This is a genomic window from Roseburia sp. (genome assembly GCF_041325975.1).
GTDB classification, from domain to species: domain Bacteria; phylum Bacillota; class Clostridia; order Lachnospirales; family Lachnospiraceae; genus Roseburia; species Roseburia rectibacter.
In genome coordinates, this window is the sequence record NZ_JBGLEJ010000004.1 from 555,001 (window position 1) to 785,686 (window position 230,686).

Genomic DNA, 230,686 nt, shown 5'->3' on the forward strand with positions numbered 1-230,686 from the left:
ACCCATGCGCCCTTTCGGACAAACGGTTTTCAAGACCGCCTCGTTATGACCACTTCGATACCTCTCCGTATTTGTTTCGCACGAATCAGTGCAAGAAAGATAATACCATCAACTTTTGCTTCTGTCAACAATTATTTTAACTTTTTTTCATTTTTTTCATCCTGCGGATTTTCAAAAGCATGTTTTAAGTACATTTCAGCAATCAGCATATCCTCCGGTGTCGTAATTTTTATATTACTGTAGCTTCCCTCGATCAGCTTGACCGGCTGATTTGTCATCCGCTCTACCACCATTGCATCATCCGTGATAGCTGAATCCTCATTTGCAAGCATTTTGTGGTATGCCTCATATATGAGTGGATATGAAAAACTCTGTGGTGTCTGTATCTGCCATACTTTTGAGCGTTCCGGCGTCATACCGGCATAGCCGTCTTCATCTGCTATTTTGATCGTGTCTTTTACCGGCATTCCTGCCACACACGCATGGTATTCCTTTACTGCTTCCATAGAACGGCAGATGATATCATAAGTAACCAATGGTCTTGCCCCATCATGGATCAGCACGTAGTCTGCTCCATCTGCCGCGCAGAGTCCTGCGTACACGGAATGATAACGCTCGGCTCCTCCCGGCACGATTGCTTTCACTTTACTGATATGATATTTTTCAATGATTTCCCGCTGGCAATATGTTTCCTCATCCGCACCTGTGACAAGAACGATATCTGTGACATCACTTTCTTCAAATGCTTTTAATGCATAATAAAGAACCGGATTTCCTGCCAGTTCAAGGTATTGCTTATGAATATGACTGTGCATTCTTTTTCCGGTTCCACCAGCAAGAACGATTGCTGTAAACTTTTCCATTAGCGTTCTCCAAGTTTTAAATTCGGAACAGCGTTAAGATCTAATCCATCCCTCTGTCCATGTATAAAATCATAATAAGCAGCAACACCGATCATTGCCGCATTATCTGTGCAGAAAATCGGTGACGGATGATAAAACTGTACTCCTTTTTTCTCACATGCCTCCCGCATTCCTTCACGTAGAACTCCATTTGAGGCTACTCCACCCGCAATAGCAAACTTATCCATCTTAAATTCATCAATTGCTTTCATCGCATTTCCGATCAGAACATCTGTCACTGCTTTCTGGAAGGAGGCCGCAACGTCTGCCTGCACGATAGGGATCCCTTTCATCTGACAACCATTGAGATAATTTAACACTGCTGATTTCAGACCGCTGAAGCTGAAATCATATGGACCATCTGCGATTTTTGCACGTGGGAACTCCATCGCATGCGGATTTCCCTCATGTGACACTTTTTCAATCTTAGGTCCTCCCGGATAACCGAGTCCGATCGCTCTTGCAACTTTATCAAACGCCTCTCCGGCCGCATCATCCCTTGTTCGTCCTAATATCTCATATTTTCCATAATCCAAAACCTTTACAAGATGTGTATGTCCCCCGGATACAACAAGACACAAAAATGGTGGTTCCAGATCTTTATTTTCGATGTAATTTGCACTGATATGCCCTTCGATATGATGTACTCCGACCAGCGGAATATTTTTTGCATAACTGATTGCCTTTGCCTCTGCAACCCCGACTAACAACGCTCCTACAAGTCCCGGTCCATATGTAACACCGATCGCATCAATGTCATCTAATGTCATATCAGCGTCACTAAGAGCCTGCTCAATGACCTGATTAATCTTTTCAATATGTTTACGCGAAGCAATCTCCGGCACGACACCACCATACAATGTATGAAGCGCAATCTGTGATGAGATCACATTGGATCTTACATCCCTGCCGTTTACCACAACTGCTGCTGCAGTTTCATCACATGAACTTTCTATTGCAAGAATTTTTATCTCCCTGTCACTCATCTTCCGTATCTCCTTCGGTCTGATAAAATACTAAAATCTTCCATTTTCCATCATTGTCTTTTCTAAGTACATAGGTCTGATTTGTACGTGTAAAACTTTTATTTTCGTCCACAAAATAAGATGCCGTCACATAAGCACAGTCATCCCCATCAATCTTCTGATATTTCACCTCATCGCTGCCGCATACTGATGAGGACTCTATTTTTTTCGACTTATCATGATAGTCTTCAATATCTGCTTTCAGGCTTTTAAAGTAATCATCCCTGGAATTATTTTCAAGCAGCTCGTCATCCATCAGAAGCCTTGCCTGATCTCCGAGTTGATATAACTCATCATCTGTGTACTCCTCATCATAAAAACAGGTGATGATACGATTGTAAAATTTCACAACCTCTCTTGGTGTTTCCGGATAATTTTTTTCAAGATTTTTAGTGATCACTTTCTGTACTTCTGTAAGGTTATCACTATTTTCCGCTGAATTGACTTTTTTCGTTGTAGCATACCAGAAAAGTCCGATAATAACCACAACACAGACAACTGCAAAAATGATTTTCTGTCCATTTTTTTTCATATGAATCCCCCTCTCAATCTTCCTCAAACATCAGCTCCACGCTCTTTCCATCTTTTCCGAGAAATGCGTTAGGAAAAATCTCTCTTACCCGCGGCATATAATCTTCCGCATGCACAAGTGACGGTGAAAAATGTGTCAGCCACATCTCTGTTGCCTCTGCTTTCTTTGCCACTTCTGCCGCTTCATAAAATGTCATATGCTTGTATTGTTTTGCTTTCGCGATTTTTTCTTTTTCTGCATACATTCCCTCACAGATCAGAAGATCTGATTTTTTTGCAGAAGCAACCAATGATTCTGTCGGTCTTGTATCGGTACAATACGTTACTTTGATTCCTTTTCGCGCTGCACCAAGCACCATGTCCGGGGTATAATGCGCCCCATCTTCTGTGGTGATCTCTTCCCCTTTTTGAAGTCTGTTCCAGTATTTCTGCGGAATCTCATGCTCTTTTGCACGCTCCACAGAGAATCTTCCGGCACGTCTGATCTCCACCGTATACCCATAACAGATAATATTATGGTTAACACGGAATGCATGGATATGATATCCGTTTATTTCTATATCGGCTTCCGGTTCTGTTATTTCAATATATCGTATTTCAAACGGCAGTTCCGGTGCGATCGTTCTAAGTGCCCCGACCACGCGTTCTAATCCCTTTGGTCCTATCATAGTAAGAGGCTCTGTCCGCTCTGCATTTCCCATAGAAAGGAGTAATCCCGGCAATCCACTGATATGATCCGCATGATAATGCGTAAAACATATCACATCGATCGGTTTAAATGTCCATCCTTTTTCTTTGATCGCGATCTGGGTTCCCTCCCCACAATCAATGAGTAAACTGCTTCCATTATAACGCATCAATGACGCTGTCAGCCACCGGTGCGGCAATGGCATCATCCCTGCAGTTCCCAAAAGACATACGTCTAACATACAATCCTCCTTGTTTTGCGGAGCAAAATCCGAGCCCATTGGCGAGGAGAGGATTTTACTCCTTGTTTTGCGGAGCAAAATGCAGGTTATACAAATTCCGTTACCTGTTCTTCCTCCGGCGGTATCACAAATTTTCCCACCATTTTTTCATAACAGGACTCACAGATATCCATTCTGTGTATCCGTCCATCCTTTTTATCAGAAAAATATCCCCATTCCTTCTCCACAGTAAGAAATGAAGTATGGTCTTTTTCAGATAACATACAAATCACTTTTCCACAACAGTTACAGTAAATTTTCTGATCTTTTCTGCTCATTTTTTTAAGCCTTCCCATTCTGTGATACAGGCAGACATTTTCTATGAATGCCCGGCATGCTGTAACATTCATGTACAGTACACTAGATATCTATATTATATAAGCAATATCATACCTTATGTAGTGGGAATTACTGGCTGCCGGTCACAATTACTGGCCATATATCATAATATAGGCATCCTCTTTCGGAAGTTCATAAAACCCTTTCCTCACACCATGATTCACAAACCCATTGCGCTCATACAGGCGGATCGCACTGTCGTTCGAGCAGCGGACTTCAAGTACAATTTTGCCAACTGAACGGCTCTCAGCCTCTTTTTTCGCTTCCGCAAGCAGCATGCCGCCAATTCCCCTGCACCGCATTTCCGGTGCAACCGCTACATTGGTAATTTCTCCTTCATCAATTGAAAGATACATTCCAATATAACCAAGGATCTTATTATTTTCCTCTGCGACAAGAAAAACCGTATTCGGCAGACTTAATGAATCCACAAATCCCTGATAGCTCCAAGGCTGTGAAAAAATGGCTCTTTCCAGTTCGCTTACCTGTTCTGCATCTTTTACCTGCATGGCTCTGACTGTGATCATGCTAATCCGCCCTCTTTTCGTTCCCGCTCCGCCTGGGACAATCTTAAATATTCCGGCTTATGCTCTGCAGCGGTCGTGGCTTTTCCCTCAGAAAAATATTTCATGCCAAGCGCTGCAACGGCTCCTGCTCTCTGTTTATTGACATGTGCAGGAGCAAACGTATACGGCACATTGCAGTTTTCTGCAATATATTCTTTGAATACCGGCACTCCGTCCCCTAAAAATGTGACCGGCTGTTCAAACTCATTTACAATCGAAATAATTTCATCTATACCAACTGCACACTGTTCTTTCAACACTTCCATCTCATTGCCTTCAAAAGAGTACAAACCTGTGTAAGTCTGATTTCTTCTGGCATCCATAAGCGGGCACACAAGTCCTGCATGTCCGACCAGATTATAGGCAAGCGCATCAACAGTCGGCACATTGACGATCGGCTTATCTAATGCAAGTCCGAGCCCTTTTGCAGTTGCCGAGCCGATCCGAAGACCGGTAAATGATCCAGGGCCACCTGCGATCGCGATCGCATCGATCGTATTCAAATCCAGTTCTATCATTTTTGCCACTTCATCTAACATTGGCAGAAGTGTCTGTGAATGTGTTTTTTTATAATTGACAGTATACTCTCCAAGCATGTTATCATCACATATGATAGCCACGCTTGCCACAAGTCCTGAACTGTCTAATCCCAAAATCTTCATTGTAAGCTCCATTCCCGCATGAACAAACTATTTTAGCAGCCCTCATGCTCTTTTATGGTAATTTTCCGGTAATCAAAACCTTTTTCCAGATTCTTTTCAATCGTCACATCATATCGTTTATCCGGAAGGATTTCTTCGATCAGGTTTGCCCACTCGATCATGCACAAACCCTCCCCGTAAAAATAATCCTCGTAGCCGATCTCATCCATTTCCTCGATATCACCGATCCGGTATACATCAAAATGGTAAAATGGTATTCTGCCTTCTTCATACACCTGTACGATCGTAAATGTCGGACTTGATACCGGTTCTGTAATCCCAAGTCCGTCTGCGATTCCCTGTGTAAAGACAGTCTTTCCAACGCCAAGATCTCCCACTAGTGTATACACATCTCCCGGTTCTGCCTTCTCCCCGATCTTCTTTCCAAGCGCATGTGTCTCTGCTGCGGAAAATGTCTCATAAACGGTTTCTTTCATCATTCCGTCCTCCATTTACTTCAACTTTACCCTGTACTTCGGCAGCTTATCCTTTGCAAGGTCTGCAAGACTGCGATATTTCTCCCCTAACTGCTGCCTGGGTATCACATAAGCATTTATGCGGTTACTGTAGACCAGCACATTATTTTTCGTAGACATCATTTTATAAATCTGATCCCACAAAAGCTTCGCGTCTGCATCCCCCTGTTTTACAGTTATCCCTTCTTCATCCACGCAGTAATGCAGGCTGTTCTTCAACACCTCAGATGCTGCAATACGCTGTTTTGAGCGAAGATAAAGTGTGACCGGCATATAAAATAAGATCAGCACTCCAAGCAAACTGCCAAGAACTGCATAGGACAACCCGCGTTCACTATATTTCGTACCTGCCGCAATAAAGCAGATCACTGCTGCGATCACGGAAATCCATCCGGATGCACCGGTATAGGTCTGGTACATGTTAAAACGAAACATATCCTTTGCGGTCAATGTTATATCAAATTCCAATCTCATCGTCAATCCCCCGCCATTTTAGAATCAGCTTAGTATAACATTTTTTGAAAAAAAAGAAAAGACGCATTTCCTGCGTCTTTACTCCTGAAAAACAAAGTTGCTGTTTTACCGATACCGGCAAATACCGAAATCAGCTTCACTGCTTATGACTGTCTTCCTTTTAAAATCGGAGAAATGTGTTTGTAAGTCACAAATGTAATGACTACGGAAAACATTCCTTTGACAAAGGTAAACGGCATGTTAAAGCAGATCAGGCACTGTAAAATGCTCTTCATTGACGGAGCGATCAGCTGATATGCTCCGAGTACTGCCTCCTGCGGCATGAAGTTGTAATATACCGGATATACAAGGAAGTAGTTAGAAACTACACTGAAAGCTCCCATGATCACTGCTCCAAGTACGGAACCGATGAGTGCGGTCGTTCTTGTCTTTTTGTATTTGTAAAGAAGTCCTGCCGGCAGTACAAATGCCACACCAAGAATAAAGTTTGAAAGTTCTCCTACGCCACCCGTAGATGTAATGAACAGATGAAGAACATTCTTAACCAGACAGATGATCACGCCACAGAGCGGTCCCATGGCAAATGATCCGATCAGTGCCGGAAGTTCTGAGAGATCCATCTTGATAAATGACGGCATAAACGGCACGGAAAAATCCAGAAACATCAGGATATATGCCACTGCTGAGAGCATTGCTGTCACTGTCAGATATCTCACATTGACTCTTTTTACGGTTACTGTTTTGTTTGTTGCATCCATTTCACTCGTCTCCTTTTCTCTTTCGGAAAATATACGAGGGATTGTAAGCGTGTTTACACAATAAAACCCCGGATGTACAAATCATCCGGGGTTCTCATGTAACAGAAACGTCTTTGCTGACGTCTTATCATTCACATGCTTATCTTCTCTCATCCAGACTATACTGTCGGTTCCGGAATCTCACCGGATCAGCTGCCTTAGCAGGTCACGGACTTTGTAAATGAATCTGATCCTATAAGATCAGCACTCTCTACGTCACCGTCGGTCGGGAATCTGCAAATCTTACTGCATCACCCTGCCCCGAAGAATTAATATTATTTTTTTCGTGTTCTATTGTATGCATCTTTTGCGTATCTGTCAACCATTAATTTTCATGGTCAGTGCAATACGCTGTTTTTTCAGATCAACATCCAGTACTTTGACCTCAACAATATCACCGACACTTACCACCTCAAGCGGATGTTTGATAAAGCGGTCACACATCTGTGAAATATGTACCAGACCATCCTGATGTACTCCGATATCCACAAATGCACCAAAATCAATGACATTCCGGACTGTTCCTTTCAGAATCATTCCAGGTTTTAAATCTTTCATGTCAAGCACATCACTGCGCAGGATCGGTTTTGGCATATCCTCTCTTGGATCACGCGCCGGTTTTTCAAGTTCTTTTACGATATCCTGCAGTGTGATCTCGCCTACCCCAAGCTCTTCCGCCAGTTTTTTATAATCGGATATTTTCCCTGAAATGCCGTCTAATCTGCGTTCTTTCACATCATCTGTCGTATATCCGAGACGCTCTAACAGTGTCTTTGCTGCTGCATAACTTTCCGGGTGCACACCTGTTGCATCCAGCGGATTTTTTCCATCGTTGATGCGCAGGAAACCTGCACACTGCTCATATGCTTTTGGTCCTAATTTTGCAACTTTCAAAAGCTGGTTTCTCGCCTCAAACCGGCCATTTTCTTCACGGTATGCAACAATATTTTTTGCAACTGCCTTGCTGATGCCGGAAATATATTCAAGCAATGATGCCGACGCAGTGTTTAAATCAACACCGACTCTGTTTACGCAATCCTCTACAACTCCACCGAGTGCTTCACTTAGTTTTTTCTGGTTCATGTCATGCTGATACTGACCTACACCGATGGATTTCGGATCGATTTTTACAAGCTCCGCCAAAGGATCCTGCAGACGGCGTGCCATGGATGCTGCGCTTCGCTGTCCAACATCAAACTGCGGAAACTCCTCCGTTGCAAGTTTACTTGCAGAATAGACAGATGCCCCTGCCTCGTTGACGATGATGTACTGCACTTTCACCGGTATCTCTTTTAATAACTCTACAATAACCTGCTCGGACTCGCGGGATGCTGTACCGTTTCCAAGCGAGATCAGCGTAATATGATATTTTGAAATCAGCTTCTTTAAAACTGCTTTTGCTTCTTCTACCTTATTCTGTGGTGCGGTCGGATAAATGACTGTGGTATCAAGCACTTTTCCGGTCTGATCCACCACGGCAAGTTTACAGCCGGTACGGAATGCCGGATCCCAGCCAAGCACAACCTGTCCTGCAATTGGAGGCTGCATCAAAAGCTGCTCTAAGTTCTTGCCAAATACTTTGATTGCCCCATCCTCTGCCTTTTCGGTCAGGTCACTGCGGATCTCACGCTCAATGGCTGGCGCGATCAGACGGTCATAGGCATCTTCTATCACTTCTTTTAATACCGGAGTTGTCTGTGGATTGTCACGCACGATCACCTTTTTTTCAAGATATCGCAAAATATCCTCGACCGGTGCCTCAATTTTTACTGTTAAAAATTTTTCATTTTCTCCACGATTTAATGCTAAAATACGGTGCCCTGCAAGTTTTGCTACCGGCTCATCAAATTCATAGTACATCTCATAAACAGACTCTGCCTCAGGATCTTTCGCAGCAGAAACCAAACGTCCTTTTTTAACAGTCAGATCACGGATACGGCTTCGGTAATCTGCCTCGTCTGAAATACTTTCTGCAATGATATCTTTTGCTCCTGCGATCGCATCTGAGGCACTCATCACTTCTTTTTCCGGATCAACAAATTTTTCTGCTTCTTCCTCTAAAGATGTATTTAACATCTGCAGGGTAATGATACTGGCAAGCGGCTCTAACCCTTTTTCTTTCGCGATCGTTGCCCTGGTGCGGCGTTTTGGTTTATAAGGACGATACAGATCTTCCACCACGACCATCGTCTCTGCCGCTAATATCTGTGCTTTTAACTCATCGGTCAGTTTTCCCTGTTCCTCGATGCTTGCAAGAACCGTCTCTTTACGCTCTTCGAGATTTCTTAAATAAGTCAGTCTCTCATATAAGTTACGAAGTACCTCATCATTGAGTGCTCCGGTTGCCTCCTTACGGTAACGGGCGATAAATGGAATTGTATTTCCCTCGTCGATCAGCTTTACAGCTGCTTCAGTCTGATTTTTACGGATTCCGAGTTCTTCGGAAATCTTTGCAATAATATCCATAGCTGCTCCTTTTTCTTTCACCGGTCTCCATTTTTTCTCCGGCACAGTATATCTATTATAGCGAAATATCCACATGGATTCAAGGTGGCGTTGTTTTTTTCCACATTGCATGATACACTATTGTTAGTATTTGCAAGAATGGAGATTTTTATGGATCATCAATTTTACAGACCAATGCCAGACCGGCGTTCAAAACATATGGAAAATCTTTCCTTTATCATGGGCATCATTGCACTATCAACATTTTGTCTGGTTTATCCTGCACTGATCTGCGGGGCACTCGGCATTGTATTTGCACTGCTCTCACGCGGCGGTGAGACAACTTTTAGCAGCCGTGCCAAACTTGGACTTGCTTTAAGCAGCGTAGCACTTGGTATCATTATTCTGCTGTTAATCTATTCCGTCGTATTCGCCAACGTTTATTATGGCGGCATAGAAAATATGATGCGGGAGAGCTGCAAGTCTTTAGGAATTGATTATAATATGCTGTTTCCGCAGAATTGAGTTCTGATATTTTAAATAAATAGCGGCTTTAAATTTTATAAAAGATTTATACCCCAGAAAAACCGAACCAAATTTTTTATCGCACAGTTAACAATAAGAATCGCAAGTCCGATCCAGAGATACCGGTCTTTATAGTGCATTGCAACTGATAGTTTATGCTGTGAGAGCCGCTCAATTGTCTGGCTGATCAGAAACCATCCACATAATACTGCTGCGTATAACACAAACGGATGCTCAAAAAATGATATCAGAAAATGTCCCTGAAAGAGGGCACGTACCGCTCTGGTTCCTCCGCAGCCCGGACAGTAATAGCCGGTTACGACGTGGAACAGGCATGGGTAGAGATAGTTTTCAATACGAAAGCCAGTTATTTGAGAAATGAGCAGATACATGCAGCAGATGGCTGCGCTGCTCAGACCAAGAATATATAAAATGTCATCTATTTTTTTCTGTTCATAAGTGTTTCTTTTTTCCATTCTCCACATTATATCAGAAATCCGTATCTATACAACCCCCTGCCACCTATGCTATAATTTATTCTAATCGCAGCAGAACTGCTGTATGATCTAAAAGGAGTTATTCACTGAATGAAACGCACATCAAAAGAACTCAAACGTATTGCACGTGATATTTTAAATGACAGATACCGTATTCCTATGGCAGCTTTTGTTGCCACAACACTGATCGCAACTGTGATCGAATCTCCTTTTTCCTTTTCCATGGGCGATAATCCGACAAATATGCAGCTTGTGATCTCACTGATCGCAGAACTTCTCATATCCGTTGTCAGTTTTGTATTAGGATGTGGTGTAGCAAAAGTCCATCTGTCCATGACACGCGGAAATGATTTCAGACTTCGTGATATTTTTGATCCATTCAAAAGAAATACCGACCGCTTTTTTATCGCAGGATTTATATTTTTGCTGATGATCTTTGTCTCCATGCTTCCTGTGATCGGCAGTTTTACTTATGCGGTAATCGTAGATTTTACACTTACTTCTATTGTGATCACAATAGTAACCGGTATTCTTTCCCTGATCTTAAGCTGCTATTTTATGCTTACCTATCATTTTATCGGATATATTACGCTCGATCATCCTGAGTTAAAATGCCGTGAGGTATTCAAAGAATGCAGACTTCTCATGCACGGCAACCGTATGCGTCTGCTTTATATTATGCTCAGTTTTATCGGATATGGGTTATTAATTCTCTGCTCGTTTGGCATCGCATCCCTCTGGGTTGTTCCTTACCAGACAGAAACACTCGTTATTTTTTATCTGGACTGTACCGGAGAATTGAACCGGATTCCAGTCCGCAGTTATACAAATACTGATACAACCCAATTTTGATTCCACAACGCACTTTCCATCGAAGGTGCGTTTCTTATGGGATAAAACCGCAAAACAAAGGAGGAAAATCCTCTGCTCCTGCATAGGCAGTCGCATTTTGCTCCGCAAAACAAAGGAGGATTTTATGAATCAATCTAATCAGAACAATGAACCCATTCGCGATGCCTCAGTTCTTGGCATGCCAAAGATGCTGCTGCTCGGTCTGCAGCACATGTTCGCCATGTTCGGCGCAACCATTCTTGTCCCGATCTTAGTCAACAGTTACTTCGGGGAAGATGTACTGCATGTACAGGTCACTTTGATCTGCGCCGGTATCGGCACCTTATTTTTCCACTTCTGCACCAAATTTAAAGTTCCGGCTTTTCTTGGTTCTTCTTTTGCATTTTTAGGTGGATATGCAACGATTGCTTCCATGGATTCCGGTGTGTTTGCCGATATGTCAAATGCTGACAAACTGTCCTATGCCTGCGGCGGAGTTGTCGTTGCCGGACTTTTATATCTGATCCTTGCACTGATCATCAAACTTGCCGGCGTCAAAAAAGTCATGCGTTTCCTGCCACCGGTCGTTACCGGTCCGATCATTATCTGCATCGGTTTAAGCCTTGCCGGCTCTGCTGTAAATAACGCATCCAAAAACTGGCTTTTAGCACTGATTGCACTTGCAGTCATCATCATTTTTAATATCTGGGGAAAAGGAATGTTTAAGATCATCCCGATCCTGATGGGTGTTATCATTTCCTACTGTGCCGCTCTTATCTTTAACGCACTTGGCATGACAAATGCGGATGGCTCTGCAATTCTCGATTTTACAAATATTGCGGCAGCTTCCTGGGTTGGTGTTCCTGCATTTTCCATCTGCAGATTCAATATCTCTGCCATCCTTGTGATGGCTCCGATTGCTCTTGCAACCATGATGGAACACATCGGAGATATCTCCGCAATCTCTGCAACTGTAGATCAGAATTTTATCGAAGATCCGGGGCTGCACCGCACATTGATCGGAGATGGTCTTGCAACTGCACTCTCCGCATTCTTTGGTGGTCCTGCCAACACGACCTACGGTGAAAATACCGGTGTTCTTGAATTGAGCCGGGTTCACGATCCGAAAGTCATCCGTCTCGCAGCATGCTATGCGATCATATTAAGTTTCATTCCAAAAATGGCTGAGGTGATCGGTTCCATGCCATCTGCGATCATCGGTGGTGTCAGCTTTATGCTCTACGGCATGATCTCAGCGATCGGTGTCCGGAATGTAGTAGAAAACCACGTTGATTTTACAAAATCAAGAAACCTTATCATCGCAGGTGTCATCTTTGTATGTGGTCTTGGTTTTTCGGACGGTCTTACTTTTACCGTTGCCGGAACTTCCATCACACTCACATCCTTAGCGATCGCTGCGATCGCAGGTATTCTTTTAAATGCGATCCTGCCAGGTAATGATTATCATTTTGGCAAAGATCCAAAGATCGATGCAAACCGCGGTCTTGATATGATCCCGAATCTGCATGAAGATACAAGCTATGCAGATGACGAGGAATAAATAATCTGTTGTAATAAATAAAAATGCGGTATCTGCAAACACACGGATACCGCATTTTTCTTTCTTATGATTTTCACCTGTTACATTTTTTATCTGCTAAATATAATGAATCTTAATCACGCCAAAATTCGCCGCTCCGCGCAGATACAGTGCTGCAACACTGCTTCCTTCACTGTGTCCTATCGCTTCCACTGCTCCGAAAGAATGTCTCAGTTCATTCTGTACTTTCCATTCTTTTGGAATATAAAGATTGGTCTCTCCAAAATTGTTTTCCACCTCAATTGATGCAGCATCCCCTGCGATCATTGCATTATCAAAATAAACACTCATGCTTCCGAAATTGTTTTCAAGCCGCGCATCACAGAAATGATCCGAATTGATATAACGGATCGCAGAACCAAAATTATTTTCACAGCGGATATGCTCTCCGCTGCACTGTTCACTGTCTGATGCACCTGTTTTTTCATCCCAGTTTATCGTTTTTTCCCAGGAATTTTTCTTTCTCCGGACATCTTTAAAAATCATCGAAAGTCCAATGCTTAAAAGCAATGCTGCACCAAGTATCGTCCAGTTTGTCAGATTCAGTCTTTCCAGACCAAGAGGTTTTCTGTAAATAATACAGATAAATGCAATTGCAAACGTCATGGAATAAAAGTTTACTTCTCTTATTCCATCCACGAACAGCCAGACAAACATGATCGTCATAAAAATACCAGGTAAACCAACACCGATTTCAATCCCGGTACTGCTGGTCACTAAATATACCGCTGCAAGAAATACAAAAAACAGTCCCCATGCAATATTTTTCTTTTTCATTGACATAACCTTCTTTCTTCTAATTTTCTGATCAATGGTTTGTAATAATACCTTGACACATATACTTTTTTGTGTGTATTCTCAAATGCCACAACGCTCGACGCCGTCAGATTCCGATTGATGGAAAAAATATGGGTGGTATTTAAGATTGTCGACTTTGACACTCTCATAAAAAATCCAGGAAGAATTTCCTCAAGTTCATACAGTTTGTATCTTGCCTCATACAGATCATTCCCCGTATGTGCCACCACTCCACTGTCTGCCGTCTCAAAAAACAATATGTCGTTCATCGGCAGATAATACTCGGTATTTCCTTTGTATAGAACCATCTTCTGAACTGCACCAGCCGCTTCACTGACTGCTTTTTGTATGGCTGCGATCTGTTCTGTCATACCACGGCAGCGGATGATGACTTCTTCCTCTGCCACCTGCTCATCCATTTCGATTTTGATTTTCATACTAATCTCCATTCTTGCGCTGCTTTTAAGCGCATCACAAGTTTGTGCGAAGCACAAATCTTGCGTATGAAAAATCTTTAATTTTTCATATCATTCTCCAGTACTGTACTGCTTTTCATCTGCAACCCATTTTTGTACTTAAAGCAAACCGGTTTTCTTTCTTACTGACAAGATCATTATAAAAAACGAACCACCTGATGTAAATGTTTTTACACCAAGTGGTTCGTTTTCCTATGGTAAGTGGTAATTATTTTACATGATACGGTTCATTGCAGAAAGTGCTCTGACTGCTGTCTGCAGGTAAGGATTTTCTGTCTCATAGAATTTTCCTTCGTCTGCCTTTTCTGCAAATGCAGGATCTAACGGAATCTTTCCAAATACCGGAAGTGTCAGCTCTGCTGCAACATCCTCAATATGGCTCTCACCGAATAATTTGATCTCCCTGCCACAGTCCGGGCATTTTAAATAACTGAAATTCTCGATCAGTCCCAGTACCGGAACATGCATCATTTCTGCCATATTGTATGCCTTTTTGACAATCATCTGCACCAGTTCCTGCGGTGAGGTAACGATCACAATACCATCGACCGGAAGTGACTGGAATACCGTAAGCGGCACATCACCAGTTCCTGGCGGCATATCAACAAATAAGTAATCAATATCTCCCCAGACAGTCTCATTCCAGAACTGTTTTACCACACCTGCGATCACAGGTCCTCTCCAGATGACCGGGTCTTCCTCATTATCCAAAAGCAGATTGACGGACATTACTTTGATACCGTTTTCTGCTTCAAGCGGGATCATTCCCTCCTCTGTACCTACAACCTGACCATGTACACCGAGCATTTTCGGAATGGATGGTCCTGTGATATCCGCATCCATGATGCCAACTTTATAGCCGGCCTGTTTCATTGCACATGCAAGTGATGCCGTCACAAACGATTTGCCGACTCCACCTTTTCCGCTGACAACTCCGATTACTTTTTTTACATTGGATGATGGATTCATCGGTTCTTTTGCGATTCCGTTTCCACCTTTTGCTTTGCTCGGACAGCCTTCACAGCTCTCCCTGCTACAGCTTGATGCGCTGCTGCAACTACTATTTTCTGCCATGTCTCATACACTCCTTTTTATCTTCATTCCTGCAGATATTTTATTCTGCCCAATCTTATCTTTCTGATTCCTGTGCCCGCTTTTTAAATATCTCCTGCAATGACTCCGTATAAGGTGCCCGTGCGATTCCGTATTCCGTCACAATTCCAGCGATCAGTTCATGATCTGTCACATCAAATGCCGGATTAAACACCTTTACATCCTTTGGTGCCATGCGCTCTTTGTACCACATCTCAGTCACTTCCTCTGCCGGACGCTGCTCGATATTAATATCGGCTCCTGTCTTTGTATTAAGGTCGATTGTTGAAGTCGGTGCACAGATATAAACCGGTACATTATAATATTTTGCTACTGCTGCAACCACGGATGTTCCGATCTTGTTTGCCGTATCACCGTTCGCTGCCACGCGGTCGCAGCCGACGAATACTGCATTGACCCATCCATTTTTCATAACCGTTGCAGACATATTATCACAGATCAGGGTAACATCCACTCCGGAGGACTGTAATTCAAATGCCGTCAGTCTTGCCCCTTGTAACAGTGGTCTTGTCTCATCTGCAAACACTTTAAAATGATAGCCCTTTTCTTCCCCAAGATAGATCGGTGCTGTTGCCGTGCCATACTTGCTGGTTGCAAGCTGTCCGGCATTACAGTGGGTTAAAATGCCATCTCCCGGTTTTACCAGTGTCAGACCATATTCGCCGATCTTTCTGCAGACACGGATATCCTCCTGCCAGATCTCTATTGCCTCTTCTTTTAAATATTCTTTGATTCTCGCCACATTCTCATCGGCACGCGCTTCTAAAACGCCCTGCATCCGGTTAAGCGCCCAGCTTAAATTAACCGCTGTCGGTCTTGCAGAGTCTAAATACTCTTTCTGTTTTATAAACTCATCATGAAAAGTATCATAATCTGCCGCACCGCTCTGTTTTGCCAGAAGATAGATTCCAAATGCCGCTGCAACCCCGATCGCCGGAGCTCCCCTTACCTTAAGCAGGTAAATGGCATCCCAGATCTCTTCCGCTGTCTTTAAAGCGATCAGCTCTATCTTTCCCGGAAGTTTCGTCTGATCGATGATAATAATTGCATTATTTTCATCATCTAAGCGCACCGTATCATAATTCATGATATTGTCATTTTCTTTGCACTGCTGCATCTTCGTGACCTGTGCCTTTCTTCTTTTTTCCACTTCTTTTTATTATACACGCTAAAGAAACAATTTTAAAGTCTAACGCCGGTACTTTTTAAGAAACAAAAACGAAGGGAACATTATCTGCCCCCTCCTTTTAATGCTCTTTTCTTTTCATACATTTTAACATCTGCACGGGATCTCGCCGCTTCGAAATCCATATCCTTCTCTGCATCAAATCCGACAAAACCATAGGCAATCTGTATCTTTGGAATCGTATGGCTCTGATTAAACTCCTGCTGTTCCAATTCAAGTTCTTTCAGTCTTTCTTCCAGATCAAAACCACCCCTGTTTTGAATGACAACGCAGAACTCATCACCACCAATGCGGTAACATCTTCCATGGCTGCCAAATACACGCGAAATGATCTCAGCAGCATTTTTGATATAAGAATCACCCATCGCATGCCCCATCGTATCATTGCAGTGTTTTAAATTATTCAGGTCAAATGTCACGATCAGTGTTCCATCTGCCTGTTGTTTTTCTTTTACCCATTCATCATAAGAATTACGGTTATACAGACCGGTCAGCACACCAAATCTTCCAATGATATCTGTCTTAATCCCAGGATTCCTGTCAGTTGAAGCAGCATCTGAATAACAAAATTAAGATATGCCATGACACAGATCGTCTCTGAAATCCATCTGTCTTTTATTTTCCAGAAACACTTCATAAACTGAACAAACGGCGGTATCATCAACATCAGTGAAACTGCCGAAACAAATGCACATGCCGTCCGGCTTGGAATCAGGATCGTTGCCATCTTTGTTTCATTAAAAGACCATATCCCCGTCAATAACGCAAAGACACCAAAATATGAAATATCACGTTCGATTGGAACTCTTTTATGCGCCATCAGCCAGTATCCGATTAAAACAACACCCACCATAATTTCGAGCAGGCTGACAATAACCTCGGCTTCTGAACTGTATAACAAATATTTATACATCCGTCCGGTATCCCCGGCATAAAAATCAATCTTTTTCTGACGGACCTGCGGATATGCTGCCCGGACGATCACAGTAAGTTGTTCTGTCTCTGACGGTACATCCACAAAATTCCATATCACTCCCGGCGAATTGCCAAAAACCGAGTGTAACTGTTCCACCGAATAGATCAGCTTGTCATCCGCATATACCCAGAACAGCCATATGCGATGTAAAAAAACGCACACAATGCCCTGTATCACTTATTTCCTGCGTAGAAAATACAATACGCATTCGATATCCTGTTTTTTATCTTATTCTTCAAATCATGTCCTCTTTATGTACTGCTTTTTCCACAAAAAAATCTTGAAAAAATAGAAGGCCTGCTCTTTTTTTCTTCTTCTTTTTTGGGAAATCTTTCTTCTTCTGAATAATCCGGTACCCAGTCAACGAAAAAAAATCTGTCATCTACATCTGTTCTGCCATTAAAATGCCTGCACATGTCTTTAATGACTTCCATCATCGCATCTGCCATTTTCTCTGCATCCTGTGCCATGCGGTCACAAAATTCCATTCCACGGTCCGGTCCTTCTTCCCCCCAGATACAGTCATCTCCAAGCACTCTTAATTTATTCAGACGATCCCTCTGATCCTTGACAGTGCTGAAAAAACGGCTCACTAAAACATTATGCTCTTCTTTGTCGGTATAACATAAAAACTCTTCTAACAGTGTACCTTCCGAAAATCCGATCTCATAATAATCATTATAAAAGCGGCATATCCGCTCTGCCGTTTTACGGAACAAAATCCCGCTCTGCTGTGGTTCCTTCCAGTAGTGCTTTTCTGCTTCCACAAGCTCTTTGTAAATTTCATCGTACGCAGTCTTGATTTTCGGATCTTTTATCTCGCATTCCATCATAAAGTCAAAATTCATTTCTGTCTTCCTCCGCAAAGTTCACTCCAGATCACATTCTTTAAACGTCTTGTCAATGATGTCGTTCCCGCATCCTTAAGCTGCATGGTAAGCAGCATCGTAAGACCGTCTTTTGGGCTGTTGCAGAAATATGCCCCAAGCCATCCATCCCAGCCATATTCTCCTATTGAAGTAAACAGCGGGGATTTTCCAGGATCTTTCTGGATTCTCAATAAATTGGCATAGGTATATCCGCGAATCCCCTCCCAGCACTGATCTAATACTTCCTGCTGCCAAGGCATTAATGATCCATTTGTCATATATCGTACTGTCTGCGTTTTTAATATCTGTTTTCCCTGATAAGAGCCATCCTGCATTAACATTGACGCAAACTTCGCATAATCATCTAACGTTGAAACCAGTCCTGCGCCACCCGATTCAAATGCCGGTTCCTGTTTCATTGCATTCATGATGCCAAGATGATCTTCCGTATAAAGTTTTAGTCCATCTTCCGTCCTCTGGTACACTTTTGCAAGACGGTTCTGTTTCTCCTGCGGCACATAAAATGCAGTGTCTTTCATGCCAAGCGGCTCAAAAAATTCTTCTTTTAAAAATTCTCCAAAAGACTTTCCACTGATCACTTCAATGACTGCTCCAAGTACATCCGCAGATGTACCATACTGAAAACTTTCTCCAGGCTGGAACTGAAGCGGTATCAGACCAAGACGGTTTGCAATCTCCTGCGTAGTCAGCGCATCTTCCAGATATAAATGTTCTTTGATCCGGTCAAAAAGTTTTTCCGTCTCCATGGAACAGACGCTCGTGATATCTCCACCATACATCAGACCTGATGTCATATTGAGCAGATCACAGATTCTGACCGGTTTCTCCGCCGAAACCAGTTTTCCTCCTTCTGCAACGATCGCATTGTGAAATCCCGGCAGAAATTCTTCCACAAAAGCTCCCGGATCAAGAAGCCCCCGCTCCATTAAAAGCATGGCAGCAGCAGATGTAACCGGTTTTGACATGGAATAAAGCCGTACTATGGTATCACGCTCATATTTTCTGCCTGCTTTAATGTCTGCATGTCCGCCTGCTGCAAATGCCTTTTCCTTTCCATCCTGTATGACCAGAATATTCGCTCCGGCAATCTCCTTTTTTTCTACTGATTTTTCAATCAGTTGTTCCAGTTTCTGACTTAATTCCATTGAAGTTTCCCCATTTCCACACATACTGCTGTAAAAAATCCGATAAATCATATCGTGCTGTTAACGCACTGACAACCGCTGCCATTCACACATACTGTATACACATCAGATCAATATTTTCCTTAACACTTTCTCATCTGCAGTGACAGATCCCTGAATCATTGCCTCACTTCCGCCACCTCGTGCACCGGTTTTTTCGCGGAGCAGGGCGGCAATCTCCCTGCAGTCCTTTGTTTTACTTCCGATGATAAAATTATAACCATCGTCTTCTTTTTCCACAAAAATACCGCAGATCCCGTCATGTGCTTCCACAAGCCCATTGATGGCATTACGCATGACCGGTGTATCAAGATCTGTCTCAAACAAAAGTACATTTTCCTGTTCTGCAGGAATCTCTTTGATCTTCTGATCAATGAGTTTCTGCTTTGCCTGTGCCAGTTTGTATTTCAGATCCTGGTTGGACTGTTTTAATTTTTCCACAAGCTGTGGAAGCAGCTCCTGATTCGCAGAAAGTGTACCGGAAATTGCTGAAATGATCTGTGATTTTTTCTGTTCCTCCTCTAAGGCACGAAAACCGCTTAAAATACTGATTCTGACACCACGTTTATAATTAGAAAGGCTCTGTACATTGAGTGTTCCGATCTCACCTGTACGCTTTACATGCGGTGCACAGCAGGCACAGACGTCCACGCCGGGGATCGTCACGATACGCACCTGTCCCTCGATCTCGATCTTACTGCGGTAATCAAGTGCTGCAAGTTCTTCTTTTGCCGGATAAGTAATTTCCACAGGGAGATTTTTTACGATCACATCATTGACTGCCGTCTCTATCTCTTTGACCTCATCTGCGGTCAGGACACCATTAAAATCCATTGTAACTATATTGTCGCTTAAATGAAATCCGACATTGTCATATCCAAATCTGCTGTGTACGATCCCGGAAAATATATGCTCACCGGAATGCTGCTGCATATTGTTAAAACGATGTGTCCAGTCAATCTTTCCATGTACATTTTCATCAACAGCAAGCGGTTCTTTTAAACTGTGTGTGACCACATCTTTTTTGATCTGTACATCAGTCACCTCTATGCCGTTTATCGTTCCTTTATCAGGACTCTGACCGCCTTCTTCCGGGAAGAAAAGTGTCCTGTCCAATACAACATGGTAACCACTCTCATCTTTATCATGATATGCCTCACAGGATAAAACTTTTGCATCGAACTCTACTGCATATGCATCCTGATCGTATAATTTTTCTGTCATATTCTTCCTCTTTTCTATTGCAATACTGGTGTAAAATCCTCGGTGTCTCCGCAGAAAAGTCCGCCTAAAGAAGCCACGATCTTTTGCATTGCATTCTTTGCGATATCAAATTCTTCCGGTTTTATGGTAACAAGAAATACACACTCACATCCATGTTCTTTCGCAAATGCCGCTGTGATCTCATCTTTTGCCGGAATCTCTGTCTGTTCAATATCAAGCGTTGCTCCATCACTTAATCCTACTTCCAATACACCAGCATCCTCCCAGATCTCTACCTCATAAGATGCTGTTATTGTATCATCATTTGCATTTGTAAGCACATCAAAAATATGACGTACTGTCACATTTTCAGGTGCAAAATATAACCAATCGCCCGGCATATGATTGTTTTCTTTTTTGCTTTTCTTTGGTTTGCTCTGCTGTTTCATCGGATTTTCCTCCGTTTTCTTACTCTGCACTTCGGGTAAACAGTAACATTCTGTACTTTAGTATAGCATAATCTGACATTTTTTCTACTGACATTTCTATATTTTTCTTATATAATTATAGATAATAAATATCATATATCCGGGAGCGGGCACTCCCCTTATATGAAACGTACAGGAGGCACACAGTATGGAAGCATCAAACGTTTATTTTACATCTTTTAAAGCAACAGAGCATGAAAATCTGCTCCAGAAATTACACCGTCTTATGAAAACAGCCGGTTTTGAAACGATCGATTTTACTGACAAATACGCAGCGATCAAAATACATTTCGGTGAATATGGCAATCTTGCATTTCTTCGTCCGAATTATGCCAGAGTCGTTGCCGATTATGTCAAGGAACTAGGTGGAAAACCTTTCCTCACTGACTGCAATACTTTATATGTCGGCAGCCGTAAAAATGCCTTAGACCATCTTGAGACAGCTTATGTCAATGGATTTTCCCCTTACCAGACCGGATGCCATGTCATCATCGGTGACGGCTTAAAAGGTACGGATGAGACGATCGTTCCGATCGACGGTGAATATGTCAAAGAAGCAAAGATCGGACATGCTATCATGGATGCAGATGTTTTTATTTCCCTGACGCATTTCAAAGGTCACGAGATGGCAGGTTTTGGCGGTGCACTCAAAAACATCGGCATGGGATGTGGTTCAAGAGCCGGAAAAATGGAGCAGCACTGCGATGGCAAACCAAGTGTAGACCAGTCCTTATGTGTCGGATGTGGTGCCTGCAGCCGGATCTGTGCGCACGGTGCACCACAGTTTAAAGATCATAAAGCATCGATCGATCATGATAAATGTGTCGGATGCGGGCGCTGCTTAGCTGTATGTCCGAAGGATGCGATCGCTGCTGATTACAATGATTCCATCGCCATGCTCAACTATAAGATGGCAGAATACAGTTTAGCTGTCTGCAAAGACCGTCCGTGTTTCCATGTTTCACTGATCTGCGACGTTTCACCCAATTGTGACTGTCATGCAGAAAACGATATTCCGATCATTCCAAATGTCGGTATGTTAGCATCTTTCGATCCGGTCGCACTTGACGTTGCCTGTGCTGATCTGTGCAACCAGATGACTCCGGTGGAAAACAGTGTCCTTGGTGAAAATATAAAAGTTCATGGCAATGAGAAAGATCACGATCATTTCCATATGACACATCCGGATACGGAGTGGAGAAGCTGCATTTCTCATGCAGTGAAGATCGGACTGGGAAGTGACCAGTATAAGCTGATTACGCTTTAGTGCATTTGAAATTGATATTCAGCCTAATGACCTGCCAGAATTTTTATCTGCCACATTGCATTACACGAATCATTTCACAGACTGCCAAACCAATAATACGAAATATTTTAAATTTTTCCATAATCACCACAATTTGTTTATTTCGACAGTTTTGAAATGAACACCATAAAAATTTACATACCGCCAAGGGTGTAAAATGAGTTCCCCGGCGAAGGGTGGTTCACAACTTAGCGGCTGGCAAATTGCATCAAGCCAGGATTCGTTTTGTGACTTTGGGAGAAAATTAGACAATCTTAGTCTGCCTGTTCACGATACAGTGTTGTGCTGCCACGGATGGCAGCACAAGTCTTAATGCCCCTGGACGGGGCGTTTAAGACGCACACGTCACTCCGAGAAACACTAAATCAGGCTGACTTAGCTTGCCTTATTTTCGGACAACGAAACAAAACAGTCCCGGCTTGATGCAATTTGCCACTCACAAAACTGCGCCCCTTCGCCGGGGAACTCAAATCACACCCGAACCATCATTTATCACGCAGCTCCCATCATATTTAACCCAATCACATCATAATACCCGAAAAAAGCTACCGCAATTTATGCGATAGCTTTTTTCATCATATCATAAATCAACCTTATACTTCTGACTCTTTTGCATTATCCAACGCGATCAGTTTGGAAATGATCTCCTCACAGATCTGCGTGACATTTTTTCCATCAGTGGCAACTGTAATATCTGCAACAGCCTCATAACGGTCTTTTCGTTTGTCCATCAGGCTGCTGATAAACTCAACATTCATGTTATTGTTCAGGATCGGGCGTTCATCACTGTCTTTGACACGCTCATAGATCGTCTCAGGTTTTGCAGTCAGAAGTACGACACGTCCATTCTTTTTCATGTGATCGGTATTCTCTTCTCTCATGACAACACCACCACCACAGGAAACGATCGTCTGTTTTCTCTTCTGCATTTCGATTAAAGTATTACTCTCTAAGTTACGGAAATATGCCTCACCGTATTCATCAAAGATCTCAGAAATGGACATACCCTGTTTTTCTACGATCATCTGATCCATCTCCACACGATCCATTTCAAGTTTATCTTTCAGCTCACCGGCGATCGTACTCTTTCCTGCTCCCATGAATCCGATCAGGAAAATATTGTAATCAAACAGGCTCTTTGCCTGAATACGTCGGCTGTTTTTCATGATATATTTGAAAATATCAAGAATCTCTTCCTCAAACTCATTATCACCAAGTTTGTTCTTTAATGCGTCTGTCTGCTTCTTTTCCTGTTCCGGCTGTAAGATTGGAATACCGGTTGCTTTCTTATAAGAAATGATTTCCTGTATATATGACATTCGAACCGCAAGCTGTTCGATGATAATATCATCACATTCTCCAATTTTATCACGGATTGCTTCTATCTTATCCATTATAATTTACCTGCACTTTCCTCTTTATTCTATAAAAAGCATTATAACAAGATACCTTTCATTCCGCAAGCAAAATATTTTAACACTTTAAAGTATTTATGTTTTAAAGTGGATGATATCATTTTTTACAGCTTTTTATTCAACCACATCTTTCATATCACCAAGATATGCATCAATCAGATCTTCAGAAATATTGTTTTCAATCGACTCATACACAGGTTTACAAAGTTCCCGGATCTGGCTATACATCTCATCACTCAGTGAAATGATCTTTGTACCGCTCTCTTCAATTGTCTGGATACGGGATGCGATACGCTCATCCGACTGCTCTCTGGCATATTCTTTTGCCGTCTCCGCAGCTTCCCGGATAATCTCCTGCTGTTCATCTGTTAAACCCTCAAAAAACTCATCACTGACGATCAGTGAGATCAGGTGTGGCAGATGGTTTGTCTCAACAACATAGTCCTGCTGTTCATACAACTTATTAGAAACAATAACCTCGTATGGATTTTCCTGCGCATCAATGGTTCCCTGCTGCAACCCGATATAAACCTCTGAAAATGTCATCGGTGTCGGACTTGCACCAAGTGCTTTCCAGTAAGCCATATGATAGGAGTTTTCCATGGTACGGATCTTCTGTCCCTTAAAATCAGAAATAGACTGTACATTACGGTTTGTCGTCATGACACGGAATCCCTGATCGGCATATCCCAAAAGAACATATCCTGCATCTCCATATACCTGCTGCATCATGGAAAGGAAGTCAGGGTTATCCACATGTTCCCGCACTTCATCGATGGTTTCAAACACTGCCGGCATATCAAATACTGCAACATCCGGCATAAAAGTTACCTGCGGTGCCGTGTTCTGTACCACAAAAGGAATATCCCCTTCTTTACAGGATTCTAATAATTCCCTGTCTCCGCCAAGTACACTGTTTGGATAAACAGAAATCAGCATAGTTCCATCACTTAAGCGTTCCACTTCTTCAGCAAATTTCTCCGCATAGATCTGTGTGACTGTATCCTCCGGACTCGAACTTCCAAGCGGCCATGCATACCGTTGTACTCTCACCTGATCCTGTGCGTCTTTATTTCCGCAGCCGCTCATCAAAAGTACCGCACCTGCAAGCACTCCGCACACTATTTTTTTCTTATAATTTTTCAATTATTTGCCCTCCTTTTAAAGCAGACAAAGACTGATTGCCGGAATAAATGCGATCAAAAGCAGTGCAAGCAGGAAATATCCGATCATTGGCATTGCTTTTTTTGCGATCTGCATCATCGGCACATTCGTAAGCGAACTTGCCACAAACAGATTGACACCGACCGGAGGTGTAACAAATCCAACTGCAAGGTTTACGATCATCATGACACCAAAGTGGATCGGATTCATTCCAACATGCTGCACGATCGGCAGTAAGATCGGGCTTAAGATCAGAATCGCCGGAGTCGTATCCATGACCATACCAACGATCAAGAGTACCACATTGATCACAAGAAGCAGTACGATCTCATTTGAAAAATGTGTCATGATCCATGCGCTGACATCCTGTGGAACCTGCATCAGCGTAAGTACACGCGAAAATGCCGTCGATGTTGCAAGGATAAATAAGATCGGTGCATAGGTCTTCATCGCCTCCACCATAATGCCCCAGATCTGTTTTACTTTAATGGACTTATAAATAAACAGACTGACAAATAAAGAATAAAATACAGAAATGACAGCCGCCTCTGTCGGTGATGCCACACCGGTATAAATACAGCCAAGTACGATCACCGGACTGAGCAGTGCCCAGATGCTCTCTTTTAAAATATTGAAGAAACCTTTTTCTTTGAGCTGATTCATTTTTGCCTGGATCTTTTCTCTGTCTTCTCCATGATGGCGGCAGTAATAATATGCATAAAAGATCAGCAGTGCACTGATCATCATTCCAGGTACGATTCCTGCTAAAAACAGATCACTGACTGATTCACCCGTCGCCATCGCATACATGATAAATGGAATACTCGGCGGGATGATAACTCCCAGACCGCCTGCCACAGCAACGATCGCCGTGGAAAAATCTTTCTCATAACCAAGCTCGATCAGAAGCGGGATCGTCATACTGCCGACTGCCGCAACCGTCGCCGGGGCTGATCCTGAGATTGCACCATAAAACAGACAGGTAATAATCACTGCACATGGAATCCCCGCTCTTTTATTTCCAAGAAAATATACAAATACATCAAATAATTTTTCTGAAATCTTGCCGTGTGCCATGAGGATTCCCGCAAGCACAAACATCGGCACTGCAAGTAACGGGAAACTGTCAATTCCTCCGACCATGGAACGGATGACATATCCGGCACTTGCCGTAAAAGAAGCATCAAATGCTCCCGGCAGTACAGCTACAATTCCAAGTGAAATAGAGATCGGAATTGCAATGATAAGACATATGGCAAAAATAATAAAAACAACAACTGCTGACATCTATTTCTCCTTTTCCACTGCAGAATGTGAATCATCTGTATTTACATGATCCGGCTGTTCCGGAGCCTCAATCACTGCTTCCTCGATCACGGACGCGATATTACCCTCTTCTAATGGCTTCTTTTCTTTTCCAAGCAAAATACGCCACTCACCAAACCAGCGCTGCACGATACGGAATGCGGTCAGAATAAAGCAGAAAAATGGAGCCGACTGTACATAATACATTGGCAGTCCACATGCCGGGCTGACCTGTCCACTCTCGATCGTTGCCTTTAAATACAGGAAGGAGAACGGTATCAGATAAACAAAAAATACAAATTCTAAGGTCAGATTTGTGATTTTAAAAATAGTTTTTCCACGTTTTGGGAACATTTTGATAAACTGATCCACCTTGATAGAAATGCATTTTCTGGTACAGAGACTCACACTTAAAAATGCAGACCATATAAACAGATATCTTGTGATCTCCTCTGACCACGAAAGCGATACTCCAAGAATATATCTGGAAAATACCTGACATCCCATGATCAGCGTCATAGCCGCTAACATGAGAACCATCAGAATTTCTTCAAGACTTTCGTCTATGACATGAATAAATTTTTTCATGCAGCCTTTTCTCCTTCCCTCGTATAACTTTTTTGACATACAGATTCGCTCATTTATTATTATATCCTATCAGATTTCTCTGGTTTTTTTCAAATTTGATTTCCTGTGAATTAAAAAACCGGGTGTCAAAAGACACTTCATTTGACATCCGGTTTTTGTTACTTATGAGAATTGTCTCGATACGGGACATCCTTTTCAAAAATACGCTTATTACATACTCTCATGGATCAGATTTAAAACAGTATTTAAATCTGCTGCGTTCATCTGTCCCGGTGCAGATGCTTTTCCAACTGCGCCAAAGGTCAGTGCAGAACCGAATACTTCACCACACAGACGGCTAATCAAACCGGTTCCTGCCATAGACATGGTGATGATCGGTCTGTCTGCATATTCAGATACCATCTCTTCTGTTGCTGCAAGAAGTGTTAAAACATCTTTTTTATTCTGCGGCATTACTGCGATCTTCGGAATATCTGCGTCTAAATCCTGCATTTTGCGGAGACGTCCTACGATATCATCTTTATCCGGTGTCTTGTCAAAGTCATGATTGGAAGCAACAACTGCCACACCAGCTTCATGTGCAGCTTTAATGATCTCTTTCACATAAGAATCACCTGTGAAAGCCTCCACATCAACCAGATCAACCAGCCCTGTTGCTGCTGCTTTTTTATTTAATTCTACATAAACATCTGGCTCGATCGCTTTCTCGCCACCCTCTTTAGAGGTACGGAAAGTGAACAGGATCGGTGTATTACCAAGTGCCGGGCGCAGATCTTTTAACACGTCCTCTACCTGAGCGAAATCGAACACGCCGTCAAACCAGTCAACACGCCACTCAACAACGTCCATCTTTACATCTGCAAAAGACTTTGCTGCTGCAAGGATCTCTTCTTTTGTTTTGCCAACGATCGGTACGCAGATTTTTGGTACGCCTTCACCGATTTTCACACCACGAACTTCTACATATGAACTCATTATTTTTCCTCCTGTTTTTACTTTAATAGATCTTCTCCTAATTATCTGCCTGTGCCTGCTCAACCATACTTGTGTAACGAAGGTTTACAAATAATCCCAGTACCACACCGATTGTTGTCAGCACGATATTCATAACCATAACCTGTGAAGGCTGCATTTTGGATGCTGCTGTCAGGATCGTGTAGTTACACAGAGAAGATGCGATCATAACCAGTGCAGTTACCGTTCCTTTGATTTTCGGGAAAAGCATGTTGCAGACTGATGTAGCGATCTGAAGTAATCCGCCTGCGCCTGCCCAGCCGATTAAGAATGCACCTGCGATCATAAGAGGCTGGCTCTTTCCGACTAATACAACAACCAGTGTAGCCAGACAAATTACCGGGTAAATCAGAATAAATCTGACGTCTTTAATTTTTCTTGTCAGTAATGCAGTTACGATCAAAGCAAGCATGGTTCCTGCGGAATAGTAAGTCTGCATAATGGAAGGATCTGTCCAGCCCACATTCTCTTTTGCAAAGTTCTGTGCGCAGTTTAACCAGAGCTGGAATGTACCGGTACAGGTGAATCCGATCAGGATCATCGCAACAGACTCGATGGAAAAATGTGTATGTTTTAAGCTGGCGATCAGTCCTTCTTTTTCTCCCGCTGCCTTCTGATCCGCATCCGGAAGAGGGAAAAGCATTACTAATACTAATAATACAATATAAATGATACCACATCCAAAGAATAATGTGTTATAAGATGTAAGACCTGCTGCTGTTGTTGCTACCGTTACGCCAAGTACGAACGGCAGGATCATCTGTGCGATCGCAATGAAGAATTTAATTCCCATTGTTGCAACGCCAGGTGCTTTATAAATGATCTCACCTACAGCCGGGTAAATTCCGGTATCAAGGAAAGAGTTGGCAATACCTCCGATGATGGCACAGATATATGCGATCTGATATCCACCATTTGTTCCTGCATTAAATGCAAGCGCAAGACCGATCAGATATACTGCATAAGAACCGCTTCCGATTGCAGTAGAGATACGACGTCCTAACTTATCAGAAAGAGGACCTGCAAATGGAAGTGCGATCAGTCTTCCCAGTCCAAGTGCGGCAGAAATAGCTGTAATCGCCATAGCTTCCACACCCCAGGATGCAGCAAGAGCTTCCTTGATCACTGCCTGTCCTAAAATAGAACATCCGACACCATGGATAAAATAATTTAAATAAAGAATCAGTGCGCTCGGTAAATATTTTTTGTTCATTGATTTTCTCCTCAATTTGGTTTGTGATGCAGCGGCATTTTTTCATACCGCCGCATGTGACTGGGGGATTTTATTCGTATTTGATGTTTAATACTTCTTTCATATGCTCGATCGGCATATCTTTTCCAGTCCAGAGTTTAAATGCTGCTGCTCCCTGGAATAACATCATGCCAAGACCGTTCATTGTCTTACATCCAACTTCTTTTGCCATGGAACGCATCTTTGTCTCAAGCGGAGAATAAGGTACGTCTACAACGATCAGTTCCGGACGGAAGAAAGATTTATCAGGAACAACGGACATTCCCTCTAACGGTTTCATACCAACACCTGTTCCGTTTACGAAGATGTAAGAATCTGCCATCTCTTCTCTTAATTTCTCTTTGTCGTCTAAATCATAAAGAGTAGCTTTGCAGTTTGTTCTCTCATTGATCTTTTTCACAGTTGCCTCTGCGTTCTCCCAGAATTTATCATGAATGTTGAAGATAGAGATTTCTTTTACGCCATCTAATGCAGCCTGGATCTCGATTGCTGTTGCAGCTCCGCCGGCACCTGCGATGGTCATTTTCTTTCCGATCACGTCGATGTCGTTGTCTTTTAATGCCTGCATAAATCCGATACCATCTGTGATATGTCCTGTTAATACACCGTTGTCATTAACGATCGTATTTACAGCTCCGCAAAGCTCTGCAGCCGGTGATAATTTATCAAGATACTGACCAACAACTGTTTTGTTTGGCATAGATACGTTAGAACCAACCATCTTTAATGCGCGAAGACCTTTGATCGCATCCTCTAATGTACTGTTGTCAACCTCGAATGCAAGGTAAGCATAGTCAAGTCCTAAATATGCAAATGCCTCATTGTGCATTGCCGGTGAACTTGAATGTCTGATTGGGTAAGCCATTAATCCGATAAGCTCTGTGTGACCTGTGATTCTCTCTGCCATAGTAGTGTTCTCCTTTTTCTTTTTTGTTTGATTTTCTTATTTAGTTTCATGTTTTTAACATTACCTGCCCGCTTTGTTAAAAACTTAACAACCTCTGATGTAATTATTATACAACGCTTTTTTCAATACATCCAATGCCAATTTCATGCTTTTTTAATAGTTTTAATGTACTAATCATGATATAATGTGTACAAAAACAATGGTTTTATTTTGTAATCCATAGATATTATCTATCATTTATAAGGAGATCTATACATGACACTTAATCAATTGAGTTATTTTTACCAAGCAGCCATCCTTCAGCACTTCAACCAGGCAGCAGAAAAAATGAATATTTCAGAACCAAGTTTAAGCCGTTCCATTGCTGCTTTAGAAAATGAACTTGGTGTCACACTTTTTGAAAAACGCGGGCGAAATGTCACGCTCACAAAAGCCGGGGAGATTTTTTTAGAGCATGTCACGCAGATTTTAGATGATGTTACACGCGCCTCAAATAAAATGCAGCAGATTGCAACAAACGGTGGACATATTGATATTGCTTATGTTTCCCCGCTTGCCCGTGAATTTATTCCAAATACGGTACGCGCTTTTCTTTCCTTAGAGCAGAATAAAAATATTACGTTTCATTTTTTTCAGGATATTACTTCCATGAATATAGAAGGTCTGAAGAAAGGTTCTTATGATCTGATCTTTGGTTCCTACTCTGCGAATGAACCAAATATTGAGTTTATACCTATTATAAAGCAGGACCTTGTGGCAATCCTTCCCATAGGACATCCTCTCGGTAAAAAAGCTGAAATTGAAGCCGGGGATTTCGAAAAATACCCGGTGCTTGGATACGCAAGACATTCCGGTCTTGGCAAATACACACGTAACTTTTTTAATGACCACGGTGTGATCCCGAATTTTATCTGCGAGTCTCCGGATGAAAACGGAATTGCCTCACTTGTGGCAAAAAACTTTGGGATTGCTCTCGTTGCCGATGTTGATACGATTCACAGGGATGATATCTGCATCAGGCCGCTCATTTCACAGGAAACTTTTTCACACACGGTATATATGGGATATATGCGGGGAAAATATCAACTGCCGGCTGTGCAGAGGTTTATCCAGTTTGTACGGAAATCATACCATTGATAATGCAGCTGTCTGCTTGCCCGAAACTCATTCCATTGATAATACGGCTGTCAGCTTGCCTGAAACTCATTCCATTGATAATGCGGCTGTCAGCTTGCCCGAAACTCATTCCATTGATAATACGGCTGTCAGCTTACGCGAAACTCATTGCAGGCTGTGAATATTGTGAGGCGGGAACCCATTTAACGAAGGCACGCTTGCGCTGCCTGTCGCTCGCAGCGGTACTAAGCGACCAGAATACGGTCGCTAAGTACCGGCGGCTCCAGAGCACCTTCTTATAAATGGGTTCCCGCCTCACAACTGACTTTACTGTATCGGTGAGTTTCGCTTCACTCTGTTTTCTGTATCGATGAGTTTCGCTTCACTCTGTTTTCTGTATCGATGAGTTTCGCTTCACTCTGTTTTTCTGTATCGATGAGTTTCGCTTCACTCTGTTTTCTGTATCGATGAGTTTCGCTTCACTCTGTTTTCTGTATCGGTGAGTTTCGCTTCACTCTGTTTTCTGTATTGGTGAGTTTCGCTTCACTCTGTCTCCTGCGTGACAAACTGGATAAAGGATTTCGCTACGGGGGAGAGGTAGCGTTTTTTCATGGTGGCAAGGTAGACATGGCGTTCGTATTCCGGGTTTGTGATGGTCAGGGTTTTGACGTCGAGGGTTTTTAAGATTGGAATATCCGGCATGACTGCAATGCCAAATCCCTGGGCGACAAGTCCTGCCATGCTGCCGTCTTCCTCTATTTCAAAGGCGATCTTTGGAAATACGCTGATCTGTTCATACATCTGGTCGATCACCGGGCGCAGTCCGCTTCCTTTCTGGAAATAGATCTGTGGATAATCTACGGTATCTTTTAAATCCACCGTATCGTACATGGCAAGCGGGTGGTTTTTCGGTACGGCAAGCACTAACTTCTGATCGCCGATCTGCCGGAATTCGATATCCGGCTCCCCGTCCTGATAAGAGGAGAATACCATATCATACCTGTCATTTTTCAGTCCCTCTAAAATATCTCCTGTCGTTCCGACAATAAAATGAAACTCAATATGGTAATCCGGGTAAGCATCTAAGAATCTCCGCACCATTTTCGGTACAAATGTACTGCCTAAAGTATAAATATAAGCAAGATGTATCATACCTTCTTTGCTTCCATTTAATTCTTTTGTCCGCTGCACCCCATCCTCTAATACTTTTAAGGATTCTTCCACATATGGAAGAAAAATCTTTCCATAACGTGTCAGAACAACATTTCTGCCTTTTTTTTCAAACAATCTCGTTCCCAGTTCCTGCTCTAACTGTGCGATCGCATGACTTAATGATGGCTGTGTAATCGATAAGATCTGCGCCGCCCTTGTATAATGTTCTTCCTTTGCCAATGTCTTAAAATACTGTAACTGACTTAAATTCATGAATCCATCCCCCGGTTTCTTCCGAATTGTTTCAATATTATAAGAATAACAATCTTACCGCGCAGAATCAATAGAGAAAATCTATCATTTTCCCCGAAAAAACGAATTGGATTTTTTTAATATTTCGGGGTACATTAATCACAGAAAGAGCACACAGACTTTTTCATTGTTAAAAAAGTAACTATCTAAAACACAATTATCTGCCCGCTCAAAACTGCACGCCTACCGCGCCACGTTTTCTGACATTCTAAAAGCTATGCTGCAGTTTTCACCATCCAACAATCTCAACTACACAATTTATTCATTTAAATGCAAAGGAGATTTTATCATGAAAAGCAAATACCCTCATATTTTTGAACCAATGACCATCCGTCGTATGACCGTAAAAAACAGAATCGTTATGACACCAATGGGAACAAACTATGGTGAGCAGAACGGAGAAATGAGTTTCCTTCATATTAATTACTATGAGCAGCGTGCAAAAGGCGGTACTGGTCTTTTGATCGTAGAAAACGCAAGTGTTGATTCCCCTCAGGGTTCTAACGGTACTACACAGCTTCGTATCGATTTAGACAACTATATCCCGCGTCTTTTTAAATTATGTGAAAACGTACACAAACACGGTGCATGCATCGCTATCCAGTTAAACCATGCAGGTGCTTCTGCAATGTCTTCCCGTATCGGAATGCAGCCGGTTTCTGCTTCTGATGTACCTTCTAAAGCAGGCGGAGAGATTCCTCGTCCATTAGAGAAAGACGAGATCATGCATATTGTAAAAAAATACGGTGAAGCTGCAAAACGTGCACAGATCTGTGGATTCGATGCAGTTGAGATCCATGCAGGACACTCTTACCTGATCAGCCAGTTTCTTTCTCCTACTACCAATAAGAGAACAGACGAATTTGGCGGTTCTCCGGAAAACCGTGCAAGATTTGCCAAACTGGTTATCGAGGAAGTTCGTAAACAGGTCGGACCTTTCTTCCCGATCTTCGTTCGTATCAGTGCTGACGAGATGGTAGAAGGTGGAAATACTTTAGAGGATACCTTAGAGTATTTACAGTACTTTGAAAAAGAAGTCGATGTATTTGACGTTTCCTGTGGTCTGAATGGTTCCATCCAGTACCAGATCGATGCAAACTATTTACCGGACGGATGGCGTTCTTACATGGCAAAAGCTGTAAAAGAAAAATATGGCAAACCATGTATGACCGTTGGTAACATCCGTGATCCGAAAGTTGCTGAGGATATCTTAGCAAAAGGTGATGCTGATTTCATCGGAATGGGTCGTGGACTGATCGCAGATCCGGAATGGGTAAACAAAGTTGAGTTTGGAAAAGAATGTGATATCCGCAAATGTATTTCCTGTAATATCGGATGTGCAGGACATCGTATCGGATTAAATCAGCCGATCCGTTGTACTGTAAACCCGGCAGTCAACTCAGGCGAAGATTACATGAAGCATAAGATCAACAAACCTTGCAACGTCGTAGTCATCGGTGGCGGTACCGCAGGTTTAGAGGCAGCCTGCACTGCAGCCGAAGTCGGATGTACCACTTTCTTAATCGAGAAAAAAGCAGCGCTTGGCGGACTTGCTTCCGTAATCTCCAAGATTCCGGACAAGAAACGTTTAGCTGACTTCCCGAACTATATGATTCACCGTGCAAGCAAACTTCACAATTTATTCATCTTCAAAAATACAAGTGCTACACCAGAATTAGTAAAGAGCTTGAACCCGGATATCATCGTAAATGCAACAGGTTCTGTACCTACATTACCACCGATCACCGGTCTGCATGACCTTGTTGACAAAGATAACAGCAACGTTGCTACTGTATTAAAGATGATCGACCGCATCAATGAATATCCTGAAAAAATGGATGGCAAAAAAGTTGCGATCATCGGTGGTGGTGCCGTAGGTCTTGACGTAATGGAATTCTTTACCGAGCGCGGTTCTGATGTAACCATGGTAGAGATGCTTCCAATGATCGGAAATGGTCTTGATCCGGTTACAAAATGCGATACCAACGCTAAGATGGCAAAATACAATGTAAAACAAATGACAAATACTGCACTGCAGGAAGTTCAGAACGATCGCTTTATCGTTAAAAACCCACAGGGTGAGATCGAAGAAATTCCATTTGATTATGGATTCATCTGCCTTGGTATGAGAGCAAACAACCCGATCTTAGATCAGTTGGAGGAGACTTTCGCTGATACTAACGTAGAGATCGTAAATATCGGTGACAGTAAACGTGCAAGAAGAATCATTGAAGGTACTGAAGAAGGACGTAATATCTTAAATGTACTTGCAAAACATGATTATCTGTAATCCCAGAGAGTATTTTAATTCATAGGATATAATTTCCTATAAAATAGTAATCGTAGGCAAAATACCGCTCCTCATAAAAACAGCCTGGAATTTCAAAAATCCCAGACTGTTTTTTATATATTCTTTCATCCAATATCCAGTTTTACTCTGAATACATCACAATTTTATATATGCTTTCTTCTTTCCATCCAATATTCTTCAGATTTTAGCTGAAGAATAACTTCTTCACATCATCGACCGGCATATCCTGTCCGGTGTAAAGTTTGAATGCAGCAACCCCCTGCCACAATAACATTCCTTTTCCACCAACACAGGTGCATCCTGCTTCTTTTGCTTCCCGAAGGAGCTTTGTCTCTTCCGGATTATATACAGCATCTGCAACAACAAGTCCCGGACGGAATGCAGACAGATCTTTTACAACACTCTGGTCATCCATCGGTTTCATTCCAACGATCGTGGCATTTGCAAAAATATCACTTGACTGGATCTCCTCTGTCATTTTTGCGGTATCTGCAATATCATATACATTTACCACACACTCCGGCACTGCTTTTTTGATCTTCTCTGCAGTCTGCAGTGTTCTCTCAAAAAATGCATCCTTGATATTGAAAATAGAGATTTCTCTCGCACCATCTAAGGCACACTGTACCTGAATCGCTGTTGCGGCACCACCACCTCCGGCTACCGTGATCTTTTTGCCTTTGATCTCGATACCGTGATCTCTTAAATTATGTACAAAACCTTCGCCGTCTGTGATATGACCGGTCAGTTTTCCGTTATCATTGACGATCGTATTGACCGCACCAATGATCTGTGCTGCCGGTGACAATTCATCCATGTATTTTGCAGCCTCAACCTTATCCGGCATGGTAACATTGCAGCCACGCATATTGAAAGTCTTCATTGCAGCGATTGCATCCTTTACTTTATCTTCCTTTATATCAAAAGCCACATAAGCATAATCTAATCCCAGCTTCTCAAAGCTGTAATTGTACATCGCCGGTGATCCTGAATGACCAACCGGTGAACCGATCAATGCTAAAAGACCTGTGTGGCCTGAAATACGCTTTTCCATGTTTAAAATCCTCCTTGTTTTCCGAAGGAAAATGTGACTGTCTTTACAGGAGCAGAGGATTTTCCTCCTTGTTTTCTTACGCAAAATTATTTTAGTAACATGATATCCTCTTTTTCTGATAATATCAAGTGCTTTTTTTATTTAAAGCATTAAAGCACTGAATAAAATGCAATTTGACAGAACCGGATGTATTTCTTAAAATAATTTGTGTACCTTTTTCCCAACAAATGATGGTTTGTGGGTGATATGCGTCGCCCGTCCAAATGGTGTGTCGCAGGTCTGTGAGCGGCATCTTGCGCAAAGCCGAATTAATTTTGGTTCCGTTGTCCGAAAATAAGAAAAGCTAGGTCTGCCTGATTTAGGTTATGGCGGAGTGACGTGACCGGCGTTCAACGAGCCATCCTTGGCTCGTGAAGCCTTGTTCTGCCATCCGTGGCAGAACATCACTGTGTAACTACAGGCAGACCAAGTTTTTCTAATTTTCTCCCAAAGTCACAAAATTAGCTTCGACTTTGCGCAAGATGCCAGCCGTCAGGTTATGAACACCATTTGGGTGGGCGGTTCATCTCGAAACTGGGGGCGTAGGTGCGAATTTTTGATATTCGCTTGAATGAAAATATGCTTAAAATGCTAATGTGCTGTATCATTAATATTCATCCTAAGGAATTGCTAGAATTTTTATCTGCTGCATTGCATAATACGGATTACTTGGCAAATTGCCAGACCAAATAACACAGAATATTTTTTCAAATTTGTATGGCAATAAACATGGGCATAGTGGAATACATTGAAATTTTTTCCAACGTTATCAAACAAATAATAAACTATTGAATATAGTTATTTGGAAATATTTTTTTAATCAGATTCAGACACAAAACACTAAAAATTTACGTCCCTCAAGGTTGTAAAATGAGTTTCCCGGCGAAGGGTGGTTCACAACCTTGCGGCTGGCAAATCGCATCAAGCCGGGATTCGTTTTGTGACTTTGGGAGAAAATTAGGCAATCTTAGTCTGCCTGTTCGTAACACAGTGTTGTGCTGCCACGGACGGTAGCACAAGTCTTAATGCCCCCGGACGGGGCGTTTAAGACGCACACGTCACTCCGAGAAACATTAAATCAGGCTGACTTAGACTTGCCTTATTTTCGTACAACGGAACAAAACAGTCCCGGCTTGATGCAATTTGCCAATCGTACCCCCCCAGAACCACCCTACACAAGGAAACTCATGTCACCCACAAACCAATATTTGCCGGGCAGCTCATTCATATATACTTGTCAAAAAACACATCAATTTTTCTTAAATGGAGGATAAAAATGAACAGTATCATAAGACCTATGACACCTAAAGACAAAAACAGTGTTCTTGAAATGATGCGTGTATTTTACACATCACCGGCAGTTTTTACAAACGGTTCCGACGACATTTTCCGGAATGATATCGAAAACTGCATCAATGACTGTCCTTACCTGGAAGGATATATTTTTGAAGTATCCGGCGAAATCCAGGGATATGGCATGATCGCCAAAAGTTTTTCCACAGAATTTGGCAGACCATGTATGTGGATTGAGGATATTTATATCAAAGAATCCTGCCGTGGAACCGGTATCGGAAGCAAATTTATTGATTATATCGGGAAAAAATACCCGGATGCCATCCTCAGACTGGAAGTAGAGGAAGAAAATAACAGAGCTATCAAAGTCTATGAAAAAAATGGCTTTTCCTTTTTACCTTATATGGAAATGAAAAAATAATCGTTTCTGACAGACCAATCATGAAAAACACGAAACTTTGAGAAAAAGACAGGATCACGGGCTAACCCATAATCCTGTCTTTTTCATATGTCCATTCCATTCATCTGAACTAAAAATTCATCTAAAACAAATATTCATTTAGACTAAACATTTACCTGAAATTAGCGCTCTCTGCAATATTTTATGCTAACATTTCATCTTTTAACACATTATGATCCCGCAGCACTTTCTCAACCACAGTTCCCTTTACAAGACGGATCAGCGGTTTCTTTAATGCATTAAGCGGTCCAGGAAGCTGGATCTCTAATGGGGATTTGCCATCCATGAGTTTGACACTGCTGTCTAAGAGTTCACGGATATCATATACGCTTCCCCATACCTCAGGTACACCACGATCTACGCCAAGCAGTCCGTATACAGCCTCCATTGCAGTTCTGACAGAGTACTCTGTGGTAAATACAGTATCTCTCGGTGTCTCTGCAAACTGTCCTAAGAATGCAAAATTTACACATCCATCCGGGATAACATCCGGGCGGTCACCTTTGGTTCTTGGCATAAAGAATGCTGTGATGTATGGCATCATAGTCGGTACGCAGACAGCGCTGTGCTCTGCAAGTTCTTCGATCTGATCCGTAGGTACACCCATATGATACAGCCACTCTTCCGTGATCTCTTTACCGGTACACTCTTTCATAGGTTTCTTTACATAATCACCCGGTACATCGGTAAACAATCCGTATACCCATACGCAGACTTTATCTTTATCCTGATCCTTGAACTGTCCCTGTCTGTTGATCGTCCAGCTTAACAGCCAGCTCGAATCCTTGCAGCTTACGATACCACCGGTTACAACTTTGCCACTCTTTGGATCTCTCTTACAGATATTCGTAATATATGGCAGGATCTTATCATCCAGCGTAGTTACCGTTGCAGACTCCCAGTTTGTCTTGGCAACATCGGAGCAGAATTTCTCCGGGCGTCCAAACGACGGATCCTGTTTTGCAATGTTTTTCCATAAATTCCAGCAGCCACTGTTGCGGACTTCTGCATCTCCGTTCGGCGCATGGTTCTGATCACCATAAATCGTGCCTTCGGTGCAGCTTCCGTTTGTCACAAATACAAGATCATTTTCTGTCAGGACAATACCGCTCTCAACACCTTTTACCTTACACTCGATCGCTGTAGCTACTTTTTTGTCACCTTTGATATCAAAGATCACGTTGGTCACTTCCGTATTAAACTGGAAATCAACCCCTGCTGCTTCCAGATATTTCTGCATTGGCAGGATCAATGATTCATACTGATTGTATTTGGTAAATTTCAATGCACTGAAATCTGGGAGACCTGCGATATGATGGATGAATCTCTGGAAATAAAGTTTCATCTCCAATGCGCTGTGCCAGTTTTCAAATGCAAACATGGTTCTCCAGTACAGCCAGAAAGTAGAATCAAACACTTCATCATCAAAGACATCCTCGATCGTCTTGTCGTAGAGATCCTCGTCTTTGGTCATGAAAAGTTTCATGATCTCCATACAGCCTTTCTGGCTTAAATTGAATCTTCCATCGGTATGTGCATCCTCGCCACGGTTTTCAGTTGCACGGCACAGAGAATAGTTCGGATCTTCTTTGTTCAGCCAGTAATATTCATCCAGGACCGATACACCAGGCGTCTCAATCGAAGGAATACTGCGGAAGAGATCCCACAGACACTCAAAATGGTTCTCCATCTCACGACCGCCGCGCATTACATATCCTCTGGACGGATCAAAAATACCATCACATGCACCGCCGGCAATATCCATTGCCTCTAAAATATGGATATGATCGCCCGGCATCTGTCCGTCACGGACCAGAAAACATGCTGCTGCTAAAGATGCAAGACCGCTTCCTACGATGTAAGCGTTTTTCTCATCGACACCTTCCGGTTTTTTCGGATGTGCAAATGCCTCGTAGTTACCATTGGTATAGTAAATGCCTTTACTGTTTTTCTGGTATTTTCCACGCTCTGTATTACGGTATGGCGTACTGTTTTCACTCTGCTGTTTTTCGGCAATTTTCTTTGCTTTTGCCTGTTTATGGCTGTTGTTTGCCGCAACTGCTGCCACGCCGGCTCCTGCTGCAATCAAAGATGCTAACGCGATCGTTTTATTTTTATTTGACATAATAAGAATCTCCTTTCTAACTGCTTTTATTATCTTCGTTCTGTGGTCATCTTATTACTTTCCAAATAAAAATCCAATATACAAAACAGGCGAAATGATAATATTTTTATCACTTCACCTGTTTTGATAAAATTACTCTTTCTCTAAAAAATTCTGGATTGAATTGCCTATACTGCCATGTAATGTCAGGCTCATTTTATTTACAATTTTACTGTAATCTTCCTGCATGCCATCTTTGATCCAGTCTAACATTATACCAACAAAACCATACTTGTAAAAATCTGCGATAAAACGTTTATCCTCCTTAGAAATGCTGCTTGCCTGTGCCTGTTCCTCCACCACACCCTCGATCAGATCGTATGTCAGCTTATAAAGGTAACTTTCGATCTGATCCTTGCTGACAGAACGGTATACATTCATAATAAACGGTTTATTTTCCAATACTGCCTCAAAAATCTGTTCCAGTCCCTCCTGCCAGGAATCATAGGTACGCTTGCCCTGCAGAGCTCTCTTTCCGTCCTCCACGCATGCCCATTCAACCAGATCATAGATATCTTTAAAATGGTAATAAAATGCCATACGGCTGATTCCACAGTCCGTGGTCAGATCCTGAATCGTAATTTTATCAAGTGGTTTCTGTAAAAGTAATTTTTTTAAGGATGCTTCTAATGCCCTTTTGGTTGTATTACTCATACGGACACTCCTTTTCCTTCGTATTTATAATAAATCACAAGTTGTTTAACTATTTTCCCTCGTTTCATACATCTGAAAATACTTGTCTGAATTTTAGCATACCGCTGCTATTCTGTCATCAAAAAGCGTCTATTTTAATAATATTTTTAATTATTGCACAAAAAATCCACCATTTGGGGAAATGGTGGATTTAAAAAGGGGGAGAATTTATGAAAAAAAGTTTTATCACTCTTTCGTGATACTAATAATATATCCGCAATTTGTGAAATCCCGTTGTACATTTTTTGAATACTCTTTGAAGAATCTGTAACAATTCGTTCACACAACGGCTTTCATGTTTTATCTGCCAAGACGGATCACATTCCATGATGCTTTTTTCAATACGCTTGTAACAACACCATCATCCAGTTTACTTCTGTCATTTGCAGCAACCGGATATACATTCTGCTCGTTCAGTGTATTTACTGCTTTCAGGTCATCATTTTCCATCACGATATGTTCTTTGATCTGGTATCCCGCAAAGCTGCGCACATCTGTGGTAAGTTCAACATCCTCTTCTAAGTTACGATTTACTGCAAAGATCGTAACCTCATCCTTTTCTTCATTATAGACAGCTACAGATTCCACATCCGTGATCTCGTCATGCTTTGCAGTTGCATGTTTTGAACTTGCGATCACCGGCTGCAATGCAATGCCTCTGCCATATTTAGATGCATGCATGAAAGGATAGAAAATCGTCTGTTTCCATGCTCCGCCTGCCGCATCGGTCATAATCGGTGCGATAACATTGACTAACTGTGCCAGGCATGCCATCTTGACACGGTCTGCATGTTTCATCAGCGTGATCAGCATCAGTCCGACTAACAATGCATCCTCGAAGTTGTAAATATCCTCTAACATCGGAGGTGCTACCTGCCATGGATGATTTTCTGTAATATCATCATCTGCGGCATTCGAGTGGAACCATACATTCCATTCATCAAAACTTAAATTCATAACTTTTTTGCTGCGTTTTTTCGCTTTAACATAATCACAGGTTGCAATGACTGTACGGATAAATGTATCCATATCATCGGACTGCGCAAGAAAATCATTGCTGTCATTGTCACGGTTGCCATAATACTGATGCATGGAAATATAGTCCACATAATCATAAGTATGACTGAGTGTAACAGCCTCCCAGTCCGGGAAGGTTGGCATATCCAGATTTGAACTTCCGCAGGATACCAGTTCGATATCCGGATCGATCAGACGCATTGCTTTTGCTGTCTCCTCTGCCAGTCTTCCGTACTCTTCCATTGTCTTGTGTCCGATCTGCCATGGTCCGTCCATCTCATTTCCAAGGCACCAGACTTTGATCTTATGCGGATCTTTCACACCATGTTTGATACGCAGGTCACTGTATTTCGTTCCCGAAGGATGATTGCAGTACTCTAAAAGATTGCAGGCATCTGCAATGCCGCGGGTTCCAAGGTTCACTGCCATCATGACATCAGAATTGACTTTCTTTGCCCATTTGGAAAATTCGTTTAAACCGATTTCATTTTTCTCTAAACTTCTCCATGCAAGTTCCAGACGGTGCGGGCGCTCCTCAACCGGCCCCACAGAATCCTCCCAGAAAAAGTTTGACACAAAGTTGCCGCCCGGATAGCGGATGATCGGAACGTCCAGCTCCTTTACCAGCTCCATCACATCTTTGCGGAATCCATCCTCGTCTGCAGACGGATGTCCCGGCTGATAGATTCCCTCATAAACCGCTCTTCCAAGGTGTTCGATAAAAGAACCGTAAATTCTTTTATCGATCGGAGCGATCTGAAATTCTTTATCCAGTACCATTTTCGCTTTTCTACTCATACATATTTCCTCCTGTCACTTAAAATCTTACTCTTTTACCGCACCTGCTGTCATACCTTCGATAAAGTATTTCTGGAAGCAGATAAATAAGATAAATATCGGTATGATGGAAAATACAGAGCCAACAACTAACAGACTGTAGTTATCACCATACGGGTTGATAAGTGTGTTAAGACCAATGGTCAGTGTGTACTTGTCGGCAGAACGAATAACCAGCAACGGCCACAAATAGTTGTTCCATGCATTCATACCATTTAAGATCGCCATTGCGGAAAATGCCGGTTTCATGATCGGTACGATCAGCTTAAAGAAAATACCGTACTCTGTCGCACCATCGATACGTCCTGCTTCGATCAACGATTTGGGCAGTCCTAAAAGATACTGCCGGAAGAAAAAGATCGTAGATGCATGTGCCAAAAACGGAAGCACAACCGATACATAACTGTCCATCATGCCCCAGCTTGAAATCTGTTTGTAAAGAGGGAGCATAATAACCTCAAACGGTACAGAGAGGATCAGAAGAACTATAATAAACAAGAAGTTCTTTCCCTTAAAATCATATGCTGCAAATCCATATGCAACAAATGCACTGATCGCCAATGTCAGGATTACAGTGATCACGGTTAGGATAAGGCTGTTGCCAAACCATGTCCAGTAATCATGTTTGCCTGTAAAAAGTAATTTGTAATTGTCCAGTGTCAGATGCGGGATATCCAGATTCAGATTTAATCCATACTGAAGCAGGAAGTTTCCCGGTTTAAAACTGGCTAATACCAACAGATAGATCGGCAGAACGGTAAGGATCGCAAGGATGGAAAAAAATATGATCATACCGATGGTTGCTGCCCTGTCTTTCTTTTTCTGGCTCATTCCAACAGATTCTGCTGCCATATTATCTCTCCTCCTTCTTAAATGTTCCGGTCAATGCAAGCTGGATGATATTAATGATCATAACAATGATAAGAAGTACTAAACCAACTGCACATGCATATCCCATTGCACGTTTTTCAATACCCTGACGATACAGATAGCCAACGATCGTAAGTCCGATATTCTGTGGGGAGTTATTACCTTTCCATAACATATAAGACTCAAGGAACATGGAAAGTCCTGCATAAATACTGATCGTTAATACATAGATCGTGGTCGGTTTTACAAGCGGTACTGAAATGCTCTTAAACTGCTGCCACTTTGTCGCTCCGTCGATGGAAGCCGCCTCGTAGAGATCCGTGGAGATATTCTGTAACCCTGCAAGGAAATAGAGGATATTGACACCGGTCCAGCGCCAGCACGCTACCAGGAGAAGTGCAAAGTATCCGGTCCATTCACCTTTCAGCCATTTGATGGAAGAATGTCCAAAGAAATTTAAAATCTGGTTTGCAAGTGCCGTATCCATCTCACCAAACATCAGACGGAAGATTGTACCTACAACGACAACAGATGTCAGTGCCGGGATAAAATAAACAGATTTGAAAAATCCCTTCGCCTTCATCAGCTTACTGTTTAACATGCTTGCAAATAACATCGGGAACGGAATTAAAAGTACCAGTGTTCCCACCATGTATTTAAAGCTGTTCCAGACTGCTTTTCTGAAATATGTATCAGAGAGTAATCTCTTATAGTTGTTCATTCCAACCCATTTATCTTTCAGAACGTCCTGAAAACTTAACAGTACACCATTTGCGATCGGGAATACCCAAAACAAAATGACTGTCAGAACAAATGGAAGAATAAACACATAAGGTGCTGCTTTTTGCGAATACAAAAACTTCTTCACTTTATTCATACTGTAATGCCCCCTTTTCCCTCATAACAGGAAACGGGATGCAGGACATCTGCCCCACATCCCTGCCTGTTTAAACCTGTCTCTTATTCTCCAAATTCATTCTGAAGTGCAGACTGTGCCTCGTCTAACGCTTCTTTCACATCCATACCGGACTCGAAGATATTATTCAAAGTCTCTGTACAGAAGATGTTGTTGATTGATGGCATCTTCTCATCTGTATAGCAGGTCAGTAATCCGATGCCGTCCTGAACATCTAATAATGCATCAAATGGCTTTGTATTGAAGTACTGTACATACTTGTTATCCGGGTTCTCTGTTACGGATTTGTCTGTCCATACTGCTGTGTTAACCGGGTCAAATCCTAATACATTCCAAACCTCTACGTTTGCTGTGTCAGAAAGTTTGATGTAAGCAAATACTTCTGCTGCAAGATCAGCATTCGGGCTGGAAGCTACAACTGCTGTACCGGTACCACCACCACCGATTGTCTTTACTGCATCGTTGTCACCAAATACAGGAGGTGCTGCGATTGCAACTTTTCCAGAAAGGTCTGTCATGTAGCTTAAGTAACGGCTGGTCTGCCAGAATGGCATGATTGCTGCTGCAACATCACCGCTGTTGTATAACGGATATGCTTCCTCGTTGTCAGGCTGTCCACCGGCAATTACGTCCATAGCACCTGCATCCTGCATATCTTTCATGGTCTGTAATACTTCAACCATCTTGTCATTGTTTACTGCAAGGCTTCCATCATCATTTAAGTAATCTCCGCCTTTCTGAGCGAGCATTAAGTTTAATGTCCACTGAGCAGTTGTCTCACATGCTGCAAATGTTTTTCCGGTTGCTTCTTTATATTTTGCACCGGCTTCTTTGAAGTCATCCCAGGTCTTAATGGTTGTATAATCAATACCTGCTGCCTCTAATGCTTCTGTGTTGTAGAAAGCAACGGTCGTACCAACGTGTGTAGGGAATCCATAATAGTTGCCATCTTTGGAGTAAAGCTGTAATCTGGACTCTACTACATTGTCAAGATACGGTTCTACTGCATCGTTCAATGGTTTTAATCCAATATCACCTGTCATGAATGCAGGGAATTTACCAAGCTCGATATCAACGACATCCGGAGCACCTTCTCCTGACTCCAATGCTAATGATAATTTGTTATGCATATCATCATATGCCATGTTGGATAAAACAAGTTTAACTTTCTTATCCGGGTTTTCTTCGTTCCACTTCTCAGCCATGCTGGTGTAGAAATCCTGATGGTTCTCGATGAATGTCCAGACCTCAAGTGTTGTGACATCATCACCTTCTACATCCATCTCTCTTCTTCCTGCGCCGCTGTCTGCGCTCTCAGTACCGGATGCTGCTTCCCCCGCATCGGCGCTGGTGTTTCCTGCTGTGGAATTACCGCCACATCCAGCGAGCATTCCAACTGTCATTGCTGCACACATTAATGCTGCTAAAACCTTTTTCTTCATACTTTTACCTCCCAAATGGTTTTTCTTTATCAGATCGGAAGTATCTCCTTTTTCAGATGATCTTCCGTGTGATACATATTTTTCTGTCAGATCAGATTCCTGATCCAGACTGCCATCTCCCCGGTTTTCCGGTTTCCCCAGTAACAATATGGGACTGCTTTCAATGTTACATCCTTTAACTCCGGCGGCTGTTCTTTGTATAACTCTTCTGCCGTCCAGTTATCTTCTAAGATACGTTTTCCCTTTGCCTCTACTGTCATCACACCGCCTAAAAGCTGTTCTTCCCACTTTTCGGTCAGCGGCTCTTTTGTATCTACATATAGGGAACTTAAATTTGCTCCATTATCTGTTTCCTCAATGCAATATACCAGCGGTCCACGCATGATACATACTTTTCCTTCATCCGCTCTGACTTTTGGATTTGCATATACAAATCTTGCTTTCATATCACAGGATATCCTGATCTCCTCAGATGCCATAAGATCTGTTATCATAAGATAGCCGTTTTTAATGAGCGGTGTTTCAATTTTCTGTTTTCCGCGCCACACGTTAAATTCTTTCGTGTAACCAGGAATCCTGAGTGCCAGTGTTCCTTTGGACGCTTCCTTTGAATCCAGACGGATCGTTACCGTTCCATCCTTTAAGAAATTACTTTCCACATCCACTTCTGTCTCTGTTTCTCCGATCAGAAGTTTTGTCTGATTCGATATATATAAATTGATGTATAAACTGTTTTCATCTGCCCCGTAGATGTACTGTCCTAAGGAGGCAAGTGTTCTTGCTATATTCGGTGGACAGCACGCCACGCCAAACCATTTCTGTCTGACCGGTTTTACATGTTCCATGGATGTCCGTTCAATACAGTTATCCGGCCATACTTCCAATGGATTTACATAGAAGAAACTCTTTCCATCCATCGCAATTCCGGCAAGTACCGTATTATACAGTGCTTTTTCCACAATGTCCGCATATTTAGCATCCTTTGTGATCTGTTCCATCCGCTTTGCAAACATCGCCAGTCCGATGGATGCACAGGATTCGGAATAATTTCTGTCATTCGGAAGGTCATAGTCGGTTGTAAACCGCTCTAACAATCCTGATGAACCGATACCGCCTGTGATGTACATTCTTTTCTCTGTCATGTTATTCCAGAGTGTTTTACAGGCATCTAATAATGTCTCATCCTGATATTCATATGCCAGATCTGCCATCGCACTGTAGAGATAAACAGCTCTTACTGCATGCCCCTCTGCCGTTTTCTGCTCCCTTACCGGCAGATGCGACTGGGAATATTCCGGTACATATCCGGCAAATTCAGGAAATATCTGCTGATATTTTTCTTTCTTCTCTTCCTGAAAGAAATAATTTTCTCCCACACCTCTTGCATCAATAAAAAACTTTGCAAGATCAAGATATCTTTTCTGTCCGGTTGCCCGGTACAATTTTACTAAAGCAAGTTCTACTTCCGGATGCCCCGGATAGCCATGACACTTTCCTTTCTCCGGTCCAAATGTCTCACAGATCAGATCTGCAAATCTTGAAACGATGTCGAGGAACTTTCTTTTTCCTGTTGCATTGTAATATGCAACCGCTGCTTCGATCATGTGTCCTGCCGTGTAAAGCTCATGTCCTTCTTTCAGATTCGTCCATCTTCTGTCAGGTTCTTTGATCGTGAAGTAGGTATTTAAATATCCGTCTTCACATTGTGCCTTCCCTATCAGGTCGATCGTCTCATCGGCAAGTTTTTCCAACTTGTCATCTCTTCCGGATGAATCTAAGGTAAATGCAACTGCCTCTAACCACTTTGCAACATCGGTATCCTGAAAGACAGCTCCTTCAAAATCTCCCTCTGCCTCACCTGCAGCAATCTTAAAGTTCTTGATACAGTGGCTTGGCGCCGCATCTTTCACATTGTCATTTAACGTGTTCCACTGGTAAGGAAGTATGACATCTTTTACTAATCGGATGTATTTATCCCAAAATGCATCTTTGATCTGAATCTGATGCAGCGGCACATCTGTCAGTTTTTTCTTCTCCATAACTTCCTCCCTCCTTCATGCGCCTGTCATGTGTAATATTAAACGTTTAACCAGGTCAAAATGTCTGTTCTCAGTTTATTCACACTTCATTCATACTTTTTGCATGTTTTTTGAAGTGCTTTTGCTTTTTTTCGTTATTTTGATTGATTTCTATTTCGTTCTTGTTTATATATAACATACTGTTTGCAATAATTAAAGTCTGTTATTTTATATTTATATCAATATATTACTATTTTTTATTATATTTTCTTCTCTTTTCTAACTTTTTCTAAGTTTTTGCTTTTTCGCACAATTTATTTATTTTTTAAATCGTTTAACCATGTGCAACTTGCACAAATAGTGCATATTTCCTATAAAACATTACATTTATTCACAAATATCTTCACCTACATAAAATAAGCCCTTTCTGCCGGATAATCAGCAAAAAGGACTTATTTACGGATGACAAAGTATTTTATTTCTATAATGTTTTGATCGACTGACGGATTAACTGTTTACATGGGACTTTATATACCAGCGGTTCTTCTGTCTCACCCGGCTGATTTTCCACAAGACCTATCATAACCTCAGCAGCTCTGTAACCGATATCATGAAGCGGAAGTTCGGTTGTGGAAAGCGGCGGTTTATAATAACTTGACAGTTCTCTGTTATCATACCCTGCGATTGAAATCTCCTGAGGTATTTTAATTCCCGATTCATCTGCCCAGTCATAGCATCCGCCTGCCATAAGGTCATTCATACAGAATATGGCAGTTACCTGTTTCTTAAAAAGCTGCTTTGCACCAATATGTCCGGATTCTCTCCCCCAGTCTCCGTAATAGATCAGCTCAGGATCGTACAAAAGCCCCGCATCACGCAACGCTTTCTGGTACCCGATCAGACGCGCCTGTGCATGGAGACTGTCGGTTTTTCCTGTTATCACTCCAATCTTTTTATGTCCCTTTGTGATCAGATAGCGGATCATCTCATATGCTCCCCGCTCATCATCCACAACTACGGAAGGAATGCTTTTACTCTCCGTATAGCCGTATGCCATCACAGCCGGAATGCTTAAATTGTCGGGAATACAATGCATGATGCGCTCATGTGCCGTCACATAGATAATTCCATCCACCTGTGTTGCGATCAGTTTCTTGATCTCCTCATCCACCAGTCCGTAATAATCCGTTCTGTGATAATAATAATCATTATATTTTTTATACAATCTTAAATTGGTCAGAAGGATCTGATATTTTACCTTTTCACAATATTCCGTAATACCGTCAATGATGTCCGGTATGCTAAAGATCGTCATATCCTCTGCAATGACTCCGATGCTTCTGGTATTGCGCGCTTTTAAATTTTTTGCCACATAGTTTGGCATATAATCCATTTCTTTTGCAGTTTTTAACACAAGATTTCTTGTCGTTTCGCTTGCCCCCGGCTTTTCATTCAGGATATTCGAAACGGTAGCTACCGACACACCGCAGGCTTTTGCAATTTCTTTGATCGTCGCCATAACCTTACCTCCCGTACCACAAATCCCCTTTATTTAACAATATTTCCAATCAAAAATCAATATCTTTCGATCAGGTATCGAATTTTTGCCCCGGTTATGCTACACTGGTATCTATGAGAATCTTAATTTTATCCTGTAATACCGGCGAAGGGCACAATGCCGCCGGAAAAGCGATCCGGGAAGCTGCCATCCGGTGCGGCCACACTGCCGACATGCTGGATATATTTCTGCTCTCCGGCAAAAAAACTTCACATGCAGTAGGCGGTGCCTACGTGGAACTTGTAAAACATATGCCACATGCTTTTGGTATGCTCTATAAAATCGGCATGGCGATTTCGAGTAGCAAACATAAATCACCTGTCTACTATACCAATGCACTGATGGCAAAAAAACTTGCCGCCTATTTAAAACAGCATGATTATGATATCATCGTAACGCCACACCTTTACCCGGCAGAAACAATGACGTACATGAAGAAAAAGGGGATGCTAAAAATTCCTGCTGCTGCGATCGGCACCGATTATACCTGTATTCCATTCTGGGAAGAGACAGAGCTGGATGCCTATTTTCTGCCCCATGAGGACTGCGTTGCAGAATATGTACACCGTGGGATTCCTGCTGACAGACTATACCCTTACGGTATTCCTGTCAGTCACGCATTTTCCCCTTCTGACGACCGCATTTTAGCGAAGATCCGTGCGCGCAATTCCTTAAATCTGCCACCAAATGTCCCGATCTGCCTTGTTATGAGTGGCAGTATGGGATTCGGGAAACTCGCTGTCTTTGCGGCTGAACTTTCACTGCGTTTAAGATCCGGCGAGCATATGATCATTATCTGTGGCAATAACAAGCACATTTATGATGTGCTGCAAAAACAATTTAAGAATCATCCGCGTGTTCATATTCTTGGCTACACCAACCGTGTTGCCGACTATATGGATGCCTGTGATGTGATCTTTACCAAACCGGGTGGTCTCACCTCCACAGAAGCGTTAGTAAAGCGTATTCCGATCGTCCATACAGCACCGATTCCCGGATGTGAGACCGCAAACCGCAATTTCTTTGTAAAGAGACATCTTTCCGTCTCCTCAAAATATATTGCAAAACAGATCACACTCGGAAAAAGACTGCTCACCAGCTCCCCTGATGGGCATGGAAATATTTCCCTGCGGGAAGAAATGCTTTTCGCACAGATGGAAAATGGGAAACCGGACGCTGCCGTGCACATCATAAAAACATTAGAAAAAATAGTTACTGGTCACACAATGTATGCATTTTAAATTATTATGACATATTTTATTTTTATCCTTCTGGGATTTGTTTTAGGCAGTACATTATTTGCCTACTGGATTTCCAGATTATTTTTCAAAACCGACATTATAAAAACATCCACTGATCACAATCCTGGTGTCGCAAATGCTTACATGCAGGCAGGTTTTTTCGCAGGTACATTATCCCTGCTCTGTGAACTTTTAAAAGGTACCATTCCGGTGTTTTTTGCCGGAAAATTCTTAGACTGCGGTTCCCTGCTGTTTGCGCTTGTCATGGCAGCTCCTGTATTCGGTCACGCTTTCCCTTTTTTCCAAAAAGAAAAAGGCGGCAAAGCAATTGCCGTCTCTTTCGGAGTTATGATCGGACTGTTTCCGGAAATTTATCCTCTCATCAGCCTGATCTTTTATTATATTTTATTTTCACTGGTGCTCACACTGCGCCCGCATTCTTTCCGGTCCGTCATTACATACGGACTGTTTACGCTGACTGTGTTTGTGATCGTACCTCAAAATTCCATACGACTCGGCTGTTTTATCATTTCAGCGGTCGTGATCTACCGTCATATCATCCGCTACCACGATGAGCCGCTGCAGATCTTACTGTTCGGAAAACATCTGTTATTTCAGAAACATTGATCCTACTTTTGACTGTGCACAGTTTTTGTGTGCAGAACTTCCATATAGCCTCATCCTGTGATTATTTTACCAGCAGAGCACCTCATGACCGTCTTCCGTCACCAGTACCATGATCTCCCACTGTGCAGACGGAAGTCCGTCCTCGGTATAAACTTCCCAGTCGTTCTTATCATCTACATAGATGTCTACTTTGCCCATATTGACCATCGGTTCGATCGTAAAGATCATACCTGGAACTAAGAGCATTTCCTGTCCACGTTTTGTGTTGTAGCCAACCCATGGTTCTTCATGAAACTCAAGTCCGACTCCATGTCCACCGATCTCACGCACAACTGTATAGCCGTTTGCAAATGCATGGTCATGCACAGCCTGCCCCATATCGCCTAAAAATCCCCATGGTTTTACTTCTTTTAATCCAAGTTCCACGCACTCTTTTGTGACTTCCACAAGACGCTTCTTCTCCGGGCTTACATCCCCGATGCAGAACATTCTTGAAGAATCCGAAAAATATCCGTTTAAAATCGTAGATACATCTACATTGATGATATCCCCGGACTTTAAAATCACATCTTTAGACGGAAAACCATGACATACCTGATCATTTACAGAAGTACATACACTGTACGGATATCCCTCATAATTAAGCGGTGCCGGAATACCACCCATTTCTGTTGTCATATCATAAACGATCTTGTCAATCTCTGCTGTATTCATACCCTCATGGATATGCTTCTCAATATAATCCAGCACTGCTATATTGATCTTGCAGCTCTCTTTAATTCCTGCGATCTGATCAGCATTCTTAATAAGGTCATGTGTCGGGACAATATGTCCCTGTGAAGCGATCAGGGCGATACGCTCATCAAATGCCTGATGGCATGCTTTGTATTTTTTCCCGCTTCCGCACCAGCACGGATCATTTCTCCCAATTTTTACTGACATAATTTCTGCACCACCTGATTGATCACACTTCCGTCAGCCTTTCCTTTTAACTCCGGCATAACAGCTTTCATGATCTGTCCTTTATTTTTACTTGCTGCCACATCAGCAAACTTCTCTGTAATATATGCCTCTACCTCTTCTGCTGACATCATCTGTGGTGCATATTCTGCAAAAATATCATATCTTGTCTGGTATTCTGCCAGAAGATCTTCCCTGCTTGCAGGACAGGTGTCAATCTGCTCTTTTACAGATTTCATCTCCTTTAAGATCACTCTGTTTACCAGTTCCTCTTTAATATCATCTCTGCATCCCTCGTCGATCGCAGCTTTCTTCGCTGCGGAAACAAGTGTGGAAATTGCATCCTTACGTACTTTATCTCTCGCCTTCATGGCAGCTATCATATCTTTTTGTAATGTTTCAAACTGCATAATACTCCTACCTTCCTGATTCTAATAATCTTTATTGATTATAGCATAATTTCTATATAATTCATAATTTTTTTCAATATCTATTGCTGCTTTTTTATCATCAAAGTTACAACACACGCCGCACCGTTGTGATCGTACGGTAGGTTGCATTTCCATAACAGATACCACTCGACGGTGTCGATGCATGGACGATCCTGCCGCCACCCATATAGATTGCCACATGTCCGGGATAACAGATAATATCCCCCGGCTGTGCATTCTCATAGCTGACTGCCTGTCCGCTCGACTGGAGTGCATAGGAACTTCTTGGAAGTGAAACACCAAAATGGCTGTATACAAGAGACACAAAACCGGAGCAGTCCGTTCCATCCGTCAGACTGTTTCCACCAAACACATATGGATTTCCCACAAAATTAGTCGCATAAGATACCACACTGCTGCCACTCACACCGGTAGAATAGGACGGATTTAAAGCATTATTCGTCAATCCTGTTGAACTGCTGTTAGAGGAACCACTGTCAGAACTGCTCCCCGAAGAACTGTTTCCTGAATCTGTTGTGGATGTACTGCCTCCTGTACTGTCTGTTGATGTTCCACCATCCGTAGATGCAGTCTGGGATGTATTATTCTTTTTGCTTTTCTTTGCCTTTGCTTCTGCTTCTTTTCTGGCTTTTTCCTGACGTGCCTGTTCCTGTACGATCACTTCATTCTGTTTACGGATTGTGGAAGCATACTGACTCGCCAGAGTCTTTGCATTTGAAAGCTGTGAATCAAAATCTGCGATCTGTGCTTTCTTTTCATTGATCACCTGATTTAAAGATGCTTCCTGCTGCTCATAACTTTGTTTCAGCTCCTCCATATCTGCCAGTTCCTGCTCTAACTGTGACTCTAAATCTGCCACCTGCTGTACCGTCTCCTGATATGCCACCAAAAGCTCCCTGTCATAGCTGTATACCTCTGAGACATATTCCACACGGTTTAAAAGATCCGATATATCTTCTGACTTCACAATGGCATCTAAAAATGTATCATCACCATTTTCATACATGTACTGGATTCTCTGCTTCATATCCGCATACTGCTTCTGTTCCTTTTCCTGTGCCGCTGCAAGGTCTGTCTTTGCCTGATCGATCTCGCCTTCCTTGTTGTCAATATCTGTCTTTAAAAGTTCCATATCTGTCAGAAGTGACATCAACTGCTCATCATATGCTGCCATCTGACTTTTCACTTTACTCTGCTCACTCTGTATATTGTTAATCTGCTGGTTAATGTTATCTAAATTCTGCTGTGCCTCATTTTTTTTCTTCTGCGCATCTTTGATCACAGATGCATCTGCAGAGTAAAAACACGCAAATCCGATCACACCTGCCATAACCACAGCGATCATTCTTTTTCTTTTTTTTGTATATTTTAATGCCTTTTCCCACTTCATCAAGCATTTCTCCTTCTGTTACCTGCAAAAATAAGCACGGCAGACTGCGACTGGCAGAAACCGTACTTATTTATTCTATCACACTTTATTATATGTTTGTTAGGATTTCCACAAATTCACAAATACTTAATATTTTACCCGACCTGTTTCACGATCAAAATCTTTTCACCTGCGGAAAGTGTTTCACTTTTTCTATGGTTTGTCTCCATGATATTTTGTATGGTCGTATGATTTTCTTTTGCGATCGTCCACAGGTCATCTCCCTCCCTGGCGATATACCCCACCAGTCCCGGCCGGTTTCTGAGCATCTCAAGATCCGGTTGTGACTCTGTGGCATCTTCGATATTTGGTATGATCTCCGAAACAAAGGCGAGCAGATCAAGCCGTACTGCTGCACGGATCTCAACATGCTCCTGATCCAGCATAACTGCAGAAAGCTGTTCTAATGAAGCATCCAGCTCCACCTTTGCCTGCGTTGACATTTCCGGGATTTCCACAAGCTGTGAAAATGGATAAATTTCCTGCATCGCTCCAACCGGCATATGATCATCCGGAGTAATATATAAAATATGAACCTCGATCGTTCCTTCCGCAAGAACACCTTCCGGCGTTATTTCCTGTCGTTCTAAAAGTACTTTTCCCTCACAGGAACAGATCTGAAGAACTTTTTCTTTGTCCTCTTTTAATTCCATCTGCTCAGTCATCCTGCACTTTGCGGCATTTTTAACAAGAAGTCTCTCCAGCGGACACTCCTTCCAGACAGGCTTTACATCTTTCTGCAATGAGTACAGATCTGTTAAAAGCCTTATCTTTTCTTCCTTCCAGATACGGATATGCATATCTAATGCCAGTTCCATGACAAGGATTCTCTCCTCCCCATCATAATCCGGTTTGACTTCCAGCTCCATCGTCACAGGTATCATCTTTACCTGCCAGATACAGTCATTCTCCATGACACCGCACTCTGCCTGTGCATCCAGCGGAACTGTTGTCTCATACCAGGATAAATGTTCTCCTTCCTCCTCATCATTGTATAATATGGAAACCAGTATTTCCCCGGAAAATCTGATATTGCCTTCCGTAAGCCTGCTTTCAACATTGCGTAGCTGCATACTCTGCCAGAGTATTTCACGGATATTCGGTTTACTTGATGGCAGAACCGCCTCACTTTTCTGTCTGCAGATATCACGCCGCACCACGAGCAGTTTTAACGCTTCCTTTTCTACAATATTCTGTTCATAGTCACTGCCATCTGAAAGTTCACATGTCAGCTCCTCATCCACTTCTGTATCTGCAGATGCCGTCAGGACAATTACCGCACGGATATTTAGTTTTCTGGAGTTGATCACACCAACTGTAAGATCTTCTATATCCCCCACAGCATGAACTGCATCATATTCACTCAGTCCATCCATATTGAGCCGTTCCTGAAATGGGATTTCACCACGCAGGCAGCTTATTTTACCTTCCTGTTTATCACTCCGGTAAAGTACTTTAAAAATAAGGCTTCCCTTGATCCATGCAGCCCCCTCCATCGCCTTTACCTCATCAAAACGCAGTTCTCCATGTTCTTTTATTACTTTTACAATATCCTGTCTGTAGTCCGGCACATTATAGTCATCATCCAATGTGATCTGTGTAACTGCAGATCCTCTTTTTTCACTTCTATGTAGTTTTATTTTCTGAAATTCCAAAAAAAGTCCCCCATTCCGAATCTTTGTAACCATCTTATTCGGACATGGGGGATTTTATACCTGTTTAGCACAATTTCATGCGTATATCTCTTGTAACAATATCAGAATAACTGAATGATAATAACTGAGGTGGATTTTCTTCACGCTCATCATTTACCAGGATCGTGAATACGCTTGGGTAAGCATTCTGGATGACGCCTTCCTGGATGTCAACTTTATTGCGTCCTCGGTCAAGCTGAATCATTACTTTTTTCCCGCACTGCTGATGCACGGATGCCCGAACTTTTCTGATGTCTGCCTGTTGCATGTGTTCTACCTCCTTAATCCGGTATTCTGCAATCATACACATTTGTAATAATATCTCTACCGGACTCCTTTTCTGCTTTAGAATAGCACTGTGCTAAATTTTTGTCAAACATAATTAAATTATTTAAAAAAATTTTAAGAATATTTACTCAAAAATGATACTTTTGTCCTGGTTTTTTACCTGAATTACAATATAAGGAAAACTTGGGCTTGCGTTTGTAACTTCGCCCTTTCTTGGCCCGATGAGTTCTGTATCAAATACCACTGCGTTTGTGGTCAGATAACAGTCTTTCACACAGATACTGTATCCTCCTGTCGCCTGTTCTCCATATCCACGTACAATATACAGATCATCCTCCATCTCATAAGTGAGTTTAAAATCCGCTGTTTTCTTTTCTTCGATCATTGATCTTAACTCTTCCGGTGTCTCAGATTCCTCAACGATCGTATATGTAAGATCACTTACCTTCGTTTCATTTGTCTGCTCGATACTGCATCCGCTGATCACTCCCGCCATCAGCAGACCCACCCCACATATTCTTACCAGATACTTTTGAAACATGCTTTCTTACACCCGCCCCTAGTTTACGCTTCTATCTTAATATATGGCTTCTTACCTTTAAATATGTCTTTTTTAGTTGTTTTTCCCCTGGATACCTTATATAATGTGGATATATAAAACTTGGGGATTTCCCCGGAAAGGACGCACTATGTTACGCGCAATACTTGCATTGCTTTTTGCCATACTCTATCTGATCATTGGTATTCCGGTGCTTTTTGTCGAGTGGATCATCGGGAAATTTAACCGCCAGGCTGCCGATATCAGCCAGCTTCGCATGGTACAGTGGGCATTTCGTGTCATTCTCTTTATCTGTGGCACAAAACTAACCATCATCGGGGAGGAAAATGTTCCAAAAGACCAGCCGGTTCTTTACATCGGCAATCACAGAAGTTATTTCGATATCATCATCACTTACTCACGCTGTCCGCGTCTGACCGGTTATGTCGCAAAGGATTCCATGAAAAAAGTTCCTCTTTTATCTACCTGGATGACACGGCTGCACTGTCTGTTCATCAACCGTTCTGATGTCAAGGAAGCATTAAAGACGATCCTTGCAGGAATCGATAATATCAAAAATGGGATTTCCATGTGTATTTTTCCTGAAGGAACACGCAACAAAACGGATGATCTGATGCTCCCATTCAAAGAAGGAAGTTTTAAAATGGCAGAAAAAACCGGATGTCTGATTGTACCTATGGCGATCTCCGGTTCCGCCGATATTTTAGAAGCACATTTTCCAAAAGTAAAACCGGTACATGTCATTGTAGAATATGGCAGACCGATCGATCCGAAGTCTTTAGACAAAGACACACGTAAAAAGATCGGTGCACACTGTCAGGGTGTGATCGCCGGAATGCTTGAGAAAAATGATCCACAGATTTGAATTATCTGCCACATGTTTCGTATATATTCGATCGTTCTGGATATGCAGAAAAATCCCCGAACCACCATCGTGATCCGGGGATTTTTATTTTTCATAAACGATTATAAATTCGCATTTTCCCACAGTTACTTACTTTGTAAGCTGTCCTACGACCTCCGGGAATCCCATAAAATGAGATGCCTTTACTAATACAGTGTCACCACTCTTCACATAAGGCAGCAATTCTGCTGTGAGTTCATCTTTTGATTTAAAATAATGAACCTCCGTCTGTGGACTGCATTTTTTTACCGCCTGTGCCAGATTCTCTGACAATACGCCCGCTGCAAACAGGACATCGATTCCTTTTCCTTTAAAATGCTCTCCGACCATTGCATGCAATTCTTTCTCATTCTCACCAAGTTCTCCCATATCACCAAGCACTGCAATCTTTCTGTCTGGTGCCGCTGCAAGCACGTCAATGGACGCTTTCATAGAAACAGGATTGGCATTGTAACAATCGTCGATGATCGTCATTCCCTCCTTATGGATCAGATTGCTTCTTCCTCCGATTGTTTTGACCGACTCGATCCCACGTTTCATTTCATCCACACTAAGACCGAGCTTTCTTGCAACACAGACTGCCGCTAACGCATTGTATACATTATGCTCTCCTGCGATTGGAATCATCACTGCAAAATTCTCTTCCCCAATATGTATTACCGCTTTTGTTCCGTCTAACCCCACCGGCTCTACATCCGTTGCATATACTTCTTTCTCTGCAAGATATTTTTCGCCCTGCTCTGTCTTTGCAAGTTTTGCTTCTTTTCCGATACCGTAAAATACTGTCTTATTTCCGTTTACTGTCTTTTTCTCACAGAGTTTATCATCGTCCCCATTTAACACAGCAATTCCTTCCGGTGTCAGATGTTCAAAACTCTCTGTTTTTGCCTTTAATATTCCATCTCTGGTCAGAAGATTCTCCAGATGGCACAATCCGATATTAGTGATCACACAGATATCCGGATACGCCATTTCCGCAAGGCGGTGCATCTCTCCAAATTCTGAGATTCCCATCTCAAGCACTGCAACTTCATGCTGTTCCCTGATCTTAAAGATCGTAAGCGGAAGACCGATCTCATTATTGAAATTTCCCTCTGTCTTTAACACATTATATTTCTGGGAAAGAACCGATGCGATCATCTCTTTTGTGCTTGTTTTTCCAACACTTCCGGTAATGCCGACAACTTTGATATCGAGAGTTCTCCTGTAATATGCCGCAAGTTTTTTCATCGCACCAAGCGTTGATTCTACTCTGATATACGGGCCTGCCGGATCAGAAAGCTCCTGCTCGGATAATACGGCAAGTGCTCCTTTTTCAAATACCTGCGGTATAAACCGGTGACCGTCCACCTTTTCTCCTTTTACCGCAATAAAAAGATATCCCGGTTCTACCTGTCTGCTGTCGATCACAGCTCCGGTAATTTCTTTTGTTTTGTCTGTCTCACTGCCATAATATACTCCGTCGCACACTTCTGTAATGCGTTCCAGCGTCATATTTTTCATGATAATCTCCATTCCTGATTTTTATTTTTCGTATTTACTCATGGAAATCTGAATCAGCTTCTCACACAATTCGTTAAAGTTCACACCGACAACCTGTGCTTCCTGTGGCAGAAGACTTGTAGGTGTCATTCCCGGTAAAGTATTTGCCTCTAAACAATAAATGTTTTCGTTCTCATCTAACAGGAAATCTGTACGTGAATAGGTGTCAAGTCCAAGCACCTGTGCTACCTGTTCTGCATAATGCTGCATTTTCTCTGTGACAGCTTCAGAAAGTTCCGCCGGACAGGTCTCAACTGCACTGCCTGCTTTGTATTTATTCTTGTAATCATAGAATCCCTGCACCGGAGCGATCTCAATGATCGGAAGTGCCTTTCCCTCGATCACACCGACAGAAAACTCACGTCCCTTTACATATTCTTCCACGATCAGATTTTCTTCCCAGCGGAAGGCTTCATCTAAAGCGGCTTTATATTCATCCGCATTATGTGCGATAGAAACACCGATACTCGAACCACCGCAGCACGGTTTTACCACACATGGGAAACTGATGCCAAGTTTTGCGATATCATCGCTGCGGTCAGCCTTTTTCATGGACGCACCCTTTGGAGCCGGTATGCCAGCAGATAAAAACAGTTTTTTCGACATTTCTTTATCCATGGCAAGCGCACTGCTCAAATAACCGCTGCCTGTATAACGAATCCCAAACAGATCAAATGCAGCCTGGATCTTACCATTTTCCCCATTTTCTCCATGCAGTGCCATAAATACGATATCTGACATCTGACACAATTCGATCACATTCGGTCCAAAGAAATTATCTGACTGATCTTTTCTGGATGCTTTTACCTTTGCAAGATCCGGTGCGATTTCCGGTATTCCGGACACTTTTACGCTCACTTCTTCACTCCGGTCAAAAATACCTGTCAGATCTTCTTTTTTATCACTGTATCCCATAAATACATCAAGTAAGATCACCTGATGTCCATTCTCTCTCAATGCCTTTGCCACCATATCTCCGGTTTTAAAGGAAACATCTCTTTCTGTACTTAAACCACCTGCTAAAACAACAATCTTCATGGTATACTCTCCTTACTCATAAAAACATTTCTGCTTTATAGTATACCTTTTTTCTTTATGTGGCAAGGAATTTGCACATTCCTTTGTACTTTTTATGCCTGCATGACATCCTTTCTTAATTTATTTTCTGCCGTTAGGCAATGTCTCCTGGCAGTGCCTCCCGACAGGCGAACACCATTTTCTTTATTTTACTCCCCGTTTTCCCGCATTACCTGCAGCAGCCACAAAAATATCTGTCTGCCAAGCAGATCCTGTCTACCGATCATACTTCCATACCGGTATATTTTTGCAACTACATCTTCGCAACGTTCTTTTTCCCCCGTCAGCAATATTTCACAGAGCAATCCATATCGCTCTCTGTTCCCAGTGCACTGCCTGTCGATTTCTTTCCATAGTTCTGGATACCTTCTTGCCAGATCCACCAGCATCTCCACCCCGTTGTACATTTCTTCCGCTTTTTTCTGCTTTATTATATAATTTTCCACTCTTACTCTACTGTCATGCAGGCACTTATACTACATAAGTATCTTATGTCTGTCGAATTTTGTCAACTACATTTGATTTTTCATTTCAGATATTTTGATTACCAAAATATCTTGACAATCTTCTGCGTATCCTATATATTTGTTTTTGTTTGATAGTCAAACTATTTTGTCGGAGGATTAAAAATGAGTGTACGAATTATTGTTGATTCCGCATCTGATCTCACAAAAGAACGGGCAGATGCATTAAATCTTGATTATATGCCTTTAAAAACCATCTTTGGTGAAACGGAATATTTAGACGGTGTTACCATTTCCCATAAAGAATTTTATGAAAAACTGATCGAATGTGGAACGATCCCGACGACCAGCCAGATATCGCCTCATGACTTTGAAGCTAAATTCAAAGAAGTAAAAGATGCCGGCGACACCGCTGTTGTGATCTGCCTGTCCTCCCTTTTATCCGGTACATATCAGAGTGCCCACATTGCACTCGATGGTTACGAGGACTGCATCACATTAGTGGACAGCTTAAATGTATGCCTCGGCGAACAGATTCTCGTACTTTATGCCGTAAGACTGCGCGACCAGGGACTTTCCGCAAAAGAAATTGCCGAAAAACTTGAAGAAAAGAAGAAGGATGTCTGCGTCTTAGCCGTATTTGATACCCTCGAATATTTAAAACAGGGTGGACGTATCTCAAAGACTGCTGCATGGGCTGGAAATATCCTGTCCATCAAGCCTGTTATTGCTATCGAAAAAGGTGAAGTTGTGATCTTAGGAAAAGCAAGGGGGTCTAAAAACGGTAATAATATCCTGATCCAGGAAGTGAAAAATAAAAACGGCATTGATTTTTCCATGCCGTATATGCTGGGATACAGTGGACTCGACGATTCACTGCTTCAGAAATATATTGCAGACAGCGCAGATCTCTGGGCCAGTCAGACAAAGGAGCTGCCGGTCAGCACAATCGGTAGTACAATTGGGACACACGCCGGTCCGGGAGCGATCTGTGTATCGTTCTTTCATAATGCTTAATACAGAATGTAGGAACGAAAGGTATATTTCAATTTATTGACCGTCAAATTGCACAAAATCACAGTACAACAAAAACCACCCTGCGGCATTCTCCTGCCACAGGGTGGTTTTATTCACAGCACAATTCTGCAATGATCCATTTTAATATTCCGGTTCGATCAATCCGTATGTGTTGCCTTTTCTCTTGTATACAACGTTGACATCTTCTGTCTCCGCATTGATAAATACGAAGAAATCATGTCCTAATAACTCCATCTGTACACATGCATCTTCCGGATACATCGGCTTCATATCGAACTTCTTAGAACGGATGATCTTGATCTCCTCGTCATCATCAGATGCTGCATCCAGAAAATCCTGTTTGAAAACGGACGCTGCGCTCTGCTGTTTCGTAACCAGCTTCGTTCTATATTTCTTTAACTGACGTTCAATAACCTCTTCTACCAGATCGATCGATACATACATATCGTTGCTTACCTGTTCAGAACGAATATAGTTTCCTTTCATCGGAATCGTAACTTCCACCTTCTGGCGTTCCTTCTCCACGCTCAGCGTTACATAGACATCTGTGTCCGGTGTGAAGTACTTCTCTAATTTGTTTAACTTGTCCTCCACTGCCTCTTTGATACCATCGGTCAATTCAATGTTTCTTCCTGTAATCTTGATTCTCATGATGTCCAACCCCTTTGCCGTTTATTTGATACAGATTTATATCATGGTTTTATTATAGCACTTTCCACAAATATTTCAATACAATATATCATTTTTTATATATTTTTCAGAATATTTATATTTTCCTGTAATATTCTTGTAAAAATACATGTTATTACATATTTGAAAAAACCGCATTACAAGTGACCATTTCCTATCTCCTGTAACACGGCTGTTTTCTATTTCATTGCATCTCTTATGACCTTTTCTGCCCATTTTGCTTCTTCTTTGGTAAGCTGCGGTGTATCCTTGAGAACATAGTCCATGCCAAGATTATCGTATTTAACCTTTCCAAGCGCATGATACGGCAGTACTTCGAGTTTTTCCACATTTGAAAGTGTCTTTAAAAATTGTCCGAGTTCTGTCAATTCTTCCTTTTCAAATGTGATGCCGGGGACAACAACATGACGTATCCATACCGGCTTTTTCTTCTGATCTAAATATCTTGCAAATGCCAGAATATTCTGATTGGAATGTCCGGTCAGTTTACGGTGATCCTCGTCACTGATATGCTTGATATCAAGCATTACAAGATCTGTAACATTAAGCAGTCTGTCTATTTTTTCAAGTGTGATCCCTGATGCAGAGTTTTCATCCTCTGGAAATCCCGGAAACATAATACCTGATGTATCTAAACAGGTATGGACCCCGTGTGCCTTTGCTTTTTCAAACAGTTCGGTCAGAAAATCAATCTGAAGCATCGGCTCGCCACCGGTGGCGGTAATTCCACCAGTCCGGTAAAACGAGGCATTGCGCAGGAAGCGGTCGATGATCTCGTCCGCCTCCATCTGTTTTCCATCAGTCAGCACCCATGTATCCGGGTTATGGCAATACTGGCAGCGCATCGGACAGCCTTCAAAAAATACAACAAATCGTACCCCCGGACCGTCCACGGTGCCAAATGATTCCAGAGAATGAATATAACCCATTGTAATCTCCTTTATTTTACATTAATTCGTGGAAAGTTCTTGCAATAACCTCATCCTGCTGCTCTTTGGTCAGTTTGATGAAGTTTACTGCATAACCTGATACACGGATCGTAAGCTGTGGATATTCCTCCGGATGCTTCTGTGCATCAAGTAATGTTTCCTTATTTAATACATTTACATTTAAATGGTGTCCGCCTTTTTCTGCATAACCGTCAAGCAGTGCAACAAGGTTTGTCTGTGCACTTTCTTCTGTCTTTCCAAGTGCATCCGGCACAATGGTAAAGGTATTAGAAATACCATCCTGCGCATCCATAAACGGCATTTTTGCAACAGATGCCAGAGAAGCAACTGCACCATTTTTATCACGTCCATGCATTGGGTTTGCGCCCGGAGCAAAAGCAACACCTTTCTTTCTTCCATCCGGAGTTGCACCTGTATTTTTACCATAAGATACATTTGATGTAATGGTAAGAATGGAAGTCGTTGCAATACCTCCGCGATAGGTGTGATTTCCTTTTACATATTTAATGAATGTATGCAGAACTTCTTTTGCGATCTCATCTACGCGGTCATCATCATTACCGTATTTCGGGAAGTCTCCCTCAACCTCAAAGTCTACAGTGATTCCGTTCTCATCACGGATCGGTTTTACTTTCGCATATTTAATGGCAGATAAAGAATCTGCTACTACGGAAAATCCTGCAATACCGGTTGCGAACCAGCGTCTTACCTGTTTGTCATGCAGTGCCATTTGCAGTTTCTCGTAGCAGTATTTGTCGTGCATATAATGAATAATGTTTAATGCATTGACATAGACGCCTGCAAGCCATTTCATCATGTCTTCGTATTTCTCCCATACCTCGTCATAATCAAGGTATTCAGATGTGATCGGGCGGTATTTAGGTCCTACCTGTTTGCCGCTTATCTCATCCACACCACCGTTGATGGCATAGAGTAAACATTTTGCAAGGTTTGCACGTGCTCCGAAGAACTGCATCTCTTTTCCGATCCTCATGGAAGATACACAGCATGCAATGCCGTAGTCATCGCCATGAACCACACGCATGATGTCATCATTTTCGTACTGGATCGCAGAATGTTTGATTGAGATCTCTGCACAGAACTTTTTAAAGTTCTCCGGAAGTTTTACAGACCACAAAACTGTCATATTAGGCTCCGGTGCTGCTCCGATGTTGTTTAAAGTATTTAAATAACGGTAAGACATTTTTGTTACCATATGTCTTCCATCTACACCGATTCCTGCGATAGACTCTGTTACCCATGTCGGATCTCCGGCAAAAATAGTGTTGTACTCCGGCGTACGGGCAAATTTTACACAGCGCAGTTTCATTACGAACTGATCGATGATCTCCTGAATCTCTTTCTCAGTGAAAGTTCCTTCACGAAGATCACGCTCTGCATAGATATCTAAGAATGTAGAAGTACGTCCAAGGCTCATTGCCGCACCATTCTGCTCTTTGACTGCTGCAAGGTATGCAAAATAAACAGCCTGTGTTGCCTCAAGAACATTTGTTGCCGGCTTTGAAATGTCACATCCGTAAATCTTTGCTAATTCTTTTAACATTTTAAGAGCTCTGATCTGCTCGGATAATTCCTCGCGCTCACGGATAACGTCAGAATACATAATCGTACGTGTGGATTCTAACTGTTCTTCCTTGTCTGCGATCAGACGATCCACACCATAAAGAGCCGGTCTTCTGTAATCGCCAATGATACGTCCGCGTCCGTATGCATCCGGAAGACCGGTAATGATATGTGCAGAACGGCAGGCTCTCATCTCCGGTGTATACGCATCAAATACGCCTGCATTGTGTGTCTTTCTGTGTGTTGTAAAATATTCTACCACTTCTGGGTCTACTTTATACCCATTATCTTCACATGCCTTGATCGCCATACGGATACCGCCGTAAGGCTGCAGGGAACGCTTAAATGGTTTATCTGTCTGGAAACCTACGATTTTTTCCTTGTCTTTATCTAAGTATGCAGGTCCATGGGATGTAATCGTGGAAATGATCTTTGTGTCCATATCAAGTACGCCGCCAGCTTCTCTCTCCTGCTTTGAAAGCTCTAATACATCCTGCCAGAGTGCTGTGGTATCCTCTGTCGGTCCCTCTAAGAAAGAACTGTCGCCGTCATACGGCTTATAGTTTCTCTGAATGAAGTCTCTGACATTTACTTCATTCTCCCATGCTCCACCATTAAAATCTCTCCATTCGTTTTGCATTATTTTTCCTCCTGTTTTCTGAAAACTATGGTTTACCTGTATAAAACGGATCTGATCCCCCAATATTTTGGTATTACCGGAAAATATTGGTAGTTTTATCTAACTTATGTTAGATGTTTCTAACGCAGTGAATATATCATGGCCACCCACTGCTTGTCAATATCCGCTTCTCTTCCGGAACTGTTCTTTTTTTCATACAAAAGGGTTCTGATAAAAGAATATCTTAAGAATAAAAGAAACCGACAGTCCGGGTTATCTCGCCCAGACGGTCGGCATTGTAAACGTTATACTTCATGTGGTTTTTCCACTTTTCCGTCAGTCATATAACAATTAGATGTTATAATTTTTTTTTAAAATTTTCAATAGGTAAAATGTACCAAAAAATTTTTAGATCATTGTATAAATTGCTATACTGTTTTTTTCTTCATTTTTGACCTGATAGAGTGCTTCATCCGCTCTGTGATACAATTCACGGAAACTCCTTCCATCCTCAGGACCAAATGCAATGCCAATGCTTGCTGTCGGTTCCTCCGCCATTCCGATCATTTCTTTTTGGAGGCGCAGACAGCGTAAGACTTCATCTGCCTGACTTTGTATCTGCGCACGGTCTTTTACATCCGGAATAAATACTGCAAATTCATCCCCGCCCATGCGTCCGATGCGGGCATTATTACCATAGACTTCCCTTAAAATATTTGATATCCCCATAATGATACTGTCACCAGCCCAATGTCCATACATATCATTGATCTGCTTAAAATTATCCAGATCCAGGGCGATGTATGCATAATTCTGTCCTTCTTCTACTGCCTCTAATTCTTCTTTGATACGTTCTTCCATTGTACCGCGGTTTAAAAGTCTCGTCATGGAATCTCTCGCCGCACAGTCTTTTAAATATTCTCTTTCCCGCGCGTAGCGTCTGTTTTTTTCTACCTTCTCTGTTACATCAGTGATCGTAATATAACTGACAGGCTTTAACTCCATAGATACCATAACACGAAAAGACAGCCACTTTTTATTTCCGTCCTTCGTCTCTGTCAGAGCAGTCAGCTCAAATGGCTCGCCTGTCAGGATTTCTTCATGATGATCCCGCATGACCTCTCTTAGATCAATATCCAAAAACCGGCTCCATCCGCCCTGCACTTTTTTTATATATTCCTCTCTCGTGTAACCGAGCATGTGATATGCCATCTGATTCACATAATATACCTTGCGTTCTCTTCCCTCACCGCTTACGACAAGACCAAACGGAACATTTTTCATGACTTTGTGAAAAACCTTTTCCTCCAATACTGAGCTTTCCATTCTCCCTCTCCTGTTAAAAATTTAACCAACTGATCCCCAGGACAGTATACTACATTACTTTAAAATAAAAAAGTGTTTTTATGAATATTTTTGCATTCTCCTAGACTTACATGCTTTTTTCCTATATAATTTACCTAATTATTTTTAACTTAATGGGGGCAAATTTTATGAAAATTGGCATTATTTCCGATACACACGGTATATTTCGCGAAGAATGGCACCGTCATTTAGATGGCTGTGATTACCTGATCCATGCAGGCGATTTCTGTACACAGAAAAATTATGACAGTTTCCGGAATTTTGGTATTCCGCTTTATATGGTACGCGGCAACAATGACCGCGGTGACTGGGCAAAAAATATTCCTGAATTTCTGCAGTTTTGCATTGGTGGGAAAACATTTTTCCTGGTTCACAATCAGTTTGATTTTCCATTTGACGTGACGGATGCTGATTTTCTTATCTTTGGACATACACATCGCTATACATTTTATGAGCGTTTCAATAAAGTATATATCAATCCTGGCAGTGCCAGTGAGGGACGCGGGGATTCAAAGAGTCTTGTGATCCTGACTCTGTCCGGCAGCAATTACAGTTTAGAACGTGTCATTCTGTGATCTTCACAGATTTCGAAAGGAGGAGGTTTCCTTGTTACACATCACCTCGTTAACTGATGGGCTTGAACTTTTTAAGGCACTTGGTTCCGATGTAAGAATTGAAATTTTAAATATTTTGCTTGAAAACGACAATATGAGCATGAATGAGCTCGCCTCACGTCTGAATATTACAAATGGTGCTTTAACCAGCCATATTAAAAAACTTGAAAGCAGCGGACTGATCACAATTTCAAGTGAATCTGCCGGTCACGGCAACCAGAAGATCTGTTCCATTCATTTAGATAAGATCCTGATCGATTTAGAAAAGCCTGTGGATATTGAGAATGTTTATCATACAGAATTAAAAGTCGGCCATTATACGAATTATCAGATCTGTCCGACCTGTGGGCTCGCCTCCGCAGACACCCTGATCGGTGAAGTAGATGATCCCCGGTATTTTGACCATCCGGACCGCTATAACGCTGATATTTTATGGTTTACCAGAGGATATGTTGAGTATGCCATTCCAAATTTCATCCCGGCTTCCAAAAAGATCACACAGATCACGATTTCTGCAGAACTGAGTTCCGAAGCACCCGGCATCAATAATGACTGGCCTTCCGATATCAGTTTTTATTTAAACGACATTCATATCGGCGACTGGACTTCGCCCGGCGATTTCGGTGATGTAAAAGGACTGCTGACACCTGACTGGTGGTATCCGAACTGGAACCAGTACGGTCTGTTAAAACAGCTTGTCATAAATAAAAATGGAACATATATCGACGGACTGAAAATATCTGATGTCAAAATCGATGATTTTCACCTCAACTGCCGCAGTAATATCCGCTTCCGCCTCGCTGTGGAAGACAGTGCAAAACATGTCGGCGGACTTACGATCTTTGGAAAATCCTTTGGAAATTACAGTCAGGATATCAAGGTAAGCCTTGGCTATACCCCGGTGGAAGAAATACAATAATATCATTATCATAAATTAATAAAAAATGGTAACAGTCCGTCTGAACTGTTACCATTTTTTATGTGGGCATTTTGAAACGGCTGCCGCAGCGCGCAGCTCCACATAGCAGCCGCACGCACCGCAGGTTCCCGCATTCAAAAGATCACAGGTTTTACAGACATTAAGACGTCTCTCATACTCGCTCTCTGATACCTGATCTTCTTTTTTGATCGCCTCTTTATATTTCTCTATCATTTTTGCATCTGCCTCCGCCATCTCGCGCAGCAGACACTTTTTACAGATCTGTGCCATATGTCCATCTCCGTCTGTAACTTTCGTTACTGTTCACATTTCCAGTGTAACCAGCAACTAATTTCCTGCCATTGCTGACAATTTTTTATTTTGCAAGACGCAGCTCGATCACACTGTTTGCCGGCATTGTGACATTCACGCCGTTTTCCGTCTCCTCATAGGCAGTAAAATCTTTTTCTGTCACGATATCCGGTGCCTCAAATGTGTTATGTGCATGTATATCGGAATCGGTCACGATCCTTGCCTCGGTCACATGATAGCCATGGTTCGCAAACTGTATCTCAACATTTTCCGGTGCTTCCACAGACAGATTGTTCATAGTAACGGTGATCACGCCATTCTCATCCATAGATACTGACTCTGTGATCTTTGGCACTCTCCATTCATCCGGTCCGATCTCTCCTGCACCGGTTAAGCTGCTCTCTAACAGGTCTGCCCCCTGATGATGACGATACATATGCATAACATGATAAGTCGGTGTTTTGATCATCTGATCGCCCTCTGTTAAGATCACAGACTGTAAAACATTGACCATCTGTGCTAATGCCGCCATTTTTACACGGTCGCTGTGCTTATTAAAGATATTTAAGGTAATGCCTGCAACGAGTGCATCACGCACCGTATTCTGCTGATATAAAAATCCCGGATTTGTTCCCGGTTCACAGGTATACCAGGTTCCCCACTCATCCACGATCATGCCGACTTTTTTATCCGGATCATACTCATCCATGATCGCACCATGGCGCTCGATCAATGTCTCCATGTACAGTGCCTTTGACAGAGTCTTGTACCATACATCTGCATCAAAATCTGTGGAACTTCCCTTGATTTCCCATCCCTCCGGATGTACATAGTAATGGAGGGAGAGTCCATCCATAAATCCATGCCACTGCTCTGCATGGTCAAATGCTGTTTTTAACACGCCTTTTGTCCAATAATAATCTGCCACATTTGCACCACAGCAGATTTTTTTGATCGGGCGGTCCGGATGATAATTGCGCACATAGGTCTGGTATCTGCGGTATTCGTTCGCATAATATTCCGGCGTCATGTTACCGCCGCATCCCCAGTTCTCATTGCCGACACCAAAGTAATCCACTTTCCACGGAGCCTCATGTCCGTTTTCTTTTCTTAAATCTGCCATCGGAGAAACGCCTTCAAAAGTCATGTATTCCACCCACTCAGACATTTCACGGACAGTTCCGCTTCCGAGGTTTCCATTGACATACGTCTTACATCCGATCTGTCTGCACAACTCCATGTATTCATGGGTTCCGAAACTGTTATCTTCCACGACACCACCCCAGTGCGTATTGATCATTTTTTTACGTTTCTCTTTCGGTCCGATTCCGTCCATCCAGTGATATTCATCTGCAAAGCAGCCACCCGGCCAGCGCAGCACCGGAACTTTTAATTCTTTTAATGCCTCCACAACATCGGTTCGCATTCCATTTACATTCGGAATCTTAGAATTTTCCCCGACATAAATTCCCTCGTAAATACATCTCCCCAGATGTTCTGAAAAATGTCCATAGATCTCCGGTTCGATCCGGCTCTTTTTGTTTTCCTCATTAATAATCAGTTTTGCCATTTTCCCTCTCCTTTTATCTTTTAATTTTCATAGGAAAATACCGGTCTTCCGGCATCATCCCACTTTACTTTCATAAGCATGGCATGACGGTTCGGATTGTACAGTGGATCACCAATGATTTCCGTCTCCGTCCGCGCATGGTAAACCATGATGTCATTTCCATTTTCATCCACAGTAAACGAGTTGTGTCCCGGCCCGTAAATGCCCAGTTTCTCACAGGTCTTAAGCACCGGATAGCGCTCTTTTTTCCATAACCGCGGATCCAGCAGATCGGCATCCTCATCGATAGACAACATTCCGACACAGTAATCCACACCCGTCTCGCTTGCCGAGTAAGTTAAAAACAGTTTCCCATTATGATGTATCACTGCAGGTCCCTCATTGACCCAGAATCCTTTTCGCTCCCAGTCATAATCCGGCGTGGTTAAAAGCACCTGTACCGTTTTTAACTGATTACCGGATTCCATCTTTGCGATATACAGATTGGAAACCATCCTGCCAACCCCGACTTTTTCTGCCCATACATAGTAATATTCACCTTTATTTTCAAACACCGTTGCATCCAGCGAAAATGCCTCAAAGGAAAACTCATCTTCCTTAGCGCGTTTCATCTTGCCAAGTTCTACCCATTCATCCGTCAGCGGATTCTCTCCCTGGCACTCTAAAACATACGGACGGATCTTCCAGATATCTTCCTTCTCGCCCCCTGCAAAATAAATATACCACTTTCCAAACAGGTAATGTATCTCTGGTGCCCAGATATGATAACTCATCGGACCGGACTCATGTTTCTTCCAGATCATGACTTCTTCTGCTTCCGGCAATTCCTCCAGTGACCCTGCACGTCTTAACACGATCCCATCATATGCCGGAACGGATGCCGTAAAATAATAGGAACCGTCCACATGACGATAAACATATGGATCGGCACGCTGTAAGATCCATGGTTCGTTGTACTTTAATTTCTTTTCAGTTGTCATGCTTTATCCTCCCCTCTGATGACATTCGCACTGTATTTTTTCTTAGCTATAGTATACTACTTCTTTCTCTTATTGTATATAATATTCTAAAATATTATATATTTTTCTAAATAAATGGAAAATAAAAAACGGTGGAGCCAGTCTTCACTCCACCGTCATTTTATTTCTATTAATATTTTTGTTTTTCAAAGTATTTCTTTGTCTCTGCAACTACCACACCGCTCAATGCAACCAGTGCGATCAGGTTTGGCAGAGCCATGAGTCCATTGAAGATATCTGCGATCGTCCATACAGCAGATACTGTCATGAACGGTCCGATAAACACTGCAAGGATATACAGCCAGCGATATCCTTTTAAGACAGCCTTTTTGTCTCCGACTAAATATTCCAGGCACTTTTCACTGTAATAGTTCCAGCCAAGGATCGTTGTAAATGCGAAGAATACCAGACAGACCATCAGCATAAATGATGCCACCTGCTCCGGAAATGGCAGTCCCATCTGGAATGCCTTTGTGGTTACAGATACACCTTCTAATCCCATATCCCAGGCTCCTGTGATCACGATAGAAAGTCCTGTCATCGTACAGATGATCACAGTGTCAATGATCGTTCCAAGCATGGAAACAAGTCCCTGTGCCACCGGCTCGTTTGTCTGTGCCGCTGCTGCTGCGATCGGCGCACTTCCAAGCCCTGCCTCATTTGAAAAGATTCCGCGGGCAATTCCCATCTGCATGGCGATCAGTATGGAGCCAAGTGTTCCGCCTGCAGCCGCACGCAGTCCAAATGCACTCTGCACGATCTCAACAAGTGCCCCCGGAATCGCACTAAGGTGTGTAAAAAGAACGATCAGTACCACAACCACATAAAGCAGTGCCATAAAAGGTACCACAACCTGTGCCACCGTAGAGATACGCTTAATACCTCCAATGATGACCAGTGCCACACACAGGGTAAGGATAATTCCTGCGATCACAACTGTCCAGGAATATGTTCTTCCAAACAATTCCACTGTCCACGTATTCTGTGGATCAAAGAAATTATTCACAGCACTCGTGATTCCGTTAATCTGTGTGAAAGTTCCGATTCCAAGTAACCCCACACCAACACCAAAAAATGCAAAAATCTTTGCAAGCCATTTCCATTTCTCGCCCATTCCGTTTTCGATGTAATAAAACGGTCCTCCGACGATATGACCATCTTTTGCTACAACACGGTACTTAATGGCAAGTAAACACTCGGAATATTTTGTTGCTGTTCCAAGCAGTGCCGCGATCCACATCCAGAACAATGCTCCGGGACCTCCGGCAACAAGCGCTGTTGCTACTCCGACAATATTACCTGTTCCGATCGTTGCAGAGAGTGCTGTACAAAGTGCACCAAAACTGGAAACTTCCCCATGTTCCCCGTTTTTTTCATTTGCCAACATATGTTTTATGGCAAGTGACAGTTTTGTGATTTGAAGTCCGCGCAGACGGATCGTAAGAAAGATACCAACCGCAAGAATCAGTACGATCAGTGGAACACCCCAGACGAAATCATCAATCGCTTTTAACATTTGTATTCGTTCCTTTCCTTGGCTTTACATATGTACCACTTTACCATGGGAAAAAACTCTTTGCAAGCACTTATTTTACTTAAAATATTTTACACCCCAGACACTCTCATTTGCCCCGACTGCAGAAAATGTCATTACATCCGTTCCCGCTTCATCTTTCATCTGACAAAATACACCGTTGTATTCTTTATCCCCGTATGTAACTGTCATATAACAGGTTCCTTCCTCCATGCCCCAGGTTCCTTCCATATTTTCACCGTATACTTTTCCATTCTCCATAAGTACCAGTTTTACCGGCTCGGCGATCTCTGCATTGATCGCAGTTCCCTGGTCGATCACATAATACGTTCCCGCCACCTCTGAAATATCATAACCGTCTTCTGCGATCGTCTCGCCATCGGTTGCATAAGGCAGCATACATGGCCATCCATCCCGGTTCAGAAAATACTGATGCACACGCGGTTCATGATATTCCTGTCCATTGTCAAAACGGGTATGATATACAATATATTTTTTTCCATCTTCATCCACAAAAGCGGAGTTGTGACCGGTCGCCATATATGCCTTATCAAGCCCCGGCAGATAATAATTACCGGAAAGTTTCAGACCATAAGCTGCATTATCATCCCACATGCCAGGATATGCCCCATTCATATCGATATATTCTCCATCCACTGTTTTAGAACGGAACACGCGCATCTGATAACCACCCTCTCTGGTTAAAGAACCATAGGAAACAAACAGGTAATAATATCCGCTCTCATCATCATAGAGGATATAAGGTCCTTCGATTGATTTATGTCCACCTCCAAGAAGCCGTTTTCCAAAATAAGTATCCACATCATTTTCATCGTCTTCCTGCGGATGAATGACAAGTCCTGTTTTCTCATCGATCTCTAAAAGAAAAATTCCACCCGACCACGAACCATAGACCATCCACATTTTTCCGTCGGCATCATAAAAAACAGTCGGATCGATCGCATTTGGATATTTCTCATAATTATATTTATTTCCTGCCATAATATAGTTCTTTTTGGCATAATCGATATCCACATAGTCAAGTACATCGGTTGCTTCAATCGTATCCTTTGTAAAGCCGGAATAGACCAGTGCCCCCTTCCAGGTATACGGTCCCTGCGGCTGATTTGAAACCGCATAGCACAGGTTTGATGCATTCCATGTCGAAGACGTGCAAAAATACATATAGTATAATCCCTGCTCCCTGTTATAAATTACATCCGGTGCCCATACATGATATTTCTTATCATCGGTCGGTATCACAGAATCTTTACTTCCTGTATAATCAAATACATGTTCTGTTCCAAGCAGATTGTCAAAAATCGGATTCGACTGCGTATATCCGTCTCCGATCGATGTCCAGTTCCGCAGATCTTTCGATGACGCTGCAGACATGTGCGATCCAAAAATGTAATAGGTACCATCTGCCTCTATCACAGACGGATCATGTACACTGACTCCTGCCTTAATATCAGCCGTCGTTATTCCATCATAACTGACTGTAAAATCTTTTGGAACCTTCTCTCCTCCTGTCAATGCTGCCCCCGCAAGCACTGCAGTAAATCCCAATACAATACACGTAGAAAAAATGATTTTGTTATGTTTTCTCATACTGTCCTCCTTCTATACTGATAATCTCTGCTATACCCCAATTTCTGATTATCATTTTATTTCGTATGATACTTCTACAATAACAAAATCATTCTTGTTTTACAATTATTTAGTTTATATTTTTCTAAAATATTTTATTTTTATATTTATTCTGGCTGCCACTCCTGCTCCCGGAACAGATTATCCACGATCACACGGTACTCTGCCACCCGCTGTGTCTTTTTGATCTGCTTTACATATTTTTCCGGTTCCGTGAAGTATTTCGCAAAATAAAACCATAGTTCTTTCATCCGGAACAGTGTATTGCGCTCCCCTGACATTACATCCAGATAACCTTTCAGTACATCATCATGAAACGCATGAAACTGATCTTTTGTAATCGGCGCATGTCCCATCAGCTCTCCAACCAGTCCCGGATTCTTTAAAATTCCACGCCCAAGCATCATATGCTCTGTGTGCTGCGCAGTACTTCCACTGCCATGTTCCCTGTCTTTTCCTTCCATCTTCTGTATCCAGGCTTTATAATCATCCACCGAGCAGATATCACCGTTGTAACACAAGGTGTGTCTGCTGTTTTCCACTGCATATAAAAATGCATCCATGTCCGGCGTATTATTATAAAAGTCTTTCTGTACCCTCGGATGAATAATAAGCTCCTCCATCGGATATTTTTCATAAATGGAAAGAATACGTTCCCACTCCCCGGCATCATTTATGCCAATGCGGGTTTTTACCGATATCCTAAGCGGACAGTCTGCAAAAATTTCTTCCAGAAAATGATCCAATTCTTCCGGCACTGCAAGAAAACCTGCTCCACGGTGCTTTGTGACAACCGTACCGGATGGACATCCGAGATTTAAATTAACACTCTCATATCCATAGTTCCCCAGTTCTTTTGCAATCGCAAGAAAATCTTCTGCACGGTTTGTCAGGATCTGCGGAACCACATGCATCCCTTTGTTATGCTCCGGCAGAATGTCCTTGATCTCTTTGTAGTTCATCTTTTTATTGTTGATAAACGGTGTAAAATAAGTATCAATATCTCCAAAGTGCTTCTGATATGCATTACGGAACACAAAACCTGTGAGTCCTTCCATCGGTGCTAAATAAAATTTCATTTCTGCCATCCTACAATGCTTCCCACTGTGCATACAGTTTTACCTTTGCGCCGTCCGTGAGTGAAAGATTCGATACAGATGCCTCATCTCCATAAAAAGTCTCACTGCCATCCGGTCTGGTACTCCATCCGATAAACTGATATCCATTTTTCTGGAATGTATTTGCAGGCAGTTTATAAGTCGTATTGTATTTGCAGGAACTGATCGATCTCATCGTTCCGGCGGTTGCACCATTTCCATCAAATACAATGTCATACGTATTGATCTTCCATTTTGCATACAGCTTGTAATTTTTGCGGGTTCCTTTCGTAATCTTTGTGATCCTGTTTTTATAAGCAGAATCCGTATACCATCCTTGAAACGTATACCCCTCTTTTGTGGCTGCTGCCAGTTTAAAAGTAGGTGTATCATAATAATAGCTGGTCGGATTGCCGGAAGGAACAGTACCACCACCTGATACATATTTTATGGCGTATGCTTTCTTACTCCACTGTGCATACAAAGTGATCGTTTTGCCGTTTTTAGCTGTGATATTGCGGATATCCTCTCCGTCCTCATAAAAATCACCTTTACCGTTTTTCTTTGTATTCCAGCCTTCAAACACATAGCCTGTACGCTTATATTTATTTTTTGCCAGTGTGTATGTACTGCCATATTTACAGACAGTCACATTTTTCATGGATCCACCGGTTGCACCATTGCCATTGTATTTGATCTTATATTTGTTAATCTGCCATTTTGCATAGAATGTAAGATTTCCAATGGTACCTTTTTTCACCTGTGTCACACGTCTGGTGCATTTTTTGTCTTTATACCAGCCTTTGAATGTATAACCGTATCTGACCGGTGTTTTTAATTTGAATGTCTTAGTATCTACATTGTATTTCTTTACTGTTCCGTCAGCAAGTTCTCCACCGTTTGCCTTGTAAATGATCTTGTAAGTATTTCTTGACCACTGTGCATACAGATCAACGACTGCACCATTCTTTGAGGAAAGATTCTCTATTTCTTCCCTGTTACCGTATTTTCTGCCACTTCCATCTGCTTTTGTGCTCCAGCGGACAAATTTATATCCCTTACGCTTGAATTTATTGCTGTTAAGCGTATAGTCCATATCATACTCAAGATTTTTCATTTCTTTTACACTGCCACTGGTTGCCTTGTTTCCATGAAAACGGATCGTATATTTATTTGCTTTCCATTTTGCATACAATGTAAGATTGCCTTTTGAACCTTTCGGGATCGTTGTGATCTGGTTCTTAAAGCTGCTCTCCTTATACCATCCCTCAAAAGTATAACCTTTTTTGGTCGGCTTCTTCAAAGTAATCGTCTCAGTTGTAACCTTATACGACGATGGATTAGCACTGTTATTTTCTCCATCATACAGTACATATTTAATTGTATATTTTTTATTTACCGGATTGTCCGGGTTATCGGGATCATCCGGGTCATCCGGACTGTCGCTGCTATATTTCGCCCAATAGACATCTCTCGCACGTTTTGCACGTCCTTCAAAATATACACTGGCACAGCGCTCAAAATAACGTGCCCAGTTATATCCTGCCGTATAGGCTCCGTCTGCAGTGTTTTCCACATTTTTAATTTTGGAAAATGCACTGCTTTCCGAATGCTCCAGCTCATATTTTAAGAACTTAAGCTGACCCTCGATAGAAGTATAATCATAGCCATTACTGCTGCAGTAATTCTTAAGATTATCAAATCTTGATGCATTCCACTGGCAGATACCATAACTGATCTTGCCATTGGTATCGATGACACTTGCGGTCGGATTAAAAGATGATTCACTCTCAATATTCGAAAGCACGCCACAGGCTGCTGCCGTATTTAATTTCAGCTTCTTTTTTGCAAAATTATATACTTTTTTCTCGTTTGACTTTTTCTCACTCTGCGAAATACCAGCACCTTTGTATAAGCCTGTACCAGAAATGATCACATTGATATACGGTATTTTCCTTTTCAGTCCTGCTCCAAGGGAATATTGCTCTGTATCCCATCCCGGATCAAATTCATAGACAAAATAATTTGTATTATCATAATCTCCGACACAGTGCCAGGTTACCGGAATGCTTGTGGCATCCTTTCCGCCATCCAGATACACATCAATGCTCTGTGGCATTTTAGCCAGCAGACGTTCCAGGCTGATCTTGCCCGTCATGCGGATTTCTTTCGGATTGTCCGCCAGGTCTGCAAAACCTGTGATTTTTCTTTTCTCTGCCATGCTTTCCTGTGTCTTTGTTTCTGCTGCATACACAGACATATCTGTTGCAGCCGTACCGACAGCAAGCAGGAGCGCCATCGCCCCTGCTGCCAGTCTTGTCATGATTTTCTTTGCATAACTTTTCATAGCTGTCCTCATTCCTGCGGATTAACAGTATCCTAAGATTTTTATTAATAGGTCTTATACCGGATACTGATATTTACCTTGCCGTTTACACCATTTACCGTACCCTGATTTGTATATCTCCACATTGCAACATTTCCTTTGCCCTGATAGCCGCTTCCAAGGCTTTCTGCACGGTAATTGATGATCCACAGATCTGTTCCTGTAAGTTTGCTGGTATCCACATACTTGCCAGGATACTGCTGTAAAAGTTTCTGGTTGATTCCAAGTGCAAACTTATACTGTTTACCGCCATCAATGATCTCCGTCTTAAATGCATTGATAAAATCAATTCTCTGCGTTGCTGTTACATTGTTGTATAACAGTGACATATCATCCAGTACATACACAACCGGATAATCAAGCTTCTGTGCATTCAGGATATTTAATACTTTATCGCCCTCACTCTTTGCCTGAGCTGCATTCTGCGCCACGGAATAGCAGTATACACCAACTTTAAGACCTGCTGCTTTTGCATTATTATAATTCGTCTGGAACTTTGCATCTGCTGTTGTTCCTTTGGAAATACGGAGCATTACACATTCATATCCAGATGCCTTAATGGCATTAAAATCTACCGTACCGTTATCACTGGAGATATCGATGATCTTGTTTTCCGTATCAAGTTTATCTTTGACTGTTACTGTGATCTCTTTTGTGATTCCGTTTGCGGACGCCTTTACAGTCGTTGTTCCTGCCTTTAAACCATAAATTGTTCCGTCAGAAGAAACAACTGCAATCGTGGAGTTAGATGAAGTCCAGTATACCACACCGTATGGTTTTGCTGTTGCCGTTACTTTCACACTCGTTCCTGTCTTGATCAGCACACTCGTTGTGCTCACCTCAAGTGCTGATGAAATAACACTTACACAATCCGTTGTCGCACTGACATATGCTCCACGAACCGCATATATCTTATAGTAATAAGTTTTTCCTGTTACAGCGGTATAATCAACAAAAGAGTTTGTCGTACAAAGTTCAGTAGCAATCTTGTATGTTCCATTCTCAGAAGTACTTCTAAGTACCGTATAGGTTTCTGCACCATCTACCGCATTCCATGTCAGTTTGATCTGGTTTTCTGCAATTGAGGCTGCATACAGTCCCGTCGGTTTTGTAAGTACCGGTGTTGCCTGTTTTACGGCAGAGTAATTGCCATATAGCTTCTTTCCATTTTTATTCACATAAGCTCTTACTTTATAATAATAGGTCTTTCCTGTCTCTAACTTACTGTTCTTATAAGAAAGCGTATTAACGGAAGAACAGGTTTTGACTGATTTATATTTTCCATCTTTCTCTGTTGCACGATATACACGATATCCATCACACCCTTCTACTTTCTTCCAGGAGACCGTAATGGTGTTATAATTTGCCGCAACTACCTGAATGGATGGTTTTCCCGGAATCACCTGCATGGACGCCGGCTCTGAATAATCACTGTAGATTGTCTTTCTGCCGGATGTACAGAATGTGCGGACTTTATAGTAATAAGTATTACCGGTTACAAGTCCTTTATCTACATACGAGGTCGTCGTTCCCTTATTGATGGTTTTGATCTTTCTGTATTTTCCATTTTCGGAAGTACTGCGGTAAATTGCATATCCCTTTACATAGCTGTTTTTGGATGCTTTTACCTTTTTCCATGTAACTTTCAGGCTTTCATTTCCTGCTGATTTAATTTTTACAGTTGTGACACTCGGTGAAGCTGTAATTCCTTTTGCAGGCGAATAAGAGGAGCGAAGCACTTTGCCACCTGCAATATTTTTATAGGTCACTACTTTATAATAATATTTTTTACCGATCTTGACAGTCTTGTCTGTATAAGATCCGGTCATGGCTCCGCTCTTTCTTTTTACGGTTCTGATCTGCTTATAGCTTCCTTTTTTGGAAGTTGAACGATAAACAATGTATCCGTCCTCGTCCCCGGCAGAAGTCACATTCCATGTCAATACAACGCTGTTATATTTGCCGGCTTTGATCGTATCGATCGTTACCGGAAGAAGTTTTGGTGTTGCGGTAAGCTCATTTGAAGTTCCACCATATGCTCTTTTTCCATTTTTATCTTTTGCAAAAGAGACTACTTTAAACGTGTACTTCTGACCAGGTGTAAGTCCTGTCACTGTATAGGAAGTGCTCTTTGTACTGCACCGTTTCAGCAGCTGGTCAGCACCGTTTACGATCTGATATACAGCATATCCGCCACCGGTCGATGGCATGTTAACTTTATTCCAGGTCAGTTTGACCGCTGTTGCACCTGCTGCTTCTGATTTTAATGTTACTGCTTCCGGTGCTGCTTTGATCGTCTGTACATCAGAATATTTTCCTGCTACATCCTTATCTCCAACCGTACGGAATGCACAGACTTTGTAGTAATATTTTTTTCCTACGGATAATTTTTTATCGGTATAAGTAAGTGTTGTCTTATCATTGACAGTCTTAACTTTTCTGTATCCGCTGTCCTTTTTGGTAGAACGATATATTTTATAACCATGTGCACCACTGATCTGGTTCCATGTGATCGTCACACTGTTGTAAGACGCATTTTTAAGTGCGATCTGTGGTGCCTCTAAAGCAGGGGTTGCTGTCGATTCATTGGAATAATCTCCATATACCTGACTTCCATTAACCGTTTTATATGCTCTTACTTTGTATGTATAAGCTGTACCTGCTGTAACCTTTGTATCACTGTAACCTGTCTTTTCGCCTGCTACAGTTGCGATCTTTTTGTAGGAAGATGATGACGTTTTTCTGTAAACTTCATAACCTGTCACCCCATCCACTGCACTCCATGTCAGATTTACTTCTTTATAACCTGCTGATTCTGCAGTCAGTTTTGTTGCTGACGGAAGCGGTTTTCCGGAAAGGATACCGGATGCATCGCCATAAACCTTTTTACCATTGACCACACAATATGGCTGTACTTTATAATAATAAGTGTTTCCGGCTGTCAGTGCTGTATCCACATAACTTACTGCTCCATTCGTGATATCCATGATCTGCGTATCCACTTTTGACTTATCTGTGGAACGATATACGATATATCCGGTTGCACCATCCACTTCTTCCCATTTCAGTGTCAGGCTGCTGTAGCCTTCCGCTGTAACCGATGTCAATGCAGCTTTTCCAAGCTGTGGTGCTGCTTTTATGGTTGCATATGTATCCGTATTGGCATAATCCTGTTGTCCGTTGTTTGTGTATTTCGTATATGCGTATACATGATAAATATAAATGTTCCCCGTCTGTACTCCCGTATCTTTATATGATACTGCATCCACGCCATCCACATGTGCGATCGTCTGCTCTGTATCTGCACCTTCCACTTTTCGTGTGATGGTATAACCATCTGCATCTGCTGCCTTTGCCCAGTTCAGACTTACCGTATTATATGTAGTCTCAGCGGTGCAGTTTGCAGGTGCCTTTTCCGGTTTTACAACAACATAATATGTATCCTTGTCACTTGGATTGTCCTTTACCTGCAGTGTGAGGACTGCGACACCTGCTGTAAGCGTCTTTACCTGTCCTGTAAGCTTTCCATTTACCATCGATGTGGTAAGTGCCGCTACACTGTTGTCATCGATCAGCCACTCGACCTCCGGCTCGTTATCTCCTGTTGTCTCAAACGAATATCCCGGAAGTGCAACCGTCTCTCCGGCACTGACAACTTCATATCTGTCTTTTTTACTGATAATAACTCCGTTTGCCGCTGCTTCTTTAATCTCTGTTTCCTCGGTAGCTTCTGTCTCTTCAGCCGTCTCAGTTGCTTCCGCAACTTCGGTCGTCTCTGTCGCTTCAGTTGTCTCCGTAGCCTCGGTTACCTCTGTCGCTTCGGTTGTCTCCGTTACTTCGGTTGTCTCCTCAGTTTCAGTTGCTTCCGTAACCTCGGTCTGTCCTGTTACCTCAGATGGATTCTCCTGTTCACCATTTTCTTTTGTCTGCTCTGACTGCTCATCTGCTAAAACTCCGGTCTCATTTTCTGTATCCTCTGCCTGCTCTACTACCTGTCCGTTTGCAGCTTCTGCCGCAAATGTCATGGTATCGGAACAGATGATCATAGCACCCGCCAATGTGATGCACAGACCGCGCTTTAACCATTCCAGTCTCTTTTTTATCATAACATTTTGCCTCCCATCCTCTTATTTTTCCTCTTTTGGGGGCAGTTCTTCACATAAACTGCCATCATTGGTATTGTAACACAATTTTCCTTTTGAATATAGTTTATAAGGGATTTTAAGCAAATATTAAGATTTTTTAAGCGTAATACTGCGCCTGCGTCCGGTAAAGCTCTGCGTAGATTCCATTTCCTGCCAAAAGTGTATCATGCGTTCCAATCTCAGCGATACCTCCGGCATCTAACACAACGATCCGGTCACAGAATTTACAGCTGCTCATGCGATGGGAAATATAAATAGCAGTCTTATTTTTTACCATCTCATTAAAATTCTCATAAATCTGTGCCTCAGCGATCGGATCTAAAGCGGCAGTCGGCTCATCTAAGATCACAAACGGCGCGTCTTTATAAAGTGCACGTGCAATGGCAAGCCGCTGTGCTTCACCGCCGGAAATATCGACTCCTGCACCATTGTTATTGTAAAGCTGCGTCTTTAAACCGTCTTTCATTGCTCTCACACGTCCGGAGAGTTCGACCTGATCTAACACTTCCCATGCTCTCTCTTCATCCACCTTGCTGCTTGCAGCGATATTTTCGCCGACCGGCAGGGAAAACATCGCAAAATCCTGAAAGACAACCGAAAATGCCCTTGTGTATTCCGCATAATTGTATTTCCAGATATCAATGCCGTTTAAGGTGATCGTGCCCTCCGTCGGCTCATAAAGGCGGCAGAGCAGTTTGACTAACGTCGTTTTCCCGGCACCGTTTTTTCCGACCAGTGCCATTTTCTCACCAATGTTAAATTTTAAGCTGACATGGTTTAACACCTTTGTCTCACAGTCCGGGTAGGCAAAACTTACATCATGAAATTCAAATTCATACTGTCCGTCATCTCTCTTTTCAATCGGCAGTGTGCCATCGTAATCCATTGCCGGACTTTGTATAAATTCATCAAAAACACTTAAATATTCCGCTGAAAATTGAAAAGAAATGACCTGTGACCCAAATTCCGTGATACAGTTAACGGTCTGTGAAATGACACCCGCATATAAAATAACATTTCCGATATCGATCATTCCGTTTAATGCTTTCATGCCTACCAGCAGATAGGCGACTCCTGCTGCGAACTGATTGATACCTTCGATCGAACCTATGAATTTCCCATTTAATTTTCCCATCTGTAAATAAATGTTAAATCCTTCCATCTTCTGCCGGTATTTTCCCAGAAAAAGTCCTGACAGACCATAAAGTCTGATATCTTTGCTGTTTTTTTCATCTGTCATGATTCCGCCTAAATAACTGCCTAATGCGTTATTATGGTCATTTGCATGTATAAATTCATACTGTTTTGCAGTAAGCAGTTTTCCAAGATACAGATTACATGCTGCGATAACTGCATATAAGACAATCAAAAGCAGCGTTGATCCATAGGAAACAAAAAATGTTTTTTTCTGTCCGCCATCGATTTTCAGTATCAGCAGCAGGAAAAATACGACCGAATAACACATGGAAAAAAACTGTACAAAGATCTGATAACAGGTGTCTATCTGATCTTTAATATCCCCACTTCCCCCTGCCGTAAGTTTTGCACGCCTTAAAGAATCTATCGTCTCCTGTTTTTCAAATTTTTCATACTGCAGTTCAAATGCTTTGTCTGCCATCTGCTGCCTTACGATCTGCTGGCAGCTTTCTCCGAGTACTTCTATCCGTTTCTGGCAGAACCGGTTCACCAGCTCACATACAAACTGTGACAGTAAAAGTACCGCCACACTTTTCACACATGCCTCATAATCTCCTTCAATCGCATGGTTTAAAATCTGTGCCGAAAAATAAAATACCAGAAACGGAATGGACGCTTTCATAAATCCGCCTGCCGCCATGACAACAGCCACATCTTTTTTCCCTTTACTGATCATCTTTATAAAACTTGTAAATTCATGCCATATCTTCTTCATGTGACTGTGCCCCTTCCTCTTTGTAATATTTGCTCTGCACCAGGAACATTTCGGCGTACCCGCCACCCTTGTTCATCAATTCCTCATGGGTTCCTTCCTCCGTGATCTTTCCGTTTTCCAGAAACAGGATATGGTCACAGAACCGCGTCGACGCCAGACGGTGGGAAATAAAAAGCGCCGTTTTTCCCATCAGCATTTCATTGTATTTTTCATACATCTCATTTTCTGCGATCGCATCCAACGTTGCGGTCGGCTCATCCAGTAGTAAAAGTGCACATCCTTTGTAGAGTGCACGCGCAAGCATCAGCTTCTGTGTCTCCCCGCCGGAAAGATGGATTCCATCTTCACTTACCTCTTTTCCGATAAATGTTTCCTCTTTCTGCGGCAGTTTCTGAATCTTCTCCCACAATCCGGCATCCTTTAATGCCTTCCTGCATTTTTCCTCATCATAGTCCTCTCCCACACTGCATGAAACGTTGTCCGCAATGGAAAACGAATAGGTAAATGCGTCCTGAAAGACTGCTGCAAGTGACCGGTACCACGCATCAAGATCCATCGTGGCAAGATCCGTTCCGTTGATGTAAATATGTCCCTCATCCGGCATATAAAAACCGCATAACAGTTTGACAATCGTTGATTTTCCGGCGCCGTTAATGCCGACCAATGCCATCTTTCCGCCTTTTTTCATATGAAAACTCACATCATCTAATATCTTATGATCAGTTCCCGGATAAGAAAAACTGACATGTGAAAATTCAACCTCTACTGCCGCCAGCTCATCCTCTAACCGGACTCCCTCACCATGGTGATATATATTCTCCAGCTCTGTAAATTCCTGCATCTGTCCAACCGGTTTTAAACAGGCTGATATCTGGCTGATCTTCATGGTCAGTTCCGAAAAATAAGTGGAAAATCCACTGACAATTCCGATATAAAGCACAAAACGTGCCACGGACATTCCCTGCATCAGCTGCCCGATCAGATAACCGTAACAGATCACATCCCTGCCAAGCTGCAGCAGCAGTCCAAACAGATCATCCGCAAAATAACAGGCTTTTTCTTTTGCAAGTAATGTCTGATATTTCTTGTTTGCAGCCCGGTAATGACCACTCAGCCATTCTTTCATCTGGTAAAGCCTTACATCTTTTCCGTTTTCCACGGTATATGCCTGACGGTCGATATAATCCTGTGTTACCGTAAGTTCTGCCTTTGCATCACGGTGCTTTAATTCATAATTATTTGCCAGTTTATAACTTAAGATCTGGATCAGTGAAATTGTGACTAAAAGCACAACTAGCCATGCCGACACGCCGGAGATTAAGGATGCATACAGGATCAATGCACCGGCTTCCTTTAAGAGCTCGACATCACAATGTAAGACGCCCTCGACACCTCTATAATTTCCGCTGACTGCCTCTCCTGCTTTCTTTAAAAGCTGCTGGACTTTTTCATCCTCACACTGTACATAATCAAGTGACATAAATTTCTGATAGCAGCGTTCGGTCATTCTGCCGCAGCGGAATTTAACGTACTGAAACTGATTTCTCCGCTTCAGATATCCGGTGATCATACACCAGATACTGTATCCGACAAAAAATGTCACAAGTTTTGCCATTGCTGTAGGCAGAGCTGCTGCGGTGATCATACCTTTTGTGTACTGCTCTAAGAATGCTACGATCATGGATGGAATCAAAATTGTGCCAAAGCCTTTGCCAATCTCAGCAATGATCTCTGCAAGGGCAAAAAAGATAGTGGACCTGTTGTAGTGCCATAGTTCTCTGAGGATGTAATGCTGGCTTGCTAAGGCGGTGTATTTTTTCGGTTGGTTCATGATGTTGTGGCTCCTCTCGTTTGGGGTGGTGGTGGTGGCTCGATCATTTTGAAACTCTGATGCAGGTTGTGGATGTCGTGAGAGGCAGACCAATTTAACGAAGGCACGCTTGCGCTGCGTGTCGCTCGTAACGGATACTAAGCGACCAGAATACGGTCGCTAAGTACCGACGGCTCCCCAGCACCTTCTTATAAATTGGTCTGTCTCTCACAACAACTCTGCGTTCTGGATGAGTTTCATAATGATCTATCTCCACTGTTTTCCCTGATACTTTCGTGATTTTGGTACATCTGTACGTTATGTCACTTCTTTGTTTACACTCTATCATTATTTTTCACTTTAACACAAAAAGTGCACGGAAGGTTATCTTCCGTGCACCAACGGTATCGTCCATATTCAAACACATTTTCTCCCAATTTTTTTCAGAAACTTTTACAATGGCAGCATGATCTCCGTCACAAACACTCCCGGCTCATTCTGCCGGTTAATATAGCCGCCATATTTTTCAACCACAAGATTGATCCTCTTTAGTCCATGTCCGTGATTTCCACGCTTTTTGCTGATATACTCGGAATCCATTTTCCGCACTGTCTCATTTGTTGCATTTGACACCGAAATATATAGCTGTTTTTTGAGTACTCCGATATAAAGTCTTATAAACGGTCTTTCTGTGGTCAGTTTTTCACAGGACTCCACTGCATTATCAAGCAGATTCCCGATCAGGGCACACAGGTCGATATCACTGACGGCTAGTATTTCCGGGCATTTCGCCTGATAATCAATATCAATTCCATTTTTCTGTGCCAGGGATATTTTAGAATTTAAAATGGCATCCAGATTGACATTTCCCGTCTCGATCAACTGATTGACATGATCCAGGTCCTGCTCTAACAGACCTAAATATTCCTCTAATCTGTCATATTGCTCCATCTTCACATACGCTTTCATTGCCTGCAGATGATTATGGTAATCATGACGCCAGCCGCGCATGGTAAGATATATATTCTGTACTTCCTGCACCTGTTTCTCAAGCAGGGCATTCTGGTACTCCATATTCTTTTCTTCCAGATATTTTGTAATCAGGGGTATCCTCATTTTGTTCCTCATTCCTGCTGTTTACAGCAAACTTCTTCTCCGAGGGGTGCACATCCCGCCTGAAAGGCTTTTTCATTCATAGGACGTAATTTCCTATGAATAAAAAACTTATTTTTCACACATATCCCCATGTTCCATATAATACCGGATAAACGCTTCATTTACACTCTTATATGCATTCCTGCTCACCGGCACACTACTGCCATCCGAAAGGATGCACTCTGTGCGCTGCACGCGCTCCACCGCCGCAAGGCTGACAATAAAGCTCCTGTGCGTGCTGACAAATTTTTCTGCCTGTTCCGGCTGATTTTCCATCAATTCCCCTGCTATTTCAGAAAGGTTCTTTTTGTATTCATAATCACCCGCGCTCGTGTGCAGACGGATATAATGCCCTTTCGCCTCCACACTATAAATGGTATCGACCGGAATTTTTACAGTTTCCCCATCCACATTTTCAATCAGATAATGCTTTTCTTTTCCAAGTGCAGAAGAAATATCATCTAACAGCGAAAAAAACTTAGATTCTTCCACCGGTTTTAACAGGTAACGCAACGCCCCGACCTCATACCCTTCAAACACATACTCACTGCGGTTCGTCAAAAATACGATAGGGAGATTTTTATCCCATTTCCGTATCTCCTTCGCAAGCGCCATGCCATCCATGCCGTCCATATCAATATCCAAAAAGAGCAGATCGAAAGGAAAGCTGTCCGGATGCTCAAATAACAGCTCCTTTGCACTGCCATAGCCAAAATATATAGCAGTGCTTTTCCTTTCATCTGCCCATTTTCTGATCAGTTGTTCCATATATTCCAACTGGATCTTTTCATCTTCACAATATGCAATATTCATTCTATTCCTGATCCCTGCATTTTTGTTATTGTTCACACAGTAACTTATTTCTATCTGACTTTTCAGCCTCCCACTGTTATTTTCTGTCTGATCTATTCTGCATAAGTCTCTAAATCCCGCGCCAGCAGATAAGTAGCGTCAATAATCTCTTTGGTCTGTTTCATTGCCTCTACCGCATGTTCTGCTGTCTGAAGTCCTTCTGTGGAAGAAGCAGCTATTTCTTCACCAGTTGCAGAGAGATTCGATATACTCTGGGAAATTGTGTCTGTACTGTTTAAAATGGACTGCATACTTCCCTCGATCTCTCCGATTGCACTTGCCAGTGACTGCATTTCGTCATTGATGGTCTCAAATTTATTCTTTGTTGTCTCAATCAGTTCGTTCTGTTCACGGATTGAATCCGCAGAATGTTCCATACTATCCATCGCATGCTGTGCATCTTCATTCAGATCCTGAATGATATCCGTGATCCGGTTCGTTGCATCTTTTGTCTGCTCCGATAACTGACGGATTTCTTCCGCAACGACTGCAAACCCTTTTCCTGCCTCACCTGCTCTTGCTGCCTCAATAGAAGCATTCAATGCAAGAAGATTGGTCTGGCTTGAGATACTTAAGATAGTCGCAACAATTCCTTTTACTTCCTCCACACGGTTGCTGACCTGTTTGGCGGACTCTGCCGCCTGGTTACTTGCCTGCTCCACATTGTCAGCCTGATTTTTTAATCCTGTTACCAGTCTCGCACCCTCTGCCACATTCTCCATCGTATGATTTGCCTTATCAATCATCGCTTCGGTTTCTTTTTCTGCACTGTCCGTATTCTTATGGATTTCCTCACACATCAATGCCTGCTGCTGGATTGCCTCCGCAGTATTTCCCGTGCTCTGGGCAATATTGGAAATAGATTCATTGTTATTATTGATCACTTCCTCTAATGTCTCTAATTTTTCTTTCGCAGAATCAAAATGTTTCACCAGATTTTCCGCTGTAACCAGCATCTTTTCGGATGCTGCAGCCTGCACCTCCAGATTCTCTTCATTAAATTTTGTAAGGAGGATAGATATTTCATATACCGCATAAACTACTGTTGCAAGAATGATAACACTAAAAAAAAGTTCTATCCCATCGGCTCTTTTTGTAATAACCTGCACTATGATATGAGTGATATTTCCTACTGTTGCTACACCAATACCATAATATACAAACTTTACATCTAAATACAAAATACATGCAACAAAAAGTGGGATTCCATATGCGTAAACAAAATTATTCTGATTCAGGAAAAGAAATACACCATATACAGCACTTCCTGTTCCGAGCAGGATTTCCCCACCCTTTTTTGCATTCCAAAACTTTTTTGCATAAGTATTCACAACAATAATTCCCGCAACTGCAGCTACAGCCTGAATCAGTATCGTAATCTTAAACTCCGCCAGACATGCCATAACTGACAGAATCGTCATCACTGACAGCAGAATCATTACCACATTATATACTCTTTTATTTGCTCTTACATATTGTTCTCCTGTCATCTAAATCCCTCTTCCTTTCGCTTTTGAATGTATATGTATAATTATAGTACACCTCTCAAGGAACATGCACAATACTTATTACAAATTTTTTCATACTTTTCGACATATTGCGCCATAAAATGTGCTGTGATAAGTTGAAGATATTTAAAGTCTTTCACATTTTTCTGCTTTTAACACAGTTAAATGCAGTCCTCAATAACTGCATTGATGACATCAATTGAAGAAACGCATCCGCTCGGCTGCTTATTTGATATTGATGTATTAGATGCAACCGGCACAAAACTCTCTCGCAAGATCTACCTCAAATGCTTCTTATGCGGATGTCAGGCTCAGGAGTGTGCTTCCAGCAGAAAACATAGTGTCTCAGAATTACAAGCCTACATTGCAAAAGAAATCAATAACTATCTCTCTGAGGATGCAAAAATTCTTGTGTCTATGGAAAGTAAATCTTTTTGATAAGAAATAGATATGTAAAAATTTTGCTGTCGAATATATCTTTATACTTACAGTATTGGTGTTTATACCAGTGCAGGATATATGCTCCGCATTGACTGCCGGGAAGCTGAAAAGAATTCAAAGACTACACCCGGATCAGAATGTGCATTAACATCTCTTGCAATTGATGAACCATTAGAATATGCAAGTTTATATCTTGATGGAAATTTGCAAATCTGGGTAGATGTAGAAGATTCATTAGACATATAAAAGAGTTCTTATTAAGGTAGAGCTAATCTATTGTCACTCCACCTAGCATTGCATATATTTATATTTATCATACCTCCACTAATTAGAAATCCATTTTTACAACGACTTTTCCCTGGGCATGATTTTTGAGCAGATAATTTATCGCATCTTTTACATCGTATATAGAAAATTCCTTATCAATTACGGGCGTGATTTTACCTGATTCCGCAAGTTCTTTTGCGTATTGCAAGTAGCCATCCTGTATACGATATTTTTAATAAGACACAACCAATCGAGTCTGATTTCGATAAGGTAGTTAAAGGATTGGCAAAGAAAATTTAATTTCTTTTCTGGATTATGTGATTATGATACAATTACGAAAAATAATGTTTTATGAATCTGATCAATCGAATTTTTGGTGTAAAGGAGAACTTTATGAAAAAGGTATTAGTGACAGGCGGAACAACTTTTGTAAGTAAATATGTGGCAGAATATTTTGTGAATGTGGGTTATGAAGTTTTTGTACTTAACAGAAATTCTAAGCCACAAGTTCAGGGTGTAAAACTCATTGAAGGAGATAGGCATAATTTGGGTGGTGTATTGAAGGATACATTCTTTGATGTTGTAGCGGATATAACAGCTTATAATGATAACGATATAATTGATTTTGTTAGGGAATTGGGTTCTTTTGATCAGTATATTATGATTAGTTCAAGTGCTGTTTATCCTGAGTTTGGTGTTCAGCCATTCCTGGAAGAATCAGAGAAATCCGAAAATAAATTTTGGGGTTCATATGGAACCGATAAAATAGCAGCTGAAAAGGCATTACTTGAAAGAGTGAAAGATGCATATATATTAAGACCGCCTTATTTATATGGGCCAATGAATAACGTGTATAGAGAGGCTTTTGTATTTGATTGCGCCTTGGCAGACAGAAAATTCTATTTACCTAAAGATGGCAGTATGAAATTACAATTCTTTCATGTCAAAGATTTATGCAGGTTGATGGAGGTAATAATTAAAGACAAGCCACAAGAGCGTATTTTAAATGTTGGTAATGTTGAAGCAGTTTCTATTAAAGATTGGGTAACAAAATGCTATGAAAGCTTAGGAAAAATACCGGATTTTGTATATGTTTATGAAGATATTGAACAGCGAAATTATTTCAGTTTTTACAACTATGAGTACTATTTGGATGTATCGCGTCAAAACAAAATATACCCAGAAACCATATCATTAGAAGACGGATTGAGGGATAGTGTTAAATGGTATTTGGAACATAGCACAGAAGTTAATAAGAAACCTTATTTTAAATATATAAATGAAAATCTAGTGGAGGATTAATTTCAAAAGCAATTGTTGTAAAGAACACGATAACATTTAGCTTAGGCAGACTGGATGTTCCAATGCCGGAGCTTACTCCCGAACAGATAAAAGAGGAAGAACGCAAACGCCGTAAACGTGCTTGGGGGCGTACTTATATGTGTCGCAAATATGAGTGTGAGAAAGTAGAACGTGAAGCAAAAGAAAAGGGTGTATCTGAGGCAGTCGGATAGATTTATCGGAATATAAAGAAATCCCCGAAAACTCGATGTTTTCGGGGAAATTTGCTCTTTTCTGATATTCGGTTTGAATTATCGCTTGCTGAACTGCGGAGCGCGACGAGCTGCCTTGAGACCGTATTGCGCGAGTTTTTGAGCTGTTTTCCCTTGATACTCCGGGCTTTTCCGGCTTTCTGCCTCTCAGTTATCCGGTGTGCGGACCATAAAAAACGGCCTTTTTTCATTCAGCAATAGCCTGATGAAACGCACCATTTACTACCCCAAACAGCTCCTCTGGTTTATTGTACTTCACTTTTGCATAGATGTCCATAGTTGTTTTGCTGTTTTCGTGTCCGGCAAGGTATTGGACGGTCTTTGGATCAACACCAGCATAGAGAAGATTGGTAATGTAAGTGTGCCGCAGCTGATGCGGGGTTACATCAAAGTCCAGCGTATATCTGATTTTGGGTTGATTTTTCTGGGTCATGCCCAGCGTTGGGGTAACCGTGTATTTGATGCTCTGCCCATTCACATACTTATAATAGTTCCGGGGCTTAGTGGAGCGGACAACGACATACTGCCACACTCTTTGAAACTGCGAAGCAGCCAGTGGCTCTCCTTTGCTGTCAGCGATCACATAATCTGATATGGAATTTTCTTTCGTTTCTCTCAGACAATCCACCAAACACTTCGGTATCGGAATATCCCTTTTTGCCGCCGGAGTCTTTAGCACCGTAGAAATCACGGGTCTGTTATGCTCTGTACGCCATGCCCGCCTCACCGATAGATAAGGTGTATCCTCGTCCAGAAATACACAATCCCATTGCAGTGCAAGAATTTCTTCCCGACGCAGACCGGAATACAAACCGAGCATAATAAACAAATATGGAGGAAGTCCCTTGACTGTATCCAGAAGCACGGCTACCTGCTGATCTGTCAATGCCTCCTTCTTTTTTGTCGGTTTTCCGCCTTTACCGGATATTCCCGCACAGGGATTGTGTTCAAGAATTTGATTTCTCTCTGCCGCATAAAAAATGCACTTGAGTAGCATATTGACCTTATTGTATAAGCCTTCCGATTTCTTTGACAATGGAACAAGCGCCAGCCGAATATCGTCAGCGGTCACTTCTTCCATATACATCTCTCCCAGAGGTTTTATGATATAGTTTGTCATATCCCTCGTATAACCTCTGAGTGTAGACGCAGACACCTTTGCCGACTGCATCAGCAGCCACTTCTCTCCATACTCGGCTACTGTCGGGTGCTGCCGGTGAAAGATAATTTCTTCCACCTGCTTCCGGGCCTCTAACTGCTTCTCATACAATTCTTCACAAGTTGCGGCATACAAACTCAACTCTTTGCCATCTGCATCCGTAATCCTGGTTCTGTAATATTGGATTCCTTTCAATGTAATGGTCCCGTACTTCGGGATCTGTGTTTTCTTTTTTGCCATCTTTGATCGTCCTTTCTTGATAATGTGTAGTCTCCGTATCTACACTCTCTTTTTATCAGAAAGCCTCGATTTAATCAAAGATACGGCTGAGGTAAAACAAAGAGCGAGACATCCTTGCCTCGCTCCTGCTTCATTTCCTATTTGTTATTACTGTGCTGCATCCCAGCTTGCAAACGCACAGTTCATTGATCTGACCAGCTCATCTGGTCTGTTGTACTTAACCTTTGCATAAATGTCCATGGTAATCTTGCTGCTTTCATGGCCTGCCAGGTATTGAACCGTTTTGGGATCTACCGATGCATGAATGAGATTGGTAATGTAAGTATGCCGCAGCTGATGGGGTGTTACTTCAAAGTCCAGACTGTAAACCACTTTTCCGTTATGAGCGGCCTTTTCTCCCAAGACAGGTGTGACAGTATGCTTTACTCTTTTTCCATCTTCATACCGATAATAGCTCCGCTCCTTGACCGTCCTCGTAACAATATACTGCCAAAGTCGCTTAAACTGCGTGTAGGACAGCGGTTCGCCATCCCGGTTTGAAACCACATACTCCGAAGTCGAAGTTTCCTTTGCTGCTTTCAAACACTCAGCCAAGCAAACAGGAAGAGGGATATTTCTCTCCGCAGCCTTGGTTTTCAATTCATCCGAAATCACCGGTCTGTTATGTTCGGTGTGCCATGCCCGTCTTACCGTCAGATATGGAGTATCTGTATCCAGATATACTGAATCCCATTGCAGAGCAAGAATTTCTTCCCGGCGTAGCCCTGCATATAAACCAATCATGACAAAGACATAAGGCGGCAAATCTCGGATAGCATCCAAAAGGCGCTCCACCTGTTCATCTGTCAAAGCCTGACGATCCTCTTGTGGAACACCGCCACCTTTTGTTGTCAGATAAATCGTTGGGTTGTGGTCAATAATCCTGCTTTCCATCGCTGCGCGAAAGATAGATTTGTAAAGGATTACCACAGATTTATAAACCGATGCAGATTTTTTGGAAACCGGGACAAGGGCAAGCTGAATATCATCCAGGCTAACCTCACCCATCCGTTTATCTCCCAATTCCGCTATAATATGCCGCCTAACCTTTGAGGTGTAATCCGTCAAAGTAGTAGCTCGTACATGAACCGACTGCATCAGCAGCCACTTTTCACAATACTCTGCAACTGTGGGCGTTTTCCGATGAAAAGTGGCATTCTCAATCTGTTCCAACGCAAGCGTTTCTTTGTTGTATAGTTCTTCAGGTGTTTTTGCGTAGATAGCTACGAGCTTACCATTCGCGTCTTTGATTCTGGTCCTATAATATAGGACACCTCTTTTCATAACTGTTCCATATTGAGGAATTATTGTTTGCCGTTTGGCCAATTCCGTCACCTCCTAAGAATAGACTCCAGCGCTGTATCTATGTTTTATCAGACCATTATGATTTCGACAAGGATACGGACCGGCTCACACTCCAGCTCTGCGAGGTTTACGATAAGTTGCGTTCTTTTCTGCTGGCTTTGCTCTGTGGGTGCATTTTGCGATATACTCCTGAAGGCCAGCTGAAGTAAAGTACACACAGCCATTCTGCACATATTGCACATAAGAAATAAGACCATTGTTACGGGCCGCGTCCAGCGTTGCAATGCTGATACCTAAAATTTCTGCTGCTTCTTTTCGTGTAATAAGTTTTTCCATAAAGCATATTTCCTCCAATCTGTCAAGTTTGTCATCGTATTTGTTCAAAGCCACATGAATACGCTGGCAGCCGAAACTGCCAGCGCATGGTATCTGATTTTGAACAGGAAGCTGCAAACGCTTCCTATTTATAAAGCTCAGCTTTCGTCACCTTTGCCACGCCCCCTGACGATGGGAACACAACAGGTCTCCGCTGGCGCGGCTGTCATAACTCCGCAGCATCGTTCGTATCGTGTGCCGCAGGGTTCCCCCCAAGTCTTTGGCGGGCCGTGAGGAAGTATCTTTAAGCCCCCATGCAGTCATCGCGCCGAATCTGCCACAATCCGTTTTATGAAATCGTAGATCGCTCCGAAGCAGTTCTTTCATCACCTCCCTGACTGCTCCATCTTCGCGGCGTTTCACATTCGCTCGTGCATGGGTTATGTACCTGTTGTGCTGTCTATTCGATTGTCAATGTACGAATGAAGGAGGAAAACTTGTCCTTCTTATTAACACTGACAAAAAAGGCAAAAAACAGGCGCATCAAATGAAATTTTATCAAAAATATTTCCCAAGCTGTTTTAAGCCACGTCGGATACTGTCTCGGACACGGCTTGGGTCTACACCTTCTACTTCGGCAATTTCATTTACCGTCATTCCCAGATAGTATCGGGCATAAATTCGCTTTGCCTGTTTCTCCGGCAGCTTCATCACAGCGGCATAGACCCGCTCCTGAAACTGTTTTTCCTCCAGAACCATCTCCGGCGTTTGCGGCTTCAACAGCACTGCATTTTCGATGCCATTCTCGCAATCCAGAGAATACTGGGCCTTGTAGCGATACATCTTTCGCTCATACGCAGCCTCCGCACGTTCAGCTGCTCGAATAGTCTCCATTACTTCCTCTGTCACATCTACAAAAAAGTCTGTTGTATAAATATCAGGATAAAGTTCCCGAAGGTTAATTTTCTTCATTATGTACCTCCATTTCGATTCACGGGTGATTGACGGGTGAATCGAATGGAGGCGGGGACCGACACCGGCAGACAATCGGATCATCTCCGAAAAAAAGGCAACAAAAAACGCCAGATTTCCGTAATGGAAAACTGGCGCACCAAGAACAGCCACGATTGTACTTAATTACATAGAACGATAATGCCGATGCAATGCTAAACTTACCCGGAGGAGGAGCAATGCTTTTTTTAACTGATGTAGATCATGTGAGCTTTGAAAAAGCAATCGGGACACGGCAAAATAACCTCCAATCGGCTACCGTGTCCCTGCAAGTCGTCATTGGTTTGTGTAAACGCAAAGAAACGGCGGCTCTGATTTCTCAAAACCGCCGTTAGGGTAATAACTTAAATTGAGCGTGCAAAATCACCTGCCCCAGCCAGCGGTTTTTTTCTTTCCCCGTAGTCGGGGCAGGTTCATGCGCTATGTAATTATTCTTTCGTGATAGATTCTTTCAGTCGTTCATAGGTTTCTGCACTAATATCGTGTTCGATTCGGCAGGCATCAGCCTCCGCCGTTTCAGGATCAACACCTATGGATATGAGGTGCTTTGTTAAAAAGCAATGGCGTTCGTAAATTTTTTCAGCCACATTCTGACCGAGTTCGGTCAGGTGTAGATAATGTTTTTCGTCTGTTGTCAGAAAGCCGCCCTCCCGTAAAGTCCCTACTGCGTAACATACGCTGGGTTTTGAAACCTCCATGTACCGGGCAACATCCACGGAACGCACCATACCGAGCTTCTTTTGAAGTATAAGCACGGCCTCCAAATAATCCTCTCCGGCAGTATGAAGTTTCATAGGCAGCTCCTTTCGCCATTAAGCAAGACTCCAGCCAGCCGCACTCTTTCGGATATTGACGAAATCCTGATAGATACCGGGCTGTATCAAAAGTTCCTCATGGTTTCCTTGCTGTGCAATCTGGCCGTTGTCTATAACTAAAATCTGATCAGCATTTTGGATCGTATTCAGGCGGTGAGCAATTACAAGCAGGGTCTTTCCCTTCACCAATTCGGAAATGGCCTCCTGAATATAGCTTTCATTGTCCGTATCCACACTTGCAGTAGCTTCGTCCAAAATGACGATAGGCGCATCTTTCAGAATACAGCGTGCAATCGAAATGCGCTGCTTTTCGCCGCCGGAGAGTGTCGCACCACCCTCACCAACTACCGTCTGGAATCCATCGGGCAAAGCCATAATGAAATCATAGCAGCGGGCTTTTCTGGCTGCCTCATAGACTTCTTCTTCCGTGGCATCCGGCTTTCCCATGCTGATATTGTTGTAAATGGTGTCCTGAAACAGATACACACGCTGGAATACCATGCTGATCTGATCCATCAATTCCGACAGAGGTACATTGCGAATATCCACACCCCTTATCGTCACATTGCCGGATTTCACATCCCAAAGCCGCGCCAGCAGGTTTGCAATGGTAGACTTACCGCTGCCGGACGGTCCAACCAGCGCCGTCATAGAATTTTTCTTCATGGCAAAACTGATATGATGCAGAACCTCTTTGTCCTGATAAGCAAATGTAACATCGTTGAACTGGACTTCTGGCTGTCCCGGCTGTGCCTGAGCCGGAATATGCTGCTTGCCGGTATCGGAAAGTTCTGGTTCATCTAATACCGCTTCAATGCGATCAAGAGCTGCGTTCATAACGGTCAGTCTGGAGGCTTCTCCATAGAGCGCCTTCAACGGGCCAAAAAGATCAAATACAAACAGCAGAACCCCCAACACATAAGCCAAAGAAAGCGCACCGCTCTGTTCCAACACAATAGACAGGCCAAAAATTGCCGCAATACCAATACCGTAAAGGATATTCAGCCCCATTGTCCACGGGGTCATTTTCCGTTCAAAGTCAAGCGATGTATTTCTGGAACGCTTGAAATTGCCGGACAGTTCTTCGGATTTTTCTCCAAGCAGGTTATAGCTCTTAATAACACCAATGCCCTCTACAAAAGACAGCACCGCATCGGTCAGCCGTTCGCTCTGCTCCTGACGGCCTGCTGCTTCTCGCAGAGAAACTTTGTTCATCCCCTTAGATACCAGCCATGCCAAAATAGTAACTATCGCGGCGATCAAGCCAAGCTGCCAATTCAGATAAAACATGAACGCCAGCAAAACCAGCGAGGACAGCAGATAGCTCATCATGTTTCCCAGCGTACTCATGGCAACTTCTTCAATGAACACCATGTCGGTACTAAGGACTGAACTGATCTTTCCAATATTGCCGGAAGTGAAATATCCCATGGGAAGTTTCCGCAGATGACCGCCCAATTCGATACGCTTGTCAGCAAACATCAAATATCCTGCTGCGCTTTGCAGGCTGTCACTAAGATAGTGGACGAGCATCTGAACCAGCACAACAGTAGCAAGGCCAAGTCCCACATAAAGGCAGGTCTGCCCGGTAATTGTCTTGCTTGCAAATCCGCTCAAAACCACAAAGGCCAGAAAAATCGGCATTTTTGACAGAATTGATTCCAGAAACGCACAAACAAATGCGCTCTGAATACGGCTCTTATAACGGCCAGAAAGTTTCAATATTCTTGAAAACAAAGCAAACATTTATTTCCCCTCCTTTGCAGTATGTACTTTCCACTCGGCGCTGTCCTGTGCCGCTTTCCACAACTTTTGATATTCTGGGCAGGACTGGATCAGCTCCTGATGTTTGCCCGTTGCAACCAGCTTTCCGTGATCCATAACACAAATTTGGTCTGCGTTCATAATAGCTGGTAATTTGTGTGCGATAACCACAAGGGTCTTACCTTTTACAAGCTCTGCAATAGCAGCCTCCATCTTTTCCTCGTTTTCAGGATCAGCATAGGCAGTTGCCTCGTCAAGCACCACAATAGGAGCATCCTTTAAGATTGCCCGCGCCAAAGAAATACGCTGGCGCTGACCGCCGGATAGCATTTTTCCTGCATCACCAGCCATCGAATAAATACCCTGCGGAAGTTTCTTAAGGAACTCCATGCACTGGGCTTTCTTTGCGGCCTCCACCACTTCTTCGTCTGTTGCGTTCAGCCGACCAAGCCGAATGTTTTCAAGCAGAGAGGTGTTGAACAGGTATTGATCCTGCGCCACATAGGAGATACGGCTGTTCAGTGCTTCAAGACTCATATTGCAGAGTTTCTGTCCACCGATGGAAATGCTACCTTTCTGTGGGTCATAATAGTGAATCAGCAGTTTTGCCAATGTACTCTTGCCAGAACCAGATTCACCAATAAGAGCTGTTTTCTGTCCAGCTTTTGCCGTAAAGGAAATGTCATGGAGAACTTCATCCATGGTCACCACAGGCTTTCCATCCGGGCCGGGCTGTGTGGCCTGATAACCAAAAGAAACATGGTCATAAGTAATGGTGTCATCTTTTCCGTTGAATACATCCTCTGTCTGCTGAAGCTCTGGTGCATCCAGTACCTGCTCCAATGCAGAAATTTTATAGTTGAGCTGGGGCATGGTAGGCAGGAAACCGAGGGATTTCAGTAGCGGCATACCAATGCTTAAAGAAAGACACAGCACCAAAATCAAATTAGGCAGAGTTGACCAGCCTGAGAGAACGAACCATGCGCCCACAGGCAAAGTCAGAATAATGGTGCATGGAAGCAGACTGCTGTAAATTGCCATCCACGGCCACGCCGCCTTATACCATGCCAGCGTGTAGTCTCGGTAATCTGATACATCTTTGCGGAACCGCTCATAGGAATCCGCATCCTTATTGAATACCTTGACAACTTCCATACCGTTAATGTACTCAATAATGGTATTGTTCATCTTTTGTCCGGCCATGTAGTAAGGCCCCATTTTCTTCATGCCAACGGAATACATCGTCATCATGGCAATCAGACTGATCGGAATGGATGCCAGCGACAGAAGCGCCAGTTTCCAATCCACAAAGAACATTGCCACATAAACCGCAATAGGGATCATCAGGTTTGCAATTCCCTCCGGCATGGAGTGAGCCAGCAAAACTTCCAGACTGTCTACATCATCCACGAACAGCTTTTTGACTGTGCCGGTGCCTTTATCCTGAATGACACCGAGGGGCAGCTTTTCAAACCGTTTTTGAAGTGCCGTCCGCAGACGAAGCAGCGTGTCGTAAGCGGCTTTGTGAGAAAGATTCAGTCCCCAGCCATAGAAAAGGGCTTGCAGCACCAGACACGCCAAGACAAGAACCACGCGCAAAATGATAAAGGATGCTTCAATAGATTCACCCATGACCAGCGGCGCGATCACCTGATAAGCCAGCACAAAGGGCAAGACACCCATCAGAACGCTGACCAGTACGACAACCGTGGCCACATACATATTTTTCTTATATGGCCCTGCGTACTCAAAGATTTTTTTGAACATAAGCCCTCCTTATATTGAGCCGTACTGTCTGTGCTTCAAAAACAAGAGGCCGCCAAAGTAAAGCGGCCTCTTATCATTATCTTTCTGTCCAGTCAAGTCGGCCCTGACATTCATAATTTCTAAAATTCACTGGCGGATTCGGAAAAAATCCAAAACCTTTTTACTGCCGGATTCGTCCAATGGATAGCTTTCTTTTACTTGCCCTTTTTCCATATGGACTACATACGAACATCCCGCCATCACCAACTCCGGATCATGCGTAATAACAAGAAGCGTTTTGCCCTGATCCGCGAGTGACTTCAAACTCCGCGCAACTTCCCGCATATGTTTGAGATCAAGCCCGCTGGTTGGTTCGTCAAACACAATGATCTCCCGGTTACTCACAATGGCAGATGCGATCGCTACCCGCTGTTTTTGCCCGCCGGAAAGAGAAAGCGGGTGCCTGTCTTTATATTCCAGCAGATCAAACTGTTTAAGGATTTCATCTGCAACAGTTTCATCCTCGTTGTCCATGCTTAGAAGCACTTCATCCATCACGCTTTCGGTAAATAGCTGATGGCTGGTATCCTGCATTACCATGTAGCAATGTTTGAGCCGGGCTTTCCAATCAAGGGTTTTCCCGTCAACCTGCAAAAGGCCACACTTCTTTTCCAGTCCGCAAATACAGCGGGCCAAAGTAGATTTTCCAGCGCCATTCAGGCCGATAATGGCAATCGTTTCTCCAACAGGCAGTTCTGCACTCGGAATATGGAGGCTTTCCGGCTCCCGCTTTTTATACGCAAAGCAGAAATTTTGAAATTCCATCTGTTTAGCTGTATGCGCCTGATACTGATTCGCAGGCTTCAACTTCGAGAGAGAAAACGGCCGCAGCCCCATTTCTTTTCGAGTGCTATCCGATAAACTGTCAAATTCAGCAGGCGTGTATTCCCGTTCAATCTCCCCATCTTTTACATACAGCACACGATCTGCAAGATCGTGAAGGTAGTAAAGGCGGTGTTCTGCAATCAGAATTGTTTTGCCCTGCTTTTTCCAGAGGCTCAAGACCTGCCGCAGGTCATCAATAGCAGCCATATCCAGATTAGAAGATGGTTCGTCAAGGACCATAATTCCCGGTAGCAATACACTTGATGAAGCACAGGCTATTTTTTGCTTTTCGCCCCCGGACAGAGCAAACACGCTTCGCCCCATCAAATCTTCAATATGATAATCGGAAACTGTACGGTCAATCCTTTTCAGGATATCTTCTTGGGGATAGCCTAAATTTTCACAGGCAAAGGCTAATTCACTATCCGTATCCACGTTGAAAAACTGACTTTTGGGATTCTGGAATACAGATCCCACCATAGCAGCCAAGTCATAAAGCGGCGTATCTGATACGCTTTTTCCGTCCAGAAGGACATCGCCCTCTAAATTACCTTCGTAATAATGAGGCACCAGCCCGTTTACCAAACGGGTAATCGTTGTTTTCCCGCAGCCGGATTCTCCCGTGAGTAAAACAAATTCCCCTGTGTTTATGGTGAGATTGACATTTCTAATCCCTCCGCCGCTGGATTCTTCACCATAAGAAAAAGAAACATTTTGAAAATCTATCATGGCAAAATCCCTCCTGCGGAAATTATCGGGGAAGCAATCGCCCAAAACACTACAAAGCAACAAAACAAAATCAGCACCACATCGGCAAAATTGAATTTAAGCTGGCAAATGTTTGTGCGTTTGACAGGAGCGCCGAGGCCACGGGTAATTGCCGCAGCGGAAAGTTCCTCACCGATTTTCACGGAGCAGGTAATCATCGGGATCAGCTTATACTCCAATATTTTTGAAGGTTTTTTCCCTCCAAGTTTAATCCCACGCATTTTCATAGCGTCACTGATTGCTTCTGACTCCTGAAAGACAGTTGGAAAGAAGCGGAACATGACCGTTAAGGGGATCGTCACTTCTTTAGGCATATGGATTCTTTCCATGCCGGAAATCAATTCACTGACCGTTGTTGTTTTCACTGCATAGGCAGCAATCGCAACACTGGGAAGGATTCGGCAGAAGAATCCTGTTGTAAATAGAACGAGGAAATTCAATATCCCCGTAAGGTGCGGCAAAACATAAATTTGAACAGCAAAAAAAGCAGAAAACACAGCAATATAGCCCACAGCTTTTGCACATTGTTTCGAGGTAAGCAGCAATATAGCCGGAACCGTACAAAGAACAAGGCGGATCAGCCCCATAGCTTCTCCGCCTGTTCCACCCATGACAAAAATGCTTATGATGAAGATGAGCAACAGTTTTGTACGCGGATCGAGCCGTAGCCCTTGTTCTGTTTTTTTGCTGAGCAGAATTTCCCGCGCCATTATGCAATACCGGCACGCTGGAAGTGCTTTTTGCAAATGGCTTTCCCAATCATACCTCCGACAAGGCCAAACACAAAGCAGGCAACCAGCAGAATAGGCGCAATCCACATAGGCATATATGTATTAAGGGTAGCTGCATATTCAGCGCCGTATCCTTCAGTCAACATTACCATATAGCTTTCACGGTTCAGGAAAATGGGAGCAAAGTTGCCAAACACCCAGATGCTGAACACGCCGCAGGAAAGAACTGTACTCTTTGCACTTTTGTAGTCCGCCTTTTTCAGAATCACGTCGGCCAACAGGCCGCCAACAAGACCAGTTACCATAGTAAGATAGCCGTTGCCGAAGAACACCATGATTAGGCCAATCAGGAAACCCATGATTGCAGTCATCCCGAATTTTTTAGCCTTTGTAACATACAGCATATAGGGGATGCCGCCAATCAAAGGGCACAGCACCGCCATCAGTGGAATAAAAATGGGGATAAAGCCAAGCATCGCCACCAGCATAACAATCACGACATAAATGACGGTGTAGATGCCGATAGTAATTAAATCTTTTCCCTCAAGCCGGGAACTTTTTTTCTGGGAACTCATACCAGTATCCTCCTTATCTCTGAGAAAATGAAAATGTGGTGTGGTTAGAGTGTTCTAACCACACCACATATAATAGCAATTTGCGCCCACGATTCCAACCCAAAACCAATTTTATTCTACCCAAAATCAGTATTTTTGCATTTATCCAATCGTAGCTTCTGCTTTATAGTTTTTCGGATTCACTCCGTATTTCCTTTTGAAGGCCGCTGCGAAATTGCTCGCTTTTGAATATCCCACCAGTATAGCCACCTGGCTGACATTCAAATTACTTTCTAACAGCAGGCTTGCCGCCTTTTCTAACCGCTGGTCGATGACATACGCATGAACCGATGTTCCGAACAGGGAGGAAAAGCCCTTCGTCAATTTTGAAGTGCTGATATTGACCTGCCGCGCCAATTCCTCGCAGCTCGGAGCCAGGGCAAGCTGGCTGTCAATAATTCGCTTTGCCTCTATGATGGAATCCCGGTCACTTCTGGAAATTGCAACGTAGGTTGACGCGAGAATACTCAGCTCCAGGACCTCGCTCAAATATACCGATAGCAGCTCAAAGACCTTGCTTTCCAGAAACAGGTATCCCAACCCGCCGCGATATTGCGTGAAGTCTTTCAGCTCCGCAAAAATGTGTTCCATATAGGGCGTGATATTCACCTTTGATATGCCGTCCAATAATTTTTTCTGATAGACCTCGATCTCACCAGCCTCAAAGTAGTCATTCAGAATCTTATAGAAATAGGATAGAGGTATTTTCACATTTTTGAAAAGGAAATCGCTCTTTTTAGAATAGCACAGATATTCCATTTTCCCGTGGCCGCGATAAATACAGGATTCACCCTTTTGTATGCTGGCACTTTGCCGGTTGTCTGCAATATTCCAGGAAACACCGTCATTGAAGCAGAACAGCATTTGTATGTATTCCTCGCTGCTCACCCCCTGCACGTTCATATCCGAAAAGTAATTCATTCTCCAGTCTGAAACAACTGCTCCCTGTTTCGTGACGATCTGCGAAATCTGACCTGTTCCCATATCAGCCGGAATATCTATTGTCACTGTCTGCGGAGAGTTGGAGAGCAGATCATGGTACAGCTTCGTCATGTATTGGTTTGTCATCGTGCGCCCTCCTTTCTTGGTTAGTCAAAGCTAATCATATAATACTGCATATTTTGGAAGCAGTCAAGGAAAGCCTACAGCAACAGAAGTCCTACGGCCTCTAAAACACATTTTTTCTTTTTTATTTATAAAATCGGTATAATCATACTCTTTAGCAAGCACGATAAGGTTATTCCTTTGTGCAAACCGGAACGATACAATATTCTTGAGGTGAACGATTATGCCGATTGATGATTTAACTGCTTTAGGGCAGAAAATGCGGGAAGCCCGAAAGAATAAAGAGCTGACACAACAAGAACTTTCTGATCTGAGCCATGTTTCTGTAAAGCAAATCGCCAATATCGAAAAAGGAAAAATGAATCCTTCCTATTTGATTTTGAGAGCATTGGCAAAGGTTCTGCACATCTCTTTAGATACGCTTATAAATCCAGATATTTCTCTGGAGGATGAGGGTGTCAATCAGATGAAAATACTTTATTCCAGCTGTCCGCCAGAAATGCGTGACACCCTGTTGCATCACACCCAGGAAACGGTGAAAGAACTTACAGAGTTGTCCGAGAAATTTGAAGCGAATTGAGCCAGTGAGTGAAATTTAACGATTCTCTCACTGGTTCTTTTCATTTTCGGAGAAAAGAGGCAAGCAATGCCTGTGTTAATACACACAGGCCCGCAGAGAAGAAAATCCCTCCGTGATTTTCCTCTCCGCTTGCTTGTTGAGGGCAGCGCCCCCAAGCCCCTTTGAACACAGAATTTCATTCTGTGGCTACGCGTTCTGCGAACGCTTTTGACCAGGACCAGCTTACCGCTGGCCGTGGTCTTTTTCTTTTTCAACATCCTGTTCTACCTCCATTTTCAGGACCCGATCCACATTGGCCTTTGCCGTTAAAAGTTCTCGCATTTCCTCACGGGAATGCCGATACTCGGCATAGGTCTTTTTCTTTTCTTCCAACAATTTCGCGTACTCTGTCTGCAACTCTTTGACCTTGGGCAGCTTCTTGACGCCCATCTCATCAAAGGCATTCTTAGCAGCCTGGTGGAGCAGAATTTCTTCCTCATGTTCTTCCCTGAATTTCTTAGAGTAACCCGCCTTGCGGTATGCCACATAGACCTCACGGGTCTTGGCATAATTTACGATGTGAGTACGCAGAACAGCGATCTCTGCCATGCGCTTTTCAGCCGCTTTGATCTGCGCCGAAAGTTCATTGTGATGTGCCGTGGCAGCCGCAGCCTTTTCTTCCAAAACCGCATACTCCAGCAGGTTGTGCTCTGACAGGTAATTCATGGTCTGCGCCATCTGCTTGAGGTTGAACACCTTAGCCCATCGAGCATAACCAGCGCCTTTTCCAGCCTGCAATTTTGCCTGAATGTCCACCAGCAGATTGATCTTTGGCGGCTCTGCCTGTGTGACTGTTTTCTTTCGCGGGGTATGTGCTTTCTTCCCGGAGAGAACTGCCCGCAAATCTTCCAATCCATATCCTTCGCCCAGACTGTCCATGCGGGCGGCTTTCTCCCAACCAGAGAGCTTCAGTCGATACGATTTTCCGCGCTTTGATACCTCACAGCCGGACTCTTGCAGCAGCTTCAGCAGCTCCTCAAAATTAGCAGGACTTTGTGATAATGCGTTGTCAATCGCCACACGAAGCAGCTCTCGGTGAGAGGGCTTTGCCTGATCTCCCATCCATTTGTTATAGCTCTTTCCATGAGGGTTCGGATTCTCTACAATGGACAGTCCGTTTTCAATGCAGATGGTATCACTTAACCTGCGAACCGCCTTGGTACTGCCCCAAAAGTTTCGGAATTTCCGGTCATATTCTAAGCTGACCGATGACCAGATAATGTGATTATGAATGTGCGACTTGTCTATGTGAGTGCAGACCACAAAGGCATGGTTGCCTTTAGTAAATCGCTTGGCAAATTCCACACCCAGCCGGTTAGCTTCTTCCGGAGTAATCTCGCCGGGGCGGAAGGACTGGCGCACATGATAGGCAATCACATCATCCGCACCGCGCACTCGTCCGGTAGCAACGATATACTGCCTTTTTGCTAAAAGAAACTCCGCATCAACCGTTCTGCTGTCACACGCAAATCCTGCGATGAGCCTTCCATTATCTGTTTTCTGTGGATTTGCTACATAGTCGATGATGTCACTGATCGCCCGACTCTCTGTGCGGCCTTTGCCGACATGAAGTGGCATGATTCTTGTAGTTGCCATAAAAAGCCCTCCTCTCAAAATATTTTCTCTGAACTCTTTGTGCCTATCGTTGAAATAAACTCTCCTTATGGGTATAATATAAAGAAACTACCAATACCTCAAAGGAGGGATTTTATGATAGAACAGCTCATTGCTGAAGCAACCGAATGTGATTTCAAAGTTGCTCTCGAAATAAAAAAGCCAAAAAGCTGGTTAAAAAGTGTCAGTGCCTTTTCCAATGGAATTGGCGGCACTCTGTTTTTCGGAGTCTCCGATGACCGGGAGCCTATCGGCTTGTCCGATGTTCAAAAGGATGCTGAAGCGATCAGCCGCTTAATCAAAGAACGTATCACACCATTACCGCAGTTTATCTTAAAGCCATTGCAGGAAGATGGTAAAAACCTGTTGGCTCTGGAGGTTTCTCCTGGCCGCAGCACCCCATACTATTACAAGGCAGACGGAGTAATGGAAGCATACATCCGTGTTGGAAATGAAAGCGTAATTGCACCGGATTACATTGTGAATGAACTGATCTTAAAGGGAACCAATCAGTCCTTTGATACCCTAACAACAGACGCGGTAAAAAAGGATTACAGCTTTACACTTCTGGAAGCAACCTATCTGGAACGGACTGGTCTCCGCTTTGAGCCATCCGATTATGTCTCCTTCGGTTTGGCTGACAAAAATGGGTTCTTGACCAATGCCGGAAAGCTCATGACCGATCAGCACACAGTTTATAACTCCCGTATGTTCTGTACCCGGTGGAATGGCTTGGAAAAAGGCTCTATCTTTGATGATGCGCTGGACGATAAAGAATACGAAGGGAATCTGATTTATCTACTGAAAAGCGGCAGTGAATTTATTCGCAATAATTCCAAAGTCCGTTTTGTCAAAGAGGCACAGTATCGTGTAGACAAGCCGGATTATGCTGAACGAGCTGTGACAGAGGCTCTTGTCAATGCGCTTATCCATCGTGATTATATTGTGCTTGGCAGCGAAATCCATATTGATATGTTTGATGATCGGGTGGAAATCACATCTCCTGGCGGTATGTTTGGCGGCGGCTCAATTCAGGAATACGATATTTACAGTATCCGTTCCATGCGGCGAAACCCTGTGATTGCTGACCTGTTCCACCGCATGAAGTACATGGAACGCCGTGGAAGTGGCCTACGCAAAATCGTCAGTGAAACCGAAAAGCTACCTGGATATACAGCGGCATATAAGCCTGAATTTTCCTCAACAGCAACAGATTTCAGGGTCATCTTGAAAAATGTAAACTACAACTTAGAGGATGACACCCACCAAGTTATCCACCAAGTTACCCACCAAGATATTGAACTATCAACGGTGTCCAAACAGATTTTGGCTTTTTGCACAACACCAAAATCCAAGAAAGAGCTTGCAGTATTTTGCGGCTTCAAAGATTTAAGAAACTTCACTTTGAAACATATCAATCCGCTTTTAGAATCCGGGCAATTAGAAATGACTATTCCCGATAAACCTAAAAGTCGCAATCAAAAATATATTACAGTTCGTTCCGAATAAACAGAGAAGCAGGGCATTGGGTCTCATCTCCCATTGTCCTGCTTCTTTTTCATTCCAAATTATATTCACATCATTTACCCATACACCCAATCCTGTATCGCAAATTTCAAACTCTGCACCTTTCCCAGTAGCCAGATTGCAGCCAGCGGCAGCCCCATCGGGCTAATCAAAAATGCCATAACCAGCAAAATCACACCATTCTGCGGGGAATAGGTAATCAGCACAGCCACGCCAAGCAAAGCAATTACCGTGCTTAGTAGACCAAGCACCAGACCGGATATGTAGATCAGCCCCGTGCAGAGCCAGACAAAAAGCGTCAACACCAAAATGACCGGTGCAGTTACGATCATCAGCAGACATTTCAAAATCTTCATTTCTGTTCCTCCTTCCAACGCTCCAGATACTGTTTGCATAGGGCATCCGCTTCTCTCTCATCATCTTCCGTCACTTCCCGTTTTCCTTTGGTCAGTTCAATCTCCAGATAAGTCCGGTAATCATCGGCTAAGAGGTCGAACAGTTCCTTGGGAGTATGGCACACCTCGCCAGAGCAATAGTGAAAATCTTGGTCAAATTCAACTCTTACACATCCATGGCGGCTGATATAAACTTCTATGGTCTCGTCTGCGGTTAGGTAATCCGCAAAAATCTCCAGCACCTTTTCAAAGGTCAGCATCTGTTTTCACTCCTTTGCTACGCTTCTTATTCTACTCATATTATCCGGTACGGACAGGCAAAAGACAAGGATACCGGCAAAAAGAAAAAGCGGAGGAAGGTGCGGCGAAGAAACGCCGTTCCTCCCTCCGCAAATGGAGTATCTATCCCTGTTATGAAAGTTTGGAGAGTTGGGTAAGGATTTCCTTCACACCTTCCCACAGTTGTTCCTGCCGCTGGGATATATCCTCCAAGTCAGCATCATAAATCCGCCCGGTCTCATGCACTTTGCGAGTCAGCTGATTCAAGTTGTTGCTGCTTCGGCGCATCAGGGAAACCAACTCCTTCAGCTCCGGCAAATCCAGTTTGACCACATACCCATCCAGTGCCATTTTCCGCAGATAAGCGCTCAAATTCTCTGTCCCGTATTGCTGCATCTTTTGATGGATCAGCTCCAGTTCTTCTGCGGACACCCAAAACAAAACCGGAACATCCCGCTTGCGCTTTGCCATGGTTATCGCTCCGGCTCCCGTTTTTTCGGGGCGGCAGACTTATGGGCGGGCAGCTCCTGTTTGAGCTTTTGCAGGACAGAACTTTTCTGCTGTTCTTGAGCAACTTTTCGGAACTGTCTGGTGAACAGATCGGTCAAACCGGGATTGACCTGATCTACCACCAGATAGGCACAGTGGCGAGAAGAGCCGCTGTCCTCCAGCATAGGAATGGTTTTTGCCCATGCTTTATTGTCCTGAGAGATACGCCCGTCATAGTTCTTGCGCTGGATGGTATTGGCAAGAATAAACTGTACCCGTTCCGTCCCGAACTTTTCCAGCACATCTTTGACCGCCGCCTCCGTATCCAGCCGGTTCTCTGCATAGTGGGCGCTGATGGTCTGCGCAATGGCTTCTTTGCAGGCGCTGTTCGCCTGATACGAACGGTTATATTGTGCCATCTCTCCATGCTCGGACGCATAGGCGGCAGAATGGGGGTAGAGAGGGGCGGTTCGTAATTCTTCCTGCGCCTTGCACACATCATCGGCACGGTTCTCAATACTGTCCCGGATCACATCCATATAGCCGGTCTCCAGCTTTTCAAAATAGCGGTACACATCCGCCAATGGAGAGGGAGATTCCAAAAGTGCCTTGGCCTGGGCGTCGGTCAGCTCCAGCTCCTCCATCGCCATCACAATATCCTCACGGACAGTATATTCATAGGTGTGGTGCAGGATTTCTTCCGGGGGCTGGCTTTTCAGCCAGTCCCGGAACTTATCCTGTTCGGCAGCCATCTTTTCATAAAGGGCTGTATTCAGATCGTTAGTATTCATGTTATCGCACCTCCTCATGCTGTTTTGGTTTCTTGTCTGTACTGCGGGGTTGCACCGGGCGTTTTAGGTTATCCAGCACCGAAGGCCGTGTGCTTTTGGCAACAACAGACTCGGTGTGTGCCTGCCCCTTTCCGTCGATGTTGAGCAGGGTATCCAGCTCCACCAGACGGGCGTTTTTGCTTCTCAGTTCTTCTTCATAAAGGAATGGCTTTCCGACTTCCTCCTTTGCGGCAGCCTGCTGCTGATAGAGGTTATCCAGCTGGGCCTTTGCCGCCTCCAGACGCTGGGGCATCTGAGCAAGGGCATTGTCGATACGGGTAAGATTTCCGCGAGGGTCTGTACCAAGGGTTGCCCTGTGGGTCATCTGTCCTTTCAGCAGGAGCGTATACTCCTGTTTCCAAGCGGAAAATTCCACGGACATGGCATACCCCCGGTAGTTGCCGATCTGCACCGGATCGGAGGTTTTAACCTCCTTGCAGGCATCCAAAAGGGCTGCACCGGCGTTCTCCTTATCGGTCAGCAGGTCTCCACGAATCTCCATACCGGCAAAGCCGTCCTCCGGGTGCGGGTGAGCTGCCAAAACCTCCAGGTCAGATTCAAAGCCCTTGATAAAGCCCTTGTGCTTTTCAATCTCCTCTGGGAAGTATTTGAGCAGCTGGTCCTCCAGACGGTACTGCTTGCTCTGGTGGTCAGCTTTCATCAGCTTCAGGCGGGATACCTCCACATCCAAATCCATACGCTCCTTGATACGGGGATCTCCGGCACACAGAGCCTTGATCTCGGCAAAACTCAGGGCGGTTTCATCCACATCATCGCAGGAGCGAACCGGACTTTTGCTGGTCATGATCTGGCTGATAAATTTCTGCTTGTTCTCCACCGTCTGCCAGAGGTATGCGTCAAAAGTTCCTTCTGTCACATAGCGGTACACATGGACAAGGGGGTTCTGGTTGCCCTGGCGCTCGATACGGCCCTTGCGCTGGGCAAGGTCTCCCGGTCTCCACGGACAGTCCAGGTCATGAAGTGCCACCAGACGGTCCTGCACATTGGTGCCTGCGCCCATCTTGGCGGTGCTGCCCAAAAGGACACGAACCTGACCGGTACGGACTTTAGAGAACAGCTCCTTTTTCCGCACTTCGGTATTGGCTTCATGGATAAAAGCGATCTGGTCGGCAGGCATCCCCTGGGCAATGAGTTTCTGACGAATATCGTCATATACCGTAAAGACCGGTTCCTGCTCCGGCAGAGGCACAGCGCCTTCCAGTGCGTGAAGCAGTGGATTATCCAGCGTTTTCGCCGCCTTGCTTACAGGAGCTTTTGCCTGCGGGGTAGAAATGTCGCAGAACACCAGCTGGGTCAGCTTGTCAGCTTTGCCGTCCCGCCAGATCTGCATGATGTTGTCCACGCACTGATTGACCTTTGTTCCGGGTTCATCCGGCAGCATCTGGTTGACGATCCTCTGGTCAAGCCCCAGCTTGCGGCCATCCGAGGTAATCTTGAGCATATTATCCTGGGACGGGTCAACGGTTCCGCTGTGTACCAGCGATGCGCGCTCCGAAAGAGCCTTGACCATTTCCTGCTGATGTTCGGTGGGTTGCGCCACGATGTTGTGGTACTCCACTTCCGGGGTAGGGAGATTTAACTGATCGGCAGTCTTAATGTCGGCCACTTCTTTGAACAGGTTCATCAGCTCAGGCAAGTTAAAGAACTTGCTGAATCTCGTTCTTGCCCGGTAGCCGGTGCCTTCCGGTGCCAGCTCCAATGCTGTGACGGTCTCCCCAAAGCGGGAAGCCCAGCAGTCGAAGTGGGTCATGTTCAGCTCTTGCAAGCGTTCATACTGAAGGTAACGCTGCATGGTGTAAAGCTCGGTCATGGAGTTGCTGACCGGGGTGCCGGTGGCGAAAATCACGCCACGGTTTCCGGTGATCTCATCCATATAGCGGCACTTGGCAAACATATCGGAGGATTTCTGCGCGTCCGATGTGGAAAGACCAGCCACATTCCGCATTTTTGTGTATAGAAACAGGTTTTTATAGTTGTGGGCCTCGTCCACAAACAAACGGTCCACACCCAGCTGCTCGAAGGTTACCACATCGTCTTTTCGCCCCTCGGCTTGCAGCTTTTCCAGTCTGGCTTCCAGAGACTTTCTGGTACGCTCCAGCTGCTTGACGGTAAAACGCTCGCCGCCGCTGGCCTGCACCTCTGCGATGCCCTCGGTGATCTCGTCGATCTGCTCATAGAGAAGCCTTTCCTGACGCTCCCGGCTGATGGGGATACGCTCAAACTGGCTGTGTCCCATGATGATGGCGTCGTAGTCACCGGTCGCAATACGGGCGCAGAACTTCTTGCGGTTATGGGTCTCAAAGTCCTTTTTGGTTGTGACTAAGATGTTGGCAGAAGGATAGAGGCGCAGAAACTCCGATGCCCACTGCTCAGTCAGGTGGTTGGGAACCACAAAGAGAGATTTCTGGCACAAGCCCAGGCGTTTGGCTTCCATCGCAGCGGCCACCATCTCAAAGGTTTTGCCTGCGCCTACTTCGTGTGCCAGCAGGGTATTTCCGCCATACAGCACATGGGCGATGGCACTTTTCTGGTGTTCCCGCAGGGTAATGGCCGGGTTCATGCCGCCAAAAGTGATATGGCTGCCATCATACTCGCGGGGACGGGTAGAGTTCATTTCTTCGTTATACTGGCGCACCAAAGTCTGGCGGCGCTCCGGGTCTCTCCAGATCCAGTCCCTAAAGGCTTCCCGGATAGCCTGCTGTTTTTGAGCACCCAGGGTGGTCTCCTTGGCATTCAGCACGCGGCGCTCTTTTCCATCCGCGTCCTCTATGGTGTCATAGATACGGACATCCCGCAGGTTCAGACTGTCCTCCAAAATCTTATAAGCATTGGCGCGGCTGGTCCCATAGGTGGTATAAGCTGCCACATCGTTGTAGGATACGGAAGATTTCCCCTTGATCTGCCATTCAGCAGTAAAGGAAGAATAGTTGACCTCGATACTGCGCTGGAGATAAAACGGGGTGTTGAAGGTCTCGTACATAAACTGCTGGATATATTCCTTGTCGATCCAGGTGGCACCAAGGCGCACCTCGATCTCCGACGCATCCAGGTCTTGGGGCTGGGCGGCGGTAAGAGCTTCCACATTGACTGCAAAAGAAGAGTCCTGCTGTGCCGCCCGCTGCGCCTGACGCAGTTTGCGGCGTACATTGCCGGAGAGGTATTCATCAGCAGTCACATAATGGGGTGTGCCATCTTTCTCCAGCTGTCCCGGTACACGGAAGATTACGCCTTGCAGCTCTCCGGCCAGTTCTTCTTTTGTTTTTCCGGTAAGCTGGCTCATATAGTCCATATCCACGCAGGCTTTTTCCGAGATGGACACCGCCAGTGCTTCACTTGCCGTATCCACCACAGCCACCGCCTGATGGGGCTTGATGGTCCGCTTGGTGAACATATCTGCCTTGCGTTCCAGCTTTCCGTTCTCGTCGATGACTTCCAGCGCACAGAGCAGATAGTAGCTGGAATCATCGGCAAAGGCCAGCCGGTTCGCCCGGTCATTGATAAGACCATATTTTGCGGAAAAGCTGTCATAGAGCCGGTTCAGTTCAGCCTGTTTATCCTGGATGGCGCTGTCCGGTGTGGCGGCGTCCATTTGGAGATCAATGAGCTGCTGGACACATTCCCGCAGGCCCACCAGCCCTTTCACGCGGGCCTCGGCGGTGGAGTTCAGGTCTGGGCGCACCATGCGGCTGTTTTCACGGAAATACACAGTGCCGTCCACAACGGTGTAGGAGTAATTTTTCACATTGGGGTCGGCGGGAATGGAGGTGTCGATGGCTTCGCCCTCACCCAGCTCCGGCAGCTCGGCTTCCTGGTAGGTGCCGCGAATGTACTTCACGGCATCATGCAGCTGATCGGCAAGCTCCAGCCCCTCAATGGGATTCACGGTGTAGTCCATGCCATGGGCGGTGCTTTCCGGCTCCTGTCGGCCCAGCACCATTTCCGGGTGGTCCAGGAAATAGCGGTTGATGGCAAAACCGTCCTCCGTCTGTCCGGTCTGGGTCCATTCCGGCACGATGTCCAGCGGGCGGTCCCGCTTTTGGAGGAAGATGATGTCCGATACCACCTCGGCACCGGCATTCTTTTTGAACGCGTCATTCGGCAGACGGATAGCTCCCAGCAGCTCAGCACGCTGGGCAAGATAGCGGCGCACGGTGGAATCCTTGGCGTCCATAGTATAGCGGGAGGTTACAAAAGCCACCACGCCGCCGGGACGCACCTGGTCCAGTGCTTTGGCAAAAAAGTAGTTGTGAATACTGAAACTCAGCTTGTTGTAGGCTTTGTCATTGACCTGATACTGACCGAAAGGTACATTGCCGATGGCAAGGTCAAAGAAGTCACGCCTATCGGTGGTCTCAAAGCCGCCTACTGTGATGTCCGCCTTGGGATAGAGCTGCTTTGCGATGCGCCCGGAAACAGGGTCCAGCTCCACGCCGTACAGACGGCTGTTTCGCATTTTCTCCGGCAGCATACCAAAGAAATTGCCCACACCCATAGACGGCTCCAGAATATTTCCGGTCTCAAATCCCATACGGTCCACCGCTTCATAGATGGCCTGAATGACCGTAGGGCTGGTGTAATGGGCGTTGAGGGTAGAGCTTCTGGCGGCGGCATATTCCTCCGGGGTCAGCAGTTCTTTTAGCTGGGCATACTCTAAAGCCCATGCCGGTTTCTCCGGGTCAAACGCATCAGAGAGACCGCCCCAGCCCACATATCGAGAAAGAACCTCCTGCTGTTCGGGGCTTGCCTGCTGTCCGGCAACTTCCAGTTCTTTCAGTAAACGAATCGCATTGACATTTGCCTGGAACTTGGCTTTCGGACCGCCTTCGCCCAAATGCTCATCGGTAATGCGGAAGTTTTTTGCATTGCGGCGCAGGTTAGCCTTGTATTCCTCATAGGAGGCTTCCTCGGCAGCTTTGGCATTGGAGAAGGTCTCCCACTGGCCATTGACCTGAATGGAAACCGGGTGTTCGTCCAGCACTTCCTCAAAGGTTTTCTCCGGCTCAGTCACAGGGGCTGGTGGCTCTGGCTCCTCGATATGCAGTCGTTCCACCACCACATCATAAGGCAGATTGTTCTTATCGCCCGGATAGACGGCCATGGTCTCGGAATGGAAGGTCGGGGATTCGGTAGCCGATTGGGGCTGTTCCTGTCCAAAGCCGTCCTGCTGACGGGCATACATCCCGCGCAGCAAAGGCGCAACCTCATCCCAGCGGAAATACAGCACAGCCAGACGATTTTCCTCTGCATCCATGACTTCCAGCTCCATGCCCTGTGCCGTGGTACGGTAATCGGCAATATCGCCGGTCTCCAGATTCAGTGTCTCGATCTCACCGGAATAGGCTCTGCTCAGCCAGTAGGCGATCTCGCTGTTGCTCCTGCCGGATTGCAGCAGCGTGGAAATCTGCTTTTTATCCGCTTCATCCATCAGTCCATGAGCCAATACATCCCGCAAGTCCTGATCTGCCTTGTCCGGGTCAATAGGAAGAAACTCGGTATAGTAAGCATTGCGGCGGTCTGCCCGAAGCAGCTGCTCGAACTGTTCTTTGCGCTCTGCCCGGTAGATGGGATATACCATCCCGGTGGGCAGAAGCTGTACGGTGTCCTCCCGCAGCTCGGTGATCTGATAGGCGTCATCCTCGATATACACGGTATCGCCCACGGCATAGACCGGGGCGGCTGGGTCATAGGAGGTTCTTTGCAAAATTGGGCGACGAACTGCGTCATATTCCTCATCGGAAATGGAAACTTCGGAAGTCTGCTCTATCTCGGCATCTGCGATCTGCTCGGCATCTGACATCACCTGTTGGATAAACGGGGCATTGTCCAGTTTTTCCGGGTCTGCCACCTGTCCGTTGACGATCCCTCTTTCTTCCAGAGCTTCCCGGATGGCGATTGGGTCGATGTCGTCAAAACGGTCCTGTTCTTCTTCGGTATAGAACCGGTCCTCCTGAATGAGCTGGGCAAGCCTGCGCTGTACCTTCGGCCAGGGCAGCTGCGTTTCCTCCGGGCTGCCGGCACGGACAACAAACAGGCTGTTGCTGTTACTGCCGCCGTATTCCTGAGCCAGCCATGCGGCGGTATCTTTTTCTCTTGCATGGTCTTTCATATAGCGGACAACAGCGTGTTTACTCTCAATATTGCCGTTCCATGCACAAAGGGCGGTATCAATATCCTCCTGAGAAAGAGGGCGCAGAAGCTCATGGAGCTTTGGATAGGTCTCGTCGATCACTTCCCGGTGCAGACGCTGACGGAACTCCGGCACATCGGAATAGAGCCGAATCAGCTCCATATCCTTAGAGCCAAGAACCGCACGGCGCACAGCGGCATTGCCCTCGATGACAGCATTTTCACGGTCGGAATGACCGCAGGCATTTCGATATGCCACATCCTCAGATATGGCGGCAGTCACCACAGGCTTATACTGCTCAAACTGCTCCCGAAGGGTAGGCTTTGGCGTTTCTTCCTCTATCTCCGGCTGCTGGGCATGAATGGCATCTTCTTCTGCCAGATCCTTTTCAGCCTGGATCTTGTCATACTGCGCTTGTTCCTGTTCGGTAAGATAGCGGCCTTTCTGGACAAGTGAAGTAATGCGCTTGGCAACCTTTTCCCAGTTCAAGTGAACATCCGGGCAGTCCTGCTTTTTATAGTGCAGTCCTTTCCCATCGCGATCTTCGCCGCTGTGTGTTGCGCCGGACAGGGCATGAGAGCGTCCGCCAATGCCATACTCGTCTTTAAGGAATCTCACTTTTTCCTTATCCGTATGGTTTTCCATGAAGAACGCATAGATACGGCCCTTTCCTCCGGCAAAACTGCTGCCGCCGGTCATGGCGGCGTCGATCTCATCCTCGGTAATGAAATGCTGGACGGTTGGCACTTGGGAAAGGTCCGAAGAAAAAGTTCTGCGTGGCAGGTCAAGATCCTTCAGGTTCTCCCAAATTTCCCTTGGCCTATGGTAATGAAAGCGCAACAGGTCACGGTCCTGCTGATAGGCAGTCCAGAAGGCGGCGTATTCTTCCTTGAGGGTCTGGCGGAAAGCCGGGTCACTCAGCTGCTCGGCAAGCCATGCAGTTTCTTCCGGGAACCCGGTTCTCTGAATACCGGACAGACAGGACAGATACCCGGAATCTCTGGCTTTATCGCTGAAATCGTGGTACAGATGCCAAAGTTTTTCTGCAAGGAGGGAGCGTTCATAGCCTGCCGCTTCTGCAAGCTCCACATTGGAGGCAAACTGGCCACTTTCCAAAAGTTCCCCGATGCGCTCTGCGGCACTCTCCCAGGAAATGACCTGGGCAGACCTGTCATAACGGACAGACTTCCCGTGGGAAAGATGGATGCCATCCTCGGCATACCATACGCTCACGCTGCCAAGGCCGTTGCCGCCGTGGTACAGCGTTTTCAGTATCTCGGCAATCTCAGCGGTGGTTTTCTGCTTTTCAAATGCTGCAACCACACGCTCCCTCTGACGATCTGTATTGCCTCCCAAACGCAGCACATGGTCAATATCATTTTGGGCAAAAGAAAAAGCAGAGGATGTATGCGCTACATTCTCTGCTTCATCTATGGATTGGATCTGCTCCGCTTCGGAGAGGAACAGGTTTAGGGTCAGCTGTTGATAAGCTCCGCCATCAGGATCTCCTCTGCCTGGGCTTTGCAGGTGTTCATCAGGCCCACCCACTTCATGGGATCGCTGGCTTTCAGTTCCTCGGTGGCTCCCGCTTCCTTCGCCAGCTGGAGCATCATCTGTTCCAGTCTGCTCTGGGCGGTCTCGTCGATCTCGATGAGGTGCGGGTACAGCTTCTCGCTCAGCAACATCTGGTTGTAGAGGATGGGACGGTGTTCCTTCAGGTAGGTTTTCCTCATCCTGCCGTACTTGCCCAGGGGTTTCTCCGGCTGCTGGCTCAGCTTCAGGTCGGGAATCTGATAGTCTCCGTTCTGGATGTAGGTCATGGGATTGTTCATCTTGCTTGCTCCTTTCTTGGTTGGCTTCGCGCTCTGCATTTCGGACGGTAACGCCGATCTGCCGCAGCACCTGCTGGTTGATCTGGCTGACCGCTGTTCCCAGCGCCCCGATGGTGGACGGGGTGTTGAAATCAAAGATCGCCATGAAATCTTCGTGGTCGAAGTAGCGTTCCGGCTCCAGTCCACAGCGGGACATCAAAGCGTAAGTGATGCTGACGGTGGCGGCTGCCTTGAACTGCACTCCGATGTTATACTCATCATATTCCTCCAAAAAGGAACCGTCAACGATATAGAAGAAGTCCTGCTGATGCTCCGTCCAGTATTCCTCGGCCAGTTTTCCGGCTACCTCCGTGAGCTGTCCGGCAAGATCCTCACCGGAAACATCATAGGTGCGCTCCAGCATGGCCTGCACGGAATCCAGATAGCGCTCCTCCAACTGCCACAGCCAGGGAGTGCGGGAATGTTCACGGGTTCCGGTGTCGGAAATGTCAAAGACATAACGCAGGCGAGGTCTGTCCCCGGAATCATCCACCAGAGCGATTCCCTTGGAACCGCGCCTTACATAACGGCCCATCTTTTCATTCCACAAATCGTACTCCGCACAGGCGGTGGCGTCCGGTCGCTGGGCATAGATCATCAGCTGCTCATGGAACGGGTACTTGTAAAGGCGGGAAGCAGTAGTGAGAAACCCTGCCCATTCCTGCCAGCTCCCCGTGAGCTGTGTTGCCACTTTGTCCGCCATCTGTGCATATAGTTCAGCTTTGGTTGGCATAGTGTTCTGTCCTCCTTTCAGTTTTGGGGTAAAAAGGTGGGGTGGCAGATCGCCACCCCATCCCTGCGGTTATGTTGTTTACTGGTCAAAATCCGGGTACAGCTCCAGTTCGGCAAACTTCTCATCGGTCATCGCACAGAGCTTCGTAAGGGCGCTGTCGGTCAACTCTCTCAGCTCTGTTTCCTCCGGCGAAAGCTCGCCGCGCATCTCACGCAGACTGTCAATCAGCCCGGTGCGGCTGCCGGTATTGTAAATGCACATCAGGTTCATTTCCTCAAAAGTAAAGTTTCCCATATCAAATCTCCCTTTCCGCACTCTTTTTGGGTGCTGTCTTTTTGTGTTCTGTCTTGGGCTGGCCTTTCAGCTGCTCCATGACGGACTTTTTCTTTTCCCGTTCCTCCCGATGGGTGGCGGCTGCCAACTCCATCAGGGAAATGGGCTGACCGCTTCGGGCCTGCTGTTCCAGCTCTGCCACCGTGGGTTCTTTTGCGCCATTGTTGATGATACCGTCAATCATGCCGTAATCGTCCTCCAGCATCATTTCCGCATTTTTCAGCGGGTTTTCTGGCAGGAATCCGGGGATCTGGGTAAAACCAACACTGTCACAGTAATGACAGGATACCTTACCGTCCTGTCTGATCGCAACGATGTCGCTGACGCTCATGGAGGGACTGTGAAAGTCCACGGGCTTTTCCAGATTGAATTGCTGATAGAGTTTTTCCAGCTGCTCCGGCACAGTGCCAGACTCCCTCAGAGGAGCTGTGTAAATGAGGTCATAATTGCTGCGGTCTATGGAAATGTTATGGGACTTTAACCAGTCCAGATTCATAAAGCGCACATTCTGCGGATCGTCACGACTTACCTGATAGATGGCAAAGCAATCTCTGTTCTGGGAGAGAAATGCCTGTTCGCGTTCCTGCTGATGTTCCTGACGCTCCATGACCTTTTCGTGGAACTGAGGGCTTTTCTCCCATTCCTCATGGTCCACACCGAAAAGACCGCCATGATCCATGATTTCCTGCGGGTCAAACACCATGCTCTCCGTATTGTCCTCATACAGCACATAGACGGTCAAACCGGCGGCATCCAGTTCCAGCGCCCGTTCTCTGGTAACAGGGAGCATTCCATCATAGGTGTAGCCATATTCCTGCATATCCGGTGTGGATACCTGCTCATCCGGCATGGGGTATTCATCCAGTGCCTGCTCCTGCGCTTCCGGCAGCTGGGAAGAGGTAGTCATCTGACTGGTCTCTGCCTGCATCTGCTGATAGGCCGCTTCCTGCAAGGTCTCAACCATAGACAAGGGAGCGCGTCTGAGCGAAGTGCTGTCCAGATCGTTATCATCACAAATCTGGAGAACTGCCTTCATGCAGGAAAGCTCCGACATATCCAGCTGACCACCATCCAGCTCTTTCATGGACGCAGCATCGTAAAGAGTGTAGTCCCATCCGCTGTCACAAGGTTGGATATGAAGATAGGTAGTATCGTTGATCAGAAACAAAGCCTCCTGCTGGTTGGCATCCGCCCCCAGTACCTCCATTTCCGGCATGGTCGCAGCCAGTTCCTTTACCGCTTTCTGTACCAGCGGATTGTCACGGTAATAGTCGATTGCCTGAATAGTGTCCAGGTCAATGGTCTGCCCGGTCAAAATCGGAAACGGTCCTTCATAGTCGCTTCCGTCTTTCAGCTCAAAACCAATTCCTTTGATCCCGTTCATTCGCTCTGCCGGAATTTCCTGATAGATGCGGACCGCCTCCTCCAAAGACAGGTTATCGTGGTATTCTCCGAGGTTTGGAAACTCCATGCACTCTGCCACATAGTAAGTCAGATTGCCGGTTGGCTGCTCTATCGGGGCGGTTTCCGGCTCTGCCTTTGCATGGGGATCAATCCCACGCTCTTTGCAGATTTCCTTATAGTGGCGCTCAATGTCAGAGATCAAAGTGCCGGAGGTCTTATTGATGGTCTCCAAACTGGCTCTCAGCTCTTTCAGTTCCTTGCCCTGACTCCAGCTTGCAATATAGCCGAAGCTGTTTTCTCCGGTCTCAATGCCAAAATATTTGCAGACCGCATAGGAGATGCTTTCAGCCTCCACTTCCTCCGTGTGGCGGTCTTTCCTCTGTTCTTGCAAAAACTGGGTGAGGGTAGAAAAGCCGCCAACAAAATTCAGCCCTTCTTCCTCGGTCAGCATCAGGCGTCCATCTTCCGCCAGCTCCAGCGGCTCTGTCAGCAGAACGGAACCTGCATGGTTTACAACCACTTGTTCTTCTACACAGACCGGCTCTCCGGGGTCGTAGTCAGAACCGCGCAGGTCATAGCAATAAACGCCCTCCGGCAGATTATCACGGACAATCCGCCCATTGGAGAACAGACCGGGTTTATCAAACAGCTCGATCTCCTGATATTGCTCGTCATTGGCAATCTGAATCTTTTTCTGATTGTGGAGCTTGCTGTGGGCAATCTCGTGTACTGTGGCCGAAACCGTCTGCACCTCACTCATGCCCTGGCGAATGGCGATTTTCTGATGATCGGCAGAAAAATAGCCGTCCGTATCGGCGGCCATTGCTTCAAAAGTGATCGGCACCGGCGCACTGCGGCGCAGAGCCTCCATGAATGCCTCATAATTTGGCACATTGCCGGAAAGGGAGGAAGCAAGCTCAGGCAAAGGTTTCCCGTCGGTCTGGCTCACATCAAAGACCTTGACCGGGCGAAACATGGGGATCTCGATTTCTTTTTCCTCTGTGACGATCTTTCCGTCTTTATCCAAAATCGGAGCCTTGGTATCCGGGTCCAGTTTCTGCTCCTCGATTTTCTTCTTATATGGTGTGGGAGCAATGATGGTAATGCCATGCTCGCCCTTTTTTACATGACGCTCAAACTGGTCTTTCCACTTATTGTATCCGGCTACCAATGTAGCGTCCGGCTTCTGCATATAGATGAGCATGGTGTTGTTTACCGAATAGCGGTGGAAGCGGGACATGACGGACAGATAGCGCATATACTTTTCACTCTCAAACAGTTCCTTGATCCCCTGCTCGATGCCATCTGTGATTTCTCTTAGCCGCTCTCGGTTGGTGGGTTTGTTCTCAGCCATGATTTTCAATCTCCTTTCCAAATGTGTGATTTCTGCTGTGTGTTCTGCAATCCATGCCTTTTGTTCTTCTTCACTTTCATAAAGAAAAAGGTCCAACAGGTACTCTACATAGGTTTTCTTCTGGATTGCTTCCACAAAACGGGGGTGCGGTTCTTCCTCCGGTGTCCGGGGAGAATTGTCGGCCTCCCATTTTTTCAGCAGATAGTAGTAATCGGACAGTACGCGATAACACCGCTGCCGGTCCTCCCGAAACTTTTGTGCCTCTGTTTTCTGCCGGACATATCTCCTACGGGGAGGGGCCTGACTGTCATAGATCAGGCCAAAGTCCTGTGCCAGTTTCTCCGCCGCTTCTTTTGGGGAGAGGTCAAAGAGCTTTGCGGTAAAGTCGATCACATCCCCATCTTCACCGCAGCCAAAGCAGTGGAATCGCTGGTCTACCTTCATGCTGGGGTTCTTATCATCGTGAAAAGGACAGCAGGCCATGCCATTTCGCCTGACTTTTATCCCATAAAGCTCTGCCGCTTCTCTGGTGCTGACTGACAGCTTGACTGCTTCAAATACATTCTCTGCCATGTACCTTTAACTGCTGGACTTTCGCATAGGAGGCTGGTATCCGGCAGCTTTCGCACGCTCACTGGCAGCTTTGCGGCGTTCTGCGCTATATGGCTCCCTGACTGATACACACCGCTTGGGGACGGTAAAGTTATGGGCGTCCTTTCGGGTGATCTGGTCGGGGTGCTTTTTTGCCAGCAGATCTAGCTTCTCCATCAGACGGGGATCATGGGTATAGATCTCAGCCATTGGTTCTGCCTGATTATAGAGAAGAATGGTTTCCCGTTCCACTAAAGAGAGCTTCATCGGCTACCTCCTTTCCGCTGGTCAAATTCCAGCTTGAAGTTGGCGTACTGTCCATCGTCCTCCAAAACCACAGTGGCATCGTAGGTCTTTCCGGTTTTCTCCGAATATAGGCCCGTCACACGGACACGGCCATCGTTAAGCAGTGCAGACACCACAGCCTTAGTCGGCTGTTTTTTCTTGGCAGCCCACCATTTGTTGTTTTTCCAGATTGCAAATTTGCAAGAATCATTCTGACAGAAGAAGCCTTTTTGCAGTTCTGCAACTTCCCCGCCGCAGCGAGGGCATTTGCCCACCACCTCACGGGGCGGAGTGAACAGGTACTCAGTTCCCTTGATGACCTGATAAGTTCCCACCAGGTCTTTCAGCATGGTGCTGATCCCGTCCAAAAACTCCTCTGGGGCAAGCTGCCCGCGCTCGATCTCGCCCAGTCGGTACTCCCACTCGGCAGTCAGAAGCGGCGATTGCAGTTGTTCCGGCAGAACGGTGATCAGGGAAACTGCATCGTGGGAAGGGAGAAGCTGCACCGTTTTCCTGCTCTTTTTTCGTTCCAGAAAACCGGCAGATACCAGCTTTTCCAAAATACCGGCACGGGTGGCCGGTGTCCCCAGACCTTTTCGCTCGGCATCCTCCGGCATATCCTCTTTTCCGGCAGTCTCCATCGCGGACAACAGGGTGTCCTCCGTAAAGTGCTGGGGCGGACTGCTTTTGCCTTCTTTGACGATTGCCGCAGAAACCGAAAGGGTCTGTCCTTCGGTCAGCTCCGGCAGGGCTTTCTCTGCGCCCTCTTTTTTCGGCTCTGCATCCTTCATTCTGGCACGGTAGGCGTCCTCCAGTGCTTTCCATCCGGGGTGCTTCACCGTTTTTCCTTTGGCGGTAAACTCCCTACCGGCATACGCTGCAATCACAACGGTTTCCGAATAGATATGGGGCTGGGCCACGGCACACAGCAGACGCAGGGCCACCAGCTCCAGCACCGCTTTTTCTCCCGCAGGAAGGGCAGAAAGGTCTGCATCCTTGAGATTTCTGGTAGGGATTACTGCGTGGTGGTCGGTTACTTTCTTATCGTTGATGACTGTCTGCGGATCACAGGTAATGGCGATCCCTTTGCGAAACGGCATAGCATTGGCAACCAGATTCACCAACACCGGCAGGCTGTCTGCCATATCACCGGTCAGATAGCGGCTGTCAGTACGGGGATAGGTGCAGAGCTTCTTTTCATACAGGCTTTGCAGATAGTCCAGGGTCTGCTGGGCCGTAAATCCAAGCAGACGGTTGGCATCTCTTTGCAGGGTAGTCAGGTCATAGAGGGCAGGCGGCTTTTCGGACTTTTCCTTGCGCTCCACCTTTTTGATTGTGACATTTGCACCCTGACAGGCTTCTTTCAGCTGTTCGGCAGCAGCTTTATCCGCCATGCGCTCCCCGGATACGGTAAGACCGGGCAGCTCCAGCGCCACGGTATAAAAGGGAACCGGCTTAAAGGTGTCGATCTCAGCTTCTCGCTGGACAATGAGCGCCAGCGTTGGGGACATAACGCGCCCGATGTTGAGGGTGCGGTGGTACAGCACGGAAAAAAGCCTTGTGGCATTGATCCCCACCAGCCAGTCGGCCTTGGCACGGCAGAGAGCAGCATCCCGAAGTCCATCATAATCTACACCTGGGCTCAGGTTTGCAAAGCCCTCCCTTATGGCGGAGTCCTCCATCGAAGAAATCCAGAGCCTTTTCATCGGCTTTTGGCAACCTGCCAGCTCATAGACGCTGCGAAAGATCAGCTCGCCCTCGCGTCCGGCATCACAGGCATTTACTACCTCCGTCACATCCGGGGCGTTCATCAGCTTTTTGAGAATATCAAACTGCTTTTTCTTATCCTTTCCCACTACCATCTGCCAATGCTCCGGCAGAATAGGCAGGTCATCATATCGCCACTTGGCATACTTGGGATCATAACTGTCTGCATCCGCAAGACCGGCCAGATGGCCCACGCACCAGCTGACACGCCAGCCGTTCCCCTCCAGATAGCCGTCCTTACGAGCAGTCGCGCCGATCACGGCGGCCAGACTTTGTGCAACCGATGGTTTTTCAGCGATTACCAGTTTATATCTCATCATCTTCAGCCTCCCATTCTTCCCGCACAGGCGTGTGCAGTTTTTTCTCTATGCTGTTTTCCTCATCCAGTAGCAGGTTATAACCAAACCGGTAGTCATAGCGGTACAGTTTCCCCAGCAGGTCATTGATGATGATACGACAAGCCAAAATGACACGGGTTTTATCCACCTGCATCAGCTGGTAGCGTTGATAATTGCTGTAATATTCTTCGTGACGGCGGGTATTGCAGGCGGCATCTTCAAGTAAACTATCTACTGCATCCTGGCAACCATCTTCTTTTTCCCCTTCCATGCAGTTCAGAAGTTCCATCATCAAAGGAAAGCTCTGTTCATCCATAGGAGCTTCTGCTGCAAGAAAACCGATCAGAGCGGATAAGAGCAGATGAGCCGCCGTCTGTTCTTGTTCCGTCAGCACGGCCATTGTTTTCTCCGCATTTGGCAGGATCTTTTCTTCCACAAAATCTGCCGCGTCACCGGAATAAAGCTGACGGATAGAATCTATGGACAATGAAACTGTCGTGGTATCTAAGGAGAAATCAAAGGGATCATCTTGCTTTGGCTTTCTCCAAAGTTTGTTTAACATGGTAGAAAGAATGTCGCCGCCAAAATACACGGCGATCACAAGCAGGTCAAAAACAGCAATCAGCTTGATAAATATAATCAGAACACTCATTTTTTTCGTTTCCTTTCTTTGAGCCAGCGTTCCATCTCACGATGGCAGATACCTACGCAGGGACTTCCATAACTCCCGCAACCATAGCAGGGGTGGTTGTGGGATAAAGAATGAGGACGGGAAGTTTCCCTCCCGCCCTCCGGCCTGCGTGTCATCATGCGTTCATAGGGACTGTCTGTGAAACGGGTCATTTCACACTGTCCTCATCATCTTCTTCTGTGCTGCCCCCATCAGCGTCCGGTTCGTCCGACTCCTCATCCTCGGTTTCCCATTCCTCAGAATCTTCCTCGCCATAATCATAATCGTCCAGACTGTCATTGCCCTTGGTCTTAGGCTTATTCTTAATGAGCTTCAAGTAGGCAAATACGCCACCGCCTCCAAGCAGAGCCAGCAAAAGGACTATCGCAGCCGGGTTCAGTCCGGCAGGCTTCTCTTTTTCCGGTTCCGGTGTTTCTGCCGGAGGTTCCGGTGCTTTGCCCGTACATTTACTCTTATCAGTTGCGCAGACCGGGCAAGCCGTATTGACTGCCCCTGCTTCACATTTTGTCGTGCAGCTACACACAGCAGCCGGCTCCTCTTTGACATTTTCATCTTCCATCAGTGCCATCAAATCCGCTTCATCCACCTGGTTCAGAAAGTGAACAGCAGTCTTTTTATCCTCATTAGCCCTGTCGATCAAAATGTAAAAATAGTTGCCAGCCTTGGTGGTAACGGTAATGAGCTGCTTATTGCCACCAAAATCATCCACCAGTGCCGCATTCCCCTCCGGTGTAAGTGCCGGTGCTGGTTCTGTTTCTTCCACAATCACATTGCTATCATTGGTAGAATCCTCTGCCGGTGCCGCCGGAGCCTGTTCTGACCCCTGTGCAAAAGCAGGGATCGTAAAGCCAAATGCCACAACCATTGTCAGGCAAAAGGCGGAAAGTGTTCGGAGCAATCGTTTATTCCTCATAGCTGTTTTCCTCCTGTTCGTTATTTTCATCAGCCAAACTGCCGGGAACTGTGCCACCGGACAGCATGGCGCTCAACTGGGTCGGGGTCATACGCAGGGCGCGCACCATCTGGACGATCTCCAGATTTTCTGCCTCGGTTTTCTGTACTTCCAGCGCCTTGAGCTTTTCCTGATACTCTGCGATCTTCTCGCGGACCTTTGTAATCTCCTGGTCAATGCGCTCAATTTTGTTCTTTGCCATCGTCTATCACTCCTTCTTAAAAATCTCTGTTACCAGTTCATCAGGCCGTAGCCCTTAATGCTTTGATAATTCAGGTCATAACTTTTAATCTTGCAGGCATCGCCGGAATTTCCCTCCACGGTATAAACACGGCTGCCATCCGTACCGATCACGATACCTACATGGTCTGCTGTCCCATCCAAATCCCAGTCAAAGAAAATTGCATCTCCGGGAGCCAGATTGTTATAGCCTCTTGCACCCCATTGTCCATGAGACTGGAACCACGGAACGCCCTGCCACTCACAACCTGCAAAGCGCGGTTCACTTTTTCCTGCCTGGTTATAGCACCAGGATACGAAGCAGGCGCACCATTCCACACGGGAGTCAAAGCCGTACCAGCTCCAGTAGGGATAACCGCCCACATTGCCCACCTGACGCTTGGCCAGTTCCACCAGCTGAGGATTGCCGGGGCGGGTACCGTTAATGAACTGCACACCGGACAGATCTTCCGAGCCGCTGGTATCAGGGGAGCCGCCGCCAAACAACAGCGGCTTATTGCCCATGGTCTGCCGGTAAACCTGATACATTTTCATCTGCTCCGGGGTCAGAAGTTCCGACACCACAGCGGAAATGGGCTTGCTAGCGAGTTTCACATTCAAAATGTAATACTCATAGGGAACTTCTTCTGAGGTGGTCTCGCCGGTCTCCGGGTCGGTTGAGGTCTCCGTGCGGTAGCGAATCTCCACTTCCTCAGTAAGCGTCAGCTGATACTGTGCTGCAAACACACGCGCCAGCTCTTCCTGAGCACTCTGCCGGGTGTAGCCTTGCAAGACGGCAGAGAGAAATGCTGCCAGCTCATGAGGGTCATGGCCGATCATACCAAGGTCATAGCGATACTCGTCATACCCTGGGTGACTGCTTTCAATGTTGTCGATTTCCTCCTGCAACTGGGCTTCTCTGGCTGCATAATCTGCCTCCACCGCCAGCATTTCCGGGTCATCCGACGGATAGGTGGTGCCGGAGAGAACGGAACCGATGCTCTGCGCCATCATGGAGCAGGAGGACATGGTATTCATCAGCATACAGGTAATGAGGAACAAAACCCCTGCCATCAGGAAACCCTTCTTGTGGCGCATGACGAATGCCCCTGCCTGCTGTGCCTTTTCTTTTACCGTCCTTGCGGCTTTTCCTGTTTTGGATGCAGCCTGGGCGGTATTTCCAGCAGTCTGACCGGCATGTTTGGCGGCGGCATACTGCTTTTTGATGGCCTGCTTTTGCTGCCAGCGGGAAAGTGGATTGCTGGCAAACTGGGGATTTTCCTGCAAAGATTTCTGGTACAGAACATTTACATTTGCCTTTTCCAGTTGGCGCTCTGCCTGTGCTGCTTTGCGGTACGGCTTCAGCTTGTGGCTGCGATAGCCCTCCCGCACCAGATAAGCGCCGGTCTCCACCGCTTCCTCGGACTTGTGGGCGCTTTCCACGCCCACATTGTCCTGTTCTGTTTCCCGGATCTCTTTGTGGAGCTTGCCCGCAACCAGATGGACGGGAGCTTCCTTGACCCCTTGAGAAAGTTTGGAGGGTGGCTTTTTCTTGTCCTCAAAGGTCAGCTTCGAGGTCTTTTTTCCGGTATCCGGGTTGATGACCGTCTGCCTGACCTTTTTCTTTGGGATATTGGCCTGCGCCTTATCTGCTCTGGCCGCAGCTTTCTCCGCTTTACGGATCGGCTTTTCCAGTGCAGGGTCAGACCGTTCCTCATCAGTAAAGCGCAGGCGCGGCTCCTTATTCAAACCATTCTCCCAGCATGAGGGAGGACATCATGTAGTGCAGCTCTGCATAAATGGCCATTCCCACAGGATCGTTGAACATACAACCGGACAGGTAGGCGTAAAACTGTGCCACCACATCGGACAGGATTTTCGCTTCGGTTCCTTCCAGAACCAGACCACCCATACCTTCCTTGGCACGGATGGTGCTCCAGACCTCTGCCAGACGGAGCAGCCCCACCTGACCGGTCTCATTCAGTTCGGCTGCCTGATCTGCCGCCGCGCGGCACTCACTTACCGCATCGGCCATGACCGTAAGCAGCTGGCTGCGCTGGGCATTTACCGCCCTGTCAAAAAACATCAACGGGTTTTGATTCAAAATGTTGGGGTTCATCATCATTCATCCTCCTTTTTCAGTTCCTGGGGTTTGGTGGTCATAATGCGGTACAGCTCGGTATTCTTCGGGAAGTGGTCCACGAAAGGCAGAATTGTGGAGCCATAGAACAGCAGGCCCTCGCCCTCACCGGAGTGGGTCACATAGCTAAGCTGGTGTGTGGAAATGCCCAGCTGCTTGGCAAGTATCTGACGGTCTCCGCCTGCCTGGTTGAGCATATACACGAAGTCGGAGTTTTCAAAGATGTTCTCTACCTCGCGGCTGCTCAAAAGGTCTTTGACATTCTGGGTAATACCTGTCGGAATACCGCCCCATTTACGGAATCGCTTCCAGATTTCCACCGTATAGGCAGCGGTCTGTTCCTCCTTCAAAAGCAGGTGCATCTCGTCGATATAGTAACGGGTGGACTTGTGGGCGGCACGGTTAATGGTAACACGGTTCCACACCTGATCCTGTACCACCAGCATACCGATTTTCTTAAGCTGCTTGCCCAGTTCCTTGATGTCATAGCAGACAATGCGGTTGTTGATGTCCACATTGCTCTGGTGGTTGAACACATTGAGGGAGCCGGTTACATAGATTTCAAGGGCCGTAGCGATATACTGAGCTTCCTTTTCCTCCTGTTCCCGAAGCAGGTTATACAGATCCTCCAGTATGGGCATATTCTCCGGGCGCGGGTCATTGAGGTAAGTCTGATAGACCAGACGCACACAGCGGTCGATGATGGTTTTCTGCACCGGCTGCAAGCCCTCCTTACCGCCCACGATCAGCTCACACAAGCTGAGAATAAAGTCAGACTTGAGGGACAGCGGGCTTTCATCATCCGAGTAGTCCAGGTTCAGGTCCATCGGATTGATGTAGTTGGTGGAGGTAGGCGAGATCTTGATGACCTGCCCATGCAGACGCTCCACCAGAGGTGCATACTCCGCTTCCGGGTCACAAATGATAACATCATCACTGGTAAGCAAAAAGCAGTTTGCGATTTCTCGTTTTGCGCTGAAGGACTTACCGGAACCCGGCGTACCCAAAATCAAGCCGTTGGGGTTTTTCAGCAGCTTTCGATCCACCATGATGAGATTGTTGGACAGGGCGTTGATGCCGTAGTACAGAGCTTCTTTGCCGTTCTGGAATAATTCCTGTGTGGTGAACGGTACAAAGATGGCCGTAGAACTGGTGGTCAGTCCTCGCTGGATCTCGATCTGATTGAGTCCCAGGGGCAGACAGCTCATCAGCCCTTCTTCTTGCTGGAAGTCCAGCCTGGTCAGCTGACAGTTATACTTCTGGGCAATGGAGCCTGCCTGGAAAATGTTGTTGCCAAGCTGACGGGGATTGTCCGCTGTGTTCAGCACCAGAAAGGTCAAAAGGAACATTCTCTCGTTGCGGCTCTGCAAATCCTGCAAGAGTTTTTTCGCTTCACTGCCGTATGTGGCAAGGTCAGAGGGAATGATGTCCATGTCATATCCGGCGCGGACTGCTTTTTTCTGTTCCTCAATCTTACTGCGGTCAAGGTCGGTAATCTTGCGCTTTACCGTTTTGATGGCTTTCACCTGATCCACCGACTGAATGTGCATACTCACAATGAGCGAGCTTTCCATATCCAGAAAATCAGCCAGCAGACGGTCATTCAGCTCCGGTGCGAGAATCTGCAAAAAAGAAACAGCCCCGTATTTCTTGCCCATACGGAACTGCTTGCCGGTGCGGAACTCAAAGGAGCTTGGTGCAATAAAATCCTTTGTGGACAGACCGGAAGGGGCCAGCCAGTCCCATTCAAACTGAAACGGGAGCTGTTCGTCCATGTGGAATACTGCATGAAGCTGAGAAAGCCTTTCTTTACCGTCCAGCGTTCTGGCAGCTACACCAAGACGCTTGAAGTTATTAAGTATATCGGTCTCAATACGCTCCAGACGGGGCTTGGCAGCTTTGATGCTGTCTGCGTCGATACCAAAAGTCAGGTATTTGGTCTTGATGAGACCGTTGTTACCTCTGGCCAGCTGATTTTGCAGCATTGTGGTGTATTCCTCGCGGATACTGTCAAAGGCATCCCTCTGGGGCGGGATGGAAATGGAGTTAGCAAAGGTCTCCTCCGATGCCGCAAGGTTCAAAAAAGACAGCTGGAAATGAATCGAGCTGTCAAAATAATTGAGGAAATCACACCAACCCTCAAAGATTGCCGTCTTATCTTCGTTTTGGGAGAGCTGATAGTTGATGTCCTGAAACTGAATGGTCTTTGTGTAGTGGCTGTCCGATATGCGGCAGATTCCGTCCGGCCACATCCGTTCATAAGGGATACTGTCCTGCGCAGATTTTCCTTTTTTGTCCGTGCGGTTGGCGCGGACAATGGCCGCTTCGATCTGCTTCTTATCGGCGCGGGACAGCTTTTTCTTTGTCTTTACCGGCTGCACAGTTTTTTCCTCGGTTTTCCCGAACATCCGATGCAGCCATTTTTTTATTGCGGTGAACAATGTCATACACCTCCTTATCGAGCATTTCCTGCCGCTTTAATACGGCATAAAAGTTATTGGTCTGGTAGGGACGCTGCTTGGGACGGATCACAGCTACTTTGAGAATGTTGCCCACGATCTTTTCCAGGGGCTGTCCATGCTTTTCGTACATAGCCATCATAAAGAATGGCAGCATAACCAGCATCATACACATAGCCGCTACACTGTTTCCGGTAGGTTTTCTGAGCAAAAAGAAAAGCGGTACGCCAATAAGCGCTCCGCCCGTGAAGCAGATAAGCTGCCGCTTGGTCAGATTGAACATGACCTTTGTTTTGACTTTTGTTAAGTCCTTGGGTACGGGTACATAAGCCAATGTGGAAACCTCCTTCCGTTTTAGTGCGCCTGAAAGACTGATTTGGCGAGACTGCCGGTTTTGAACAGCGTAAAACATAGCAGTACGGTGTAGCCCACGCAGCTCCAGATTGCCATGATGATGTCATCTTCCAGAGCGATGTTCTGCACCAGCACAGCATAAATTGCCACGCAGACGATAATGAGAAACGCCTGAAAGCCCAGCGCCAGCAGGGATCGGAGGTAATTCTGGCCCATACCGCCCCATTCTTTACCCATCATTGCAGCCATTGGAACGGGAGCCACCGAAGTCACAAGGTAGATTTCGATCATACGGCCATAAATAACGATAAAGATACAGATATATAACGCCCACATAGTAATGCCAATAAAGAGGGATTGGAACCACAGTCCGAACAGCGGTCCCAGATCCATTTCCATCAGCCTCGGTTCCAGATCGGTCATAACTGAGGAAATGTCAATGGACGCATCCGAATTGATAACCCCTGCCGCCTGCGCCACTACGCTCTGCGCCATATCAAAGACGCCCATCACGATATTCCATGTGTTTGTGACAATGAGGATGGCAGCGGCTGATTTGAACACCCACTTGAAAATCATCCAGGTGTCCACATCATGCAGGTTGTTCTTGTCTGCGATCATCTGGATCAGGTCTACGGTCATCACGATAGCCAGGATCACACCTGCAATCGGCACCATGATGGAGTTGGACAGATTCTCAATCATGCTGAAAATATTGCCATTCCATCCCTGTGGGGTCTGGCCTACCTGTACGGATATATCCGCGACCTGCTGATTTACACTGTCAAACATCCCCGAAAGGTTGCTCATAATGCCGCCCACCAGCATTTCTTTCAGCCAATTTGTCAGGGCTTCAAGTAAGAAATCCATACGGTGTCAACCTCCTTTCCGCCGCCCCCGCAAAACTGCGGGAGCGGCAAGGATTTCATACGGAGACGCTTAGACAGAGAAAAGCCCGGAGAGCAGAGGTACAAGGACCATGCCTACCACGGCTACACCAGCACCGGCCATGAGCTGCTTCATGCCCTGGCTCTTGGCGCCGGGGTTGTCGTTGCCGTAACCTTCCAGCAGGTTGATAACGCCCCAGATACCGAGACCGGCACCGAGCGCGATAACGAGGGTCTGAAGAACGGTGATTGCCTGTTCAAAAAATGCCATATAGTTTGTTAGCCGGAATCTGATTAAAAAATAGGTTTGTCATGTTTCATAGGCATACAAAAGCCGGAACAATCTGCCGCCCGGTTTCCGGGCGCATGATTCCGGCTGTCCTCCTTTTTCATTATTTTTTCTCGCGATTGTCCGCTTTGTACGCCAATGGCCCATAGAGGGCAAGTGCGGCGAATAGATAAGATCACTCCCTTCTAAAGCGGAACGAAATTAAGCGCCCTTTGTGTCTACTTCATATACATCGCAGACCTCATTGGGCTTGAGTTTCAGCCTTGCAGACAAGAATGCTTCAATGTCAAAAGCGTTCTTATCATCCGCGTCGGCAGTGTACTTGAAATTGGGGTGCTTGGTGATGTCGTACTTATCCGAAAGGAAAGGACGCACACCGCGCAGCTGGAGGATACACTTGCCTCCATCCATAACAGCAAGCTCATCCTGGCTCATCAGCTCTTTCCCCAATTTTTGATAGTTGAGTGAATGGGAGGTTTCCCTCCCACGGCTCTCTCCTGTGTTGTAGGTGTCGATGGTTTCCTTTCCCAGCACGGCAGCCAACTCTTTGAGGGTAGTCGGCTCTTTACCGCCCAGGAAGATGGATGTATCCATGTTACCGATGATGGTATCTGCGTTATCCTTATAGATCGCCTTGAGCTGACTCTGTGCCTGCAACACCAGACAGGCAGAGATCTCACGGCTTCGGATGGTGGCCACCAGCTTTTCCAGTTTCGGAATCTGCCCGATGTTAGCACACTCATCAATCAAACAGCGCACATGAACCGGAAGCCTGCCGCCATACACATCGTCGGCTTTTTCGCAGAGCAGATTGAAAAGCTGGGTATAACACATGGAGATCAGGAAGTTAAAGCTGTCATCCGTATCACTCATAATGAGGAACAGAGCAGTTTTCCTGTCTCCCAGAGTATCCAGCTCCAGCTCATCATAAGCCGTGACCTCACGCAACTCTGCAATGTCGAACACGGCAAGGCGAGCGCCGCAGGAAATCAAAATCGACTTGGCTGTTTTTCCAGCGGCCAGCTTATATTTCTTATACTGGCGCACCGCAAAGTGGTTTGGCTTCTCGGCTTCCAGTGCATCAAACATCAGGTCTACGGGGTTTTTGAACTCCTCGTCATCCTCACGGACTTCCATGGCGTTGATGAACTCAATGAGGGTGGAGAAGTTTTGTTCCTCCACCGGAGCCTCATAATGGATATAGCCAATAAGCGCGCAGTACAACAAGGTTTCTGCTTTTACCCAGAAATCGTCTCCGGCCTTGCCTTCGCCTTTGGTATTGGCGATCAGCGTTGTTACCAGCTTCAAGATGTCCTTTTCGCTATGGATATAGGCGAAAGGGTTATAGTGCATGGACTTCTTGAAGTTGATGGTATTTAGGACCTTGATTCGGTACGGCTCATAAATGACCTTGCCGTGCTTATCCTTCATAGGCTTTCCGTCTTTCCCCAGCTTGGGTGCGCCCCTTTGGAGCATTTTTCCGCACTCCACCAAAATGGTTCCCTTCGGGTCTGTGACCACATAGGAACTGTGCATCTGCATCAGATTCGGTTTGAGCCAGAAGCGGGTCTTACCGGAACCGGAGCCGCCAATCACCAGCACATTTTTGTTTCTGGCGGTCTTTGGGTCCTTGGGGCGGCTGTTCATTGTCAGGCTCTCCGTTTTCGTCAGAATCACATTGTTCTGGAATACCGGGTCGATGTAGGGTGCAATGTCCTCATGGGTTCCCCAACGGGCGGAACCGTATTCCATGCCGTGCCTGTACTTCTTGGCGTTCTTGCTTTTCAGGTACACAGCCAGCCGCAGGCCGCCGCCGCAGCACAGGCCCACCAGCAGGTCCAGCGGGTGCAGGCTGGGCCACCAGCTGGCCAGCGCCACCGGCAGCGTGGAGAAGAACGAGAGCATTTTTGCCGAAGCGTCCGCACCCACGGCCATCCGCCACGCTTCACCGAAGTTGGTGGAGAAAAGCCCCATCAGGATATACGGCAGATTCAGCAAAATGAGCTTTTTGATGTTCAGCTGCTTTTTCATCGTTCCAGCTCCTTCCGCTTGTTCCGGTCCACGACGGCGTGTTTTACCAGTTCTTTGAACTGGCTCAGCTTTGCCAGCACGGACGGGCGCTCGGATTTCTCCGCCTTCTTGACCTTTTTCCCGGTGTACTCGGTAAAAGCAGCGGTCAGGGCATCCGCGTCCCGACCCTTGAAAAAGATCAGGTACTTGGATGGGGAGCTGCTGCGGTCCTTCTTCACCGCATAGTCCACGCCGTATTTCCGCGCGATCTTCTCAAACTCCTTGATGGAGGGGTCGGTGATCTCGATGTTGGAAACGCCCTGATTCTGGCCGATCAGCTGTTTCACCGTCTGCTTGCCGTGGGGAATCACGGGGGTATCCCGGCTTTTCTGCTTTTGCAGCTTCTTTTCCTTGCGGTGGGCAAGGTATTTGGTGATGGCGGCTTTCATCAACCGCCCGGTAAACTTTGTTCCGCTGACTACCAGCGTCAAAGTCCTGTTTTCCACTTCCTCCTGCATAGGTCATCGCCTCCTTTCCACGGATTTTGCAGGGGTGGCACTTGATACTAAGGCGGAACCACCAGCCGCCGCAGCAGGTATTTCAGCATGGCAGGCTCCTTTCAGCGCAGCTGGTCGGAGCGGTCATAGTACAGATGGCCCTGGCGCACTTTGGCATGGCTGAGAATCTTGATGTGGCCCTTTTCCTGGTTCTCCAGGCTTTTCTGGTATCCGGCCTCCGTCAGAAACAGGCGGGTCCGTTCACCTTTCCAGCCCACCGGGGAATCGTCGGTCAGCACACCGAAGATAATCATGTGCCGGGTGTCCTCGGCAAACCGCTCCAAATCCATGTACTCATGGCCGTGGTAGTTCTGCGCCCCGGCTTTGAGGCGCATTTCCTCCATCAGCTGGCCCACGGTCTTACGCTCAAGCATGGCGTGCGCCTCCTTTCCCGCGTCCCTGGCCCTTCACGGTCAGGATACCGTCCAGGGTGGTGGCGGTGATCCGCAGGCGCTCGGCGGTGGCAATGTCATTCTTCACGATCTCGTCGATGCCGTGGCCGCAGACCACCAGCACATGGGACCGGCGCAGGTAGTCCCGCGCCATATCCAGCCCGTCCTTGTGTTCCTGGGGAATCTCGTCTTTGAGGAAGGTAGGCAGGAACAGCACCGGGCAGATGGGCGAATACCCGGCATCGTACACCTGACGGCAGTAGGCCGCAGCGTTCTCGGCGTTCTCATACTGGCTGTTGCTCCAGGGAGCCGTAATGTAGGCAAGAGGTCGTTTCATGGCAAAATCCTTTCTCCCGGTGTTTTCGGGCAGCAGAAAAGCGGCTGTTTACCAGCCGCCTGCGTACATATCGTGGTTAACTTGTGCGGTGTAGTGGTTGCTGATCGTGGTCGGCGCATTAAACAGCACCGCAAGCAGATACTGCTTCATGTTGCGGATTTCGGTGGTATTGTTCCGCAGGCATTCCATGACAAACTCGATGTGGGAGCAATCCAGCTTCAAAAAACGGGAGCGGACCACCTCATGGGGGAAGTCGCTGCCAGCGATCCGGGTGGTTTTCCGCTTGGCACAGACGGTCTCCACCATCAGCTCCACAATCTCGTCCAGGTCCTCCCGGTAGGTGGTAAACTCCCGGCACATGTGGTCATACTCGATGTTCTCCAGAATCAAATCCCGATAACTTTCCATCTCTGAGACAGACATCGCATCCCTTCCTTTCCGTTCCGGCAGCTGTGCTGCCACTGGCTCCCGGAAGGGAATGGAATCGGTACTTGATCCATAAGTAATTGTTTTTTCTGTATTTGATTTCTCTATATTTAATTCTGCGGGCTTTTCCGTATCCGGTTTTACCATATCCGGGTTTTCCGTATCTGGTGAAGCCGTATCCGGCTGGGGCGTATCCGGGTTCTTCGGCTGTGGTTGCTCGTAGATAACATACTCGGTATCGCTGATCCGACCCTGCCGGTCTCGCAGCTGATGGCGGACAATGTACCCAGCAGTTTCCAGCTCCCGCAGCGCGCCGCCGATAGCGTCCACGCCCTCTTTGCAGATGGCGGCAAGCCCTCTGGTGGTATAGTTCCAGTCCTCCGGTAAGGACAGCATCATGGAAAGCAGCCCCTTGGCTTTCAGGGACAGTTTCCCGTTGCGTAAATGGTGATTGCTCATCACGGTATAATCTCTGGTTCGTTCAATGCGAAATACGGCCATTGACCTCACTCCTTCCAAATTTCTCAGGGTATGAAAAAAGCCACAATCCTGTAAAAAGAATTGTGGCAGTCAGCTGTTTTGTTCACTTTTTCTGCGCCGGTAGGGGCGCTTGGGAATGGGCGGTCTGTCCAACAGGTCATTTCCCTGAGAGAATGGCAGAGTTTGCAGAACACGGTCAATCTCTATAAATTCCATACCATGCTGGGAATGGCAATCCTCCCAGATTGCTTCCCGGATTTCCTTTACAGTACACATTTCAATCCTTTCCTTTCGCAGTAATGATTTGTTTATGAGTGGCGGCGGTGTTTTCCCGGTTTGAAATCGAGGATATGTCCCTCAATCACACGAGCGTAACGCTTGATCTTGATCTCCCGACGCTGCTGGCTTTGCAGGGCGGCCTGATACCCGTCCTCAGTCAAAAACAGTCGTATTTCCTCTCCGGGGTTACCGTAAGCTGTGCTGGGACGCAGGACGGAAAACTCAATCATCCAGCGGGTGTTATCCTGAAAACGCTCCACGGCAAGAATGTTGTGTCCTTTCAGCTCGCGGGCTGAAATATCCCTCATAGGCGGCTCCTTTCATCGTTCCTGATCTCTCTGGCGTTTTTTCTGCCACTGTTCCAGCAGCTTGATAATAGTTTCCTGCATCCGCTGGGGCGTGTAGCTCTTGGGAAAATATTTCCGCAGAGTGTCCGAGGTGAATGTCACCTTGTCCAGATCGCTTTTCTTTTCCTCTCCCATAATGGCCCGCATCACATCAATGGATAAATGTCCCTCCTGACTAAATTTCTTGAGCCGCTGAGCCTGGGAGAGAGAAGGGGTGGCCTGTTCGCTGTCCATTGCGTCCAAAAGCTGGGTCTGTTCCTCTTTTTTCAGGAACGACAGCTCATACGCCGGATTGAGAGCGATTTTTCGCTCATCCACCATATCCAGCAGTTCGGGAATTAGTTCGGTCAGGCGGATGTAGCGGAAAATCTGATTTTTACTCTGGCCTACCTGTTCAGCTAACAATTCGCTGGACTTCTTTCCAAAATCGTTCCCAACTTGGGAACAATTTTCTTTTGTTGGCCTACCAGCCTGCCGCTTCATAGCCTCCAGTTTCATGCGGTAGGCAAAGGCTCTTTCACTTGGGAGCAAGCTTTCTCGCTGCAAGTTGCTGTCAACCATAATGATCGTGGCGGCATCATCATCCAAATCCCGAACAATGACTGGCATGGTCTCCTTGCCTGCCAGCTCACTGGCTCTGTGCCGCCTGTGTCCGGCTACCAGCTCATAACCGCCCTCCGGGTCCGGTCGAGCAATCGCCGGAACCAGAACACCATACTGCTTGATACTGTCAGCGGTCTCCATCATGGCTTCGTCATCCTTGACTTTGAATGGGTGGTTCTTAAAGGGATGCAGTTCAGACAGCGGAATCTCCTGAATCTTTTCCAGCTTTGCATCCTGACGGCCTTCTTCGGTGGAGAACAGATCATCTACCGAGGCCAGCTCTATTTTTTTCGCGCTGCTTTTCAAGTTTCAACACCTCCTTCGTCAGATTTCGATACCCCTCTGCCACTTTGCCGCCAGGGTCATGGGCAAAAATGCTTTTTCCCTCGGCGCTAATTTCCTTTGCCCGGACAGAATGGGGAATCTCTGTGCCGAATACTTTGATCTTGCTGCCATAGGTCTCACGCAGGAGCGCGGAGATCTCTTTGGCAAAGTTGGTTCGGCTGTCCACCATCGTCAGCAGGATACCGTCTATCTGGAGCTTGGGGTTGATCTGCCGCTTTACCTTGTTTACCGTGGAGAGCAGCTGTTCCAACCCTTTGGCGGGCAGATACTCCGCCTGAACGGGAATGATGATCCTGTTCGCAGCGGCCAGCGCATTGACCGTGAGCATCCCCAGGGAGGGCTGACAGTCGATGAGAATATGGGAGTATTGCCCCTTCAGCGTGTCCAGATATTGCCGCAAGATAGTCTCACGGCTCATGGCATTTACCAGGGATACCTCCATACCGGATAACTGGATGTCCGCAGGCATCAGGTCAATGCCTTCCGCATGATGCAGAATACCTTCTCCAGTGCGTATAGGCTGATCCATCAGAATTTTGCCCATTGCATCGGACAATGTAAATGGCAACTTGTCCGGTTGCGGATTTCCCAGGCTGATTGTCAGGCTCCCTTGTGGGTCCCCGTCGATCAGAAGGACTTTCTTTCCGGCCTGCGCCAGCCCGATTCCCAAGTTGGCACAGGTCGTTGTCTTGCCAACGCCGCCTTTCTGGTTGGCAATGGCGATGATTTGCGTGTTCATTGACTTCACCTCATTTCTAATTATTGCTGTTGCTTCTGGAAATAGAAAAAGCCGCCACTTCAAAATTAACAGTGAAGTGACGGCTCTTTCTATCGCCGGAATACGAGTTCCTGAAATGAAAAAAGCACCCAGCATTTATACTGTGTGCTACATCAAATTCATATTCAATTATTCAAATTAGCTCAAACTATGCCAAACTGCCACAGCCAAAAAACGAGGGAAAGGAGGGCTGAAAAGCACCCCAAAAATCGGCTCTCGGTTAACCACTTTGGGAACCACTTCCCCCTCTTTTCGCCCTCTTTTTGGCCAGTTAACCACTTGCGGACCACTAAAAATTGGATGAAATCGGCTCTCGTTTTGCCAAATTTGGTCAAACCATATCAGCCCGTTTAGATATAGTAAAAGCCCGGAAAACCTTGATTTTCCGGGCTTTTTGAACCATTTTGATATAGTCTGAGCAGTCGATTATCGCTTGCTGAACTGCGGAGCGCGACGGGCTGCTTTGAGACCTGGTTTCTTACGCTCTTTCATACGAGGATCACGTGTTAAGAATCCTGCTTTCTTTAATACTGGTCTGTAGTCAGCGTCTACATTTAATAACGCACGAGCGATACCATGACGGATAGCTCCTGCCTGTCCTGTGTATCCACCACCACGAACGTTTACTAAAACGTCGAATTTATCAGCTGTCTCGGTAGCTGTTAAAGGCTGACGAACAACAACCTTTAATGTCTCTAATCCGAAATACTCATCCATATCTCTTTTATTGATGGTAACTTTACCTGTACCTGGTACTAAATATACTCTGGCAACAGATGATTTTCTTCTTCCTGTTCCGTAATACTTTGTATTAGCCACTGTTTTTTCCTCCTAATTAAAATGTTAAAGCTTCAGGTTTCTGAGCTGCATGCTTGTGATCCGGTCCAACGTATACGAATAATTTTGTATACATCTCTCTTCCTAAAGGTCCTTTTGGAAGCATGCCTTTTACTGCGTGCTCAATAACTCTTTCCGGATGTTTTGCTAACATTTCTTTTAAGGTAGTTTCTTTCATACCACCTACATAATCAGAGTGATTGTAGTAGATTTTCTGGTCTAATTTCTTACCAGTTACTTTAATCTTCTCAGCGTTAACAACGATTACATAATCACCTGTGTCGATGTGCGGTGTAAAGATTGCTTTATTCTTTCCTCTTAATACTTTAGCAACTTCAGATGCTAAACGTCCTAATGTCATACCTTCAGCGTCAACTACATACCATTTTCTATCAATGGTAGCTGGGCTAGCCATAAAAGTTTTCATTGATCTTCCTCCTAGAAATAATGTTACGGAACACCGCTGCAATGTGAATGTCCAGGACACACCGCTTGGTATTCAATAAATTGTTTATAGCTTAAATGTCGCTCCGGGGCTTTGGATTGACATTACTTCACTATCACAGACTTAAATAGTATAGTACACGACGCCTTGTGTGTCAAGTTTTTTTTGCCTTACTGCAAACTTTTTCCTGCCTATTTTATGATTTCAAACTTAAATTTATTACTGCTCCAGACATTATCCTTAAAATGAATTTCTATTGTTTTCCAGTCTGCCGGAACCTCATATCCTATTACACCATTCATTTTTTTTCCTGCTGCAATGGTTCCATCTAATTGATTTGCATCGTTTTTCTCCAAAAGAGCGTTCAGTGAATAGTTTAATGCGTAATCATCCGCATACGCTTCAAAACTTGCCATACTGCTTATATTTATTTCAGAATCAGAATTATTGGCAATCTCAAACTCTACCAGAACAAACTCATTTCCATCCGATGGTTTATTATACTCTGATCCACTATTCTGCGTATAGTTGACCATTGTAACCTGTACATCATTCATTTCCGCGGTTTCGCCAATGCCAAATATATCTTTCTCGCTATTCTCCTGTCCGGCAGATGTATCTTCTGTCATATTTTTTTCTGTATCTGTCTTATTATCCGTAGTATTCTGCACCGGATCATTCTCCACTTTTTTCGGTTTATCCTCTCCACCACCCGAAATTGCTGCAATAAGTGCAACCACGATCACAGCGATCACGATCCATTTACCGATGCCACCCTGTTTCTTTCTGCAGTTTGGGCATACCTTCGCGTCTTTTGGTATCTCCGTCTTGCAATACTTACATACCTTTGTTCCCTTTTCCATTTCAAATCCTCCTGTGTTTTGCGGAGCAAAATGCGACTGCCTTTGCAGGAGCAGAGGATTTTCCTCCTATGTTTTGCGGAGCAAAATGCGACTGCCTTTGCAGGAGCAGAGGATTTTCCTCCTATGTTTTGCGGAGCAAAATGCGACTGCCTTTGCAGGAGCAGAGGATTTTCCTCCTATGTTTTGCGGAGCAAAATGCGACTGCCTTTGCAGGAGCAGAGGATTTTCCTCCTGTGTTTTGCGAAGCAAAATCCGAACCCTTTGGTGAGGAGAGGATTTTCCTCCTGTGTTTTATATTATCCTACTTTATGCTACTTTATCCTACTTAGTGGTATATGTCAACCATTTATCGTATATATAAAATATAAAAGAAGAAATGAGGTTATCTATGAAACCATTAAAAAATAAAGTAAGCATTACACTTGATTCAGATGTTATCGAACAGTTAAAACTCCTCGCAGAACAGGATGACCGTTCTTTTTCCCAATACATCAATATGATATTAAAGGAATATCTGTCTCAACAGGATAAAAAGAAAGAAGCGTAAAACAGCTTCTGTCTTATGCTTCTCTCATCTTAACCATATTTATTTCGTTTTTGGTATGCTCTGTGCATACATTTTCTCTGTTCCTTTAAAATAATATCGCTTCTAAGGTTACACATATCACAGCTGCCGCAAAAATAAAAATAAATTCCGCAGCCACATAACCGATCAGTCTTATGATCCGTTTTTTGCTGTTTACAACCGGTATATTTCTCCGTATCCCCATATAGTCGCAGACAAAAAATATAAATACGATCTGTGACAGCCAGAGTACAAAACGTTCCAGTGTAAGCTCTTTAGCTGCGAGCGGCTGCCCCTTACTGCCACTCAATTCTAACGACCAGAAGAAATATGTAACAAATGCATACCCCAAAACAGAAACGATCATTTTCCACAGTTTTCCAGATTGAAAACCGGGTATTTTATAAAAAGGCGGCTTATGAATACTCACATTTTCCATATTGTAAGACGCACTCACTGCACTGCTTACAGCAGTTTCAAGTTCATCCACATTCTGATACCTGTCTTTTGGATTTAAATTGATGCATTTTAATACCACCGGTTTTAAACGCCCCTCCGTTATCCTTTCCAGAGGAAAACAACGCATGAGCATATAATTAAGCAGTACACCCATCGCATAAATATCAGTTCTCGCATCTGTCTGCCCGAATCCGAACTGCTCCGGTGCTGCATAGCCTTCCGTTCCCATCATAACGGTATCTTTTGACTTGCCCGGCTGGTAAATCCTTGCAATATCAAAATCAATCAGCTTTACTTTTCCCTCATTGGTGATGATCACATTCTCTGTTTTCAGATCTCTGCATATGACCGGCATTTTCGCATTATGTAAAGGATGAAGTGCCCTGCACAGACAGATTATGGCCTCTGCTGCTTCCCTCTCCGAAAAAAATTTTTCCCGCAGCATTTCTTCCAGATTTTTTCCGCTTAAATATTCCTCGATCACGATCAGATTCGTCTCTGTCTGGATACATTCATAAATTTCCGGTATATATGGATTCGGATTTTTCTTTAAAAAAAGATAAATCTCCTTCAAATCCGGTGCAACATACTTTCTTACACCAATGACACCATTTACTTTATTCCTTACGATATGTACTTTTTCATTCTCATTCAGCCTGCCAAGATCCACATATTCCGACAGACGGTATTCTTCCTCAAGCAGCATATGACTTTCCACCAGTTTCTTGCATTCATCTGTATAACACGCTATGATAGATGTCGGACAGTAAAACAACCTTACTCTTTTTGCCTGATGACATCTGTATAATCATATAAATGTATTTTATTATTTTTGGGACAACAATTCAAGGAGACCTTATGAAACAGCAAACGACAGACGAATTAATGAAACTTCTCACTTCCACCAAAAATACGGCTGAATTAAAACAATATACCGATACACTTCCGGAAATGGCAGCCGTCTCGACTTTTCCGGAATATCTGAACGAACAGATGATAGCCCACAATATAACCGCTGCAAATCTGATCGCCGCAGCCCAGATACAGCGCAATTACGGCTATCAGATCTTAGACGGCAGACGAAGTCCCTCCCGTGATAAGGTTATTTCTCTCTGCCTTGCGCTAAAGCTCGATCTTTTGGAAACGCAGCGTGCTCTCACGCTCACAAAAAACGGACAGCTCTATTCTAAAAGCAAACGTGACTCTATCCTCATTTTTGCCATAGAAAAAAAGCTGTCCGTGATCGATGCCAATGCCCTCTTAGAAGAATTAGGTGAGCCTTCTCTAAGCTGACTGACTTCAGCCGTATTTTAAAATATTCCGTTATCCTGCTTACTCAAACTCGATCCCCATCATCGTAAGTCCATGTGCCGGTGCCGTAGGTCCTGCCGCACTGCGGTCTTTTTTTGCAAGGATCTCTCCCACTTCATCCGGTGCAACCGCGCCACCGCCAACCTGCACTAACGTCCCTGCAATGATCCGTACCATATTATAAAGGAAACCATTCCCGGTCACACGGATCGTAATGATATCCCCATCTTTTTCCACATCACAGGCATAAATGGTACGCACCGTCGTTTTTACCTGTGCACCGATCGCACAGAAACTCTTAAAATCATGCTCGCCCACCAGATAAGATGCCGCCTTTTTCATTTTTTCCACATCCAGCGGATAATGGTAAAAATAAGTATCCAGCCGTCTTGTAGGCATACGGAATGTCCTGTTTAAGATGCGGTATTCGTAAGTCTTTCTGCTGTTCTGATAACGTGGATGCCAGCCATCCTCCACTTCACATGATCCCTGCACCACAATATCCTCCGGCAGTCTCTGATTCAGGGCAAATGCAATCTTATCTGCCGGCATCCTCGTGTTCGTATCAAATACCGCAATATTTCCAAGTGAGTGTACCCCGGAATCCGTCCGGCTTGCACCGCTCACCACGATCTCTTCCCCCAAAAGTTTCGAGAGATTTTTATTTAACACTTCCTCTATCGTGATGCCGTTCGGCTGCACCTGCCATCCTTTGTAATTTGTGCCGTCATACGCCACAACCATTTTTATACGCATACTGATCCTGTCCCCATTTCTAAACAGCCTGCCGTGTCTGCTTCCATAACTATCTATTTGTTTCTGTGGCACAAAGCTGCTTATATTTTGCAGCTTCATGCAACAAAATTTACTGCGGAAACGGTAAAAAGAATCTGCACAACAGAATAACCACAAAATATCCGATCACAAGCACATATGCCTTATGATCCACACCCGCATAACGCAGCGGTTTCATCTTGGTTCTGCCCTCACCGCCATTATAGCAGCGTGCCTCCATCGCCATCGCAAGGTCATCGGCGCGGCGGAACGCAGAAACAAACAACGGTACTAAAAGAGGAATCATATTTTTCACTCTCTGTAGCAGATTGCCGCTCTCAAAATCAGCACCTCTTGCCATCTGTGCTTTCATGATCTTGTCCGTCTCCTCGATGAGGATTGGAATAAAACGAAGTGCGATCGACATCATCATTGCGATCGCATGTACCGGAACACCGATTTTTGTCAAAGGCATCAATGATTTTTCCAGACCATCCGTAAGCTGGTTTGGCGTTGTTGTAAGTGTCATGATCGAAGTACCAAGAATCAGGTAAGTCAGCCGGATCGCCATCAGAATCGCATTCTGCGCACCTTCTGCTGTGATCTTAAAGATCCAGAAACTCACGATCGGTGTACCCGGTGTCAGGAAAAGATTAAAAGCCGCCGTGATCAGCATCAGCACCACGATTGCCTTTAATCCCTTTACCATAAACTTAAACGGAACCTTCGATGACTTAATGCAGAAGACCAAAAATACAGTCGCAACAAGTAATGCCGCAATCCCTTTAAAACAAAACAATGAAATAATATAAATAAATGTAGCAAACAGTTTTACGCGCGGGTCCAGTTTATGAATGACGGAATCCGCCGGATAATACTGGCCCAGTGTAATATCTCTTAACATCTTCTTCCTCCGAACCGTTACATATGAAAGTCTGTTTTTCCGGAATCAATCCCGGTCAGCGCCTCAAGCAGACACGCTCTCGCCTCTGCTACTGTCGTGGCATCTGTATCAACATTCAGACCTTTTTCCTTCAGTTCATGCATCAGGTAAGTCACCTGCGGTGCCGCAAGACCAACTGATTCAAGCTCCTTATAATGGCGGAACACTTCTTTCGGCGCGCCATCAAACATCACGCTTCCATGATTCATTACGATAATCCGCTCCACATATTTTGCGACATCCTCCATGCTGTGTGATACCAGAATAACCGTAATGCCCCGCTCCCTGTGCATCCGCTCCACAAGATCTAAAATTTCATCACGTCCTGCCGGATCAAGTCCTGCTGTCGGCTCATCTAGGATCAGTACTTCCGGCTTCATCGCAAGCACGCCCGCGATCGCAACACGACGTTTCTGTCCACCGGAAAGATCAAACGGAGACTGGTAATACAGTTCTTCCGGCAGTCCGACACTTCGCAGAGCCTCAAATGCCCTAAGTCCTGCCTCTTCTTTTGATAATCCCTGATTTTTCGGTCCAAAACACACATCATCAAAAATGGTTGTCTCAAACAACTGGTGCTCCGGATACTGGAATACCAGACCAACACGGTTTCTTAGCTCACGCAGATCAAAATCATCCTCATAAATATCCTGACCATGAAAATATATCGTTCCGGATGTGGCTTTCATCAGTCCGTTCAGATGCTGGATCAGAGTTGATTTACCGGAACCGGTATGCCCGATCACACCGATAAACTGTCCATCCTCGATTGTTAAGTTCACATCCTTTAACGCCTGAATCTGGTACGCAGTTCCCTCGCTGTATACATAATTCACTTTATCTAAAATAATTGACATGTTCATCCTCATTTCTTAGTCAATCTGTGCAATCCTAAGGATATGTCCGACCAGTTCTTCCCTCGTCAGCACGCCAAGCGGAATATCGAGTCCAGACTGTCTGAGCAAGTCCGCAAGGATCGTAACCTGCGGTACATCAAGCCTGTATTCTTTGAGTTTTCCGACCTGTGAAAAAATCTCACGCGGAGTTCCCTGCATGACAACTTTTCCCTTATCCATTACGATCACCTTATCAGCACCGACTACCTCTTCCATATAATGTGTGATCAGAATGATCGTGACACCCTTTTTCTCATTAAGTTCATGTGCAGTACGGATGACATCTGCTCTTCCGTTCGGATCAAGCATCGCCGTCGGCTCATCTAACACGATACATTTTGGCTCCATCGCAACAACGCCTGCGATCGCAACACGCTGTTTCTGTCCACCGGAGAGCTTATTCGGTGAATGATGGCGGTATTTTAACATGCCGACCGCCTTTAGGCTCTCCTCCACACGCTGCCAGATCTCATCTGTCGGCACACCGATATTTTCCGGTCCGAATCCGACATCCTCCTCTACTACGCTCGCAATGATCTGGTTGTCAGGATTCTGGAAAACCATTCCGGCGGTTTTTCGCACCGGAATGACATTTTCTTCTTTTGAAACATCCATGCCGTCCACAAAGAGACTTCCCTCGGACGGGGCTAACAGTGCATTGATATGCTTCGCAAGCGTAGATTTACCGGAACCGTTATGCCCTAAAATCGCAATAAAATCTCCCTGCTTCACATCCAGATCCACATGATCTAAGGCAGTCTGGATCGACTCTACGTTTCCCTCTTCATCACGTCTGATATACTCATGCACAAGCTGTTTTGCCTTAATAATTCCCATCTGTTTTTATCCTTCCCGTATCAGTCGTCCCAGCGCAGTCTGTGCAGTTCGCCCTGCAGCTTCATATGGTCAAACTGATTCTGTCTGAGTGCCTCATAGAGCACGATCGCAACGGAATTTGACAGGTTCAGTGAACGTGTCTCCCCGATCATCGGAATCCGCACACAGGTATCCGGATTTGCTTTTAAAATCTCCTCCGGAATCCCTGCGCTCTCTTTTCCAAACATAATATAGCAGTCCGGTTCGTAAGAAACCTCTGTGTAAACATGACGTCCTTTGGTCGTTGCCATATAAATCTTTGCGCCCGGATTTTTCTCACAGAAATCATCCCAGTTCACGTAAGTCGTCACATCAAGTTCACTCCAGTAATCCATTCCGGCACGTTTTATTGACTTTTCGTCAAGATGGAATCCCAGCGGCTCGATCAGATGGAGTCTTGTCCCTGTTGCAACACAGGTTCTTCCGATATTTCCTGTATTTGCCGGAATCTCCGGCTCGTATAATACAATATTTAACTTTGCCATAATACTCCTTATTTCTGCGTAGAAACAGGCAACAATGTGAATAGCAGCCTATTTTTCACTCTGTTTTCTCAGTCCCTGAATAAATGCTTCCATGCGATTCATCGCCTCTTTCAGATTCTCCAGTGAATATGCATAGGAAATGCGGATATATCCCTCTCCGCAGTCACCAAATGCAGTTCCAGGAACGACTGCAAGCTTCTCTGTATTTAAAAGCTTTGTTGCAAACTGCTCGGATGTCATGCCAAACTCACTGATGCATGGAAATACATAAAATGCACCAAATGGCTCGAAACAGGAAAGTCCCATTTCTTTAAAACGATGAAGCAGATAACGGCGTCTGCCATTATACTCCTCTCTCATCTGTGCCACATCTTCATCTCCGTTTTTGAGAGCCTCAACACCTGCATACTGGCTCGTAGACGGTGCACACATGATCGCAAACTGATGGATCTTTAACATCTGCCCGATGATCACACGCGGTCCGCATGCATATCCGAGACGCCAGCCTGTCATGGCATGTGATTTTGAAAATCCATTGATCACGATCGTCCGCTCCCACATGCCAGGTAAAGATGCGATCGTTACATGTTTTTCAAGATAAGTAAGCTCGGAATATATCTCATCACTCAGCACAAAAATATCGTGTTTTTTAATCACTTCCGCAATTTTCTCAAGATCGGATCTTTCCATGACCGCACCGGTCGGATTGTTTGGGAACGGAAGCACTAAAAGTTTTGTCTTCGGCGTGATCGCAGCCTCTAATTCCTCCGGTGTCAGACGGAACTCATTTTCTGCCTTTAACTCAATGATGACCGGCACTGCACCTGCTAAAATGGCACAAGGCACATAAGATACATAGCTTGGCTGCGGGATCAAAACCTCATCTCCCGGATCTAACATGGCACGCATAGCCGCATCGATCGCCTCACTGCCTCCGATCGTAACCATGATCTCATGATCCACGTCATAAGACACTCCGTAATGTCTGTTTAAATAGCGGTCGATTTCAATCTTTAAATCTTTTAAACCTGCATTTGAGGTATAATGTGTTTTTCCTTTTTCCAGGGAATAGATACCCTCGTCGCGGATATGCCACGGCGTATCAAAATCCGGTTCACCGACACCAAGGGAGATAGCGTCCTTCATCTCATGCACTACATCAAAAAACTTACGGATCCCGGACGGCTGAATCGTTGTGATTGTTTTATTTAACGGATCTCTCATATTACATCTCTATCCTTTCATCTTTTGCCGGTTCTGCCATAACGGTTCCGTGGTCTTTATATTTTTTCAGAATAAAGTTCGTCTTTGTGCTTAAAACAGAGTCAAGCGGTGAAAGTTTATCGGAGACAAACTGTGAAACCTCACGCAGTGTTTTTCCCTCGATCGTTACCATAAAATCAAAACCGCCTGAGATCAGATAAACAGAATTTACTTCCGGATAGTTGTAGATACGCTCTGCCACCTTGTCAAATCCCATTCCACGCTGTGGTGTGACACGCACTTCGATTAAGGCAGTTACCTTTTCAATGCCTGCCTTATCCCAGTCGATCAGGGTATGATATCCGCAGATGATATGCTCTTCTTCCATCTTTTGAAGCTCATTTACCACGGCAGCCTCATCCACGCCTAAAATAATTGCCAGTTCCTTTAAATCTATTCTGCTGTTCTTCTCTATAAACGTTAAAATCTTTTCGCGCATGATATCCTCCATAATTTGTACTCTTTTGAGCACTATCTTAATTTCTGACAATAGATTTTCCCGCTAAATGCACAATCTATTGTTATGATACTACCTTATATAATTCGTCCGTCTTAGGCGGTTCTAAAAACCGTCTCTCATCCTCATTTAATAGAATTCTGTCATTTCCGGCTGTTGCTTTTCCGATAATTGTTGCCGGTATTCCTGCTTTTTTCAGTTCATTTACCAGCAGATTGCCATCGGCTGCTGCCATCAGCATAGAACCGCTTGAGATCAGTTCATATGGGTTGATTCCGAAAAATTCACAGATCTCGATTGTTTCCTGACGAACGGGAATCTTTTTTAAATCGATTTCAAGTCCGACGCCAGATGCTTCTGCCATTTCCCAGAGTGCACCAAAGATACCGCCCTCTGTGACGTCATGCATAGCACTAACGCCAGACCGAACGGCGACTGCAGCCTCTGAAAGTACGGATAAATATACATCCAGTTTTTTTGCATTTTCAACAAATGGTGCAGAAAATCTCGTTAACAGTTCTTTTTCTTTTTCCTTTGCAATGATGGATGTTCCCTCGATCCCGATCCATTTTGTCACAAGGATATCCATTCCCGGTTTTGCCCCGCCGGTAGAGATCACACATCCGTCTTTTACTTTTCCAACACCACATACGGAAATGACCGGCTGATTTACAACTGCAGTGATCTCCGTATGACCGCCCATGACCTGCACACCTGCTTTCGCACATGCTGCCTCTACCTGCTGCATCATCTCTCTTAACTCCGGTTCCTCAACCTCTGGTGGAAGTAAGACCGTAAGCAGCACACCGACAGGCTCTGCTCCCGCACTGGCAAGATCATTTGCTGTGATCTGGATCGCAAGCGTACCGATATCCTGTGCCGTTCCTGTGATCGGATCTGTTGACATCACAAGTGTCTCATCCTCTGCCAGCTTGACCGCCGCGCAGTCCTCTCCCACACCGGCGCCTAAGACAACCTCCGGTCTTTTGGTATGTATCTGTTTAAATACGGAGCGTTTGAGCACATTCTCCGGTACTTTTCCAATCTTCATCGCAAACTCCATTCCTGTTTATAGTTATAGGCTGTCTCTTACGAGGCAGCCTCTTTTTGTTTCTTATAATAAATTACTGACCATTTCCGCCGTTATCTCCGCTGACATCCACCTGTCCGTCTCCGACGATTGCCTGCTCCTCTGCAGACTGGTTTTCAGCCGGCTGTTCCTGTGTAGTCGATGCCGCTGCCGTAAACTGAGCCACTGCGGCATAGATAGTCCCCTCGTCACCGGTCGCTAATGCAGCGCCGATCGTCGCTGATGCATTCGGATCTTCTGACGCGGTTCCAACATTGACGATCTTCGGTGATGCTTTGTAAGTACTCTTATTAAATACTTCGCGGCTTTCTTCCACACCGTCTACCGTAACAACTTTCCAAAGCTGTGCCACATATCCGACATGTTTTCCCTGTGATACACTCATCGTTCCTACCGGATCTCCGGTTGCCACAAACTGTGTACCCGGATCCTGCTCCGACACAACTTCACTCTCATATGTTACCTTGCGGTTTGCAGGTCTTGTCTCTTCCCCGTAAATATTGAAATAAACATTTTTCCCGGAAGTATATCCTTCAATATAGATCGGTACATCCTGATTATTTACGAATTTTAAATCCTTATAATCACCTGCGATCGCAGCATCCATAGATGGCTTTACATAGGTAACGATCATAGAATGGTTTGAACGCTCCGTAACTTCAAGCTCCGCTAATATAACTGCATTATATAAAGTCGTTGAAACCTGGCAGACACCACCGCCATATGACTGCACCGTCTGTCCGTTCTCATAGGCTCCTGCTAATTCATAACCATTTGCTGCATCTAACGGTCCGATCGTCTCGTATACAGAAAACTCTTCTCCCGGATACAGAACAGTTCCGTTGATCTTATCAGCTGCTGTTGCAATATTATCACAGCGGTTCTGAGTGGAAGAACTGTAATTCGTATTGAATCCACCAAGCAGGTCTTTTACCTTAGAAAGCTCTTCTTCACTTCCCTTAGGTTCCACAATCTCCGCTGTCAGTTCAATACTTCCACCCTGTCCGTCCCAGCCGTCACTGACATAATTTTCAATCGCAGCGATCGACTTTTCCACATTGACCTCAACACCCTGTGATCCTTTAATGATCTTAAACGTACCGTTCTCACGTACCAGTCCGTTGTCTACTGCTTTCTGATCAAGCTCATCCGCTTTCTCGTCAAGTAACTCAGAAACCGTATCATGATCTACGTTCAACACCATATCAATGACAACATTGCCATTTTCAAGGTCTTTTTTATCCTTATATCTTTTGATCAGATTACCGCTCTTTCCGACATCCATCGCCTCTGAAACAACGTTCATATCGGTAAACTCAAGTGCAAGATCCGATGCTTTCACCTGTGTGCTGCGCTCTCCCGCAGTCAGTGTAAATACTGCTTCCCCTGCATTATTTACATAATCAGTCACTGCACTCAGAGCTTCCTGCTCTGTCATGCCGCCAACATCAATATTGCCAATATAAACTCCCTCTGCGATACGGTCTGTATCTTCCGCTTTTGCCTGCGTCGGATTCATAATGAAGCCAAATGCCATGGCTAACCCCAGAGCTGTTAATATCTTACCTGTTTTTTTCATCTTTTCCCTCTGAAACTATTGCTTTTACTGAATCTTTGTTGTTCATTTTATCACAACTGCCCTCTTTTTCAAGATGCATTACCACGAATATATTTGACTGTTTGCCCTGTTTTTAGTATATTTTACATGAACAGATTTATTACAACAGTGCCGCAAGTACAGTAGTAAGTAACATTGTTCCTACCAGAATGATCACAACTGCTGCAAGTACTTTTTTATTTTTCTTTTTACTGAAATCATACATATCGATGTACCTCCATTTCAAAAACACGGCACGGAAAGGATTTAACATGCCACTTTTAGGTTTATTTATTGCAGTTATCTGCCTGCTCACATTTTTCCGCAAACGTTCCATCCGCTCTCAGGAGAGCGCCACCGACCGTTTCTGGAAAAAAGAATCCATTGCAAACAACACCCGTTTAAAGGATTTAAGCGGACTTCCCTATATTACCATACCTTTTGATAAATTTCCAATAGGTATGTACGAAAATGATTTATTAAAAAAATATGAAAAAACTCTGCAGGCTCTTTCCGGACAAAAGATCGTCAATCTGGGCACGCAGACCAATACCGATCTAAAGATCGCCTATGGGACTGCCAGTCTCCCTGCCCTGACTGACTACGAGCAGAATTTTACCACACTTTGCCAGGCTCTCACTGCCTATGCAGGGCAGCTTATAGAACTCGGTCATACGAATGAAGCCCGCACAATTTTAGAATACGGCATCAGCATTGGTTCTGATTTAAGCCAGAACTATCTGCTTTTAGCTGAGATCTACCAGTCTTCCGGTGATACGGAACAGATCCGTAAACTCCTTTCATCTGCAGAACAGCTTGACTCCCTGATGAAACGTTCGATCGTAGAAAAACTGACTGCAATGCTCCCAGAGGAATCATCCGTTAAAATCTGATTTTTTCCTCTGCAGCTTTCCATGTCTGGAAATAAGCTGATCTGTAAGTCTTGATGCTTCACTTCTTGTCATCTCTGCAAGATCATCCGGCAGTTTTATCTGATAATGTGCTGCATATTCCCTTAAATATTTCATCTGCCGTGCCGTTGCCGGTGTCTGCTTTTTTACCTTATAAAGAAGCGGTTTCGGCAAAAAATCTTCGGCATGTTCTTCCTCATACCGTTCCCTGAGTGCCTCATAAACCTGCCACGTTTCGTAAGCGTCATGAAATGCACGATGTGCATTTTCTCTTTTTACCCCAAAATATGCACACAGACTTTCCAGATCTTTTTTCTGTTCTCTGGGCAAAAATTTCCGTGCAAGTTTTAAAGTATCGACCGCATTCCGCTCTAACGGCATATTGTGGTTGACTGCCCACTGTTTTAAAAAACTGTAGTCAAAAATCACATTCTGCCCAACGATGATATCATCTCCGATAAATTCAAAAAACTGCTTCATGGCATTTTCTTTTTCTGCACCTTCCTGTACCATCGTCTCTGTAATTCCGGTAAGTTCGGTTACTTTTTCCGGTATCTTTATATTCTGACGTAAAATTGCACCAAACTGATCGACGGCATGATGGTTTCTGACTTTGACTGCCCCCACTTCTAAAATATGATCGGTCTTTACATTCAGACCTGTCATTTCAAGATCAATTACTACATAATCCTGCATTTTCGTCCTCCATGATCCATGTTACCTTTGCCTGATGATCTAAAGGATCCCTGTCTGTATAATCAAACAGTGCATATAATGGCTTTTCTGCACGCTCTGGCAATTCTTTTAATACACGCTCTCCTTTATCCGGAAACCGGTAGGAAAAACACTCCACATGGGACTGCTTTCCATTTTTACAGTATATCCGCGTCACCTGTTTCCATGTGCTTAAATCTTTTGCCCATGCCGGTCTGCTCTTGCAGTTTTCCCGGTAATACAGATCAAAGATCAGGCTTTCTTTTATAATATCAGAAATCTCACAAAGATTTTGCACTTCCTGTAGATTTTCCTTCTCCGTGTCAGCAGAAAATGTTTCTTCCACGAACTCAAGCAAAATTTCCGAACGCCGGATTCTCGCATGGCTCATGCCAAAGTAGCCTTTTTTCTCATAAAATTTCCCAAGATCCTGGAACAGGAAAAAAGCACTTTTAAACAGAACTCCGAGTACTTTCATCGTAACTTCAAACTGCCCGCTGTTATAATACACTTCAAGCATTTCTTCCACCTGGCGTATCTTTAATACATCATCATAAGGCAGCCATTTTGTTTTAAGCACCTCATAAGGCGGTCTGCTGTGGTATGTGATCTCATATTCTTTCGCATGCTCATACATATAGGAGCCCTTTAACACCTTTAAGAAGCCAAGCTGCAGCTGGTTTGGACGAAGTTCATAAATCTCGTCAAAAGATTTTGCAAATGTATCATAATCTTCAAATGGAAGTCCTGCGATCAGATCTAAATGTTCATGGATGTTCTCATGTTTCTGAACCTCTCTCACAACTTCCTTTAACCGTTCAAGCTGCATGGTACGGTGGATTTCTTTGATCGTTGCCCCATTTGTCGACTGCACACCGATCTCTAACTGGATCAGTCCCGGCCGCATGGTACCGATCAGGGCAAGTTCTTCCTCCTTTAACAGATCTGCCGAAATTTCAAAATGGAAGTTGGTGATCCCATTATCATGTTCTTTGATGTAAGACCAGATCTCCATCGCATGCGCATGATTGCAGTTGAATGTCCTGTCCACAAATTTTACCTGTGGAACTTCCCGGTCAATAAAAAACTGCAGTTCCTTCTTCACAAGTTCCGTGTTGCGGAAACGAAGCTGCTTTTCCACGGAGGAAAGACAGTAACTGCAGGAAAACGGACATCCACGGCTTGATTCATAATAAATGATACGGTTTTTAAAATCGCCTGCCTTGTCATAGCAGAATGGGATGTCACTTAAATCGAGCATTTCCCTCGGTGCGGTAAAGATGATCTCATCCCCGTTTTGGTATGCGATCCCTGTGATTTTTCCGAGTTTCGATCTTTCCTTTGTGCATTTACTCTCTCCTGTCCTCTGTGTTTCCTGTATTCTCTGCTTTTCTTCCGTTTCTTTGTCTCTCCGGCTTTCTCCGGCATAATACTCTGCCAGTTCACAGAAAGTCTTTTCCCCTTCCCCTATCATCACACCGGTAATCTGCGGATGGCATCTTAAAAAGCTCTCCGTCTCGTAGGATACCTCAGGACCTCCCACCCAGATCGGCACTTCCGGACGCAGCTTGTGAAATTCCTCTGCCAGTTCCTCCACATAAGCAATATTCCAGATATAGCAGGAAAACATTAAAACATCCGGTTTTGCCTTATAAATTCCCTCTAAGATATCTTCCATCTGGTTATTGATCGTGTATTCTCCGATCTCCACCGTGTCTGAAGCCGTCATGCCTTTCGCATAATGTGCGGCATATGCACGCAGATTATACACAGCAAGATTGGAATGTATGTATTTGGCATTAATCGCCGTAAGTAAAATTTTCATCTGTTCTGCCTCCAACATTACCATTATAACGGAGAAAAAAACTTGTTGCAACGTACGAAAAAAATCCGGTTCCCAGCCGTCAGATTTTTCTGGCAGCCGAAAACCGGATTTATCCTACCGCAAAATATGTTTTACGATAACGTCTATTCCCGCGATCCACAGAAGTATCGCTCCTGCAATATATGCTTTTGTCTTATGCTCAAATCCCAGATGATATCCAGTATAGATACCAGCCACGACAACCGCAATGGTAAGTCCGGCAACCATCAGAAGCATCACAAGAAGATTTGTTCCAAGGAAACCAAATGCTATACCTGTCAGCAGGGTATAACTACTGGTAACTGCTGCAATTGCAAGCAGATGTTTCCAGCCGAGTTTCTGCTCACAGTGCTCTATGATCCGCTCGTTTTTTATGGCTTTTGCAACCAGCCGCACCCCCAGGCAGAAAAAGATGGCTGCTGCAATGACAAATCCAGTCACTTTTTCATTGTGCGTTATAGTATTGCGATACAAAATTCCTGACAGATAACTTCCGACGAACAGTGCTGTCATCTGCCATGCAGCAATCAGTACACACAGTTTGCCAAGCTGTTTTTTATCTATCTTTGCTATCAGTGATCCCTGACACTCCATGGCTGCGAATATATCTAACGATATGCCTGCTATGATCAGCAGATTCTCCAACGCATTCATCTTACTCCTCCTAAAGGCTGTTTTTTAATCTTCAGCTTTTACCGCATCTGTTTTAATAATGAATTTAACGCTTCCGTTCACTCCGTCTGCAATGTCAGTATAAGTCTGATAATCAGCACCGGCATCTAATACAGCCTGAATACGGTCAACAAGCGGCTCGATATCTCCATTGTAAGAATTAATGATCTCGTCGATTCCTTCTTCACTGAACTCTGTAATTCCGTCTGCAAGTTTATGTGCACCGTCAGAAAGCTCTCCCACACCATCAATGATCGCACTGGTTCCATCGCTTAAAGTACCTGCGCCATCGTTTAATTTATCGTTGTTAGAAACAAGTGTGGATGCCCCGCTTGCAAGCTGGTCTGTGCCGCTCTTTAACTGCTCAGCTCCTGTTGCAAGTGATCCGGCTTTCTCTTTCAACTGTCCGATACCACCGTCTAAAGTATTTAAACCGTCAGACAGATCAGATGCTCCTTTGTGCAGAGTCGTTGCTCCATCTGCCACCTGACCTGCTCCTGTTGCAAGATCACTTGCTCCTTTCTTTAAGGTTCCTGCTCCTGTTGCAAGGTCTCCGGCACCCTTCTTTAACTTGGTTGCTCCTGTTGCAAGATCACTTGCTCCTTTCTTTAGGGTTCCTGCTCCTGTTGCAAGATCACTTGCTCCCTGTGCCACCTGACCAGAACCACTAGTCAGATCATCCATTTTTCCAGCCATAGTACTGATTGCACCGGATGCCTGCGCTGCTCCATCTGCCACCTGTTTCGCACCAGTCTGAAGTGCTGTAAGCTGTGCCTGTGTTGTCGGATCAGAAATCTGACTGGCTGCTTCATCGATAGCTGAAACAGCTCCCTGAGCCTGACCAATTGTTGCGATCTTGTCTGACAGGCTTACCGCTACAGTCATTGCATCATTTACACTGTTGATTGAAACACCGCCAAGTGCCTGCCCCACCTGCGTAAAAATTGCTGTTGCAGTTGTAGGATCTGCATCGTACTTGGAAATTCCGTTCATCAGGTTTGACTGTGCGCTCTTTAATGATTCGATCGTAGCCTGTGCATTTTCAATGGATGTACCATTTGCCTGTAAATTGGCATTGATCTGATCTTTTTTAGTCTGTAAAGTTGCTGCCATATCTCCCAATTTTCCAACTAATGTATCCACACCTGCACTGACTGCAGATGCTCCGCCTGCAAGCGTTGTTTCACCGCCGTTGACAGCAGTATTTAAATCTTTTACTCCTTTCGCAAGTGTCTGGACACCTGTATTCAGACTGGAAGCTCCGGCAGCTAAAGTGTCTGCTCCAGTAGACAAATCAGAAGCTCCAGTGGATAACGTATCTGCTCCGGTAGAAAGATCCTTCACTCCGGTGGAAAGTGTATTGGCTCCGGTGGAAAGATCACTTGCACCTTTGGACAATGTATTGGCTCCGGTAGATACATCCTTGGCACCTTTCTTTAAGGTTCCTGCTCCGTCTTTTAAGGAAGATGCTCCTTTTGCTGCACTTGCTGAACCATCTTTTAAGGTTCCCACACCACTGATCAGTGTTGGTACACTTCCTGCTAAGGTATCCACACCACTCTTTAATGTTCCGATTCCTGTGGATAAAGTAGAAGCTCCATCCGTATAATCTTTGATACCGTTCTTTAATGTTCCGACACCGTCTTTAAACTCACCCATCTTGGATTTTAAAGTATCTACACCGTCTGCGAGCTCACCGGAACCATCTTTTAACTGATCTGTTGCATCTGTTAAAGTATCTAACATATCATCAACTTCAGAAAGATCTGCATCTCCGTCTTTGCTGATAAAGTTTGTTGCATTCATCACAACTGTCATTGTGGTGCTTAATGAGAAATTCTCCACATCTGCAGTTACTTCCACGTAATCCGGGATCGATACATCTCCGTCAAAATCAGAATCATCCACATCTAAGCTCTCTTTTAATCCCGGAAGTGCATATCCGACTACAATATTATTTTTGCCATCGGAGATTACTTTACCATTGGTAACTTTTACATTAGAAAAGCTGTCATCTAATACCATTCCGCTGATCGCAGCAAATGGGACATAGATTTCTTCCTCTTTTCCGTCGATCTTTGTTTTTACCGTCTCATTGTTGGTGTAATCAAAACGGATCGTTACTTTTCCTGATTTTCCTGCAAGTTCTTCCGGCTTTACTTCCTTACCATCCAAAGAATAGGTAATTGTCTGGGATACCGGTGTCTCTTTTGTGGAGGTTCCCTGATAATAAATATCGTTGCCGTCTGCCTGCCAGGTCAGTTTGCTGCCATCCTGTTTGAATGTCTCATCACCTTTTACATTTTCGATATCTTTTAAGGTAGAAGCATCCTCGATCGTATCCTTATTTTCATCATTGATCAGATGATCGGAAACGATCACTTTGCGCTCTTTTCCGGTGCTGTCTGCAAGAACATATACCGTTTCTTCTTTGCCAATCTCTTTCTCGCTGAATTTGATACTGTCATCTAATGCATCTTTTAATTTGCTCTCAGCATCAGAATCTTTTGTATCTGATTTTTTGCTGTCTTTTTCGGTACTCTCTGTACTCTCAGTGCTCTCCTGTGCGGTCTTTGCTGCAAATACGTTTGCTGTGGAAACGCCTGTTCCAACCATTCCGACAACCAGCACACCTGCGATAATACGAATCACATATTTCTTTGTAAATTTTTTCTTTAATTCCGGTAATTTCATCTTTTTTTCCTCCTCTATTTTACTGAACTGATGAATCTTTTTTATAACGGAAACCTGCACTTGTTGCACAGATCAATTTATCAAATACCATAAACATTGCCGGCAGAATAAATGCTACGACGACCAGACTGATCAATGCACCTCTTGCAAGAAGCATACATAAGGAACTGATCATATCGATACTGGAATACATTCCTACACCAAATGTTGCTGCGAAGAAACTTAATGCACTGACGATGACAGACTGTAAGGAACTGTCTAATGCGGTTCTTACCGCATCACGTTTTTCTGCTCCGTGGTTTCTTGCTCTCTTATATTTGTTTGTCATAAGAATTGCGTAGTCAACCGTTGCACCGAGCTGGATCGTTCCGATTACGATAGAAGCGATAAACGGAAGAACCGTTCCGGTATAATGCGGGATACCCATGTTGATGAAAATCGCAAACTCAATGACCATAACAAGGATGACCGGTAATGAAACTGACTTCAGTACAAATGCGATGATAATGAAGATCAGAATAATGGAAACCGCATTTACGGTATTAAAGTCTGTATTCGTGATGGTGATCAGATCCTCTGTACATGGAGCCTCACCGATTAACATTGCAGTGTCATCGTATTTTTTAATGATATCACGGATTGCATCACACTGTGCATTTACTTCATCCGATCCGGTCTTGTACTCAGACATCACATAGATCATCTGATATTTTCCATTATCAAGCATTTCCTTGATATCATCCGGGATCATGTCTTTTGGTACGGTCGGTCCCATAACGGAATCAAGTCCTAATGCCAGTTTGACACCGTCTACATCAGAGATCTCATTTTCCATATTTCTTGCATCTTTGGAATTCAGCTCACTGCTTGCAAGGATCACATGTGTCGCACCCATATCAAAATCATTTTCCAGTGCATTTCCTGCTTTTACACTCTCTAAGTTGTCCGGAAGAGTTCCTACCAGATCGTAATATACCTGATTGTGATTCTGTCCGTAGAAAGCAGGACCAATGATCACTAAAAATAAAATAATGAAAATCCAGTAATGTTTTGTCACAAATCCACCGATACGTCCAAGATCCGGTATGATGGCTTTGTGCCTTGTCTTTTCAATCCATTTATCCATTGCAAGGATCATGGCAGGAAGAATTGTAACACAACCGACAACACCAAATACAACACCTTTTGCCATAACAATACCAAGATCCATACCAAGTGTAAATGTCATGAAACACATTGCAAGGAATCCGGCGATCGTTGTAATGGAACTTCCGACTACGGAAGTTAACGTCTGTGAGATTGCATGGGACATCGCACGTTTCTTGTCATCCGGATAACGCTCCTGATTTTCCAGGTAGCTGTGCCATAAGAAAATGGAATAGTCCATCGTAACTGCAAGCTGCAATACCGCTGCAAGTGCCTGTGTAACGAAAGAAATCTCTCCGGCAATAAAGTTCGTTCCAAGGTTATATACGATTGCCATACCGATACTCAAAAGGAAAATAAACGGTAACAGGAAAGAATCCATTGTAAGTGCCAGCACCAGTGCAGATAATCCGGCAGCGATCACAACATACATGATGACCTCACTGTTACAGATCTTTTTGATATCCGTAACAACGGCTGACATACCGCTCAAAAGACACTGTTCATTGGTCAGTCCCCGTATCTCCTCGATGGCATCAAGTGTTTCATCTGCTGACATGGACGTGTCAAATGTAATGATCATAAGCTGGCTGCCTGTGTCTGCATTCTGCAGGGAATCTTTTAAATCATCCGGCAGCATATCCATCGGGATTGAGATATCAGCGAGTGCGCCATACCATAAAACATCTTTCACATGATCGATCTCTTTTAGCTTATCTTCTAACTGTGAAATCTCTTTTTCCTGCATGCCGTCTATGACCGCCACGGAAAAAGCACCTGTTCCAAACTCATCTAACAGGATATCCTGTCCTTTCATCGTCTCAATATCTCCCGGGAGATATGAGAGGATATCGTAATTGATTCGCGTATTCATGTAGATGATCCCGGTAGGTATCAATAACAGAAAACTCAGGATCAGAATCGGAATACGGAATTTCACTACCCATTTTCCAAACTTAATCATCTTTTTCACTCTTTTCTTTCTTTTTATTTTCCTGTGGCATACATTCCCCCTGCCACAATTTCCTTTAGTGTAAAAAAAAAGACTGAATCTGAAAAGATTCAATCTAATTTTTCTGTAGCATCTTATTATACAAATTGCCCAAAATGTATATCAAAGTTAACATTTAATTCCGATTGTATATTTAATTCACATATTAAAGTTCCGCTAAAATATCTTCCATGGATCTCTTTATGATGTAATCATAGATCTCTGCTAACTCCCGCGCTGAGATCGTCATCCCGGACCGAATCCAGTTCATGACAATATAGCACATGGACTGTGCATAATACGCAGCAATACGTTCCGGTGTCAGCCAGACATACTTTGGTTTCTTCGTGGCTGCCGAACGTTCAAACACCCTCAGGAACACCTTCATGATACAGGACTGTGCAATGCTCTCAAACGAGTTCTGTCCCTCTAAGTGGATCGCTTTCTGATAAAACTCCTTTTCTTTTTCAATGTTGGAAAATAAAAGTATCAATGCCTCGTTTACCATACCGTTCTGTATCAGAGGTTCTGCCGGAGCGATCAGCTGTGTATCTATGATCCACTCCAAAAGTTCATATTTGTCCTGAAAATGGTTATAAAATGTCGGCCGTATCACGCCTGCCTTATCTGTAATCTCTTTGATCGTAATCTTCTCGATCGGCTGTTTTAATGCAAGTTCTTTAAAACTTTCTGCCAAAAGCGTATCTATCGCGCTCTTTCCCTGTCCAGTCATATCTCCCTCAAAGTATTTTTACATAATCATTCTTCCTATGGTAACGCTGCGACCTTCCGGATCATCACGGAGATTGAGCATCTCGCCTGTCTCCACGATCTGTACCAGCGGTCTGAGAGAAAAATCTCTAAAATTCTTTGCCACAATGCCGCGCTGTCCGTTTGATAACTCCACTTCGCATCCAATCGGATAAACCGCCATTCTGCGTAAAAATATATTAACTAACTGCGGATCAAATTCCGCTCCCGCCATTGCCATCATATATTCAATCGCATCTGCCGGCGAAAGCTGTTCCCTGCCGGGACGCTTTGATATCATTGCATCATAGCTGTCTGTAACTTTAATGATCCTCGCATATAACGGTATGTCTCTTCCGCTTTTTTCCAGCGGATATCCTTCACCATTAAACCATTCATGATGCATCAGTATCCCACTATAAACCATCGCAGGAAAATGATAGGATGTTTTCAAATATTCTGCTCCAAGTTTTGGATGACTTTTCCACGCTTCCCTCTCTTTCCCGGTAAGCGGCCATTTTCCATTTGCGATTTCTTCAGGTAAAAACTTTTTTCCTAAATCATGCAGTATTGCTGCAATTCCAAGATCATATAATTTGTTTCGTTCCAGTCCGTATCTCGCTCCAACCATGATAGAGAGCACACCGACATTCACTGAATGGTAATAAATATATTCATCATAATTGCGGATATCCATTATGTTAAACATTACATCGCCATTTTTCAGGATATCTTCCACAACATTTTTCACTGTCATGCGCAGCTTCACTTCATCGACCGGCAATTCGCTGTCATCCGTATCAAAATCAAACAGCTCATGTATCAGTTTTAATGCCTGACAACGCACCTGTGGTGTGAGCACCTGTTGTATCTCTATGCCACATGTAAATTCATCATCTATGTATATTCCAGGATATCCGAGGAACTCCAGGTTGGATATATATTCTGATGTCAGGAGCAGATGTTTCGCTAAAAGAAGTCTTCCCGCTCCATCATAAATATCCTGTCCAAGAGCCATTCCCGGCTTTAACCTGCTTGTCGGTATATAGCGCATGTACTTATCCTTTCAAATTACAATACATATATTTTATACCATTTATTCGTCAAATTCAACTGTCACAAAGTACCCTTTTGGGGTTTCTTTTACGTCTACAACTTTTCCCTCTCTTGATCTGATCCGTTCACTTACCGCATAATTTGCAGACATCGCATATGCCTTTCCTAATGTATAATAGTAGGAACTTGGCAGTTTTCCCTCTGTGACCGGCAAAACATCCCCGACCTCTAACAATCCCGTGCGTTCCATTTTAAACTCTTCACATCTCATTTTCTTTCCTCTTTTCTGCACCGGCTATATCAAAAGCACCATTGTCACACCAAAAGCATTATAGTATAATATTACTACATTCTCAAGAAAAATCACTTCCGGAGGCTCCTTACCATATGTTGTCAGAACACAAAGATACGATTCTGGAAAATTTCCTGTCGTCTGCGATCCGCACTTTAAATACCGATGAAATTTACAATATCCTGATAGATTCTCTCATTTTGCTGCTGAATCCCCAGGGACTTTTACTAACACAGAATTTAAACACCAGACGTTCCTTTTACACTGTACGCAGATGGGGAGATATTTTCTTTGAAAAAGATTACTCCGTTCCTTCTGACGCATTTCTCGAAGAGATACTGCACCAAAAAGGTTTTCTTGTAACAGGATCAGATTTTCTTACGGACAATCCTCTGTTGACTCCCCGGCAGAGCCGCTGGCTCGCACAGCAAAATATTCACGCAATCAAGGCGATCCGTTATCAGCAGGCTGTCATTGGTCTTTTGTATATTGCTGACGATGCGGACCGCATCTACACCGAAGAGGAACTTGTCTGTCTCGACCGTATCTGTTACTATGCTGCGTATCTTCTGCGCAACGCCAACCTGTATTATAATGCTTACCATGCTTCGATCACAGACAGTCTTACTTCCTTATATAATAGAAAACATGCCTTTGAATGTATCAAAGATGCCTGTTCGACGGATACCCCGATTGGTCTGATCCTGCTCGACATTGATGATTTCAAGCTCTACAATGAGCTTTACGGTGCCACGGAAGGAGATAATCTGATCACGCTCTGTGCACAGGCAATCCTTTCAAAGATCAGCCCGTCTGACCTCGCATTCCGTTATGGTACAGATGTTTTTATGATACTGACACAGGGGGATGATCCCACCAGTGCAGGTGCACTTGCTAATGAGATCATCCATAATATCATCAGTCTGCGGAGCAAAAACGATACCGTGTGGGACACAAGCATTACCTGTGGTATATCCACTTTCCCATCTATTTCTCCAGATGCGAAAACACTGCTCCATAATGCAGAACAGGCGATCTATTATGGTAAACTAGGGGGCAAAGGTCACCTTACCGTTTACCGGGCCGGTCTTGAGACACGTTCCACCGATTCGAACTTAAGAACTGCATACGAACGTGTTGCGCCTACCATCTATGCACTGACCGCTGCGATCGATGCCAAGGACAGCTACACATTTATCCATTCCATGAATGTGTCGAAATATGCTGTGATCTTAGCCAGAGATCTTGGCATGAGTGAAAATGACATCGAACTTGTGCGTGATGCCGGTATGCTGCATGACATCGGAAAAATCAGTATTCCGGAACGTATTTTACAGAAAACCTCGGAACTGACACCGGAAGAATATGAGATCATGAAGACACATGTTGAAAACTCCACAAAAATGATCCGTTATCTGCCACATATGGATTATGTAATTCCTGCAGTACTTGGTCATCACGAACGGTATGATGGCACGGGATATCCGCGTGGTCTTGCCGGTGAGGATATTCCTTATATGGCAAGAATACTTACCATCGCCGATTGTTTTGATGCCATGACTGCCAGACGTCCATACAAAAATCCGCTCTCTGTCTCCTATGCTGTCAGTGAACTGAAAAAAAACAGTGGAACACAGTTTGATCCGGAATTAGTCGACGTATTTATCCGGCTTATCAATGAAGGTAAAATTACAGTATAGCGCAGTCTGGGCAATCAGATGCAGCTTGCTCAAATATTCTATTATCACGAACCAAAAAAGTGTCCCTGAAAATCTTTTATCCAGATTTTCAGGGACACTTTTTATATCTGTTTCTCTTTCTTTCCGCTTAATCACTTAATCGATTTCTTTATAATCTACGTCGACTGCTTTCGCTTCCTGCTCCATATCTTTCACCGTCCGCACCGTCTTTGTCACAACCCACAGATCACTGATTCCATCATAGATCAGGGCTGCTCCTACAAACTGCATGGCAAGTTTGACCATGCCAAACGCATTGACAATGCAGAGCACGCCAAATGCAATACTGATAATGGCAATGATCAGCATAATCCACCATCTGTCATATCCGCCATTCTTTGATTCTAACGCCATTTTCACATCCTGCACACCGTGAACAGCAAGTATCACACCGATCACGATCGGTACCAGGCTCACGATACTGCTCGGTTTTAAGAAGATCCATACACCGATGATCAGCACGATCAGCCCAAGGATTCCGGTGAACATATAACCGTTTCTATTGGTAATATAGGAAAACAGTTCTACCCCTCCAAGAATGATAAGTCCTGCGGCAAGCACTTTACATACGATATCGATCGTCTCTCCTGGCCATACGATCAGAACCACGCCCAATGCGATGCATAAAACTGCTGACATTATTGCATCCGCCTTTACTCTCTTAAAAAAATCTTTCATACTCTGCCTCATTTCCCGCCACACATGTTCTTATATGTGGCGCATTTTAATTCACCTCATATATTGCCTTAATTTCCCTTATTAGAATAACATTTTTTTATTTTTTCGTAAACATACATTCTGTTTCAGTTGTCTATTTTTTGCTGTGGTGTTACAATGAGCGCAGTTCATTCATGAAAGGAGTTTTCTCTATGGGAAAAGAAGTAAAAACAAATGCCATGCGCATTTTAGACCGCAATAAAATACCTTATGAAATTATCAATTATGAGTGTGATGAATTTATAGACGGTCTACATACCGCAGAAAAGACCGGTGCTCCGGTAGAACAGTCGTTTAAAACGCTCGTCATGTCCGGCAAGGCTGCCGCCGGCGGGAACAGACAGTATTATGTTTTTGTCGTACCGATCGCAGAGGAAGTCGATCTGAAAGCTGCCGCAAAATGTGTCGGTGAAAAATCACTTGAAATGCTTCACGTAAAAGATCTGACTCCGCTTACCGGCTATGTGCGTGGCGGCTGCTCACCTCTTGGCATGAAAAAGCAGTTCCCAACCGTCGTACATGAAAGCGCTGCTTCCTTCGATAAGATTTATATCAGCGGTGGACGCATCGGTACCTCCATCACGGTAAACCCGGATGCGCTCTTAAAAGTCACCCGCGGACAATATGCCGATATCATCCAGCATAACGAAAGATAAAGGGAAGGGACTGTCATACTAACAAAGTTAGTGAGACAGCCCCTTCCTTCATGTTATATCATTTTTTCATTTACCTGTCTGAGACATCATATCCCAGATCTAGCTTGTCACCTCTGCGCCTTCACCTCTGGCAAGATCCATGATCTTCTGAAGTTCAGCACCCTCTACCGGTGCCACACCGTGATCTATATGTTTTCCGTCCTCTAAAAGCTCTCCTAACATGCGGACATCTTTTTCTTTTGACATCTCGATCGTATAATAGCCGGCTTTTCCGGTCTTAGGATTGATCGTCAGGTAAATACGGTAGCAAAGTGGCGGAACTAAGCCTTTTTCCGGAAGATCTACACGGATCAATGTCAGATCTTCTGCAATATCAAGTGCCATTACAGAGTAATCGTTCTCTGTGTATGGATTTAACTTTGGCTCCTTGAACACGCCTGCAAAAATCTCATTGACAAAAGCCTCTTTCTCATCACACAGCTTGTTGATGAACTCCTGTTTTTCGGTAAACAGACGCTTTGGCAGTACTGCAAACTCAACCTGACGCTTTACAAATACCTGAAACTGTGCCGGTGTCATCTTCACCTGTTTCATCTGTGCAGCACGTTTTGCCGCCTGCTCGTCAACTTCATGTAACTTCTGTACAAGTTCTGTCTTTAACACAAGGTTGTCAGAAAATGGATTGATCACCATTCCGGCAAGTTTTAATTCCGGTTTTACAACGATATTATTGCATGCCGGGAATGGCATGTTAAGCATCGCCTGGCTCTTTGGCTCCTCCGGGATCTGCGCTTTTGACGTATATACTACTAAAAACTGTTCTTCATTACTATTCTTTAAAAAACATGGAATCGGACGATCCGGTGCCTGTAACATTGCCGGCACAAACAGCTTTGTCGGACGAAGCAGATTCAGCACTGTGGTAAGATTCTCTTTCGTGCGGTCTGCGGCATATTCCTTAATGGCCTCCTCAAGTCTGTCGTTCGTGATTTCCATTGTCATTTTCTCTTCCATAATTCCCAATATCCTTTCCTGCAAAAACCTGCCCAAAACTTACGGACACCTCATTATACCACACCCCCCGTAAAAAATGAATGTTTTTTTTAGCTCCACCGCCCACCAGACGATACCGCCTGCTGATCTTTTCCCTTTAAATTTTTCTTATCTCTTTTTTCTCCCAGACAGCCTCCCAATACTAACAGTTCATGTCCGAGTAAAGGCATGGCTGCAAGTACCAGCAGTTTTACCCATTCAAGCAGTGTTAATCTGCAGGTTCCAAACAGATTAACAAAATAAGGAACTTCCGTCACGAGAAGCTGCAGTCCTGTTCCGATTGCGAATGCAGCAATCATTAATCTGTTTTCCAGATGGTTCATCTGAAACAGCGATGTTTCAACATCACGCATACCGATCGCATGAAAGAGCTGAGACATACCAAGTACCGTAAATGCATAGGTCTGGCAGCGGCTTAAAAGCTCTGCATCTGCCAGAAGCAGCCTGATTGCTTCCGGTGTGACCGTGCTGCCCGCCCCAAGCAGGATTCCCACCGGAAGCTGCAAAAACGCTGTCATACTGATAAATGCGATCAATGCCCCATAAAAACAGGTACAGTTTAACCCACCCCCTGCAAACAGACTCTCATCCTTTCCGCGCGGTGGTCTGTCCATGTAACTTTTATTTTCTTCCTCATCCACACCAAGCGCCAGTGCCGGAAGCGAATCTGTGATCAGATTGATCCATAGAATATGACTTGATTTTAACGGTGCCGCAAATCCGCAGGCTACAGCCGCAAGCATTGTTATGATCTCCCCGAAATTAGAAGACAACAGAAATATCACAGATTTCCGGATATTCTCATAAATACATCTTCCCTGCGCAATGGCTTTTGCGATCGTCGCAAAATTATCATCCGTCAACACAATGTCCGCTGCATTTTTCGCCACATCCGTTCCTGCCTTTCCCATAGCGATCCCGACATCTGCTGCTTTCAATGACGGTGCATCATTGACACCATCTCCTGTCATTGCGGTGATCTCCCCGTTTTTCTTACATGCTGCCACGATGCGCACCTTATGCTCCGGCGAAACATGGGCAAACACACGCACCTTTTTTATTTTTTCTGCAAGCATTTCATCTGTCATATCCGTTAACGTTTCTCCCGAAATGCACTCACTTTCTTCCGATGCAATGTGCAGTTCTTTTGCAATCGCAAATGCCGTATCGATCCGATCCCCCGTGATCATGATCGTTTTTACCCCTGCACGGTAAAACTCCATTACAGCCTCCTGTGCCTCCGGACGTATGGGATCAGCCATTCCAACAATTCCCAGAAAAGTCAGCCCGTTTTCCTTTAAACCGTCAGCCGGATTTCGCATCCCAAGTGCCAGTACCCGGAGTGCATCTTTCGTAAACGTACGGATCACCTGATCGATTTCTTTTCGTCTCTCCGGGGTCATCGGCACACGCTCACCATCTTTCATCAGGAATGCAGCACGCTCTAATATTTCATCCGGGGAACCTTTGGTATAAGAAATTTTTTCTTTTTCTCCCCGGTGTAATGTCGTCATCATTTTCCGGTCGGAATCAAACGCGATTTCCTGTATTCTCGGAAAACTTTCTTCTAATCTCTCTCTCTGCAGATCAAATTTTTCCGCCATATCAAGCAGGGCAAGTTCTGTGGGATCTCCGATCCGTTCCCCACGGACAGACGCATCATTGCAAAGGGTATATCCCTCCAGAAAATATCTGTTTTTTCTGCGGTTGAGATTCTTTGGTTCGCAGATTTTTCCATCTGTATAACATCTTGTCACAGTCATACGGTTCTGCGTCAGTGTTCCCGTCTTATCCGAGCATACCACGCTCACACAGCCTAATGTCTCCACACTCGGCAGTCTTTTTACGATCGTATTGACCTTCACCATACGTGATACCGAAAGTGCAAGTACCATCGTAACGATCGCCGGCAGACCTTCCGGAACTGCAGCAACCGCTAATGATATTGCCGTGATCAGCATTTCTGCAACATTGCGCCTCTGCAAAACTGCCATGACAAACAACAGGATACACAAAAAGACAGAAACGGTACCAAGGATTTTTCCAAGATCCGCCAGCCTTTTCTGTAACGGCGTCAGCTCCGTTTTTGTCCTGGAAAGCAATTTTGCGATACCGCCTATCTTCGTATCCATCCCTATCGCAGTGACGATTCCTTCTCCACGTCCATATGTAACATTAGTGGTCATATATGCCTCATTTTGATCCGTCGTATTTTTAGGAACCGGAACAGATTCGCCGGTAAGCGCTGACTCCTCGATCTTTAAATTGACAGCCGATATGATCCTGATATCTGCCGGCACCTGTCTGCCTGCTTCAAGGCAGACAATATCCCCTGGTATCAGATCCGATGCCGGAATCTCATGGATTCCATCCTCATCATGGAGCAGTGCATGCGGACTTGTCATTTTTTCCAATGCCTCTAATGCCCGCTTTGCCTTTCCCTCCTGGATCACTCCGACTATGGCATTTAAAAGCACTACTGCAAGTATAATGCACATGTCCCCAAATTCCTGCAGCAGAAGAGATATTGCTGCCGCCGCAAACAAAATAAAAATAAGCGGATCATTCAGCTGTTCCACAAAACATGACAGCATCGATTTTTCTTCTTCTTTATCCAACAGGTTATATCCCCGTTTCTGCTCTTTTTGCTGTTCATTTGACTTTTCCTGCATCATAGCCTCCCTACCGCATACTTTTCACATCAAGGTTCTGCCAGGGGCTTTTTGATTCATAGGACGTAATCTCCTATGAATCAAAAAAGCCTGCCCTCATAATCTGTGATTACCACATCTTATGAGGACAGGCCATGATTCATGACAATAGATTTTATTTTAATACAAACTTGCCAACGATCTCACGCAGATTATCTGCACAGGAGTAACATTCAGATACCATATCATGTGTAGCGCCTGTTTTTTCAACCATACCGCTTGTTTTTTCAGCAATATCGGATACACCGACTGCGGCTTCGCCCACAGTATCATTGATGCCGCTTAACGCCTGTGCGATCGACTCGATCAGATCTGAAAGCTGCAGCATGGAATCCTTTACCTGATTCATGTTAGACTTGAATACATCTGCATCTTCCTGATACTGTTCGCCAACCTTTTCAAACTCTTTATAATCTTCAATTACATTCGTTTCCAGAAATTCTGTCGTTTCACCCAGACACTCTGTCATATTGCCAACTGCTTCATTGACGGCTTTTACAATATTACCGATATCAGCGATCGCTTTTGAAGTCTGGTCTGCAAGGCTTCCGATCTCTGTCGCAACAACTGCAAATCCACGTCCTGCCTCTCCGGCTCTTGCAGCCTCAATACTTGCATTCAAAGCTAAAAGTCCGGTCTGTGAAGAGATCTCCATAATGGTATTGGTCAGTTCATTGATCTTTTCAACTGCCTTTGATCCCTCGATCGCCTTTTCGGATTTCTCTTTGACACTTGTATACATATCCATAGTACGGGAACTTGCAGTTACTGTCTTATTGCGCAGATTCTTTGCTCTGTCCATAATTTCATTGGAAACATCTGCACCTTTTTCTGCCATCTCTGTAAGCCGCTCAGCTTCATCTTTCATGGTACCGACATTCTCATTGATATTTACAGTAGTTGCGGCTGTCTCCTGCATGCCTGCTGCAAGCTGCTGGCTGGTTGCTGAGTTATCCGAACACATATGGTCTACGGTCTCAGTTACCTGTTTTAATCCATCTACATTTCCGGTGATCTGCTGGCTTGCCGTATCAATATTTGCAACCATTTCACGCAGATTCTTTCTCATGATGCGAAGTTCACGCGCCATGAAACCGGTTTCGTCTGTTCTTTTGCACAGACCATCACTTTTTGCATTGTGACTGAAATTCAGATTTGCAGTATTCTTTATAATCTCTGTCAGGCTTTCAAGCGGTGCGCAGATAAAACGGCTTAACACATAGCCAATGATCACACATACAACAAGCGTAATCGCTGCTGTGATACACATAGAACGGATCATCTCATTGACCGGCTCTACAATATCACTCTTATCAGCCGATACGACCACGATCATGTGATCCGGGGTCAGGGCATACCCTGCATACTTGATTGCACCATTAAAATCATATTCAACAACAGCATTCTCCGGAACGGTTCCGGATGCAAGCTGTGATACCACACCTTTAATAACGGGATTTTCAACCGTTTTTCCGATCTTGTCTGCTGTCGGATGATAAAGCATTGTACCATCCGCTGACACCAGATAAGCATATGCACTGTCTACGCCTTTCATGCTGATATCACTTACAACCCTAGAAAACTGTTCATCCGTTGCTATCTCTGCCGGAATATTTCCAATCGTCTGCGCTCCCATCTCTGCCAGACTTAGGATGTAATGCGCATTGACTGTCTCAACAACATCACTCGACTTTGAACTGGCATTGATCATACTTCCCACCAATGATACAACAACAATAAAAACGGCAAGGAGTGTAATTTTTGCCGAAATGGAATGAATGAATGTAACTTTTTCCTGTTTCATCGTACCTTTCTTCCGTATCAAATCTGAACACGGTTTCCCCTTCTTATAGTATAAATTGAATAATTGCATTATAGCACAAATCCACCAATAGTTAACACCCTATTTGCGCTAAAATTTTAAAATGCCCGATCGGTGCTGTTTACAGCTAACTTCTTCTCCGCAAGATGCCCATCCCGCCCGGAGGGCTTTTTGATTCATAGGACGTAATTTCCTATGAATTAAAAAAACACCGGTTCTAAAACCGATGTCTTACTTCTCTCTATAATGCCGGCGACCGGAATCGAACCGGTACTGTATTTCTACAACAGGATTTTAAGTCCTGCGCGTCTGCCAGTTCCGCCACGCCGGCATTTTTCATATGTACTGCCGCCTATGTTCGAAGACTTTCACTCACGAGCTACTTAAAAATGTCATCCTACCGGACAATACATAATGGGCAGAGGTGGATTCGAACCACCGAAGCAAATTGCAGCAGATTTACAGTCTGTCCCCTTTGGCCACTCGGGAATCTGCCCATTCATCAGATACACAAAATGCGCTCTGACAAGAAAAGATTATAGCATAGTGACTTCTTTTATGCAAGCATTTTTTATCAATGTACTAGTCTCTTGTTCTGTCATACATCAGAACAACAGCAGAATATTTCTGCATGCTTACTTTAAACACTCCATCCACTACTTCATACTTTTTCGGCATCAGGGAATAACCTGTCTCATTTGAAATGATCACGCGCTCTAACACCGCATTTTTCGGTATACCGCACTGCCATACCTCAAGCGTTACATCACGTTCTTCCTCTTTATTATTTACCAGAACAACAAACTGCTGACTGCGGTTAAATCTTGCGTAACAAAGCAGATTATCATCTGCTCGCAGATTACCATCTGCATTACTGCCTGTATGATTTCCGGTCATGGCAGTTCCATTTAAAAACATGAGGGAGCCGGTGCGGAGTGCCTCGTTTTCTTTGTGGATATGGATGATATCACGGTGAAAATCGATCAGAACGACATCCTCTTTTCCCCATGGATAGGTACGTCTGTTATCCGGATCTGTAAATCCGCAGAGTCCCGCCTCGTCTCCATAATAAATCGTCGGTGCTCCCGGCCATGTCATCTGAACAACGACCGCCTCACGGAATACTGCCGGCTTTATTCCTTCCTCAGCGGCTGCGGTACCAAGTGCTGCTGCACGTCCCACTTTTTCATTGGTTCTTGTCATAAATCTGGAATGATCATGATTCGAAAGCTCATTCATGGCACACAAAAGCTGTGATGTCTGAAAACTTGCCATATAATGACGCATGGAACCCTCAAAATCTTTCAAACTTCCCTTTAACTGTGGCTTTGATTCATCACTGTGTTTTTCCATACCGGTTAAAAACCATGTCAGCGGCTCCATGAACGCGTCATAATTCATAACGGTATCCCACTGGTCACCTTTCTGCAGCCATTCTTTTGGATCACCGTAATGTTCTGCCAGAATAATTGCATTGGGATTTGCTGTTTTTACTGATTTACGGAAATCTCTCCAGAACTTATGGTTCATTTCCGGGGAATGTCCTAAATCTGCAGCAACATCAAGTCTCCAGCCATCTGCATTGTATGGCGGTGATACCCATTTTGCTGCAACACGCATAATGTCATCATACAATTTTTCAGAACCTTCATAGTTGAGTTTTGGCAGCGTATCATGCCCCCACCAGCCTTCGTAAGTCGTATTATAAGGCCATGCAAACTGATCCTGAAAGCCAAAGAAATTACGATATGGACTGTCTTTTGAAATAAACGCACCATCCTCATAATCCCCGCTTACCTGATAGATTTCCTCCCGGTCAAGCCACTTATTGAAAGAACCACAATGATTAAATACACCGTCTAAGATAACTTTCATGCCGCGCGCATGAATCTCTTTCACCAGCTCTGCAAAAAATTCATTGCTCGCCTCAAGATTTTTCTTATTCGTTACACGGTTAATATAGCGTGTTGCTTTCCGGTTATCACTCACGCCATCTTTTAACAGTTCTCCACCATCCTCTACGATTTTACCGTAATGAGGATCTATATAGTCATAATCCTGAATATCATATTTGTGATTGGAAGGTGACACAAATAATGGGTTAAAATAAATTACTTCCACGCCAAGATTCTGCAGATAACCCAGTTTTTGTCTGACTCCCTCAAGATCTCCACCGTAAAACTCTGCGACAGAAAAATCAGACGGACACTGATCCCAGCTATCCATCTTTCTGCTGGTAGAACGGATATAATAATACTCATCCGTCAACACATCATTTGATGTATCACCATTATAAAAACGGTCAACTAAGATCTGGTACATAACAGCACCTTTTGACCAGTCCGGTGTTGAAAATCCAGGAATGATACAGAAACGGTACTGGTCACGTTTTTCCTTGCTGATGCCATAACGGTCATAATACACATTTAACATACCGCTTGCTACCTTAAAATAATAGTAAAACGGTTCCTCACCAAGCGTGATCTTTACCTCATAATAGTCAAAGGCTCCCTCGGTCTCTGTTTTTTTCATTTTATATTTTTTATCTTGCGTGCACAACCAGACGATATCGACATTGTCACGTGCTGTACGGAACCGGATCGTCACTTCTTCACCGGCTTTTGGTTCCACCGGCTGTCTGTAATCTGCCGTTCCATCTGAAAATAGCGCATTCTTTTTCAACAGTGGACGCATCTGCATAATATATCTTTGTATACGATTTAATTCATAAACTGATTCTTCCTGATTCATAAAATATAAATTCTCCGATAATCAGAGAATTTTCCTCCTCATCTACGAAAATTTACGAAAATTCTATTTTATTATAACACAGAATGGTACTTTAGCAATGAAAAAATCCAAGCACATACCTAATATTTTTATAGCACATTATCCTCTGTTAGCCAATTATTTTATCCGATATACAGATGATAGCAAAAGATCATATTTACACTAATTATTTCACTGCGCCTGCATTTATCTGAACTGACAAAGCAGCATTACACCGAAGTTCTTGCACACAAGGGTTCTATTTATGACTGTCCTCCTTCACTCGTATTTCAATACTACCGTCTTATGGCAGAAGAAGATGCAATATGCTGGGATGAAGCCTATTCGGTCGTAGATGACTATGATACACGGAAAAAAGAAATGATCCCGGATGAAACAGAACTGGATTATCTGTCCTTTTATGTGGATCTTCCAATTCTGCTGATGTACTTTCTGTCTCATACCTCTCTTTTCGAGACAGAAAAAGACCACAAAAACCTCAGTTACCTCAGTTTGGTCATCCGTTTCCTTTCGACAAGGCATTACCGTCTGCACACATACTCGCAGTATGACAGTATGCGTATGGCATGTTTTCATCCGATCGTGTTAGATACCTTCCACTACCCGGTAGAAAAGACGAATTTTATCTGATCCGCATGCACCCGGATCTCTATGCAAAACTTGCTTCTCTGGTCGGTTCAAAACGTGAAAATATTTATTACGATGTCTACTGTACTTTTGCAAATAAAAAAAGATAGCTATCGGCTAGCTATCTTTTTAGGAGAAGGTATTTTTACTATGGGGTATAGCAAAAACTATATATAATGTATTGGGGGGTTTTTACAGTAATTATAATAGCATGAGTGGCAGGATAAGTGTGCACAAACTTAAACTTTTTTTACGGCTCAAACTATACAAAATAAACAGTACCTTAGTACCAGCTTTTAAACTGGTACTAAAATTTTGCACAAACGATTGCGCATCAGATTTCCAAATAGTTTTCATGGAAGATCACTTTGCGGTAAGTTCCGAATGTCAGCCAGTGATTCCAGAACTCTGTATCTGTCTCTCCCTGTCCATATCCATCTAAGAATGTCTGTAAGTCTTTCTGTGATTTTACATTCACCGCAAATCCTCTTCCATTTACAACCGGAACACCTGAGTAACGGTATTCACCTAATGGAAGGATCGCTTCGATCTTATTGTCACGCACCTGTACTGCAACCTGGTCTCTTAATATCAGAATATCAAAATACTCCGGATATTCATAAGTTTCACTCTTTGTCGGGATCTCATCGCCTACTGTGTATGTTTTCTGTTCCGGTTTGTGTTTTGCAATGGAAGATTTCTCCATGTTATAGTAGAACTCTTCAAAGATATCTCCCCGTGCCTTTAAATCTCCATAAACAAATACCGGCTCATCTGTCTCATTGCCGCTTGCAAACTGCTCTACAACACCGCAGGCAGACGTCATGTTCGTCACACGGTCGATTAAGATCAGTTCGCCCATAGTCTTATGTTTCTTAAATACATCAAGCGGGATCTTTTCATCCAGCACGATATTGCAGACTGCGATCTCATTCTTTCCTAATGTATCGGTTGAATGATGTTCTCCGGTATTCACATCGATCTTATATGTGATCTCTGTTACGGTACCTGTGATCAGTTTCGTTCCAAGTTTGATAAAGTAATCGCCACCTGCTGACAACTTATTATCATCCATCCACAAAAGTGTTGTGGTAAATTTCTGTGCTGCCGTAATGCCGCTGCCATTTTCCAGCACACATCCTCTTGATACATCGATCTCTTTATCTAACTGAATGGTAACCGGCTGTCCGGTCTGTGCGGTATCCGCCTCTTTTCCGGCTACTAAAATGCTCTTTACACTGGCGGTCTCATTGCCCGGCAGTACCGTTAAGGTATCACCCACATGCACCTCTCCGGCCTCGATCTGTCCCTGGAAACCACGGAAAGTATGGTTCGGACGGCACACGCGCTGTACCGGCATATAAAATCCCTGCTCTTTTGCCTTTTCAGTCACATCGACTTCCTCAAGGTAAGTTAAAATCGGTTCGCCGGTGTACCATGGAATGTTATCGGATTTCTTTGTGACGTTATCGCCCTCTGTCGCAGATACCGGAATGATCTTGACGCTCTCCAGTCCAAGCTCGCCGGCAAGCTGTAAAATCTCTGCCTGGATCGCATTAAATTTTTCCTGGTCATAGCCGATCAGATCCATCTTGTTTACCGCAAATACAAAGTAGCGGATTCCCATCAGCGCACAGATCCTTGCATGACGTCTTGTCTGCACCAGCACACCCTGTGTCGCATCCAGAAGAATGATCGCAAGGTCCGCAAAGGAAGCTCCCACTGCCATGTTTCTGGTGTACTCTTCATGACCAGGTGTATCTGCCACGATAAAGCTTCTGCGGTCTGTTGTAAAATAACGGTATGCAACGTCGATCGTGATACCCTGCTCGCGCTCTGCCATCAGACCGTCAAGCAGCAGGGAATAATCGATAGCGCCCTCTCTGCTTCCAACTTTACTGTCTAATTCAAGTGCTTTCTCCTGATCTGCATACAGCAGTTTTGCATCATATAAAATATGTCCGATCAATGTGGATTTTCCATCATCCACACTTCCGCAGGTAATAAATTTAAGTAAACCTTTCATTTAGAAATACCCCTCCCTTTTTCTACGCTCCATGCTGCCTGCCGCTTCGTTATCGATCACACGGCTGGTACGCTCTGAAGATACGGCTGCAAGTGTCTCATCAATAATCTCTTCCAAAGTCTCCGCATCGGACTCAACGCCGCCGGTTAACGGATAACATCCTAATGTACGGAAACGGACTTTTTTCATCTCCGGCTTCTCACCTTCACGGAATTTGAAGCGGTCATCATCCACCATGATAATATTGCCGTCACGGTATACGACCGGACGCTCTTTTGCAAAATAGAGTGGCACGATCTCGATGTTCTCACGTTTGATGTACTGCCAGATATCCTTTTCTGTCCAGTTTGAGATTGGGAATACACGGATGCTCTCACCTTTATTGATCTTGGTATTGTAAAGTTTCCACATCTCCGGTCTCTGGTTTTTCGGGTCCCACGCCTGTGCCTCATTACGAAAAGAGAAAATTCTCTCTTTCGCACGGGATTTTTCCTCATCACGACGGCCACCGCCAAATGCTGCCGTAAACTCATATTTTTTGAGTGCCTGTTTTAACGCCTGTGTCTTCATGATATCCGTGTAAGCGGAACCGTGGTCAAATGGGTTGATACCGGCATCCACACCTTCCTGATTGGTATAAACCAGCATTTCAATGCCGTTCTCTTTTGCAATGCGGTCACGAAACTCGATCATTTCACGGAATTTCCAGGTCGTATCGATATGTAAAAATGGGAAAGGCGGCTTCTCCGGATAAAATGCTTTCATGGCAAGGTGCAGCATAACGGAGCTGTCCTTTCCAATGGAGTAAAGCATTACCGGCTTTTCGCACTCAGCGGCTACTTCACGGATGATGTAGATCGCCTCTGCCTCCAGTTCGTCCAAATGTGATAATCCACTCATAAAATATCCTCCTCTATTTTGCTGTGTTTTAATATTTATTGGCATCTTTTTTATTGATCTGTATAATGGTCTGACTGCCGTCGGGGGCAGTGACTGTCCAGAGGCGGTAGTCTCCATCCTCTTTGGTGGTTAAGGTACTGCCTCTGCCGCCGATGTCGGCTCCTAAAAAGAAATCGATTGCCTCTGCCCTGCACTCTTTGACGCAGGATGTGCAGCCCCAGCAGTCTCTTGGCTCTTTGATGTATGCCTTGCCGTTTTCGTCTGCCTTGATCAGGTTTCCCGGACATACTTCGATGCAGCGTCTGCATTTTACACATTTACTTTTATTGATCGCTATGCTCACAGGGTGCCTCCTTTCTGACCAAAATCCGGTGTCTGTGCCAGATCACGGAGCAGAATTTTGATCTTTCCATTTTCATAAACGGAATTAACTGCCTTCCTGTTCCATTCTTCTTTTGTTCCCGGATGATCCATATTCTGTCCGAAACCGCGCCAGCGTGTCTCTTTTCTCGCCTTTAAGTGTGCGATCACACTTTTACATACGACTAAACGTTCCTTTACTTCGTAAATATGTAACAGATCATCTGTATCTTTTGCGGTCAGATCTTTTGTCAGTGCTAAAAGCTGGTCAATTTTTTCTTCTGCGATATTAAGCTGTTTTTCATTGTAGCGGTAATTGGTTCCGATTCCACCTGCATAGGCATCCATAACCTTCTGCATTGCCTCCTCGACCTGCTCCGTACCGAAGAATGATTTTTTCTCCGCAAAATAGGCTTCATATTCCCGGTCTGCTTTTTCTGCCAGCTTTTCTAATTCTTCCTCTGACTGCAGATCTGCATCTGCCAGTTCAAGATCCTTTAAGATCGTTTCCGCCGCTATCTCGCCCTCCACCAGCGCTCCTGTAACATATTTCTGCGGGCATCCTCCTGCAACATCTCCGGCTGCATAAAGTCCTTTCAAGGTGGTTCTTCTCGCATCGTCGATCCAGTAACCGCTCGCGGTATGGCCACCCACGATATAAGGCTCAGTGCCCTCGATCTCAACGTCCTGCTCATTCGGCTCTTTTCCACTCTCGATCCATTTTAAAGTCTGGCTCGGTGCCATATTTAAATATGCTTTTAACAGATCTTTGCCCTGCTCATCTTTGATTCCTTCCGTATGCAGGTAACACGGTCCTCTGCCTTCCTGATTCTCTGCAACCGTACCGTAGACACGTTCCTCTGTCGTAATGCCGTATTTTGTTTCATAGACATCCCCAAGTGAGTTGATCTGTTTTGCCCCGACTCCCTGTGCGATCGTTCCGGTCGGTGCGATCGTATCTTTACAGCGGAGTGCTATAAAACGCATCTCAAAGGTCGTCATCTCTGCTCCGGCTAAAATTCCCATCGCATATCCGGCTCCTGTATTAAACGGCGGATACCACATCTTATGTCTCGAAAATCCCGGATTGTTCGGACGGTAAAGTCCTGCCGCACCACCGGTCGCACAGAGAATGGCTTTTGCCGAAAAAATATATGCCTTTTTCTCATTGACGTCAAAACCGTATGCCCCGGTAACCTGATCCTGCGCAGTAATATAATCTGTGATGTTCACGTGATTGATGACCTTCACATTTTTCTGTGCCTTCACAGCTTCCGCTAAGATCGGTTTGATGTTCTCGCCGTTAATCTTGATATTCCGGTTGCCTCTTGTCACATATTTTCCATTTTCATCTTTTAAAATAACAAGTCCTAATTCCTCTAACTTTGCTGTCACACGGTTTAATCCCTGCGACATGGAGAGCAACAGATCACTTCTTACAATACCATTGGCGTCCTTTGTAGCATAGTCCACATAATCCTGTGGCTTTCTCCCCTCTGTAATGTATGCATTTAACGCATTCACTCCTGCTGCAAGACAGCCGCTTCTTATAATATTGGCTTTTTCTGCGATCACAACGTTAAGTTCCGGTCTTTGCCCTGCGATCGTCAGTGCCGCGTAACAACCGGAGGTTCCACCCCCAATGATCAGCACGTCTGATGTAATGATTTCTGTTTTCATATAATTTCTATTCTCCTGACTCCTTAAATATAGAACAGCTTCTCTGTTTCGATATTGGCATTTTCTACAATCTGTACATTCTGCATTCCCGCCTCGTCTGCTAAGAACGCAAACACCTGATAGATAAATACGTTGACACGCTCGCCCTCCGTGATCGGAGTCTCCTCTAATCTCCGGTTAGCCACAAGCAGCACATCATGTACCCTCACATGAAGTTCTACCTCTCTGCCACGGAACATCACACGTTCCACAACACCTTCCTCCACAGAAGAAGAAAAACGGCTCTGCTCTGTTTCCTTTGTGACACTCACATGCTCCGGTCTCACCACCGCATGAAATCCTTCCCCTAATTCCTCATATCCATGAAAACTCGTGATGTTGCTGATCCTTGTCGGACTACCCATGAATTCTGTGACAAATGGCGTCTTCGGCTGGCTGTATATCTCAATCGGAGTTCCCGCCTGCTCGATGTGTCCGTGGTTGGTAATGATGATCTCATCGGCAACCTCAATCGCTTCATCCTGATCATGCGTGACAAAGATACTGGTAATACCGACTCTCGTGATCATCTCCCGAAGCCAGCTTCTAAGCTCCTGACGCACTTTTGCATCAATGGCTGCAAACGGTTCATCTAAAAGAAGAAGCTCCGGATTCGGTGCTAAGGCTCTCGCAAATGCAACTCTCTGTCTCTGTCCACCGGATAACTGGTTCGGATAACGCTTCTCAAATCCCTTTAACCCGACTAACTCGACTAACTCATCAACACGTCGTTTGATATCCGATTTTTTCCATTTTTTTACATCCAGTCCAAATGCTATATTATCACATACGGTCATATAGCGGAACAATGCATAATTTTGGAATACAAACCCGATTCCACGCTCACTCGCAGGCACATCATTGACAACTCTTCCATCAATAATGATCTCCCCGGAATCTGCATGTTCTAACCCTGCAAGCATCCGAAGGATCGTTGTTTTTCCACTGCCGCTTGGTCCAAGCAGACCGATCAGTTTTCCTTTTCCGATTCCAAAATTAATATCATCGGATGCCTGAAAATCTTTATATTTTTTATTCACATGCCTAAGTTCTACATAATTTTGTTCCGTCATAACCTGCTCCATTTCCATGCTGCATTATCTGTTTTTTGTTCCTTCTATTCTCTGTCAAGTACTTCCGGTAACATTTTTACGCTTCTTTTCCCTTATGCTCTAACACACTGCGAAGCACTAAGATCACGACTGCCATACACACCAGAATCGCCGATACTGCAAACGCACCCGTAAAATCATAACCCTGATATAAAAGTTCAATGTAAAGCGGCATCGTATTTGTTTTTCCCTGAAGATGTCCTGATAAAACAGACACCGCACCAAACTCTCCCATTGCTCTTGCTGTACAAAGGACGATTCCATAAAGCAGTGCCCATTTGATATGTGGAAAAGTGATCTTCCGGAAAATCGTAAAGCCATTTGCCCCCATCAGCGCTGCCGCCTCTTCCTCATCCGTACCAAGTGTGGAAAGCACAGGTATGATCTCCCTTGAAATAAATGGGAATGTCACAAACACGGTTGCTACCACGATTCCCGGTACTGCAAATATCATCTTGATCCCCGCTGACCGCAGATACTCATAAAGAATACTCTGCCGTCCAAATGTGAGGATATAGATCAGTCCGGCAATGACCGGTGAGATTGTAAGTGGAAGGTCGATCAGCGTGGACAATATCTTTTTTCCATGGAACTGGAACCGCGTGATACACCAGGATGCTGCAATTCCAAAGATGGTATTGACCACCACAGCGATCAGCGTTACTTCTAATGTAAGCCCGATCGCTTTTAATGCATAATAATCGGTAACTGCTGCCACAAATACCTTGATGCCTTCCCCGAATGCAGTTACAAGGACATATGTGAGCGGCAGTATCAGCATCACTATAAGAAATAAAGCACTGATGCCGATCAGGATCCATTTGAGTGGTCCCGAATTTTTTCTGATCTCCATAGCTTTTCTCCTTCCTTTTATCTGATTTTGATAAAATCTGACAGATGTTGTGCCAATATCCATGCACCTGCAATATTATGCGATACCGCTGACAATCTTCGATGCCCTGCTCTGCAGCCATGCATTGATAAAAAGAATCACAAATGCTGCCGCTAACATCACAAGGGCGATCGAGGTTGCACTTGCATAATCAAATTCCTGAAGTTTTGACATGATCATAAGCGGTGCGATCTCTGTCTCATAAGGTGTATTTCCCGCAATGAACACTACGCTTCCGTATTCGCCAAGTCCTCTTGCAAAAGACATCGTAAATCCGGCGATCAAAGACGGTAAGATTTCCGGTAAGATTACGCGGAACATTGTCTGTCTGCTGTTTGCACCAAGGATATTTGCCGCCTCCTCGTACTGGATATCTATTTTTTCCAGAACCGGCTGCACCGCCCTCACAACAAACGGGATTCCGATAAACACCAGTGCTACGATGATTCCAAGTCTTGTATATGCGATCTTAATTCCAAACTTCTGAAAAAATGCTCCTACCCAGCCTTCCGTCGTAGTCAGATGTGTCAGTGCAATGCCCGCCACTGCAGTCGGAAGCGCAAATGGAAGTTCTATGATGCCGTCCATGATCGCTTTTCCCGGGAAATCATACCTTACAAGCACCCATGCAATGATCATACCCATAACTGCATCGATCGCTGCCGCCACAAATGCGGTAAAAAAACTGACTGCATAGCTGGATAACACACGCGGTCTTGTGATCGTCTGAATAAATTCTGACGGTGAAAGTTTCGCAGAAAATATAACCAGCGAACATAACGGAATAATAACGATCAGTCCAAGCATTGTTATGGTGATCCCAAATGACAGCCCGAATCCGGGGATCACTCGTTTATTTTTACTTTTTTTCATATGAATCCTGCCCCCTTCATCATTATCTGTTACGTTCATAGATTGTATCGAAGATCCCGCCATCTGAGAAATGTTTCTCTATCACTGTATTCCATCCCCCAAAATGACTGATATCTGCCAGATCAACATCCGTCACCATCCATTTTCCATCGGAAGGAATTTCTGCGATCTCACGTGTTCCTTCCTCTGTATAAAATTCCTTTGCAATATCTGGATCTGCCGGACGGTAATAATTTTCTCCCACAAGTTTCTGTGCCTCATCCGAATACAGATAATTTAAGTATTCCTCTGCCACAGCCCTGCTGCCTCTCCGGTCAACCACTTCATCCACAACTGCCACGGTCGGCTGACAGAGTACCGATGCCGATGGAACAACGATCTCATATTCCCCCGGCTCTTCCCGCATGGATAAAAATGCTTCATTCTCCCATGCAATTAAAACATCACCCTGACCATTTTCAATGAATGTGGTCGTCGAACCGCGTGCGCCGGAATCTAATACCAACACATTCTGATATAACGTTTTCATATGCTCCGTGATCTCTTCTTCACTCTCTCCCTGACTTTCAAAATAGTACCACGCTGCAAGATAATTCCATCTCGCCCCGCCGGAAGTCTTCGGATTCGGTGTAATGACACTGACATCGGACTTTAGCAGATCATCCCAGTCTTTGATCTGTTTGGGATTTTCTTTCCGCACAAGAAATACGATCGTTGAGGTATATGGAGCACTGTCATCCGGAAACTCTGATACGAATCCGGGATCGATCAGCCCGAAATCGGAAATGGTCTGGATATCACCTTCTAATGCAAGTGTTACCACATCTGCGTCCAGTCCGTTTGCAACCTCAAGTGCCTGTTTTCCGGAACCGCCATGAGACTGGATGATCCTTACTTTCTGCCCTGCCTGTTCTTCCCAGTGTTGTTCAAACATGGTATTGTAGGCCTTGTATAATTCTCTGGTCGGATCGTAGGAAACATTGACAATCTCTACTGTATCCGCATCTGCCATACTGCCGCATCCGGCGAATGTCCCCATTGCAAGCATCACTGCCGCAAGGATTGCTGCCATCCTCTTTCTCATTGTCCCTCCACTCCGTAAAACCTGCATCATGCATATGTAAAATCTTTGTCTTCTGTAGCCGCTTTTTCTTTTCATATATTTCCTATAAGATTACTAGGATTATAACTTTAGTTTGCTAATGTGTCAAGATATAATTGGAAATTTTTTTCAATTATGTAATGTTGATCTGATCCGGAGATAATCCGGTTATAGACAAAAAAAATGAAACCTGGGGTCAGGTTCCATTTTTAGGAGAAGGTATTTTTACTATGGGGTATAGCAAAAACTATATATAATGTATTGGGGGGTTTTTACGGTTATTATAATAGCATGCCCCCGCAAATAAGTGTGCACAAAGTTCACAATTTTTTATAGTTGTTTTTATACATATTGTACAGTACCTTGGTACCATATTTTGAGCGTAACAGAAAAATCTGCACAATTACTTCTCAAATAATGCTTCAAACTCCTGCTGGCTGATCTTTTCTTTTTCTAACAGAAGGTTTGCACAGGCATCTAATACATCACGGTTATCTGTGATCATCTGCTTTGCTTTCGCATAACATTCATCAATGATACGCTTGATCTCCTGATCGATCGCACTTGCTACACCCTCGCTGTATCCTCTGGCATGTGCAAGATCACGTCCGATAAATACTTCATCATCATCATTGTCATAGCAGATCAGACCGATATTATCAGACATACCATATTTAGTGACCATGGCTTTTGCCATCTGGGTCGCCTGCTTGATATCCTGTGATGCCCCGGTCGTGATGTCATCAAATACAAGTTCTTCCGCCACACGTCCGCCAAGTGATACAACGATATCCTGTAACATCTTGCCCTTCGTGTTAAACATCTCATCCTTTTCCGGCAAAGGCATGGTATATCCTGCAGCGCCGCTTCCGGTCGGAATAATCGAAACAGAATAAACAGGTCCTACATCCGGTAATAAATGGAATAAGATTGCATGACCGGATTCATGGAATGCCGTGATACGTTTTTCCTTGTCAGAGATCACGCGGCTCTTCTTCTCCGCACCGATTCCGACTTTTACAAAGGACTTCTTGATATCATCCTGTCTGATATAGGCGCGGTTATCTTTTGCCGCAACGATCGCAGCTTCATTCAGAAGGTTTTCAAGATCTGCACCGGTAAATCCTGCTGTTGTCTGTGCGATCTGTTTTAAGTCAACGTCATCGCCAAGAGGCTTGTTTTTTGCATGAACGGAAAGGATCTCCTCTCTTCCGCGCACATCCGGGCGACCCACAACAACTTTACGGTCAAAACGTCCCGGACGCATGATCGCCGGATCTAAGATATCCACACGGTTGGTCGCAGCCATGACAATAATGCCTTCATTCACGCCAAATCCGTCCATCTCGACAAGCATCTGGTTTAAGGTCTGCTCGCGCTCGTCGTGACCGCCGCCCATACCTGTTCCTCTTCGTCTTGCAACTGCATCGATCTCATCGATAAAAATGATACACGGTGCATTTTTCTTTGCTTCCTCAAAAAGGTCACGGACTCTCGATGCACCGACACCGACAAACATCTCTACAAAATCAGAACCTGAAATAGAGAAAAATGGTACTCCCGCCTCTCCTGCGATCGCTTTTGCAAGCAATGTCTTACCTGTACCAGGAGGTCCCACCAAAAGTACACCTTTGGGGATTCTCGCACCAAGCTGTGTATATTTCTTCGGTGCGCGTAAGAAATCAACGATTTCTTCTAACTCTTCTTTTTCTTCCTGCAGTCCTGCCACATCCGAGAACTTCACACGTTTCGCCGGATCATCACTCATCCTTCTCGCACGGCTCTTTCCAAAATTCATCATCTTGCTTCCGCCGCCTGAATTTGCTGCCGCCTGATTTGTCATGATCATAAAGAAAATGAACATCGCAGCAAAAATGATCAGATATGGAAGCAGTGTCAAAAGCCAGCTCTCCTCCGGCGGATTCTGTACCGTATAGGTCTTAAATCCGGTTTCCCGCATATACTGCTCAATCTCTGCTACGTCAGAGACAAGCATCACCTGCGTACTCGAATCGCTGAATGTAATGTTCACACTTCCCGTAGGCACCTCACGGTTCGGTACCACATTAACCTGTGTCACCTTACCTTCTGCTAACGCCGTCTCAAACTGCTGCCTCGTATAAGTATTGGTCACATTGCTACCGTCGAGCCAGTACCAGATCGCAATGACAGCAAGCACTAATATCAGATATACTCCAAATCCTCTAAAACCGCTTCTCTTATTATTCAATCCTTTTTCTCCTTTATTCCTCTATCTCCACAAATCCAATATAAGGCAGATTACGGTACTGCTGATCATAATCAAGGCCATAACCTACTACAAACTCGTCCGGTATCTCAAATCCGACATAGTCAACCTTTACATCCACAACCCTGCGGTCCGGTTTGTCAAGCAGTGTACACAGACGAACGCTCTTTGGACTTCTTGTTTTCAAATTTTCTAAAAGATAACTTAAAGTTCTTCCTGTATCAATGATATCCTCAACAACAATAACATTTTTTCCTTCAATACTGGTTGATAAATCCTGTACGATCTTTACGATACCACTGGATTCTGTGCCGGAACCATAACTGGAAACTGACATAAATTCCACTTCCACCGGTACGGTGATTCTTTTTGCCAGCTCACAGGTAAAGAAAGATGCTCCCTTTAAAATACAGATCAGACATACAGATTCCCCTGCGTAATCCTCACTGATCCTTGCACCTAATTCCCTGATCTTCTTGTCAATCTCTTCTTCCGTAAAATGAACATTAATGTTTTTAATCTTCACGATAATTTCCTCCGTCGATCCTTACTTCCAGGATCCTTTTTGTATCTTCTTTTATTTTGCAGACGGCACTGATCCGCCCGCCAATGACCCATAACACATGCGACTGCTGCGCTAAAAGCCATATGTGATCTCTTTTTATCTGCGGTATTTTTTCATCAATAAAATAGCTCTTTAATTTCTTTTTGTGTCCTGCATCATCCACCGTCAGATAATCTCCGGATGCCCGGCTCCGAAACTGCAAGCCACATTCTATCCTATCATAATTCAGCCATTTCGTATACTGATTTTTAGGAATTTCGTCAATTTTTCCCGAAAATAAAAGCAGTCTGAGGCTCACACTGGCATCCGGCAATGTGATCGTTACCGTTTCTCCCGCTTCTAATTTTGCAAAATCTGTCTCTGTGAGCTTATAAACCGGCCGAACATTTTCGTTTTTATCTTCAGGTTCCAGCTTCTTCCATGCTCCCCCGGCATCCTTTTGGATTTCCCCACGGCGCAGTCTTACCCCTTCATAGACCCTGCATGCCGTCACCTGATACGGAAGCATGATCTCACGCCCGGTCTGTTTTTCCATCAGGGCACAGACATCCTGCACATGTACCATACCGATATCTTTCCTGCTGCCAGATGCTTTTCCTAATACCGCATGAACGATCTCCTGCCGGATGATATCAGGATACTGCTGCCACTCATTTTTTAAAATAGTATATGCGCCATCTGTAAAAGCGCAGCATGTCTGCATTGCCTTTTTAGTCTCCTGTTCCATATAATCAACTGCCTGCTGTAAAAGCAGTGCACTCTGATTGATATGGGAAACCGACTGTTCATTGACCTTTAACAGTTCCGGCAGAACACAATGACGGATACGGTTTCTGCTGTAATTTATATCCAGATTAGTGCCATCTGTCCGGTACTCCTGACCGGCTTTATCAAGGTACTCCTCAATCTGTTTTCTTGAAACACAAAGAAGCGGACGCACAATGGAAATATCTCCTGCAAGTACACGCTTCGGGTGCATTCCGCACATTCCATGGATTCCGCTCCCTCTCGCCATCTGAAACAAAACCGTCTCTGCATTGTCATTTGCATGATGTGCAAGGGCAATGCAGACATGTCCCGCTCCGTTTTTCTTAAGTTTCTCTGCCTCCTTTTGATAACAGTCATAACGGAGTATCCTCGCAGCTTCCTCAATGCCAAGTCCCTCCGCAGCCGCATATTCCGGCACACTGACCAGACATATCCTGCATGGAACTCCTTTTTGTCTGCAGAGTTCTTCTGCAAACGTTGCATCCTTCCTGCTCTCTCCTCCCCGGATACCGTGCTCTACATGTATTGCCAAAAGCGTGTATCCGATTCTTTCGCGCAATTCCAAAAGCACCAGCAAAAGTGCCACAGAATCCGCCCCACCGGACAGCCCTACGATCACGGTATCCCCTTCTGTCATCAGTTTTTCTTTTTTGATCCAGTTTAATACATCTTCTGTCATTTATTTTTCCCATATACATGCCGCTAACACGGTCATATCATCCTTAGCCTTTCCTCCCGTAAAAAGCATCACACGCTCCATGATCTTCTTTGCCAGTATCCCCGGATTATTCGTCTGTATGCTCTCTATGATCTCCTGCATGGTATCCTCCGGTTTCTTTACATGCAGATATTCTAACACACCATCCGTTACCATGACAACAAAATCACCACCCATGAGTTTTGTTTCCTGCATGGAAATATCCATCTGTACCTGTGCTCCCACCGGCAGGCTCTGTGAAGCAATACATTCCACCTCCGTTCCTCTCTTTATAAAAGTTGCCGCCGCACCGATCTTATATAACCTTGCCATTCCTGTATACAGATTGATCTTGCAGAGATCAACTGTGGAATACAGATCATCTGCTCCTTTCATGACCATCGCAGAATTCATCATGCGGATCGCTGTCTCCACAGAAAAACCTGCCTCTAAAAAACGCTCAACAAGGTCTAATACCATCTCACTCTCTTTACATGCCATGCTTCCGGAACCCATGCCGTCAGAAAGTCCAAGAAGGAATTCCCCCCGCTCTAACTCCAGAAAAGAAAAATTATCTCCCGATATTTTTGCCCCGTCTTTTTTGACTCTCGCAATTCCCTGCACATTGCGGTACACCGTATCCTCATAAAAAACATAACTGACCGGTTCCCTCGAAATAAAAGTTTTCGTATCTGCCGCTGCACGCATCTGCTTTCCTAAAGCATGTTCTGCCGCGGTCACAAATGATTTTAAAGCAATACACCCTCCCCTTCTGCTTTTTAAAGTCGCACTCAGTTTTAACCTGCCATCCAATGTCTCGATCAGATGAATCTCCTCAATCGAGATTCCCTTCTCTTTCGCACGGTAGCGTATCTCGGAGATTGCCCTCCTCTCCTGCGCATCAAGCACGCGTTCTTCTCTTGCACAGTCCTGCATGATATATGCCATGGCATCAAGCTGTTCCGCAATCACCTGCCTGTTTTCCAAAAGCCGGTTGTACCATGCATGATTTAAACTAACACGTTCAAATACACGTACTGCCTCCTCCACCATATCCCGGCTTTTTGCACAATACTTTTTCAGTTCTGCCTCATTTTCTGCTCCCGGCTCCCCCTTCTGCCAGATTGAGGTGATCATCGAGGACAAAATCCCATAAAGCGGTGTACAGTCCCTCTCCCAGCAAAGTGTGCAGGAATCGCAGGAAGCACAGACTTTTCCGGTCAGCTCATTTTGTACCCTGCCAAGCTCGTCCGCTGCATATTTTTCTTTTCCTGTGCTCATATTTAAGAAAATCTGAGATAGTCCCTGGAAAGATTCCGCATAATTTTTTAAACGCTCGCCATTTCCTGTCTCCGGCAGATCCTCCGTTTTCTGCTGCACAGGTGTCCACTCCATCAGGAAATGAATGCTGCGGTTTAAAAGGATCACTGCACCAAATATAAATATAGACTCTAAAAATACCGCCGCACCAGCCGGCTGGTTTTTCCATTCCAGAAGACTCCCGCAAAACGATAAGATCAGTGTAGTAAGCCCCGCCATCACACCTGCTAAAAATGCAGGACATCCTTCATTTGCCCATTCGATCAGCTTTACAGCACCAATCATAACGATCAGTGTTACTCCATATTTTACCGCAGCGGTAAGCGGCATAAATATGGTCATTCCTATGTACATAAACGCAAGCAGCATGACTCCGTTTACCTGCTCTAAATAAAGTGCCGTAAAATATGCGGGCACAAGCGGATAACATCCCATCACACTGACACTGCATACCAGGCTCCCAAGTATACTGAATATCATTTGTCTGATTCTGGTCTTTTTCATTTACTGTCTCCTTACACTTTCTTATTTTCCCCGCCATCCACCGGATCTCATCCGGCTGATTTTTTCGGGTGCATCCCATTATAGGAGTCAGGAACAAAAATCTTTGTCAAAGAAAAGCCCGGTTTCAAAAAAGTTTTCGCCAAAATTCCTTTTTTGATATCCTTTCGAGGGAGTTCAAAACAGTTGATTATTTTTAGGAATTTCAAAATGACCTCACACCTTATTCACGTTATATGGTACAATTTATTACATCTTATATAAAACGTTTCATGGGAGGAATAAAATGTATACAGCAGACAGTAAGCGTTATGAAACCATGCAGTATAACCGCTGTGGAGCAAGCGGATTAAAACTTCCGGTCGTATCTTTGGGATTATGGCACAATTTCGGTGATACCGGATGTTATGACAACATGAAGGCAATGTGCCGCACCGCCTTTGATCACGGCATTACCCACTTTGATCTCGCCAACAATTACGGTCCTGCCTACGGAAGTGCAGAGCGCAATTTCGGTCAGATCTTAAAAGATGATCTTATGCCTTACCGTGATGAGCTTTTGATCAGTACAAAAGCCGGTTATGATATGTGGGAGGGACCTTATGGCAACTGGGGAAGCCGTAAATACCTGATCGCAAGTTTAGACCAGAGCTTAAAGAGACTTGGACTTGAATATGTCGATATTTTCTACCATCACCGCATGGACCCGGAAACACCGCTTGAAGAGACAATGGGGGCTCTTGATTCCATCGTAAAAAGCGGTAAGGCACTTTATGTCGGACTTTCTAACTATGATGGACCAACCTTAAAGAAAGCGGCAGCTATCTTAAATGACTTAAAATGCCCGTTCATCATTAACCAGAACCGCTATTCGATCTTTGACCGTACCATCGAAAATAACGGCCTAAAGGAAACTGCGCATGATCTTCATAAAGGTATCATCGCCTTCTCACCTTTAGCCCAGGGTATGCTGACCAACCGCTACTTAAACGGTATCCCGGCAGACAGCCGTATTGCAAAGGACGGCCGCTTTTTACATGAATCTTCCTTAACGCCGGAACGCCTGGCTCAGATCAAAGCATTAAATGAACTGGCAGGAGAACGTGGTCAGACACTTGCCGAGATGGCATTAAGCTGGATCTTAAAGGACGATCATGTGACAAGTGTTCTGATCGGTGCCTCAAAACCGGAACAGATCTTAGACAATATCGGTATCATCGGACATACTTCTTTCTCCAAAGAAGAACTTGAAAAAATCGACGCTATCGCAAAATAAGTAAACAAAAAAACAGTTCCAGATGCGTTATCCGCACATCATGGAACTGTTTTTTAATCATTATCTGTAATCTATTTTTTCGCTTCTTTGAAGATGATCTCATTATCATAGGCAAGTCCTAATTTACTCTTTGCAGTATCTTCCACATACTGTTGGGACTTTGTATATGTCTCATAATTGCTCAGCTGTTCTCCCCTTGCAGTTTCATCCTCTAACTGCTTCTGGAGTGATGCTTCCTGCTGTATGTACTCCTGATCCTTCTGGTAAACCCGGATGATCTGAACAGACATTACCGCAACAAATGCAATGACGATCAATCCAATACAAAGCTTGCCTGCTCTGTTATTATTCTTTTTTCGACGTCCTCTACCTGCCATATCTGTTTCCTTCCATCTGATATACCGCTGTCCTGACTGTTTTTCGCAAACATACCGTCAGACTATAGTTTACATAACCCAATTTTAACTGCTCTGCACACTTTTTTCAATCGTTTTCTGAAAAAATGTATAATTTTTTTCCCATGTTTTCTGACTGGTAGTAAAATAGTACCAAATATTTTGCCGAGCAGACCAAAAACCGCCCCAAAGACCATCACATTGATCCGTATGACAAAACGGCTGAGCAGAAGATAGTAGAGCAGCATGCCAAGCACGATTCCACCTATGGAAAATCCTCTCACCATGCCGTCATTTTCCCGATACAACATCACAAAAACCACTGCCGTACAGCAGATCCAGTATACAAAATCCTCCATGCCGATCCAGAAATTCCCATGGGGCACGATTCTGCGAAAAATACGCAGGATATCATACAAAAGAAACAATGCTCCGCCAATCAGTATGGATACTCCAAGTGAGGCTGCCTGTTCACTGATCGCCGCGCTGACAGCCATCATTTAAACAATCTCCCTAAAATAGATTCTGCCTGTTTTCCTGTACTTTTGATATCGGAATAAGTCAGGGAATCGATTCTTCCTTCAATATCAATTTCGCCTTTTTCCAAAGTCAGACGATTCACATGGAGATCGTGCCCTTTTATCAAAAGCATACCCAGTTCTGTCTCTAACAGAATTTCTGCCACATCAAATGACAACACGTCCACAACTCCGGAAAAAGCCCCGCTTTTGCGGTTTGCAAGCAGTACTTTATGTGACTTTGTCACATTTGTATTTCTATCATCCATCCTAAGACCTCCTGATACTTATTAGCGGAAATATCTATCACCGTTTCTAAATATATTAGAAGGTCTTTGTTTTTATGCTATATATTCAAATAAATCTTTTGCCTGTTCTTTTTTTGTTGTATCCAACAGATCAAGCACACGCACTTTTACGGTTTTCGTTCCAAATGCGATCTCAATAATATCTCCGACTTTGACATTAACCGATGCCTTTGCCGGTTTTCCATTTACCGATACCCTTCCTGCATCGCACGCTTCATTTGCCACCGTACGGCGTTTGATCAGACGGGATACCTTTAAAAATTTATCAAGTCTCATTATATAATCCTCCTCTTATTCATAAAATGCAATGAACAAAGAGTCGCTTGCGACTCTTTCGCGCTCGAGTGGTGCTGTTTACAGCTAACTTCTTCTCCGCGAGATGCGCATCCCGCCCGGAGGGCTTTTTGTGTAATAGGGAATTTCCTATTACATTAAAAAGCGGATTCCGCAACCGGAACCCGCTTAGAATCTTTTCTGTTATGATTATGCGTTAACCATATCTTTTAAAGCCTTACCAGCTTTGAATTTTGGAGCTTTAGAAGCCGGAATAACCATCTCTTTACCGCTCTGTGGGTTTCTTCCTGTTCTCTCTGCTCTCTCAGATACTTCAAATGTTCCGAATCCAACTAACTGGATCTTCTCACCTTTTTTTAATTCTTCAGCTACAACGTCTGTGAAAGCTTTTAATGCTGCTTCTGCGTCTTTTTTGCTTAATTCAGTTTTCTCAGCCATTGCTGCAACTAATTCTGCTTTGTTCATGTTAAAAATTCCTCCTCTGGATTTTCACAGTAAATTTAATTTTGCGGTCTTCTGATGCACCAATCCCTGACGGATATCCGTACACTGTAATACCTACTTCATTATTTATACTTGTTTTTACTTCTGTTGTCAAGGAAAATCCCCTAAATATGGGCATTTTTACATACATTTTCCGTTCAGGATTATGATTAAAGCATTTTATCGATCATCGCATGTACTGCTTTTGATAAATCGGATGATTTTTTGTCAGCATCTGCAAGGGAAGTTCCCTTTACACCCAGATAAAATTTTACTTTCGGCTCTGTACCGGATGGTCTTACACATACCCACGCACCATCTGTCATCTCGTAGTAAAGAACGTTAGAAGATGGAAGTCCTGTCGGTGTAACCTTACCGGTTGCAAGATCTGTAACAGTGTCTTTCTTATAGTCGCGGATTGCAGTCACTTTATAATCACCGATCTCCTGTGGTGCCTGATCACGCAGTGTATTCATGATCTCCTGAATCTTTGCAAGGCCCTCGATACCTTTTAAGGTGATGGATGTCACATCATCTTTGTAATAGCCGTATCTCTCATACATTGCAAGCATTGCATCCCACAATGTCATGTTCTTTGTCTTATAGTAAGCGGCTGCTTCACAGAGTGTCATGGATGCTACGATCGCATCTTTATCTCTCGCATAGGTTCCTGTCAGACAGCCATAGCTTTCTTCCATACCAAACAGATAGGTTCCTTTTCCTGTTTTCTCAAATTCCAAGATCTTCTGACCGATAAATTTAAATCCGGTCAGCACTTCTACCAGCTCGATTCCATAATAGTCAGCGATCGCATCTGCCATATTCGTAGAAACGATAGAACGGATAAATGCACCGTCAGCCGGAAGGCTTCCGTCACGCTCTTTGCGCTGTCCGATCACATAATCACCGATCAGGCATCCTGACATATTACCGGTTAAGCTGTGATATTCTCCTGTTTTGCTGTCCTTTACATACACACCGAGACGGTCTGCATCCGGATCTGTCGCAAGAATTAAGTCTGCATCTACTTTTTTGCCAAGGGCAAGTCCAAGTTCAAATGCTTCTGCTGCTTCCGGGTTCGGATAACTTACCGTCGGAAAATCACCATCCGGCAGCTCCTGCTCCGGAACAACATATACATTTTTGAAGCCAAGCTCTTTTAATACACGGCGTACCGGAATATTTCCTGTTCCATGTAATGGTGTATAAACGATCTTTAACTCTCCGCCCACTTTATCAATGCAGTCCTGATGCAGAACCAGTTTCTTTAATTCAGCAATGTAAGGATCGTCGATATCTGCTCCGATCACCTGATAAAGTCCTGCTGCTTTTGCCTCATCAAGCGGCATGGTCTTTACTGTTGCATAATCGGTTACTTTTTTTACTTCATCCATGATTCCGGTATCATGCGGAGGTGTGATCTGTGCACCATCCTCCCAGTATACTTTATATCCATTGTACTCCGGTGGATTGTGGCTTGCTGTCACATTGATTCCGGCAATACAGCCTAATTTACGTACTGCATAGGAAAGTTCCGGGGTTGGTCTTAAAGATTCAAATACATATGCTTTGATTCCGTTTGCTGCCAGGCAGAGTGCTGCTTCATCTGCAAATTCCGGTGACATGTGGCGGGAATCATAGGCGATCGCAACTCCGCGCTTCTGCCCGTTTACCTTGCTGATATAATTTGCAAGTCCCTGTGTAGCCTTGCGTACGGTGTAAATATTCATACGGTTGGTTCCGGCTCCGATCACACCACGGAGTCCTGCCGTACCGAATTCCAGATCCATATAAAAACGGTCTTCGATCTCTTTTTCGTTTCCCGCAATATTTTTCAGTTCATTTCTGGTATCCTCATCAAAGTAAGGATTATTCAGCCAGCTCTCATAATTTTCTTTGTATCCCATTTTTCTTTCCTCCCATACTTATGATTCTGTCTTTATATTAGCGATAACAAACTTGTTTTTCAAGTACTATTCCATGCTAAATTTGTACAATTCTGTCCTTTTTAATTACTGTTTCCGGATAACGTTGACAAAAGTTCTGACAGAGTAGAGAGATAATCCGTACTGCTGCCCGTTGATGTGCCATCCCCGTTGCCGGTTCCCGAAGTCCCATCCGTCAAAATTCCGCTGCTGTTTTCCAGTGAATCCCCCGTCGAGGTTCCAGTGCTGCTTCCCACAGAAGTTCCGGCAGTTGTTCCGCTGCTTTCCCCAGCTGTATGGCTTCCTGCAAGACTTCCCGCAAGGCTCCCTGCCGCTCCATCTGTCGTAGTATCTGTTTCGTTCGTCACGGAATCCGCTGTATTTTCTGTTTCTGTCTCTTCCGTGGTGCTTTCTGTTCCACTTCCATCACCGGACATTCCGATCACGATCGTTGCCTCTTTTGAATTAACAAACAGCTTCTTATTGTAAGTATCATATCCGGGAGCTGTAACAGCAAGACTGTGCACTCCATACTGGATCGGAACTGCCTCCTCGGTGTCGATCACTTTTCCATCAATCTGAATGATCGCATCCTCCACATCCACAGCAAATAAAATATTTCCAAACTTTGGTCCCTCACCCTTTAAAGTGTTAAGATCAAGTGTCTCTTTCTGTCCGCTCTCGATCGTAAGATCTGTACTTCCGCCATATCCGTTATTTGCCACAGTCACAGTATAAGTTCCTGCCGGCAGTTCCATCGTCATATCTTTGGTCACTTCCGCAAATATTTTGCTTCCGATCTGGATAAAACTTCCCTCAAAAAGTTCTGTATTCGTCAGCGCAAGTTCCCCATGTCCGGTTGTGACAACAATGGAGATCATTTTTTTTCCTATACCGGTCACCCGCAGTGTATCTAAATCGGTCAGATCTGATAACTGCTTTCTCACATCATCTTCACAGATATAAAGATCTGCATCATAGGAATACCGTTCATCTCCGATCTTAAAAATCCTCCGATCCATATCCACCGAATAACGTGATACATCCGGATATTCCCAGACAGCATCGGAAATCTGCACCTGCGTGATCTTTCCCTGATCATCTTTTTCTCCCACCGTGATCACTCTGCCGGGTTCAAAATAAGACACCGCTGTGCGGTTTCCATATTTATCGAGAAATCTGGTTGCGATTGTGTAATAATACACATATTCTTTACCGGATGCGATCTGCTCTAATGTCAGACATTCTGCCTGCATATCATTCGATCTGATCAGGAACTGGTCTGTTCCGACCACATCTTCCCCGGTTGCCTCCACCGACTCATTTGCATCATCCGAAACATCCTCCGTTTTGGCATCTTTCTCCTGATCCGGGTAATAATAACGCCCGGTCACAACCGTATTCTTCTTTCCGCATGCACTAAACAGCATGATCATTGCTGCAAGCAGCAAAATAATCCTGTATTTTATCTTCATGTGCTCTCCTGCTTTCTAAAATATTGTGCAAATAATTATACCGCAAACTATCTACACGGTAAAGTGGAAGAGCATCTGTAAAAACTGTTCCCTTGCATCTTCCTGCGCAATAACTTTCTCTAATTTTTCTATATTTCTCCCTGACAGCCATGCTTTATGTGAATTATAATAACGGTTTGCGATCTTCCAGAATTTTTCCGGATATGCAAGATAAACATACAGATATTTCAGTTCTTCCGGCGACAGCTTTTTTACCCGGTCATAATTACGTATCAGATCCATGCCAAGTCCTGCATTCCAGTTATTCTTTTCCATCATTTTCCGGATAAAGTTTGCAAGATCCCCGACTCTCTCCTGATACAGGAAATTTTCAAAATGAACGACTGCAATTCCATCCTGTGAGAAAATAACATTGTGCTGGTTATAGTCACCATGACAGAATCCAATCAGTTTCTCCTGCCGTCCAAGATCCTTTAAAATATCCGTTGTCTCTTTCGCTTTTTTCACATATTCCGGATACCAGACCGCAAACATCATCTCAAAATCATTTTTTTTCTTTTTTGCACGGATATAATTCTTTACTTTGTTTAACTCACGGTTTCTTTTTTCATAAAGCATTAACAGACTATTCTGTCCCGATCGTAAAAACTCTGGTACACTGCCCTCATAATTCTGTGCAGACTGATGCAGCAACGCAAGTTCTTTTACTGCGCTAAACATATCTGACCTGTTTTTCGTATCACATTCTGCACCCGGATACGCCTGATATAATATGTATTTTGTTTCCTCCTCATTCACAGAAAACGGCTCGCCCTCTTTTGTGCGCATTATCGTTTCCACAGTTCTTCCCTGTCTATCAAGATGATCCAGCATATCTGCTAAAAACTCTGCCCGTTCTTTCGAACCTCTGTATTCACGCAATATTTTTGGTCCCTGTTCGGTATCACACTGATAGCTGTCCCGTCCTCTTGAGATGGATTTTACTTCCAGTTCGTATTGTTCTAATACCTGTTCCGGTCGATTATACAAAAAAACGCCCCCCATATGATTGATTACGGTCTTACCACCGTGTCTCTTCATCATATGAGAGGGTTTGTTCATTCATGACTACAGATTCTCTCCAATAGTCTTTCTTTTGTATTCAGCTCCGGTTCATCAAGCACCAGTTCCAAAAGACCTTTTAATGTTTCCCCGATCTCTTTTCCCGGTTTCATCCCGGCAGCGATCAGGTCACTTCCATTGACTGCCAGGTCCCGTATCGTAAGGCACTGATTTTTTTCTAAAATATCCCGGTATAATGCCTCATATCCATCCACGTATGCTAACTTTTCTCCCCTCTGGTATTCGCTCTGTGCCAGGATATCTGCACGTTTTACCGCAAACAATGCCGGATACTGTTCCACTCCGATCCTGCTTACTGCTCTTCTAATATTTTTCTCTGAAAGAGGCGGATTATCATCATGCCAGCACACCAGACGGCACACCTTATCCGTCGTATCATTGTCAAACTTTAACCGGCGCAGGATCTTTCGTGCGATCTCACTGCCTTCCTTCGGATGTCCGTAAAAATGATCGCTGCCAGACTCATCCGTGGTCCTGCACGCAGGTTTTGCCACATCGTGTAACAACATTGTAAGGCGCAGCACCTTATCTCCCACAATATGATTTAAGGCTGCCACAGTGTGTTCCCCGACCGAATAACAATGATGCTTTGTGTTCTGCGGCGTCTCCATCATACGGTCAAACTCCGGCAGAAATACTGCTGTAAGACCTGTCTCCCATGCTGTTTTGATCTCGCCCGGATGTGCAGAGGTAATTAATTTTACCAGTTCGGTCTGTATCCGTTCCGCACTGACTTTTGCAATATTCGGTGCAAGTTTTACCATCGCCTTTTTTGTCTCTTCCTCAATCGCAAATCCAAGCTGTGCAGCAAAACGCACGGCACGAAGCATCCTAAGCGCATCTTCCGAAAAACGCTCTGTGGCACATCCCACGCATCGTATCACGCCCCGCTCTAAATCACCCACACCGTCAAATGCATCGACCAGACCGTTTTTGTCATTATATGCCATGGCATTGATTGTAAAATCACGCCGTTTTAAATCCTCCAGCAGACTCGCCGTGAACTGCACGTTTTTCGGGTGTCTTGCATCCTCATATTCACCGTCGATCCGGTAAGTTGTCACTTCAAATCCTTCATGTTCCACCATCACGGTGACTGTTCCATGCTGTATCCCGGTATCAATGGTATGGATCTTTTTTTCGGCAAATATTTCTTTAACCTGCTCCGGTTTCGCCTGTGTCGTGATATCCCAGTCCCCCGGTGTGCGGTGTAACATGGTGTCGCGCACACAGCCGCCGACTGCATACGCTTCATAGCCATGTTCTTCTAATGTTTCTATGATAAATTTTACTTTTTCCGGCAAAACGATTTTCATATACGGTAAGTTCCCTTTTTTGTTGTCTTGATCGAATAGAGCAGATCATCCGCCCGCTTGATCATCTGGTTGATTTCTTCCTCGTCATGAACGTCTTTCGCCGACACGATTCCAATGGAACAGGAAATACGCTGCTCTTTTTTGATAGAAATCTGTTTTTTCAGTTTCTCAGAAATCGCTCCTTCAAAACCGTCTGCCTGATCGATCTTTTTATAGATCAGCTCTGCTGTCTCTGTAAGTTTTTCTTCGTCTGCAGTAAAAAATACGATAATGTATTCATCCCCGCCGTAGCGGCATACAAATCCCTGTTTTTCACACAGACCCGAGAAAATGTCTGCCATTTCCTTTAAAACCAGATCTCCGACATCATGACCGTAAGTATCATTATAATGTTTAAAATTATCGAGATCAATAAACATCAGTCCCAGTTCCGGTTTTCGTTTTCCTCCCAGAAATTCATCCATCAGGGCTTTGATTCTCCGGTAAAACCCTTCTCTGTTATAAATTCCAGTCAGTTGGTCTGTAACCGCAGAAAGATAAAGTTTATTGTTCATCTCGTATATTTTATCATATGCGTCCAGACGGTTCAAAGAATATTTTACCTCCCGGAACAAAAGCTGATACATGTTTAAGTCATCTTCATCTAACATATATCTGTTTACGGAAGAATGCCAGTTATCCTTCATCCTCACATAGGCGATCAGGAAATTTTCCAGTTTTGAATTGTTAAAATACGGTACTGCCACTAAAGAACACACATCATCCTCACCAAATAATGATGTGATATCCTGGTGCTCATTATAATTGCTGCTGATCTTCGAGATTGCATAACCTCCCGGATTCCGTTTCAGGGAAGCAATGATCCTGCCCGTCTGCCCGTCGTTTAATTCTATCCCTGTATTATTGTATAATACCTGCGTCTGTCTCTCCATACAGCGCGCATATACCGCGCAATCCACATTAAAATGATTTAAAAACGTTTTCATGACCGCATCGATCATTTCTTCTGCACTGACTCCGGTCACGTCGATCAGTTTCTGCCAGGTTAAAATAAAATCCAGCTGGTGTTTTTTACTCTTATAAGCAAGCACCATACTTTCCTGCCAGAGAAGCGCATCTAATTCCTGTACGGAAATCTCCTTCTTCCCATCCTCATCATCTAAAGGCGGCAGGGTATCCATAATTTTTTCTGCCAGCTTTCCATAAGTGTTAAAATGTTTGTATTCGTATTCCTCCAGTATGTTCTTTTGTTTTACTTCCCCTTTTTTATTTCCAAGATGATTGAAACACTCCATTCGCTTTTTCCGGAAAAGTGCATAGCTGAAAAACTGATTTCCCTCGGAGCATCTCAGATAATTCTCCGCTTTTTCATAATCTAAGTCAGCTTTTTCATAATCTCTATCGTATACGGCAAGCAATCCGCGGGAAAATGTATATAAAAACATGTCGTCATCAACTTTCGCATAATCATGGACAGTTCCAAACCCATCTCCCATCTTTTCTTTTTCTATAACGTAATTTAAAAACTGTCTGCAATTATTTAAGTAGCGCTCACAATTAAACCTGTTGCCCTCTAAAACAGACACAAGTGCAAGAAGTCCATATAATTTTGACAGATTGCATACCCTCAGACTGTTTAAATGCAGACGTTCCACAGCCTTCATGCACTGTGTCAGATAAAATTCCGCCTTTTCATACTGACCGCACATAATGCAGTTTAAAGACATATTATACTGCACTTCTGCAATATCTCCCGGCTCCCTCAGATAATAAAACAGACGGATGGCATGCGTGTAATACGCCATTGCACGTTCATTTTCACCGATCGCACATAAATTATATGCAATTCCCGAATAGATACGGCCTGCCTGGATTGATCTTTTATCTTTCAATGCTTCATACGTGCGCACCGAATAAAGCAGGGAAATCTCATACATGCCATTTGTCGACGAAAGCATGATATTTTTCTGGTATGCCGTGTTGATCAGATGTTCATTTTCGATTTCTTTGGCAATACGTATTCCCTTGCTGAAGTAGATCAGAAGTTCTTCAGACTGATTCGCCTTCTCGACGATTTCCGGCTTATTGTCATATGCATAAATATATACATGTGCCAGATGATTGCGGTAATTGTAGCGGATCAGATTTTCGGTCAGGCTTTTCTCTATTTTTACATCCTGCGCACAGAAAAATATGTTATACCAGCCGGACATCTGTATCTGGGTTTTGAGTAACTCGGATAAAAACTTCCGGTAATCATCCGATATTTTTTCTGCAATACGATATGTTTCGCCTGCCATCTCTAAGGCTTCTTTTAATTTTCCCTGATACATATACGCAGTTGCGATCAGATAGTCCTGCTCATATGCACACTCATCTTCCCTTCCGGCAAGATGGATTTTTTCTAAATCCTCGCAAATTTCAAGAGCTTTGGGAATATCCTTCCTTAAAATAGAAACTTTCGCAAATAAAAGCCACATGCGAAAACGTGCAGGATCATCGACAAAGAGATTATCAAATTTTATCTTTCGCTCTATAACCCCCAGATAATATGCTGCCTGGTCAAAATCAAGAAATTCCACCATATTCTGCAGTTTGCGGTAGACCTTTTCGCTTCCGTAGTCAGCATATTTTCCATCATCTGCGATTTCTTCTTTTTTCCTGCCGGAATTTCCGATATGGTAAATCTTGCTGCCATCATCTAATGTCTCGTAAAGCATCTCCCAGTCCGGCACTAAAAACTCCGGCATTGCCTGAATATCACTGACCCCAAGCACAAGACCTATATTGCTGTTCTCGGCTTTTAAAATTCGCGCTGTCAATTGCATCGTACTTTTTGAGGCCAGCTGAAAACGGTTCAAAATAAGAAGAACCGGATGCCTGTCTGCAATGGCATACAGCATACGTTCAAGTGCCGCTAGCATGCGCTCCTGTTCATATGCCACCTCATCGAGCAAAATGATCTCTTCCCTTTTTGCATATCCCCGGTTAAAATAGCCAAGCAGTACCGGCCGGTGCAGATAATACACATCACATTCTTCCATAAATTCTTCGAATGTACCCGTCATATACCGCCTGAAGCCATCACAGATCATGGTAAGATACGGCTCATATGCACTGGTGATTTCACCCGGTTCAAATTCGTGCATCTGTACGAAAATATTCTCCATTTTCTCCAGCTGATCTGTATAACTTAATTCTTCTATGGAAAATTGTCCACTGTATCTGACCAGAAGATGGTTCTTTTCCACAGTTCCCAAACCGGCTGCCACCTGTTCTATCGCACCATCATAATACTTTTCTATCATCTTCTCCCATCCCCCTGAAAAAATAATATTTTGTGTTACATGTACTTTCTGCAGGTCTTATGATCCCATTTTAAAAACGCTACCGGAATCGTTTCCATTTTATGTTAAAAGTAAACAGAACCGTATGATTCAGCGAATCTGTCTATATTCGCTGAATCACTTTGCGGTTCTGTTTTTATTTTTTAGTATGCTTTACCCCAATATACTAATTTGTGAGCCGGTTTTCCGCAGCATACACATACATCTGAGATATGTTCCTGATCATGAAACGGCATACAGCGTGATGTCACTGCAAGATCTTCTTTGATCTTATCCTCACATGCCTGATCTCCACACCACATTGCACGGATAAAGCCCGGTTTCTCATTTGCGATTGTTGTAAACTCTTCGTAGTTATGTGCATCCCAGATATGTGCATCTCTGTGTGCCTTTGCACGCTCAAACATATCTTTCTGGATCTGCTCTAATAACTCCGGAAGTTTTGCTTCAAGCTCATCTAATGCAACCTCGATCTTCTCTCTGGTATCACGGCGCACAATCACACATTTGCCTGCTGCAATATCCTTTGGTCCAAGTTCGATACGAACCGGAATACCTCTCATCTCCTGCTCGGAGAATTTCCATCCCGGACTCTTGTCAGAATCATCAAGTTTTGCACGGCAGACTTTTCCGATACGCTCGCAGACTTCTTTTGCGGTGTCAAGCACACCATCTTTCTGCTGCTGGATCGGGATGACCATAGCCTGTACCGGAGCAATACGCGGTGGCAGCACAAGTCCTGAATCATCTCCGTGTACCATGATGATCGCACCGATCAGACGTGTTGTCATACCCCAGGATGTCTGATATACATACTGAAGTTTGTTGTCCTTATCAGTGTACTGAATGCCAAATGCTTTTGCAAATCCATTGCCAAAGTTATGGCTGGTTCCTGACTGCAATGCTTTTCCATCATGCATCAGCGCTTCGATCGTGTAAGTTGCATCTGCGCCTGCGAATTTTTCTTTTTCTGTCTTCTGTCCACGGATAACCGGCATTGCAAGTACATCCTCACAGAAATCCGCATAGACATTTAACATCTGTACGGTTCTCTGCTCTGCTTCCTCTGCAGTCGCATGTGCGGTATGTCCCTCCTGCCATAAGAACTCTCTGGAACGTAAGAACGGACGTGTTTCCTTCTCCCATCTTACAACAGAACACCACTGGTTATATACCTTTGGCAGATCACGGTAAGACTGGATAATATTTTTATAAAAATCACAGAACAATGTCTCTGAAGTCGGTCTGACACACAGACGCTCCGGAAGCTGATTTAAGCCGCCGTAAGTAACCCATGCAACTTCCGGTGCAAACCCTTCCACGTGATCTTTTTCTTTCTCTAACAGACTCTCCGGGATAAACAACGGTAAATATACATTTTCAACGCCTGTCTCTTTGAAACGGCGGTCTAATTCATGCTGGATATTCTCCCAGATCGCGTAACCCGCCGGACGAAGGATCATACATCCCTTTACGGATGAATAATCGATCAGTTCCGCTTTTTTGACCACGTCTGTATACCACTGGGCAAAATCTTCCTCCATGGAAGTGATTGCCTCTACTAACTTCTTGTCCTTTGCCATGATAAATCTCCTTATTCTTTAAAAACCTTTGGATTTATTTTATGATAAACCAAAAGGCTTGTCAATTTCAAACTCCAGTTTTCTATGTGTCTTTGGATGACGGAATGCGATCTTGAAAGAACATAGTGCAAGCTGTTTTCCTGACGGGGTAATATTTTCTTTGAAATTATACTTTTTATCCCCGACGATCGGCATTCCTGCATGTGCAAGCTGTACGCGGATCTGATGATGACGTCCGGTATCAAGCTTTATTCGTAAAATGGCATTTCTCCCATTCTGCTCAATTACTTCATAGGAAAGTTTTGCATGTTTTGCCTGCAAAGTTCCTCTCTCTACCACCTCAGATGTGTTTGTCTGTCCATTCTGTAAGAGATCATCCTCTAAGATTCCCTTTTTCTCTTCCGGCACTCCGTCCGTCATGGCATAATAGTATTTGTCTGTCAGTTTTGTTTTGATCTGACGGCTCAAATCCGATGCTGACTCTTTATTTTTAGCAAATACCATGACTCCTGCGACCGGCTGGTCCAGACGGTGCACCACACCGATATAAGGTTTTTCTCCTTTGGATGCCCGGTAGTTTTTAAGCAGGCTCTCCATATCCGCCTGTCCGATACGTTTTGTCTGTGTTGCCACGCCTGCCGGCTTTTTGCAGACGATAATATCTTCATCTTCATAAATGATCGCTGGCTGCATACTGTTCCTCATTTCTACTATTTGACCGGCATATTATCCACGCAGCTTACAAAATCCTCTCTCCTTGCGGACTCTTCTCCCGGCAGCGGAGTGGAACGCTTTCCGCCACTCTTGGAACATTCCTGACATACATCCGAACCAGCCGATGCTTCTGTTCTTCCAAATCTGCACTGCTCCAGGTGATCTCCGCTTGCAAGATACACACCTTCTATATTTTCTCCTGTCACTATGACAGTTGGTTTTTCATAGTTACCCATCTTTTGTTTCCTCGCTTATCCTTTATTTCATCCGGATGACTGACTTTGTCAGAGCCCGAACTTCTTTATTATATACCCTTTTTATACTCCAGTTCAAGTTCCTCTGCCAGATATCCATCACTCATGCAGTGCATATCTGAAATTCCTTCACTCATGAACTCATATACTTTGGAATGATAAAAAAAGTTTAAGGCTGCATCAACGGATTTTCCTGTTTTTTTAGCAAATAGTTCAACTACCGTATTAAAAACTTTATCATTCGCTACACCACCTATAACAATATCATAATCAGAGGCATCTCTTCTACTTCTGCAGTTTAATATAAAATCCAGCCATTCTTCAGAATATGAATCAAATTTCAAAACATTTAGATTGTGCTCTATACTTTCGTCAAATTCATATGCGGAAACAATTCCAGGTTTTCCGCGTCTTTTAAATTTACCACACCACTTAACAGCCTATTTCGTATTCTGGAATTATATAATCATTCAAAATACTGCTCTTCTCTGTCAATGCACTGTATATTGTCTGCGCATTTACCCCCAGCTTAACTGCAACATTTTCAATACAAAATATTGCAAATTCCAATTCTTCTGAATTTTCTATATTTTGTTTTGTCATTTTTCTCCATTCCGGTTATTTTTTATCTGTTATTTAATAACATAATACCACAAAAAGATCCTGTCCATAAAAACAGAATCTTCTTGTGGTATTATGTTCACAAACTACAATTTAAAGTAGTACCCCACTCCCCAAATAGTCGGAGACTATTTGGGGACACAAACTATAGTTTAAAGCGGTATCCGACACCCCAAATAGTCTCTATATACTGGGGTTTATTGGTATTCATCTCAATCTTTTCCCTGATCTTTTTGATATGCACAGTCACGGTTGCGATATCTCCGATCGACTCCATATCCCAGATCTCACGGAAAAGTTCTTCCTTTGTGAACACATGGTTCGGATGCTCTGCTAAGAATGTTAAAAGATCGAACTCCTTGGTCGTAAACTGCTTTTCTTCTCCATTCACCCAGACACGTCTCGCTGTTTTATCGATACGGATGCCACGGATCTCAATGACGTCATTCTCCACGATATTGCTTCCGATCAGCCGTTCATAGCGGGCAAGATGTGCTTTGACCCGTGCGACAAGCTCACTCGGTGAAAACGGCTTTGTAATGTAATCATCTGCACCGAGTCCGAGTCCCCTGATCTTGTCAATATCATCTTTTTTGGCAGATACCATAAGTATCGGTGTATTCTTTTCTTCTCTGATCTGTTTACAGATCTCAAATCCGTCAATCCCCGGCAGCATCAGATCTAAGATATACATATCAAAATCTTCCGAGAGTGCACGTTTTAACCCGACCACCCCGTCATTCTCAATCTCAACCTCAAAACCACTTAATTCCAAATAATCTTTCTCTAAATCTGCGATTGCTACCTCGTCTTCAATAATCAAAACCTTACTCATTTGGTACCTCCTGATATTTACGAATTACAAAATACATAACTGTTCCGATGGCTTCCTTACTGGTTGCCCAGATCTTTCCACCGTGGTCTTCTATGATCTTCTTTACAATAGACAAACCGATACCGCTGCCACCGGTTGCAGAATTACGCGACGCATCCGCACGATAAAAGCGGTCAAAAATATATGGCAGATCTCTTGCAGAGATACCTCTGCCGTTGTCCTCGATCTCCACCTGGATAAAGTCACCGACATCTTTGATACGGATATTGATAAATCCTTGCTGTTTATCCAGATACTTGATGGAATTACCTATAATATTATGGATCACACGGCGGAGCTGCTCCGGATCTGCAATGATCAGAACATTTTCATCCACATAATTAAAATAAGCAAGCCTGATATTTCTTGTCTCGAGGTCAAGCCCGATCTCCTCTACGCAGTCATTAAAATATTCTGATACGTTAATTTTTGCAAAATTATATGGAATACGATTTGTATCAATTTTAGCATACAATGTCAACTCATTTAAAAGTGTATCCATTTCGTTTGCCTTATTATAGATCGTGCGGATATATTTATCCCGTTTCTCCGGTGTATCAGCTACACCATCCATAAGTCCTTCCGCATATCCCTTTACTGCTGTGATCGGTGTCTTTAAATCATGCGCAATATTACTGATCAGTGTCTTATTTTCTTTTTCACCCTCGATCTTTTCCTCCGCATTGTCTTTTAAGCGCAGACGCATCTCCTCAAACGATCTGCAGAGTTCACCGATCTCATCCTTGCTGTCCGATTCCACGGAGAAATCAAGATTACCATCTTTGATATTCTGTGCTGCCGTCTGCAGTTTTCTGATCGGATTGATCATGCTCGTATACATCCAGATGGTTAACATTGTCGCTGTCAGCACAAGAATGAGAATAATGGAAACTAATACATCAATGAGCAGTTTCTTTACCTCAGGAACAGTCTCCTCTAAAATTGTAACGATAAATGCACTTCCCGCACTTCCATCCTGAAACTGGAAATCGATCTGCTTGATCAGCACCTGTTCATCACCGTCAATGTAAGTTCCGGCATCCTCATCTTTCACAGTATCCCCATAGGATGGCAGCTGTGTCAGAAGTGAAATACTTGCATCCTCGCCAATGTAAATCAGCTCCTTATCTTTTCTTACGATCAGATAGGAACTCTTCTCCTCTAAAGTCTGATTAAGTTCATCTAAATAATCCTGATCTTCCAGTCGCGCCGGATCATCCTTCGCCGTATCCTTCAGTTCTTTGAAACATTCTTTGGTAAAGCGGCTCAGGAGCTGCATGGAATTTGAAAAATAACTATAATTATTTTCCGTGATCCCATAAGTCTGCTCAATCGCTTTTACCTGGATACGCTGAAAACTGAAAAGTGCCGCCATCATCAGCACGATCGGGACAAAAATAATAATACAAAAAGAAATAATAATTTTGGATTTCAGTTTCATTGTAATCTCCCTGCCATAAAAAATGGTCATAAAAGCATCTTTATGATTTCATAAAAATACCTTTATGACCTATTATAACATGAAAAAATACAAATCCCATTTATTTTATATAAAATTGTCTAAACTTTTTGTGAAACCGGATCTGTCTTTTCACTTAAAATCTTCGAGGAAATTTATTTCGAGGAAATTTATTTCGAGGAAATTTATTTCGAGGAAATTTATTTCCTTATAGATATTTCTTTAATGTATCAGCCTTATCAACTGCCTCCCACGGAAGGTCTAAGTCTGTACGTCCGAAATGTCCGTAAGCTGCTGTTCCACGGTAGATCGGTCTTCTTAAGTCAAGCATCTTGATGATACCTGCCGGACGAAGGTCGAAGTTCTCACGAATGATCTCAACTAACTTCTCATCGGATAATTTACCTGTTCCAAAAGTATCTACCATAACGGATGTCGGCTGTGCAACACCGATCGCATAGGATAACTGGATCTCACATTTCTCTGCAAGACCTGCTGCTACGATGTTCTTTGCAACGTAACGTGCTGCATATGCTGCAGAACGGTCAACCTTTGTGCAGTCTTTTCCAGAGAAAGCTCCGCCGCCATGACGTGCATATCCGCCGTAAGTGTCTACGATGATCTTACGTCCTGTTAAACCTGCATCTCCGTGTGGTCCGCCGATTACAAAACGTCCGGTCGGGTTAATGAAGAACTTGGTATCTGCATCGATCATATCTTCCGGAAGGATCGGATCGAAAACATATTTTTTGATGTCTGCATGAATCTGCTCCTGTGTTACATCATCATCATGCTGGGTAGATAATACAACTGCCTCAAGACGTATCGGTTTTCCTGCTTCATCATACTCTACGGAAACCTGTGTTTTTCCGTCCGGTCTTAAGTAGGTTAATGTACCGTCTTTTCTTACTTTTGTTAACTGTAATGCCAGTTTGTGTGCTAAAGAGATCGGATATGGCATTAACTCCGGTGTCTCGTTGGTTGCATAACCAAACATCATACCCTGATCACCAGCTCCGGTATCAAGATCATCTGTCAGGGCACCCTCTTTTGCTTCTAATGCTTTATCAACACCCATTGCAATATCCGGTGACTGCTGGTCAAGTGCTACCATAACTGCACATGTATTTCCGTCAAATCCTGTCTTGGCATCGTTGTAACCGATCTCATTTACCGTTTTACGAACGATTGCCGGGATATCTAACTGTGCTTTTGTGGTGATCTCTCCGGTTACTAAAACGAAACCTGTACAGCTTGCGGTTTCACATGCAACACGGCTCATTGGATCTTCTGCCATACATGCATCTAAGATTGCGTCAGAGATTGCATCGCAGACTTTGTCAGGATGTCCTTCTGTTACGGATTCTGATGTAAATAATCTTTTTTCCATTCTTTTGCTCCTTTTTCTGATAGTGTTTTTTGCGTTTTCGCAAAAAAAATCCACTTGCGAAAAACAAGTGGAAGTGATATCTGTAAATCAATCATCAAATCCTCTTATTGTTCGAACATATATACTGTAACGTACAATTCGCTCAGGTTGGCACCTTCCGTAGAGGGGTTGCCGTGACTTCACAGATCCTTTGTATCTCCATCACTCTGAATAAGAAAATTCTAAAAGTTATTAAGTTATAAAACTCACAGTGACTAACATACACCTGTTTTTCTAAAATGTCAAGGTATAATTTCTTAACCTTTTGCACAAACCCGATTGACTTTCAAATATGAAAATTCTATACTATACTTAATTATAAACGTACATATAATAGAATGCATGTTCTGCGGACATTCTGTTATCATGAATGAAATGGGGTTTTTTATGAAAAAGGTAACAGTCAACAAACTTGAACCCGGCATGATTACTGCCGAACAGATTCTGACAAAGAACGGACAGATGATCGTTGATAAAGGTGTCACACTTACAAGACCACTTATCATGCGTCTTTCTTTTTACTGTGTTTTAGAGGTCGGTATTGAAGATCCGGATGAACCAAAAGAACCGGAAACACCACATTTTATTCCGGCTTATTCCCAGAAGGTAAAAGCCTCGAAAGAATTTCAGACATTCCAGTTTGATCATTCTTTCGTATTGAACTCCTTAAAGTCTTCCATGGAAGGCTATGTTTTTCATGATCAGCCGCTTGACACAAATGATCTTCTTGACCAGACAGTTAAACTGTTTAATTCCTGTAAAACATCACTTGAGCTTTTTGATATGCTGCACAATATGCGTGCTTACGATGACAGCACTTATGCACATTCTTTAAATGTAGCTCTGATCTGCCGGCGTATCGGTAAATGGCTGAAAGTAGATGCTGACACTTTAGACACTTTAACACTCTGTGGTCTTTTGCATGATATCGGGAAATTAAAGATCCCGGATGATATTTTAAATAAACCAGGCAAATATACAGACGAAGAATTTGATCTCGTCAAAAGACATACAAAATTTGGCTATGAATTATTAAAACCGCTGCAGATCGATCCTCATATTAAAAAAGCTGCCCTGCTTCATCATGAGCGTTGTGATGGATCCGGTTATCCGCTGAAAGCGACCCAGAAAGACTTAGATGACTGCTCAATGATCGTTGCGATCGCTGATGTTTATGATGCCATGACTGCTGCAAGATCTTACCGTGCTCCTCTTTGTCCATTTCAGGTCATTGAGCGTTTTGAACAGGAAGGTCTTCAGAAGTATAAGCCAAAGTTCATCCTGACTTTTTTACAGCATATCGCATCCACTTATCAGAACAACCGTGTTCTTTTAAGTAACGGGCAGAGTGCCAATATCGTTATGTTAAACCAGCAGCATCTTGCAAGACCGATCGTACAGTTGAACGATAACTCCTGCATTGATTTGTCTACACGTCTTGATCTGCATATCCAGAGTATTCTGTAAGCGGACTGATTGCTGTAGATAGAATCCACTATTTTTCGGATATACCTGCAGTTTCAAAAAGAAGCGCTCAAAGAGGCTCCTTAGAAAACGATCATATTTTCTGATCGTTTTCTAACAGAACTGCCTCTTCGAGCGCTTCTTCTGCTTCCTCTTCGATTTCTTCCGGTGTTCCATTCAAAACCGGTATCTTTCCAATATGCATAAACACACGTGCGGCAATCAACGGAACAAATCCCACAAATGCGCCATACACACCATATGCATAGACAGACACACATCCGATACATGCACCTGCAAAAAAAGAAAGTACTGTCATGGTATACATGATTCCTTTTCTGCGAAATTCCGGATCCTTTGTCAATATGTACTGTGTCCATGCAAGCAGCGACTGCTTAAAATTATTCGTGGTAAAAATGCTTGCGCTGTTATACCCGGATGCACCGGAATAACTTCCCCACTGGAATGCCGAACAGAAAAATATCGGATAAAGACTCACAACCGCAGACATTCCCTCCGGCATGACCGCTGTTGCGGTAAGTCCTGCCGCATCTACCCAGAGTACCAGCCTTCGCATATCCAGTCTGGTAAAATTCGTCAGCAGATAGGAGATAACGATCGCACTGCCAAAAATAAGAAATGCCAGAAATCTTATTCCCACTTCTGCAAAATCTTTACCGGTAAGTGCCGCTGCCATCTCCATAACGTTTCCGGTCTGTGCAGATCCAAAATTTCCTGCATGCAGCAATATCGCATAAGTTCCAAGGAATCCACCAACTAGCGTGAGATTCCAGTGAAGTATCATATCCAGTTCTTTTTGAAATATTTTTCTCATCTTTATCCTCATTTCCTATGAATCAAAAAAAGACGTCTCCTATACCCGGAAACGCCCTTCTCTACTCCTAAGATACTTTCAGTGTAAACTTCTGAATCTCTTTCTCTGTACTTACTTTCTCGATCACAGCCCCCAGTGATGCGAGTTTTTTCTCAAATTCTTCATATCCACGTTCAATATAGTAGATATCATCTACCACTGTGATTCCTTCTGCTGCCAGCCCTGCGATCACAAGAGCCGCTCCCGCCCGCAGATCCGGTGCATTAACACGTGCTCCGGTATAATTGTCAACTCCGCCGATGATCGCTATATTGCTCTCGACTTTAAAATTGGCACCCATGCGTGCAAGCTCGCCCACATATTTAAAACGGTTTTCAAAAATGCTTTCCGTAACGGTACTCGTACCCTCTGAAATACCTAATACCACTGCGATCTGTGGCTGCATATCCGTTGGAAATCCCGGATACGGAAGCGTTGTAACCTGTGTATGATGCAACGGTTTTGAAGATACCACGCGTACCGCATCATCAAACTCCTCCACCTCACATCCGATCTCAAGCAGTTTTGCGCTGATCGCTTCTAAGTGCTTCGGAATTACATTTTTTACTGTAATATCTCCCTTTGTGGCTGCTGCAGCAAGCATAAATGTTCCGGCTTCAATCTGATCCGGAATGATAGAATACTCTGTTTTATGCAGCTTCTCCACTCCGACGATACGGATCACATCCGTACCTGCACCTCTGATATTAGCACCCATGCTGTTTAAAAAGTTGGCTGCATCTACAACATGAGGTTCCTTTGCAGCATTTTCCAAAGTTGTTTTTCCCTCTGCCATGGCTGCTGCCATCATAATGTTAATCGTTGCACCGACAGATACCTTATCCAGATATATATGCGTTCCTTTTAACTGCTTTGCATCTGCAACCACAAGACCATGCCGGATATCTACTGTCGCACCTAATGCACGGAATCCTTTCAGATGAAGGTCAAACGGACGGCTTCCGATATCACAGCCACCCGGAAGAGCTACCTCTGCATGTTTATACTTGCCAAGGAGAGCTCCAAGCAGATAATAGGATGCCCTTATCTTACGGATATATTCATTGTCCACAACCAGATTGTGAATAAATGATCCGTTCATTTTCACCGTATGTGTATCCAGTCTGTCTACCTTCGCTCCGATATCACTGATCGCATTTAACAGCACATTGATATCTCTGACATTTGGTAAATTTTCTATTGTAACGGTTTCATCCGTCATGACTGCCGCAGAAATGATGGCAAGCGCAGCATTTTTTGCCCCGCCGATTTCCACTTCACCGACTAACGGATTGCCTCCTTTAATGACATATTGTTCCATATCACACCTCTATGAACCTTTTCATACAAACACATAATTATAGTTGCTATTATGTGCTTTTGTCAAGAATTATATCACAGTTTCAATTTTGTTGTAAATATGCAGATATTCCCAAAAAAATCTGCATTTCCACACACTTTACATTCAATTTTTATCAGTTACTGATATACTTCAGTGGATTAACTGCTGCGCCTCCGATATAGATTTCAAAATGCACATGCGGTCCTGTGGAGCGTCCGGTGCTTCCACTCATTGCGATCGGTTCTCCCTGCTCTACTTTCTGGCCAACTTTCACTAACAGTTTACTGTTATGTGCATAACGTGTCAGTCTTCCATCTGCATGGCTGATCACGACATTGTTACCGTATCCTCCATTATAAGAAGCCTGAATCACAGTTCCGGCACAGGACGCATACACGGTTGTTCCAACCGGGCATGCCCAGTCCACACCTTTATGCATTCTTCCCCAGCGTCTTCCGAATCCCGATGTAAATCTTCCGCCGGCAATCGGTTTGATGTATGTCGGTGGTACGATCGTTCCCCGTTCCACAACTGCTGCCTTCGCTGCCGTCATGATTTTCTGGTGTGCCAGCTCCCTGCTTACCTCAGAGCCGTTTTCATATACGACGATATCATTTCTCTCACGATGTCCTGACACACCTTCTTCTATAACTTCCTCCTGATTGGTATACCAGGAATCATTTTCCATAATGACAGGTTCTTCCTCATAATCTTCCTCGTAAACTTCCCCTACAGTCAGCCTGATCTTTAAATCCGGTTCCGGAACCGCAATGATAAGCTCCTGTCCTTCTCGCAGTGCGTCTGCATTTTCGAGTCCGTTTAATGCCATAATATCCGTAACTTTTGTGTCATGGTCAAGTGCGATCACAGAAAGACAGTCACCACTCTCTACTACATATATTTTATTCGATTCTTTCTCTTTTGTTACTTCCGCAGCAGCATCACCCGGATTAGTAAATGCATCCGGCTGCACGTAATTTTCATAAACCTCAACATTTTCCACAAATGCCATGTCAAGGACACCTGTTTCATAAAAATCCGCCGCATCTGACGTCACAGCATCCAAAAGCTGTGTTGCCGACTCTAATGAGACACCTGCAAGCGATGATGCCTGTATATCCTGTGTTTCTTTTTCCCCTTCTTTTGCCAAATCGTCTTCGCTTTCTTTTTGTTTCAGATCCGCCGTTAATATTCCGTCAATCTGTCCTTCCAACGACTGGTATGTAACTGTATACGCATCTTCTTCATCCGCTTTTTTTCTGACCTGGTTCAAAAAATCCATCACTTCATCGATTGTTGTAAAATTCCCACGGTAGGAACCGATCGCAACTGTATATGCACGCTCTCTGCTCTCAATCGTCTTTTCTGCCAGCACATTTTTCAGTTGTTCTTCTAATGCTTCTTTCTTTTCCAGATGCACAAACGGCTTCTTTTCTGTCTTTACTGACCATTCATAATCCATACACAGACGTTTTTCTGACTCTGCTGCCAGTTCTCTTCTTGCCTTCCGGATTGCCTCCTTCACATCGACGTTTTCTGCCACATAACCGACAAATATTCCATCTATATACACACCCTGATAACTCTGTCCTAATGCCGTCTGCTGCGTCAGTGCTCCTCCCGCCAATATTATAAGAAATCCACCGGTAACGATCATTCCAGACAATAGTTTTTTATCTTTTAATCTTTTGTTCATCTTCTGACTCTTTCATTCCATTGATGTGATTTTACAAAGATTCTTTTTGGATCTGTGCCACAATCTTCTCGATCGTCTGTTCCACATTCAGACCATTCTCTGCAATCGTAATGTCTGCATATTTTTCATACAGTACAATTCTCTCATCATACAGATCTTTTAAAGTCTGTCCATCTTTTAAAACAACGCCCCTGCCTTTAATATCCGACAGTCTGCGGCTGATTCCTGTATAATCTAATTTTAAATAGATCACAGTTCCGATCTGCTTTAAATGCTCCATTGCCTCTTTTCCATATACAACACTTCCTCCGGTGGCAATGACTGAATGATGTGCTTCTATTTCACTGTTAATACGGTTTTCGACCGCAATAAATCCGTCAGGTCCTTCTTCTGCAATGATCTCGCGCAGCAGCTTTCCCTCTTTTTCCTGAATAACCAGATCTGCATCTACAAACTGATAGCCTAATACCTTTGCCAATATGACTCCCACGGTGCTTTTTCCGACACCAGGCATTCCGATCAGTACAATATTGTCTTTCTCCATCTGTTTTCTCCCACTATAAAAAACGTCGAAAGACTGTGCTTTCGACGTTCTCTTTTTACTCTGTTGCCTGCTCCGTCGTGCTTTCTGTCTCTGTATCTTTTATAGTTGTAAACAGGTTATCAAAATTCACGTCATCCCAGACTTTTTCTTTCACTGCCCACTCGATTCCTTCTTTCCATCCATCGAGCGTCTCATTATACAGATCATCTTTGCGCTGCTCAATAATGCTCTGGCGTGTCTCCTCTGTCGCATCCGCATCCACTTCTTTATCGAGACGTGCCACAAAATAAGAGCTGTCACCCTCGATCAGATCTGTCACTTCGCCTTCTTTTAAATCTTTCAGTGCCGCTAAAAGTTTCTCATCCACAGAATCATCTTCCTGTGTAAACGTGCCGGTACTTACTGTATAGCCTGCATCCTCTGCTGCTGCATCAAGACCGTCTTCCTTTGCTGCCTTTGCAAAATCAGCCACCTTTGCTGCAAGCTCCTCTTTCTCCTCATCCGTATAATCTACGGTATTGCCGCTCTCATCCCTATGTGTCGTCTTAGAAACACCTACATAACTATATGCGCCTGTTTTTGCTTCCTCATCCGTTACATTGGTGTCTGCATCCGCAACGATCACTGCTTTCATTTTGCTCTGGATCGTCTCTAACGTAAGATATTCTTCCACGATTTCCTGCGTTGCACCGAGTGCCTTTATCGCATCTTTACTGTTATCTTCCATAAACTGTGTTGCAGCTGCGGTGATCGCCGCTTTCTCATCATCTGTAATGCTGACATTATACTCATCCATATGAAGCTGCAGCACGTACATATCTTCTAAGGAGTCCATCACGCTGTCTTTAAAATTATCCTGTCCGGTCGTTCCATTTCCATACAGATCAGATGTCCAGACATTTTTTCCAAAATATGCGGTATAAAAATCATCTGCTCCCGCCTGCCCAAATCTTGCTGCAAAGTTTGCGATTCCAAGTGTTACCGGCTCTCCATTTAAAGTTGCCACTGTTTTATCTTTATTGACTCCGCCACAGCCTGTAAGTACAGATAAAGCCATAGCGCCACTTAACAATAATGTGGTAATTTTTCTGCTGTTCATATATTCCTCCCAGTGCCCTCTTTTTCAGATATAGGCAGTCATTCAGTTTATTATAATTCGTTTTATCAAAAGCCGCAAGTTATTTTTCCATCAGCATCTCTCCCGCACGCTTTAAAAATGTCTCCATCACATCTTTTGCTTCCACATATTTTTCCCTGGTATTCAATTTCAGGAAATAAGTAAAATACGGTTCTTTCGCATCCATGGTAAACTTCACATGATTGTTAAAGGATGCTGTAAACTCCGGAATTGCCGCCACATTGATCTTTGCTTTCTCATACAGGGTAAACCGCAGTGTATCACCTTTCTGTGAAATATCCGTGAAATAAAGATGATGTGCCATGGATTTTACCCTTGCAATATAAAGCAGATTTTCGACAGATTTTGGCGGATCTCCAAAACGGTCGATCAGTTCTTCTAACATCTCTTCTGACTCATCCGCAGTCTCAATGCCTGCAATACGCTTATAAATGTCAAGTTTCTGCATCTCGTTCGGAATATATCCCATCGGAATATAAGCATCAATATCAATGTCGATCGAAGTGTCAAAACTTTCAGCAACTTCCATGCCTTTTGCTTCCTTAACCGCTTCATTTAACATTTTACAGTAAAGATCGTATCCGACTGCCTCCATATGCCCATGCTGCTTGGCACCAAGCAGATTTCCCGCACCGCGGATCTCTAAATCCCGCATGGCGATCTTAAAACCGCTTCCAAGCTCCGTATACTCTTTGATCGCAGCCAGCCTTTTTTCTGCTACCTCTTTTAACATCTTATCCCTGCGGTACATTAAAAACGCATATGCTGTCCGGTTCGATCTGCCGACACGTCCACGAAGCTGATAAAGCTGTGACAATCCCATGTTATCCGCATCATGGATGATCATGGTATTCACATTTGAAATATCCAGTCCTGTCTCAATGATCGTTGTGGAGACCAGTACATCAATCTCACCATTAATAAAACGATACATGATATTTTCTAATTCTGTCTCTTTCATCTGTCCATGCGCATAGGCAACATTTGCCTCCGGCACAAGCTCTGCAATTTTAGCTGCAACATCTGCAATCTCTTTCACACGGTTGTATACATAATATGCCTGTCCCCCACGGGAAAGCTCTCTTGAGATTGCTTCGCGTACCAGTTCCTCATTGTATTCCATTACATACGTCTGGATCGGTACACGGTCCATCGGCGGTTCCTCTAATACACTCATATCACGGATTCCGATCAGACTCATATGAAGCGTCCTTGGAATCGGTGTTGCTGTGAGCGTGAGCACATCGATATTTGTCTTTAACTGTTTGATCTTTTCTTTGTGCGTCACACCAAAACGCTGTTCCTCATCAATGATCAAAAGTCCAAGATCCTTATATACCACATCTTTCGACAGCAGTCTGTGCGTCCCGATAATGATATCAACGCTTCCTTTTTTCAATGCCTCCACTGTCTTTTTCTGTTCTGCACTGCCCCGAAAACGACACAAAAGATCAATATTGACCGGGAAATCTTTCATACGCTGCACAAAGTTATTGTAATGCTGCTGCGCTAAAATCGTCGTCGGCACTAAAAAAGCAACCTGTTTTCCGTCCTGCACTGCCTTAAAAGCCGCACGTATCGCAATTTCCGTCTTTCCATACCCGACATCACCACAGATCAGGCGATCCATGATCTTCGTGCTTTCCATATCTTTTTTCGTCGCCTCGATCGCAAGCTCCTGATCTTCCGTCTCTTCAAACGGGAACATTTCCTCAAATTCTCTCTGCCAGACAGTATCCGGTCCATAGACAAATCCATCCTGATCCTGTCTCATTGCGTAAAGTTTCACAAGATCCTGTGCAATCTCTTTTACTGCACCGCGCACCTTCGTCTTGGTCTTATTCCATTCCTGTCCGCCTAATTTATTCAGCTTTGGTTTTTTCGCATCTGCACCGGCATATTTCTGGATCAGTTCTAACTGTGTTGCAAGGATATATAAGTTTCCACCGCCGGCATACTCAATTTTGATATAATCTTTAACCGTCTTATCAACTTCGATCTTTTCGATTCCGCGATAGATTCCGAGTCCATGATTTTCATGAACAACATAGTCACCAACGTTAAGGTCGGTAAAACTTGCAATTTTTTCTCCCTCATAGGTGCGGCGGTGTTTCTTTTTTTTCTTTTCACTGCCGAAAATATCGCTCTCTGAGATCACAACAAATTTGAGTAACGGATATTCATAACCTTTTTTGATCTTACCGTAACCGGTCATGATCTCACCCGGTTTTACCTCATGGTCGAAGTCTTCTGAATAAAAAGCATTCAGTTCCTCTGCCATCAGATCTTCTGCCAGCCGCTTCGCACGCGTTCTTGATCCGGAAAGCAAAATCACACGGTATCCGTTTTTTTTGTAACGGGTGAGATCTTTGACCAGAAGTTCAAAACTGTTATTGTATGGATTGACCGTCTTTGAGTCGATGGTAAATTTTTCTTTGATATCCACATGACTGTTTTTTAAATCCAGTGCCACCAAAGAAATACATGCCATTGTTTCAATTTTTGCCAGGATTTCCTTACAGGAAAAAAGTTCCCGCATCTGTCCAGGCAGAATATAACCTTTTTCAAGACGCTGTTTCATGCTCTCGGAAAACTCCGTTTCCGTCACCATGCCGCGCTCAATGGAACGTGCCAGCTCATCCACAAAAATAATCGTATTCTCCCTGTTAAAGTAATCAAGTAACGATACTCTTTCCTCACAAAAATACGACAGATACGCGTCAAGTCCTGCACTGATACCTAACTCTCCCGCTTCCTCTGCAATCTGGGCAGCAGTACTTTTTATGCGGTGTGCCTCCTCCGTTTTCATTTCTTTCCGGAGTTTTGCAGATACCTTATCAGCCTCTTTTAAGATCCTTCCGATCCCCGCCTGCCGTTCCTGTACTGTCAGTACCAGTTCACAGGCAGGATAAATTGAAATTTCCTCCAGATTTTCAATCGATCGCTGGCTTTCCGCATCAAAGGAACGGATAGAGTCAACCTCGTCCCCCCAGAATTCAATTCGAAACGGATTATCTTCTGTCAGTGGAAATATATCTAAAATTCCGCCACGCACCGAAAACTCTCCCATCGTTTCTGCCTGATAGTTTTTTTCGTAACCAAGCTCCACTAAGTGTTTTACCAGTTCTTCGAGATTTAATGTATCCCCGACCGCAACCTTTATCACGGACTGAATAAAATTTTCCGGTACTGGCATTGGATTCATGAGTCCGTCAAATGTAGTTATTATGGTGCACGCCGGTTCTTCTGCAAGCATTTTTAATGCATTGATACGCTCCGCAGTAAGTACATTTCCACGGATATCCGACTGATAAAAAAGGATATCTTTTGCAGGATAATACGCTGCCTTTGGATCAAAGAACCGATATTCTTCATAGATTTCTTTCGCTCTCTGCTCCTGAAACGTAACAATGATCCTGTTTCCAGAACCATTGTTTACACTGTACATAAGATGTGGTTTTGCCGCATCTATACATCCTGAGATCTGCGCGATCCCGCGCAGCTTCTGCACTATCGCACTTAAATTTTCAAATTCTTTCAGCTCTTTTAAAGGTTCCGAAAAAGCTCTCATGATAATCCCCATTCCGGTGTGTGAAAATCTTTATTCACACAAATCCCATTTACGCTTCTTTCTTTTTTACATTATAATGATTCATCGCTGCATCTGTTTCACCGGCAACCATCATTTCAACAGCCTCTACGGCATGCCCGATCGCTTTCTCAACTTCTACGCGTTCTGCGGCATCAAAATGTCCTAACACATGGTCTGCAAGATCCCAGCCCGCCGGTTTTTCCCCGACACCGACTTTGATGCGCAAAAAATTCTGCGTCCCGGTCATCGCAATGATATTTTTGATGCCGTTGTGCCCGCCTGCACTTCCTTTCTTGCGGATGCGCAGATTTCCCGGCGCAAGGCTGATGTCATCATAGATCACGATCATCTCTTCTTCCGGGTCCATCTTGTAATAACTGAGCAGTTCTGCCACACTCTCCCCGCTTAAATTCATATATGTCTGTGGTTTTGCCAGCACAACTTTCACACCGTTTATGACACCTTTTCCACAGAGTGCCTTATGTTTTTTTTCACTGATACTGATATTATATTTCTCTGCAAGCGCATCCATGACATCAAATCCGATATTGTGTCTGGTGTGCTCATACTGTTTTCCCGGATTTCCGAGCCCTACGATCAAAAACATGTATTTCTCCATTTCTGTATCTTTTATCCACAGTGACCGGAATAAATCTTTCCATCCCATTTATTTTGCCTGATTCCGTCTGCGAATGATCTCTGCTGCAGATTTCAACTGCTCCTGGTCATTCACACCCATGATATCCTCCGGATCACTTAATGCAAATGCATCCACTTTTAGTCCTTTGTTCTTTATAATTGTCAGCGTATCCGGCAGATAATATTCACCCTGCGCATTATTCGGCTGGATTTTTTCAAGTGCCTCTTTTAATTCCTTTGTATCAAAAATATACATACCGGAATTGATCTCATGAGAAGCTCTCTCTTCCTCACTTGCATCTTTGTGCTCTACACTTTTTACGAAATTACCATCTGCATCACGGATGATCCTTCCATATCCTGTCGGATCTTCCACCATGGCGGATAATACTGTCACGGTATTTTTGTTTGTTGTATGATATTCTCTTAAACGCTTCAGTGTATCTGCTGTGATCAAAGGTGTATCTCCAAACAGGATCATCGTCTGTCCCTCATCCCCTAAGAAATCTTTTGCACAGCGCACCGCATGACCGGTTCCAAGCTGCTCCTCCTGTAATACAAAGCTGACCTCCTGATGCAGGATCGTCTCCCGTACCACTTCATATTTATATCCGACAACCAGACAGATATCATCTGCACCTGCTCCGATCGCTGCTTCGATTGCATAATCTACCAGACATTTTCCTTCTATTGTATGTACCACTTTCGGCAGATCTGATTTCATACGTGTTCCTTTACCTGCTGCAAGTATTACCGCTTTTAACTGTTCCATATGTATCCTCCTGCATCTACGTGCTATTTTTCTGATATTGTTCACCATACCATACTGTTTTTCTCATTGCAGTCTATGTTTTATTTTACAGGACTTTCCTGATTTTACAAGTATTTTTCACACCGTCATTATAATAAGCTGCCGCCAAATGATGGTTTGTGGTTGTGATGTGAGTTTCCCTGTGTAGGGTGGTTCTGGGGGGTTACGATTGGCAAATTGCATCAAGCCGGGACTGTTTTGTTTCCGTTGTCCGAAAATAAGAAAGTCTAAGTATGCCTGATTTAGTTTTATGCCGGAGTGACGTGTGCGTCCTAAATGTGCCGTCCGGGCACATTAGGACTTGTGCTGCCGTCCATGGCAGCACAACACTGTATTGTGAACAGGCATACTAAGACTTTCTAATTTTCTCCCAAAGTCACAAAAGCAATCCCGGCTTGATGCGATTTGCCAGCCGCAAGGTTGTGAACCACCCTTCGCCGGGGAACTCATTTTACAACTTTGGCGGGTGTAAATTTTTAGTGTTTTATGTCTGAATCTGAAAAAAAAATATTTCCAAATAACTATGTTTAATAGATTATTATTGGTTTGATAATACTGGAAAAACCTCAATGTATCCCGTTATGCCTATGTTTATTGCCATACACATTTGAAAAAATTATTCTGTGTTATTTTGTCTGGCATTTTACGAAAAAATTCATGTAATACAATGTAGCAGATGGAAAATCTGGGAAGCCATTAGGTTGAATATTAATGATACAGCACATTAGCATTTTAAGTATATTTCCATTTGTGCGAATATCGAAAATCCGCACCTACGCCCCCAGTTTTGAGATGAACCGCCCACCCAAATGGTGTTTCATAACCTGGAGGCTGGCATCTTGCGCAAAGTCGAAGTAATTTTGTGACTTTGGGAGAAAATTAGAAAATCTTAGTGTGTCTATAGGTACACAGTGATGTTCTGCCACGGATGGCAGAACAAGGCAGCATCGAGTCATGGATGACTCGTTGTTGCCGGTCACGTCACTCCGAGAAAATCTAACCCAGACACACTTAGACTTTTCTTATTTTCGTACAACGGAACCAAAATTAACTCCGGCTTTGCGTAAGATGCCACTCACAAGCCTGCGACACACCATTTGGACGGGCGACGCATATCACCCACAAACCATCATTTGGCGAATCAACTGTTTAACACACCAAAAAGCGGCTGTAACAACAATCCCCTGTTACAGCCGCTCATTCTTTTTATTCTGCCGACACAACAATCTTCCTCAAAGACCTGCTGCCAAAAGCTCCTTACTCCTCAGCAGCTAATGTCTCCTCGTACTTTTCCAAGATCAGTTTCTGAATCCGTTCTCTTGTACCAGAGTTGATCGGATGTGCAATATCGCGGTATTCTCCGTCCGCAGCCTTGCGGCTTGGCATTGCAATAAAAAGACCTTTTTCCCCTTCAATGATCTTGATATCATGTACCACGAACTCTTCATCGATCGTGATTGAAACTACCGCTTTCATCTTGCCTTCTTTTTCTACTTTTCTGATCCTCACGTCCGTTATCTGCATGTCTTATGTCCCCCTTTAAGTTGTTTTACCCTTGTCCCAAAAATGCATTTTTACAACACGTAGCGCTCATTGTTCTCAGAAACAATCTTGATACCATTGTCTCCACAATAATATGTATTTGCTTTCAATGTGTCCCTGCTCTCCACGATACAGTTCTCGATATGTGTATTATCGCCAATATATACATCATTTAAGATAATAGAGTTTTTAATTACACAGTTCTTGCCAACAAATACTTTTTTGAACAGGATAGAATTTTCCACTTTGCTGTTCACGATACATCCGCTCGCGATCAGGCTGTTCCGCACATCAGAGCCTGCATTATATTTTGCAGGTGGGAGATCATCAACCTTTGAATAGATCTTCGGCTCATCATGGAAAAAGTATCTGCGTACCTCCGGTTTCAGGAAATCCATATTTGTCTGGTAATAAGACTCAACAGTTGCGATGTTGCTCCAGTATTCTTTCATCTTGTAACCATAGATACGCTTCATATTTTTATAACGAATCAGAATATCCGTAACAAAATCCCAGCGTCCTTCCTCTGCACTGCGCTCTAACATCTCGATCAACTGTCTTCTGCGCACGATATAAATACCGGTAGAAATGGTGTTAGACTGGGATACCATCGGTTTCTCTTCAAATTCTACGATCCTGGAATCTTCATTCATCCGTACCACACCAAAACGGCTTACATCCACATCCGGTGCCATATCTTTGCACACTACCGTGATATCCGCTTTCTTTTCGATATGATATTCAAGTACTTTATTGTAATCAATCTTATAAACACAATCACCGCTCGTAATGATGACATACGGTTCATGGCGTTTCTTTAAGAAGCTGATATTCTGATACATGGCATCTGCCGTTCCGCGATACCACCAGCTGTTATCAACCGTAACTGTCGGGTTAAATACGAACAGTCCACCCTGTTTTCTTCCGAAATCCCACCATTTTGAGGAACTCAGATGCTCATTTAAGGATCTGGCGCTGTACTGTGTCAGTACTGCAACTGTCTGTATATGCGAATTACTCATATTGCTGAGTGCAAAATCAATGCTGCGATAGCTGCCTCCGACAGGCATTGCTGCAATCGCTCTTTTATTGGATAGTTCCTGCATACGGCTGTTATTACCGCCAGCTAAAATAATACCTATTGCCTTCATTCTGAGTCACCTGCCTTAATAATTACTTCACCGCTTCCAAGAATTCCATCCGGATAATCTTCTTTTTCCGTAACTCCGGAAATTGCCGTATTCTTTCCTATCTGAACGCCATCCGGCACCACGGAATCTTCACCTATTGTTACAAGACCAAAAGAATATATACTTGCATTCAGCTTGTTCGGTGCTTCCTCACCGACTCCAAGCACCACATTGTTACCAATATGGCAGTTTTCTGCAACGATTGACTTATCTATCGTGACACCTTCACCAATCTGTGTCCCCTTCATAATTATTGAATTCCTTACTACACTGCCTTTACCGATCGTAACACCTGCACCGATGACAGAACTGTGCACTTCTCCATATATTTCAGATCCCTCACCGATAATACTCTTCTCAACCACAGAATCTTCTGACAGATACTGCGGTTCAATGATATCGCTCTTTGTGTAGATCTTCCAGTATTCTTCATACAGATTGAACTCCGGGATCAGATCGATGAGTTCCATATTGGCTTCCCAATAGGAGCCTAAGGTTCCAACATCCTTCCAGTAACCATTAAATTCATAGGCGAAAAGACGTTTTCCTCTCTCATGGCAGTATGGAATAATATGCTTGCCGAAATCACAGCCACTCTGGTCTTTCATGGCATGTAATGCTTCCTTCAAAACATTCCAGCTGAAAATATAGATTCCCATGGATGCAAGATTACTTCTCGGCTCTGCCGGTTTCTCCTCAAAATCCTGTATTTTTTTATTTTCATCCGCGATCACGATTCCAAACCTGCTTGCTTCCTCGATCGGTACCGGCATTGTTGCAATCGTTACATCTGCATGATTTTCTTTATGGAAATCGAGCATTACCTCATAATCCATCTTATAAATATGGTCACCTGATAAGATCAGGACATATTCCGGATTATAGCTCTCCATGTAATTCATATTCTGGTAGATTGCATTTGCTGTTCCACTGTACCACTCGCTGTTATTGCTCTTCTCATAAGGTGGAAGCACCGTTACACCGCCATTGTTACGGTCAAGATCCCACGGAATACCGATTCCGATATGGGTATTTAAACGTAACGGCTGATACTGTGTCAGAACACCAACGGTATCAATTCCTGAATTAATACAGTTGCTGAGTGGGAAATCGATAATACGATACTTTCCTCCAAACGCAACTGCGGGTTTGGCAACCTTTGCTGTAAGCACTCCAAGACGGCTGCCCTGTCCTCCAGCCAATAGCATGGCTATCATTTCTTTTCGAATCACGTCAATCACCTCTCGTCACTTTCTAGTCAATCTATTCCTTTTGGTATTTTTAATTATACCACACTCCAAATCTCATGTACATCATTTTTCACAATATTTTTTTTTGATTTTACATATTTTTGACACATTGCACAAATTGATAAAATTTTATCTACAATTCTTTTTTTCTGTCGAAAAGATTTTTCCTCAAAAGAATTTGCAAATTGATTCCATACGGGTATAATGAAACAAACAGAATTATTAATAAAACAGGCAGGTATCAATAAATGTATAAAATCAATTTCAACCAGCCGCTGCACATCCATTTCATCGGGATCGGCGGTATCAGCATGAGTGGTCTTGCTGAGATACTTTTAGAAGAACATTTTACCATCTCAGGATCTGACACAAAGGAATCCGGACTGACCAGACATTTAGAGCACATGGGTGCCCGTATTTTTTACGGTCAGAAGGCCGAAAACCTTAGCGATGACATTGATCTTATCGTCTACACCGCAGCCATCCGTGAAGACAATCCGGAATACGCGGCCGCAAAAAAGAGCAGCATCCCAATGTTAAGCCGTGCAGAACTGCTTGGCCAGATCATGGACAATTACAACAATTCCATCGCCGTTGCCGGTACCCACGGAAAAACGACGACCACATCCATGATCAGTCAGATCCTTCTTGCCGCAAATGCAGATCCTACTATTTCCGTGGGTGGGATTTTAAAAGCCATCGACGGCAATATAAAAGTAGGCAAGTCCGATATTTTTGTATCCGAAGCGTGCGAATATACCAACAGTTTTCTTCATTTTTATCCACGCTACAGTGTCATTTTAAACGTGGAAGCGGAACACCTTGACTTCTTTAAAGATATTCAGGACATCCGCAATTCATTCCGAAAATTTGCAGGAAATACAAAAAAAGACGGTGCGATCATTATCAACGGTGAAATTGAAAATTACACCGAGCTTACAGATGGTTTAGATCCCAAGGTGATCACTTTCGGTCTGAATGACTCCTGCGACTATTATCCGTCCGATGTTACATTTGATGAGACAGCATGTGCTTCCTTTACAGCTATGCATCACGGTTCTCCGGTCATGGATGTCAAACTGCATGTTCCAGGCATGCACAATATCTCAAATGCGCTTGCAGCGATTGCACTTACACTTGACCTTGGCATTTCAAAGGATGCGATCCTCGCCGGTTTATCCGCTTTCGGAGGTGCAGACCGTCGTTTTGAATATAAAGGATGTGTGGATGGCGTTACTATCATTGATGATTATGCGCATCATCCGACAGAGATTCGTGCAACATTAACTGCTGCAAAGAATTATCCGCACAAACGTCTGGTCTTAGCTTTCCAGCCGCACACTTATTCCAGGACAAAAGCATTTTTAGATGACTTTGCAGATGTGCTTTCCATGGCTGACGTAGTCGTTCTTGCAGATATCTATGCTGCCCGCGAGAAAAATACTTACGGAATCAGCTCGAAAGATATCCTTGAAAAATTAAAGGACAAAGGAACAGAATGCTATTATTTCCCTTCCTTTGAAGAAATCGAAAAATTTTTATTGAAAAAATGTATAAACGGTGATCTGTTGATAACTATGGGTGCCGGAGATATCGTAAACGTTGGTGAACACCTTCTTGGCAGATAAGTTATCCACATTATCCACATTCGATTGGGGAAAACTTCAACCATCGAATGTGGATTTTTCTTGTCGACATAACATGTCCCTCTTTTATTGTTCCGTTTTCTTTCATGTCCCTTGTTTTCTGTATTTTGTCACAGTTGCCATCACTTTCGTTTTTTATGTATTCACTTTTTATCCACATTATCCACATTCCCCTTAACCCTTGATTTTACAGCATTTGTATTCAAAATTGTTCTTCTCTTTTTTCTTTTCCTATGCTATAATTTGTGGCGCAGCAAATATTTATGCTTATACTTTTAGAATATTATCGAAAGAGGGTTTCCTTCATGGCTAAAATACTAATCCACAGTGACAGCGCATCTTCTGCCACGAGTGTATCGAATATTTTTATTGATGAATATATGTCTGACGCAAATGGAGAATTTGTAAAGATCTACCTGTACCTGCTGCGTCTGATGAACGCCCCGGATTCCGCTTTTTCGATTTCTTCCATTGCAGATAAATTCGAACACACAGAAAAAGATGTAAAACGTGCCTTAAGTTATTGGGAACGCATGCATCTTTTGCGTCTGGAATACGATACAGATCATAACTTAACCGGTGTGTGCCTTATTGATTCTGCATCCAGGGATAAAACTGATGTAACCGGCGAATTTTCAGAAAATGAATCTGCCGCAGAGGCACCCGACTCAAACAGCATTTCATCATCTGCAGACGAATACACCTCCTCAGATGATGATGGTATTTCTTCTGCAGATACGGAAAATTTTCCTCCAAAGAGGGATTACACCCGCGATGAATTAAAACAGTTTCAGGAAAATGACCAGATCGCAGAACTTCTTTTTATTACAGAACGCTATCTCGGACGCCCTCTCAGCCAGACTGATACAAACACGCTTTTGTATTTATATGAAGAACTTTCTTTTTCACCGGATCTGATCGAATATCTGGTGGAATACTGCGTAAGCAAAAACCATACTGCGATCCGCTACATCGAAGCTACGGCGTTGAAATGGGCAGAAAGCGGTATCCGGACTGTAACCTCCGCCAAACAGGAAGCAAAGATCCACAGTCCGGCTTATTATGCAGTAATGCGTTCCTTTGGCATTACCGGAAGGAATCTCGTTCCATCTGAAACAGACTTCATTGAAAAATGGCGTTCCGAGTATGGTTTTTCCATCGACATCATCTGTGCGGCATGTCAGCAGACCATACAGAGTATCCATCAGCCGAGTTTTCCTTACACGGATAAAATGCTTTCGAACTGGCGTAAATTAAACGTACATACCATGGAAGATGTAAAACGTTTAAATCTTGAACATAAAGAACGTGCAAAGACTTCCGCACAGGAAGCGGCTGGTTCAAAAAATAAGTTCAACAACATCGGACACCGTTCCTATGAATATGATGAGCTTGAAAAAATGTTACTGACAACCAATTCAAAACGCTGATACCATAGAATAGTATGAAAATATTGTCTTCATACTAAAACAGGCAAAAATGGAGATTAGGATAAGAACATGCCTCTGACAAATTCGCAATATGACGAGATCATACGGGCATACGATGCCCGGCAGTTAAAAAATGAACATGACAGGGAAGAACGGACACGCTATGCCTACATCAAGATTCCGCGTCTCCGCGAGATTGATGATGCCATCGCAACCTGTTCCGTTGCACAGGCAAAGAAGCTCTTAGACGGCGATACCAAAGCTCTTCATACCTTAAAAGAACAGATTGCCTCCTACCGCAGTGAGAAAAAGGATCTTCTAAAAAAAGCCGGTCTGGCTGCTGATTATTTAGAAACTGCTTACGAGTGCCCGGATTGTAAAGATACCGGTTTTATTGACGGGAAACGCTGCCACTGTTTTACACAGGCTGCAATCGATCTGGTCTATACCCAGTCAAACTTAAAAAGCATCCTGCTGCGTGAAAATTTTTCCACATTTTCTTTTGACTATTATTCCGATAAAGCCGTAAACCCTGCGACCGGATTATCATCTTTGGCAACCGCAAAAGATGCTGTCGCAAAATGTCACGACTTTATCGATCACTTTGATGATACATTTTCCAATCTTTACTTTTACGGAGATACCGGTATCGGCAAAACTTTTCTGTCAAACTGCGTTGCGAAAGAGCTGATGGATCACGGTCATTCTGTAATTTACTTTACGGCGTTCCAATTATTTGATATATTAAGCAAGGGTGTATTTGCAAAAGATGAAGATGCGATTGCCGCAAATGAAAATATTTTTACATGCGATCTTCTGATCATAGATGATCTTGGCACAGAGCTTACAAATTCTTTTACAACTTCCCAGTTGTTTTTATGTTTAAACGAAAGAATCCTGCACCGGAAATCAACCATCATTTCCACAAATCTCGGATTATCACAGCTTACCGATCTGTATTCGGAGCGAATCTTATCGAGAATCATGGATAATTATGTTCTGATCAAATTATTCGGGGAAGATATCAGGATGCAGAAGCGGAGACGTTAATCATTGCAACAGACACAGGATACTTTTTCTGCCTTCAATTAGAGCAATCTATTGAAATACATGTAAACAAATTTTTATGGAGGAACCATTCAATGCCAAACGATGAAAGAAACCTAGAAACCTTACCTGATGGAGCACTTGGTCTGATCCCGCTTGAGAGCTGCAAAGAGCTTGGTCTGAAAGTAGACAAGTATCTGGTCGGCTGGAGAGAAAAAAGACAGCATCAGCATGCATCTGATCTTGCCTTCAAGGATTACCGCCGCGATTCTTACATCATCTCTACCGCTGTTCCGCGTTTCGGAACCGGTGAAGCAAAAGGTGTGATCAAAGAATCTGTTCGTGGATACGATCTGTACCTGATGGTCGATGTGACAAATTACAGCCTTACCTACTCTGTATGCGGCCATGAGAACCACATGTCACCGGATGATCACTATGCAGATTTAAAACGTATCATTGCAGCCGTTGGCGGTAAAGCAAGACGTATCACAGTCATCATTCCTTTCTTATATGAAAGCCGTCAGCACAAACGTACTTCCCGCGAATCCTTAGATTGTGCTTTAGCATTACAGGAACTGACTGCAATGGGTGTAGACAACATCATCACATTTGATGCTCATGATCCACGTGTCCAGAATGCAATTCCATTAAAAGGCTTTGAAACTGTACAGCCTGCATACCAGTTTGTAAAAGGCATCCTGCGTGAAGTGACTGACTTAAAGATCGATTCTGATCATATGATGGTAATCAGCCCGGATGAAGGCGGTACGAACCGTGCTGTATATCTTGCAAGCGTTCTCGGTTTAGATGTCGGTATGTTCTATAAGAGACGTGATTACAGCCGTATCGTAGACGGACGTAACCCGATCGTTGCACATGAATTCTTAGGTTCCTCCGTGGAAGGAAAAGACGTTATCATTATTGATGACATGATCT

207 protein-coding genes, 3 tRNA genes and 3 riboswitches (2 of these 213 running past the window's edge) are annotated in these 230,686 nt (G+C 44.2%); of the genes, 33 read left to right on the forward strand and 177 right to left on the reverse strand.

Annotated elements, in window-relative coordinates:
• From ACDD58_RS05920 to ACDD58_RS05975, 12 genes are all read right to left on the reverse strand, one after another.
• A tRNA-Ser gene (locus ACDD58_RS05920) sits at positions 1 to 67 on the reverse strand (it extends 19 nt beyond the left edge of the window).
• A 64-nt stretch (positions 68 to 131) separates the two neighbouring features.
• Positions 132 to 863 (reverse strand): 2-C-methyl-D-erythritol 4-phosphate cytidylyltransferase, encoded by a 732-nt coding sequence (gene ispD / locus ACDD58_RS05925; RefSeq protein ID WP_117922344.1) that lies wholly within the window; start codon positions 861 to 863, stop codon positions 132 to 134.
• A complete protein-coding gene (gene tsaD / locus ACDD58_RS05930) occupies positions 863 to 1,888 on the reverse strand; it encodes a tRNA (adenosine(37)-N6)-threonylcarbamoyltransferase complex transferase subunit TsaD (RefSeq protein ID WP_117922343.1) in 1,026 nt (341 codons plus the stop codon). Before tsaD ends, ispD begins: the two co-directional genes overlap by 1 nt.
• Entirely contained in the window at positions 1,881 to 2,459 is a 579-nt protein-coding gene (locus ACDD58_RS05935; protein ID WP_241070890.1) for a DUF6715 family protein, read from the reverse strand. Before ACDD58_RS05935 ends, tsaD begins: the two co-directional genes overlap by 8 nt.
• A 13-nt stretch (positions 2,460 to 2,472) precedes the next feature.
• Positions 2,473 to 3,387 carry a ribonuclease Z gene (locus tag ACDD58_RS05940; protein WP_118210508.1) on the reverse strand — a complete coding sequence of 305 codons (915 nt, stop codon included), beginning with the start codon at positions 3,385 to 3,387 and terminating at the stop codon, positions 2,473 to 2,475.
• A gap of 86 nt (positions 3,388 to 3,473) precedes the next feature.
• Entirely contained in the window at positions 3,474 to 3,704 is a 231-nt protein-coding gene (locus ACDD58_RS05945; protein WP_117922346.1) for a hypothetical protein, read from the reverse strand.
• Between the two features lie 150 nt (positions 3,705 to 3,854).
• Entirely contained in the window at positions 3,855 to 4,292 is a 438-nt protein-coding gene (gene rimI, locus ACDD58_RS05950) for a ribosomal protein S18-alanine N-acetyltransferase (protein WP_118210509.1), read from the reverse strand.
• Positions 4,289 to 4,993, reverse strand: a complete 705-nt coding sequence (tsaB, locus tag ACDD58_RS05955) for a tRNA (adenosine(37)-N6)-threonylcarbamoyltransferase complex dimerization subunit type 1 TsaB (RefSeq protein ID WP_370776384.1) — start codon at positions 4,991 to 4,993, stop codon at positions 4,289 to 4,291. Before tsaB ends, rimI begins: the two co-directional genes overlap by 4 nt.
• A gap of 32 nt (positions 4,994 to 5,025) precedes the next feature.
• Positions 5,026 to 5,469, reverse strand: a complete 444-nt coding sequence (gene tsaE, locus ACDD58_RS05960) for a tRNA (adenosine(37)-N6)-threonylcarbamoyltransferase complex ATPase subunit type 1 TsaE (protein ID WP_117922338.1) — start codon at positions 5,467 to 5,469, stop codon at positions 5,026 to 5,028.
• A gap of 15 nt (positions 5,470 to 5,484) precedes the next feature.
• Positions 5,485 to 5,982 (reverse strand): YcxB family protein, encoded by a 498-nt coding sequence (locus tag ACDD58_RS05965; RefSeq protein WP_370776385.1) that lies wholly within the window; start codon positions 5,980 to 5,982, stop codon positions 5,485 to 5,487.
• Between the two features lie 143 nt (positions 5,983 to 6,125).
• Positions 6,126 to 6,740: an ECF transporter S component gene (locus tag ACDD58_RS05970; RefSeq protein WP_186900535.1), complete on the reverse strand. Its 615-nt coding sequence runs from the start codon at positions 6,738 to 6,740 to the stop codon at positions 6,126 to 6,128.
• Positions 6,741 to 6,877: 137 nt separating this feature from the next.
• Positions 6,878 to 7,052, reverse strand: a riboswitch (FMN riboswitch).
• 45 nt (positions 7,053 to 7,097) lie between these two features.
• Positions 7,098 to 9,245: a Tex family protein gene (locus ACDD58_RS05975; RefSeq protein WP_186900546.1), complete on the reverse strand. Its 2,148-nt coding sequence runs from the start codon at positions 9,243 to 9,245 to the stop codon at positions 7,098 to 7,100.
• A 150-nt stretch (positions 9,246 to 9,395) separates the two neighbouring features.
• On the opposite strand from ACDD58_RS05975, the gene ACDD58_RS05980 reads away from it, so the two are divergent.
• Positions 9,396 to 9,749, forward strand: a complete 354-nt coding sequence (locus ACDD58_RS05980) for a hypothetical protein (protein ID WP_243006926.1) — start codon at positions 9,396 to 9,398, stop codon at positions 9,747 to 9,749.
• Between the two features lie 35 nt (positions 9,750 to 9,784).
• Here the strand turns inward: ACDD58_RS05980 and ACDD58_RS05985 are convergent, their stop codons facing one another.
• Positions 9,785 to 10,225, reverse strand: coding sequence for a DUF2752 domain-containing protein (locus ACDD58_RS05985; RefSeq protein ID WP_370776387.1), 441 nt, complete (start codon positions 10,223 to 10,225; stop codon positions 9,785 to 9,787).
• A 111-nt stretch (positions 10,226 to 10,336) separates the two neighbouring features.
• On the opposite strand from ACDD58_RS05985, the gene ACDD58_RS05990 reads away from it, so the two are divergent.
• Both ACDD58_RS05990 and ACDD58_RS05995 read left to right on the forward strand, forming a co-directional pair.
• A complete protein-coding gene (locus ACDD58_RS05990) occupies positions 10,337 to 11,098 on the forward strand; it encodes a DUF975 family protein (RefSeq protein ID WP_370776389.1) in 762 nt (253 codons plus the stop codon).
• 124 nt (positions 11,099 to 11,222) lie between these two features.
• Positions 11,223 to 12,638: a uracil-xanthine permease family protein gene (locus tag ACDD58_RS05995; protein ID WP_117922332.1), complete on the forward strand. Its 1,416-nt coding sequence runs from the start codon at positions 11,223 to 11,225 to the stop codon at positions 12,636 to 12,638.
• Positions 12,639 to 12,734: 96 nt separating this feature from the next.
• Here the strand turns inward: ACDD58_RS05995 and ACDD58_RS06000 are convergent, their stop codons facing one another.
• The 10 genes from ACDD58_RS06000 to ACDD58_RS06045 form a co-directional block, all read right to left on the reverse strand.
• Positions 12,735 to 13,454 (reverse strand): LiaF domain-containing protein, encoded by a 720-nt coding sequence (locus tag ACDD58_RS06000; RefSeq protein WP_118210512.1) that lies wholly within the window; start codon positions 13,452 to 13,454, stop codon positions 12,735 to 12,737.
• On the reverse strand, positions 13,451 to 13,912 hold the full coding sequence (locus tag ACDD58_RS06005; RefSeq protein WP_118210513.1) for a LytTR family DNA-binding domain-containing protein: 462 nt from the start codon (positions 13,910 to 13,912) through the stop codon (positions 13,451 to 13,453). Before ACDD58_RS06005 ends, ACDD58_RS06000 begins: the two co-directional genes overlap by 4 nt.
• Positions 13,913 to 14,164: 252 nt before the next feature.
• Complete coding sequence (locus ACDD58_RS06010; RefSeq protein ID WP_117922329.1) at positions 14,165 to 15,025, reverse strand: Mrp/NBP35 family ATP-binding protein; 861 nt, start codon at positions 15,023 to 15,025, stop codon at positions 14,165 to 14,167.
• A 55-nt stretch (positions 15,026 to 15,080) separates the two neighbouring features.
• Entirely contained in the window at positions 15,081 to 16,181 is a 1,101-nt protein-coding gene (gene mtnA / locus ACDD58_RS06015) for an S-methyl-5-thioribose-1-phosphate isomerase (protein WP_370777457.1), read from the reverse strand.
• A 113-nt stretch (positions 16,182 to 16,294) separates the two neighbouring features.
• Positions 16,295 to 16,747 carry a GGDEF domain-containing protein gene (locus tag ACDD58_RS06020; RefSeq protein WP_370776394.1) on the reverse strand — a complete coding sequence of 151 codons (453 nt, stop codon included), beginning with the start codon at positions 16,745 to 16,747 and terminating at the stop codon, positions 16,295 to 16,297.
• Positions 16,741 to 17,388: a hypothetical protein gene (locus ACDD58_RS06025; protein WP_370776396.1), complete on the reverse strand. Its 648-nt coding sequence runs from the start codon at positions 17,386 to 17,388 to the stop codon at positions 16,741 to 16,743. The genes ACDD58_RS06020 and ACDD58_RS06025 overlap by 7 nt, the downstream gene beginning before the upstream one ends.
• An 89-nt stretch (positions 17,389 to 17,477) precedes the next feature.
• Positions 17,478 to 18,074 (reverse strand): hypothetical protein, encoded by a 597-nt coding sequence (locus ACDD58_RS06030; protein ID WP_117922325.1) that lies wholly within the window; start codon positions 18,072 to 18,074, stop codon positions 17,478 to 17,480.
• Complete coding sequence (locus ACDD58_RS06035; protein WP_118210537.1) at positions 18,071 to 19,261, reverse strand: serine hydrolase; 1,191 nt, start codon at positions 19,259 to 19,261, stop codon at positions 18,071 to 18,073. Before ACDD58_RS06035 ends, ACDD58_RS06030 begins: the two co-directional genes overlap by 4 nt.
• Before the next feature lie 105 nt (positions 19,262 to 19,366).
• Positions 19,367 to 20,524, reverse strand: a complete 1,158-nt coding sequence (locus tag ACDD58_RS06040; protein WP_370776398.1) for an alanine--tRNA ligase-related protein — start codon at positions 20,522 to 20,524, stop codon at positions 19,367 to 19,369.
• A 14-nt stretch (positions 20,525 to 20,538) separates the two neighbouring features.
• Positions 20,539 to 20,952 carry a hypothetical protein gene (locus tag ACDD58_RS06045; protein ID WP_370776400.1) on the reverse strand — a complete coding sequence of 138 codons (414 nt, stop codon included), beginning with the start codon at positions 20,950 to 20,952 and terminating at the stop codon, positions 20,539 to 20,541.
• Between the two features lie 187 nt (positions 20,953 to 21,139).
• Here ACDD58_RS06045 and ACDD58_RS06050 point away from each other — a divergent pair, with 187 nt between their 5' ends.
• Positions 21,140 to 22,258, forward strand: a complete 1,119-nt coding sequence (locus ACDD58_RS06050) for a DUF362 domain-containing protein (protein ID WP_186900539.1) — start codon at positions 21,140 to 21,142, stop codon at positions 22,256 to 22,258.
• A 632-nt stretch (positions 22,259 to 22,890) separates the two neighbouring features.
• Here the strand turns inward: ACDD58_RS06050 and ACDD58_RS06055 are convergent.
• From ACDD58_RS06055 to ACDD58_RS06085, 7 genes are all read right to left on the reverse strand, one after another.
• On the reverse strand, positions 22,891 to 23,691 hold the full coding sequence (locus tag ACDD58_RS06055; protein WP_117922320.1) for a shikimate kinase: 801 nt from the start codon (positions 23,689 to 23,691) through the stop codon (positions 22,891 to 22,893).
• A gap of 135 nt (positions 23,692 to 23,826) precedes the next feature.
• Complete coding sequence (locus tag ACDD58_RS06060; RefSeq protein WP_370776402.1) at positions 23,827 to 24,858, reverse strand: TRAP transporter substrate-binding protein; 1,032 nt, start codon at positions 24,856 to 24,858, stop codon at positions 23,827 to 23,829.
• Between the two features lie 15 nt (positions 24,859 to 24,873).
• Positions 24,874 to 26,163, reverse strand: a complete 1,290-nt coding sequence (locus ACDD58_RS06065; protein ID WP_117922318.1) for a TRAP transporter large permease — start codon at positions 26,161 to 26,163, stop codon at positions 24,874 to 24,876.
• Positions 26,164 to 26,769, reverse strand: coding sequence for a TRAP transporter small permease (locus ACDD58_RS06070; RefSeq protein ID WP_370776405.1), 606 nt, complete (start codon positions 26,767 to 26,769; stop codon positions 26,164 to 26,166). It lies immediately after the preceding gene.
• A gap of 210 nt (positions 26,770 to 26,979) precedes the next feature.
• On the reverse strand, positions 26,980 to 27,744 hold the full coding sequence (aroD, locus tag ACDD58_RS06075; RefSeq protein WP_370776408.1) for a type I 3-dehydroquinate dehydratase: 765 nt from the start codon (positions 27,742 to 27,744) through the stop codon (positions 26,980 to 26,982).
• Positions 27,745 to 27,781: 37 nt separating this feature from the next.
• Positions 27,782 to 28,996 carry an MFS transporter gene (locus ACDD58_RS06080; protein WP_370776410.1) on the reverse strand — a complete coding sequence of 405 codons (1,215 nt, stop codon included), beginning with the start codon at positions 28,994 to 28,996 and terminating at the stop codon, positions 27,782 to 27,784.
• Between the two features lie 70 nt (positions 28,997 to 29,066).
• Positions 29,067 to 29,942 carry a shikimate dehydrogenase gene (locus tag ACDD58_RS06085; RefSeq protein WP_117922314.1) on the reverse strand — a complete coding sequence of 292 codons (876 nt, stop codon included), beginning with the start codon at positions 29,940 to 29,942 and terminating at the stop codon, positions 29,067 to 29,069.
• 255 nt (positions 29,943 to 30,197) lie between these two features.
• On the opposite strand from ACDD58_RS06085, the gene ACDD58_RS06090 reads away from it, so the two are divergent.
• Positions 30,198 to 31,079 (forward strand): LysR family transcriptional regulator, encoded by an 882-nt coding sequence (locus ACDD58_RS06090; protein ID WP_370776413.1) that lies wholly within the window; start codon positions 30,198 to 30,200, stop codon positions 31,077 to 31,079.
• 522 nt (positions 31,080 to 31,601) lie between these two features.
• On the opposite strand, the gene ACDD58_RS06095 is transcribed toward ACDD58_RS06090, so the two are convergent.
• Positions 31,602 to 32,483: a LysR family transcriptional regulator gene (locus ACDD58_RS06095; RefSeq protein ID WP_117922312.1), complete on the reverse strand. Its 882-nt coding sequence runs from the start codon at positions 32,481 to 32,483 to the stop codon at positions 31,602 to 31,604.
• A 328-nt stretch (positions 32,484 to 32,811) separates the two neighbouring features.
• Between ACDD58_RS06095 and ACDD58_RS06100 the strand changes: the two genes are divergently transcribed.
• Positions 32,812 to 34,812 carry an FAD-dependent oxidoreductase gene (locus tag ACDD58_RS06100; protein WP_370776416.1) on the forward strand — a complete coding sequence of 667 codons (2,001 nt, stop codon included), beginning with the start codon at positions 32,812 to 32,814 and terminating at the stop codon, positions 34,810 to 34,812.
• A gap of 205 nt (positions 34,813 to 35,017) precedes the next feature.
• Here ACDD58_RS06100 and aroE read toward each other — a convergent pair whose 3' ends face one another.
• Positions 35,018 to 35,887, reverse strand: a complete 870-nt coding sequence (aroE, locus tag ACDD58_RS06105) for a shikimate dehydrogenase (RefSeq protein ID WP_118210525.1) — start codon at positions 35,885 to 35,887, stop codon at positions 35,018 to 35,020.
• Between the two features lie 1,315 nt (positions 35,888 to 37,202).
• On the opposite strand from aroE, the gene ACDD58_RS06110 reads away from it, so the two are divergent.
• Complete coding sequence (locus ACDD58_RS06110) at positions 37,203 to 37,640, forward strand: GNAT family N-acetyltransferase (protein ID WP_117920104.1); 438 nt, start codon at positions 37,203 to 37,205, stop codon at positions 37,638 to 37,640.
• 181 nt (positions 37,641 to 37,821) lie between these two features.
• Here ACDD58_RS06110 and ACDD58_RS06115 read toward each other — a convergent pair whose 3' ends face one another.
• From ACDD58_RS06115 to ACDD58_RS06150, 8 genes are all read right to left on the reverse strand, one after another.
• Entirely contained in the window at positions 37,822 to 39,804 is a 1,983-nt protein-coding gene (locus tag ACDD58_RS06115; protein WP_370776419.1) for an oleate hydratase, read from the reverse strand.
• A gap of 132 nt (positions 39,805 to 39,936) precedes the next feature.
• Positions 39,937 to 40,497 (reverse strand): TetR-like C-terminal domain-containing protein, encoded by a 561-nt coding sequence (locus tag ACDD58_RS06120; RefSeq protein WP_118210406.1) that lies wholly within the window; start codon positions 40,495 to 40,497, stop codon positions 39,937 to 39,939.
• 339 nt (positions 40,498 to 40,836) lie between these two features.
• The gene (locus tag ACDD58_RS06125) at positions 40,837 to 42,351 is read right to left on the reverse strand and encodes an alpha-N-arabinofuranosidase (protein ID WP_370776423.1); all 1,515 of its coding nucleotides are present in this window, start codon (positions 42,349 to 42,351) and stop codon (positions 40,837 to 40,839) included.
• Between the two features lie 27 nt (positions 42,352 to 42,378).
• A complete protein-coding gene (locus ACDD58_RS06130) occupies positions 42,379 to 43,242 on the reverse strand; it encodes a carbohydrate ABC transporter permease (RefSeq protein WP_195522618.1) in 864 nt (287 codons plus the stop codon).
• Position 43,243: 1 nt separating this feature from the next.
• Positions 43,244 to 44,137, reverse strand: coding sequence for a carbohydrate ABC transporter permease (locus ACDD58_RS06135; RefSeq protein WP_006856419.1), 894 nt, complete (start codon positions 44,135 to 44,137; stop codon positions 43,244 to 43,246).
• An 83-nt stretch (positions 44,138 to 44,220) separates the two neighbouring features.
• Positions 44,221 to 45,765 (reverse strand): ABC transporter substrate-binding protein, encoded by a 1,545-nt coding sequence (locus ACDD58_RS06140; RefSeq protein WP_370776427.1) that lies wholly within the window; start codon positions 45,763 to 45,765, stop codon positions 44,221 to 44,223.
• Positions 45,705 to 47,657 (reverse strand): glycoside hydrolase family 127 protein, encoded by a 1,953-nt coding sequence (locus ACDD58_RS06145; RefSeq protein ID WP_118210408.1) that lies wholly within the window; start codon positions 47,655 to 47,657, stop codon positions 45,705 to 45,707. The genes ACDD58_RS06140 and ACDD58_RS06145 overlap by 61 nt, the downstream gene beginning before the upstream one ends.
• 460 nt (positions 47,658 to 48,117) lie before the next feature.
• Entirely contained in the window at positions 48,118 to 49,155 is a 1,038-nt protein-coding gene (locus tag ACDD58_RS06150; protein WP_118210409.1) for a LacI family DNA-binding transcriptional regulator, read from the reverse strand.
• Between the two features lie 113 nt (positions 49,156 to 49,268).
• Here ACDD58_RS06150 and ACDD58_RS06155 point away from each other — a divergent pair, with 113 nt between their 5' ends.
• Together ACDD58_RS06155 and ACDD58_RS06160 are read left to right on the forward strand one after the other, a co-directional pair.
• The gene (locus ACDD58_RS06155; protein ID WP_118210410.1) at positions 49,269 to 50,435 is read left to right on the forward strand and encodes a glycosyltransferase; all 1,167 of its coding nucleotides are present in this window, start codon (positions 49,269 to 49,271) and stop codon (positions 50,433 to 50,435) included.
• 6 nt (positions 50,436 to 50,441) lie between these two features.
• Positions 50,442 to 51,062 (forward strand): glycerol-3-phosphate acyltransferase, encoded by a 621-nt coding sequence (locus ACDD58_RS06160; RefSeq protein WP_370776431.1) that lies wholly within the window; start codon positions 50,442 to 50,444, stop codon positions 51,060 to 51,062.
• A 66-nt stretch (positions 51,063 to 51,128) separates the two neighbouring features.
• Here the strand turns inward: ACDD58_RS06160 and ACDD58_RS06165 are convergent, their stop codons facing one another.
• The 6 genes from ACDD58_RS06165 to ACDD58_RS06190 form a co-directional block, all read right to left on the reverse strand.
• On the reverse strand, positions 51,129 to 52,004 hold the full coding sequence (locus tag ACDD58_RS06165) for a methionyl aminopeptidase (RefSeq protein ID WP_117920089.1): 876 nt from the start codon (positions 52,002 to 52,004) through the stop codon (positions 51,129 to 51,131).
• A complete protein-coding gene (locus ACDD58_RS06170) occupies positions 51,995 to 52,432 on the reverse strand; it encodes a GatB/YqeY domain-containing protein (RefSeq protein WP_006856410.1) in 438 nt (145 codons plus the stop codon). Before ACDD58_RS06170 ends, ACDD58_RS06165 begins: the two co-directional genes overlap by 10 nt.
• A gap of 106 nt (positions 52,433 to 52,538) precedes the next feature.
• Positions 52,539 to 53,864 (reverse strand): C40 family peptidase, encoded by a 1,326-nt coding sequence (locus ACDD58_RS06175; RefSeq protein ID WP_117920087.1) that lies wholly within the window; start codon positions 53,862 to 53,864, stop codon positions 52,539 to 52,541.
• Between the two features lie 134 nt (positions 53,865 to 53,998).
• A complete protein-coding gene (locus ACDD58_RS06180) occupies positions 53,999 to 55,558 on the reverse strand; it encodes an SPOCS domain-containing protein (RefSeq protein ID WP_243006763.1) in 1,560 nt (519 codons plus the stop codon).
• Positions 55,559 to 55,622: 64 nt separating this feature from the next.
• Positions 55,623 to 55,865: a Veg family protein gene (locus ACDD58_RS06185; RefSeq protein ID WP_117920124.1), complete on the reverse strand. Its 243-nt coding sequence runs from the start codon at positions 55,863 to 55,865 to the stop codon at positions 55,623 to 55,625.
• Positions 55,866 to 56,009: 144 nt separating this feature from the next.
• A complete protein-coding gene (locus ACDD58_RS06190) occupies positions 56,010 to 56,426 on the reverse strand; it encodes a protease complex subunit PrcB family protein (RefSeq protein WP_370776436.1) in 417 nt (138 codons plus the stop codon).
• Between the two features lie 148 nt (positions 56,427 to 56,574).
• On the opposite strand from ACDD58_RS06190, the gene ACDD58_RS06195 reads away from it, so the two are divergent.
• Positions 56,575 to 57,309 (forward strand): 1-acyl-sn-glycerol-3-phosphate acyltransferase, encoded by a 735-nt coding sequence (locus tag ACDD58_RS06195; protein ID WP_117920081.1) that lies wholly within the window; start codon positions 56,575 to 56,577, stop codon positions 57,307 to 57,309.
• Between the two features lie 129 nt (positions 57,310 to 57,438).
• Here ACDD58_RS06195 and murF read toward each other — a convergent pair whose 3' ends face one another.
• The 3 genes from murF to ACDD58_RS06210 form a co-directional block, all read right to left on the reverse strand.
• Positions 57,439 to 58,851, reverse strand: coding sequence for a UDP-N-acetylmuramoyl-tripeptide--D-alanyl-D-alanine ligase (gene murF / locus ACDD58_RS06200; RefSeq protein ID WP_118210413.1), 1,413 nt, complete (start codon positions 58,849 to 58,851; stop codon positions 57,439 to 57,441).
• A gap of 21 nt (positions 58,852 to 58,872) precedes the next feature.
• On the reverse strand, positions 58,873 to 59,928 hold the full coding sequence (locus tag ACDD58_RS06205; protein ID WP_117920077.1) for a D-alanine--D-alanine ligase: 1,056 nt from the start codon (positions 59,926 to 59,928) through the stop codon (positions 58,873 to 58,875).
• A gap of 188 nt (positions 59,929 to 60,116) precedes the next feature.
• Positions 60,117 to 60,413, reverse strand: coding sequence for a hypothetical protein (locus ACDD58_RS06210; RefSeq protein WP_117920075.1), 297 nt, complete (start codon positions 60,411 to 60,413; stop codon positions 60,117 to 60,119).
• Between the two features lie 183 nt (positions 60,414 to 60,596).
• On the opposite strand from ACDD58_RS06210, the gene ACDD58_RS06215 reads away from it, so the two are divergent.
• On the forward strand, positions 60,597 to 61,448 hold the full coding sequence (locus ACDD58_RS06215; RefSeq protein ID WP_117920073.1) for a DegV family protein: 852 nt from the start codon (positions 60,597 to 60,599) through the stop codon (positions 61,446 to 61,448).
• Between the two features lie 141 nt (positions 61,449 to 61,589).
• Here ACDD58_RS06215 and hpf read toward each other — a convergent pair whose 3' ends face one another.
• The 4 genes from hpf to ACDD58_RS06235 all read right to left on the reverse strand — a co-directional run bounded on the left by hpf (position 61,590) and on the right by ACDD58_RS06235 (position 66,638).
• Positions 61,590 to 62,120, reverse strand: coding sequence for a ribosome hibernation-promoting factor, HPF/YfiA family (hpf, locus tag ACDD58_RS06220; protein WP_117920071.1), 531 nt, complete (start codon positions 62,118 to 62,120; stop codon positions 61,590 to 61,592).
• A 218-nt stretch (positions 62,121 to 62,338) separates the two neighbouring features.
• Entirely contained in the window at positions 62,339 to 63,088 is a 750-nt protein-coding gene (pflA, locus tag ACDD58_RS06225; protein ID WP_370776440.1) for a pyruvate formate-lyase-activating protein, read from the reverse strand.
• A gap of 16 nt (positions 63,089 to 63,104) precedes the next feature.
• On the reverse strand, positions 63,105 to 65,333 hold the full coding sequence (gene pflB / locus ACDD58_RS06230; RefSeq protein ID WP_370776441.1) for a formate C-acetyltransferase: 2,229 nt from the start codon (positions 65,331 to 65,333) through the stop codon (positions 63,105 to 63,107).
• Positions 65,334 to 65,585: 252 nt separating this feature from the next.
• A riboswitch (ZMP/ZTP riboswitch) is annotated at positions 65,586 to 65,666 on the reverse strand.
• 54 nt (positions 65,667 to 65,720) lie between these two features.
• Positions 65,721 to 66,638, reverse strand: a complete 918-nt coding sequence (locus ACDD58_RS06235; RefSeq protein ID WP_370776443.1) for a diguanylate cyclase domain-containing protein — start codon at positions 66,636 to 66,638, stop codon at positions 65,721 to 65,723.
• Between the two features lie 167 nt (positions 66,639 to 66,805).
• Here ACDD58_RS06235 and ACDD58_RS06240 point away from each other — a divergent pair, with 167 nt between their 5' ends.
• Positions 66,806 to 67,252, forward strand: coding sequence for a YfcE family phosphodiesterase (locus tag ACDD58_RS06240; protein WP_370776445.1), 447 nt, complete (start codon positions 66,806 to 66,808; stop codon positions 67,250 to 67,252).
• A 31-nt stretch (positions 67,253 to 67,283) separates the two neighbouring features.
• A complete protein-coding gene (locus tag ACDD58_RS06245; RefSeq protein ID WP_370776448.1) occupies positions 67,284 to 68,210 on the forward strand; it encodes an ArsR/SmtB family transcription factor in 927 nt (308 codons plus the stop codon).
• Between the two features lie 48 nt (positions 68,211 to 68,258).
• Here the strand turns inward: ACDD58_RS06245 and ACDD58_RS06250 are convergent, their stop codons facing one another.
• The 13 genes from ACDD58_RS06250 to ACDD58_RS06310 all read right to left on the reverse strand — a co-directional run bounded on the left by ACDD58_RS06250 (position 68,259) and on the right by ACDD58_RS06310 (position 89,142).
• A complete protein-coding gene (locus ACDD58_RS06250; protein ID WP_117920062.1) occupies positions 68,259 to 68,501 on the reverse strand; it encodes a DUF6171 family protein in 243 nt (80 codons plus the stop codon).
• A gap of 85 nt (positions 68,502 to 68,586) precedes the next feature.
• Entirely contained in the window at positions 68,587 to 70,092 is a 1,506-nt protein-coding gene (locus ACDD58_RS06255; protein ID WP_370776451.1) for an alpha-N-arabinofuranosidase, read from the reverse strand.
• A gap of 20 nt (positions 70,093 to 70,112) precedes the next feature.
• Entirely contained in the window at positions 70,113 to 71,072 is a 960-nt protein-coding gene (locus ACDD58_RS06260; protein WP_117920058.1) for a family 43 glycosylhydrolase, read from the reverse strand.
• 169 nt (positions 71,073 to 71,241) lie between these two features.
• Positions 71,242 to 72,627: a sodium:alanine symporter family protein gene (locus ACDD58_RS06265; RefSeq protein WP_117920056.1), complete on the reverse strand. Its 1,386-nt coding sequence runs from the start codon at positions 72,625 to 72,627 to the stop codon at positions 71,242 to 71,244.
• A gap of 75 nt (positions 72,628 to 72,702) precedes the next feature.
• On the reverse strand, positions 72,703 to 74,256 hold the full coding sequence (locus ACDD58_RS06270) for a glycoside hydrolase family 43 protein (RefSeq protein ID WP_370776453.1): 1,554 nt from the start codon (positions 74,254 to 74,256) through the stop codon (positions 72,703 to 72,705).
• A 146-nt stretch (positions 74,257 to 74,402) separates the two neighbouring features.
• Positions 74,403 to 75,383, reverse strand: a complete 981-nt coding sequence (locus tag ACDD58_RS06275) for a tRNA-dihydrouridine synthase (RefSeq protein WP_117920052.1) — start codon at positions 75,381 to 75,383, stop codon at positions 74,403 to 74,405.
• Position 75,384: 1 nt separating this feature from the next.
• On the reverse strand, positions 75,385 to 77,739 hold the full coding sequence (locus ACDD58_RS06280; protein WP_370776455.1) for a phage tail tip lysozyme: 2,355 nt from the start codon (positions 77,737 to 77,739) through the stop codon (positions 75,385 to 75,387).
• 44 nt (positions 77,740 to 77,783) lie between these two features.
• A complete protein-coding gene (locus ACDD58_RS06285; RefSeq protein ID WP_370776457.1) occupies positions 77,784 to 81,884 on the reverse strand; it encodes a fibronectin type III domain-containing protein in 4,101 nt (1,366 codons plus the stop codon).
• A 136-nt stretch (positions 81,885 to 82,020) separates the two neighbouring features.
• On the reverse strand, positions 82,021 to 83,835 hold the full coding sequence (locus tag ACDD58_RS06290; protein WP_370776460.1) for an ABC transporter ATP-binding protein: 1,815 nt from the start codon (positions 83,833 to 83,835) through the stop codon (positions 82,021 to 82,023).
• Positions 83,816 to 85,666, reverse strand: a complete 1,851-nt coding sequence (locus ACDD58_RS06295; RefSeq protein WP_370776463.1) for an ABC transporter ATP-binding protein — start codon at positions 85,664 to 85,666, stop codon at positions 83,816 to 83,818. Before ACDD58_RS06295 ends, ACDD58_RS06290 begins: the two co-directional genes overlap by 20 nt.
• Before the next feature lie 432 nt (positions 85,667 to 86,098).
• Positions 86,099 to 86,761 (reverse strand): sensor histidine kinase, encoded by a 663-nt coding sequence (locus tag ACDD58_RS06300; RefSeq protein ID WP_118209902.1) that lies wholly within the window; start codon positions 86,759 to 86,761, stop codon positions 86,099 to 86,101.
• A 108-nt stretch (positions 86,762 to 86,869) separates the two neighbouring features.
• Positions 86,870 to 87,613: a LytR/AlgR family response regulator transcription factor gene (locus tag ACDD58_RS06305; protein WP_370776465.1), complete on the reverse strand. Its 744-nt coding sequence runs from the start codon at positions 87,611 to 87,613 to the stop codon at positions 86,870 to 86,872.
• A gap of 92 nt (positions 87,614 to 87,705) precedes the next feature.
• A complete protein-coding gene (locus tag ACDD58_RS06310) occupies positions 87,706 to 89,142 on the reverse strand; it encodes a methyl-accepting chemotaxis protein (RefSeq protein WP_370776467.1) in 1,437 nt (478 codons plus the stop codon).
• 252 nt (positions 89,143 to 89,394) lie between these two features.
• On the opposite strand from ACDD58_RS06310, the gene ACDD58_RS06315 reads away from it, so the two are divergent.
• On the forward strand, positions 89,395 to 89,598 hold the full coding sequence (locus tag ACDD58_RS06315) for a citrate lyase holo-[acyl-carrier protein] synthase (protein WP_370777458.1): 204 nt from the start codon (positions 89,395 to 89,397) through the stop codon (positions 89,596 to 89,598).
• Between the two features lie 33 nt (positions 89,599 to 89,631).
• Entirely contained in the window at positions 89,632 to 89,847 is a 216-nt protein-coding gene (locus tag ACDD58_RS06320; RefSeq protein WP_370777460.1) for a DUF6061 family protein, read from the forward strand.
• A gap of 82 nt (positions 89,848 to 89,929) precedes the next feature.
• Here the strand turns inward: ACDD58_RS06320 and ACDD58_RS06325 are convergent, their stop codons facing one another.
• Positions 89,930 to 90,076: a zinc-binding dehydrogenase gene (locus ACDD58_RS06325; protein ID WP_370776469.1), complete on the reverse strand. Its 147-nt coding sequence runs from the start codon at positions 90,074 to 90,076 to the stop codon at positions 89,930 to 89,932.
• 185 nt (positions 90,077 to 90,261) lie between these two features.
• Here ACDD58_RS06325 and ACDD58_RS06330 point away from each other — a divergent pair, with 185 nt between their 5' ends.
• The gene (locus ACDD58_RS06330; protein ID WP_370776470.1) at positions 90,262 to 91,170 is read left to right on the forward strand and encodes an NAD-dependent epimerase/dehydratase family protein; all 909 of its coding nucleotides are present in this window, start codon (positions 90,262 to 90,264) and stop codon (positions 91,168 to 91,170) included.
• Positions 91,171 to 91,232: 62 nt separating this feature from the next.
• A complete protein-coding gene (locus ACDD58_RS06335; RefSeq protein ID WP_370776472.1) occupies positions 91,233 to 91,382 on the forward strand; it encodes a hypothetical protein in 150 nt (49 codons plus the stop codon).
• A 226-nt stretch (positions 91,383 to 91,608) separates the two neighbouring features.
• Here the strand turns inward: ACDD58_RS06335 and ACDD58_RS06340 are convergent, their stop codons facing one another.
• The 4 genes from ACDD58_RS06340 to ACDD58_RS06355 all read right to left on the reverse strand — a co-directional run bounded on the left by ACDD58_RS06340 (position 91,609) and on the right by ACDD58_RS06355 (position 95,451).
• Positions 91,609 to 92,820, reverse strand: a complete 1,212-nt coding sequence (locus ACDD58_RS06340) for a site-specific integrase (protein WP_003526283.1) — start codon at positions 92,818 to 92,820, stop codon at positions 91,609 to 91,611.
• A gap of 147 nt (positions 92,821 to 92,967) precedes the next feature.
• Positions 92,968 to 94,143 carry a tyrosine-type recombinase/integrase gene (locus tag ACDD58_RS06345; protein WP_370776474.1) on the reverse strand — a complete coding sequence of 392 codons (1,176 nt, stop codon included), beginning with the start codon at positions 94,141 to 94,143 and terminating at the stop codon, positions 92,968 to 92,970.
• 126 nt (positions 94,144 to 94,269) lie between these two features.
• Entirely contained in the window at positions 94,270 to 94,500 is a 231-nt protein-coding gene (locus tag ACDD58_RS06350) for a helix-turn-helix domain-containing protein (RefSeq protein WP_008728422.1), read from the reverse strand.
• Positions 94,501 to 95,037: 537 nt separating this feature from the next.
• Positions 95,038 to 95,451: a sigma-70 family RNA polymerase sigma factor gene (locus ACDD58_RS06355; RefSeq protein WP_141267550.1), complete on the reverse strand. Its 414-nt coding sequence runs from the start codon at positions 95,449 to 95,451 to the stop codon at positions 95,038 to 95,040.
• A 218-nt stretch (positions 95,452 to 95,669) separates the two neighbouring features.
• Between ACDD58_RS06355 and ACDD58_RS06360 the strand changes: the two genes are divergently transcribed.
• Positions 95,670 to 95,825, forward strand: a complete 156-nt coding sequence (locus ACDD58_RS06360; protein ID WP_167511200.1) for a hypothetical protein — start codon at positions 95,670 to 95,672, stop codon at positions 95,823 to 95,825.
• 93 nt (positions 95,826 to 95,918) lie between these two features.
• Here ACDD58_RS06360 and ACDD58_RS06365 read toward each other — a convergent pair whose 3' ends face one another.
• The 7 genes from ACDD58_RS06365 to ACDD58_RS06395 all read right to left on the reverse strand — a co-directional run bounded on the left by ACDD58_RS06365 (position 95,919) and on the right by ACDD58_RS06395 (position 103,881).
• A complete protein-coding gene (locus ACDD58_RS06365; RefSeq protein WP_009272644.1) occupies positions 95,919 to 96,284 on the reverse strand; it encodes a metal-dependent transcriptional regulator in 366 nt (121 codons plus the stop codon).
• An 18-nt stretch (positions 96,285 to 96,302) separates the two neighbouring features.
• Positions 96,303 to 98,051: an ABC transporter ATP-binding protein gene (locus ACDD58_RS06370; protein WP_370776477.1), complete on the reverse strand. Its 1,749-nt coding sequence runs from the start codon at positions 98,049 to 98,051 to the stop codon at positions 96,303 to 96,305.
• Positions 98,052 to 99,836: an ABC transporter ATP-binding protein gene (locus ACDD58_RS06375; protein ID WP_156833029.1), complete on the reverse strand. Its 1,785-nt coding sequence runs from the start codon at positions 99,834 to 99,836 to the stop codon at positions 98,052 to 98,054.
• Between the two features lie 126 nt (positions 99,837 to 99,962).
• Positions 99,963 to 101,429, reverse strand: coding sequence for an ABC transporter ATP-binding protein (locus ACDD58_RS06380; protein WP_118615414.1), 1,467 nt, complete (start codon positions 101,427 to 101,429; stop codon positions 99,963 to 99,965).
• On the reverse strand, positions 101,426 to 102,178 hold the full coding sequence (locus ACDD58_RS06385; protein ID WP_097793456.1) for an energy-coupling factor transporter transmembrane component T: 753 nt from the start codon (positions 102,176 to 102,178) through the stop codon (positions 101,426 to 101,428). The genes ACDD58_RS06380 and ACDD58_RS06385 overlap by 4 nt, the downstream gene beginning before the upstream one ends.
• Entirely contained in the window at positions 102,178 to 102,774 is a 597-nt protein-coding gene (locus tag ACDD58_RS06390) for an MptD family putative ECF transporter S component (protein WP_015535748.1), read from the reverse strand. Before ACDD58_RS06390 ends, ACDD58_RS06385 begins: the two co-directional genes overlap by 1 nt.
• Positions 102,775 to 102,915: 141 nt before the next feature.
• Positions 102,916 to 103,881 carry an AraC family transcriptional regulator gene (locus ACDD58_RS06395; protein ID WP_118192063.1) on the reverse strand — a complete coding sequence of 322 codons (966 nt, stop codon included), beginning with the start codon at positions 103,879 to 103,881 and terminating at the stop codon, positions 102,916 to 102,918.
• A 220-nt stretch (positions 103,882 to 104,101) separates the two neighbouring features.
• On the opposite strand from ACDD58_RS06395, the gene ACDD58_RS06400 reads away from it, so the two are divergent.
• Positions 104,102 to 104,458: a helix-turn-helix domain-containing protein gene (locus tag ACDD58_RS06400; protein WP_009272648.1), complete on the forward strand. Its 357-nt coding sequence runs from the start codon at positions 104,102 to 104,104 to the stop codon at positions 104,456 to 104,458.
• Between the two features lie 222 nt (positions 104,459 to 104,680).
• Here the strand turns inward: ACDD58_RS06400 and ACDD58_RS06405 are convergent, their stop codons facing one another.
• The gene (locus tag ACDD58_RS06405) at positions 104,681 to 106,093 is read right to left on the reverse strand and encodes a relaxase/mobilization nuclease domain-containing protein (RefSeq protein WP_118615416.1); all 1,413 of its coding nucleotides are present in this window, start codon (positions 106,091 to 106,093) and stop codon (positions 104,681 to 104,683) included.
• 114 nt (positions 106,094 to 106,207) lie between these two features.
• Between ACDD58_RS06405 and ACDD58_RS06410 the strand changes: the two genes are divergently transcribed.
• On the forward strand, positions 106,208 to 107,620 hold the full coding sequence (locus tag ACDD58_RS06410) for an ATP-binding protein (RefSeq protein WP_110104023.1): 1,413 nt from the start codon (positions 106,208 to 106,210) through the stop codon (positions 107,618 to 107,620).
• Between the two features lie 74 nt (positions 107,621 to 107,694).
• Here the strand turns inward: ACDD58_RS06410 and ACDD58_RS06415 are convergent, their stop codons facing one another.
• The 6 genes from ACDD58_RS06415 to ACDD58_RS06440 all read right to left on the reverse strand — a co-directional run bounded on the left by ACDD58_RS06415 (position 107,695) and on the right by ACDD58_RS06440 (position 117,611).
• A complete protein-coding gene (locus tag ACDD58_RS06415; RefSeq protein ID WP_015529856.1) occupies positions 107,695 to 107,994 on the reverse strand; it encodes a CD1845 family protein in 300 nt (99 codons plus the stop codon).
• Complete coding sequence (locus ACDD58_RS06420; protein ID WP_015529855.1) at positions 107,991 to 108,293, reverse strand: hypothetical protein; 303 nt, start codon at positions 108,291 to 108,293, stop codon at positions 107,991 to 107,993. Before ACDD58_RS06420 ends, ACDD58_RS06415 begins: the two co-directional genes overlap by 4 nt.
• 151 nt (positions 108,294 to 108,444) lie before the next feature.
• On the reverse strand, positions 108,445 to 108,783 hold the full coding sequence (mobC, locus tag ACDD58_RS06425; RefSeq protein WP_117453440.1) for a plasmid mobilization relaxosome protein MobC: 339 nt from the start codon (positions 108,781 to 108,783) through the stop codon (positions 108,445 to 108,447).
• Between the two features lie 2 nt (positions 108,784 to 108,785).
• On the reverse strand, positions 108,786 to 109,592 hold the full coding sequence (locus tag ACDD58_RS06430) for a DUF3848 domain-containing protein (RefSeq protein ID WP_156833031.1): 807 nt from the start codon (positions 109,590 to 109,592) through the stop codon (positions 108,786 to 108,788).
• A gap of 1 nt (position 109,593) precedes the next feature.
• Entirely contained in the window at positions 109,594 to 117,144 is a 7,551-nt protein-coding gene (locus ACDD58_RS06435; protein ID WP_370777462.1) for an SNF2-related protein, read from the reverse strand.
• Between the two features lie 110 nt (positions 117,145 to 117,254).
• On the reverse strand, positions 117,255 to 117,611 hold the full coding sequence (locus ACDD58_RS06440; RefSeq protein WP_118615424.1) for a TnpV protein: 357 nt from the start codon (positions 117,609 to 117,611) through the stop codon (positions 117,255 to 117,257).
• On the opposite strand from ACDD58_RS06440, the gene ACDD58_RS06445 reads away from it, so the two are divergent.
• Entirely contained in the window at positions 117,598 to 118,365 is a 768-nt protein-coding gene (locus tag ACDD58_RS06445; protein WP_177675516.1) for a hypothetical protein, read from the forward strand. The genes ACDD58_RS06440 and ACDD58_RS06445 overlap by 14 nt on opposite strands.
• Positions 118,366 to 118,461: 96 nt before the next feature.
• Here ACDD58_RS06445 and ACDD58_RS06450 read toward each other — a convergent pair whose 3' ends face one another.
• From ACDD58_RS06450 to ACDD58_RS06575, 26 genes are all read right to left on the reverse strand, one after another.
• The gene (locus ACDD58_RS06450) at positions 118,462 to 118,677 is read right to left on the reverse strand and encodes a transposon-transfer assisting family protein (protein ID WP_003526257.1); all 216 of its coding nucleotides are present in this window, start codon (positions 118,675 to 118,677) and stop codon (positions 118,462 to 118,464) included.
• A 1-nt stretch (position 118,678) separates the two neighbouring features.
• On the reverse strand, positions 118,679 to 122,047 hold the full coding sequence (locus tag ACDD58_RS06455) for an LPD28 domain-containing protein (RefSeq protein WP_370776485.1): 3,369 nt from the start codon (positions 122,045 to 122,047) through the stop codon (positions 118,679 to 118,681).
• 6 nt (positions 122,048 to 122,053) lie between these two features.
• Entirely contained in the window at positions 122,054 to 122,332 is a 279-nt protein-coding gene (locus tag ACDD58_RS06460; RefSeq protein WP_117453436.1) for an immunoglobulin, read from the reverse strand.
• Positions 122,329 to 124,437 carry a DNA topoisomerase 3 gene (locus tag ACDD58_RS06465; protein WP_370776487.1) on the reverse strand — a complete coding sequence of 703 codons (2,109 nt, stop codon included), beginning with the start codon at positions 124,435 to 124,437 and terminating at the stop codon, positions 122,329 to 122,331. The genes ACDD58_RS06460 and ACDD58_RS06465 overlap by 4 nt, the downstream gene beginning before the upstream one ends.
• On the reverse strand, positions 124,424 to 125,107 hold the full coding sequence (locus tag ACDD58_RS06470) for a hypothetical protein (RefSeq protein ID WP_007045776.1): 684 nt from the start codon (positions 125,105 to 125,107) through the stop codon (positions 124,424 to 124,426). The genes ACDD58_RS06465 and ACDD58_RS06470 overlap by 14 nt, the downstream gene beginning before the upstream one ends.
• Complete coding sequence (locus ACDD58_RS06475) at positions 125,104 to 125,298, reverse strand: hypothetical protein (protein ID WP_003526245.1); 195 nt, start codon at positions 125,296 to 125,298, stop codon at positions 125,104 to 125,106. The genes ACDD58_RS06470 and ACDD58_RS06475 overlap by 4 nt, the downstream gene beginning before the upstream one ends.
• Positions 125,295 to 126,059, reverse strand: coding sequence for a DUF4366 domain-containing protein (locus ACDD58_RS06480; protein ID WP_015537382.1), 765 nt, complete (start codon positions 126,057 to 126,059; stop codon positions 125,295 to 125,297). The genes ACDD58_RS06475 and ACDD58_RS06480 overlap by 4 nt, the downstream gene beginning before the upstream one ends.
• Positions 126,049 to 126,300 (reverse strand): DUF4315 family protein, encoded by a 252-nt coding sequence (locus ACDD58_RS06485; RefSeq protein ID WP_118720359.1) that lies wholly within the window; start codon positions 126,298 to 126,300, stop codon positions 126,049 to 126,051. Before ACDD58_RS06485 ends, ACDD58_RS06480 begins: the two co-directional genes overlap by 11 nt.
• A gap of 29 nt (positions 126,301 to 126,329) precedes the next feature.
• The gene (locus tag ACDD58_RS06490; RefSeq protein ID WP_370776492.1) at positions 126,330 to 128,066 is read right to left on the reverse strand and encodes a CHAP domain-containing protein; all 1,737 of its coding nucleotides are present in this window, start codon (positions 128,064 to 128,066) and stop codon (positions 126,330 to 126,332) included.
• Entirely contained in the window at positions 128,059 to 128,442 is a 384-nt protein-coding gene (locus tag ACDD58_RS06495; protein ID WP_370776494.1) for a DUF3851 domain-containing protein, read from the reverse strand. Before ACDD58_RS06495 ends, ACDD58_RS06490 begins: the two co-directional genes overlap by 8 nt.
• The gene (locus ACDD58_RS06500; RefSeq protein ID WP_117698262.1) at positions 128,439 to 130,838 is read right to left on the reverse strand and encodes a VirB4-like conjugal transfer ATPase, CD1110 family; all 2,400 of its coding nucleotides are present in this window, start codon (positions 130,836 to 130,838) and stop codon (positions 128,439 to 128,441) included. Before ACDD58_RS06500 ends, ACDD58_RS06495 begins: the two co-directional genes overlap by 4 nt.
• On the reverse strand, positions 130,795 to 131,250 hold the full coding sequence (locus ACDD58_RS06505; RefSeq protein ID WP_025487368.1) for a PrgI family protein: 456 nt from the start codon (positions 131,248 to 131,250) through the stop codon (positions 130,795 to 130,797). The genes ACDD58_RS06500 and ACDD58_RS06505 overlap by 44 nt, the downstream gene beginning before the upstream one ends.
• 20 nt (positions 131,251 to 131,270) lie before the next feature.
• Positions 131,271 to 132,140, reverse strand: a complete 870-nt coding sequence (locus ACDD58_RS06510; protein WP_003525155.1) for a VirB6/TrbL-like conjugal transfer protein, CD1112 family — start codon at positions 132,138 to 132,140, stop codon at positions 131,271 to 131,273.
• A 69-nt stretch (positions 132,141 to 132,209) separates the two neighbouring features.
• Positions 132,210 to 132,428, reverse strand: a complete 219-nt coding sequence (locus tag ACDD58_RS06515) for a Maff2 family mobile element protein (protein WP_003525154.1) — start codon at positions 132,426 to 132,428, stop codon at positions 132,210 to 132,212.
• Between the two features lie 219 nt (positions 132,429 to 132,647).
• Positions 132,648 to 134,477 (reverse strand): VirD4-like conjugal transfer protein, CD1115 family, encoded by a 1,830-nt coding sequence (locus ACDD58_RS06520; RefSeq protein WP_055224632.1) that lies wholly within the window; start codon positions 134,475 to 134,477, stop codon positions 132,648 to 132,650.
• On the reverse strand, positions 134,474 to 134,974 hold the full coding sequence (locus ACDD58_RS06525) for a PcfB family protein (protein WP_370776496.1): 501 nt from the start codon (positions 134,972 to 134,974) through the stop codon (positions 134,474 to 134,476). Before ACDD58_RS06525 ends, ACDD58_RS06520 begins: the two co-directional genes overlap by 4 nt.
• A gap of 101 nt (positions 134,975 to 135,075) precedes the next feature.
• Positions 135,076 to 135,387, reverse strand: a complete 312-nt coding sequence (locus ACDD58_RS06530) for a DUF5720 family protein (protein WP_370776498.1) — start codon at positions 135,385 to 135,387, stop codon at positions 135,076 to 135,078.
• Positions 135,380 to 135,742: a hypothetical protein gene (locus ACDD58_RS06535; protein WP_002592131.1), complete on the reverse strand. Its 363-nt coding sequence runs from the start codon at positions 135,740 to 135,742 to the stop codon at positions 135,380 to 135,382. The genes ACDD58_RS06530 and ACDD58_RS06535 overlap by 8 nt, the downstream gene beginning before the upstream one ends.
• A 48-nt stretch (positions 135,743 to 135,790) precedes the next feature.
• Entirely contained in the window at positions 135,791 to 136,669 is an 879-nt protein-coding gene (locus tag ACDD58_RS06540) for a DUF6017 domain-containing protein (RefSeq protein WP_003525139.1), read from the reverse strand.
• Between the two features lie 69 nt (positions 136,670 to 136,738).
• Positions 136,739 to 136,924: a hypothetical protein gene (locus ACDD58_RS06545; RefSeq protein WP_003525138.1), complete on the reverse strand. Its 186-nt coding sequence runs from the start codon at positions 136,922 to 136,924 to the stop codon at positions 136,739 to 136,741.
• 32 nt (positions 136,925 to 136,956) lie between these two features.
• Positions 136,957 to 137,235 (reverse strand): DUF5720 family protein, encoded by a 279-nt coding sequence (locus ACDD58_RS06550; RefSeq protein ID WP_370776501.1) that lies wholly within the window; start codon positions 137,233 to 137,235, stop codon positions 136,957 to 136,959.
• A gap of 12 nt (positions 137,236 to 137,247) precedes the next feature.
• Complete coding sequence (locus ACDD58_RS06555) at positions 137,248 to 138,183, reverse strand: ParB/RepB/Spo0J family partition protein (protein WP_003525136.1); 936 nt, start codon at positions 138,181 to 138,183, stop codon at positions 137,248 to 137,250.
• Positions 138,140 to 138,961 (reverse strand): ParA family protein, encoded by an 822-nt coding sequence (locus tag ACDD58_RS06560; protein ID WP_003525135.1) that lies wholly within the window; start codon positions 138,959 to 138,961, stop codon positions 138,140 to 138,142. The genes ACDD58_RS06555 and ACDD58_RS06560 overlap by 44 nt, the downstream gene beginning before the upstream one ends.
• 465 nt (positions 138,962 to 139,426) lie before the next feature.
• A complete protein-coding gene (gene rpsI, locus ACDD58_RS06565) occupies positions 139,427 to 139,819 on the reverse strand; it encodes a 30S ribosomal protein S9 (protein WP_370776504.1) in 393 nt (130 codons plus the stop codon).
• A 16-nt stretch (positions 139,820 to 139,835) separates the two neighbouring features.
• Positions 139,836 to 140,264: a 50S ribosomal protein L13 gene (gene rplM, locus ACDD58_RS06570; RefSeq protein ID WP_117920026.1), complete on the reverse strand. Its 429-nt coding sequence runs from the start codon at positions 140,262 to 140,264 to the stop codon at positions 139,836 to 139,838.
• Between the two features lie 209 nt (positions 140,265 to 140,473).
• Positions 140,474 to 141,145: a DUF4352 domain-containing protein gene (locus ACDD58_RS06575; RefSeq protein ID WP_117920024.1), complete on the reverse strand. Its 672-nt coding sequence runs from the start codon at positions 141,143 to 141,145 to the stop codon at positions 140,474 to 140,476.
• Positions 141,146 to 141,521: 376 nt separating this feature from the next.
• Here ACDD58_RS06575 and ACDD58_RS06580 point away from each other — a divergent pair, with 376 nt between their 5' ends.
• Entirely contained in the window at positions 141,522 to 141,692 is a 171-nt protein-coding gene (locus tag ACDD58_RS06580) for a toxin-antitoxin system protein (RefSeq protein ID WP_117920022.1), read from the forward strand.
• An 85-nt stretch (positions 141,693 to 141,777) separates the two neighbouring features.
• On the opposite strand, the gene ACDD58_RS06585 is transcribed toward ACDD58_RS06580, so the two are convergent.
• Positions 141,778 to 142,875, reverse strand: coding sequence for a serine/threonine-protein kinase (locus ACDD58_RS06585; protein ID WP_370776506.1), 1,098 nt, complete (start codon positions 142,873 to 142,875; stop codon positions 141,778 to 141,780).
• 152 nt (positions 142,876 to 143,027) lie between these two features.
• Between ACDD58_RS06585 and ACDD58_RS06590 the strand changes: the two genes are divergently transcribed.
• The gene (locus ACDD58_RS06590; RefSeq protein ID WP_118209896.1) at positions 143,028 to 143,462 is read left to right on the forward strand and encodes an XRE family transcriptional regulator; all 435 of its coding nucleotides are present in this window, start codon (positions 143,028 to 143,030) and stop codon (positions 143,460 to 143,462) included.
• Between the two features lie 39 nt (positions 143,463 to 143,501).
• Here ACDD58_RS06590 and truA read toward each other — a convergent pair whose 3' ends face one another.
• The 9 genes from truA to ACDD58_RS06635 form a co-directional block, all read right to left on the reverse strand.
• Positions 143,502 to 144,236 carry a tRNA pseudouridine(38-40) synthase TruA gene (truA, locus tag ACDD58_RS06595; RefSeq protein ID WP_118209912.1) on the reverse strand — a complete coding sequence of 245 codons (735 nt, stop codon included), beginning with the start codon at positions 144,234 to 144,236 and terminating at the stop codon, positions 143,502 to 143,504.
• 109 nt (positions 144,237 to 144,345) lie between these two features.
• Entirely contained in the window at positions 144,346 to 145,158 is an 813-nt protein-coding gene (locus ACDD58_RS06600) for an energy-coupling factor transporter transmembrane protein EcfT (protein ID WP_117920018.1), read from the reverse strand.
• A 17-nt stretch (positions 145,159 to 145,175) separates the two neighbouring features.
• The gene (locus ACDD58_RS06605; RefSeq protein WP_186899346.1) at positions 145,176 to 146,054 is read right to left on the reverse strand and encodes an energy-coupling factor transporter ATPase; all 879 of its coding nucleotides are present in this window, start codon (positions 146,052 to 146,054) and stop codon (positions 145,176 to 145,178) included.
• A 15-nt stretch (positions 146,055 to 146,069) separates the two neighbouring features.
• A complete protein-coding gene (locus tag ACDD58_RS06610; RefSeq protein ID WP_117920014.1) occupies positions 146,070 to 146,930 on the reverse strand; it encodes an energy-coupling factor transporter ATPase in 861 nt (286 codons plus the stop codon).
• Positions 146,931 to 146,950: 20 nt separating this feature from the next.
• Positions 146,951 to 147,454, reverse strand: coding sequence for a tRNA (cytidine(34)-2'-O)-methyltransferase (locus ACDD58_RS06615; protein ID WP_015522173.1), 504 nt, complete (start codon positions 147,452 to 147,454; stop codon positions 146,951 to 146,953).
• A gap of 48 nt (positions 147,455 to 147,502) precedes the next feature.
• Positions 147,503 to 148,678, reverse strand: coding sequence for a pyridoxal phosphate-dependent aminotransferase (locus tag ACDD58_RS06620; RefSeq protein WP_117920012.1), 1,176 nt, complete (start codon positions 148,676 to 148,678; stop codon positions 147,503 to 147,505).
• Between the two features lies 1 nt (position 148,679).
• Positions 148,680 to 149,156 carry an Lrp/AsnC family transcriptional regulator gene (locus tag ACDD58_RS06625; RefSeq protein WP_117920010.1) on the reverse strand — a complete coding sequence of 159 codons (477 nt, stop codon included), beginning with the start codon at positions 149,154 to 149,156 and terminating at the stop codon, positions 148,680 to 148,682.
• A gap of 82 nt (positions 149,157 to 149,238) precedes the next feature.
• Positions 149,239 to 150,225 (reverse strand): AIR synthase family protein, encoded by a 987-nt coding sequence (locus ACDD58_RS06630; protein WP_370776509.1) that lies wholly within the window; start codon positions 150,223 to 150,225, stop codon positions 149,239 to 149,241.
• Positions 150,226 to 150,298: 73 nt separating this feature from the next.
• The gene (locus tag ACDD58_RS06635) at positions 150,299 to 151,843 is read right to left on the reverse strand and encodes a VanW family protein (protein WP_370776511.1); all 1,545 of its coding nucleotides are present in this window, start codon (positions 151,841 to 151,843) and stop codon (positions 150,299 to 150,301) included.
• Positions 151,844 to 152,133: 290 nt separating this feature from the next.
• Between ACDD58_RS06635 and ACDD58_RS06640 the strand changes: the two genes are divergently transcribed.
• On the forward strand, positions 152,134 to 152,754 hold the full coding sequence (locus ACDD58_RS06640) for a lipopolysaccharide assembly protein LapB (RefSeq protein ID WP_117920004.1): 621 nt from the start codon (positions 152,134 to 152,136) through the stop codon (positions 152,752 to 152,754).
• On the opposite strand, the gene ACDD58_RS06645 is transcribed toward ACDD58_RS06640, so the two are convergent.
• From ACDD58_RS06645 to ACDD58_RS06680, 8 genes are all read right to left on the reverse strand, one after another.
• Positions 152,737 to 153,468, reverse strand: coding sequence for a PolC-type DNA polymerase III (locus ACDD58_RS06645; protein WP_370776514.1), 732 nt, complete (start codon positions 153,466 to 153,468; stop codon positions 152,737 to 152,739). The genes ACDD58_RS06640 and ACDD58_RS06645 overlap by 18 nt on opposite strands.
• Entirely contained in the window at positions 153,446 to 155,311 is a 1,866-nt protein-coding gene (locus ACDD58_RS06650; RefSeq protein WP_370776516.1) for a B12-binding domain-containing radical SAM protein, read from the reverse strand. Before ACDD58_RS06650 ends, ACDD58_RS06645 begins: the two co-directional genes overlap by 23 nt.
• Positions 155,312 to 155,425: 114 nt before the next feature.
• On the reverse strand, positions 155,426 to 156,004 hold the full coding sequence (locus ACDD58_RS06655; RefSeq protein ID WP_370776517.1) for a manganese efflux pump MntP family protein: 579 nt from the start codon (positions 156,002 to 156,004) through the stop codon (positions 155,426 to 155,428).
• Positions 156,005 to 156,028: 24 nt separating this feature from the next.
• Positions 156,029 to 158,716: a hypothetical protein gene (locus ACDD58_RS06660; protein WP_370776518.1), complete on the reverse strand. Its 2,688-nt coding sequence runs from the start codon at positions 158,714 to 158,716 to the stop codon at positions 156,029 to 156,031.
• Between the two features lie 19 nt (positions 158,717 to 158,735).
• Entirely contained in the window at positions 158,736 to 160,826 is a 2,091-nt protein-coding gene (locus ACDD58_RS06665; RefSeq protein WP_118488275.1) for an RND family transporter, read from the reverse strand.
• Between the two features lie 193 nt (positions 160,827 to 161,019).
• Positions 161,020 to 161,586 carry a TetR/AcrR family transcriptional regulator C-terminal domain-containing protein gene (locus tag ACDD58_RS06670; protein WP_117919994.1) on the reverse strand — a complete coding sequence of 189 codons (567 nt, stop codon included), beginning with the start codon at positions 161,584 to 161,586 and terminating at the stop codon, positions 161,020 to 161,022.
• Between the two features lie 18 nt (positions 161,587 to 161,604).
• Positions 161,605 to 162,657 carry an HD-GYP domain-containing protein gene (locus tag ACDD58_RS06675; protein ID WP_117919992.1) on the reverse strand — a complete coding sequence of 351 codons (1,053 nt, stop codon included), beginning with the start codon at positions 162,655 to 162,657 and terminating at the stop codon, positions 161,605 to 161,607.
• 42 nt (positions 162,658 to 162,699) lie between these two features.
• Positions 162,700 to 162,930 (reverse strand): hypothetical protein, encoded by a 231-nt coding sequence (locus ACDD58_RS06680; RefSeq protein ID WP_117919990.1) that lies wholly within the window; start codon positions 162,928 to 162,930, stop codon positions 162,700 to 162,702.
• Positions 162,931 to 163,046: 116 nt separating this feature from the next.
• Here ACDD58_RS06680 and ACDD58_RS06685 point away from each other — a divergent pair, with 116 nt between their 5' ends.
• Entirely contained in the window at positions 163,047 to 164,651 is a 1,605-nt protein-coding gene (locus ACDD58_RS06685) for an HD domain-containing phosphohydrolase (RefSeq protein ID WP_243006759.1), read from the forward strand.
• Positions 164,652 to 164,786: 135 nt separating this feature from the next.
• Here ACDD58_RS06685 and ACDD58_RS06690 read toward each other — a convergent pair whose 3' ends face one another.
• Positions 164,787 to 165,368 carry an HdeD family acid-resistance protein gene (locus tag ACDD58_RS06690; protein ID WP_117919988.1) on the reverse strand — a complete coding sequence of 194 codons (582 nt, stop codon included), beginning with the start codon at positions 165,366 to 165,368 and terminating at the stop codon, positions 164,787 to 164,789.
• Between the two features lie 191 nt (positions 165,369 to 165,559).
• On the opposite strand from ACDD58_RS06690, the gene ybaK reads away from it, so the two are divergent.
• A complete protein-coding gene (ybaK, locus tag ACDD58_RS06695) occupies positions 165,560 to 166,063 on the forward strand; it encodes a Cys-tRNA(Pro) deacylase (RefSeq protein ID WP_118209891.1) in 504 nt (167 codons plus the stop codon).
• Positions 166,064 to 166,162: 99 nt separating this feature from the next.
• Here the strand turns inward: ybaK and ACDD58_RS06700 are convergent, their stop codons facing one another.
• The 6 genes from ACDD58_RS06700 to ACDD58_RS06725 all read right to left on the reverse strand — a co-directional run bounded on the left by ACDD58_RS06700 (position 166,163) and on the right by ACDD58_RS06725 (position 174,400).
• Positions 166,163 to 167,077 carry an SseB family protein gene (locus ACDD58_RS06700; protein ID WP_117920112.1) on the reverse strand — a complete coding sequence of 305 codons (915 nt, stop codon included), beginning with the start codon at positions 167,075 to 167,077 and terminating at the stop codon, positions 166,163 to 166,165.
• A gap of 89 nt (positions 167,078 to 167,166) precedes the next feature.
• Positions 167,167 to 169,788 carry a cation-translocating P-type ATPase gene (locus tag ACDD58_RS06705; RefSeq protein ID WP_370776525.1) on the reverse strand — a complete coding sequence of 874 codons (2,622 nt, stop codon included), beginning with the start codon at positions 169,786 to 169,788 and terminating at the stop codon, positions 167,167 to 167,169.
• A gap of 154 nt (positions 169,789 to 169,942) precedes the next feature.
• Positions 169,943 to 171,631 carry a methyl-accepting chemotaxis protein gene (locus ACDD58_RS06710; protein ID WP_370776527.1) on the reverse strand — a complete coding sequence of 563 codons (1,689 nt, stop codon included), beginning with the start codon at positions 171,629 to 171,631 and terminating at the stop codon, positions 169,943 to 169,945.
• 265 nt (positions 171,632 to 171,896) lie between these two features.
• A tRNA-Leu gene (locus ACDD58_RS06715) sits at positions 171,897 to 171,980 on the reverse strand.
• Between the two features lie 84 nt (positions 171,981 to 172,064).
• Positions 172,065 to 172,146 (reverse strand) — tRNA-Tyr (locus ACDD58_RS06720).
• Between the two features lie 85 nt (positions 172,147 to 172,231).
• Positions 172,232 to 174,400: a glycoside hydrolase family 13 protein gene (locus tag ACDD58_RS06725; protein ID WP_370776530.1), complete on the reverse strand. Its 2,169-nt coding sequence runs from the start codon at positions 174,398 to 174,400 to the stop codon at positions 172,232 to 172,234.
• A gap of 324 nt (positions 174,401 to 174,724) precedes the next feature.
• On the opposite strand from ACDD58_RS06725, the gene ACDD58_RS06730 reads away from it, so the two are divergent.
• Entirely contained in the window at positions 174,725 to 175,069 is a 345-nt protein-coding gene (locus ACDD58_RS06730) for a hypothetical protein (protein ID WP_370776533.1), read from the forward strand.
• 331 nt (positions 175,070 to 175,400) lie between these two features.
• Here the strand turns inward: ACDD58_RS06730 and ACDD58_RS06735 are convergent, their stop codons facing one another.
• The 12 genes from ACDD58_RS06735 to ACDD58_RS06790 all read right to left on the reverse strand — a co-directional run bounded on the left by ACDD58_RS06735 (position 175,401) and on the right by ACDD58_RS06790 (position 190,152).
• A complete protein-coding gene (locus ACDD58_RS06735) occupies positions 175,401 to 177,092 on the reverse strand; it encodes a sulfate adenylyltransferase subunit 1 (RefSeq protein WP_370776536.1) in 1,692 nt (563 codons plus the stop codon).
• Complete coding sequence (gene cysD / locus ACDD58_RS06740; protein ID WP_370776537.1) at positions 177,093 to 177,992, reverse strand: sulfate adenylyltransferase subunit CysD; 900 nt, start codon at positions 177,990 to 177,992, stop codon at positions 177,093 to 177,095. It lies immediately after the preceding gene.
• Positions 177,993 to 178,020: 28 nt separating this feature from the next.
• Positions 178,021 to 178,335, reverse strand: coding sequence for a ferredoxin family protein (locus ACDD58_RS06745; RefSeq protein WP_117919968.1), 315 nt, complete (start codon positions 178,333 to 178,335; stop codon positions 178,021 to 178,023).
• Positions 178,332 to 180,032 carry an adenylyl-sulfate reductase subunit alpha gene (locus tag ACDD58_RS06750; RefSeq protein WP_370776540.1) on the reverse strand — a complete coding sequence of 567 codons (1,701 nt, stop codon included), beginning with the start codon at positions 180,030 to 180,032 and terminating at the stop codon, positions 178,332 to 178,334. The genes ACDD58_RS06745 and ACDD58_RS06750 overlap by 4 nt, the downstream gene beginning before the upstream one ends.
• Positions 180,033 to 180,055: 23 nt before the next feature.
• Positions 180,056 to 181,144: a sulfate/molybdate ABC transporter ATP-binding protein gene (locus tag ACDD58_RS06755; protein ID WP_370776542.1), complete on the reverse strand. Its 1,089-nt coding sequence runs from the start codon at positions 181,142 to 181,144 to the stop codon at positions 180,056 to 180,058.
• Between the two features lie 76 nt (positions 181,145 to 181,220).
• Complete coding sequence (cysW, locus tag ACDD58_RS06760; RefSeq protein ID WP_117920110.1) at positions 181,221 to 182,036, reverse strand: sulfate ABC transporter permease subunit CysW; 816 nt, start codon at positions 182,034 to 182,036, stop codon at positions 181,221 to 181,223.
• A 75-nt stretch (positions 182,037 to 182,111) separates the two neighbouring features.
• Positions 182,112 to 182,948, reverse strand: a complete 837-nt coding sequence (gene cysT, locus ACDD58_RS06765; protein ID WP_118209883.1) for a sulfate ABC transporter permease subunit CysT — start codon at positions 182,946 to 182,948, stop codon at positions 182,112 to 182,114.
• A gap of 22 nt (positions 182,949 to 182,970) precedes the next feature.
• Positions 182,971 to 184,032 (reverse strand): sulfate ABC transporter substrate-binding protein, encoded by a 1,062-nt coding sequence (locus ACDD58_RS06770; protein WP_370776546.1) that lies wholly within the window; start codon positions 184,030 to 184,032, stop codon positions 182,971 to 182,973.
• A gap of 421 nt (positions 184,033 to 184,453) precedes the next feature.
• Positions 184,454 to 186,280 (reverse strand): ATP-dependent zinc metalloprotease FtsH, encoded by a 1,827-nt coding sequence (gene ftsH, locus ACDD58_RS06775; protein WP_370776549.1) that lies wholly within the window; start codon positions 186,278 to 186,280, stop codon positions 184,454 to 184,456.
• A 13-nt stretch (positions 186,281 to 186,293) separates the two neighbouring features.
• Positions 186,294 to 186,824: a hypoxanthine phosphoribosyltransferase gene (gene hpt, locus ACDD58_RS06780; RefSeq protein WP_117919956.1), complete on the reverse strand. Its 531-nt coding sequence runs from the start codon at positions 186,822 to 186,824 to the stop codon at positions 186,294 to 186,296.
• Complete coding sequence (gene tilS, locus ACDD58_RS06785; RefSeq protein ID WP_370776553.1) at positions 186,814 to 188,310, reverse strand: tRNA lysidine(34) synthetase TilS; 1,497 nt, start codon at positions 188,308 to 188,310, stop codon at positions 186,814 to 186,816. Before tilS ends, hpt begins: the two co-directional genes overlap by 11 nt.
• Positions 188,311 to 190,152: a SpoIIE family protein phosphatase gene (locus ACDD58_RS06790; RefSeq protein ID WP_117919952.1), complete on the reverse strand. Its 1,842-nt coding sequence runs from the start codon at positions 190,150 to 190,152 to the stop codon at positions 188,311 to 188,313.
• Positions 190,153 to 190,435: 283 nt separating this feature from the next.
• Between ACDD58_RS06790 and ACDD58_RS06795 the strand changes: the two genes are divergently transcribed.
• Complete coding sequence (locus tag ACDD58_RS06795; RefSeq protein ID WP_370776556.1) at positions 190,436 to 191,425, forward strand: aldo/keto reductase; 990 nt, start codon at positions 190,436 to 190,438, stop codon at positions 191,423 to 191,425.
• A 71-nt stretch (positions 191,426 to 191,496) separates the two neighbouring features.
• Here the strand turns inward: ACDD58_RS06795 and ACDD58_RS06800 are convergent, their stop codons facing one another.
• The 18 genes from ACDD58_RS06800 to metK all read right to left on the reverse strand — a co-directional run bounded on the left by ACDD58_RS06800 (position 191,497) and on the right by metK (position 209,503).
• Positions 191,497 to 191,802 carry a septum formation initiator family protein gene (locus tag ACDD58_RS06800; protein WP_118209878.1) on the reverse strand — a complete coding sequence of 102 codons (306 nt, stop codon included), beginning with the start codon at positions 191,800 to 191,802 and terminating at the stop codon, positions 191,497 to 191,499.
• 62 nt (positions 191,803 to 191,864) lie between these two features.
• Positions 191,865 to 192,320 (reverse strand): spore cortex biosynthesis protein YabQ, encoded by a 456-nt coding sequence (gene yabQ, locus ACDD58_RS06805; protein WP_186899325.1) that lies wholly within the window; start codon positions 192,318 to 192,320, stop codon positions 191,865 to 191,867.
• Positions 192,317 to 192,607 carry a sporulation protein YabP gene (gene yabP / locus ACDD58_RS06810; protein ID WP_186899324.1) on the reverse strand — a complete coding sequence of 97 codons (291 nt, stop codon included), beginning with the start codon at positions 192,605 to 192,607 and terminating at the stop codon, positions 192,317 to 192,319. The genes yabQ and yabP overlap by 4 nt, the downstream gene beginning before the upstream one ends.
• 72 nt (positions 192,608 to 192,679) lie before the next feature.
• Positions 192,680 to 192,922 carry an RNA-binding S4 domain-containing protein gene (locus ACDD58_RS06815; RefSeq protein ID WP_006856311.1) on the reverse strand — a complete coding sequence of 81 codons (243 nt, stop codon included), beginning with the start codon at positions 192,920 to 192,922 and terminating at the stop codon, positions 192,680 to 192,682.
• 207 nt (positions 192,923 to 193,129) lie between these two features.
• Positions 193,130 to 193,405 (reverse strand): HU family DNA-binding protein, encoded by a 276-nt coding sequence (locus tag ACDD58_RS06820; protein ID WP_006856310.1) that lies wholly within the window; start codon positions 193,403 to 193,405, stop codon positions 193,130 to 193,132.
• A gap of 188 nt (positions 193,406 to 193,593) precedes the next feature.
• Positions 193,594 to 195,330 carry a phospho-sugar mutase gene (locus tag ACDD58_RS06825; protein WP_117919942.1) on the reverse strand — a complete coding sequence of 579 codons (1,737 nt, stop codon included), beginning with the start codon at positions 195,328 to 195,330 and terminating at the stop codon, positions 193,594 to 193,596.
• Positions 195,331 to 195,431: 101 nt separating this feature from the next.
• Entirely contained in the window at positions 195,432 to 196,823 is a 1,392-nt protein-coding gene (locus tag ACDD58_RS06830; protein WP_117919940.1) for a hypothetical protein, read from the reverse strand.
• 51 nt (positions 196,824 to 196,874) lie between these two features.
• The gene (locus tag ACDD58_RS06835) at positions 196,875 to 197,852 is read right to left on the reverse strand and encodes a CotS family spore coat protein (RefSeq protein WP_241070873.1); all 978 of its coding nucleotides are present in this window, start codon (positions 197,850 to 197,852) and stop codon (positions 196,875 to 196,877) included.
• Positions 197,853 to 197,920: 68 nt separating this feature from the next.
• A complete protein-coding gene (locus ACDD58_RS06840) occupies positions 197,921 to 199,261 on the reverse strand; it encodes a CCA tRNA nucleotidyltransferase (protein WP_118209874.1) in 1,341 nt (446 codons plus the stop codon).
• Positions 199,258 to 202,569 carry a GGDEF domain-containing protein gene (locus ACDD58_RS06845; protein ID WP_370776561.1) on the reverse strand — a complete coding sequence of 1,104 codons (3,312 nt, stop codon included), beginning with the start codon at positions 202,567 to 202,569 and terminating at the stop codon, positions 199,258 to 199,260. The genes ACDD58_RS06840 and ACDD58_RS06845 overlap by 4 nt, the downstream gene beginning before the upstream one ends.
• 182 nt (positions 202,570 to 202,751) lie before the next feature.
• A complete protein-coding gene (gene proS / locus ACDD58_RS06850; protein WP_117919934.1) occupies positions 202,752 to 204,191 on the reverse strand; it encodes a proline--tRNA ligase in 1,440 nt (479 codons plus the stop codon).
• A 39-nt stretch (positions 204,192 to 204,230) separates the two neighbouring features.
• Positions 204,231 to 204,896 (reverse strand): RluA family pseudouridine synthase, encoded by a 666-nt coding sequence (locus ACDD58_RS06855; protein WP_370776563.1) that lies wholly within the window; start codon positions 204,894 to 204,896, stop codon positions 204,231 to 204,233.
• A 5-nt stretch (positions 204,897 to 204,901) separates the two neighbouring features.
• The gene (locus tag ACDD58_RS06860) at positions 204,902 to 205,141 is read right to left on the reverse strand and encodes a hypothetical protein (protein ID WP_370776564.1); all 240 of its coding nucleotides are present in this window, start codon (positions 205,139 to 205,141) and stop codon (positions 204,902 to 204,904) included.
• Between the two features lie 68 nt (positions 205,142 to 205,209).
• Positions 205,210 to 205,554: a DUF3990 domain-containing protein gene (locus ACDD58_RS06865; RefSeq protein WP_370777464.1), complete on the reverse strand. Its 345-nt coding sequence runs from the start codon at positions 205,552 to 205,554 to the stop codon at positions 205,210 to 205,212.
• Between the two features lie 37 nt (positions 205,555 to 205,591).
• Positions 205,592 to 205,762, reverse strand: a complete 171-nt coding sequence (locus ACDD58_RS06870) for a DUF3791 domain-containing protein (RefSeq protein WP_186899320.1) — start codon at positions 205,760 to 205,762, stop codon at positions 205,592 to 205,594.
• Between the two features lie 163 nt (positions 205,763 to 205,925).
• Complete coding sequence (locus ACDD58_RS06875) at positions 205,926 to 206,615, reverse strand: response regulator transcription factor (protein WP_117919927.1); 690 nt, start codon at positions 206,613 to 206,615, stop codon at positions 205,926 to 205,928.
• Positions 206,608 to 208,095: a HAMP domain-containing sensor histidine kinase gene (locus ACDD58_RS06880; protein WP_117919925.1), complete on the reverse strand. Its 1,488-nt coding sequence runs from the start codon at positions 208,093 to 208,095 to the stop codon at positions 206,608 to 206,610. Before ACDD58_RS06880 ends, ACDD58_RS06875 begins: the two co-directional genes overlap by 8 nt.
• 226 nt (positions 208,096 to 208,321) lie before the next feature.
• The gene (gene metK / locus ACDD58_RS06885; RefSeq protein WP_118209871.1) at positions 208,322 to 209,503 is read right to left on the reverse strand and encodes a methionine adenosyltransferase; all 1,182 of its coding nucleotides are present in this window, start codon (positions 209,501 to 209,503) and stop codon (positions 208,322 to 208,324) included.
• A 101-nt stretch (positions 209,504 to 209,604) separates the two neighbouring features.
• Positions 209,605 to 209,720: riboswitch (SAM riboswitch) on the reverse strand.
• Positions 209,721 to 209,929: 209 nt separating this feature from the next.
• Between metK and ACDD58_RS06890 the strand changes: the two genes are divergently transcribed.
• Positions 209,930 to 211,009, forward strand: coding sequence for an HD-GYP domain-containing protein (locus tag ACDD58_RS06890; RefSeq protein WP_243006755.1), 1,080 nt, complete (start codon positions 209,930 to 209,932; stop codon positions 211,007 to 211,009).
• A 91-nt stretch (positions 211,010 to 211,100) separates the two neighbouring features.
• Here the strand turns inward: ACDD58_RS06890 and ACDD58_RS06895 are convergent, their stop codons facing one another.
• From ACDD58_RS06895 to ACDD58_RS06945, 11 genes are all read right to left on the reverse strand, one after another.
• Positions 211,101 to 211,841 carry a YoaK family protein gene (locus ACDD58_RS06895; protein ID WP_117919921.1) on the reverse strand — a complete coding sequence of 247 codons (741 nt, stop codon included), beginning with the start codon at positions 211,839 to 211,841 and terminating at the stop codon, positions 211,101 to 211,103.
• Positions 211,842 to 211,908: 67 nt separating this feature from the next.
• Positions 211,909 to 213,201 carry a UDP-N-acetylglucosamine 1-carboxyvinyltransferase gene (locus tag ACDD58_RS06900; RefSeq protein WP_117919919.1) on the reverse strand — a complete coding sequence of 431 codons (1,293 nt, stop codon included), beginning with the start codon at positions 213,199 to 213,201 and terminating at the stop codon, positions 211,909 to 211,911.
• Positions 213,202 to 213,355: 154 nt separating this feature from the next.
• Complete coding sequence (locus ACDD58_RS06905) at positions 213,356 to 214,918, reverse strand: peptidoglycan DD-metalloendopeptidase family protein (protein WP_370776568.1); 1,563 nt, start codon at positions 214,916 to 214,918, stop codon at positions 213,356 to 213,358.
• A gap of 31 nt (positions 214,919 to 214,949) precedes the next feature.
• A complete protein-coding gene (locus ACDD58_RS06910; protein WP_370776570.1) occupies positions 214,950 to 215,462 on the reverse strand; it encodes a shikimate kinase in 513 nt (170 codons plus the stop codon).
• 55 nt (positions 215,463 to 215,517) lie between these two features.
• Positions 215,518 to 216,561, reverse strand: a complete 1,044-nt coding sequence (locus ACDD58_RS06915; protein WP_370776573.1) for a peptidyl-prolyl cis-trans isomerase — start codon at positions 216,559 to 216,561, stop codon at positions 215,518 to 215,520.
• A 79-nt stretch (positions 216,562 to 216,640) separates the two neighbouring features.
• On the reverse strand, positions 216,641 to 220,171 hold the full coding sequence (gene mfd / locus ACDD58_RS06920) for a transcription-repair coupling factor (RefSeq protein ID WP_370776576.1): 3,531 nt from the start codon (positions 220,169 to 220,171) through the stop codon (positions 216,641 to 216,643).
• A gap of 49 nt (positions 220,172 to 220,220) precedes the next feature.
• On the reverse strand, positions 220,221 to 220,799 hold the full coding sequence (gene pth, locus ACDD58_RS06925) for an aminoacyl-tRNA hydrolase (RefSeq protein ID WP_370777466.1): 579 nt from the start codon (positions 220,797 to 220,799) through the stop codon (positions 220,221 to 220,223).
• Positions 220,800 to 220,859: 60 nt separating this feature from the next.
• A complete protein-coding gene (locus ACDD58_RS06930) occupies positions 220,860 to 221,603 on the reverse strand; it encodes a sugar phosphate nucleotidyltransferase (RefSeq protein ID WP_370776578.1) in 744 nt (247 codons plus the stop codon).
• A gap of 1,296 nt (positions 221,604 to 222,899) precedes the next feature.
• On the reverse strand, positions 222,900 to 223,166 hold the full coding sequence (gene spoVG / locus ACDD58_RS06935; protein WP_117922555.1) for a septation regulator SpoVG: 267 nt from the start codon (positions 223,164 to 223,166) through the stop codon (positions 222,900 to 222,902).
• Positions 223,167 to 223,216: 50 nt separating this feature from the next.
• Positions 223,217 to 224,335: a glucose-1-phosphate adenylyltransferase subunit GlgD gene (gene glgD, locus ACDD58_RS06940; RefSeq protein ID WP_006856279.1), complete on the reverse strand. Its 1,119-nt coding sequence runs from the start codon at positions 224,333 to 224,335 to the stop codon at positions 223,217 to 223,219.
• A complete protein-coding gene (locus ACDD58_RS06945) occupies positions 224,332 to 225,606 on the reverse strand; it encodes a glucose-1-phosphate adenylyltransferase (protein ID WP_182438857.1) in 1,275 nt (424 codons plus the stop codon). Before ACDD58_RS06945 ends, glgD begins: the two co-directional genes overlap by 4 nt.
• A gap of 266 nt (positions 225,607 to 225,872) precedes the next feature.
• Between ACDD58_RS06945 and murC the strand changes: the two genes are divergently transcribed.
• The 4 genes from murC to ACDD58_RS06965 form a co-directional block, all read left to right on the forward strand.
• Positions 225,873 to 227,252 carry a UDP-N-acetylmuramate--L-alanine ligase gene (murC, locus tag ACDD58_RS06950; protein WP_370776582.1) on the forward strand — a complete coding sequence of 460 codons (1,380 nt, stop codon included), beginning with the start codon at positions 225,873 to 225,875 and terminating at the stop codon, positions 227,250 to 227,252.
• Between the two features lie 323 nt (positions 227,253 to 227,575).
• Positions 227,576 to 228,700, forward strand: coding sequence for a DnaD domain protein (locus ACDD58_RS06955; protein WP_118209864.1), 1,125 nt, complete (start codon positions 227,576 to 227,578; stop codon positions 228,698 to 228,700).
• Positions 228,701 to 228,769: 69 nt separating this feature from the next.
• The gene (locus ACDD58_RS06960; protein ID WP_370776584.1) at positions 228,770 to 229,750 is read left to right on the forward strand and encodes an ATP-binding protein; all 981 of its coding nucleotides are present in this window, start codon (positions 228,770 to 228,772) and stop codon (positions 229,748 to 229,750) included.
• Positions 229,751 to 229,842: 92 nt separating this feature from the next.
• On the forward strand, positions 229,843 to 230,686 hold the 5' portion of the coding sequence (locus ACDD58_RS06965; protein WP_117922559.1) for a ribose-phosphate pyrophosphokinase. It continues 335 nt past the right edge of the window; only the first 844 of its 1,179 coding nucleotides appear in the window; the start codon lies at positions 229,843 to 229,845; its stop codon lies beyond the right edge, outside the window.

Coding starts and splice junctions, on each gene's coding strand:
- glgD (WP_006856279.1), bottom strand. CDS start 224,335: ATGAAGGCAATAGGTATTATTTTAGCTGGCGGTAATAACAGCCGTATG.
- ACDD58_RS06155 (WP_118210410.1), top strand. CDS start 49,269: ATGAGAATCTTAATTTTATCCTGTAATACCGGCGAAGGGCACAATGCC.
- ACDD58_RS06520 (WP_055224632.1), bottom strand. CDS start 134,477: ATGAAAAAGCAGCTGAACATCAAAAAGCTCATTTTGCTGAATCTGCCG.
- metK (WP_118209871.1), bottom strand. CDS start 209,503: ATGGAAAAAAGATTATTTACATCAGAATCCGTAACAGAAGGACATCCT.
- ACDD58_RS06475 (WP_003526245.1), bottom strand. CDS start 125,298: ATGACCCGTTTCACAGACAGTCCCTATGAACGCATGATGACACGCAGG.
- cysD (WP_370776537.1), bottom strand. CDS start 177,992: ATGAGTGGATTATCACATTTGGACGAACTGGAGGCAGAGGCGATCTAC.
- ACDD58_RS06880 (WP_117919925.1), bottom strand. CDS start 208,095: ATGAAACTGAAATCCAAAATTATTATTTCTTTTTGTATTATTATTTTT.
- ACDD58_RS06585 (WP_370776506.1), bottom strand. CDS start 142,875: ATGCTGCTTGAGGAAGAATACCGTCTGTCGGAATATGTGGATCTTGGC.
- aroE (WP_118210525.1), bottom strand. CDS start 35,887: ATGGAAAAGCGTATTTCAGGCCACACAGGTCTTTTAGCATTGATCGGT.
- ACDD58_RS06095 (WP_117922312.1), bottom strand. CDS start 32,483: ATGAATTTAAGTCAGTTACAGTATTTTAAGACATTGGCAAAGGAAGAA.
- ACDD58_RS06560 (WP_003525135.1), bottom strand. CDS start 138,961: ATGAACACGCAAATCATCGCCATTGCCAACCAGAAAGGCGGCGTTGGC.
- ACDD58_RS06090 (WP_370776413.1), top strand. CDS start 30,198: ATGACACTTAATCAATTGAGTTATTTTTACCAAGCAGCCATCCTTCAG.
- ACDD58_RS06870 (WP_186899320.1), bottom strand. CDS start 205,762: ATGACAAAACAAAATATAGAAAATTCAGAAGAATTGGAATTTGCAATA.
- mfd (WP_370776576.1), bottom strand. CDS start 220,171: ATGAGAGCTTTTTCGGAACCTTTAAAAGAGCTGAAAGAATTTGAAAAT.
- ACDD58_RS06115 (WP_370776419.1), bottom strand. CDS start 39,804: ATGTCAAATAAAAATAAAACGATCGCGTTAGCATCTTTGATTGCAGCA.
- cysW (WP_117920110.1), bottom strand. CDS start 182,036: ATGGAGATCAGAAAAAATTCGGGACCACTCAAATGGATCCTGATCGGC.
- ACDD58_RS06610 (WP_117920014.1), bottom strand. CDS start 146,930: ATGGGAATTATTAAGGCAAAACAGCTTGTGCATGAGTATATCAGACGT.
- rimI (WP_118210509.1), bottom strand. CDS start 4,292: ATGATCACAGTCAGAGCCATGCAGGTAAAAGATGCAGAACAGGTAAGC.
- ACDD58_RS06620 (WP_117920012.1), bottom strand. CDS start 148,678: ATGAGAGATCCGTTAAATAAAACAATCACAACGATTCAGCCGTCCGGG.
- ACDD58_RS06160 (WP_370776431.1), top strand. CDS start 50,442: ATGACATATTTTATTTTTATCCTTCTGGGATTTGTTTTAGGCAGTACA.
- ACDD58_RS06725 (WP_370776530.1), bottom strand. CDS start 174,400: ATGAATCAGGAAGAATCAGTTTATGAATTAAATCGTATACAAAGATAT.
- ACDD58_RS05980 (WP_243006926.1), top strand. CDS start 9,396: ATGGATCATCAATTTTACAGACCAATGCCAGACCGGCGTTCAAAACAT.
- ACDD58_RS06130 (WP_195522618.1), bottom strand. CDS start 43,242: ATGGCAGCAGAATCTGTTGGAATGAGCCAGAAAAAGAAAGACAGGGCA.
- ACDD58_RS06955 (WP_118209864.1), top strand. CDS start 227,576: ATGGCTAAAATACTAATCCACAGTGACAGCGCATCTTCTGCCACGAGT.
- ACDD58_RS05935 (WP_241070890.1), bottom strand. CDS start 2,459: ATGAAAAAAAATGGACAGAAAATCATTTTTGCAGTTGTCTGTGTTGTG.
- ACDD58_RS06825 (WP_117919942.1), bottom strand. CDS start 195,330: ATGGGATACAAAGAAAATTATGAGAGCTGGCTGAATAATCCTTACTTT.
- ACDD58_RS06930 (WP_370776578.1), bottom strand. CDS start 221,603: ATGGAACAGTTAAAAGCGGTAATACTTGCAGCAGGTAAAGGAACACGT.
- ACDD58_RS06830 (WP_117919940.1), bottom strand. CDS start 196,823: ATGAAGATAAAATACAGGATTATTTTGCTGCTTGCAGCAATGATCATG.
- spoVG (WP_117922555.1), bottom strand. CDS start 223,166: ATGCAGATAACGGACGTGAGGATCAGAAAAGTAGAAAAAGAAGGCAAG.
- ACDD58_RS06390 (WP_015535748.1), bottom strand. CDS start 102,774: ATGAGTTCCCAGAAAAAAAGTTCCCGGCTTGAGGGAAAAGATTTAATT.
- ACDD58_RS06065 (WP_117922318.1), bottom strand. CDS start 26,163: ATGTCAGCAGTTGTTGTTTTTATTATTTTTGCCATATGTCTTATCATT.
- ACDD58_RS06240 (WP_370776445.1), top strand. CDS start 66,806: ATGAAAATTGGCATTATTTCCGATACACACGGTATATTTCGCGAAGAA.
- ACDD58_RS06615 (WP_015522173.1), bottom strand. CDS start 147,454: ATGGCAAAGTTAAATATTGTATTATACGAGCCGGAGATTCCGGCAAAT.
- ACDD58_RS06080 (WP_370776410.1), bottom strand. CDS start 28,996: ATGAACAAAAAATATTTACCGAGCGCACTGATTCTTTATTTAAATTAT.
- ACDD58_RS06100 (WP_370776416.1), top strand. CDS start 32,812: ATGAAAAGCAAATACCCTCATATTTTTGAACCAATGACCATCCGTCGT.
- ACDD58_RS06635 (WP_370776511.1), bottom strand. CDS start 151,843: ATGAAAAAAACAGGTAAGATATTAACAGCTCTGGGGTTAGCCATGGCA.
- ACDD58_RS06285 (WP_370776457.1), bottom strand. CDS start 81,884: ATGATAAAAAAGAGACTGGAATGGTTAAAGCGCGGTCTGTGCATCACA.
- ACDD58_RS06645 (WP_370776514.1), bottom strand. CDS start 153,468: ATGCAGGATTATGTAGTAATTGATCTTGAAATGACAGGTCTGAATGTA.
- ACDD58_RS06445 (WP_177675516.1), top strand. CDS start 117,598: ATGGGATTGTTCATCTTGCTTGCTCCTTTCTTGGTTGGCTTCGCGCTC.
- ACDD58_RS06455 (WP_370776485.1), bottom strand. CDS start 122,047: ATGGCAGAGAATGTATTTGAAGCAGTCAAGCTGTCAGTCAGCACCAGA.
- ACDD58_RS06430 (WP_156833031.1), bottom strand. CDS start 109,592: ATGAATACTAACGATCTGAATACAGCCCTTTATGAAAAGATGGCTGCC.
- ACDD58_RS06790 (WP_117919952.1), bottom strand. CDS start 190,152: ATGAAAAAGACCAGAATCAGACAAATGATATTCAGTATACTTGGGAGC.
- ACDD58_RS06280 (WP_370776455.1), bottom strand. CDS start 77,739: ATGAAAAGTTATGCAAAGAAAATCATGACAAGACTGGCAGCAGGGGCG.
- ACDD58_RS06800 (WP_118209878.1), bottom strand. CDS start 191,802: ATGGCAGGTAGAGGACGTCGAAAAAAGAATAATAACAGAGCAGGCAAG.
- ACDD58_RS06705 (WP_370776525.1), bottom strand. CDS start 169,788: ATGCAGGAAAAGTCAAATGAACAGCAAAAAGAGCAGAAACGGGGATAT.
- cysT (WP_118209883.1), bottom strand. CDS start 182,948: ATGAAAAAAAGTAAAAATAAACGAGTGATCCCCGGATTCGGGCTGTCA.
- ACDD58_RS06360 (WP_167511200.1), top strand. CDS start 95,670: ATGCTTTTTTTAACTGATGTAGATCATGTGAGCTTTGAAAAAGCAATC.
- ACDD58_RS06630 (WP_370776509.1), bottom strand. CDS start 150,225: ATGAAGATTGGAAAAGTACCGGAGAATGTGCTCAAACGCTCCGTATTT.
- ACDD58_RS06295 (WP_370776463.1), bottom strand. CDS start 85,666: ATGAACCAACCGAAAAAATACACCGCCTTAGCAAGCCAGCATTACATC.
- aroD (WP_370776408.1), bottom strand. CDS start 27,744: ATGAGTTCATATGTAGAAGTTCGTGGTGTGAAAATCGGTGAAGGCGTA.
- ACDD58_RS06250 (WP_117920062.1), bottom strand. CDS start 68,501: ATGGCACAGATCTGTAAAAAGTGTCTGCTGCGCGAGATGGCGGAGGCA.
- ACDD58_RS06450 (WP_003526257.1), bottom strand. CDS start 118,677: ATGGGAAACTTTACTTTTGAGGAAATGAACCTGATGTGCATTTACAAT.
- ACDD58_RS06415 (WP_015529856.1), bottom strand. CDS start 107,994: ATGAAGATTTTGAAATGTCTGCTGATGATCGTAACTGCACCGGTCATT.
- ACDD58_RS06680 (WP_117919990.1), bottom strand. CDS start 162,930: ATGAGATGTGAAGAGTTTAAAATGGAACGCACGGGATTGTTAGAGGTC.
- ACDD58_RS06625 (WP_117920010.1), bottom strand. CDS start 149,156: ATGCGCGAAAAGATTTTAACGTTTATAGAGAAGAACAGCAGAATAGAT.
- ACDD58_RS06855 (WP_370776563.1), bottom strand. CDS start 204,896: ATGAGGAACAGTATGCAGCCAGCGATCATTTATGAAGATGAAGATATT.
- ACDD58_RS06120 (WP_118210406.1), bottom strand. CDS start 40,497: ATGAGTAATACAACCAAAAGGGCATTAGAAGCATCCTTAAAAAAATTA.
- ACDD58_RS06355 (WP_141267550.1), bottom strand. CDS start 95,451: ATGAAGAAAATTAACCTTCGGGAACTTTATCCTGATATTTATACAACA.
- ACDD58_RS06330 (WP_370776470.1), top strand. CDS start 90,262: ATGAAAAAGGTATTAGTGACAGGCGGAACAACTTTTGTAAGTAAATAT.
- ACDD58_RS06575 (WP_117920024.1), bottom strand. CDS start 141,145: ATGGAAAAGGGAACAAAGGTATGTAAGTATTGCAAGACGGAGATACCA.
- ACDD58_RS06305 (WP_370776465.1), bottom strand. CDS start 87,613: ATGAATATTGCATATTGTGAAGATGAAAAGATCCAGTTGGAATATATG.
- ACDD58_RS06010 (WP_117922329.1), bottom strand. CDS start 15,025: ATGGCAGAAAATAGTAGTTGCAGCAGCGCATCAAGCTGTAGCAGGGAG.
- ACDD58_RS06535 (WP_002592131.1), bottom strand. CDS start 135,742: ATGAAACGACCTCTTGCCTACATTACGGCTCCCTGGAGCAACAGCCAG.
- ACDD58_RS06900 (WP_117919919.1), bottom strand. CDS start 213,201: ATGGAACAATATGTCATTAAAGGAGGCAATCCGTTAGTCGGTGAAGTG.
- ACDD58_RS06145 (WP_118210408.1), bottom strand. CDS start 47,657: ATGGAGAAGAAAAAACTGACAGATGTGCCGCTGCATCAGATTCAGATC.
- ACDD58_RS05990 (WP_370776389.1), top strand. CDS start 10,337: ATGAAACGCACATCAAAAGAACTCAAACGTATTGCACGTGATATTTTA.
- ACDD58_RS06845 (WP_370776561.1), bottom strand. CDS start 202,569: ATGATAGAAAAGTATTATGATGGTGCGATAGAACAGGTGGCAGCCGGT.
- ACDD58_RS06135 (WP_006856419.1), bottom strand. CDS start 44,137: ATGAATAAAGTGAAGAAGTTTTTGTATTCGCAAAAAGCAGCACCTTAT.
- murC (WP_370776582.1), top strand. CDS start 225,873: ATGTATAAAATCAATTTCAACCAGCCGCTGCACATCCATTTCATCGGG.
- ACDD58_RS06495 (WP_370776494.1), bottom strand. CDS start 128,442: ATGATGATGAACCCCAACATTTTGAATCAAAACCCGTTGATGTTTTTT.
- ACDD58_RS06650 (WP_370776516.1), bottom strand. CDS start 155,311: ATGAAAATTTTACTTACGGCGATTAATGCCAAATACATACATTCCAAT.
- ACDD58_RS06125 (WP_370776423.1), bottom strand. CDS start 42,351: ATGAGTAGAAAAGCGAAAATGGTACTGGATAAAGAATTTCAGATCGCT.
- ACDD58_RS06590 (WP_118209896.1), top strand. CDS start 143,028: ATGAAACAGCAAACGACAGACGAATTAATGAAACTTCTCACTTCCACC.
- ACDD58_RS06510 (WP_003525155.1), bottom strand. CDS start 132,140: ATGGATTTCTTACTTGAAGCCCTGACAAATTGGCTGAAAGAAATGCTG.
- ACDD58_RS06400 (WP_009272648.1), top strand. CDS start 104,102: ATGCCGATTGATGATTTAACTGCTTTAGGGCAGAAAATGCGGGAAGCC.
- ACDD58_RS06640 (WP_117920004.1), top strand. CDS start 152,134: ATGCCACTTTTAGGTTTATTTATTGCAGTTATCTGCCTGCTCACATTT.
- ACDD58_RS06905 (WP_370776568.1), bottom strand. CDS start 214,918: ATGAACAAAAGATTAAAAGATAAAAAACTATTGTCTGGAATGATCGTT.
- ACDD58_RS06085 (WP_117922314.1), bottom strand. CDS start 29,942: ATGGCAGAGAGAATCACAGGTCACACAGAGCTTATCGGATTAATGGCT.
- ACDD58_RS06045 (WP_370776400.1), bottom strand. CDS start 20,952: ATGAAACAGCAGAGCAAACCAAAGAAAAGCAAAAAAGAAAACAATCAT.
- ACDD58_RS06405 (WP_118615416.1), bottom strand. CDS start 106,093: ATGGCAACTACAAGAATCATGCCACTTCATGTCGGCAAAGGCCGCACA.
- ACDD58_RS06795 (WP_370776556.1), top strand. CDS start 190,436: ATGTATACAGCAGACAGTAAGCGTTATGAAACCATGCAGTATAACCGC.
- ACDD58_RS06150 (WP_118210409.1), bottom strand. CDS start 49,155: ATGGCGACGATCAAAGAAATTGCAAAAGCCTGCGGTGTGTCGGTAGCT.
- ACDD58_RS06480 (WP_015537382.1), bottom strand. CDS start 126,059: ATGAGGAATAAACGATTGCTCCGAACACTTTCCGCCTTTTGCCTGACA.
- ACDD58_RS06190 (WP_370776436.1), bottom strand. CDS start 56,426: ATGTTTCAAAAGTATCTGGTAAGAATATGTGGGGTGGGTCTGCTGATG.
- ACDD58_RS05995 (WP_117922332.1), top strand. CDS start 11,223: ATGAATCAATCTAATCAGAACAATGAACCCATTCGCGATGCCTCAGTT.
- murF (WP_118210413.1), bottom strand. CDS start 58,851: ATGAAAAATATGACGCTGGAACGCATTACAGAAGTGTGCGACGGAGTA.
- ACDD58_RS06530 (WP_370776498.1), bottom strand. CDS start 135,387: ATGCTTGAGCGTAAGACCGTGGGCCAGCTGATGGAGGAAATGCGCCTC.
- tsaB (WP_370776384.1), bottom strand. CDS start 4,993: ATGAAGATTTTGGGATTAGACAGTTCAGGACTTGTGGCAAGCGTGGCT.
- ACDD58_RS06215 (WP_117920073.1), top strand. CDS start 60,597: ATGAGTGTACGAATTATTGTTGATTCCGCATCTGATCTCACAAAAGAA.
- ACDD58_RS06265 (WP_117920056.1), bottom strand. CDS start 72,627: ATGTTAAAAGCGATTGATGATTTCGTCTGGGGTGTTCCACTGATCGTA.
- ACDD58_RS06665 (WP_118488275.1), bottom strand. CDS start 160,826: ATGATTAAGTTTGGAAAATGGGTAGTGAAATTCCGTATTCCGATTCTG.
- ACDD58_RS06895 (WP_117919921.1), bottom strand. CDS start 211,841: ATGAGAAAAATATTTCAAAAAGAACTGGATATGATACTTCACTGGAAT.
- ACDD58_RS06205 (WP_117920077.1), bottom strand. CDS start 59,928: ATGAAGATTGTTGTTTTAGCAGGTGGTTTAAGTACAGAAAGAGATGTT.
- ACDD58_RS06055 (WP_117922320.1), bottom strand. CDS start 23,691: ATGGATAAGATAGAAGCAATCCGTGATAAAATTGGAGAATGTGATGAT.
- ACDD58_RS06030 (WP_117922325.1), bottom strand. CDS start 18,074: ATGAATTTTGACTTTATGATGGAATGCGAGATAAAAGATCCGAAAATC.
- ACDD58_RS06275 (WP_117920052.1), bottom strand. CDS start 75,383: ATGGCAGAAATGAAATTTTATTTAGCACCGATGGAAGGACTCACAGGT.
- yabP (WP_186899324.1), bottom strand. CDS start 192,607: ATGGATGATAGAAATACAAATGTGACAAAGTCACATAAAGTACTGCTT.
- ACDD58_RS05965 (WP_370776385.1), bottom strand. CDS start 5,982: ATGAGATTGGAATTTGATATAACATTGACCGCAAAGGATATGTTTCGT.
- ACDD58_RS06440 (WP_118615424.1), bottom strand. CDS start 117,611: ATGAACAATCCCATGACCTACATCCAGAACGGAGACTATCAGATTCCC.
- ACDD58_RS06005 (WP_118210513.1), bottom strand. CDS start 13,912: ATGAAAATCAAAATCGAAATGGATGAGCAGGTGGCAGAGGAAGAAGTC.
- ACDD58_RS06375 (WP_156833029.1), bottom strand. CDS start 99,836: ATGTTCAAAAAAATCTTTGAGTACGCAGGGCCATATAAGAAAAATATG.
- ACDD58_RS06545 (WP_003525138.1), bottom strand. CDS start 136,924: ATGTGTACTGTAAAGGAAATCCGGGAAGCAATCTGGGAGGATTGCCAT.
- ACDD58_RS05985 (WP_370776387.1), bottom strand. CDS start 10,225: ATGGAAAAAAGAAACACTTATGAACAGAAAAAAATAGATGACATTTTA.
- ACDD58_RS05970 (WP_186900535.1), bottom strand. CDS start 6,740: ATGGATGCAACAAACAAAACAGTAACCGTAAAAAGAGTCAATGTGAGA.
- ACDD58_RS06350 (WP_008728422.1), bottom strand. CDS start 94,500: ATGGAAAAACTTATTACACGAAAAGAAGCAGCAGAAATTTTAGGTATC.
- ACDD58_RS06670 (WP_117919994.1), bottom strand. CDS start 161,586: ATGACTGGACAGGGAAAGAGCGCGATAGATACGCTTTTGGCAGAAAGT.
- ACDD58_RS06465 (WP_370776487.1), bottom strand. CDS start 124,437: ATGATGAGATATAAACTGGTAATCGCTGAAAAACCATCGGTTGCACAA.
- tilS (WP_370776553.1), bottom strand. CDS start 188,310: ATGACAGAAGATGTATTAAACTGGATCAAAAAAGAAAAACTGATGACA.
- ACDD58_RS06890 (WP_243006755.1), top strand. CDS start 209,930: ATGAAAAAGGTAACAGTCAACAAACTTGAACCCGGCATGATTACTGCC.
- ACDD58_RS06820 (WP_006856310.1), bottom strand. CDS start 193,405: ATGAACAAAGCAGAATTAGTTGCAGCAATGGCTGAGAAAACTGAATTA.
- ACDD58_RS06040 (WP_370776398.1), bottom strand. CDS start 20,524: ATGACAGAAAAATTATACGATCAGGATGCATATGCAGTAGAGTTCGAT.
- ACDD58_RS06270 (WP_370776453.1), bottom strand. CDS start 74,256: ATGAGAAAACATAACAAAATCATTTTTTCTACGTGTATTGTATTGGGA.
- tsaE (WP_117922338.1), bottom strand. CDS start 5,469: ATGAAAGAAACCGTTTATGAGACATTTTCCGCAGCAGAGACACATGCG.
- truA (WP_118209912.1), bottom strand. CDS start 144,236: ATGCGTATAAAAATGGTTGTGGCGTATGACGGCACAAATTACAAAGGA.
- ACDD58_RS06365 (WP_009272644.1), bottom strand. CDS start 96,284: ATGAAACTTCATACTGCCGGAGAGGATTATTTGGAGGCCGTGCTTATA.
- ACDD58_RS06550 (WP_370776501.1), bottom strand. CDS start 137,235: ATGAGGGATATTTCAGCCCGCGAGCTGAAAGGACACAACATTCTTGCC.
- ACDD58_RS06110 (WP_117920104.1), top strand. CDS start 37,203: ATGAACAGTATCATAAGACCTATGACACCTAAAGACAAAAACAGTGTT.
- ACDD58_RS06410 (WP_110104023.1), top strand. CDS start 106,208: ATGATAGAACAGCTCATTGCTGAAGCAACCGAATGTGATTTCAAAGTT.
- ACDD58_RS06290 (WP_370776460.1), bottom strand. CDS start 83,835: ATGAAGAAGATATGGCATGAATTTACAAGTTTTATAAAGATGATCAGT.
- ACDD58_RS06335 (WP_370776472.1), top strand. CDS start 91,233: ATGCCGGAGCTTACTCCCGAACAGATAAAAGAGGAAGAACGCAAACGC.
- ACDD58_RS06605 (WP_186899346.1), bottom strand. CDS start 146,054: ATGTCAATTATTTTAGATAAAGTGAATTATGTATACAGCGAGGGAACT.
- ACDD58_RS06770 (WP_370776546.1), bottom strand. CDS start 184,032: ATGAGAAAGAGGATGGCAGCAATCCTTGCGGCAGTGATGCTTGCAATG.
- ACDD58_RS06755 (WP_370776542.1), bottom strand. CDS start 181,144: ATGACGGAACAAAATTATGTAGAACTTAGGCATGTGAATAAAAAATAT.
- ACDD58_RS06195 (WP_117920081.1), top strand. CDS start 56,575: ATGTTACGCGCAATACTTGCATTGCTTTTTGCCATACTCTATCTGATC.
- ispD (WP_117922344.1), bottom strand. CDS start 863: ATGGAAAAGTTTACAGCAATCGTTCTTGCTGGTGGAACCGGAAAAAGA.
- ACDD58_RS06540 (WP_003525139.1), bottom strand. CDS start 136,669: ATGGCCGTATTTCGCATTGAACGAACCAGAGATTATACCGTGATGAGC.
- ACDD58_RS06300 (WP_118209902.1), bottom strand. CDS start 86,761: ATGAGGATACCCCTGATTACAAAATATCTGGAAGAAAAGAATATGGAG.
- pflA (WP_370776440.1), bottom strand. CDS start 63,088: ATGGGTTATATTCATTCTCTGGAATCATTTGGCACCGTGGACGGTCCG.
- ACDD58_RS06700 (WP_117920112.1), bottom strand. CDS start 167,077: ATGGAAGAGAAAATGACAATGGAAATCACGAACGACAGACTTGAGGAG.
- proS (WP_117919934.1), bottom strand. CDS start 204,191: ATGGCAAAGGACAAGAAGTTAGTAGAGGCAATCACTTCCATGGAGGAA.
- ACDD58_RS06255 (WP_370776451.1), bottom strand. CDS start 70,092: ATGGCAAAACTGATTATTAATGAGGAAAACAAAAAGAGCCGGATCGAA.
- ACDD58_RS06235 (WP_370776443.1), bottom strand. CDS start 66,638: ATGGAAAGCTCAGTATTGGAGGAAAAGGTTTTTCACAAAGTCATGAAA.
- ACDD58_RS06035 (WP_118210537.1), bottom strand. CDS start 19,261: ATGGAATTAAGTCAGAAACTGGAACAACTGATTGAAAAATCAGTAGAA.
- pflB (WP_370776441.1), bottom strand. CDS start 65,333: ATGCAAAACGAATGGAGAGATTTTAATGGTGGAGCATGGGAGAATGAA.
- ACDD58_RS05940 (WP_118210508.1), bottom strand. CDS start 3,387: ATGTTAGACGTATGTCTTTTGGGAACTGCAGGGATGATGCCATTGCCG.
- ACDD58_RS06685 (WP_243006759.1), top strand. CDS start 163,047: ATGTTGTCAGAACACAAAGATACGATTCTGGAAAATTTCCTGTCGTCT.
- ACDD58_RS06730 (WP_370776533.1), top strand. CDS start 174,725: ATGGCAGAAGAAGATGCAATATGCTGGGATGAAGCCTATTCGGTCGTA.
- rplM (WP_117920026.1), bottom strand. CDS start 140,264: ATGAAAACTTTTATGGCTAGCCCAGCTACCATTGATAGAAAATGGTAT.
- ACDD58_RS06380 (WP_118615414.1), bottom strand. CDS start 101,429: ATGATAGATTTTCAAAATGTTTCTTTTTCTTATGGTGAAGAATCCAGC.
- ACDD58_RS06660 (WP_370776518.1), bottom strand. CDS start 158,716: ATGAAATTACCGGAATTAAAGAAAAAATTTACAAAGAAATATGTGATT.
- ACDD58_RS06175 (WP_117920087.1), bottom strand. CDS start 53,864: ATGAAGTGGGAAAAGGCATTAAAATATACAAAAAAAAGAAAAAGAATG.
- ACDD58_RS06910 (WP_370776570.1), bottom strand. CDS start 215,462: ATGGAGAAAGACAATATTGTACTGATCGGAATGCCTGGTGTCGGAAAA.
- ACDD58_RS06580 (WP_117920022.1), top strand. CDS start 141,522: ATGAGGTTATCTATGAAACCATTAAAAAATAAAGTAAGCATTACACTT.
- ACDD58_RS06420 (WP_015529855.1), bottom strand. CDS start 108,293: ATGCTGACCTTTGAAAAGGTGCTGGAGATTTTTGCGGATTACCTAACC.
- ACDD58_RS06170 (WP_006856410.1), bottom strand. CDS start 52,432: ATGCAGTTTGAAACATTACAAAAAGATATGATAGCTGCCATGAAGGCG.
- ACDD58_RS06310 (WP_370776467.1), bottom strand. CDS start 89,142: ATGACAGGAGAACAATATGTAAGAGCAAATAAAAGAGTATATAATGTG.
- ACDD58_RS06165 (WP_117920089.1), bottom strand. CDS start 52,004: ATGTCAGTAAAAATTGGGAGAAATGATCCGTGCTGGTGCGGAAGCGGG.
- yabQ (WP_186899325.1), bottom strand. CDS start 192,320: ATGATGGCTGTCAGCGCGGCGATCAGTGAACAGGCAGCCTCACTTGGA.
- ACDD58_RS06485 (WP_118720359.1), bottom strand. CDS start 126,300: ATGGCAAAGAACAAAATTGAGCGCATTGACCAGGAGATTACAAAGGTC.
- ACDD58_RS06860 (WP_370776564.1), bottom strand. CDS start 205,141: ATGGGTAACTATGAAAAACCAACTGTCATAGTGACAGGAGAAAATATA.
- ybaK (WP_118209891.1), top strand. CDS start 165,560: ATGGGAAAAGAAGTAAAAACAAATGCCATGCGCATTTTAGACCGCAAT.
- ACDD58_RS06735 (WP_370776536.1), bottom strand. CDS start 177,092: ATGAAAGGTTTACTTAAATTTATTACCTGCGGAAGTGTGGATGATGGA.
- ACDD58_RS06340 (WP_003526283.1), bottom strand. CDS start 92,820: ATGGCAAAAAAGAAAACACAGATCCCGAAGTACGGGACCATTACATTG.
- ACDD58_RS06470 (WP_007045776.1), bottom strand. CDS start 125,107: ATGAGTGTTCTGATTATATTTATCAAGCTGATTGCTGTTTTTGACCTG.
- ACDD58_RS06960 (WP_370776584.1), top strand. CDS start 228,770: ATGCCTCTGACAAATTCGCAATATGACGAGATCATACGGGCATACGAT.
- ACDD58_RS06875 (WP_117919927.1), bottom strand. CDS start 206,615: ATGAGTAAGGTTTTGATTATTGAAGACGAGGTAGCAATCGCAGATTTA.
- ACDD58_RS06050 (WP_186900539.1), top strand. CDS start 21,140: ATGGAAGCATCAAACGTTTATTTTACATCTTTTAAAGCAACAGAGCAT.
- ACDD58_RS05975 (WP_186900546.1), bottom strand. CDS start 9,245: ATGGATATTATTGCAAAGATTTCCGAAGAACTCGGAATCCGTAAAAAT.
- ACDD58_RS06385 (WP_097793456.1), bottom strand. CDS start 102,178: ATGGCGCGGGAAATTCTGCTCAGCAAAAAAACAGAACAAGGGCTACGG.
- ACDD58_RS06750 (WP_370776540.1), bottom strand. CDS start 180,032: ATGAAAACAGAAATCATTACATCAGACGTGCTGATCATTGGGGGTGGA.
- ACDD58_RS05945 (WP_117922346.1), bottom strand. CDS start 3,704: ATGAGCAGAAAAGATCAGAAAATTTACTGTAACTGTTGTGGAAAAGTG.
- ACDD58_RS06675 (WP_117919992.1), bottom strand. CDS start 162,657: ATGCGCTATATACCGACAAGCAGGTTAAAGCCGGGAATGGCTCTTGGA.
- ACDD58_RS06185 (WP_117920124.1), bottom strand. CDS start 55,865: ATGCAACAGGCAGACATCAGAAAAGTTCGGGCATCCGTGCATCAGCAG.
- ACDD58_RS06370 (WP_370776477.1), bottom strand. CDS start 98,051: ATGTTTGCTTTGTTTTCAAGAATATTGAAACTTTCTGGCCGTTATAAG.
- pth (WP_370777466.1), bottom strand. CDS start 220,799: ATGTTTTTGATCGTAGGGCTCGGAAATCCGGGAAAACAGTATGAGCAC.
- hpf (WP_117920071.1), bottom strand. CDS start 62,120: ATGAGAATCAAGATTACAGGAAGAAACATTGAATTGACCGATGGTATC.
- ACDD58_RS06525 (WP_370776496.1), bottom strand. CDS start 134,974: ATGCAGGAGGAAGTGGAAAACAGGACTTTGACGCTGGTAGTCAGCGGA.
- tsaD (WP_117922343.1), bottom strand. CDS start 1,888: ATGAGTGACAGGGAGATAAAAATTCTTGCAATAGAAAGTTCATGTGAT.
- ACDD58_RS06915 (WP_370776573.1), bottom strand. CDS start 216,561: ATGAACAGCAGAAAAATTACCACATTATTGTTAAGTGGCGCTATGGCT.
- ACDD58_RS06840 (WP_118209874.1), bottom strand. CDS start 199,261: ATGAAAATCGTTTTGCCGGAAAAAGTAAAATTTATCATAGAAACATTA.
- ACDD58_RS06710 (WP_370776527.1), bottom strand. CDS start 171,631: ATGAAACAGGAAAAAGTTACATTCATTCATTCCATTTCGGCAAAAATT.
- ACDD58_RS06515 (WP_003525154.1), bottom strand. CDS start 132,428: ATGGCATTTTTTGAACAGGCAATCACCGTTCTTCAGACCCTCGTTATC.
- ACDD58_RS06690 (WP_117919988.1), bottom strand. CDS start 165,368: ATGAAAGATTTTTTTAAGAGAGTAAAGGCGGATGCAATAATGTCAGCA.
- ACDD58_RS06345 (WP_370776474.1), bottom strand. CDS start 94,143: ATGAAAAGAGGTGTCCTATATTATAGGACCAGAATCAAAGACGCGAAT.
- mtnA (WP_370777457.1), bottom strand. CDS start 16,181: ATGCAGCAGTGCAAAGAAAATGACAATATCATGAATTATGATACGGTG.
- ACDD58_RS06395 (WP_118192063.1), bottom strand. CDS start 103,881: ATGACAAACCAATACATGACGAAGCTGTACCATGATCTGCTCTCCAAC.
- ACDD58_RS06600 (WP_117920018.1), bottom strand. CDS start 145,158: ATGTTAAGAGATATTACACTGGGCCAGTATTATCCGGCGGATTCCGTC.
- ACDD58_RS06815 (WP_006856311.1), bottom strand. CDS start 192,922: ATGAGACTTGATAAATTTTTAAAGGTATCCCGTCTGATCAAACGCCGT.
- ACDD58_RS06000 (WP_118210512.1), bottom strand. CDS start 13,454: ATGAAAAAGAAAAATATTGCATGGGGACTGTTTTTTGTATTTCTTGCA.
- ACDD58_RS06260 (WP_117920058.1), bottom strand. CDS start 71,072: ATGACAACTGAAAAGAAATTAAAGTACAACGAACCATGGATCTTACAG.
- mobC (WP_117453440.1), bottom strand. CDS start 108,783: ATGGCAAAGCGCAAGCGGGATGTTCCGGTTTTGTTTTGGGTGTCCGCA.
- ACDD58_RS06460 (WP_117453436.1), bottom strand. CDS start 122,332: ATGAAGCTCTCTTTAGTGGAACGGGAAACCATTCTTCTCTATAATCAG.
- ACDD58_RS06655 (WP_370776517.1), bottom strand. CDS start 156,004: ATGAATGCGTTGGAGAATCTGCTGATCATAGCAGGCATATCGTTAGAT.
- ACDD58_RS06070 (WP_370776405.1), bottom strand. CDS start 26,769: ATGAAAAAATTTATTCATGTCATAGACGAAAGTCTTGAAGAAATTCTG.